This window comes from Comamonas sp. E6, assembly GCF_001010305.1.
In the GTDB taxonomy this organism is placed as follows: Bacteria; Pseudomonadota; Gammaproteobacteria; order Burkholderiales; family Burkholderiaceae_C; genus Comamonas; species Comamonas thiooxydans.
This window is the reverse complement of record NZ_BBXH01000015.1, coordinates 1-186,733: the sequence shown is the minus strand read 5'-3', so window position 1 is coordinate 186,733 and position 186,733 is coordinate 1. Positions and strand designations below refer to the sequence as shown.

169 protein-coding genes, 3 tRNA genes, 2 pseudogenes and 3 riboswitches are annotated in these 186,733 nt (G+C 61.3%); of the genes and pseudogenes, 84 read left to right on the top strand and 90 right to left on the bottom strand.

Features of this window, described 5'->3' with window-relative positions; translation table 11 throughout:
- The first annotated feature begins 116 nt into the window (after positions 1-116).
- Complete coding sequence (locus CSE6_RS14690) at positions 117-2,366, top strand: TonB-dependent siderophore receptor (RefSeq protein WP_238585706.1); 2,250 nt, start codon at positions 117-119, stop codon at positions 2,364-2,366.
- A gap of 362 nt (positions 2,367-2,728) precedes the next feature.
- On the opposite strand, the gene CSE6_RS14685 is transcribed toward CSE6_RS14690, so the two are convergent.
- From CSE6_RS14685 to CSE6_RS14670, 4 genes are all read right to left on the bottom strand, one after another.
- Positions 2,729-2,819, bottom strand: a tRNA-Ser gene (locus CSE6_RS14685).
- A 67-nt stretch (positions 2,820-2,886) separates the two neighbouring features.
- Positions 2,887-2,977: transfer RNA gene (locus CSE6_RS14680), tRNA-Ser, on the bottom strand.
- Between the two features lie 92 nt (positions 2,978-3,069).
- Positions 3,070-3,990: an SPFH domain-containing protein gene (locus tag CSE6_RS14675; protein WP_003063190.1), complete on the bottom strand. Its 921-nt coding sequence runs from the start codon at positions 3,988-3,990 to the stop codon at positions 3,070-3,072.
- A gap of 90 nt (positions 3,991-4,080) precedes the next feature.
- The gene (locus tag CSE6_RS14670; RefSeq protein WP_003063189.1) at positions 4,081-4,506 is read right to left on the bottom strand and encodes an NfeD family protein; all 426 of its coding nucleotides are present in this window, start codon (positions 4,504-4,506) and stop codon (positions 4,081-4,083) included.
- A 139-nt stretch (positions 4,507-4,645) separates the two neighbouring features.
- Between CSE6_RS14670 and CSE6_RS14665 the strand changes: the two genes are divergently transcribed.
- Positions 4,646-7,168: an arginine/lysine/ornithine decarboxylase gene (locus tag CSE6_RS14665; RefSeq protein WP_059440819.1), complete on the top strand. Its 2,523-nt coding sequence runs from the start codon at positions 4,646-4,648 to the stop codon at positions 7,166-7,168.
- 342 nt (positions 7,169-7,510) lie between these two features.
- Entirely contained in the window at positions 7,511-7,702 is a 192-nt protein-coding gene (locus CSE6_RS26500) for a VanZ family protein (RefSeq protein ID WP_238585705.1), read from the top strand.
- Positions 7,703-7,793: 91 nt separating this feature from the next.
- On the opposite strand, the gene CSE6_RS14655 is transcribed toward CSE6_RS26500, so the two are convergent.
- The 3 genes from CSE6_RS14655 to CSE6_RS14645 all read right to left on the bottom strand — a co-directional run bounded on the left by CSE6_RS14655 (position 7,794) and on the right by CSE6_RS14645 (position 11,110).
- Positions 7,794-8,756 carry a tripartite tricarboxylate transporter substrate binding protein gene (locus tag CSE6_RS14655; RefSeq protein WP_238585710.1) on the bottom strand — a complete coding sequence of 321 codons (963 nt, stop codon included), beginning with the start codon at positions 8,754-8,756 and terminating at the stop codon, positions 7,794-7,796.
- Between the two features lie 158 nt (positions 8,757-8,914).
- Positions 8,915-10,129 carry a CaiB/BaiF CoA-transferase family protein gene (locus CSE6_RS14650; RefSeq protein ID WP_187771871.1) on the bottom strand — a complete coding sequence of 405 codons (1,215 nt, stop codon included), beginning with the start codon at positions 10,127-10,129 and terminating at the stop codon, positions 8,915-8,917.
- Between the two features lie 45 nt (positions 10,130-10,174).
- Positions 10,175-11,110 carry a hydroxymethylglutaryl-CoA lyase gene (locus CSE6_RS14645; RefSeq protein WP_059440817.1) on the bottom strand — a complete coding sequence of 312 codons (936 nt, stop codon included), beginning with the start codon at positions 11,108-11,110 and terminating at the stop codon, positions 10,175-10,177.
- 141 nt (positions 11,111-11,251) lie between these two features.
- Between CSE6_RS14645 and CSE6_RS14640 the strand changes: the two genes are divergently transcribed.
- Positions 11,252-11,980, top strand: coding sequence for an IclR family transcriptional regulator (locus CSE6_RS14640; RefSeq protein WP_034351792.1), 729 nt, complete (start codon positions 11,252-11,254; stop codon positions 11,978-11,980).
- Positions 11,981-12,041: 61 nt separating this feature from the next.
- Here the strand turns inward: CSE6_RS14640 and CSE6_RS14635 are convergent, their stop codons facing one another.
- From CSE6_RS14635 to fabI, 3 genes are all read right to left on the bottom strand, one after another.
- The gene (locus CSE6_RS14635) at positions 12,042-12,947 is read right to left on the bottom strand and encodes a DNA ligase (protein WP_274522625.1); all 906 of its coding nucleotides are present in this window, start codon (positions 12,945-12,947) and stop codon (positions 12,042-12,044) included.
- Positions 12,948-13,125: 178 nt separating this feature from the next.
- Positions 13,126-13,647: a superoxide dismutase family protein gene (locus CSE6_RS14630; RefSeq protein ID WP_034393115.1), complete on the bottom strand. Its 522-nt coding sequence runs from the start codon at positions 13,645-13,647 to the stop codon at positions 13,126-13,128.
- 171 nt (positions 13,648-13,818) lie between these two features.
- Positions 13,819-14,619 carry an enoyl-ACP reductase FabI gene (gene fabI, locus CSE6_RS14625; RefSeq protein ID WP_003063172.1) on the bottom strand — a complete coding sequence of 267 codons (801 nt, stop codon included), beginning with the start codon at positions 14,617-14,619 and terminating at the stop codon, positions 13,819-13,821.
- A 120-nt stretch (positions 14,620-14,739) separates the two neighbouring features.
- On the opposite strand from fabI, the gene CSE6_RS14620 reads away from it, so the two are divergent.
- The 5 genes from CSE6_RS14620 to CSE6_RS26095 all read left to right on the top strand — a co-directional run bounded on the left by CSE6_RS14620 (position 14,740) and on the right by CSE6_RS26095 (position 21,042).
- Complete coding sequence (locus CSE6_RS14620; protein ID WP_080746249.1) at positions 14,740-16,554, top strand: extracellular solute-binding protein; 1,815 nt, start codon at positions 14,740-14,742, stop codon at positions 16,552-16,554.
- Between the two features lie 299 nt (positions 16,555-16,853).
- Positions 16,854-17,882 (top strand): microcin C ABC transporter permease YejB, encoded by a 1,029-nt coding sequence (locus CSE6_RS14615; protein ID WP_012837909.1) that lies wholly within the window; start codon positions 16,854-16,856, stop codon positions 17,880-17,882.
- A 48-nt stretch (positions 17,883-17,930) separates the two neighbouring features.
- Positions 17,931-19,031, top strand: coding sequence for an ABC transporter permease (locus CSE6_RS14610; RefSeq protein ID WP_083994739.1), 1,101 nt, complete (start codon positions 17,931-17,933; stop codon positions 19,029-19,031).
- The gene (locus CSE6_RS14605; RefSeq protein WP_059440814.1) at positions 19,028-20,683 is read left to right on the top strand and encodes an ABC transporter ATP-binding protein; all 1,656 of its coding nucleotides are present in this window, start codon (positions 19,028-19,030) and stop codon (positions 20,681-20,683) included. The genes CSE6_RS14610 and CSE6_RS14605 overlap by 4 nt, the downstream gene beginning before the upstream one ends.
- Positions 20,684-20,880: 197 nt before the next feature.
- Positions 20,881-21,042 carry a hypothetical protein gene (locus tag CSE6_RS26095; RefSeq protein WP_003056362.1) on the top strand — a complete coding sequence of 54 codons (162 nt, stop codon included), beginning with the start codon at positions 20,881-20,883 and terminating at the stop codon, positions 21,040-21,042.
- Positions 21,043-21,144: 102 nt separating this feature from the next.
- Here CSE6_RS26095 and CSE6_RS14600 read toward each other — a convergent pair whose 3' ends face one another.
- Both CSE6_RS14600 and CSE6_RS14595 read right to left on the bottom strand, forming a co-directional pair.
- Positions 21,145-21,477 carry a chaperone modulator CbpM gene (locus CSE6_RS14600; RefSeq protein WP_003063164.1) on the bottom strand — a complete coding sequence of 111 codons (333 nt, stop codon included), beginning with the start codon at positions 21,475-21,477 and terminating at the stop codon, positions 21,145-21,147.
- 11 nt (positions 21,478-21,488) lie between these two features.
- Positions 21,489-22,469 carry a DnaJ C-terminal domain-containing protein gene (locus tag CSE6_RS14595; protein ID WP_059440831.1) on the bottom strand — a complete coding sequence of 327 codons (981 nt, stop codon included), beginning with the start codon at positions 22,467-22,469 and terminating at the stop codon, positions 21,489-21,491.
- A gap of 230 nt (positions 22,470-22,699) precedes the next feature.
- Here CSE6_RS14595 and CSE6_RS14590 point away from each other — a divergent pair, with 230 nt between their 5' ends.
- The 7 genes from CSE6_RS14590 (at position 22,700) to typA (ending at position 31,561) form a co-directional block, all read left to right on the top strand.
- Positions 22,700-23,080 carry a thioredoxin family protein gene (locus CSE6_RS14590; RefSeq protein WP_034349992.1) on the top strand — a complete coding sequence of 127 codons (381 nt, stop codon included), beginning with the start codon at positions 22,700-22,702 and terminating at the stop codon, positions 23,078-23,080.
- A 180-nt stretch (positions 23,081-23,260) separates the two neighbouring features.
- The gene (gene rimP, locus CSE6_RS14585) at positions 23,261-23,839 is read left to right on the top strand and encodes a ribosome maturation factor RimP (RefSeq protein WP_034351798.1); all 579 of its coding nucleotides are present in this window, start codon (positions 23,261-23,263) and stop codon (positions 23,837-23,839) included.
- 83 nt (positions 23,840-23,922) lie between these two features.
- Positions 23,923-25,410 carry a transcription termination factor NusA gene (gene nusA, locus CSE6_RS14580; protein ID WP_003063156.1) on the top strand — a complete coding sequence of 496 codons (1,488 nt, stop codon included), beginning with the start codon at positions 23,923-23,925 and terminating at the stop codon, positions 25,408-25,410.
- 23 nt (positions 25,411-25,433) lie between these two features.
- On the top strand, positions 25,434-28,268 hold the full coding sequence (infB, locus tag CSE6_RS14575) for a translation initiation factor IF-2 (protein WP_012837914.1): 2,835 nt from the start codon (positions 25,434-25,436) through the stop codon (positions 28,266-28,268).
- Between the two features lie 95 nt (positions 28,269-28,363).
- Positions 28,364-28,741, top strand: coding sequence for a 30S ribosome-binding factor RbfA (gene rbfA, locus CSE6_RS14570; RefSeq protein WP_003056352.1), 378 nt, complete (start codon positions 28,364-28,366; stop codon positions 28,739-28,741).
- Between the two features lie 4 nt (positions 28,742-28,745).
- Positions 28,746-29,738, top strand: coding sequence for a tRNA pseudouridine(55) synthase TruB (gene truB, locus CSE6_RS14565; protein ID WP_003080481.1), 993 nt, complete (start codon positions 28,746-28,748; stop codon positions 29,736-29,738).
- Positions 29,735-31,561 (top strand): translational GTPase TypA, encoded by a 1,827-nt coding sequence (typA, locus tag CSE6_RS14560; RefSeq protein WP_034351801.1) that lies wholly within the window; start codon positions 29,735-29,737, stop codon positions 31,559-31,561. The genes truB and typA overlap by 4 nt, the downstream gene beginning before the upstream one ends.
- Before the next feature lie 315 nt (positions 31,562-31,876).
- Here typA and CSE6_RS14555 read toward each other — a convergent pair whose 3' ends face one another.
- A complete protein-coding gene (locus CSE6_RS14555; RefSeq protein WP_034350048.1) occupies positions 31,877-32,182 on the bottom strand; it encodes a c-type cytochrome in 306 nt (101 codons plus the stop codon).
- 113 nt (positions 32,183-32,295) lie between these two features.
- Between CSE6_RS14555 and CSE6_RS14550 the strand changes: the two genes are divergently transcribed.
- The 7 genes from CSE6_RS14550 (at position 32,296) to CSE6_RS14520 (ending at position 41,065) form a co-directional block, all read left to right on the top strand.
- Positions 32,296-32,535, top strand: a complete 240-nt coding sequence (locus CSE6_RS14550; protein ID WP_003063147.1) for a TIGR04438 family Trp-rich protein — start codon at positions 32,296-32,298, stop codon at positions 32,533-32,535.
- A 140-nt stretch (positions 32,536-32,675) separates the two neighbouring features.
- Positions 32,676-34,535: a dihydroxy-acid dehydratase gene (gene ilvD, locus CSE6_RS14545; RefSeq protein WP_003063146.1), complete on the top strand. Its 1,860-nt coding sequence runs from the start codon at positions 32,676-32,678 to the stop codon at positions 34,533-34,535.
- Positions 34,536-34,651: 116 nt separating this feature from the next.
- Positions 34,652-35,659, top strand: coding sequence for a tripartite tricarboxylate transporter substrate binding protein (locus CSE6_RS14540; protein ID WP_059440813.1), 1,008 nt, complete (start codon positions 34,652-34,654; stop codon positions 35,657-35,659).
- Positions 35,660-35,805: 146 nt separating this feature from the next.
- Positions 35,806-36,648 (top strand): prolipoprotein diacylglyceryl transferase, encoded by an 843-nt coding sequence (gene lgt / locus CSE6_RS14535; protein WP_059440812.1) that lies wholly within the window; start codon positions 35,806-35,808, stop codon positions 36,646-36,648.
- A 155-nt stretch (positions 36,649-36,803) separates the two neighbouring features.
- Positions 36,804-38,219, top strand: a complete 1,416-nt coding sequence (locus CSE6_RS14530) for a malonyl-CoA decarboxylase (RefSeq protein ID WP_034351853.1) — start codon at positions 36,804-36,806, stop codon at positions 38,217-38,219.
- A 113-nt stretch (positions 38,220-38,332) separates the two neighbouring features.
- Positions 38,333-39,349, top strand: a complete 1,017-nt coding sequence (locus CSE6_RS14525; protein WP_034351804.1) for a tripartite tricarboxylate transporter substrate binding protein — start codon at positions 38,333-38,335, stop codon at positions 39,347-39,349.
- 162 nt (positions 39,350-39,511) lie between these two features.
- Complete coding sequence (locus tag CSE6_RS14520; protein ID WP_059440830.1) at positions 39,512-41,065, top strand: malonyl-CoA synthase; 1,554 nt, start codon at positions 39,512-39,514, stop codon at positions 41,063-41,065.
- 320 nt (positions 41,066-41,385) lie between these two features.
- On the opposite strand, the gene CSE6_RS14515 is transcribed toward CSE6_RS14520, so the two are convergent.
- Positions 41,386-41,829, bottom strand: a complete 444-nt coding sequence (locus tag CSE6_RS14515) for a universal stress protein (RefSeq protein WP_003080460.1) — start codon at positions 41,827-41,829, stop codon at positions 41,386-41,388.
- A gap of 188 nt (positions 41,830-42,017) precedes the next feature.
- On the opposite strand from CSE6_RS14515, the gene CSE6_RS14510 reads away from it, so the two are divergent.
- From CSE6_RS14510 to CSE6_RS14470, 9 genes are all read left to right on the top strand, one after another.
- On the top strand, positions 42,018-44,399 hold the full coding sequence (locus CSE6_RS14510) for a cation-translocating P-type ATPase (RefSeq protein WP_059440829.1): 2,382 nt from the start codon (positions 42,018-42,020) through the stop codon (positions 44,397-44,399).
- Positions 44,399-44,536: a cbb3-type cytochrome oxidase assembly protein CcoS gene (gene ccoS, locus CSE6_RS14505; protein WP_003056328.1), complete on the top strand. Its 138-nt coding sequence runs from the start codon at positions 44,399-44,401 to the stop codon at positions 44,534-44,536. The genes CSE6_RS14510 and ccoS overlap by 1 nt, the downstream gene beginning before the upstream one ends.
- A gap of 63 nt (positions 44,537-44,599) precedes the next feature.
- Entirely contained in the window at positions 44,600-46,036 is a 1,437-nt protein-coding gene (gene ccoN / locus CSE6_RS14500) for a cytochrome-c oxidase, cbb3-type subunit I (RefSeq protein ID WP_034351806.1), read from the top strand.
- A gap of 19 nt (positions 46,037-46,055) precedes the next feature.
- Entirely contained in the window at positions 46,056-46,688 is a 633-nt protein-coding gene (gene ccoO, locus CSE6_RS14495; protein WP_003063130.1) for a cytochrome-c oxidase, cbb3-type subunit II, read from the top strand.
- A 17-nt stretch (positions 46,689-46,705) separates the two neighbouring features.
- Positions 46,706-46,843 carry a CcoQ/FixQ family Cbb3-type cytochrome c oxidase assembly chaperone gene (locus CSE6_RS14490; RefSeq protein WP_003063128.1) on the top strand — a complete coding sequence of 46 codons (138 nt, stop codon included), beginning with the start codon at positions 46,706-46,708 and terminating at the stop codon, positions 46,841-46,843.
- A gap of 27 nt (positions 46,844-46,870) precedes the next feature.
- Positions 46,871-47,782 (top strand): cytochrome-c oxidase, cbb3-type subunit III, encoded by a 912-nt coding sequence (gene ccoP, locus CSE6_RS14485; RefSeq protein WP_003063126.1) that lies wholly within the window; start codon positions 46,871-46,873, stop codon positions 47,780-47,782.
- 82 nt (positions 47,783-47,864) lie between these two features.
- Entirely contained in the window at positions 47,865-49,307 is a 1,443-nt protein-coding gene (gene ccoG, locus CSE6_RS14480; protein WP_034351807.1) for a cytochrome c oxidase accessory protein CcoG, read from the top strand.
- Positions 49,308-49,433: 126 nt separating this feature from the next.
- On the top strand, positions 49,434-49,739 hold the full coding sequence (locus tag CSE6_RS14475; protein WP_003063123.1) for a FixH family protein: 306 nt from the start codon (positions 49,434-49,436) through the stop codon (positions 49,737-49,739).
- A gap of 257 nt (positions 49,740-49,996) precedes the next feature.
- Positions 49,997-50,260, top strand: a complete 264-nt coding sequence (locus CSE6_RS14470) for a hypothetical protein (protein WP_003063120.1) — start codon at positions 49,997-49,999, stop codon at positions 50,258-50,260.
- Positions 50,261-50,323: 63 nt separating this feature from the next.
- Here CSE6_RS14470 and fnr read toward each other — a convergent pair whose 3' ends face one another.
- Positions 50,324-51,046, bottom strand: a complete 723-nt coding sequence (fnr, locus tag CSE6_RS14465) for a fumarate/nitrate reduction transcriptional regulator Fnr (RefSeq protein WP_034351808.1) — start codon at positions 51,044-51,046, stop codon at positions 50,324-50,326.
- 268 nt (positions 51,047-51,314) lie between these two features.
- On the opposite strand from fnr, the gene hemN reads away from it, so the two are divergent.
- The 5 genes from hemN (at position 51,315) to CSE6_RS14440 (ending at position 58,688) form a co-directional block, all read left to right on the top strand.
- The gene (hemN, locus tag CSE6_RS14460; RefSeq protein WP_034407796.1) at positions 51,315-52,697 is read left to right on the top strand and encodes an oxygen-independent coproporphyrinogen III oxidase; all 1,383 of its coding nucleotides are present in this window, start codon (positions 51,315-51,317) and stop codon (positions 52,695-52,697) included.
- Between the two features lie 3 nt (positions 52,698-52,700).
- Entirely contained in the window at positions 52,701-53,414 is a 714-nt protein-coding gene (locus CSE6_RS14455) for a sulfite exporter TauE/SafE family protein (RefSeq protein WP_034351810.1), read from the top strand.
- 110 nt (positions 53,415-53,524) lie between these two features.
- Positions 53,525-54,769, top strand: coding sequence for an HD-GYP domain-containing protein (locus tag CSE6_RS14450; protein ID WP_238585704.1), 1,245 nt, complete (start codon positions 53,525-53,527; stop codon positions 54,767-54,769).
- Positions 54,766-57,255, top strand: a complete 2,490-nt coding sequence (locus CSE6_RS14445) for a bifunctional diguanylate cyclase/phosphodiesterase (RefSeq protein ID WP_012837932.1) — start codon at positions 54,766-54,768, stop codon at positions 57,253-57,255. The genes CSE6_RS14450 and CSE6_RS14445 overlap by 4 nt, the downstream gene beginning before the upstream one ends.
- Positions 57,256-57,437: 182 nt before the next feature.
- A complete protein-coding gene (locus tag CSE6_RS14440) occupies positions 57,438-58,688 on the top strand; it encodes a helix-turn-helix transcriptional regulator (protein WP_012837933.1) in 1,251 nt (416 codons plus the stop codon).
- Positions 58,689-59,867: 1,179 nt separating this feature from the next.
- Here CSE6_RS14440 and CSE6_RS14430 read toward each other — a convergent pair.
- From CSE6_RS14430 to CSE6_RS14400, 4 genes are all read right to left on the bottom strand, one after another.
- Positions 59,868-60,833, bottom strand: coding sequence for an SDR family NAD(P)-dependent oxidoreductase (locus tag CSE6_RS14430; protein WP_238585703.1), 966 nt, complete (start codon positions 60,831-60,833; stop codon positions 59,868-59,870).
- Between the two features lie 277 nt (positions 60,834-61,110).
- On the bottom strand, positions 61,111-62,184 hold the full coding sequence (locus CSE6_RS14425) for a linear amide C-N hydrolase (RefSeq protein ID WP_034394203.1): 1,074 nt from the start codon (positions 62,182-62,184) through the stop codon (positions 61,111-61,113).
- 555 nt (positions 62,185-62,739) lie between these two features.
- Entirely contained in the window at positions 62,740-63,894 is a 1,155-nt protein-coding gene (locus CSE6_RS14420) for a GGDEF domain-containing protein (protein WP_233425143.1), read from the bottom strand.
- Positions 63,895-65,509: 1,615 nt separating this feature from the next.
- Entirely contained in the window at positions 65,510-66,388 is an 879-nt protein-coding gene (locus CSE6_RS14400) for a LysR family transcriptional regulator (RefSeq protein ID WP_059440810.1), read from the bottom strand.
- 88 nt (positions 66,389-66,476) lie between these two features.
- On the opposite strand from CSE6_RS14400, the gene CSE6_RS14395 reads away from it, so the two are divergent.
- Both CSE6_RS14395 and CSE6_RS14390 read left to right on the top strand, forming a co-directional pair.
- Positions 66,477-67,277 (top strand): glutamine amidotransferase, encoded by an 801-nt coding sequence (locus CSE6_RS14395; RefSeq protein WP_238585702.1) that lies wholly within the window; start codon positions 66,477-66,479, stop codon positions 67,275-67,277.
- Complete coding sequence (locus CSE6_RS14390) at positions 67,274-67,969, top strand: aspartate/glutamate racemase family protein (RefSeq protein WP_059440808.1); 696 nt, start codon at positions 67,274-67,276, stop codon at positions 67,967-67,969. The genes CSE6_RS14395 and CSE6_RS14390 overlap by 4 nt, the downstream gene beginning before the upstream one ends.
- 254 nt (positions 67,970-68,223) lie before the next feature.
- Here the strand turns inward: CSE6_RS14390 and CSE6_RS14385 are convergent, their stop codons facing one another.
- The 4 genes from CSE6_RS14385 to CSE6_RS14370 form a co-directional block, all read right to left on the bottom strand.
- Positions 68,224-69,123 carry a PhzF family phenazine biosynthesis protein gene (locus CSE6_RS14385; protein WP_059440807.1) on the bottom strand — a complete coding sequence of 300 codons (900 nt, stop codon included), beginning with the start codon at positions 69,121-69,123 and terminating at the stop codon, positions 68,224-68,226.
- A 230-nt stretch (positions 69,124-69,353) separates the two neighbouring features.
- Positions 69,354-69,839, bottom strand: coding sequence for a thermonuclease family protein (locus CSE6_RS14380; protein ID WP_059440806.1), 486 nt, complete (start codon positions 69,837-69,839; stop codon positions 69,354-69,356).
- Between the two features lie 411 nt (positions 69,840-70,250).
- Complete coding sequence (locus CSE6_RS14375; RefSeq protein ID WP_059440805.1) at positions 70,251-70,631, bottom strand: cell division protein ZapA; 381 nt, start codon at positions 70,629-70,631, stop codon at positions 70,251-70,253.
- A gap of 40 nt (positions 70,632-70,671) precedes the next feature.
- On the bottom strand, positions 70,672-70,881 hold the full coding sequence (locus CSE6_RS14370; RefSeq protein ID WP_003063053.1) for a hypothetical protein: 210 nt from the start codon (positions 70,879-70,881) through the stop codon (positions 70,672-70,674).
- 241 nt (positions 70,882-71,122) lie between these two features.
- A riboswitch (cobalamin riboswitch) is annotated at positions 71,123-71,364 on the top strand.
- A 67-nt stretch (positions 71,365-71,431) separates the two neighbouring features.
- Between CSE6_RS14370 and CSE6_RS14365 the strand changes: the two genes are divergently transcribed.
- The 15 genes from CSE6_RS14365 to cobT all read left to right on the top strand — a co-directional run bounded on the left by CSE6_RS14365 (position 71,432) and on the right by cobT (position 86,145).
- The gene (locus tag CSE6_RS14365) at positions 71,432-73,318 is read left to right on the top strand and encodes a TonB-dependent receptor domain-containing protein (protein ID WP_059440804.1); all 1,887 of its coding nucleotides are present in this window, start codon (positions 71,432-71,434) and stop codon (positions 73,316-73,318) included.
- Positions 73,319-73,324: 6 nt separating this feature from the next.
- Entirely contained in the window at positions 73,325-74,737 is a 1,413-nt protein-coding gene (locus tag CSE6_RS14360) for a cobyrinate a,c-diamide synthase (RefSeq protein WP_059440803.1), read from the top strand.
- 47 nt (positions 74,738-74,784) lie between these two features.
- Positions 74,785-75,366: a bifunctional adenosylcobinamide kinase/adenosylcobinamide-phosphate guanylyltransferase gene (locus tag CSE6_RS14355; RefSeq protein WP_059440828.1), complete on the top strand. Its 582-nt coding sequence runs from the start codon at positions 74,785-74,787 to the stop codon at positions 75,364-75,366.
- Positions 75,363-76,274, top strand: a complete 912-nt coding sequence (locus CSE6_RS14350; RefSeq protein WP_034392362.1) for an ABC transporter substrate-binding protein — start codon at positions 75,363-75,365, stop codon at positions 76,272-76,274. The genes CSE6_RS14355 and CSE6_RS14350 overlap by 4 nt, the downstream gene beginning before the upstream one ends.
- Positions 76,271-77,314, top strand: coding sequence for an iron ABC transporter permease (locus CSE6_RS14345; RefSeq protein WP_193751128.1), 1,044 nt, complete (start codon positions 76,271-76,273; stop codon positions 77,312-77,314). Before CSE6_RS14350 ends, CSE6_RS14345 begins: the two co-directional genes overlap by 4 nt.
- Positions 77,311-78,108: an ABC transporter ATP-binding protein gene (locus tag CSE6_RS14340; RefSeq protein ID WP_059440802.1), complete on the top strand. Its 798-nt coding sequence runs from the start codon at positions 77,311-77,313 to the stop codon at positions 78,106-78,108. Before CSE6_RS14345 ends, CSE6_RS14340 begins: the two co-directional genes overlap by 4 nt.
- 60 nt (positions 78,109-78,168) lie before the next feature.
- Positions 78,169-78,738, top strand: coding sequence for a cob(I)yrinic acid a,c-diamide adenosyltransferase (gene cobO, locus CSE6_RS14335; protein ID WP_003063040.1), 570 nt, complete (start codon positions 78,169-78,171; stop codon positions 78,736-78,738).
- 36 nt (positions 78,739-78,774) lie between these two features.
- Positions 78,775-79,527 (top strand): 5,6-dimethylbenzimidazole synthase, encoded by a 753-nt coding sequence (gene bluB / locus CSE6_RS14330; RefSeq protein WP_034351830.1) that lies wholly within the window; start codon positions 78,775-78,777, stop codon positions 79,525-79,527.
- Complete coding sequence (cbiB, locus tag CSE6_RS14325) at positions 79,524-80,606, top strand: adenosylcobinamide-phosphate synthase CbiB (RefSeq protein ID WP_059440801.1); 1,083 nt, start codon at positions 79,524-79,526, stop codon at positions 80,604-80,606. Before bluB ends, cbiB begins: the two co-directional genes overlap by 4 nt.
- Positions 80,599-81,606: an aminotransferase class I/II-fold pyridoxal phosphate-dependent enzyme gene (locus CSE6_RS14320; protein ID WP_034407831.1), complete on the top strand. Its 1,008-nt coding sequence runs from the start codon at positions 80,599-80,601 to the stop codon at positions 81,604-81,606. Before cbiB ends, CSE6_RS14320 begins: the two co-directional genes overlap by 8 nt.
- Positions 81,607-81,671: 65 nt before the next feature.
- Positions 81,672-82,457 (top strand): HipA family kinase, encoded by a 786-nt coding sequence (locus CSE6_RS14315; protein ID WP_059440826.1) that lies wholly within the window; start codon positions 81,672-81,674, stop codon positions 82,455-82,457.
- Positions 82,444-82,845, top strand: coding sequence for a DUF3037 domain-containing protein (locus tag CSE6_RS14310; RefSeq protein WP_059440800.1), 402 nt, complete (start codon positions 82,444-82,446; stop codon positions 82,843-82,845). Before CSE6_RS14315 ends, CSE6_RS14310 begins: the two co-directional genes overlap by 14 nt.
- 3 nt (positions 82,846-82,848) lie before the next feature.
- A complete protein-coding gene (locus CSE6_RS14305; RefSeq protein WP_059440799.1) occupies positions 82,849-84,315 on the top strand; it encodes a cobyric acid synthase in 1,467 nt (488 codons plus the stop codon).
- Positions 84,316-84,420: 105 nt separating this feature from the next.
- Positions 84,421-84,849, top strand: a complete 429-nt coding sequence (locus CSE6_RS14300) for a hypothetical protein (RefSeq protein ID WP_034351857.1) — start codon at positions 84,421-84,423, stop codon at positions 84,847-84,849.
- 183 nt (positions 84,850-85,032) lie between these two features.
- Positions 85,033-86,145 (top strand): nicotinate-nucleotide--dimethylbenzimidazole phosphoribosyltransferase, encoded by a 1,113-nt coding sequence (gene cobT / locus CSE6_RS14295; protein ID WP_034351835.1) that lies wholly within the window; start codon positions 85,033-85,035, stop codon positions 86,143-86,145.
- Positions 86,146-86,200: 55 nt separating this feature from the next.
- Here cobT and nth read toward each other — a convergent pair whose 3' ends face one another.
- The 3 genes from nth to CSE6_RS26705 form a co-directional block, all read right to left on the bottom strand.
- A complete protein-coding gene (gene nth / locus CSE6_RS14290; protein WP_059440798.1) occupies positions 86,201-86,857 on the bottom strand; it encodes an endonuclease III in 657 nt (218 codons plus the stop codon).
- A gap of 87 nt (positions 86,858-86,944) precedes the next feature.
- Positions 86,945-88,654 (bottom strand): ShlB/FhaC/HecB family hemolysin secretion/activation protein, encoded by a 1,710-nt coding sequence (locus tag CSE6_RS14285; RefSeq protein WP_193751126.1) that lies wholly within the window; start codon positions 88,652-88,654, stop codon positions 86,945-86,947.
- A 132-nt stretch (positions 88,655-88,786) separates the two neighbouring features.
- Positions 88,787-90,316 carry a collagen-like triple helix repeat-containing protein gene (locus CSE6_RS26705; protein WP_059440796.1) on the bottom strand — a complete coding sequence of 510 codons (1,530 nt, stop codon included), beginning with the start codon at positions 90,314-90,316 and terminating at the stop codon, positions 88,787-88,789.
- A 299-nt stretch (positions 90,317-90,615) separates the two neighbouring features.
- Between CSE6_RS26705 and CSE6_RS14275 the strand changes: the two genes are divergently transcribed.
- Complete coding sequence (locus CSE6_RS14275) at positions 90,616-91,812, top strand: PLP-dependent aminotransferase family protein (RefSeq protein WP_034392387.1); 1,197 nt, start codon at positions 90,616-90,618, stop codon at positions 91,810-91,812.
- Positions 91,809-92,030 carry a SlyX family protein gene (locus tag CSE6_RS14270; RefSeq protein ID WP_003063015.1) on the top strand — a complete coding sequence of 74 codons (222 nt, stop codon included), beginning with the start codon at positions 91,809-91,811 and terminating at the stop codon, positions 92,028-92,030. Before CSE6_RS14275 ends, CSE6_RS14270 begins: the two co-directional genes overlap by 4 nt.
- Positions 92,031-92,155: 125 nt before the next feature.
- Here the strand turns inward: CSE6_RS14270 and CSE6_RS14265 are convergent, their stop codons facing one another.
- The 4 genes from CSE6_RS14265 to CSE6_RS26700 form a co-directional block, all read right to left on the bottom strand.
- Complete coding sequence (locus CSE6_RS14265) at positions 92,156-92,299, bottom strand: DUF3149 domain-containing protein (RefSeq protein ID WP_012837967.1); 144 nt, start codon at positions 92,297-92,299, stop codon at positions 92,156-92,158.
- Positions 92,300-92,514: 215 nt separating this feature from the next.
- A complete protein-coding gene (locus tag CSE6_RS14260; RefSeq protein WP_059440795.1) occupies positions 92,515-93,942 on the bottom strand; it encodes a M20 family metallopeptidase in 1,428 nt (475 codons plus the stop codon).
- A 74-nt stretch (positions 93,943-94,016) separates the two neighbouring features.
- Positions 94,017-95,042, bottom strand: coding sequence for a tripartite tricarboxylate transporter substrate binding protein BugE (locus CSE6_RS14255; RefSeq protein WP_034392394.1), 1,026 nt, complete (start codon positions 95,040-95,042; stop codon positions 94,017-94,019).
- 365 nt (positions 95,043-95,407) lie between these two features.
- A complete protein-coding gene (locus CSE6_RS26700) occupies positions 95,408-95,536 on the bottom strand; it encodes a hypothetical protein (RefSeq protein ID WP_274522624.1) in 129 nt (42 codons plus the stop codon).
- 192 nt (positions 95,537-95,728) lie between these two features.
- Here CSE6_RS26700 and CSE6_RS14250 point away from each other — a divergent pair, with 192 nt between their 5' ends.
- The 4 genes from CSE6_RS14250 (at position 95,729) to CSE6_RS14235 (ending at position 99,374) form a co-directional block, all read left to right on the top strand.
- Positions 95,729-96,631 (top strand): glutamate ABC transporter substrate-binding protein, encoded by a 903-nt coding sequence (locus CSE6_RS14250; protein WP_034377483.1) that lies wholly within the window; start codon positions 95,729-95,731, stop codon positions 96,629-96,631.
- Between the two features lie 3 nt (positions 96,632-96,634).
- A complete protein-coding gene (locus tag CSE6_RS14245; protein WP_034392397.1) occupies positions 96,635-97,297 on the top strand; it encodes an amino acid ABC transporter permease in 663 nt (220 codons plus the stop codon).
- Entirely contained in the window at positions 97,294-98,094 is an 801-nt protein-coding gene (locus CSE6_RS14240; protein ID WP_059440794.1) for an amino acid ABC transporter permease, read from the top strand. The genes CSE6_RS14245 and CSE6_RS14240 overlap by 4 nt, the downstream gene beginning before the upstream one ends.
- A gap of 266 nt (positions 98,095-98,360) precedes the next feature.
- Entirely contained in the window at positions 98,361-99,374 is a 1,014-nt protein-coding gene (locus CSE6_RS14235) for a LysR family transcriptional regulator (protein ID WP_059440793.1), read from the top strand.
- Between the two features lie 118 nt (positions 99,375-99,492).
- Here the strand turns inward: CSE6_RS14235 and cobF are convergent, their stop codons facing one another.
- Genes cobF through cbiT form a run of 4 tightly spaced genes read right to left on the bottom strand, consistent with a single transcriptional unit; the run spans position 99,493 to position 102,678 of the window.
- Positions 99,493-100,251, bottom strand: a complete 759-nt coding sequence (gene cobF, locus CSE6_RS14230; RefSeq protein ID WP_059440792.1) for a precorrin-6A synthase (deacetylating) — start codon at positions 100,249-100,251, stop codon at positions 99,493-99,495.
- Entirely contained in the window at positions 100,251-101,045 is a 795-nt protein-coding gene (gene cobM / locus CSE6_RS14225) for a precorrin-4 C(11)-methyltransferase (RefSeq protein ID WP_034407854.1), read from the bottom strand. Before cobM ends, cobF begins: the two co-directional genes overlap by 1 nt.
- Positions 101,042-101,485 carry a cobalamin biosynthesis protein gene (locus CSE6_RS14220; protein WP_034407857.1) on the bottom strand — a complete coding sequence of 148 codons (444 nt, stop codon included), beginning with the start codon at positions 101,483-101,485 and terminating at the stop codon, positions 101,042-101,044. The genes cobM and CSE6_RS14220 overlap by 4 nt, the downstream gene beginning before the upstream one ends.
- A complete protein-coding gene (cbiT, locus tag CSE6_RS14215; RefSeq protein ID WP_059440791.1) occupies positions 101,482-102,678 on the bottom strand; it encodes a precorrin-6Y C5,15-methyltransferase (decarboxylating) subunit CbiT in 1,197 nt (398 codons plus the stop codon). Before cbiT ends, CSE6_RS14220 begins: the two co-directional genes overlap by 4 nt.
- Here cbiT and CSE6_RS14210 point away from each other — a divergent pair.
- On the top strand, positions 102,671-103,426 hold the full coding sequence (locus CSE6_RS14210; RefSeq protein ID WP_080745957.1) for a cobalt-precorrin-6A reductase: 756 nt from the start codon (positions 102,671-102,673) through the stop codon (positions 103,424-103,426). The genes cbiT and CSE6_RS14210 overlap by 8 nt on opposite strands.
- A 31-nt stretch (positions 103,427-103,457) precedes the next feature.
- Here the strand turns inward: CSE6_RS14210 and cobJ are convergent, their stop codons facing one another.
- The 13 genes from cobJ to CSE6_RS14145 form a co-directional block, all read right to left on the bottom strand.
- Complete coding sequence (cobJ, locus tag CSE6_RS14205; RefSeq protein WP_034351875.1) at positions 103,458-104,246, bottom strand: precorrin-3B C(17)-methyltransferase; 789 nt, start codon at positions 104,244-104,246, stop codon at positions 103,458-103,460.
- 25 nt (positions 104,247-104,271) lie between these two features.
- Positions 104,272-105,012, bottom strand: coding sequence for a precorrin-2 C(20)-methyltransferase (gene cobI, locus CSE6_RS14200; protein ID WP_034351876.1), 741 nt, complete (start codon positions 105,010-105,012; stop codon positions 104,272-104,274).
- Positions 105,013-105,023: 11 nt separating this feature from the next.
- Complete coding sequence (locus CSE6_RS14195; RefSeq protein ID WP_034351877.1) at positions 105,024-105,653, bottom strand: precorrin-8X methylmutase; 630 nt, start codon at positions 105,651-105,653, stop codon at positions 105,024-105,026.
- Entirely contained in the window at positions 105,637-106,977 is a 1,341-nt protein-coding gene (locus tag CSE6_RS14190) for a nitrite reductase (RefSeq protein WP_059440790.1), read from the bottom strand. Before CSE6_RS14190 ends, CSE6_RS14195 begins: the two co-directional genes overlap by 17 nt.
- A gap of 128 nt (positions 106,978-107,105) precedes the next feature.
- Positions 107,106-107,345, bottom strand: a riboswitch (cobalamin riboswitch).
- A gap of 172 nt (positions 107,346-107,517) precedes the next feature.
- Entirely contained in the window at positions 107,518-108,105 is a 588-nt protein-coding gene (locus CSE6_RS14185) for a VWA domain-containing protein (RefSeq protein ID WP_034377539.1), read from the bottom strand.
- 77 nt (positions 108,106-108,182) lie between these two features.
- Positions 108,183-109,397 (bottom strand): ATP-binding protein, encoded by a 1,215-nt coding sequence (locus tag CSE6_RS14180; RefSeq protein ID WP_034377493.1) that lies wholly within the window; start codon positions 109,395-109,397, stop codon positions 108,183-108,185.
- On the bottom strand, positions 109,394-113,230 hold the full coding sequence (gene cobN / locus CSE6_RS14175) for a cobaltochelatase subunit CobN (RefSeq protein WP_059440789.1): 3,837 nt from the start codon (positions 113,228-113,230) through the stop codon (positions 109,394-109,396). Before cobN ends, CSE6_RS14180 begins: the two co-directional genes overlap by 4 nt.
- Before the next feature lie 63 nt (positions 113,231-113,293).
- Entirely contained in the window at positions 113,294-114,340 is a 1,047-nt protein-coding gene (cobW, locus tag CSE6_RS14170) for a cobalamin biosynthesis protein CobW (protein ID WP_034351882.1), read from the bottom strand.
- Positions 114,341-114,361: 21 nt separating this feature from the next.
- On the bottom strand, positions 114,362-115,219 hold the full coding sequence (locus CSE6_RS14165) for a (2Fe-2S) ferredoxin domain-containing protein (RefSeq protein WP_059440788.1): 858 nt from the start codon (positions 115,217-115,219) through the stop codon (positions 114,362-114,364).
- Positions 115,216-116,031 carry an ABC transporter ATP-binding protein gene (locus CSE6_RS14160; protein WP_083994737.1) on the bottom strand — a complete coding sequence of 272 codons (816 nt, stop codon included), beginning with the start codon at positions 116,029-116,031 and terminating at the stop codon, positions 115,216-115,218. Before CSE6_RS14160 ends, CSE6_RS14165 begins: the two co-directional genes overlap by 4 nt.
- Positions 116,031-117,167: an iron ABC transporter permease gene (locus CSE6_RS14155; RefSeq protein ID WP_152668583.1), complete on the bottom strand. Its 1,137-nt coding sequence runs from the start codon at positions 117,165-117,167 to the stop codon at positions 116,031-116,033. Before CSE6_RS14155 ends, CSE6_RS14160 begins: the two co-directional genes overlap by 1 nt.
- A complete protein-coding gene (locus tag CSE6_RS14150) occupies positions 117,164-118,225 on the bottom strand; it encodes an ABC transporter substrate-binding protein (protein WP_238585701.1) in 1,062 nt (353 codons plus the stop codon). The genes CSE6_RS14155 and CSE6_RS14150 overlap by 4 nt, the downstream gene beginning before the upstream one ends.
- A 70-nt stretch (positions 118,226-118,295) precedes the next feature.
- Positions 118,296-120,428 carry a TonB-dependent siderophore receptor gene (locus CSE6_RS14145; RefSeq protein ID WP_238585700.1) on the bottom strand — a complete coding sequence of 711 codons (2,133 nt, stop codon included), beginning with the start codon at positions 120,426-120,428 and terminating at the stop codon, positions 118,296-118,298.
- A gap of 155 nt (positions 120,429-120,583) precedes the next feature.
- A riboswitch (cobalamin riboswitch) is annotated at positions 120,584-120,827 on the bottom strand.
- A gap of 260 nt (positions 120,828-121,087) precedes the next feature.
- Between CSE6_RS14145 and CSE6_RS14140 the strand changes: the two genes are divergently transcribed.
- Positions 121,088-121,582, top strand: coding sequence for a DUF2721 domain-containing protein (locus tag CSE6_RS14140; protein ID WP_003062966.1), 495 nt, complete (start codon positions 121,088-121,090; stop codon positions 121,580-121,582).
- A gap of 14 nt (positions 121,583-121,596) precedes the next feature.
- Positions 121,597-121,926 carry a hypothetical protein gene (locus CSE6_RS14135; protein WP_012838045.1) on the top strand — a complete coding sequence of 110 codons (330 nt, stop codon included), beginning with the start codon at positions 121,597-121,599 and terminating at the stop codon, positions 121,924-121,926.
- A gap of 1 nt (position 121,927) precedes the next feature.
- On the opposite strand, the gene CSE6_RS14130 is transcribed toward CSE6_RS14135, so the two are convergent.
- A complete protein-coding gene (locus CSE6_RS14130) occupies positions 121,928-122,848 on the bottom strand; it encodes an HTH-type transcriptional regulator ArgP (RefSeq protein ID WP_012838046.1) in 921 nt (306 codons plus the stop codon).
- A gap of 91 nt (positions 122,849-122,939) precedes the next feature.
- On the opposite strand from CSE6_RS14130, the gene CSE6_RS14125 reads away from it, so the two are divergent.
- Positions 122,940-123,590, top strand: a complete 651-nt coding sequence (locus CSE6_RS14125; protein WP_059440785.1) for a LysE/ArgO family amino acid transporter — start codon at positions 122,940-122,942, stop codon at positions 123,588-123,590.
- A 58-nt stretch (positions 123,591-123,648) separates the two neighbouring features.
- On the opposite strand, the gene CSE6_RS14120 is transcribed toward CSE6_RS14125, so the two are convergent.
- Together CSE6_RS14120 and CSE6_RS14115 are read right to left on the bottom strand one after the other, a co-directional pair.
- The gene (locus tag CSE6_RS14120; protein ID WP_003062961.1) at positions 123,649-123,957 is read right to left on the bottom strand and encodes a hypothetical protein; all 309 of its coding nucleotides are present in this window, start codon (positions 123,955-123,957) and stop codon (positions 123,649-123,651) included.
- 164 nt (positions 123,958-124,121) lie between these two features.
- A complete protein-coding gene (locus CSE6_RS14115; RefSeq protein ID WP_003062959.1) occupies positions 124,122-124,598 on the bottom strand; it encodes an Lrp/AsnC family transcriptional regulator in 477 nt (158 codons plus the stop codon).
- Positions 124,599-124,686: 88 nt separating this feature from the next.
- On the opposite strand from CSE6_RS14115, the gene CSE6_RS14110 reads away from it, so the two are divergent.
- The 4 genes from CSE6_RS14110 (at position 124,687) to CSE6_RS14095 (ending at position 130,950) form a co-directional block, all read left to right on the top strand.
- A complete protein-coding gene (locus CSE6_RS14110; RefSeq protein ID WP_034369627.1) occupies positions 124,687-125,586 on the top strand; it encodes an EamA family transporter in 900 nt (299 codons plus the stop codon).
- Positions 125,587-126,051: 465 nt separating this feature from the next.
- On the top strand, positions 126,052-127,974 hold the full coding sequence (locus tag CSE6_RS14105) for a PrkA family serine protein kinase (protein ID WP_059440784.1): 1,923 nt from the start codon (positions 126,052-126,054) through the stop codon (positions 127,972-127,974).
- A gap of 76 nt (positions 127,975-128,050) precedes the next feature.
- A complete protein-coding gene (locus CSE6_RS14100; protein ID WP_059440823.1) occupies positions 128,051-129,319 on the top strand; it encodes a YeaH/YhbH family protein in 1,269 nt (422 codons plus the stop codon).
- A complete protein-coding gene (locus CSE6_RS14095) occupies positions 129,316-130,950 on the top strand; it encodes a SpoVR family protein (RefSeq protein ID WP_034377501.1) in 1,635 nt (544 codons plus the stop codon). Before CSE6_RS14100 ends, CSE6_RS14095 begins: the two co-directional genes overlap by 4 nt.
- A 238-nt stretch (positions 130,951-131,188) precedes the next feature.
- On the opposite strand, the gene CSE6_RS14090 is transcribed toward CSE6_RS14095, so the two are convergent.
- Positions 131,189-131,974 carry a MetQ/NlpA family ABC transporter substrate-binding protein gene (locus tag CSE6_RS14090; RefSeq protein WP_003055852.1) on the bottom strand — a complete coding sequence of 262 codons (786 nt, stop codon included), beginning with the start codon at positions 131,972-131,974 and terminating at the stop codon, positions 131,189-131,191.
- Positions 131,975-132,141: 167 nt separating this feature from the next.
- Here CSE6_RS14090 and CSE6_RS14085 point away from each other — a divergent pair, with 167 nt between their 5' ends.
- Complete coding sequence (locus tag CSE6_RS14085) at positions 132,142-132,381, top strand: DUF3820 family protein (RefSeq protein WP_012838051.1); 240 nt, start codon at positions 132,142-132,144, stop codon at positions 132,379-132,381.
- Between the two features lie 223 nt (positions 132,382-132,604).
- Here the strand turns inward: CSE6_RS14085 and CSE6_RS14080 are convergent, their stop codons facing one another.
- From CSE6_RS14080 to CSE6_RS26090, 3 genes are all read right to left on the bottom strand, one after another.
- Positions 132,605-134,434 carry a sensor domain-containing diguanylate cyclase gene (locus tag CSE6_RS14080; RefSeq protein WP_059440783.1) on the bottom strand — a complete coding sequence of 610 codons (1,830 nt, stop codon included), beginning with the start codon at positions 134,432-134,434 and terminating at the stop codon, positions 132,605-132,607.
- A gap of 362 nt (positions 134,435-134,796) precedes the next feature.
- Entirely contained in the window at positions 134,797-135,513 is a 717-nt protein-coding gene (locus CSE6_RS14075) for a hypothetical protein (protein WP_059440782.1), read from the bottom strand.
- A 73-nt stretch (positions 135,514-135,586) separates the two neighbouring features.
- Complete coding sequence (locus CSE6_RS26090; RefSeq protein ID WP_156507025.1) at positions 135,587-135,739, bottom strand: hypothetical protein; 153 nt, start codon at positions 135,737-135,739, stop codon at positions 135,587-135,589.
- On the opposite strand from CSE6_RS26090, the gene CSE6_RS14070 reads away from it, so the two are divergent.
- The 4 genes from CSE6_RS14070 (at position 135,726) to CSE6_RS14055 (ending at position 140,459) form a co-directional block, all read left to right on the top strand.
- Entirely contained in the window at positions 135,726-136,028 is a 303-nt protein-coding gene (locus CSE6_RS14070) for a DUF3164 family protein (protein WP_059440781.1), read from the top strand. The genes CSE6_RS26090 and CSE6_RS14070 overlap by 14 nt on opposite strands.
- 45 nt (positions 136,029-136,073) lie before the next feature.
- Complete coding sequence (locus CSE6_RS14065) at positions 136,074-137,441, top strand: sigma-70 family RNA polymerase sigma factor (protein WP_059440780.1); 1,368 nt, start codon at positions 136,074-136,076, stop codon at positions 137,439-137,441.
- A gap of 118 nt (positions 137,442-137,559) precedes the next feature.
- Positions 137,560-139,962, top strand: a complete 2,403-nt coding sequence (locus tag CSE6_RS14060; protein WP_152668582.1) for a TonB-dependent siderophore receptor — start codon at positions 137,560-137,562, stop codon at positions 139,960-139,962.
- Positions 139,963-140,126: 164 nt separating this feature from the next.
- A complete protein-coding gene (locus tag CSE6_RS14055) occupies positions 140,127-140,459 on the top strand; it encodes a DUF3649 domain-containing protein (protein WP_059440779.1) in 333 nt (110 codons plus the stop codon).
- A 299-nt stretch (positions 140,460-140,758) separates the two neighbouring features.
- On the opposite strand, the gene CSE6_RS14050 is transcribed toward CSE6_RS14055, so the two are convergent.
- The 6 genes from CSE6_RS14050 to mfd all read right to left on the bottom strand — a co-directional run bounded on the left by CSE6_RS14050 (position 140,759) and on the right by mfd (position 148,627).
- The gene (locus tag CSE6_RS14050; RefSeq protein ID WP_054074056.1) at positions 140,759-141,280 is read right to left on the bottom strand and encodes a hypothetical protein; all 522 of its coding nucleotides are present in this window, start codon (positions 141,278-141,280) and stop codon (positions 140,759-140,761) included.
- A 314-nt stretch (positions 141,281-141,594) separates the two neighbouring features.
- Entirely contained in the window at positions 141,595-142,152 is a 558-nt protein-coding gene (locus tag CSE6_RS14045) for an NADPH-dependent FMN reductase (protein WP_059440778.1), read from the bottom strand.
- 143 nt (positions 142,153-142,295) lie between these two features.
- Positions 142,296-143,009, bottom strand: coding sequence for a phosphoserine phosphatase SerB (gene serB, locus CSE6_RS14040; protein ID WP_059440777.1), 714 nt, complete (start codon positions 143,007-143,009; stop codon positions 142,296-142,298).
- A 154-nt stretch (positions 143,010-143,163) separates the two neighbouring features.
- Entirely contained in the window at positions 143,164-144,192 is a 1,029-nt protein-coding gene (locus CSE6_RS14035) for a tripartite tricarboxylate transporter substrate binding protein (RefSeq protein WP_059440776.1), read from the bottom strand.
- 181 nt (positions 144,193-144,373) lie between these two features.
- On the bottom strand, positions 144,374-145,045 hold the full coding sequence (locus CSE6_RS14030) for a hypothetical protein (RefSeq protein ID WP_059440775.1): 672 nt from the start codon (positions 145,043-145,045) through the stop codon (positions 144,374-144,376).
- Between the two features lie 90 nt (positions 145,046-145,135).
- On the bottom strand, positions 145,136-148,627 hold the full coding sequence (gene mfd / locus CSE6_RS14025; protein ID WP_059440774.1) for a transcription-repair coupling factor: 3,492 nt from the start codon (positions 148,625-148,627) through the stop codon (positions 145,136-145,138).
- 278 nt (positions 148,628-148,905) lie between these two features.
- On the opposite strand from mfd, the gene ispD reads away from it, so the two are divergent.
- A complete protein-coding gene (gene ispD, locus CSE6_RS14020) occupies positions 148,906-149,673 on the top strand; it encodes a 2-C-methyl-D-erythritol 4-phosphate cytidylyltransferase (protein WP_059440773.1) in 768 nt (255 codons plus the stop codon).
- Between the two features lie 122 nt (positions 149,674-149,795).
- Positions 149,796-150,278, top strand: coding sequence for a 2-C-methyl-D-erythritol 2,4-cyclodiphosphate synthase (ispF, locus tag CSE6_RS14015; protein ID WP_003070287.1), 483 nt, complete (start codon positions 149,796-149,798; stop codon positions 150,276-150,278).
- 34 nt (positions 150,279-150,312) lie between these two features.
- Here the strand turns inward: ispF and CSE6_RS14010 are convergent, their stop codons facing one another.
- The 3 genes from CSE6_RS14010 to ompR form a co-directional block, all read right to left on the bottom strand.
- Positions 150,313-150,708 carry a GFA family protein gene (locus CSE6_RS14010; protein ID WP_059440772.1) on the bottom strand — a complete coding sequence of 132 codons (396 nt, stop codon included), beginning with the start codon at positions 150,706-150,708 and terminating at the stop codon, positions 150,313-150,315.
- Positions 150,709-150,768: 60 nt separating this feature from the next.
- On the bottom strand, positions 150,769-152,271 hold the full coding sequence (locus CSE6_RS14005; RefSeq protein ID WP_012838069.1) for a sensor histidine kinase: 1,503 nt from the start codon (positions 152,269-152,271) through the stop codon (positions 150,769-150,771).
- A 188-nt stretch (positions 152,272-152,459) separates the two neighbouring features.
- A complete protein-coding gene (gene ompR / locus CSE6_RS14000) occupies positions 152,460-153,191 on the bottom strand; it encodes a two-component system response regulator OmpR (RefSeq protein ID WP_003055820.1) in 732 nt (243 codons plus the stop codon).
- A 313-nt stretch (positions 153,192-153,504) separates the two neighbouring features.
- Here ompR and CSE6_RS13995 point away from each other — a divergent pair, with 313 nt between their 5' ends.
- A complete protein-coding gene (locus CSE6_RS13995; RefSeq protein WP_034351922.1) occupies positions 153,505-154,254 on the top strand; it encodes an SIMPL domain-containing protein in 750 nt (249 codons plus the stop codon).
- A gap of 144 nt (positions 154,255-154,398) precedes the next feature.
- Here the strand turns inward: CSE6_RS13995 and CSE6_RS13990 are convergent, their stop codons facing one another.
- On the bottom strand, positions 154,399-155,181 hold the full coding sequence (locus tag CSE6_RS13990) for a 3-hydroxybutyrate dehydrogenase (protein ID WP_034352209.1): 783 nt from the start codon (positions 155,179-155,181) through the stop codon (positions 154,399-154,401).
- 76 nt (positions 155,182-155,257) lie between these two features.
- On the opposite strand from CSE6_RS13990, the gene CSE6_RS13985 reads away from it, so the two are divergent.
- The 3 genes from CSE6_RS13985 (at position 155,258) to CSE6_RS13975 (ending at position 158,684) form a co-directional block, all read left to right on the top strand.
- Positions 155,258-156,274 carry an alpha/beta fold hydrolase gene (locus tag CSE6_RS13985; protein ID WP_174447046.1) on the top strand — a complete coding sequence of 339 codons (1,017 nt, stop codon included), beginning with the start codon at positions 155,258-155,260 and terminating at the stop codon, positions 156,272-156,274.
- The gene (locus CSE6_RS13980; RefSeq protein ID WP_034351924.1) at positions 156,271-158,502 is read left to right on the top strand and encodes a bifunctional (p)ppGpp synthetase/guanosine-3',5'-bis(diphosphate) 3'-pyrophosphohydrolase; all 2,232 of its coding nucleotides are present in this window, start codon (positions 156,271-156,273) and stop codon (positions 158,500-158,502) included. Before CSE6_RS13985 ends, CSE6_RS13980 begins: the two co-directional genes overlap by 4 nt.
- A gap of 105 nt (positions 158,503-158,607) precedes the next feature.
- Positions 158,608-158,684: transfer RNA gene (locus CSE6_RS13975), tRNA-Val, on the top strand.
- A 336-nt stretch (positions 158,685-159,020) separates the two neighbouring features.
- Here the strand turns inward: CSE6_RS13975 and ccmI are convergent.
- The 23 genes from ccmI to cysD all read right to left on the bottom strand — a co-directional run bounded on the left by ccmI (position 159,021) and on the right by cysD (position 179,277).
- Positions 159,021-160,292, bottom strand: coding sequence for a c-type cytochrome biogenesis protein CcmI (gene ccmI, locus CSE6_RS13970; RefSeq protein ID WP_059440771.1), 1,272 nt, complete (start codon positions 160,290-160,292; stop codon positions 159,021-159,023).
- Positions 160,289-160,762 (bottom strand): cytochrome c-type biogenesis protein, encoded by a 474-nt coding sequence (locus CSE6_RS13965; RefSeq protein WP_045839013.1) that lies wholly within the window; start codon positions 160,760-160,762, stop codon positions 160,289-160,291. Before CSE6_RS13965 ends, ccmI begins: the two co-directional genes overlap by 4 nt.
- Positions 160,759-161,277 carry a DsbE family thiol:disulfide interchange protein gene (locus CSE6_RS13960; RefSeq protein WP_034351930.1) on the bottom strand — a complete coding sequence of 173 codons (519 nt, stop codon included), beginning with the start codon at positions 161,275-161,277 and terminating at the stop codon, positions 160,759-160,761. Before CSE6_RS13960 ends, CSE6_RS13965 begins: the two co-directional genes overlap by 4 nt.
- Positions 161,277-163,283, bottom strand: a complete 2,007-nt coding sequence (locus CSE6_RS13955; protein ID WP_045839012.1) for a heme lyase CcmF/NrfE family subunit — start codon at positions 163,281-163,283, stop codon at positions 161,277-161,279. The genes CSE6_RS13960 and CSE6_RS13955 overlap by 1 nt, the downstream gene beginning before the upstream one ends.
- Complete coding sequence (gene ccmE, locus CSE6_RS13950) at positions 163,280-163,792, bottom strand: cytochrome c maturation protein CcmE (protein WP_045839011.1); 513 nt, start codon at positions 163,790-163,792, stop codon at positions 163,280-163,282. The genes CSE6_RS13955 and ccmE overlap by 4 nt, the downstream gene beginning before the upstream one ends.
- A complete protein-coding gene (ccmD, locus tag CSE6_RS13945; RefSeq protein ID WP_012838106.1) occupies positions 163,789-163,932 on the bottom strand; it encodes a heme exporter protein CcmD in 144 nt (47 codons plus the stop codon). Before ccmD ends, ccmE begins: the two co-directional genes overlap by 4 nt.
- On the bottom strand, positions 163,932-164,693 hold the full coding sequence (gene ccmC / locus CSE6_RS13940) for a heme ABC transporter permease CcmC (RefSeq protein ID WP_197577693.1): 762 nt from the start codon (positions 164,691-164,693) through the stop codon (positions 163,932-163,934). Before ccmC ends, ccmD begins: the two co-directional genes overlap by 1 nt.
- 1 nt (position 164,694) lies before the next feature.
- Positions 164,695-165,291, bottom strand: coding sequence for a heme exporter protein CcmB (gene ccmB / locus CSE6_RS13935; protein ID WP_238585708.1), 597 nt, complete (start codon positions 165,289-165,291; stop codon positions 164,695-164,697).
- Positions 165,292-165,344: 53 nt separating this feature from the next.
- Complete coding sequence (gene ccmA / locus CSE6_RS13930; RefSeq protein ID WP_045839010.1) at positions 165,345-166,034, bottom strand: heme ABC exporter ATP-binding protein CcmA; 690 nt, start codon at positions 166,032-166,034, stop codon at positions 165,345-165,347.
- 4 nt (positions 166,035-166,038) lie between these two features.
- Complete coding sequence (locus tag CSE6_RS13925; protein ID WP_003070157.1) at positions 166,039-166,686, bottom strand: cytochrome c3 family protein; 648 nt, start codon at positions 166,684-166,686, stop codon at positions 166,039-166,041.
- 24 nt (positions 166,687-166,710) lie between these two features.
- Positions 166,711-167,217, bottom strand: a complete 507-nt coding sequence (locus tag CSE6_RS13920; protein WP_034351940.1) for a nitrate reductase cytochrome c-type subunit — start codon at positions 167,215-167,217, stop codon at positions 166,711-166,713.
- Positions 167,218-167,234: 17 nt separating this feature from the next.
- Positions 167,235-169,724: a periplasmic nitrate reductase subunit alpha gene (napA, locus tag CSE6_RS13915; protein WP_034351942.1), complete on the bottom strand. Its 2,490-nt coding sequence runs from the start codon at positions 169,722-169,724 to the stop codon at positions 167,235-167,237.
- Positions 169,717-170,019, bottom strand: coding sequence for a chaperone NapD (locus CSE6_RS13910; RefSeq protein WP_223305786.1), 303 nt, complete (start codon positions 170,017-170,019; stop codon positions 169,717-169,719). The genes napA and CSE6_RS13910 overlap by 8 nt, the downstream gene beginning before the upstream one ends.
- Positions 170,012-170,173 (bottom strand): periplasmic nitrate reductase, NapE protein, encoded by a 162-nt coding sequence (gene napE, locus CSE6_RS13905; RefSeq protein ID WP_003070148.1) that lies wholly within the window; start codon positions 170,171-170,173, stop codon positions 170,012-170,014. Before napE ends, CSE6_RS13910 begins: the two co-directional genes overlap by 8 nt.
- Positions 170,174-170,932: 759 nt before the next feature.
- The gene (locus tag CSE6_RS13900) at positions 170,933-171,397 is read right to left on the bottom strand and encodes a nuclear transport factor 2 family protein (protein ID WP_034377518.1); all 465 of its coding nucleotides are present in this window, start codon (positions 171,395-171,397) and stop codon (positions 170,933-170,935) included.
- An 18-nt stretch (positions 171,398-171,415) separates the two neighbouring features.
- Positions 171,416-172,210, bottom strand: coding sequence for an SDR family oxidoreductase (locus CSE6_RS13895; RefSeq protein WP_034392507.1), 795 nt, complete (start codon positions 172,208-172,210; stop codon positions 171,416-171,418).
- A 34-nt stretch (positions 172,211-172,244) separates the two neighbouring features.
- Entirely contained in the window at positions 172,245-172,724 is a 480-nt protein-coding gene (locus CSE6_RS13890; RefSeq protein ID WP_003079789.1) for an SRPBCC domain-containing protein, read from the bottom strand.
- 13 nt (positions 172,725-172,737) lie between these two features.
- A complete protein-coding gene (locus CSE6_RS13885) occupies positions 172,738-173,193 on the bottom strand; it encodes a nuclear transport factor 2 family protein (protein WP_059440769.1) in 456 nt (151 codons plus the stop codon).
- Between the two features lie 31 nt (positions 173,194-173,224).
- Complete coding sequence (locus CSE6_RS13880; protein WP_059440768.1) at positions 173,225-173,947, bottom strand: hypothetical protein; 723 nt, start codon at positions 173,945-173,947, stop codon at positions 173,225-173,227.
- An 11-nt stretch (positions 173,948-173,958) separates the two neighbouring features.
- Entirely contained in the window at positions 173,959-175,146 is a 1,188-nt protein-coding gene (locus CSE6_RS13875) for a sulfotransferase (RefSeq protein ID WP_059440767.1), read from the bottom strand.
- Positions 175,143-176,252 carry a DUF1214 domain-containing protein gene (locus CSE6_RS13870; RefSeq protein WP_059440821.1) on the bottom strand — a complete coding sequence of 370 codons (1,110 nt, stop codon included), beginning with the start codon at positions 176,250-176,252 and terminating at the stop codon, positions 175,143-175,145. Before CSE6_RS13870 ends, CSE6_RS13875 begins: the two co-directional genes overlap by 4 nt.
- A 113-nt stretch (positions 176,253-176,365) precedes the next feature.
- Positions 176,366-178,279 (bottom strand): sulfate adenylyltransferase subunit CysN, encoded by a 1,914-nt coding sequence (cysN, locus tag CSE6_RS13865; protein WP_059440766.1) that lies wholly within the window; start codon positions 178,277-178,279, stop codon positions 176,366-176,368.
- Positions 178,279-179,277 carry a sulfate adenylyltransferase subunit CysD gene (gene cysD, locus CSE6_RS26330; protein ID WP_274522626.1) on the bottom strand — a complete coding sequence of 333 codons (999 nt, stop codon included), beginning with the start codon at positions 179,275-179,277 and terminating at the stop codon, positions 178,279-178,281. The genes cysN and cysD overlap by 1 nt, the downstream gene beginning before the upstream one ends.
- A 381-nt stretch (positions 179,278-179,658) precedes the next feature.
- Here cysD and CSE6_RS26325 point away from each other — a divergent pair, with 381 nt between their 5' ends.
- Positions 179,659-180,129 (top strand): hypothetical protein, encoded by a 471-nt coding sequence (locus tag CSE6_RS26325; RefSeq protein ID WP_202967605.1) that lies wholly within the window; start codon positions 179,659-179,661, stop codon positions 180,127-180,129.
- On the opposite strand, the pseudogene CSE6_RS26805 reads toward CSE6_RS26325, so the two are convergent.
- Positions 180,082-180,192 (bottom strand): annotated as a pseudogene (locus tag CSE6_RS26805) (hypothetical protein); the annotation flags it as partial. The gene CSE6_RS26325 and the pseudogene CSE6_RS26805 overlap by 48 nt on opposite strands.
- A 123-nt stretch (positions 180,193-180,315) precedes the next feature.
- Between CSE6_RS26805 and cysQ the strand changes: the two are divergent.
- Together cysQ and CSE6_RS13850 are read left to right on the top strand one after the other, a co-directional pair.
- Positions 180,316-181,089, top strand: a complete 774-nt coding sequence (cysQ, locus tag CSE6_RS13855; RefSeq protein WP_034407952.1) for a 3'(2'),5'-bisphosphate nucleotidase CysQ — start codon at positions 180,316-180,318, stop codon at positions 181,087-181,089.
- A gap of 80 nt (positions 181,090-181,169) precedes the next feature.
- Positions 181,170-182,141 (top strand): tripartite tricarboxylate transporter substrate binding protein, encoded by a 972-nt coding sequence (locus tag CSE6_RS13850; RefSeq protein WP_059440765.1) that lies wholly within the window; start codon positions 181,170-181,172, stop codon positions 182,139-182,141.
- Between the two features lie 358 nt (positions 182,142-182,499).
- Here CSE6_RS13850 and CSE6_RS13845 read toward each other — a convergent pair whose 3' ends face one another.
- Positions 182,500-183,438: a LysR family transcriptional regulator gene (locus CSE6_RS13845; RefSeq protein WP_059440764.1), complete on the bottom strand. Its 939-nt coding sequence runs from the start codon at positions 183,436-183,438 to the stop codon at positions 182,500-182,502.
- A gap of 149 nt (positions 183,439-183,587) precedes the next feature.
- On the opposite strand from CSE6_RS13845, the gene CSE6_RS13840 reads away from it, so the two are divergent.
- Complete coding sequence (locus tag CSE6_RS13840; RefSeq protein ID WP_003070120.1) at positions 183,588-184,052, top strand: (2Fe-2S)-binding protein; 465 nt, start codon at positions 183,588-183,590, stop codon at positions 184,050-184,052.
- Between the two features lie 17 nt (positions 184,053-184,069).
- The gene (locus CSE6_RS13835) at positions 184,070-186,331 is read left to right on the top strand and encodes a xanthine dehydrogenase family protein molybdopterin-binding subunit (protein WP_059440763.1); all 2,262 of its coding nucleotides are present in this window, start codon (positions 184,070-184,072) and stop codon (positions 186,329-186,331) included.
- An 18-nt stretch (positions 186,332-186,349) separates the two neighbouring features.
- Here the strand turns inward: CSE6_RS13835 and CSE6_RS13830 are convergent.
- Positions 186,350-186,733: pseudogene (locus CSE6_RS13830) on the bottom strand (DNA polymerase II); the annotation flags it as partial.

Genomic DNA, 186,733 nt, shown 5'->3' with positions numbered 1-186,733 from the left:
CCGCATCCCCGGCGGGTCAGTTTTGCGTGGAAATTAACAGTCAGCAAGTGAGAGAGTACAGTCTCCCCAGGGGGCCATTGAGCCAAGCGCTGGCGCGCTTTGCGGGGGAATCGGGGGTGACGCTATCCGCGGACTCTGCACTGACCGGGGAGCTCCAGACGGCTGGTTTGAATGGCAGATTTGCCGTCGCTGAGGGCTTTGCGCAGCTGCTGCGTGGTAGCGGGCTTGAGGTCGCGCAAACCCAGCCCGGTATTTTCATTCTGCGCAAAAGCACTCAGGCCCCTGTGGCGGCGGGTGCAGCCCCCAGTCTGGCGGAAGTGCTGGTGACTGCTGCGGCCGAAGCATCGACCTTCTCGGAAGGCACGGGCTCCTATGCTGCACAGCTCGTCACGATCGGCAAGAGTGCACAGAGTCTGCGAGAAATTCCGCAGTCGGTGTCGGTGGTGACGCGCCAGATGCTCGAGGATCAGAATATCCAGAGTCTCGATGACGCCATGCGCACAGTACCTGGCGTCACTGTGGAGCCAGGCAGCACGGGGGGCAATCATGGCAATTTCTACCTGCGCGGCTACGCGGTAGATACCGTGCAGATCGACGGTGTCAACACTCCTGCGAGCACAGGCAATGATCTTTCCAGCGGATTCGGCATGGCCATGTATGACCGTATTGAGGTTCTGCGCGGCCCTGCAGGACTGTTCCAGGGGGCCGGCGACCCTGGCGGCTCCATCAATCTTGTACGCAAGCGCCCCAAGGCACAGCGGGAGTTCAGCACGCAACTATCGGCCGGCTCCTGGAATCGCTACTACGCCGAGGCGGACATGAGCGGGCCTCTGAGCAGTGATGGACGCATACGCGGGCGTCTTGTCACCGCCTACCAGGACCAGGGCTCTTTTGTGGATCATGTGTACTCAAGGAAGCCGTTGATCTATGGCGTGCTGGAAGCCGACCTCACTCCGTCAAGCACGCTTACCGCCGGAGCCAGTCATCAGCAATACAAGGGGCGTCCCGCCTTCGGCCTGCCTGCCTATCCGGATGGACGCCTGCTGGATATTCCGCGCTCCAGCTATCTGGATCCCATCTGGAACCACATCACCGAACGCAACACCGAGTACTTCGCAGAATTTCAGAATCGCCTGGACAATGGCGGGCAGATCAAGCTCAATGCGACCTACCGGGAGCAGGATGAACCCTCTCGCCTGTTCGGCTGGTCGGACTGCGCGGCCGACCCTGCTACCGGCGACAGCTGCCTCATCAGCTGGGCTTACCGCAGCCACTGGAAGACCCATGGCCTTGACGGCTTCATCACCACGCCGTTTGCCGCGCTGGGCTCATCCAATAATGAGCTGACGCTGGGAGCGGACTATCGCAAGGTGCACAAGAGCTTCAAATACGGCGGCGGAGACGGTGCTCCCATCAATATCTTCGATCCCGACAACAACGTTCCCAAGCCTGCGAATTACAGCTTCTCCAACGGCAACGACAACCGAACCGAGCAGTACGGGCTCTATGGACGAATCAATCTGCGCCCGGCCAGCGGCGTGTTGCTCAGCATGGGAGGGCGCATGACCTGGTGGGACAACCATGCCGTCAATCGCAATGCCTATTTCAACCAGTTCTCCGAAACCGATACGCGCATCAGCGGCAAGTTCACTCCCTATGCGGGAGTCGTGTTCGACCTGAGCGAGCAGTTGTCTGCCTATGCCAGCTACACCCGCATTTTCGCGCCGCAGACCGCCAGCGATGCTGAGGGCATGACATTGCGCCCACGCGTGGGCCAGCAGTACGAGGCAGGCCTGAAGGGCGAATGGCTGAACAAACTGCTCAATGCCCGTGCGGCTGTTTTCCGCATGGAGGACAGCAATCGTGCAATGACCGATCCGGCCAATCCGCTGTTTTCCCTTGCCGCTGGCAAGATGCGAAGCCAGGGGGTGGAGGCGGAAATCAACGGTCGCATAGCTCCGGGCTGGAATCTCGCTGTCGGATACGCGTACACACAGACCAAAACGCTGGAAGGAACACCGGACGAGAAAGCTCAGCTCTATACCTTCATCGCTCCGCGCCACAGCTTCAACCTGTGGACACGCTACCAGTTCGGTTCGGGGCCTCTGGAAGGCTTCAGTGTGGGTGGCGGTCTGCGCAGCGTCAGCCGGATGTACCGCCTCAATGGTGACGTGAAGTTCTCTCAGGGTCCGGTGACTACGGCTGCACTGCAGATCGGCTATCGCTTCAACAAGAATCTGGATGCAACGCTGACCGTCAACAATGTCTTTGACAAGGTGTATTACCAGCGTGTCTGGGCGGCCTATGGCTCCAACTACTATGGCGAGCCGCGCAATGTGATGCTGACACTGCGCGGCAAGTTCTGAGCTCCATGCCAAGGGGGCTGGGTAGCCCTTGAAAGCCGAGGCAATACAGGCTCGAGAGCCCAGGCGCACAAGCGGGGGCGGAGCTATCGCTTTTCGTCTGGGTTGGCGTTGCCATTCAGCGCGTCAGTACTTGCTGCGCTGGGCTTGCCAGCAGGCAGCTTGAGCACTGCGGCTGTTTGTGTGATGCCTAGCCTGAAGCAGTTGCTTGGTACGCATGGGCTGTTAGTTCCCGTGGTATTCGCCGGGGCTGAGTTGGATGAACATAGCGCAGCCATCGCTGAAAGGTCCATTCAAATCTCCTTCCAGGGGAGAAGCGCACCAAAGAAAAAAGGCCTTGAATTTCTTCAAGGCCTTTTGTCATTTGGCGGAGCAGGCGGGATTCGAACCCGCGGTGGGCTATTAACCCACACACGCTTTCCAGGCGTGCGACTTAAACCACTCATCCACCGCTCCACAGCGATCCCAAAATACTTCATTTCTGAAGTAAAAAACCAAGTGTGGTCGACTTGATTTTAAAATCTGGCGGAGCAGGCGGGATTCGAACCCGCGGTGGGCTATTAACCCACACACGCTTTCCAGGCGTGCGACTTAAACCACTCATCCACCGCTCCGTGTGATGAAGCCGCTATTCTAACCAGAAATTTCGACCTCAAAATGAAAGTGCAGAAAGTTCTTTTCTGCACGCAGCCTGAAGCAAGCAGGCTCAGGCGCTCTTGCCCACCTGAACCATCTTCATGGCAGAGGCAATCAGGCCGGAGACCTCGGTCATGTTCGCAGGAATGACCAGAGTGGTGTTGGAGTCCGCTGCCACCTTGCTGTAGGCCTCCACGGCGCTCTCAGCCACCTTGAGCTGAACGGCCTGCTCGCCACCGGGCTGGCGAATGGCCGTGGCCACGCGCTCCAGCGCCTGTCCGGTGGCTTCGGCCACGGTGGTGATGGCGGCAGCTTCACCTTGCGCCTTGTTGATGGCGGCTTGCTTCTCGCCTTCGGAGCGGGCGATGAAAGCTTCGCGCTCGCCGGTGGCAATGTTGATCTGTTCCTGGCGTCGACCTTCGGAAGCTGCGATCAGGGCGCGCTTTTCGCGTTCTGCCGTGATCTGGGCCTGCATGGCACGCAGGATTTCAGCGGGCGGTGTCAGGTCCTTGATTTCGTAGCGCAGCACCTTCACGCCCCAGTTCAGCGCGGCCTCGTCGATGGCATTGACGACCTGGGCGTTGATCATGTCGCGCTCTTCAAAGGTCTTGTCCAGCTCCAGCTTGCCGATCACGCTGCGCAGCGAGGTCTGGGCGAGCTGGGTCACGGCCATGATGTAGTTGGACGAGCCATAGCTGGCGCGCATGGGGTCGGTGACCTGGAAGTAGAGAATGCCGTCCACGGTCAGCTGCGTGTTGTCGCGCGTGATGCAGACCTGGCTGGGCACGTCCAGGGGAATTTCCTTGAGGCTGTGCTTGTAGGCGATGCGGTCCACGAACGGGATCAGAAAGTTCAGGCCGGGTGTGAGCGTGCCTGCGTATTTGCCCAGACGCTCCTTGACCCATGCATGCTGCTGGGGAACCACCTTGATCGAGCGGACGATGAAGATGACGGCAATGATGGCGATGGCGAGAGGGACTGCGTAATCCATATTGTCTCCAGCCCTTGTGGGGCGTTGGTGTGAAGAAAGAGAGCGAAGCGTTCCGGCGTCCAGCATAACCATGCCGGGGCCGGTCGATGATCAGATCTTGTCAACCAGCAGGCGGTTGCCAATGACTTCGGCCACGCGATGCGGGCCCGGGATGGGCAGCGCGCCCTGGCGTCCCATGACGGTCCAGGTGGCGCCGCGATAGCGGACCTGGGCCGTGCCGTCGGTGTTCCACTGTTCGATGACCACGGTTTCGCCCACATCCAGGTTGACATCGCGATTGCTGGAAGCGGGCTGTCTGCGCGGGCTGCGCTTGCGCAGCAGATAGCAGACGAGGACGGCACCGGAGCCCAGCAGGGCCGCAGCGACGATCTGGCTGCTGGTGCCCAGGCCGAAATGAGCGCAAAGCGCTCCGGCAATGGCACCCAGAGCCAGCATGAGGAGATAGAAAGTGCCGGTCAACAGCTCCGCAATGACCAGCAAACCGACAAGCAACCACCACGCGGTGGAGTGATCCATACCTGAGCTCCTGTTAAGGCCTGTATTTAGTGCACCACATTCTGGGTTAAAAACAGCCTGTTTCAAAGCCGCAATAAGGATATTCCTTACACTTCGCGGCTGTTTCGTTTTTTAGGCCTGATTGGTACGGAGGCTGTTCATGAAGTTTCGCTTTCCCATCGTCATCATTGACGAGGACTATCGTTCCGAGAACACCTCGGGACTGGGCATCCGCGCCCTGGCTCAAGCCATTGAAGAAGAGGGCTTTGAAGTCCTGGGCGTGACCAGCTATGGCGATCTGTCGCAGTTCGCACAGCAGCAAAGCCGGGCCAGTGCCTTTATTTTGTCGATCGACGACGAGGAATTCCAGCTCGGCGGCGACAAGGACCCCATCATTCACAGTCTGCGCGACTTCATCGGTGAAGTGCGCCGCAAGAATGAGGAAGTGCCCATCTATATCTACGGCGAGACCAAGACCAGCCGTCACCTGCCCAACGACATTCTGCGTGAGTTGCATGGCTTCATTCACATGTTCGAGGACACGCCCGAGTTCGTGGCCAAGCACATCATCCGCGAAGCCAAGAGCTATCTGGAGAGCGTGCAGCCTCCGTTCTTCAAGGCACTGCTGGACTACGCCGAAGACGGCTCTTACAGCTGGCACTGCCCCGGTCACTCGGGCGGCGTGGCCTTTCTCAAGAGCCCCGTGGGCCAGATGTATCACCAGTTCTACGGTGAGAACATGCTGCGCGCCGACGTCTGCAATGCCGTGGAAGAGCTGGGCCAGTTGCTGGACCACAACGGCGCCATCGGCGAGTCCGAGCGCAATGCCGCGCGCATCTTCAATGCCGATCACTGCTACTTTGTGACTAATGGCACATCGACCTCCAACAAGATCGTCTGGCACCACACCGTGGCACCCGGCGATGTGGTGGTGGTGGATCGCAACTGCCACAAGTCCATCCTGCACTCCATCATCATGACGGGTGCGATTCCGGTGTTCCTCAAGCCCACGCGCAATCACTTCGGCATCATCGGTCCCATCCCGCAGAGCGAGTTCTCGGTCGAGTCCATCCAGGCCAAGATTGCCGCCAACCCCTTGCTCAAGGGCGTGGATGCCAAGGCCGTCAAGCCCCGCGTGCTGACGCTGACGCAGTCCACCTACGACGGCGTGCTCTACAACACCGAGACCATCAAGGGCATGCTGGACGGCTATGTGGCCAATCTGCACTTCGATGAAGCCTGGCTGCCCCACGCTGCCTTCCATCCCTTCTATGGCAGCTATCACGCCATGGGCAAGAAGCGCAAGCGCCCGATGCACTCGGTGGTCTATGCCACCCAGTCCATCCACAAGCTGCTCGCTGGCATCAGCCAGGCCTCGCATGTGCTGGTGCAGGACAGCCAGACCGAGAAGCTGGATCACCCTCTGTTCAACGAGGCGTATCTGATGCACACCTCGACCAGCCCTCAGTACAGCATCATTGCCAGCTGCGACGTGGCTGCCGCCATGATGGAGCCGCCCGGCGGCACGGCGCTGGTGGAGGAGTCGATTGTCGAGGCACTGGACTTCCGCCGTGCCATGCGCAAGGTGGAGGACGAGTTCGGCGACGACGACTGGTGGTTCGAGGTCTGGGGCCCTGAAGCCCTGGCCGAGGAAGGCGTGGGCACGGCCCAGGACTGGATCATCCGCGGCACAGACGCATCGACCAAGACCCGCTCCAAGAAGAACGGCAAGGAGTTCGACAACTGGCACGGCTTTGGCGATCTGGCCGATGGCTTCAACATGCTGGACCCGATCAAGTCCACCATCGTCACGCCCGGCCTGGATCTGGACGGCGACTTTGCCGATACCGGCATTCCTGCGTCCATCGTCACCAAGTACCTGGCCGAGCATGGCGTGGTGGTCGAGAAGACCGGCCTGTATTCCTTCTTCATCATGTTCACCATCGGCATCACCAAGGGCCGCTGGAACACCATGCTGACCGCGCTGCAGCAGTTCAAGGACGACTACGACCGCAACCAGCCGCTGGCGCGCATCCTGCCCGAGTTCTGCCAGCAGCACCGCCGCTACGAGCGCATGGGCCTGCGCGATCTGTGCCAGCATGTGCACGAGCTGTATGCCAAGTACGACATCGCACGCTTGACGACCGAGATGTATCTGTCGGATCTCAAGCCCACGATGAAGCCCTCGGATGCCTACGCGCATATCGCGCAGCGCAAGACCGAGCGCGTGGAAATCGACCATCTGGTCGGCCGCACCACCGTGGGACTGGTCACGCCTTACCCGCCCGGAATTCCGCTGCTGATTCCCGGTGAAGTCTTCAACAAGAAGATCGTTGACTACCTGGTGTTCGCGCGCGAATTCGCCAAGGAATGCCCGGGCTTCGAGACCGATATCCACGGTCTGGTCGAGCTGGAAGACGAAAACGGCGAGATCCGCTACTACGCGGACTGCGTGGCCGAGCAAAGCGTCAAGCCTGTGGCAGTGAAGAAGACTGCTGCCGTGAAGAAGCCCGCTGCCAAGAAGACGGCTGCCAAGAAGACGGCTGCGGCGCCCGTAACCACGCCAGTTGCCAAGACGCCTGCCAAAAAGCCGGCAACAAAGCCGGTAACAAAGGTGGCAGCCAAGTCCGCCGCAAAGCCTGCGGTGAAGGCTGCGGCCAAAACGGCAAGGAAAGCTGCATAAGCCTTGGCCTTTGCAAGGTCGGGGCGATCCCGGCCTTTTTTTGCACATCAGCCCGGAGTGCCTGCACTTCGGGCTTTTTCATATCCCTGCCATGCATTCATTCCTGCAACCGGCTGGCGCCGTGCCTCTGTGGAAGCGGTTGGCGGCAGCCAGCCTGGGCTGGGCCTTGTTCATGCTCTGGGGCTGCCTCAATGAGACAGGCAGCAGCGGTGGGCTGATTCTCAGGCTGCTCCCGTTTCTGCGTGGCTTCGAGCACACGGACAAGCTGGTGCATGCCGGCCTGCATACGGTGCTGGGGGGCTGCTCTGCTGCGCGGGGCTGGCGCGTGCGCATGCTACGGGCTTGCGCTGGGCCGCCGGGCAAGCACTGGCCGTGGTGCTGGTCTGTGCCGGCTATGGCGGCGTGATCGAGCTGCTGCAGGCCGGCGTCGCCCCCACGCGGTCAGCCGAGTGGCTGGATGTGCTGGCCAATGCCGCGGGCGCGAGCCTGGCTGTGCTGTTCATTCAGGGGCTGCGCTACATGAAACAAAAATAGTAGCTGCTTGCGCTTGACCTGTATCGTACATAGAAATGAATCTATTTGAAATATAGGTGGTTATTGCGCAGGCAGCTACTGATTTTGATGACTATTCCAGAGTGATCTTCGCGTCGCGGATGAGCGCGGCCCAGCTGGCTTGCTCCTTTTGCAGATAGGCCTGGGCATCCTGCAGGCTGCCCCCCATGGGTGTGCTGCCTTCGGACTGCAGCTGTGTGAGCACTGCAGGGTCCTGCAAGCCGGTGTTCACTGCGGCGTTGATCTTCTGCGCCAGCGCTGCAGGCGTGTTCCTGGGGGCCACGATCAGCTTCCAGTCCACGGCTTCAAAGCCCGGAAAGCCGGACTCGGCCACGGTGGGTACCTGGGGCAGGATGGCAAGACGCTTGGCCGAGGTCACGGCCAGTGCGCGCAGGCGCTGGCCCTTGATCATGGGGTAGACCGCCTGAGGCGTGCCGAACATATAGTGGGTCTGCTTGCCCAGCAGATCGGTCACGGCCGGCGCGGCGCCTTTGTAGGGTATGTTGAGCACATCGATCTTGGCCTTGAAGGACAGCATTTCCCCCGCCAGATGGCCGACGGTGCCCGTGGAAGCCAGACCTTGCTTGATGGCTCCAGGCTGGGCCTTGGCTGCGGCGATCAGATCCTGCAGCGATTTCCAGGGCGAATCGGTGGGCACGACCAGCACCACGGGCTGCGAGGCCACCAGCGCCACGGGAAGCAGATCGGTCTTGGCGTTGAACGGCATGCTGGGTAGCAGCGAGGGATTGATGGCCAGATTGGCGGTCTGCCCCATGCCGAAGGTATAGCCGTCGGCCGGCGCCTTGGCGACGGCATCGAGGCCGATATTGCCGCCCGCGCCAGGCTTGTTGTCCACTACGATGACCCAGCGATTCGCGGTCGCCATGCGTTCGCTGATCTGGCGCGTCACCGTGTCGGTGCCGCCGCCAGGCGTGAAGGGCACGACCATGCGTATCGACTTGGCGGGCCATTCGCCGGGCTGGGCCGCAGCACTGCCGGCGGCCAGCGTCATGGCCGTCAGCGCGCATGCTGCCATCGCCAGGCGACGGTTCGGGTGTCGGGAAGAGGGGCTGTATGGCATGGTTTTGTCTCCTGAATGATGGAAATGGGGCGAAAGAATCCCCCGCAGGGCGCGCCTGGGCATCCTGTTCTGGGGGGCGTGGGTCGTGCGGAGCGATGGCCCCGCAGGGGCGCTTAGTCGGGCTGGCCCTGTGCCAGTGCCTGGGCCTGGGCCTGGCTGTAGCCCAGGGCAGTCAGAATCTCCAGGCTGTGCTCGCCGAGCTTGGGCGGCGAGAGGCGCACCTGCAGATGCTTGCCGTCCAGGGTCAGCGGCAGCAGCACGGTCTTGCTGTCGCGGCCGTCGGGCAAGGTGATGGGGGCCAGTGCGCCCGTGGCGTTCAGGTGCGGGTCCTCGAGCAGATCGTGCGGGCGGGCGATGGGCGCGAACGGCAAGCCCTTGTCCTCGAAGACGCTGGCGATATGCGCGGCGCTGTAGCCGGCCATGGTTTCGCGCAGCAGCGGCATTAGCCAGCTGCGGGCCTGCACGCGGTCGTTGTTGCTGCCAAGGCGCGGGTCGTCACGCAGCTGCTCCAGACCAAAGGCATCGCAGAACTCGCGCCAGGCGCCGTCGCTGACCACGGCCAGAAAGATCTGCTCGCCGCCCTGGACTTCGAACACGTCGTAGATCGCCCAGGCCGAGATGCGCGCGGGCATGGGGGCTGCGGGCTTGCCGGTCACCGCGTACTGCATCATGTGCTGGGCGATCAGAAACACATTGTTCTCGAACAGAGCGCTCTGCACTTCCTGGCCCTTGCCGGTCTTCTCGCGCTGAGCCAGGGCGGCCATGGCTCCCATGGCACCGAACATACCGCCCATGATGTCGTTGACACTGGTGCCCGCGCGCAGCGGGTCGCCGGGCCGGCCCGTCATATAGGCAAGGCCCCCCATCATCTGCACCACCTCGTCGAGGGCCGTGCGGTGTTCGTAGGGGCCGGGCAGAAAGCCCTTGTGACTCACATAGATGAGGCGTGGGAATTGTTGCTTGAGACTTTCATAGTCCAGGCCCAGCTTCTTCATGGTGCCGGGCTTGAAGTTTTCGGTCACCACATCGGCCGTGGCGATCAGCCGCAGCGCGGCTTCCTTGCCCTCGGGGGTCTGCAGATCCAGCGTCAGGCTTTTCTTGTTGCGGTTGAACAGCGGGAAAAAGCCCGAGCCCGAGCCGAGCAGCTTGCGCGTGGCATCGCCGTTGCGGCCGTGGCCCACGGGCTCGACTTTGATGACTTCGGCGCCCAGGTCGGCCAGCATCAGGCCGCAGCTGGGGCCCATGACCATATGGGTGAACTCCACCACGCGGATGCCGCTATAGGGCAGGGGGGAGGAAGTCTCGGCGGTTTCGGTTGAGGCGTGCATATTCATCTCTTCTTGTCTTCGGCTCATGGGCGAGCCGCTGTGTGATCAGTAGCGCTGAGGCACAAAGCCCTTGGGCAGGCCCGCAGGTGGCAGCATGCCGTAGAGCGCCTCGCCCGGCAGGCCGGCGGCCAGCGTTTCTCGCGCTGCAAGCAATCGCTCAATGTCAATGCCGGTGCGCAGCCCCATGGCTTCGAACATGAAGACCAGATCTTCGGTCACCACATTGCCCGAGGCGCCGGGGGCATAGGGGCAGCCGCCCAGTCCGGCCTGGGAGGCGTCGAAAGTGCGCACGCCGGCTTCATAGGCAGCCAGGCAGTTGGCCAGGCCCAGGCCTCGGGTGTTGTGCATATGTGCGGCACCGGCCTTGTCGCCGAGTTCGTTGCGCAGGCGTGTGAACAGGCGCTTGACCTGGGCCGGGTTGGCCATGCCCGTGGTGTCGGACAGGCCCGATTCGTCGGCGCCGGCGGCCACGCAGGCGGCAGCCAGCGCAATCACCTCGTCCTCGGGCACCAGGCCCTGCAGGGTGCAGCCGAAAGCGGTGGAGATGCCGGCCTCGATATGCACGGCAGGGGCGATCTCATCGCGCAGCCTGGCGATGGCGCGCACTTCTTCCACCATCTGCGCGGGTGTCTTGCGCACATTGGCCATGGAGTGCGCGGGGCTGGCCGATACGGGCAGCGTGATCTTGTGCGCGCCGGCGCGCATGGCGGCTTCGGCGCCCTTGAGATTGGGCACCAGGGCCATGATGGTGACGCCGGGATGGGTGACGGCGTGGCGTACGACCTCGGCGGCATCGGCCATCTGCGGCAGCAGTTTGGGCGAGACAAAGGAGCCGACCTCGATCTCCTGCACGCCCGCTGCCACCAGAGCATCGATCCATGCATGTTTGTGGGCCGTGCTCATGGTGGCCGAGATCGACTGCAGGCCGTCGCGGGGGCCGACTTCGCTGATCAGGAGATCGAAACGCTGGGGGAATGACATGGTTGCCTCACTTGGATTTCATGCTTGCATTGCGGCTGGCACAATGCTTTAATGATGTTCTGTCTGATAGAACTTAATTCTTTCTATTGAAATATTGCCTTGCGTACTGATGCCCTGTCAAGATGCGGGGCAGGAGTTTCCATGCCGCGTAAATCCCTGAATGAATCCGTAGCCGACGAAAATGCCGCACCTGGCGGTGTGGCTGCAGTGGACCGCGCTCTCAGCGTGCTGAGTGCATTCCAGGATGGCGATGCCGCGCTGAGCCTGGCCGAGCTGGCCGAGCGCACCCGGCTCTACAAGAGCACGGTGCTGAGGCTGCTGGCCTCTCTGGAGCATGGCGGCTGGGTTCAGCGCCAGGATGACGGGCGCTATGCGGTGGGCCCGGCCGTGGCCAGGCTGCATGTGGTTTATGAGCAGAGCTTTTCGCTGGATAAACTGGTCATGCCGGTGCTGCGCGCACTGGTTCAGGCCACGGGCGAGAGCGCTGCCTACCATGTGCGCCAGGGGCGTGAACGCCTGTGTCTGTACCGTGTGGATTCGCCGCACCCGGTACGCGATCATGCGCGTGCCGGCGATCTGCTCCCCCTGGATAAGGGAGCTGGCGGGCGTGTGCTGGTCGCTTTCGATCCGGAGCTGGGCGACTGGGTGAAGAAGAATCGCAACCACTATGCGCGTGTACGGGCCGATGGCTACGAAGCCCTGGTGGGCGACAGACATAGCGAGATCGCCGGCATCTCGGCTCCGGTCTTTCGCCGCAGCGGGGAGCTGGCGGCCGCCCTGACGCTGACCATGCCTGCGCATCGCTATGACGAGCGCTATGTCAAAAACGTGCTGCAGGCCGCGCGCGACCTGGGGGCGCAACTGCCGTAGGTTTGGGCGCCCTGGGCTTGAGGCGCAGGGTCGGCAGTCGCAGGTAGCGATGAAGCCAGAGTCACGGGCCTGCCGGCTCGGGCTGAAAGCCCGGCTCGCTGCGTACGCGCAAAAAGCGGGCAAAGCGCGGCAGCCCGCTTTTTTCGTGCAGGCCCTGGTAGCGGTAGGTGACCCAGCTGCCGAGCGCGGGCGGACTTTTGCGCATCTGCACCGTCAGTCCGGAGCCCAGTGAAAACTGCTTGCCGTCCGGGGTCTGCACCAGCAGCGCACCCGTCATGCCCTGCCATTGTCCGCGTCCGTTTTTGTAGCCTATGACCCGGGCTTCGGCATCATCGAAAGGCTTGAGCTTGAGCAGATCGTCGCTGCGGCCCGGGCGATAGGGGGCGCTGCCTTTGTGCAGCATCAAGCCCTCGCCGCCGCCTTTGACGACTGTGTGCAGCCATTGCCGCAACTCGGCTTCCGAGCCCAGCTTGCGCTGCTCCACCATCTGCACCCAGTCCTGGGCAATGGCCCCGACGGTGCGCTGCAGCAGCGGCAGGCGCTGGTCAAAGCTGCCCGGAGCCGCGGGCAGATCAAACACCATGAATCTCATCTGGCGCCAGGCCCGATCGTCCGGGATGGCCTGTGCCGTGGTGGACTGGGCATGGGAAAACCGGCCGCGTCCGGCCCAGAGCTCGCCATCCATGGGGGTGGCCGGCCAGTCCCGAACAAACCACTCTGGCGTCGCGATCGGCTGCCCGCCACGGCTGACGAGCTGGTGGCCGTTCCAGTAGCCGCGTACGCCATCCAGTTTCTCGCTGACCCAATAGTCCTGCAGCGGCAGGCCGCTGCGCCAGACCTGGGCCAGCATCAGCGAAGGCGGCTGTGTCGTGGTCTGGGCCCGCACGGCAACAAAGCCCATGCAGAGACAGGCACAGACCAGCCAGAGAATGCATTCCCGCAGGGGGCGATGCCGTGGCTCAGGCATGGCTATCTCCCGGTAAAGAGGCAGCTCATGCTAGAGCGCGGAGCCTATGCTGTCGATGCGGGTACGAACCCATATCAAAAAACATGGCTATCAGCGGCTTATCCATAAGTAATTGCGGTGATTTCAATGAAAAAGCCGCTGCAGCCAGGCAGCGGCTTTTGTCAAAGGGGCAAGACCTTCAGTCGCGGCTGATGACGGCGCAGGCGATGCGCGCGCCGGCATTGCCCGTGGGCTGGGTGGTGTAGTCGTCGGGCTGTGCATGGACAATGACCGCCCGGCCTATGACATTGCCGGGGCCGGCCAGCAAGGTGATGTCTGCCGACTGTACGTTGACGGTGGCCACGCCGTTGGAGTCGGCCTTCAGGCTGGGCAGGTCGCCCATATGGTGCTGGGTCGAGTCATATTTGCCATGCGGATTGCCCAGCGGGTTGAAGTGGCCGGCAGCGGCATTGCCATTGTCGCCACAGTCGCCCTTGTCGTGGATGTGAAAGCCATGCTCGGAATTGGGCTTGAGGCCGTGAATCACGGCATTGACCATCACCTGCTGGCCGGTCTTCTGGGTGAATTTCACATCGCCGCCGACCTTGCTACCCGAAGTGGCCTGCAGCCTGGCGATGGCCTGGGCGGGCTGGGGCTCGGGGGTGCTGCAGGCCGTCAGGGCAGCAGCGGATGCGGTCAGGATGAGAAAACGATATGGCATGTAAGCTCCTCTTGAATATTCGTCAGAACCATAGAGAAAACACTGTGAACCATAGCGTCAGTGCTTTGCCGCGCTTGTAGGGCAAGGGCCAAGATGTTGGGCACGGCCCCAAAAACAAAGCCCCGCAGGCTGCTGAGGCCTGCGGGGCTGGTGTCGTCAAAAGCCTGGGGCTCAGACCTGATCGGCAGACAGGCCTGCGGTCTGGCTGAAGCCGCCGTCCACATAGGTGATCTCGGCGGTCACGCCGGAGGCCAGGTCGGACAGCAGGAAGGCCGCGACATTGCCCACGTCTTCAATGGTCACGTTGCGGCGCAGAGGAGCGGCGTCGGCCACACGGCCCAGCAGCTTGCCGAAGTCCTTGATGCCGGAGGCAGCCAGGGTCTTGATGGGGCCGGCGGAGATGCCGTTGGCACGAATGGCGCGGCCGTCGGCAGTGCGACCCACGGCTTCTGCCAGGTAACGCACGGATGCTTCCAGCGATGCCTTGGCCAGGCCCATGGTGTTGTAGTTGGGGATGGAGCGCAGAGCGCCCAGATAGGACAGGGTCAGCAGCGAGGACTTGTCGTTCAGGTAAGGCAGGGCTGCCTTGGCCATGGCGGGGAAGCTGTAGGCGCTGATATCGTGGGCGATCTTGAAGTTCTCGCGGCTCAGACCGTCGAGGAAGTTGCCGGCAATGGCTTCACGGGGGGCAAAACCGATGGAGTGCACAAAGCCGTCGAACTTGCCCCAGGTGGCACCCAGGTCGGCGAACAGCTTTTCGATCTGGGCGTCGTCGCCCACGTCGCAGTCGAACACCAGCTTGGAGTCGAAGTCGGCAGCAAATTCGGTGATGCGGTCCTTGAAGCGTTCACCCACATAGCTGAAAGCCAGTTCTGCGCCTTGCTCGTGGCAGGCCTTGGCAATGCCGTAGGCAATGGAACGGTTGGACAGAACGCCCGTGATCAGCAGCTTTTTACCGGCGAGAAAACCCATTGTTGTTCTCCAAAGAAAATTGAAAGAGACGATGGCTGCATCTGTGGCAGACGCGCCATCTTTGAAAACGTATCTGTTCGAACTGGGTGCGAATCAGTCGGGGTAGGGCAGAATTGTCGCATGCGCCATTGGATGATTTGCTCAGCCCTGATTGTCAGCAGCCAAGTTGCCACACCTGCCCTGGCAGCACATGGCTATGCGCTCTGGGGTCAGCCCAGGTACGCGGCCGACTTCAAGCACTTTGACTATGTGAACCCTCAAGCGCCCAAGGGCGGCGAGTTGCGCATGGTCAGCAATCTGCGCTATTCGACCTTCGACAAGTACAACCCCTTCACCATCAAGGGCTCGCCGCCTGCCTATCTGGCGGACATGCTGTTCGAGACCCTGCTGACCCCCAGTCTCGACGAGACGGCCACGGGCTACGGCTTGCTGGCCGAGGATGTTGAGGTGGCGGCCGACGGCCTGTCCGCGACCTTCAAACTGCGCAAGCAGGCACGCTTTCACAACGGCAAGCCCGTGCTGGCCCAGGATGTGAAGCACAGCTACGAGACGCTGCTGAGCAAATATGTCTCGCCCGGCTACAAGACGCTGTTTGCCGAGGTGGCTGCCTGTGATGTGCTCGACGAGCGCACGGTGCGCTTTCGCTTCAAAAAGCCCAACCGCGACCTGCCGCTGACCGTGGGCGCCCTGTTGCCGGTGTTCAGCCGTGACTGGGGGCTGGGCGCGGATGGCAAGCCCAAGGCCTTCGATCAGGTGGTGATGGACACGCCCATCGGCAGTGGGCCCTACAAGATAGGGCCGGTCAAGTTTGGCAAGGACATCAGCTATGTTCGCGACCCTAAGTATTGGGGGGCAGCCTTGCCGGTGCGTGTCGGTTTGGCCAATTTTGACCGAGTCACCATCAAGATCTACAAGGACAACACGGCGCGGCTGGAGGCACTCAAGGCCGGTGAGTTCGATCTCATGCGCATCAACAGCGCGGGCGACTGGGCCAGGCGTCTGACGGGGCGGCGCTTCGCCTCGGGCGAACTGGTCAAGGGCGCGTTCGAGAACAAGCTGCCCTCGGGCTTTCAGAGCTTCTTTCTGAACCTGCGCCGCGAGCAGCTCAAGGATGTACGCGTGCGCGAGGCCCTGGGCCTGGCTTATGACTTTGAGTGGATGAGCCGTCAGATGTTCTATGGCGCATATCAGCGCGTGCATGGATTGTTTGGCAACACCGCTTGCGAAACCACGGGCGATCCCAGCGATGCCGAGTTGGCCCTGCTCAAGCCCTATGAGAGCAGTCTGCCGCCAGGCACGCTGGGGCAGATGGCCCAGCCGCCACGCACCGACGGGCCTGATGGCCTGCGCGGCAATCTGCGGCGTGCGCAGAAGCTGCTGGCCGATGCCGGCTGGACGGTCAGGGATGGAGCCTTGCGCAACGCCAAGGGCGAGCCCATGGTGCTGGAATATCTGGACAGCAGCGAGAGCGGTGTCAAGATCGTCAGCAGCTGGATGCGCAATCTGGAAAAGCTGGGCATCACTCTCAAGGTCCGCAATGTGGACTACGCGCTCTATCAGCAGCGCATGGACAAATACGATTTCGACATCGTGACGCTCAACGTGCCCGGCACGCACAATCCGGGCCAGGAATATGCCGAGCTGTTCGGCAGCGCCGCCGCCGATGTGGAGGGAGCCTCGAACTATGTCGGTCTCAAGAGCAAGGCCGTGGATGCCATCATCGCCCAGATGGCTGCGGCCAAGTCCGAGCAGCAGATGCTGCCCGCCTGCCACGCGCTGGAGCGCATCATCGTCCACGGCCATTACCTGATCCCGCAGTATTACTCGGGCACGCACCGCATGGTCTATGACGCCTGGAAGTTGGCGCTGCCGGGGCAGATTCCGGCCTATTCTCCGGGCGAGCTATGGGCCGTCTATGCCTGGTGGGCCAAGTAAGGTGACCCCCACGCTCCACCGTTGCACGGGTCGCTGCCCCCCGAGGGGGCTGGCCTTGCTTGGGGCGGCCCGGCGCTGCGGCCCAGGTAAAGTGGCCCCCACGCTCCACCGTTGCACGGGTCGCTGCCCCCCGAGGGGGCTGGCCTTGCTTGGGGCGGCCCGGCGCGGCGGCCCAGGTAAAGTGGCCCCCACGCTCCACTGTTGCACGGGTCGCTGCCCCCCAAGGGGGCTGGCCCTGCTTGGAGCGGCCCGGCGCTGTGGCCATCGCCGCCGCGGCTGAAAACAAGGGTTGATCGAAGATGTTTGCCTATATTCTCAAACGCATTTTGCTGATGATCCCCACGCTGCTGGGCGTGCTGCTGCTGACCTTTGTGGTCATCCAGTTCGTGCCCGGTGGTCCGGTGGAGCAGTATCTGGCCGAGGCCAAGGCCGGTGCCGGACACGGCGCCGAAGGTGCTGCCATGAGCTACCGGGGCGGCCAGGGCGTGGACCCCAAGCGGCTCGAAGAGATCAAGGCGCTGTACGGCTTTGACAAGCCGCCGGTAGAACGCTTTGTGCAGATGCTGGGTCAGTTCGCGCGCTTCGATCTGGGCACCAGCTTTTTTCAGAACAAAAGCGTCTGGGCGCTGGTCAAGGAAAAACTGCCGGTCTCCATCAGCCTGGGGCTGTGGACGTTTTTCATCAGCTATCTGGTGGCTGTGCCCCTTGGCGTGGCCAAGGCCGTGCGGGCCGGCTCGCGCTTCGATCTGGCGACCACAATCGTGATTCTCATCGGCTATGCCATCCCGGGCTTTGTGCTGGGCGTGGCGCTGCTGGTCGTCTTTGGCGGGCAGCTGCAGTGGTTTCCGCTGCGCGGGCTGACATCGGCCAATTTCGACGAACTCAGCACCATGGGCAAGGTGGCGGACTATCTCTGGCATATCGCGCTGCCCGTGACCGCCATGGTGGCTGGCAGCTTTGCCGTGACGGCCATGCTGACCAAGAACTCGTTTCTCGAAGAGATCCGCAAGCAATATGTGCTGACGGCCCGCGCCAAGGGCCTGTCCGAGCGCCAGGTGCTCTACAAGCATGTGTTTCGCAATGCGCTGATTCCCATCGTCACGGGCTTTCCCTCGGCTTTCATCGGCGCCTTCTTTGCCGGCGCGCTGCTGATCGAGACCCTGTTCTCGCTCGACGGCCTGGGTCTGCTCAGCTATGAAAGCGTGATCCGGCGCGACTTTCCCGTGGTGCTGGGCACGCTGTATCTGTTCACGCTGATCGGCCTGGTGACCAAGCTCATCAGCGATCTTTGCTATGTCTGGGTGGACCCCCGGGTCAAGTTTGACTGATTTATGCAAGATAAGCCTCAAACTAATGCCCTGCAAGCGCAAGAAGCTATGAATACAGGAGTGGAGCGTGTACCGGCGGTGCCTGCTGCCAAATCCGAGTCCCCGGGGCGCCGGGCCTGGCGGCGTTTCAAATCCAACCGGCTGGGCTTTGTCAGCCTGCTGATCTTCTCGGTGCTGGTGCTGCTCAGCCTGTTTGCCGAACTGCTGTCCAACGACAAGCCGCTTATCGTGCGCTACGAGGGGCAGACCTATCTGCCGCTGCTGCACGATTACCCGGAAACCACGTTTGGCGGCGATTTCCATACGCCGACCGATTACCTCGATCCCTTCATCCAGCAAAGGCTCGGCGAGGGCGACAACTGGGCGATCTTCCCCATCAACCGCTATGGCAAGTCCACCATCAACTACTTTGCCAAGTCGCCCAATCCTTCTGCGCCGTCGGCCGACAATTGGCTGGGCACCGACGACCGGGGGCGCGATCTGCTGGCGCAGCTCATCTACGGTTTTCGCGTCAGCGTGCTGTTCGGCCTGGCGCTGACGGCCGTGGGCGTGCTGCTGGGCGTGCTGGCGGGAGCGGTGCAGGGCTTTTTTGGCGGCAAGACGGATCTGGCCTTCCAGCGCCTGACGGAAATCTGGGGCTCCATGCCCGAGCTCTACCTGCTCATCATCTTCAGCGCGCTGTTTGCGCCCAGTGTCTCGCTGCTGCTGATCCTGCTGAGCCTGTTCGGCTGGATGGGGCTGGCCGACTATGTGAGAGCCGAGTTTCTGCGCAATCGCCAGCTCGACTATGTGAAATCCGCCCAGGCCCTGGGTGCCAGCAATCGTTCCATCATCTTTCGCCACATTCTGCCCAACAGCATGACGCCGGTGATCACCTTTTTGCCGTTTCGCATGAGCGGGGCCATCCTGGCGCTGACCTCGCTCGATTTTCTGGGTCTGGGCGTCCCGCCAGGCACGCCCAGCCTGGGCGAGTTGCTGAGCCAGGGCAAGAACAATATCGATGCCTGGTGGATTTCCCTGTCCACCTTTGGCGTGCTGGTCATCACGCTGCTGTTGCTGACCTTTATGGGCGACGCCCTGCGCGATGCGCTGGACCCGCGCAAGCAGGCGCACACCGGGGCTGCAAAGCGCGCAGGAGGCAAGCCATGAGCCAGGAAAAGTATGGGATTGAGAGTCGCAGCCAGTTGCTGAGCGTGCACGATCTGAGCGTGTCTTTTGCGGGCAAGCCCGTGGTTCAGGGCGTGAGCTTCGAGATGGCAGCCGGTGAAAAGCTGGCGCTGGTGGGGGAGTCCGGCTCGGGCAAGTCGGTCACGGCGCTGTCGCTGCTGCGCCTGGTGGGCGATGCGCAACTGGGTGGCCAAGCCTTGCTGGACGGGCGCGATCTGCTGGGGCTTTCGGAGCGCGAGATGCAGGGCATACGCGGCGGCGATATCGCCATGATCTTTCAGGAGCCGATGACGGCGCTGAACCCGCTTATGACTGTCGGCGCGCAGGTGGCGGAGGTGCTGCAGCTCAAGCAGGCCTTGAGCCGGGCGCAGGCCTTGAAGCAGGCCGTCGAGCTGCTGGCCACTACCGGCATCCCTGAGCCCGAGCGTCGCGCGCAGAGCTTTCCGCACCAGCTCAGCGGTGGCCAGCGTCAGCGCGCCATGATCGCCATGGCCCTGGCCAGCCGTCCCCGGCTGCTGCTGGCCGACGAGCCGACAACGGCGCTGGATGTGACGCTGCGTGGCCAGATCCTGGATTTGCTGGCCGATCTGCAGCGGCAGACCGGCATGGCCGTGCTGATGATCACGCATGACCTGAACCTGGTGCGCCGCTTTGCCGACCGCGTGGCCGTCATGGAAAAAGGCCGTCTCGTGGAGCAGGGCGCGGTGGCCGAGCTGATGCGGAACCCGCAGCATGCCTATACCCGCAAGTTGCTGGCCAGCCGGCCGGTGCGCAATGTGGCGGATGAGACCGTGCCGGCCGGTGAGGCTGCCGTGGTGCAGACCCGGGCCTTGCAGGTGAGCTATGCCACGCCCTTGCCCGGCATTCGCGGCTGGTTCAAAAAGGGCGCGTTCGTCGCGGTCAAGGGCGCGGATATGCTGCTGCGGCCCGGTCGTACCCTGGGCGTGATCGGTGAATCGGGCTCTGGTAAATCCACGCTGGCCCAGGCCGTGCTGGGGTTGTTGCCTGCGGCCGGGGGGCTGCAGGTGGCCGGCAGGCAATGGCAGCAGCCGGCAATCCGCAACAGCGCCGCCAATCTGGCGCTGCGGCGCAAGATCCAGGTGGTGTTCCAGGATCCGTTTTCCTCGCTGTCGCCGCGCATGACGGTGGAGGAGATCGTCGGCGAAGGCCTGCAGATCCATGCCCCTGAGCTCGCTGCCGGGCCGCGGCGCGAGCGCGTGCTCAAGATGCTCGAAGAGGTGGGCTTGACCGAGGCCCAGTTTCCAGGCCTGCTGCAGCGCTATCCGCATGAATTCTCGGGCGGGCAGCGGCAGCGCCTGGCGATTTCACGCGCGCTCATCATGGAGCCCGAGGTCCTGGTGCTGGACGAGCCCACGAGTGCACTCGATGTCACTATTCAACAGCAAGTGCTGGCCCTGTTGCAGCGGCTGCAGAAGGAGCGTGGTCTGGCCTATCTGCTCATCACCCACGATGTGGACGTGATTCGCGCCATGGCCCATGAGGTGCTGGTCATGAAGGACGGGCAGATCGTGGAGCAGGGCGATGTGCAGGCGGTGCTGACTGCGCCGAGGCAGGCATATACGCGCCAGTTGGTCGAGGCCGCCGGGGTCGTTGCCGAGCCTCCGGTGGTCTGAATGTGATGGCGAGCAGCGCTTTCCCTTCAAAGGTTTGAGGCTTTGAATGCCTGCAATTGCTGTCGATTCACTGATTCGCGAGGCAGGCATTCGCTGAAAAGCACTGAATCCGCACTCGAAAGTTTGTATTTATTTGGCGCGAATTCTCTGGCTGTGGCCTAATTGATCCTTTTCAACCTCCCAATTGAGAATTCGACATGGGCAATAAGATCGTTACCGAAGCAGACCGCAAGGCCACTCCCCGTCCCCAGGCACCCAATGGCGTGACCCTGCCCACTCCCGGCCGTGGCCAGCGCGTGAGCCTGGAGCGTGGTTCGCACACTCGCAGCAAGAAGCAGCCCGGCAAGCGCCACGGCTAATTCCTGCGGCAGGCTGCGCCCTGGTGTGCGGCCCGCAAAAAAGCCCTCGTCACTTCGGTACGAGGGCTTTTTGCTTTTCACGGCTTCAGAGCGTTGGTTTGCTCATCCCTGTAGGTTTTTCAGCTTGCGGCGCAGTTGCTGCACTTCCTCGATGAGATCGGTGGTCAGGGCGGCGAGCTGAGGGTCGGCGTCGAAGCTGTGTTCCAGCTGGGCAATGCGGCGTGCACGTACCAGCGTCTGGCTGCTGAAGCGCCATTGCTCGTGGCTGATCTCGCGCAGCTGACCTTCGTTGTCGTAGCTGATGACGCCTGTCTGCACATGCTCGATCACCCATTGCGGGCTGGTGCAGCAATGGCGCGCCAGCTCGTGCAGATCGAGCACGGCCTGTTCCAGCAGCTCGGCAGGTTCGTAGAAAGGGTAGTGGGAGGGGCTCATGGGAAAACCTTTCAACTCAGGCTGCGGGCATCGAACTGCGGGAAGGCCCTGGCAAAGTCGGCATAAGCCTGCTTTTGCGCGGGTGTCGCCGCGGGCGGGAAGACCACATCCAGCACCAGGTACAGATCACCTGGCGTGGCGGCGGGCAGGCCCTTGCCCTTGAGGCGCAGTTTGCGGCCCGAGCGATAGCCGGCGGGCACGGTGACTTCCAGTTCCCCGGCCAGCGTCTTGAAGGGGACGGGGCCACCCAGCTCGGCTTCCCAGGGCGCGAGCGGCACTCGCTGGTAGACATCCTTGCCTTCGGACCACCAGCGTGGGTCGCTGCGGAAGTGCACCTCCAGCAGCAGATCGCCTGGAGCACCCTTGCCCAGGCCCGGGTTGCCCTGACCGGCAAGGCGAATCATCTGGCCCTCGCGCACGCCCTTGGGAATGGTGACCTGCAGCTCCTTGTCCTTGTGGGTGGGGATGCCCTGGTCGTCGAGCACGGTGCTGCGCAGATGCAGCGAGCGCACGGCGCCGCTATAGCTGTCTTGCAGATCCAGCTCTATGCTGGCATGCTGGTCCTGGCCGCGCATGTCTGGGGTGCTGCGCGCGCCTTGCTGGCCCTGATGGCGCCGTGCACGAGCGGCCTGGCCGAACATCTGCGAGAAAAAGTCGCTGAAATCGGCGTCGCTGCCGGCATCGCCCTGGCTGCTGAAGTGAAAGTCCTGCTGATCCCAGTCGGGCGGCGGGCGAAAGCCTCCGCCGCCCTGAGCTCTGGCATTTTGAGCAAACTGCATCTCGTCGCCCATGGCGTCATAGGCGGCGCGCTTTTCGGGGTCGGAGAGCACGGTGTTGGCTTCGTTGACCTCGGCCATGCGAGCCGCCGCGTCTTTTTCCTTGCTGATGTCGGGATGGTATTTGCGGGCGAGTTTGCGATAGGCCTTTTTGATGTCATCGGTGGAGGCCTTTTTGTCCACGCCAAGTATCTTGTAATAGTCCTTGTAATCCATGGAGTCACCAATCTTCTTGTCAAAAGATGGGCGCAAGACTGTTGCCTTGGCTGCTGCCATTGCTGCGCCCGCATTCAGGAAAATAATAGGGATAGAGTGCGGCAGCTTCAAGGGTCTCAATGCGCGCTGGTGGGGTGATGACCGGGGTTTGAGTCCTTGGGGGCATCTGGCGCTACCATTGCCGGGATCAATGCAGGGGCGTGTGCGAAGGCCTGCCCAGAGTTCGTGAAATGAAACAAGAAATTACAAAAGCAGACGCATGGCTGGTTGTCTGCCTCTGTGCTGACTGGTGCGGTACCTGTAAACAGTACCGGCAGCCCTTCGAGGCTCTTGCTGCCCAGTTTCCACAGATGCGTTTTGTCTGGCTCGATGTGGAAGACCGTGAGGATGTAGCTGGCGATCTGGACATAGAAACCTTTCCGTCCATTTTGGTGGCGCAGGGCGAGCAGGCCAGATTCCTGGGGCCTGTGCTTCCGCAAACGGGGGTGCTGGCGCGGATGCTGCAATCCCTGCCCGCAGATGCGGCGGCGAGGCCCGCCGATGTGCAGGAGGCCCAGGATTTGCTGCAGCGATTGTTGCGCGCTGATGACCTGCAGGAAGTCTTGCGTTGATGGCTGTTTTATGCGAGACACTTTTTGCGAAAACAGTGGTTTGCGGCTACAATCACGGCTTCACGACCAAACGGGCGGGTACATACCGCCCGTTTTTTTTGGGCAATTCATGGCGAAACCTGTTTTTGGCAGAGCTAAGTCCATGATTTGACAGATTTTTCGGGATTGAACTGAATACACGTGGCACTACAGCAAATCGTTGAACAAACCGTGACAGGTCTGGGCTATGACCTGGTTGAAATCGAGCGCTCGGCCGGCGGCCTGCTGCGCATCACGATTGATTTGCCTTGGCAGGCGCCGGAGGACGGTGCGCCTGAGCTGCCCGAGCAGTTCGTGACAGTGGAAGACTGCGAAAAGGTCACGCGCCAGCTTCAGTTTGCGCTGGAAGTCGATGGTGCGGACTACGCCCGCCTGGAGGTCTCTTCTCCAGGCATTGATCGTTTGCTGCGCCATGAGCAGGACTTCATCCGCTTTGAAGGCTCGGAGGTGGATCTGACGCTCAAGGCTCCCATCGGGGCTGCAGGTGGCGACAAGATCAATGCAAACCGCAAGAAATTTCGTGGCACGCTGGAGCGGACTGAAGAAGGTGGCTGGCAGATCGTCTGGAGCGATGAGCCGCCTCCCAAGCCGGGCGTGCGCGTCAGCAAGAAGCGTGAGCCTGCGCCGTTGAACGCGATGGGCTTTACGCTTGACGAGTTGCGCGAAGCTCGTCTGGCACCGATTGTGAATTTCAAAGGACGCGCAGCCAAGCCCGAGTGAGGCAGCTGAAGCGTTTGAATCTTTTGGGGCAAAGAGGTCGCATGCAAATCCTCTTTGTGTGATTGAAATAGGAGAGTCGTCGCATGAATCGCGAACTGTTGATGTTGGTTGAAGCCATTTCGCGTGAAAAGAACGTGGAACGCGATGTGGTTTTTGGTGCCGTGGAATCCGCACTGGCACAGGCCACCAAGAAGCTGTACCAAGGTGAAGTAGACATCCGCGTGTCCATCGATCGCGAAAGCGGCGACTACGACACCTTCCGCCGCTGGGTGGTGGTGTCTGACGATGCCGGTCTGCAGAACCCCGACGCCGAAGAAATGCTGATGGATGCGGAAGACCGCGTGCCCGGCATTCAAATTGGTGAGTTCATTGAAGAGCAGATCGAGTCGCTGCCCATCGGCCGTATCGGTGCCATGGCTGCCAAGCAGGTCATCCTGCAGAAGATTCGCGACGCCGAGCGCGAAATGCTGCTCAACGAATTCCTGGCACGTGGCGAGAAGATCTTTACCGGTACCGTCAAGCGCATGGACAAGGGCGACATCATTGTCGAATCCGGCCGTGTGGAAGGCCGACTCAAGCGCGGCGAGATGATCCCCAAGGAAAATCTGCGCAATGGCGACCGCGTGCGCGCCATGATCATGGAAGTCGATGCCACCTTGCGCGGTGCTCCCATCCTGCTGTCGCGCTCGGCTCCCGAATTCATGGTGGAATTGTTCCGCAATGAAGTGCCCGAGATCGAGCAAGGCCTGCTGGAGATCAAGAGCTGCGCCCGTGACGCCGGCTCTCGTGCCAAGATCGCCGTGCTCAGCCACGACAAGCGCGTGGACCCCATCGGCACCTGCGTCGGCGTGCGCGGCACCCGCGTGAATGCCGTGACCAACGAGCTGGCCGGCGAGCGTGTGGATATCGTGCTCTGGTCCGAAGACCCCGCCCAGTTCGTGATCGGTGCCCTGGCTCCTGCCAATGTCTCTTCCATCGTTGTGGATGAGGAAAAGCACGCCATGGACGTGGTCGTGGACGAGGAAAATCTGGCCATCGCCATCGGTCGCGGCGGTCAGAACGTGCGTCTGGCCTCCGAGCTGACAGGCTGGAAGATCAACATCATGGACGCTGCAGAGTCTGCCCAGAAGCAGGCCGACGAGTCGGCTGTCTCGCGCAAGCTGTTCATGGAAAAGCTGGATGTGGACGAGGAAATCGCCAACATCCTGATCGAAGAAGGTTTCGAGACCCTGGAAGAAGTGGCCTATGTGCCGCTGCAGGAAATGCTCGAAATCGAATCCTTCGACGAAGAGACGGTGAACGAGCTGCGTAGCCGCGCCAAGGATGCACTGCTGAGTCAGGAAATTGCTCGCGAAGAAAATGTGAGCAAGGCATCCGAGGATCTGGTGTCTCTGGACGGCATGACTGCCGAGCTGCTGGACAAGCTGGCGCAAGCTGATGTGCACACACGTGACGATCTGGCCGATCTGGCGATCGACGAGCTGACCGAAATCACCGGTCAGACTGCCGAAGAAGCCAAGGCCTTGATCATGAAGGCGCGTGAGCACTGGTTTACCGATGGGCAAGAGTAAGGTCAGGGAGGTACAGAGCATTTATGTCGAGTAATACGGTTGCAGAATTTGCGAAAGAGCGCAACACGACCCCTGATACCTTGCTGCAGCAGCTCAAGGCCGCCGGGGTTGACAAGGCCAATGCGGCTGACGCGCTGACCGAAGGTGACAAGCAGCGCTTGCTGTCTCACCTGCAGGCAAGCCATGGCAGCGGTGCCAAGAAGATCACGCTGACCAAGAAGTCCACCAGCGAAATCAAGCAGGCGGATTCATCGGGCCGTGCCCGTACGATTCAGGTGGAAGTGCGCAAGAAGCGCACTTTCGTGAAGCGGGAAGACACTCCCGCCGAGGCTCAGGCCAATGCGGAAAGCATGGCTAAGGCTGTGCAGGAGCGTGCCGCTAGTCAAGAGCTGGTACGCCGTGAAGAAGATGCTCGCCGCGAGGCCGAGCTGTTGAGCCATCAGGAAGAACAATTGGCCAAGGAACGTCAAGAGCGCGAAGAGCGCGAGCGCCGCGAGCGCGAAGCCGAGGAACGTGCTGCAGCCTATGCAGCCGCGGAAGTCGCCAAGGTGGCTGAAGCCAAGGCGGCAAAGGAAGAAGAAAAGCGCGAGCACGCAGCAGGCGCTGCCGCACGTGCTGCGGCCCAGGCCGAGGCACGCGCCAAGGCGGAAGCCGAATCCCAGGCCAAGGCTGCTGAAGAAGCCAGCCGCGCCAAGGATCTGGATGAGCGCCGCCGCAAGGCCCTGGCCGAAGCGGAAGCCATCCGCGCCATGATGGCTGCGCCCAAGAAGGTGCTGGTCGCCAAGAAGCCCGAGGAGCCCAAGAAAGCTGCTCCGGTCGCTGCGGATGCCAAGAAGCCTGTTGCCGCCAAGGATGGCAACAAGCCTGCAGGCAGCGCTGGCGCGGCCAATGCCGGCGGCGGCGCCCGTCCAGGCAAGGAAGTCAAGTCCGCCAAGCTGTCTTCGAGCTGGTCCAACGACGCCGGCAAGAAGAAGGAAATCAAGACCCGTGGCGACAGCTCCGGCGGCGTGGCTGGCCGTTCCAACTGGCGCGGTGGTCCCAAGGGCGGCCGTCGTGGCAATGATCGTCACGAGCAGCAACAGCAGCAGGCTCCCGAGTTCCGTCAGCTGGAGATTTCGGTGCCCGAGACCATCACCGTGGCCGAACTGGCTCACAAGATGGCCATCAAGGCATCCGAGGTCATCAAGGTTCTGATGAAGATGGGCCAGATGGTCACCATCAATCAGCCGCTGGACCAGGACACCGCCATGATCGTGGTGGAAGAAATGGGCCACACCGCCAAGGTGGCAGCGCTGGACGATCCCGAGGCCTTTACCGCCGAGGAAGTCTCCAACTCCGAAGCCGAGCAACTGCCGCGCGCTCCCGTGGTGACCGTCATGGGTCACGTGGACCACGGCAAGACCTCGCTGCTGGACTACATCCGTCGCACCAAGGTGGCGTCGGGCGAAGCCGGCGGCATCACTCAGCACATCGGTGCCTACCATGTGAAGACGCCTCGCGGCATCATCACCTTCCTGGACACCCCCGGTCACGAGGCCTTCACGGCCATGCGTGCTCGCGGTGCCAAGTCCACCGACATCGTGATTCTGGTGGCTGCTGCCGACGACGGCGTCATGCCCCAGACCAAGGAAGCCATCAAGCACGCCAAGGCGGCTGGTGTTCCCATCGTGGTGGCCATCACCAAGGCCGACAAGCCCGAAGCCAACCCCGATCGCGTCAAGCAGGAGCTGGTCGTGGAAGAGGTGCTACCCGAAGAATACGGCGGTGACTCTCCCTTCGTGGCCGTGTCCTCCAAGACCGGTCAGGGCATCGACGAGCTGCTGGAGCAAGTGCTGCTGCAGGCCGAAGTGCTGGAACTCAAGGCGCCCGTGGACGCCGCTGCCAAGGGTATCGTGATCGAAGCCCAGCTGGACAAGGGTCGCGGTACCGTGGCTACGGTGCTGGTGCAGTCCGGTACGCTGAAGGTCGGCGATGTGGTGCTGGCTGGCCAGACCTATGGTCGCGTGCGAGCCATGCTCGACGAAGACGGCAAGCAGACCAAGGAAGCCGGTCCTTCCATCCCTGTCGAGATCCAGGGTCTGAACGAAGTGCCCCAGGCGGGTGACGACTTCATGGTGCTGAGCGACGAGCGTCGTGCCCGTGAAATCGCAACCTACCGCGCCGGCAAGTTCCGCAACACCAAGCTGGCCAAGCAGCAGGCTGCGAAGCTGGAAAACATGTTCGCCGAAATGTCCGCTGGCGATGTGCAGACCCTGCCCATCATCATCAAGGCCGACATGCAAGGCTCGCAGGAAGCTCTGGCAGCCTCGCTGCTCAAGCTGTCCACCGACGAGATCAAGGTTCAGCTGGTGTACTCCGGCGTGGGCGGTATCTCCGAGTCCGACGTCAACCTGGCGCTGGCTTCCAAGGCCATCATCATCGGCTTCAACGTGCGTGCGGATGCTCAGGCCCGCAAGACCGCTGAAGGCAACGATGTCGACGTTCGCTACTACAACATCATCTACGACGCCGTGGATGAGGTGAAGGCTGCGATGTCGGGCATGCTGGCTCCCGAGAAGCGCGAAGAGATCATCGGTATGGCCGAGATCCGTACCGTGTTCGTGGCGACGAAGATCGGCACCATTGCCGGCTCGTACATCACGCAAGGTCACGTCACCCGCAACGCACACTTCCGTCTGCTGCGCGACAACGTGGTCATCTACACGGGCGAGATCGAGTCGCTGCGCCGCATGAAGGACGATGTCAAGGAAGTCAAGGAAGGCTTCGAGTGCGGTATCAAGCTGCGCAATTACAACGACATCAAGGAAGGCGACGTGCTGGAAGTCTTCGAGATCAAGGAAATCGCTCGTACGCTGTAAAAGCAATAGCTGCTAGCGCCTGCTCTGCAAGGGTTTGAGGTTGAAAACACCTTGAGATCCTTGTACAGCAAGCGCAAATAGCTCCTTTTTTATTCATGGCAACCAAACGCAAATCTGCTGCTCCCAACCGCAGCTTCAAAGTTTCCGACCAGATCCAGCGTGATCTGTCGGAGCTGATCGCCCGCGAGTTGAAGGACCCGCGCGTCGGCATGGTCACGCTGCAAGGCGTGGAGGTGACTCCTGACTATGCCCACGCCAAGGTGTTCTTCAGCGTGCTCGTCGGCGATCCCGAAGTGACGCTGGCAGCACTCAATCAGGCCGCAGGCTTTCTGCGCAACGGCCTGTTCAAGCGTCTGCACATTCATACCGTGCCCACGCTGCATTTCGTCTACGACCGCACTACAGAGCGCGCTGCCGACATGAACGCCTTGATCGCCAAGGCTGTGGCGTCGCGCGGACCCGAACAGGAATAAGCACATGAACGCCCCTCGCACCCGGGTGCAGCGGCGCCCTGTGCATGGGGTGTTGCTGCTCGATAAACCGCTGGGCTGGTCCAGCAACGATATCTTGCAGAAGGTCAAGTGGCTGCTGCGCGCCGAAAAGGCCGGGCATACAGGCACGCTTGATCCGCTGGCCAGTGGCGTGCTGCCGCTGTGTTTCGGCGCTGCCACCAAATTCAGTCAGCTTCAGCTCGAAGCCGAGAAAACCTACGAAGCCATTGCCCGCCTGGGCCAGACCACGACCACGGCCGATGCCGAGGGCGATGTGGTGCTGGAGCGTGCCGTCGATCTGGCAGCCATCACGCCCGAGCGCCTGGCGCAGGTGCAGGCCCAGTTCACAGGCGACATCAAGCAGGTGCCGCCCATGCACAGTGCGCTGAAGAAGGACGGCAAGGCACTCTATGAATATGCCCGTGCGGGCGTGGAAGTGGAGCGCCCCGCACGCGATGTCACCATTCATGCATTGGATCTGACTCTGGTGCAGGACGATCAGGGGCATCCGGCTGTCAAGATGAGAGTGACCTGCAGCAAGGGCACTTACATCCGCACATTGGGCGAAGACGTGGGCGAGGCCTTGGGCTGTGGCGCCCATTTGCGTTTTCTGCGCCGTGTGGAAACCGGCGGTCTTGAAGTGTCGCGTTGCGTGACGCTGCAGGCGCTGGAAGCCATGAACGATGAAGAGCGCATCGCGCAGGTCCAGCCTGTCGATACCCTGCTGCATCGTCATGCCGTCGTCACCTTGGGTGAACAGGATGCAGGACGCTTTCTATCAGGCTTGCGCCGTCGAGGGTCTTGGGCGGATGCCCCGGCCGTGGCGGTGTATGGTGAGCGCCCGCATGCCCTTTTAGGGGTAGGCCGTGTGGCGAGCGGGGAATTGATTCCCGAGCGCCTGCTCAGTCCGCTAGAAATTCAACAAATTTTGGAAGGAACGCCGCGTCCACAAGCAAGCGGCATTTTGGAAACATTATGAGCAAACAAATCCGCAACATTGCGATCATCGCGCACGTTGACCACGGTAAGACCACCATGGTGGACCAGCTGCTGCGCCAGTCCGGCACTTTTGCCGAGCACGAAAAAGTCGTCGACACCGTGATGGACAACCATGCCATCGAACGTGAGCGCGGCATCACCATTCTGGCCAAGAACTGTGCCGTGTCCTGGAAGGACACCCACATCAACATTCTCGACACGCCCGGTCACGCGGACTTCGGCGGCGAAGTGGAACGTGCCCTGTCCATGGTCGACGGCGTGGTGCTGCTGATCGATGCGCAGGAAGGTCCCATGCCCCAGACGCGCTTCGTGACCAAGAAGGCTCTGGCCCTGGGCCTGCGCCCCATCGTGGTGGTGAACAAGGTGGACAAGCCCGGCGCCAACCCCGACAAGGTGATCAACGCCGCTTTCGACCTGTTCGACAAGCTGGGCGCCACCGACGAGCAGCTGGACTTCCCCGTGGTCTACGCCTCCGGCATCAACGGCTGGTCGTCCAAGGAAGAGGGCGAGCCCGGTGCCAAGTGGGGTGAGGACATGTCCGCCCTGTTCGACACCATCCTGGATCACGTGCCTTCCGTGCAAGGCGATGCCAGCGCTCCCCTGCAGCTGCAGGTTTCTGCTCTGGATTACTCCACCTTCGTGGGTCGTATCGGCGTGGGCCGCATCACCCAGGGCACGCTCAAGCCCGGTCAGCAAGTGGCCGTGATGGCCGGTCCTGACGGCAAGAGCTACAGCGGCAAGATCAACCAGGTGCATACCTTCCAGGGTCTGGACCGCGTGCAGGCCACCGAAGCCGGTCCTTCCGAGATCGTGCTGATCAGCGGTATCGAAAACATCGGTATCGGCGAGACCGTCACCGACCCCGCCAATCCCCAGCCTCTGCCCATGCTGAAGATTGACGAGCCCACCCTGACCATGAACTTCTGCGTGAACACCTCGCCCCTGGCAGGTCGTGAAGGAAAGTTCGTGACCAGCCGCCAGATCTGGGACCGTCTGCAAAAGGAACTGCGCTCCAACGTGGCTCTGCGCGTCAAGGAAACCGACGAAGACGGTATCTTTGAAGTCTCCGGCCGCGGCGAACTGCACCTGACCATCTTGCTGGAAGAAATGCGCCGCGAAGGCTACGAGCTGGCCGTGTCCAAGCCTCGCGTCGTGATGCAGATGATCGACGGCGAAAAGCACGAGCCTATCGAGCTGGTGACTGCCGACATCGAAGAAGGCCATCAGGGCGGCGTGATGCAGGCACTGGGCGAGCGCAAGGGCGAGCTGGTGAACATGGAACCCGATGGCCGCGGTCGCGTCCGTCTGGAATACCGTATCCCTGCCCGTGGCCTGATCGGTTTCACCAACGAATTCCTGAACCTGACACGTGGTTCCGGCCTGATCGCCAACATCTTCGACAGCTACGAACCCCATAAGGGCGACATCGGCGGCCGCAAGAACGGCGTGCTGATCTCCATGGACGACGGTGAAATCTTCACCTACGCCCTGGGCAAGCTGGACGACCGTGGCCGCATGTTCGTGAAGGCCGGCGACCCCGTGTACGAAGGCATGATCATCGGCATCCACAGCCGCGACAACGATCTGGTGGTGAACGCCACACGTACCAAGCAGCTGACCAACTTCCGTGTTTCCGGCAAGGAAGACGCGATCAAGATCACGCCTCCCATCGAGCTGTCGCTGGAGTACGGCGTGGAATTCATCGAAGAGGACGAGCTGCTGGAAATCACCCCCACCAGCCTGCGCGTGCGCAAGCGTCACCTGAAGGAACACGATCGCAAGCGTGCTTCGCGTGATGCGTAATTCACTGGCTTAGGCTGTGAATCAAAAAGGCCCTTCGGGGCCTTTTTGATTGCACGCTGCTGCCTGACAGTCAGCATTGCAACGGCTGCGGTATTGATTCGTCGCGAAGCGAGCCACGGGCCGAGCTGCTGCAGTCAAGTGTTGCAGATGCTGACCTCACGGGTGTGGAGCAAAGTCTGGAATCCTGGTGCCGGTGGGCAGATGGAAGAGCAGGGCGATCCGCTGAGTCGCGGTAGCTTCAGAAACAAAAAACCGCATGGGAGCCATGCGGTTTTTGATAACGGCCCCGTCTCGCGCCGTTGAGAGGCAGTCGATTTACTTCTGCGCCAGAATCCAGGCCACCAGCTTCTTGGCATCGGCGTCGTTCACCTGGGGATTGGCGGGCATGGGCACGGGGCCCCACACGCCGGAGCCGCCCTTGATGACCTTGGCAGCCAGCTTGTCGGCTGCGTCCTTCTGGCCTGCATACTTGGCGGCCACATCCTTGAATGCAGGACCAACCAGCTTCTTGTCAACAGCGTGGCAGGCCATGCAGTTCTTGGACTGTGCCAGGGCCTGATCGGCCATGGCAGGGGCCACGGCAGCGGCGGAAAGGGCGAAAGCGATCAGAAATTGCTTCATCATGAGTTCCCAGGGTGCGGGGTTAAAGTTGATCTTTTAGCGCATTGTAGTGCTTGGCTTGTGTACTCTCCAGTGCACTCTGTGTTCTGGAAAATCAACAAAAAAGGGGATGTATGTATCTGTTAGGTTTGGCGATCGTGTTGTCGCTGCTCAAGCTGGCTCAGATCGGGCCTGTCGCAGGCTGGAGCTGGTGGCCTATTCTGGGCGTTTATGGCGCGGCTGCCGCCTGGTGGGCCTGGGCCGATGCTTCGGGCTATACCAAGCGCAAGGCCATGGAGAAGATGGACCAGCGCAAGAAAGAGCGTATCGAACGTCAGAAGCAGGCCATGGCACCGGGCCAGCGACGTCGTTGAGCAGTGAATCAGGCATCGTGATTGACGATGTCTTGTGATTGTTTTGCCTGACAGCCCGCCATGGGCTAGGCATCGCTGCCTTGCAGTGCTGGGCCATAATCCAAAGAATCATTTCCCGATAACGTCTTATAGCGAACCCCATGCCCGCATACCGTTCCAAAACCTCCACTGGCGGCCGCAACATGGCCGGTGCGCGCGCCCTGTGGCGTGCCACCGGCATGAAAGATGGCGATTTCGACAAGCCCATCATTGCGATTGCCAACTCCTTCACCCAGTTCGTGCCCGGCCATGTGCATCTGAAGGATCTGGGGCAACTGGTCGCGCGCGAGATCGAAAAGGCCGGCGGCGTGGCCAAGGAGTTCAACACCATCGCCGTGGACGATGGCATCGCCATGGGCCATGACGGCATGCTGTATTCGCTGCCCAGCCGCGACCTGATCGCGGACTCGGTCGAGTACATGGTCAATGCCCATTGCGCCGATGCGCTGGTGTGCATCTCCAACTGCGACAAGATCACCCCCGGCATGCTGATGGCTGCGATGCGCCTGAACATTCCGGTGATCTTTGTTTCCGGCGGCCCCATGGAAGCCGGCAAGACCAAGCTGGCCAACCCCGAAACCAAGACCATCGAGTTCAAGAAGCTGGACCTGGTGGACGCCATGGTGATCGCGGCCGATCAGCGCTATTCCGACGCCGAAGTGGCCGAGGTGGAGCGCTCCGCCTGCCCGACCTGCGGCTCCTGCTCGGGCATGTTCACCGCCAATTCGATGAACTGCCTGACCGAAGCGCTGGGCCTGTCCCTGCCCGGCAATGGCACCGTGGTGGCCACGCATGCCGACCGCGAAGAGCTGTTCCTGCGCGCCGGTCGCCGCATCGTCGAGCTGGCCCGCGACTACTACGAGAACGACAACGACAGCGTGCTGCCGCGCTCCGTGGGCTTCAAGGCCTTCGAGAACTGCATCACGCTGGACATCGCCATGGGCGGCTCCACCAATACCATCCTGCACCTGCTGGCCATCGCCCAGGAAGCGGGTATCGATTTCACCATGGCCGACATCGACCGCCTCTCGCGCGTCGTGCCTCAGCTGTGCAAGGTGGCACCCAACACGCCCAAGTACCACATCGAAGACGTGCACCGCGCTGGCGGCATCATGGCCATCCTGGGCGAGCTGGACCGCGCCGGCAAGCTGCACACCGATGTGCCTACGGTGCATGCCAAGACCATGAAGGATGCGCTGGAGCAGTGGGACATCATGCGCACGCAGGACGAGGCCGTGCGCCACTTCTACATGGCCGGCCCGGCCGGCATTCCCACGCAGGTGGCGTTCAGCCAGAACACCCGCTGGCCCAGCCTGGACCTGGATCGTGCCGAAGGCTGCATCCGCAGCTACGAGCACGCGTTCAGCAAGGAAGGCGGCCTGGCCGTGCTGCGCGGCAACATCGCGCTGGACGGCTGCGTGGTGAAGTCCGCAGGCGTGGACGAGTCGATCCTGGTCTTCGAAGGCCCGGCCCATGTGGTCGAGTCGCAGGACGAGGCCGTGGCCAACATCCTGGCCGACAAGGTCAAGGCAGGCGATGTGGTCATCGTGCGCTACGAAGGCCCCAAGGGCGGCCCCGGCATGCAGGAAATGCTCTACCCCACCAGCTACATCAAATCCAAGGGCCTGGGCAAGGCCTGTGCGCTGCTGACGGACGGCCGCTTCTCGGGCGGCACCTCCGGCCTGTCCATCGGTCACTGCTCTCCCGAAGCGGCAGCCGGCGGCGCGATTGGCCTGGTGCAGAACGGCGACATCATCCGCATCGACATTCCCAACCGCAGCATCAATATGCTGGTCAGCGACGAAGAGCTGGCCCGCCGCCGTGAAGCGCAGAATGCCAAGGGCTGGAAGCCTGCCCAGGCCCGTCCCCGCAAGATCTCAGCGGCCCTCAAGGCCTATGCCAAGCTGGTGACTAGCGCCGATACCGGCGCCGTGCGCGATCTGTCGCTGCTCGACGATTAAGTTACGTTTGTTTCGTCATTTCGTCAGCGCGGACTTTGCCTGCTGACGGACAATCCCACAGCCGCTCGATGCAAGTCGCGCGGCTGTTTTTATTGTCTTGCCAGAAAGTGATCTCCATGTCTTTCGCTGTTCGCCCCTCCTTCTTGTTGAAGACAGCAGGGCTGCTGGCCTTGCTGGGGGCATTGACGGCGCAGGCTGCAGAAGGGCGTTACCCGCAGCGTCCCGTGCGTCTGGTGGTCCCTTTCACGCCCGGAGGCTCCACCGATATCGTGGCGCGCCTGGTTGCCGATGCCATGCACACGACGCTGGGTCAGCCCGTGGTGGTCGACAACCGGTCCGGCGCCAGCGGCTTCATCGGGGCCGAGGCCGTGGCAAATGCGGTGCCTGACGGCTACACCATAGGCCTGGGCACCATCAGCACGCTGGTGGTCAATCCCGTCATGCTGCCGCAGTCGGCACGCATAGATCCTGCCAAGGCCTTTGTGCCGGTGGTTGCACTGGCGTCCATTCCGTCGGTGTTCTCCGTGCATCCCAATATGGGTGTGCAGAACTACGCTCAGTTCCTCACTCTTGCGCGCAGCAAGCCGGGTCAGTTCAATATCGGATCGGCCGGAATCGGCTCCATCGGGCATTTGATTGCCGAGCGCCTCAATGCCGATCTCAAGCTCAAGCTGCACCACATTCCCTACAAGGGGCAGGGGCCGGTGATTAGCGGCGCGCTGTCGGGCGAGACCCAGGTGCTCAGCGATCAATACCCTTCGTCGGCTCCGCATGTGGCTGCGGGCCGCCTGGTTCCGTTCGCCGTGGCCGCGCAGGAGCGCTTGCCGGCCCTGCCGCAGGTGCCCACGTTCAGGGAGTTGGGCCACCCTGCGCTCAACGATCTGGCCATCACCTGGTTCGGCATCGTTGCTCCGGCAGGAACACCGCAGGCCGTCGTGACCAGGCTCAACGGCGCTGCCAACGCGGCCTTGCAGGATCCTGCCGTGCAGGAGCGGTTGCAGGCCATGGGCGTGAATGTATTGGGCGGCACACCGCAGCGATTGAGCACCATGATGGATGAGACCGCCAAGGTCGTGCGCCAGACCGTGCGCGAGCAGGGCCTGGCGGTGGACAAGCCGCATTGACGCTTGAAAGAGCGCCGCTGGCGCCGGATGCAACAGGATGCCAGGTCGAGGTTTTTCGCATCAGGGGGGCTTTGAGCCGGTGAATGAGGCTCTGCAGCGTTCTCGGAGCATGCAGTTTTGCAGAAACGTCATCGGCCTGCGGCACAATGCCTGACATGCTGATGTATCCGCACATTGATCCTGTAGCCGTGCAGATTGGCCCGCTGGCCGTGCACTGGTATGGCATTACCTATCTGGTGGCCTTTGGTCTGTTCCTGTTTCTGGGCACGCGCCGACTGCACCACCCTCCATTCAAATACATGACGGGCGATCGTGCCTGGGCGCGCAAGGATGTGGAGGACATTCTCTTCCTTGGCGTGCTGGGCGTGGTCGTGGGCGGGCGCATCGGCTACTGCCTGTTCTACAAGCCCGGTTACTACCTCTCGCATCCGCTGGAGATTCTTGCCGTCTGGCAGGGCGGCATGAGCTTTCACGGCGGCCTGCTGGGCGTCATCGGCTCCATGATCTGGTTTGCGCGCTCGCGCAAGCGCAACTGGCTGGAAGTCGCGGATTTTGTGGCGCCCTGCGTGCCCACAGGGCTGGCTGCGGGCCGCATCGGCAACTTCATCAACGGCGAGCTCTGGGGGCGTTTTGCGAGTGCGGATCTGCCCTGGGCCATGGTGTTCCCGCAAAGCGGCTCCATGCTGCCGCGTCATCCCTCGCAGATCTATCAGTTCCTGATGGAAGGGCTGCTGCTGTTCATCATCCTGTGGCTTTACGCGCGCAAGGAGCGCAAGCCCGGCCAGGTCGCGGCGGTTTTTCTGATCGGCTATGGGGCCTTCCGCTTCATCGCAGAGTACTTCCGCGAGCCCGACGACTTCCTGGGCATTCTCTCGCTGGGCATGAGCATGGGGCAGTGGCTGTGCATTCCCATGATCGTGGCCGGTGTGCTCATGTGGGTGTGGTGTGGCAAGCGCCAGGCCTACGCGGTTCAGCGGACTACGGCCTGAAGGCCAAATCCTGAAAAACGCAGACTTCGGTCTGCGTTTTTCATGGTGTGGTGTACGAGGCTGAAAAACTGCACATAATGGCTGAAAGCGTTACTGCAATTGCGGTATCTGCTTCTTCAATGAGAGCATGATGGTGCTGGAACAAGGAGATGCATATGGGGTGGGCAGCCGAGTGGATTGAGCAAACCAAGCTGTGGGTGCGCGGTGCCGAGGGCGAGAAGGGCGACGCCCAGCATCGCCCGCTGGCGCAACGCCTGGAGGCCACCTTGCGTCGTGGGGAGGAGGCGCTGTCGCCGCGCGAGCTGCGCCGCTTGCTGCTGGACATGCAGCAGGTGGCGGATACCGCGCTCAGCGACGTGGAGGGCGGCCGTCACGCGCAGCTGCTGATGGATTGGTATGCCAAGGCCGATCTGGCCGCACGCAAGGACTTCTGGCTGCTGGCGATCGAAAAGTTCGGCCCCGATGCCAAGGCGCTGCAGGCGGCCCGCGAGCGCTACGACAAGGCGGGCAGCGATGTGGAACGCGGCGAGGCCGAGATGAGCCTGCGCCGCGCCCTGGTTTCGTCGCGCACGCGGCTGCTGCAGCGTTTTGCCCAGCCCAAGGGCGGCATGGGCTTTCTGGTCGACATGCGCGCCGAGTTGCTGGCCTTGCCCAAGGCGGAGCAGCACTATGTGGCGCTGGACGCCGAGCTGGAGCATCTGTTTTCCAGCTGGTTCGATGTGGCCTTGCTGGAGCTCAGAAGCCTGAACTGGGACTCGCCCGCATCGCTGCTCGAAAAGCTGATCAAGTACGAGGCAGTGCACGATATTCGCAGCTGGGCCGATCTGAAGAATCGCCTCGACAGCGACCGCCGCTGCTATGGGTTCTTTCACCCGCGCATGCCCAATGTGCCGCTGATCTTTGTGGAGGTGGCACTGCTGGACAAGATGGCCGGCAGCATGGCTCCGCTGCTGGACGAGGCCGCAGCGGCAGCCGATCTGGCCAAGGCCAACACCGCCATCTTCTATTCCATCAGCAACACCCAGACCGGACTCAAGGGCGTGAGCTTCGGCGATTCGCTGATCAAGCATGTGGTGGAGACGCTCACCGAGGAGTTTCCCAAGCTCAAGCAGTTCGCCACGCTGTCGCCGATTCCGGGACTGCGCAGCTGGCTGAGCAAGAACGGCGATGCGGCGCTGGCGGAGCTCGACGACAAGCAAAAGGCAGCCCTGGAAAAAGTCGCCGGCGGAGTGAGTGCCGCGCAATTGCTGGCCGCGCTGGACGATCCGGGCTCGCTGCCGGAGAAATCGGTGGTGCGTCAGGCCGCCATGTTTTGCGCCGCGCGCTATCTGGGTCGGGAAACTGCCAAGGGTCGTCCGCTGGATGCCGTGGCACGCTTTCACCTTGGCAACGGTGCGCGCGTGGAGCGCCTGAACTGGGCGGCAGACCTGTCGTCCAAGGGACTCAAGCAATCCATGGGGCTGATGGTCAACTATCTGTATGACCTCAAGCGCCTGGACAAGCACCGCAGCCTGTTGGCGCAGAGCAAGATTCCCGTTTCCTCGGAGATCGAATCGCTGTGCAAGGGTTGAGTGCATCGCGACTCGCGCTGCGCCCGGCCTGAGCCGGCTTGTTGCTGCTGCGTCTTCCAACCACAAGTCTGGCTGCGGCGATGCTGCTGACCAGGCGCGCAGAGGAGACATAGATGCAGGATTCTTGGGAAAAGAGCGTGGGTTTGCAGCGGCGCACGCTGCTGGGGGCGACGGGGGCGCTGCTGGCGGCTGGAGCATCGGGCTGGACGGGCATGGCCCAGGCATCGGAATGGCCGAGCAGGCCTGTCAATCTGATCGTGCCTTTTCCTGCCGGCGGCGGCACCGACACCTTTGCCAGGCCTTTTTCTGCCCAGTTCGCCAAGACCTCGGGCAAGACCTTGGTGATAGACAACCGCGGTGGCGCGGGCGGTACGCTGGGCGCCAGCATTGCGGCCAAGGCCGTACCCGACGGCTACAACTTCTTCATGGGCGGCACTCACCATGTGATTGCGCCATCGGTCTACCCCAAGCTCGAATACGATCTGGAGCGCGACTTCATCCCGCTGGCGCTGCTGGCCAGCGTGCCGCAAGTCGTGGTGGTCAATCCCAAGAAGGTGACGCATGCCAGCTTGCAGGCTCTTGTACAGGACCTGCGTGCCAACCCCGGCAAGTACAACTATGCCTCGGCAGGGCCGGGCTCCTCGCACCATCTGGCGGGCGAGCTGTTCAAGCTGCAGACCAAGACCCAGATCACCCATATCCCCTACAAGGGCGCAGGGCCGGCGCTGCAGGACCTGATTGCCGGCAATGTGGACATGCTGTTCGATGGCCTGGGCTCATCGGCCCAGCATATCAAGGGCGGCCGCATCAAGGCCTTGATGGTGGCGGGCGCCAAGCGCAATCCCGCCTTCCCCGATGTGCCCAGCGCGGCCGAGTGCGGCCTGCCGGACTTCACCGTCACCACCTGGTATGGGCTATGGGCCCCCAAGGGCACGCCTGCCGCCGTGCAGCAGCAGATGCTGGACGAGGTGCGCAAGATCGGAGCCGCCGAGGACATCAAGGCTGCCTGGGCCAAGAACGGCGCCGATTACGGCCAGCTGAGCCAGCCGCAGTTTGCCGCCATGGTGCAAAGCGAGATCCAGCGCTGGGCCCATGTGGTCAAGGCGGCGAATGTGAAGATTGACTCCTGAGCCAGCTGGCTGCCTTGCGGGGCGCCCTTTGCTGGCGCCCCATTTTGAAGAAGTGATTTTTTCAGTGCCTGGCGCCACCGGCCAGGCCAGGGCCGGGCCTATGATGGCCATGGACCTTTTGCTTTCACCGTTTCCGAGTTCGACAGCATCACGATGACCGACATGCCTCAAGCCAATCTTTTCAGCGCGCTGCGCGCTGCGTTTCCTGCGGATCTGACGAAAATCGCCGTGGAGGCCATCGAGCCCGATGGCTCCAGCCTCTACTACACCTGGGCCGATCTGGAGCAGGGCAGTGCACGCATGGCCAATCTGCTGGCCTCGCTGGATCTGCCCGAGGGCAGCCGCATTGCGGTGCAGGTGGAAAAGTCGGTCGAAGCCATGATGCTCTACCTGGCCACGCTGCGCAGCGGCCATGTGTTCCTGCCGCTGAACACCGCCTACCAGAGCGCCGAGATGGAGTACTTCATCACCAATGCCGAGCCGGCCGTGGTGGTGTGCGCCCCCGGCTGTTTTGGCTGGGTGTCCAAGATTGCCTTCAACCACGGCGTGGGCCATGTCTACACCCTCGGCACCGATCGCACGGGCAGCTTGCTGGAGCGAGCGGCCCACCACAGCGACGAGCATCAGGTCGTGCCACGTCGCGCCGACGATCTGGCGGCGATTCTCTACACCAGCGGCACCACGGGACGCAGCAAGGGCGCCATGCTCAGCCACGGCAATCTGCTGAGCAATGCGGCCATGCTCAAGGTGTACTGGGGCTGGCAGGAAGGCGATGTGCTGATTCACGCGCTGCCCATCTTCCATGTGCATGGCCTGTTTGTCGCCATTCACGGGGCGCTGCTCAACGGCAGTCCCATGATCTGGTTTGCCCGCTTCGAGCCCGAGGCCGTCATGGCGCGCTTCAAGGATGCGACCGTCTTCATGGGGGTACCAACCCTTTATGTGCGCATGCTGGCCGATGCCAGGCTGGACCGCGACATGGCCGCGCACATGCGTCTGTTCATCTCGGGATCGGCTCCCATGCTGATCGAGACCTTCCGTGCCTGGAAGACGCGTACCGGTCACACCATCCTGGAGCGCTATGGCATGAGCGAGACCATCATGCTGACCTCCAACCCCTATCAGGCAGATGTGCGCTATGGCAACGAGGCCGAGCGCCGCGGTGCAACCGTGGGCTTTCCCCTGCCTGGCGTGGGCGTGCGCATTCATGGCGATGACGGCAAAGCCCTGCCCGCAGGCGAGATCGGCAATATCGAGGTGCAGGGTCCCAATGTCTTCAAGGGCTACTGGCGCATGCCCGAGAAGACGGCAGAGGAGTTCACGGCCGACGGCTGGTTCAGGACCGGCGATGTGGGCCTGCAGGACGAGCGCGGCTATTTCAGCATCGTGGGGCGCAGCAAGGACTTGATCATCTCGGGCGGCTACAACGTCTATCCGGCCGAGGTTGAGGGCTTCATCAACGATCTTCCCGGCGTGGACGAAAGCGCCCTGGTGGGCGTGCCTCACCCGGACTTTGGCGAGGTCGGTGTTGCCGTCATCGTGCCGCGCAAGGGCGCGCAACTGGATGGGCTGAAGATTCTGGAGTCGCTCAAAGCCAGGCTGGCCAATTTCAAGGTGCCCAAGCGCTGCTATGTGGTGGACAGCCTGCCGCGCAACACCATGGGCAAGGTCCAGAAGAAGCTGCTGCGCGACCAGTATCAGCAGGAGTTCTCCTGAACCCGTTCGAAGCGGACGCCAGGCGTTGGTTTTTGGCTGCATTATTGGCTGCGTTTCAGGCGCTTGTCTTTTGACTTGACTCCTGAAAAGTGAGCTGATTGCGCAGCTTGCAAGGCAGATTCAGCATTGAATCGACCCAAAAATAAAGCAGCTTGTACGCAAGCTGCTTTTAATTTGTGAGCGGGAAACGGCGGCCCGTGAGCGGCCTGTGTCACTGGATATCAGGGGTAAACCAAGCAAGGGGCGCCCGGCCAGGGGTGTCCCCCAGTACAGATGCCATCCTCTCAAGGGAAGCCGCTAAGCGGCTCAGGGAGATCCGATCAGCGCAGCACCAGCACCGGCACCGGTGAGTGCGTCAGCACATGCTGGGTTTCGCTGCCCAGCAGCAGGCGCTGCAGACCCTTGCGACCGTGCGAAGCCATGACGATCAGGTCGCAGTCATGCTTTTTGGCCATCTCCACAATCGACTCGGCCACCAGGTCTGAGTGGGCGATTTCGGTGGTGACATTGACCTTGCGCTCATGGCCAAAGGCTTTGACGCCGTTCAGCAGGGTCTGGGCCTGATTGGTCCATTGCTCCTCAACGCGCTTGGCTTCCTTGATGTCCAGCAAGTCGCTGCCTTCCAGGTAGCTGCGCGGATAGTGCGAGACAACCTTGAGCGCAATCACGCTGGCGCCGCACAAAGCGGCCAGATCCAGGCCTGCATGCACAGCCTTGTCTGAGAGTTCGGTGCCGTCGGTAGCAATCAAAATGCGGTTGTACATAGCTTTCTCCTTAGGTTGCATGCGTTGTAAATACAAGCATATGTCGATTGGGCAGTTAACGGTTGATTAATGTCAAGGTGGGTATCATCTGGCGTCGTTACGCTTGAAACATGTCCCAACACACTACTGTCCAGCCTTCCGCGGCAGAGCATGCTGTTGCTGACACCGGTTTCCTGAACTTGTCCCAGATGCACAGTCATCTGCTGGACGATCCGCAAGAATGGAGCTCGTTTGGTCGCCCCGCCGGCCAGAGCTCCAAGGCCCCAATCTCCGAGAACGCAACCGAGTCCCCGGTGTGGGATTCCTTTGTGGTTCTGGAGGGCATGCACTGTGCTGCATGTGCGCTGACCATCGAGGAGGCGCTTCGGGCTGTCCCCGGAGTGCAGGCAGCCGAAGTCAGTGCCGCAACGCGCCGAGCCCGTGTCGAGTGGCGTCCCGCCCAGGTGCTTCCATCGCAATGGATGGAGGCCGTATCGCGTGCCGGCTATCGCGCCTTGCCCGCGCGCGACGCATTTGCGCGCGAGCTGCGCCAGGCCGAGACGCGCCGAGCCCTGTGGCGCTGGCTGGTGGCCGGCCTGTGCATGATGCAGGTGATGATGTATGCATGGCCCGCCTACACGGCGCGGCCCGGCGACCTGTCGCTGGAGATGGAGACCTTGCTGCGCTGGGCATCCTGGGTGATTTCTCTGCCCGTGGTGCTGTTTTGCTGCGGGCCCTTCTTCAAGAGCGCGCTCAAGGACATCACCCAGCGCCGCGTGAGCATGGACCTGCCCGTGGCCCTGGGTATGTTGATCACCTTTGTCATCAGCATGCTGGGCACTTTTGATCCCTCCGGTCCCTTCGGTCAGGAAGTCTTCTTCGACTCGCTGACCATGTTTGTCTTCTTCCTGCTCACAGGACGCTGGCTGGAGCTGCGCCTGCGCGACCGCACGGCCGGTGCATTGGAAGCCGTGATGAACCGGCTGCCGGATTCGGTGCTGCGTCAGCAGCCCGACTCGGGAGAGTTCGAGCGTGTGGCCACGCGCCGCCTGCGTGTGGGTGATGTGGTGCGTGTGCTCACGGGCGAGGCTTTCCCCGCAGACGGCCGGATTCTGCGCGGCACCACCCATGCCGATGAGGCGCTTCTGACTGGCGAGTCCACGCCTGTTTTGCGCGCACAAGGCGATGCAGTCACCGCCGGCAGCTACAACCTGGACAGTGTTGTCGATGTGAGAGTGGACAGCGTGGGTGAGGGCACCCGCTTTGCGCAGATCGTGAATCTGATGGAAAGCGCTTCGCTGCAAAAGCCAACTCTGGCCCAGTTGGCCGACAAGGTGGCCCGGCCTTTTCTCGTTGTGGTGCTGCTGGCGGCGCTGGCCGCCGCCATCTGGTGGTGGCCCACCGACCCGGGCAAGGCCATGATGGTGGCCGTGGCCGTGCTCATCGTCACCTGTCCCTGTGCGCTTTCGCTGGCCACGCCCGTGGCCATGCTGACGGCGGCCGGCACCCTGGCGCGCAGCGGCGTGCTGGTGCGCAATCTGCAGGGGCTGGAGGCGCTGGCCGCCGTGGATACGCTGGTGTTCGACAAGACCGGAACGCTGACGCGCGACGGCCTGGTGCTGCGCGCGCTGACACCTGCTGAAGGTCAAAACACTGATGAGCTGCTGGCGCTGGCCGCCTTGCTGGCGCGCCAGTCCATGCATCCCGCTTCCAAGGCACTGGCGCAGGCTGCCGAGGTGGCCGAACTGTCTGCCAGCGCATGGCTGCTGGATTCCGTCCAGGAAATCGCTGGCAGCGGCCTCGATGTCTGGGTGCAGGCGCGCAGCAATACCGCCTTGCGCCGCCATCTTCGTCTGGGCTCGGCCGCGCATTGCGGCGTGCCCGAGTTGGCTCCGCATGAGCCAGGGCAGAGCGTGATGCTGGCCGAGGAATCGAAAGGTGGCTGGCTGCCCTTGGCGCAGTTCCATCTGAGCGAGGACGTGCGTCCCGAAGCGGCCCAGGTCATTGCCGACCTCAGGCAGCAAGGTGTGGCGGTGCAACTGCTCTCGGGTGACCGCTCTGCAGCGGTGCAAACTGTGGCCGCCAAGCTGGGCATAGAGCAGGCGCAGGGCGACTGCAAACCGCAGGACAAGCTGGCCGCCATGCAGGCGGCACAGGCGGCAGGGCATAAGGTTGCCATGGTCGGCGACGGCCTGAATGACGGCCCAGTTTTAGCCGGAGCGCATGTCTCTTTTGCTTTTGGTAAAGCAGTGCCGCTGGCACAATCGCAAGCAGACTTCGTGGTACTGGGAGACAGCCTGGAGTTAGTGTTGCAAAGCCTGTTGCTGGCCCGACGGACCCTGTCCGTGGTGCGCCAGAACCTGGGCTGGGCAGCAGCCTATAACGCGATCTCTATTCCTCTGGCCCTCGCGGGCTGGATGCCTGCCTGGCTGGCAGGGCTCGGCATGGCGCTGAGCTCCTTGCTGGTCGTCGCCAACGCAGCCCGTCTTGCACGTGCGTTGCCGCTGCAGGCTGCAGATAGCAACGCGTCCGCCCCCGCGCACCTTGCGCCGCGGGGCACCGTCATGCCACTGACTCAAGGAGGCCATTGATGGACATTTTGTATGTATTGATTCCGCTGTCGGTTGTTCTGGTCATGGCCATTGTGGCTGCCCTGTGGTGGGCCGTGTACCGGGGCCAGTTCGAGAGCGTGGAACAAGAAGGCGAGCGCATTCTTCGCGACGATTGATGTGGCTCAACGAGCCCGACCAGAAACCAATGAACACTTTGCAAGATATCTAAGAGGTGCCCGATGGAAGCAACAAATAACAATGCTGTCTATTACGACGACACCGTCGTAAGACAGTTCTCTATCATGGCCGTGGTATGGGGGGTGGTAGGTATGGCGGTGGGCGTGTTTATCGCGTCCCAGCTGGCCTGGCCGGAACTCAACTTCGGCATTCCATGGCTGAGCTACGGACGTCTGCGTCCGCTGCATACCAATGCCGTGATCTTCGCTTTTGGTGGCTCGGCGCTGTTCGCGACCAGCTACTACGTGGTGCAACGCACCTGCCAGACCAAGCTGTTCATGCCCAAGCTGGCCAGCCTGACCTTCTGGGCCTGGCAACTGGTTATCGTCGGCGCGGCCATCAGCCTGCCTCTGGGTTACACCCAGGGCAAGGAATACGCCGAGCTGGAATGGCCTCTGGACTTGCTGATTGCCGTGACCTGGGTGTCCTATGCCATCGTGTTCTTCGGCACTATCGGCATCCGCAAGGTCAAGCACATCTATGTGGCCAACTGGTTCTTCGGTGCTTTCATTCTGGCCGTGGCCCTGCTGCACATCGTCAACAATATTTCCATCCCCGCCGGCTGGATGAAGAGCTACTCGGCTTACGCCGGCGTGCAGGATGCGATGGTTCAGTGGTGGTACGGGCATAACGCCGTGGGCTTCTTCCTGACCGCCGGCTTCCTGGGCATGATGTATTACTTCATCCCTAAGCAGGCGGGCCGTCCCGTGTATTCGTATCGCCTGTCGATCGTGCACTTCTGGGCGCTGATCTTCACGTACATGTGGGCGGGTCCTCACCACCTGCACTACACCGCTTTGCCTGACTGGACTCAGTCCGTGGGCATGGTGTTCTCGCTGATCCTGCTGGCTCCTAGCTGGGGCGGCATGATCAACGGCATCATGACGCTGTCGGGTGCCTGGCACAAGCTGCGCGACGATCCCATCCTGCGCTTCCTGATCGTGTCCCTGTCGTTCTACGGCATGTCCACCTTCGAAGGCCCGATGATGGCCATCAAGACCGTGAACGCGCTGAGCCACTACACCGATTGGACCGTGGGCCACGTGCACTCCGGCGCTCTGGGCTGGGTGGGTCTGATCACCATGGGCTCTCTGTACTACCTGATCCCTCGTCTGTTCGGCCGCGAGAAGATGCACTCCGTGCCCGCGATCGAGCTGCACTTCTGGATGGCGACCATCGGCATCGTGCTGTACATCGCCGCAATGTGGATTGCCGGTGTGATGCAGGGCCTGATGTGGCGCGCCGTCAACCCCGACGGCACGCTGACCTACACCTTCGTGGAAAGCGTGAAGGCGACCTATCCCTTCTATGTGATCCGCGTGACTGGCGGTCTGCTGTATCTGGGCGGCATGCTGGTGATGGCATGGAACACCTGGAAGACCGCAATGGCCGGCCGTTCCGTCAAGGTGGCAGTGCCTGCCGTGGTGGCTCACGCCTGAGCATTGAGGAGCAAAAGCAATGTCTGATCAAAATAACGCAGCTCCCAAGAGCTTTTCGCACGAGAAGATCGAGACCAGCAACTTTTTGCTGATCGCGCTGACGCTGTTCGTGTTGACCATTGGCGGCCTGGTGGAAATCGTGCCGCTGTTCTTCCAGAAGTCCACGACCGAAGCCGTGGCGGGTCTCAAGCCCTACACGCCGTTGCAGCTGATGGGGCGCGACGTCTATCTGCGCGAGGGTTGCTACAACTGCCACTCGCAGATGATCCGTCCCTTCCGCGCCGAGACCATGCGCTACGGCCACTACTCGGTGGCTGGCGAGTTCGTCTACGACCACCCCTTTCAGTGGGGCTCCAAGCGTACCGGCCCCGACCTGCATCGCGTGGGTGGCAAGTACAGCGACGAATGGCATCGCATCCACCTGAACAACCCGCGTGACGTGGTGCCCGAGTCCAATATGCCTGCTTACCCCTGGCTGGAAGCCAACAAGGTGGATGACACGGCTGTGGCAACACGCATGAGCGCGCTGCGCAAGGTGGGTGTGCCGTACACCGATGCGGAAATCGCCGGTGCTCAGGCCGAGGTCAAGGACAAGACGGAGATGGAGGCAGTGATTGCCTATCTGCAGGTCCTTGGTCGCGCCGTCAAGTAAGAGAGAAAGGGCTGGAAATGGATATCACCACCATGCGTATCGTGGCCACGCTGGCATCGCTGGCGTGTTTCGTGGGCATCTGGTGGTGGGCGTATGCCCGCCGCAACCAGGCCCGTTTTGACGAGGCAGCTCAGGTTCCATTCCTGGAAGACTGAGTCTGATCACCACAACGAGAACATCCCATGAGCGATTTCATTAACAATTTCTGGTCGGTGTATGTCGCGGCGATTACGCTGATCGGCATCTTTGGCTGCTTGCTGCTGCTGATTCTGGTGGCCCGCAAGAAGGTCGTTCCCTCGGGCGACAACACCACAGGCCATGTCTGGGACGAAGACCTGCGTGAACTCAACAACCCCATGCCCAAGTGGTGGATGGGTCTGTTCGTGATCACCGTGGTTTTCAGCCTGGGCTATCTTGTGGTCTACCCAGGTCTGGGCGGCTTCGGCGGCAAGCTGGACTGGAGCCAGACCGGCGCCTACGACAAGGAAATGGCCAAGGCCAAGGCGGACCTGGAGCCTCTGTATGCCAAGTTCACCAGCATGCCTACCGAAGAAATGGCCAAGGACCCTCAGGCCATGGCCATTGGCGAGCGTCTGTTCATGAACAACTGTGCGCAATGCCACGGCTCTGACGCTCGCGGCAGCAAGTCCTTCCCGAATCTGGCGGACGGCGACTGGTTGCATGGCGGATCTCCCGAGAAGATCAGGGAGACCATCACCAACGGCCGTATCGGCATGATGCCGCCCATGGCGGCAGCCGTGGGCTCGGCGGAGGATGTGCGCAATGTGGCGCACTATGTGCTGAGCCTGTCGGGCAGCCCTCACGATGCCGTCAAGGCTTCGCAGGGCAAGTCCAAATTCGTGGCCTGTGCGGCTTGTCACGGCATGGATGGCAAGGGCAACCCCGCGCTGGGAGCTCCTAACCTGACCGATGACATCTGGCTGCATGGCTGGGGTGAGGCGGCAATCGTCAACATCGTCAACAACGGCAAGCACAATGAGATGCCTGCCCAGAAAGAGAAGTTGACGGAGGCGCAAATTGCCGTGCTGGCTTCCTATGTCTGGAGTCTTTCGAATACGCAAAACCAGAAGTAATGCGTTTTGAAAAGGCGGTGCCCTGGCACCGCCTTTTTCGCGTTTCAATTTTCAGTAATTACAAAAATATTAAGGAACTGCGATGCCGTGCGATCAGGGGAAGCCCCGAAAAGTCATACCGATCACGCCTGAGCCTCATGAGGGCGGGCCTGAGCTGGTGCCTATGTTCGCTTCCGAGCAAAAAGTGTACTCACGCTCAATCAGTGGCGTGTTCTCACGGTGGCGCTGGGCCATGGTGTTTCTGACCCAGATCGTCTTCTACGGCCTGCCCTGGCTGCAGTGGGGCGAGCGCCAGATGGTGCTGTTCGATCTGGGGGCCCGGCGCTTCTATCTGTTCGGACTGGTGCTGTACCCGCAGGACTTCATCTATCTGACGGGGCTGCTGATCATCAGCGCGCTGGGGCTGTTCCTGTTTACCGCCGTGGCCGGGCGCCTGTGGTGTGGCTTCTCCTGTCCGCAGACGGTCTACACCGAGATCTTCATGTGGATCGAAAGCAAGGTCGAAGGCGATCGCAGTGCCCGCATGCGTATCGACAAGAGCGGCTGGACTTTGGAGAAGATCTGGAAAAAGTCGCTCAAGCAGTTTCTCTGGATCGCTCTGTCTCTTTGGACAGGTTTCACCTTTGTCGGCTACTTCGTGCCCATCCGTGAGTTGGGTGTGGAGTTGATGGCCTTCCAGGGCAGCTGGCAGATCTTCTGGGTGGCGTTCTACGGCTTCGCCACCTACGGCAACGCCGGCTATATGCGCGAGCAGGTCTGCAAGTACATGTGTCCCTATGCACGCTTTCAGAGTGCCATGTTCGACAAGGACACCATGATCGTCAGTTATGACGCCGAACGTGGTGAAGCTCGCGGCCCGCGCAAGAAAGACGTTGACTACAAGGCACAGGGCCTGGGGGACTGCATAGATTGCAAGCTTTGCGTTCAGGTCTGCCCCGTGGGTATCGATATCCGCAAAGGACTGCAGTACGAGTGCATTGGCTGCGGTCTGTGCATCGATGCCTGCAACTCCGTGATGGACAAGATGGAGTATCCGCGTGGCCTGATCCGATTGACCACTCAGAATGCCGTAGCCAAGGCCTGGAAGCAGGTGCAGGTGATTCGCCGCATTTTCCGCCCGCGTGTGCTGATCTACTCGGCCGTGCTGGTGGCCCTCAGCGCCGCCATGATCGCCAGTCTGGTGCTGCGCGAGCCGCTCAAGGTCGACGTGATTCGCGACCGTGCTGCGCTTTCGCGCATCGTGGCGGGCGGCAAGCTGGAGAACGTCTACCGTCTGCAGATCATGAACGCCACCGAGTCCGAGCAGCGCTACCGTATCAGCGCCGTGGGCCTGGAGAATCTGGAAGTCGCATCCGAGCAGGAAGTGAGCGTTGGCCCGGCAGAGACACGCGGCATTGCGGTGCGGCTGCAGATTCCGTATGGCTCGGCAACTCCCGGCTCGCACCCCGTACACTTCAATGTGGATGCAGTGACTGCCGGAGCAGGGCGTATTTCCGAGAAGACGGTGTTCCTGGTGCCGCGTTAATGCCAGGTCTTGCCGGTCTTCGTGAGCCATCACGGAGGCCGGATAAGGGCACCGCCAATCGGCAACAATTTATGCCACCCTGCCATGTGTGCTCGGGTGGTCAGAATTTTGGAAAGAGGTTTCATCATGTCGGCAGCACAAGCCAAGGTCTCGCAAACGGCCAAGATCATCCACCCCGAGGACGGCAAGCCCTGGTGGAAGTTTGCCCATGTCTGGCTCATCATCGCCGGCCCGGTGATCGTGGTGATTGCCGGCTTTGTCACCGCATACATCGCACTGAGCAGGCCCGATCCCGTGATTGACCCTGACTACTACCGCCATGGCATGGAAATCAACCAGCGCCTGAGCGAAAGTGAAAAAAGCCTGGCCCCAGCAGTCACCGGCCGCAATCATGCGGCCACGCCAGCCAAGGATCATCCGCTGGATCGCTGAGCGCTCCGGCGCTTGCTCCGCCAAGGTCGCTTTTGCGGCCTTTTTTGTTGCCGATATCAAAATCAGAGCGTGTTGCGCATGCACCGTCTAACGTTAATGTAGAAGTAAATGGTTTTTTGATATTCGGATTGCGCAAGGCGCTACTGAAAAGAGAGTAATTCAGGGTTTCCCGCCACGGTGCATGCCCGCAGTCCTGCATGAACGGTCACCACTGTTGTGCAAAATATGACCAAGCCCACAGCCCAAGGAGAATCAGGATGGATGCTCGACGCTGGATGTGGATTGTCTGGCCGGCCTTTCTGGCGGCGGCAATCATGGAGATGGTGGTTTTCGCCTTTGTGGACCCGCTGGATGTGCACTGGCTGGGCTCCCCCCTGGACTGGTCGCGCCAAGCCATCTATACGGTCGCTTTTTTTGCCTTCTGGGTCGTGACCCTGATCGGAGGTGCGATGACGGTGATGCTGGGTCGCTCCGTCAGCGATCTCAATGGCGGCATCGTTTCCGAGCCTCTGCCCGATTAATTCGCACAGACAAAAAAGCCCGCTGTCCGCGGGCTTTGTCTTGAGAGTGTCTGTCGACTCGGTTCAGTTCTGGCATTGCTGGCTGTTGACGATGCGTTTGAGCGCCTCGGTATCCAGGATGCGCAGGTGGCGCTGCTTGACTTCCACAATACCTTCCTCTGCAAATTTGGAGAAAGTGCGGCTCACGGTCTCGAGCTTGAGGCCCAGGTAACTGCCGATTTCTTCGCGCGTCATGCGCAGCACCAGCTCCGACTTGGAAAAGCCGCGTGCCGACAGGCGCTGGACCAGGTTCAACACAAAGGCCGCCAGGCGCTCTTCGGCACGCATGCTGCCCAGCAGCAGCATCACGCCATGCTCGCGCACGATTTCGCGGCTCATGACCTTGTGCACATGGTTCTGCAGGGCAGTGACCTCGCGCGAGAGCTGCTCCAGTTTGTCAAACGGCATGACGCAGACCTCGGCGTCTTCCAGGGCCACGGCATCACAAGTGTGGTGGTCGTTGACGATGCCGTCCAGACCAATGATTTCGCCAGCCATCTGAAAGCCTGTGACCTGATCACGTCCGTCTTCGGTGGCCACGCTGGTCTTGAAGAAGCCGGTTCGAATGGCATACAGAGAGGTGAACTCTTCGCCATTGCGAAACAGCAGCCCGCCGCGCTTGACCTTGCGGCGCGTGGCCACAATCTCGTCAATGCGCTCCATTTGTTCATCGTCCAGGCCCATGGGCATGCACAGTTCACGCAGATTGCAGTTGGAGCAGGATGCTTTGATGGTCTGAAGATTCATGGGCTTTTTGCAACGGCGCAGACAGACACAGAGTGGAGAGTCGCGCTGGTCATTGACCTCGTGGTTGAAGATGAGATGGATCAAATTGTCGCAGCACTTGCCTTGAGGTCTCTTGATTTTCATCAAGGACAGGGTGATTGCCTTGGGGCACATTGCCTGTATTCGTTCAAAAACATGCGCTTTTGCCTATTTTGGGCATGATTTTCAGGATCTGATTTCCATTGAAATCTGCTCTATACAGAGTGTGGGCGCACCCTAACTCCCAGTTATGACCGCAGTCACGCCTGAGTTGCTGAGCCGCTTTGATATCCCCGGCCCACGCTACACATCGTTCCCAACAGCCGACCGTTTTGTTGAGGCTTTTGGTGCAGACGACTACATACTGGCACTCAAGCAGCGCAAGACGCATTCTGGCTCGCGCGCTTTGCCCCTGTCCGTTTATGTGCATGTGCCGTTCTGTGAGTCGCTTTGCTATTACTGCGCCTGCAACAAGATCGTGACCAAGCATCACGAGAAGGCTGCCGAGTATCTGGACTACCTGAGCCGCGAGCTGGCCATGCATACCGAGCATTGCGGCAAAGGTCAGCTCGTAAGCCAGCTGCATCTGGGCGGAGGCACACCGACCTTCTTCAGCGATGCCGAGTTGCAGCAGCTGATGGTTTTGATGCGTGAACATTTCAAGCTGGATCCCGCGGGCGAGTACTCCATCGAGGTCGATCCGCGCACCGTCAGCAACGAGCGGCTGAGAGCTCTCAGGGACATGGGGTTCAATCGCCTGAGCTTTGGCGTGCAGGACTTTGATCCCGCGGTGCAGAAAGCGGTGCACCGCGAGCAGCCCGCCGAGCAAGTCTTTTCGTTGGTGGCCGAGGCGCGCCGCCTGGGCTTTGTCTCCATCAATGTGGACCTGATCTACGGGCTGCCCAGGCAGACGCCCGAGTCTTTTGCGCGCACGCTGGCACAGGTCAATGAGCTGCGCCCCGATCGCATTGCACTGTATGCCTATGCGCATCTGCCCGAGCGTTTCAAGCCGCAAAGGCGTATCGAATCGGCAGACCTGCCTATGGGACAGGACAAGCTGAACATGCTCTCCGGCGCAATTGATGCATTCATGGATGGCGGCTATGTCTATGTAGGCATGGACCACTTTGCGCTGCCTGACGACTCTCTGGCCATTGCCAAGCGCCAGGGGCGCCTGCATCGCAATTTTCAGGGCTACAGCACCCAGCCTGATTGCGACCTGATTGCACTGGGCGTATCGGCTATCGGTAAGGTGGGTGCGACCTACAGCCAGAACGTCAAGACTCTTGAAGAGTATTACGATGCCGTCGATGGAGGCATGTTGCCCGTGCAGCGCGGACTGGCGCTTTCGCGTGACGATCTGGTGCGCAGAGCCGTCATCATGTCCATCATGTGCCAGGGTTCCGTCCTGTATGAGCCCATGGAGCAGGCCTGGCTTATCAATTTCCGCGAGTACTTCGCTGCGGAGCTGGATGCGCTGGCAGAGATGCAGCGCAACGGCTTGGTCGAGCTGTCCGTCGAGGGCTTCAAGGTCACTGGTCTGGGCTGGTTTTTTGTGCGCGGAGTAGCCATGTTGTTTGACCGATATTTGCAGGCCGACCGGAACCGCGCCCGCTTTTCGCGCATCATCTAGCGCATGTTGTTTTCGCTGGTCTGGACTGCTTTGATCATGGGGCTCGTGGGTGGGCCCCATTGTCTTGTGATGTGCGCTGCCCCCTGCAGTGTGGTCACAGCAGCGAAGCCTGTCGGCGGCGGGCAGCCAGTTGTCGTGCTCGGCCTGCAAAAACGCCAATGGCTGCGTACCAGCCTGTTTCATCTGGGGCGCATCGCTGCCTATGCCCTGCTGGGCGGGATCGCGGCCGTGGCCATGGAAAGTCTGGCCTGGCTGACCAGTCAGACAACGGCATTGCAGAGACTTTGGACGCTGATGCATGTGGCGGTCATGGCCTGGGGGCTGGCCATGGTGGTGCAGGCGAGGCAGCCAGCCTGGCTGGAGCGGGCGGGGCGTTCCGTCTGGGCCAGGGTTCAGCCCTGGGTCACCGCGCCGGGCGGCAGTCTGGCAGCGGGCTTTGCCTGGGCACTGATGCCTTGTGGTTTGCTGTATTCGGCGGTGTTGGTGGCGGCCTTGAGTGGCGGCGCCTGGCAAGGTGCTTTGTCCATGGCAGCCTTTGCCGTTGGTGGTGCACTGTGGTTGCTGGCGGGGCCCTGGCTGTGGCAACTGGGGCAGTCGCATGTCAATGCATTGCGGGCCAGGTGGGGCACCAGAGTTGCAGGTCTGATGCTGATTGGCGTTGCGAGTTGGGCTTTGTGGATGGACCTGGTCTACAAACCCAGTCTTTGGTGCCGATAAGTCACACAAGAGGGGGTTGTTGACGCTGTTTGCATCCCAACAGACCCTAGTCATGCTTGAGCAGTCATGGAACTGCGGAATAATGTCTCATCTTGTGTGTAGCGCCCAAAGTGAATCGTTTCGTTGCTATTGATATCGGACAACTGCGTATCGGCATGTATGTCCATCTGGAGACTGGCTGGTTGCGCCATCCGTTTCCCGTCAGCAGCTTCAAGATTGTCAATGACGAGCAGTTGCAGACACTCAGGACCCTGAAGCTCAAGGCAGTTCAGGTCGATCTATCGAGAAGCGATCTGGAAGCTGCGGCAGCGCCTCCGGCCGAAGACCCTCAACCCGCTCCTGCCCCCCCCGAGAACGATGCGCATGCCTGGCGCAACAGTATTTTGGGCGTGCAGTCCAGGTTTCTGGGCGCGGTTTCCGTATTTGATGACGTGCAGGCCTTGTTGCCTGTCAACCCCGAGAAGGCGCGGACAACGACGGATATGCTGGTTGCACAGCAAGTCGTCAAACTGGCGCAGGCTCGTGATCTGAGTTTGCATCTGCTCGCGGATACGGGGGGCGCCACCTTTGGCGTACATGGTGTCAATGTCTCCGTGCTGAGCCTGTTGCTGGGTAAGACGCTGGGCCTGTGCGATGACGTATTGAAGGATCTGGGCACGGCGGCCCTGTTGCATGACATCGGCAAGCCGGGGCTTGAGATTTCTGCATCGGCCAATGCACTGAATCAGGGCACGGGCCGCACGCCTCTGCGAGAGACCGTGTATGCGCGTCATGTCGGAGAGTCGGTGGCATTGGCTCTATCCATGGGCTATCCTCCTTCCGTCACGACGGCCATCGCCCAGCATCATGAATGGGCCGATGGTTCAGGCTTTCCACTTGGCTTGCTGGCCGAAGATATGGACATTGCCGGACAGATCCTGGCACTGGTCAATAATTTTGAGCGCTTGTGCAATCTGCCACTGCAAGGCAACGAAATGACGCCTCATGAAGCCATGGCTGCACTGTACGGACAGTATCGCCAGCGATATGCGCCCGATGTGCTCAAGGCATTCGTGCAGACCTTGGGGGTCTATCCACCGGGCTCTTTGGTGGAACTAAGCGATGGGCGGATGGGCGTGGTGGTGTCTGTCAACACCAGCCAGTCGCTCAAGCCGAAGGTGCTGACCTATGACATGCAGGCGCCGCAGAAGCTGCGGTTCGTAGATTTGCTTGAATATGTGGGTTTGGGTATTCGCCGGGGCTTGACGCGAAATCAGCTTTCTCGAAATGCGTTAGAAGCTTTACAGCCGCAAAGGCGTCTTTGCTACTTTTTTGACAGTTCTGCAGCACCTGCTGCCGAGAAAGACCTCGCGTGACTTTGCAGCAGAGTTTTCTGATTGACCCTCTGCTTGCCTCCATGCTCGATGGTTTGCAGGAGGCGGTCTGGCTGCTGGATGCGCAGACATTGCGTGTCGTGCATGCCAATGCAGCCAGTATGCAGCTCACGGGCTACACGCCCGAGCAGGCGCAGGAGCAGTATGTCGATGTGCTGTGCGCCTCCCTGGTGCAAAAGGCGTTCTGGCAGGATGCCTCAAACTGGGTGGGTGGGGCGAAATTTCTCACAGAAATCTGTACAGCCAATGGTTCATTGACAGCTGTGGAGATGGGGGTGGGCTCCATCGCCCTGAATCCGCGCTGGTTGATGCTCACCATGCTCGACCGCAGCGAGCAGTTGCGGCACGAGAGCGAACTGGACATGCTGCTTGCAGAGTTGCGGGCGACGCTTGAGTCCGCTGCAGATGGCATGCTGGTCTGTGATCTGCGCGGCGGCATTCGGGCATTCAATCACCGTTTCGCGGAGCTGTGGCAACTACCCGAACCACTGCTCGTGCAGCGAGATGATGCGGCCGTCTTTGCCCATCTGGAAGCGCAGACCATCAGCAGCGAGAGTCAGTTCACTCTTCTGCAGGATGCGCAGGACCTGTCGGCTCCTGAAACCTCGGAGGTACTGCAGCTGCTCAGTGGCAGGGTGCTGGAGCGCCGCTCCGTGCCTCAGCTCAGTCGCGGTGTGGCGATAGGGCGTATCTACTCCTATCGAGACATCACGGTGGAATCCAGCTCGGCGACAGAACTACGTCTGGCTGCAAGAGTGTTCGAGTCCAGCCTGGACGGTATCTTCATTGCCGATGCCAATGGTGTCATCGTTCAGGTTAACCCGGCCGGCGGGCAGTTGCTGCATGGCAAGGCGGTGCTGGGGCTCGCTGCCTGGACTCTGTTCGAGTCCGAGGGAGGGCCTGTGTCCGACCTGCTGGAACTGGCCGCTGCGCGCTGGGATGTGGGCAGCTTCTGGGAGGGCAATCTTTGGCTCAAGCAGAGTGAAGGTCAGCGCTGCGCGGTCTGGCTGTCCTGGGTGGCATTGCGTGACGGCTATGGGCGTCTGGTACAAAGCATTGGCTTTATGCGCGACATGACCATGCAGCGCAGTGCCCAAAAGCAGATTGAGCAGCTGGCTTACAGTGATGCGTTGACAGGGCTGCCCAATCGCCTGAGTTTGAGCCGTCACGTGCAAGCAGCCATCACTGCTGCGCGCTTCACACAGCAGCCCTTCAGCATTCTGTTTCTGGATCTGGATCGTTTCAAGATCATCAACGATTCATTGGGCCATGACTTCGGCGACCGGGTGCTCAAGCTGGTTGCTCAGCGGCTGAGCGGACTGCTGCGCCCTGCGGATGTGCTGTGCCGTCAGGGCGGGGACGAATTTGTTCTCTATCTGCATGATTGCACGGGGGAGGGGGCTTCGGCCGTGGCTGCCCGTATTCTGGACGAAATGCGCCAGCCCTTCATGCTTGACGGCCTGGGCTTTTCCGTTCAGTGCAGCATTGGGGCTGCGCAATTTCCGGCGGATGGTTTGACGCTGGACGAGCTGATTCGTCAGGCCGATATCGCCATGTATCGTGTCAAGGAGCGTGGACGCGGCAATTTCAGTTTCTACCAGCCGCAAATGAGTGCGGGTCTGCTCTCGCGCATGAAGCTGGAGCATGCCATGCGCCAGGCGCTGGACAAGGGGCATATGGCCGTGCACTTTCAGCCACAGGTACATATCCGTTCGGGTCGCATTGTGGCGGCAGAGGCTTTGCTTCGATGGACGGACCCCGAACTGGGGGTGATCTCTCCTGCAGCCTTCATTCCCTTGGCGGAGGAGTCCGGCTATGTGGTTGCGCTGGATGCCTGGGTGCTGGAGCAATCAGTACAAGAGGCGGCGCGCTGGCTGGCTATGGACATGCCTGTCAAGGTATCGGTGAATGTCTCCGCGCTGGAGTTCAGGCAGCCGGACTTTGTGGATCGCCTCAAATATGTGCTGGAAGCCAGCGGCTTGCCGGCACAGTGGCTGGAGCTGGAGCTGACCGAGAGCATTTTGCTGCAGGAAGCGCAGGAAATGGCTTTGCGCGTGCACCAGATCGCAGAGCTGGGCGTGGGTCTGGTCATTGACGACTTCGGTACTGGCTATTCGAGCTTGGCTTACTTGAAAAAACTGCCGATCTCCAAGATCAAGATCGACCAGAGTTTTGTGCGTGGCCTGCCGCACGATGCGGGAGACAAGGCCATTGTGGGCGCCATCATCAGCATGGGGCAGGCATTGGGTGTGGAACTTGTGGCAGAAGGAGTGGAAACGCAGGAGCAATGCCAGGCAATTGAGCAGTTACAGGGTGACTACTTTCAGGGCTATCTGTGCTCGCCAGCCTTGCCTGCGGAGCAATTCCGAAAGCGCTTGGAGCAGGGTGCATCCGAGCAGGAGCCGAGGGCTCAGCCGTATTCGTCGGATGACGATGCCAGTGGTATTCATATTGCAGGTCTGCAATAGTTGGAGGGCATGCTTTTTTGCTAGGTTTCCTATCGTCTGATTTGACGATGCGCAGTTTGTGGGGACTCAGCAAAATCAAGGCATTTCTTGGGCCGACTTCCGGGTGCGTGCATCAATGAAGAACGCGCGCAGAGTTGAGTAACTGTGCGGTATTTGATGGGCCGGATTTTTTGAGACAGCAAATGCCCAAAAGCGATTACGCAACTTTTGATTTCTACAACTATCGCTCGGATGCTCTTCAGGCCGTCACCGGCTTTCCCGTCCCGTATGCTGTGGAGCCTGAGGCAGCTTCTTCGCCGGAACAGGTCCCGGTCATCGGTACCGAATCCCTGAGTCAACTGATTACTGCGCTGTACGAGTCAGCCATGGACCCGCAGAACTGGAAGGTATTTCTGGAGCTGCTGCGCTCAAGCGCCAATGGCAACTACGCCTCGCTTGTGGTGCGCGACCCTCATGGTGAGAATGTGGGCTGGGTGATTTCAGCATCGAGCGGTCGCTCCGAAGTCATTCCTTACGACCCCTATGCGCAATGGAGCCCGTTTCTCGGTATCGCCAAGGACAAGGTGCTCACCCTGTTGGATGTGATGACGGAAGCCGAATGGCATTCCTGTCGCTACTACACCGACTGGTGCAAGGGGGTGGACATCGAGCACATTCTGGCCGTGGATGTCATGACCGATAACGGCTGCTCCTATGGTTGGCGTATCACGCGGCCTGCGGCGGCGGGAGCATTCGAGTCAACACATCTGGACGTGGTGCGCATGTTGGTGCCGCACCTCAAGCGGGTGTTGAACATGCAGCTGAATCTGCATCGTGACCGGCAGGTCATTTCGCTATACGGGCGTGCCACTGCGCAGCTGATGATGGGCGTGGTCATTCTCGATCAGACGGGGAAAATGATCGAAGCCAACCCAGCAGCCACCACCATTTTGAACGTGGGCGATGGAATACGGGTCAACAACGGTGCGCTCGAGGCCGTCTATGCCAATGACAATCGCCGGCTGCAGCGTCTGATCCGCGATGCCTTGCTCTCTCCCAGGCTGGAGAGCGTCTCCATGACCGAGGGCATGTCCATCACTCGCCAGTCCGGCCAACTCAACTGGGGCGTGGTGGTGCAAAGCATCTCTCCCGATGAATGGACCGAAGGCAAGCAGCGTCCCAGCGTAGCGGTTTTTCTGCGTGATACGACGGGCAAGGCAGAGCCGCCCGTCAAGCTCACGCAGCAGCTTTTCCATCTGACTCCTGCAGAGACAGCAGTGGCCACGCATCTGAGCAACGGCATGTCTTTGGAGGAGGCGGCCGAGGCTTTGGGTATCAAACCCAATACCGCCCGCGCCCATTTGCGCTCCATCTTCTCCAAGACCGGGGTACGTCGTCAGACCGAACTGGTGCGACTCTTTCTCAACAGCGTGGCCTGGTTGGGCAATCATTGATTCCAGCCCGGAAAACAGGCAAAAAAGGCCCGGCAAGCGGGCTGTTTCTTGTGCTTGGCTGGAAGCTGTTGTCAGCGTGGGGCTTGCATCCGTCATCGCCTCGTGGTTGTTGGAGTTGCAGTCATGGCGCTTGAAGTCGTCATTCACTGGCTGGGTCATGCCTTAAAGGTCGGCACTATCACGGCGGAGACGCTGCCTGCAAGGTTGAAACCAGGTTTGAATGCGAAGGCAGATGCGCCACCGACGTCTGGAGCTGTCGAATGCCGGTCGCAGCCTTCCTGTTAGTCGCTTAGTACGCTTGCTGCAGAGGCGAGAGCATCGAGCACTGTCGGCTGAGTTTCCTGCGCAGGCTGCATGCAGGGGAACAGGGTGGCAGTTGTTTGCAATGCGTTGCGGCATGGTCGGAGATCTTGCTTTCCATTTTGGCTCCTCGAATGAGAAAAGCACGCGACGGGCAGGGGTTGCAGGGCGGCGCTCGTCCCTGGCCTTCTTGAAAGCTGGAGGAGATTGATGAATGGCAGCTGCCGCAGCGCTTACCAGATTGAGTGTTGAGGGCAGGACTCCAGAAAGTAAAAGCCACATAGCGGATAGCTATGGTTAAACTATGGATGATTAATTCAATGAGGCATGTATGGATCGAATGGATGCCAGCGCAACGTATGAAATGAGCCCGCGCAGGGTTGTGTTTGAGTACAGGACCAATGGTGAGGCTCGATCAGCAGCTATCAGTGGCGATGCGCTTGAGCGCCTGACGAGAGCCAAGGAACTTGCTGGAGCGGGGCAGAACTTGGCGGCATACAGAGCCCATTGGCAAGCAATTCATGGGCTGGCTGCGACAAAGCACGATCAAGGTCAGGGGCCTGTCGTCATTCGCGTCGGTGATATTCAAGCTCGATAGAGTGATGCGGGTCCTGTGCCAGGCTCTCTGTGCTCATGAAGGAGTCGGGCGGCAACCTTTCTTGCTTCCTGAATCTGGACGTCAAGCCATTCGGCCTTGGCGGCTGCAGCGGCCCGCTCTGTACCTTGCGAAGCGGCTGTAGAGAGTATGGGGCTTGCTTGATGGTGCAGTGCGCATGGCGTTTCTGGAAGCAAAAAGCTCGCGCGATGGCGAGCCTGTTTGTTGCTTGAGGTGGCTTGTCAGAGCCCACTCATGCGACTCACGGTTGGAGTGCAGTTAATTCATGTTGGGCGTCGTGGCGTTGGCAGATGGCCGCCGTCGACGTAGATGTTCTGACCGGTGATCCATTCGCCTTGGTCGCTGCACAGGAATGCGACCAAGTGGGCGATATCTTCGCCGGTACCTGCTCGACCCAGAGAGATGTAGCCGGCGATCATGTCGTCCCACACTTTGCCGCGAGGCACATCATCCAGGCGACTTGTTTCCACGATGCCTGGAGCCACGACATTCACGCGAATCTTCTTGGGGCCAAGCTCTCGCGCCATGATGGTGGTCAGGCCATTGATGGCCACCTTGGTGGTGGCGTAGGCGCCAGTGTCAGGTGCCAGCAGCTGCGCTGCCAGCGACGAGATATTGATGATGGCGCCGCCTTCTCCCTGTGCCCCCATATGTTTTGCGAACGCACGAGACATATAGAAGGTTCCGTTCAGGTTGACATTCATCACCCGATGCCATGTATCGATGGATAGCTCCGTCACCGGGATGCGGTCGTCGCCGCGGGTTGCGCCCGCGTTGTTGATCAGAAAATCCACACGTCCCCATTCTGCAATCGTGCGTGCAAGCAATGCGTCGATGGACTCTGGATTGCTGACATCGGAAACCACAGGCAGGGCGCGGCGCCCGAGCTGACGGATTTCATCCGCCACCGATTCGATATCTCGCCAATGCGCTTTGCGCTCATCTTCCGGATAGGTGTCGGGGGCGCGGCCCGTGCCCGTCAGGACAACATCACAACCCGCTTGCGCCAATGCCAGTGCAATGGGGCGACCGATGCTGCGCATCCGGCCTGCACCGGTGACCACGGCCACTTTGCCTTCAAAACCAGTCAACGTATACGACATGCCACTTCCTTGCGATAGGGACCCTGAACATTCAGGCGAATCAAGATTCTTCGGTCTGGCTTGATGCTCCTGCACTCCAATCTGCGCATCAAGGACGATGCAGCGGTTGAAGATCGAGCAACTCATCAGCCAGATTCTTGAAGTGGTGGAGTTGAGGAAAATCGTCTGATGAGACTAGGGATACGCGCCCATTGAAGGGTTCCTGCTTGCTTGTCAGTCAGGGGTCTTTTGGGGTGCGCTGAGTGCATGTGGATAAGGTCGGTACGCCTTTTTGCGGTAGGACAGTGGCAACTCGGAGGCAGGGTTGGCGGACCGCCAGCATTGGCTGATACATCGCGCTCCAGAAAGAAAAACCCGCACGGTGCGGGTTTGTATCAGGGCAGAATCATTGGCTGAGAAATGATCAGATGCCTTGAAATTTAAATGGCTCGGATGCCTTGAATTGGCCAGTGGCATCCCCTGAATAAGTGTGATTCTGGTCCGGTCCCAGATCGATCTTCATGACCTTGCCTTTTTCCTTGCTGAAGTCCAGTGCCTTCAGGTCTACCCAGAAGGTGTTGGGTGTCAGTGCCGACTCAAAGAAATACAGCTTGCGCTCGTGATCAAACACGGTGCGCCAGCGTGTGGAGGAAATATTGGGCTCCTCCGGCGTATTCAGGCCATAAGGAACAGAGGCATTGCGAATCACACTGAACACGCTGGCGAGCGCCTTGTTCGGGCTTTGATCCTTGGGTATTGCGTTCACGTAGAACGAAGCGCGGGCGAAGCGGTCTGCTGCACGGTTGGTGCCAGGCAGCATTGTGGTGCCTCCAATCTGTTTCCAGTATGCATTGAGCGCCAGTTGCTGGTCGAAGGTTGGCGAGTTTGTCATGACCTGGTATTGGCGACCATGATGAATGACTTGCTTGCCCGCGATGTATTCCACGATCGCGCTATCGCCGCTGGCGTCGGAGATTGAAAGGTGTACGGTTGTCAGCCGGTTTTCACCGGGCATGGTGTCGGATACGAGGGTGAATGGTTCCTTACTTAGCGCGGCTACTGCCTGCTGCACTGTCGCAAAGTTGTCCAGTACATATTGAGCCCAGGCGGCAATCGATAGGCCTGGCTTGCTATTGGTGCCAAATGCAGGGTATTGCGACTCGACGAGCCATAGAAGGTTGGCATTCAGACCGGCTTCGTTGACCCCGTCGGTAGTGGAAATGTCATAGCCTGAAGTGATGACGCTGCCATACTTGGACGTCCAGCGCACAGTATTGGGGCCGGTTTCGCCAGTGCGCTGCATGCCTCGCGGCAGTACCCAGAGGTTGCTGACGATGTCACTCTTCCAGTCCATGGATCGTGCAGTGATCACTTGGCCGTTGGCTCCGTGAAATACCAGCCGTGTGCATGCCCAGGAACTGGACATGGCTGCTAGACCTGAAACTCCAAGTAGCAAGGCTGCTACACGAGGGCGGATACACGGCATATTCATCTTCATTGAGCCTCCATGGTTAAAAAATGTGAATGGTGCCAAGCATGCCACATGCATCGGTAGTGAGATATTGATCGAGCTCCAGCGACGTAGATGCCAGGCCATAAACATTCAAACTGCCTCAGTACCTGCTCTTGCAATAAGTCCAGCAAGGCAGTGGCGATTCATGAGCGTCGGGTGCATGTGCTTTTCCACGCACAAAATTCCGCTGCATGGCAGGAAGGGCTCGATAAGTGGATGTTGAAAACGGCTGTGCGCATGGCACGTTTTATCTCCGGGCGCGGCCTTGGCGCCGGTGATGCTGGCGCTGCTCGGAAAGAATGCAAGAGCATTGCGGCCTTCGCCTCCCTTCGCCTCAATCGGATCGGTAGTCAGGCGCGAAGGCTTGGCCCTGGCAATGGCGCCTCCTGTATCAAGGAAAGCTGCGATCGTGAAGGCTCTCGGCGTCCATGACCGCATCAAGAAGTGCAATGTGCTTGATAGCGGTGGGCAGTGGGCGGGAATGATCACTCACAAGGAAGTGATCTGACGGCTCAGGGTCTTGGCTAGCGAAAGTTTGATCTACGCGAGAACTACGCGATTGCGTCCAGCGGCCTTGCCTCGATACATAGCAGCATCAGCGCGCGAGATGAGGGCTTCTGCGGTTTCTCCCTGTCGATACTGAGTCGCACCCAACGTACATGTCACTCGCAGATCTTTGTGCACTAACTGTGTCCACGGGAGTGCTTCTGTGCTTTCGCGAATTCTCTCAAGCAGCACTCCTGCCTGGGCCAGTTGTGTGTCACAGAGCACCAGAAGAAATTCTTCTCCGCCGTAACGACCAGCGCAATCGGCTGCACGAATCTGCGAGGACAGAAGTTGTCCAAAGGCTCGAAGTACTTGATCTCCTCCTTCATGACCGTAACGGTCATTGACCTGTTTGAAGAAGTCAATGTCAAGCATTGCGATGCAAAACGGGGCGTCTCTGCGTTGAGCCGCATGAATACATTGTTGCAGTCGATCCATGACCCCTCGGCGGTTTTCCAGTCCCGTCAAGTCATCGTTGCGCACCAAGTTTTCAATCTGCTTCAGCGCGATGGCCAGTTTTTCATTACTCGCACTGAGTCGATATTGCATGCCACGAAAGTAGGTGACCAGCACGCTGCATCGGACGACTGCTCCGAGCATGACGCCGACAGTGAGGAACTGCCCGATGAGGGTGTCGGTGGTCATGCGCATCTGTGGCCCTACCCAGTAAACAGCCAGTGCAATTGCAATGAGCGTGCAGCTCCAGGTCATCCAGAAACTTGTACGCCGCGGTGCAAGAAAGCCGTCGGTACTGAAGACCAGAAGCATAACCAGTGCCTGGAACGCAACCTGAGGCGCTGCGACAAGCAAGCCCAGCACCCCTGTAACCGAGACCAGTTGGTGCCAGAAGAATAAGCCAGGGTCACTCTGAGTCTGGCTCCAGCCACTGGCGTAGGCCCAGGTGATAAAGGCCATCCCTGCACCTATCCAGAGCCCATACAGCAGCACTGCATGCAACGGCACGTAGCCTGCCCAGCAGTGGCCGAGAAATAGCATGAAGGCATATAGATGGCTCAATAGGACCGAAGCGTGCAACTGCCATGTGCGCTTGCGCCAGCGTTCGAAATGCTGAGTTTCATTGGCAAGAGGCGATGAAGACTTAGGGCCCCACAAGGGTGGTCCGCGTGTTTTTTCAGGGGAGTGAGCCATTGCCGGTTAATGGTCGCCAAGGTGCGATTGGTTGTTGCAAATAACAGTTTGCCCGAATTCCGGCCCCGGAAAATTACCATGAGTGACCTGACAAAGTTTGGGTCGAACTGATCGCTAACGGTGCATACGGCAAGGTGACCCAGAGCCATTGGAAGGCTATATCGGTAGAAGTGTTTCCTGGCGCCTTCAACTCGACATGTCGACCTACGACACTGCGGTAAATGTTCTTGAACATTGCGATCCAGAAACAAAAAAAGCCCGGTTGAGCCGGGACGGTGCACGAATTGGGTAGGCAAACAGGAAGTTCAACAAGAACTTACATGCAGCGCGCGCGGCAAGACTAGCCTGCAATGCTCCACGTTCTTAAGGAGTTGCTATGAAAGCGCTACTTTTAATCGCGGCACTTGCCAGCATGCTGGCAGGGTGCTCAATGATGCCGGGACGTAGTTCCGGGTCTATGCCTGCCGAGAGTTCCAGCCAGACGATGGGCGGAATGAATATGAGCGGCGACCGGGATCGCTGGATGCATGACGACAATGGACGTCCTTGGACCGGAGGTGATGGTGCCTTCTATGGCGCTCAGAACATGTAGGTGAATGGCAGGGTCAAGCTTTTGCTTCGAGGCACTGCACGGTCCTTTCGTCCAGCCGCTCGGCATACGTGCCTGGGCACACGAATTCGTCGCGCAGTGCCTTCACTGGAACAAAGGGCTCATCAGCCTGCCAGAAAGAGCCGATCAGCCTCGACCTCAAGTAGACAGCCAAGTTTTATGGCTTCAAAGCTTCAAAAAACAGAGCGCATCAATACTGACTGTTGTATGAATTAGGTAAGCAAAGTAGCCGTTCAACAAGAATTTACAGCGGACACACGCCTCAGGAATAGCCTTGAAGACTCCTTCTTCTCAAGGAGTTGTCATGAAAGCGCTACTTTTAATTGCAGCAGTAGTCAGTACGCTGGCGGGTTGCTCGATGATGCCGGGGCGTGATGCCGGACACATGTCAGAGCAAGGTGCCCAGCGGACGATGGGAAGCAGTGATATGCGCTATGAATGGGGGCGTGGAGCGTATCAAGGTCCAGGCAGCATGCCGCTGTGGGCAGGCGGGGATGACACTTCTGGAGGCCTTGGCTGGCGCCGTGATTAAGCAGTAAGAACCACATCCTGTGCGAACGCCGCTATTTCCTACCTGACACTCCAAGGATCTTCCTGTAGACACTGCGCGCTCGTGTCGCCCAGCCACTTCAGGAGGTTCCGATCGCATAGTATTGACTGGGTAAGTCCAGCATCCTTCAACCAAAGGCATTTCCCAGTCATCGACCGTAATCATCACGCCTGTGACGTTGGCGTCGATTTCAATAGGGAAATCATTGGGCTTGTCGAAGGAGTTGACGTGGTTGGCCTGCCTCAGTTCTTCCTGCGACACTTTGATGAGCTGGGGCTAGTCGTTGTTGTGGGACTTCAGTTGCTGCAAGAAGTTCGGTAGATGCGCTTGTGGACGATTTTGATCGGCGGCCCATCGGTCAGGCGAGAGTGACTCGGCGCAGGCCGCTGCGGCTGCGGCATGGTGTCTGGTCGGAAACGACCAGAAGCGGCTGCCTAAGCTCAAAGAGCTTAAGGTCAACTCTTTAGGCGGTCGGCGGCCAGCATTTGCCTCAACGCCTCCGTGGAGGCTGACTCCTGCTGTGGCAACCAGACCAGATGCGTGGTCACTTCTGCATAGTGTCTGGGCAGCGGAAGCACTTGCAACTGTGGTTCGGCATGTACGGCCCTCAAGATGGAGCGCGGCATGATGCCAACGCCCGTACCGGCTGCAATGCAGGCCACGATGGCGTGGTAGGACGCCATCTCCAGAACGCGGTGAGGGGCAGTTCCGATGTTGGCAAACCATTCCTCCAGGATTCGACGGTACGAACAGCCTGCAGGGAATGCAATCACTGTGCAGCGTGACAACTGTTCCGAATCCAGCACACCGGTAGCCGAGCGTGCGGCGATGAGCACCAGTTCCTCATCGAATGCTTTCTGGGTCGCCAGTCCCGGTGCCGTAAACGGCTCAGAAATCAGCGCTGCATCCACTTCATAACGCTGAACCATGTCCAACAACCGTGATGTGGATCCGGTAACCAGTTCGATGAATACATCCGGGTAGCGCTCATGAAACCTGGATAGAAACGGAGGCAGTCGCGCCGCAGCCGTGCTCTCCAGTGTGCCCAGTCGCAGCGTACCCTGCGGCGCCCGAAGCAGCATTGCGGACTCGGCCTCTGACGACAGTCGCAATATCCGTTCGGCGTAGCCGCGCAGTACCTCGCCTTCGGCCGAGAGCTTGAGCCGGTTGCCATGCCGCAAAAAGAGTTGCACGCCCAGACGCTCCTCCAGATTGCGGATGCGCGTGGTGACATTGGACTGCACGCGGTTCATCTGCCTGGCAGCCTGGGTGACACTACCGGTATCCACAACAGACTTGAAGAACGCCAACGATTCCAGATCGATCTTTCTCATTTTGAGATTTTCTCATCATTGGAATTCAGTATTCATGATGGATTTGTTTCACTAAAGTGTGAGGTCTTGCCACCTTCCTACATTTCTCGTGGACTCTCAATCTTTGCTGCTGATCCAGGCGGGTACGCCGCCCGAGGACATTCGAGTCATCGCAGGCGATCTTCCCCAGTGGTTTCTGGCAGCTGCCGGCCGCAGGCCCGAAACCATGGACATAGTGAAGGTGTATGAAGGAGAACCTCTGCCCGAGCCCGGACAGCACCGTGCGGCGATCATCACGGGCTCGTGGTCCATGGTGACCGATCAGCATCCCTGGAGCGAAGCGACCGCCATATGGATACGGCAGGCTGTGACACAGGGGATGCCTCTCATGGGAGTTTGCTATGGGCATCAGCTTATGGCTCATGCACTGGGAGGAGCAGTGGACTACCACCCTGACGGCAGAGAGATGGGGAGTCTGGAAATCGAACAACTGGCGGTTGCTGAGCCGGACGACTGGCTTGCCGGATGCCCACCTCGCTTCCTGGCCCACCTCACACATCTTCAGACCATCCTGCGCCTGCCCAATGGAGCCAGGGCATTGGCTCGCTCAGCTCACGATTCCCATCAGATAGTCCGATACAGCCCCACCGCGGTGTCCGTGCAGTTTCATCCAGAGTTCACATCGGAAGTCATGGCAGCCTGCATCAATGCAAGAGCGCAAGTGCTGCGCGCGGAAGGTCTGGATCCAGCAGCCATGCTGCAAGGCGTTAGTCCGACACCAACGCCGTTGATGCTGCTAAGGCGCTTCATCGAAACACATGCTGGCACCGTTTCAGCAGGCAATTCAGCGGCCTCGCTGAATGTCGCCATGGGCAACCGCCCGGAATTACCTCAAGGAACAGCGAAATGAAGAAACTCGGCCTCATTGGTGGCATCGGCCCGGAGTCCACCGTGGCCTATTACCGAAAGATCATTCACGGCGTTCAGACACAGACGGGCAAGGAGAATCTGCCTCGCCTGTCCATCGAAAGCCTCAACGCTTTCAAGGTGTTCAGCCTCTGTCGTGAACGCGAGTTTGAGCAGCTTGCCGACTATGTGCTCGGCGCAATTCACAGCCTGGCCGCCGGTGGTGCGGACATGGTGGGTTTGACTGGCAATACGCCCAACATCGTTCTGGACCGCATACTCCCGCTGTCGCCGGTTCCCATAGTGAGTGCCATTGATGCCATGTGCAACGCGGCACAGGAGCGAGGCGCGCGAAAAGTCGGTTTGCTGGGTACCGTGTTCACCATGACGAATACATTCTTCAAGACACCTTTTGAAGATCGGGGCATACAAGTTATCGTGCCCAGTGAGCATCAGATTGCGCAAATCCAGGCCAAGATCGAGGCCGAACTTGAGCATGGCCTTGTCAAAGAGAACACTCGCCAGGAGTTCGTTGCCATCATTCGGGATTTGCAGCAACGTGAAGGTATCGACCATGTAGCACTCGCCTGCACTGAACTGCCGCTGATCCTTAGTGACCGCAACAGCCCTGTTCCCTGCCTTGATACCGTCGAAATCCACGTAGAGGCATTGGTTCGTGCGGTGCTTTCGAGCTGAGCCTACTTCAGGCCCAGCTGCCAACGTTACTGCGGTCTTCTCGACCGAACGGCGACAGATTCAATCGGCCCAGCCGTTCAGACGCCGGCTCGGCATCTGCAATGCCACCTTGTACATTGCATCTCACTTCAAGGGGACTTCAAGCTTGGTCAAGTTGCCAGCCAACTTGTACAAGTCGCTATTGGTGCCCACGAGGCGCTGCTGAAGTTGGCTGCATTGATCGTCGATGCACGCCTCATGGATCGGGGGCGCTCTTACAGTTGGACCGTGCCTTGCATGCAGGTGACTGTGTGGCCTCCAATCCACAGTTGTTGCTGTGCATCCTGCTGCACGGACACTCGGCCGTTGCGGCCCACGCGGATCCCTTGGCTTGCCACGTAGGGCGCCTGCATATGTTTCTGGGCGATTAGCCACTGAGCCAGGCTGCCATTCAGGCTGCCGGTAACCGGGTCTTCCACACCGGTGGTGGAAAAGGCGCGTACTTCGAGCTGTGCCTGTGTCTCCTGACAGGCATTGCCGATCAGTGGCATCGCATTGGTGGCTCGATACAGAGCAGCCACCCCCACCTTGTGGCCCAGGGCCTTGATACGTGCCAAGTCGGGCTCCAGGACGAGAACGCTGTCGGTATTGTCCAGCAGCAGGCACAGCCACTGTGCTCCATTGTCCAGGTGGGCGGCATCCTGCACCTGGGCTGCGTCTATGCCCAGAGCCTCGTAGATCAGGTGCAAATGGTCAGGCAGGGGTAGGGCCTGGTGGGCCGGAGTGGCGAATGCCAGGCCGTGGACCGAGCGCTGGATGGGGATCAGACCCTTGGCGCACTCTTGCACGATGCGCTCTGGATGCTTGGGGACCCCGCCCTGGGCGAGCCAAGCGTGGCAGGTGCCCAGCGTCGGGTAGCCGGCAAACGGCATTTCGGCAGTCGGGGTGAAGATGCGCACTCGATAGTCGGCACCCTGGGCGCGGCCCGCGTCCGTCGGGGGCAGGACAAAGGTGGTCTCGGACAGGTTGGTCCAGCGCGCAAAGTTTTGCATCTGTGCATCGTCAAGGTCGCGCCCATCGAGCACTACAGTCACGGGGTTGCCGCGGTAGGGTACGGCCGTGAAGACATCCACGGTCATGAAAGGGCGGGGCTGAGGGGAGATGGCGGTGCTCATTGCGGAGGGATGTTGGTGGACAGCGGCAAACAAGAAGGCGCACCGCCTGCGAGACGCTGCGCGCGGGGCAGGGTATGCCTGCGACGAGGGTGACGCTGAATCATGTCATACGCTTGCTGGCGTTTTCACTTCGGAGCGGCTGCTTTGTGTTGCATCGACCGGTTGAATCTGCCCTGTGCAGCGGGCAATAACATGAAAATCCTGATCTGCTCGCTAGGGCGACAACCGACTTAGGGTTTGCAGAAACCCGCGCGAGTGCGCCGATTGCAAGGCACAGCCGGCTCTGGATCACGCCACAGCCCGACTTTGCGTGCCATGGCCTCTTGCTCGGCAAACTCATACTGTCCACGCGCCTGGGGAGACTGTTCGTGGCCACAGGCGCGGTACCACCGGGCCATGCCTTGGGTGATCATGGCCAGGCCGGCATCGAGCGTGCGCGGCCCGCTGGGTGCCGATGCAGGGGTCACCCGAATAGAGCAGACCTGCCGTTGGTGCCAATCTGTCTTGGTGCAGCGCAGTTCGGCCTCCTTAAGAAAGGTCAGCTCAGCCAATGCTTGTCGGGCTCTCTCGCCGAATGGCTGCTTGCGCTCGGGTGCATCGATGCCCTGCAGCCTGACCGTGACCTGCTCATAAGCGCCAAGCTCACCACAGCGCACGGTCAGGGTGCGGCCGTCTGAGATGCCGATGACGAGGCAGAGAAGGGTGGCTGCAAGCATGGCTTCAGTCTATTGGGCAAGAAAAAGGCCCGCAACGCGGGCCAATCATCAATCCAGATAGATGCACAAGTTGTTGATTTCAATTGCCTGCGATTGCTCGGCTTTGTTTGATTCTTCAGGCCATCTTCGTGGCTGGAAAGCAAGCAAATCAACAGCTTGTATGTGTAAAGGTGTCTGCAAATGCCACCGGCTCGTCATCCTGAACCGGGGGTTCAGGTGGGCAAGAGCAACCTATCGTTGGGTTCATCTGACGCGAGACGATCACGCTCAATAGGTGATTTATCAAGCCCATGCTCGTTGAGCATTGGTTCAAGGAAATATAAAAACCGGCAGATTTGCAGACGGTTTTATTCTAACGGGTATTGGCAGTCGCGCGGAGGTCATGACTGCTTTGCTGCTGAGGTTACCCGATCAGAGCAGCCTGGCGTCAGCATCCAGTGCCTGATCGAGCTTGAGCACCAGTTGCTCGGCAAGCTCCTGCTGGCGCTGCAGCTCAGCCTGGGCGGCCTCATTGACCTCGAGGGGCGCGAACTGCTCCTGAGCATGCGCCTGCATTTCTGCCTGGGCGTTGGCCATAAGGGCTTGCTGGGCATCGCGGTCAAGCACGTCGAAAGCCATATTGAGGGCTGCCAGCACTGCCACGCGCTCGCGCGAGCGGACCTTGCCGCTGTCGCGGATGCGGGTCATGGCTTCGTCCACGCGGCGAACGGCTTCCTGCACACGTTCTTCTTGACCATCGGGGCAGGTCAGCACATAGCTTTGCTGCATGATTTGCACATCGATCTGCTTCATGGGCGTCAGTGGCGGGTCTGGTGATGGAGGGTGACGACTGTCACTCTCCCTGGTTGGCGGGCAGGCGTTCGATCAAGGCATCGACGCGCGCACGTGCGGCCTGCAGGCGCAGACGCAGCAAATCGCGCTCTTGCGTCAGAGCGATGACCTGATCGGTGAGCAGGGTGTTGGTGCGCTGCAGTTCCTCGTGGCGCACCAGCAGACGCTCTACGCGCTCGGCAATGAGATCAAGAGAGGGCTGGGTGGTCATAGACTCTGCCATTGTAGGTCTTGCAGTCCGTGGGTGAGTATAAATGTGCAGGCAAATTCAGCAGTTTGCGTCAGAGCACAGGCTGCTTGACTGCCGCAATCGTAAAACTGCAATATTTCTCTCAAAATCGTAGCGTGCTGCACAAGTTCTGTGTACCTCAAGCGCATGTTTAAGGTAAAAAATCGTCACCTGAACCGCGCTCGGTTACTCCGAATGAAGGATTTGCGCCGCGTGGCGCTCATTACAATGGGCGCCTGTTGGTGCTCGAGGTCGCTTTTCTGTGGTCTCAGTTCAACGGGAAGCAGGGAGGTGCTGGCCAGACACACTGGCACACCGAACCTGCGCTGCCCCCGCAACGGTCGGCGAATGGAATGCTGCGGCATTCCACCTTTTTCCCCATGGCCACTGGCGCTGCGCGCTGGGAAGGCCGGCAAGAGGATGATTCGCCTAGCCCGGATACCGGCCAACATGGGTTGCCTGCATTTTGTGCAGGTATGTTTGCTCAATGTCGGCGGGTAGGCTGACGTGGGTGTATTCAAGTGTGCTTTCCATGAGTCCGCAATCTTCGTCCCTGCGCATGGCGCAGGTGGCTTCGCGCGCACGCGCATCGTTTGTTCTCCGTCCCACTCTTCTGGCATCTGCGTTGGCCGTGGCGTTTGCTGCACAGGCTCAATCAGCTGCACAGGCCGATGCGGTGCACATGAAAGAAACCGTGGTCACTGCCAATCGCATCGAGCAGCCTTTGTCCGATCTGGTGGCCGATATGTCGGTGGTGGGCCGTGAAACGATTGAAGCTGCGGGTGCCGTGGGTGTGGCCGATGTGCTCTCGCGTCTGCCGGGTGTGCAGATGGTGCGCAATGGTGGTGCTGGTGCTTCGACCAGTGTTTATCTGCGCGGCGCTGATACGCGTTTTACGGCTGTTTATGTCGACGGCGTGCGTCTCGACACCCAATCTGCTAGCGGGGGAGCTTCCTGGCAAGACATTCCTCTGGAATCCATTGATCGCATTGAGGTGCTGCGTGGCCCGGCTGCTGCCGTCTATGGCTCGGACGCCATCGGCGGTGTAGTTCAAATATTCACCAAGAAGGGCGAGGGCAAGGCCAAGCCATACGTGGGCCTAGGTTGGGGTAGCCGTGGCACTGTGAAGGCTCAGGCAGGCATCAGCGGCGGTGTCGCTGGCTGGGATTACAGCCTGGGTGTTTCGCATGCCAGCAGCAATGGCTTTAATTCCAAAACTTCTGCGGGCTCTAATCCTGATGCAGACGGCTATCGCAGCAATGCTTTCAATGGCCGCATTGGCTATCAGCTCTCGGCCAATCAGCGCGTGGAAGCAACGGCGCTGACCAGTTATATGAATTCTGGCTACGACGCTAGCAAGTACGACGACCGCAGCATCTACAAGATGAGCGCAGTGGGCTTGAACTGGCAGGCCAAATGGAGTGATATTTACAGCACGCGCCTGCAGTACACGCAGTCGCGCGACTTCTATCAGACCAAGCCAAGTCCTTATGAAACAGATACCCGTCTGCACAGCTATCTGTTCCATAACGAATGGAGGTTGGGCGTGCAGACCGTAACCGTTGCACTGGAGCGCCGCGAAGACAAGCTGGTCAACAGCGGCCTTGATATTGGCAGCCGCGAGCGTTCGCAGAATGCGCTGGCATTGGGTTACGGTCTGAATCTGGGTAAGCACACGTTGCAACTTAATGCCCGCCATGACCGCGATAGCGAATTTGCTGGTCACACCACAGGCAGCGCTGCCTATGGCTACGAGTTCATGCCCAACTGGCGTGCTACGGCATCGGCTGGTACATCTTTCCGTGCGCCTACCTTGTATCAGCGCTTTAGCCAGTATGGCGTTGCATCGCTGGTGCCTGAAGAGGGGCGTAATGTGGAACTCGGCCTGAAATGGGGCAAGGGCAGCGACAGCTTCTCGGCCACGGTTTATCGCAACAACCTCTCCAATCTCATCAACTATGTGGGAACGCCGGGTGGTTGCCCAGGCAATATGGGCGCTTGTTATGCCAACGTGGCGAATGCGCGATATGAGGGCATTACCTTTGCTGCAACCACGCGAGTGGGCAGAGTGAATCTGCAAGGTTCGGTGGACTTCCAGGATCCGCGCGATACCGATAAGGATCTGCAACTGGCTCGCCGCTCCAAGCGCTACGCCAATCTTTCTGCCGACACCACGCTGGCCGGCTGGAGGCTGGGTGCCGAAATGCAGGCTGCCGGAAAGCGCTTTGACGATGCGGCCAACAAGACCGTGCTGGGCGGTTACACGCTCTGGAATCTGAGTGCGCAAAAGCAGCTGACGCGTGAATGGAGCCTGGTGGCACGCGTCAACAACCTGGCCGACAAGCGCTATGAGCTGGCCCGAACCTATGCCACCGAAGGCCGCAGCGGCTATATCGGTGTGAAGTGGGAAGCCAGGTAAGAGGCCATGACAGTCATCGCAATGCATGAACCCGGCCTGCGTTGCCCGGCGCTGCTGATCAGTGCTCCGGCCTCCGGCCAGGGCAAGACCACCATCACGGCTGCCCTGGCTCGCCTGCATGCGCGCCAGGGACGCAAGGTGCGCGTATTCAAGTGCGGGCCGGATTTTCTGGACCCTTATTGGCACGAGCTGGCCAGCGGTTCGCCCGTGCATTCGGTGGATTTGTGGATGACGGGCGAGGGGGATGTGCGCCAGCGTCTGCATGAGGCGGCCCAGGAAGCAGATCTGATTCTTGTCGAAGGCGTGATGGGCCTGTTCGACGGCAATTTCAGCGCTGGCGATCTGGCGCTGCTGCTGGGTCTGCCTGTGCTGGCCGTGGTCGATGCCTCGGCCATGGCGGGCACTTTCGGGGCGCTGGCCTATGGCTTGCAGCATTACCGTGACGGTCTGCGCTGGGCCGGCATGCTGGCCAACCGCGTGGCCACGGCCCATCATGCCGATCTGCTCAGGCAAGGCCTGCGCGAGCAGTCGCTGTGGCTGGGTGCCATGCCCGGTGTGCAACTGGGCGATGCAGCGGTCAAAGCCAAGTCAGCGGCGCTGCTGCCCGAGCGCCACCTGGGCCTGATCGCAGCCCACGAGCTCGGCGATGCGCTGCAGCGCCTGGATGCTGCGGCTGACGCCCTGGCCCAGACGCCACTGGGGCAACGGGCCTGGAGTGCGGACGATGGTCGACCCAGCTGGCAGGACTGGTGCGTGGACTTTGCAGCGCCCGACATGTCCGGCGATCAAGCTCGGGTGGAGCACTGGCTGAGCGGCCGCCGCATTGCCATTGCGCGCGATGCGGCGTTTTCCTTTATTTATCCCGCCAATCTGGACTGTCTGCGTGCCATGGGGGCCGAGTTGTGCTTTTTCTCGCCGTTGGCTGGCGATGCGCTGCCGCCCTGCGATGCGATCTGGCTGCCCGGCGGCTATCCGGAGCTGCATGCCCGGGCCCTGCATGAGAACCGGCAGTTGCGCGACGGCATTGCAGAGCATATGGCGCAGGGCAAGCCCGTCTGGGCCGAGTGCGGCGGCATGCTGGCGCTGTGTGATGGCGTGACAGCACTGGACGGCAGCACCCAGCCCATGTGGGGGCTGCTGCCCGGCCAGGTTGTCATGCAGAGCAGGCTCGGCGGTCTGGGCATGCAGCAGCTGGCGCTTGATATGGGCTTGTTGCGGGGTCATACCTTTCACTACACAAGACTGGAGACCGCCATGCCGGTGCTCACGCGCAGCAGCCGCCCTGGTGCAGCCGTACAGGCAGACCGTGGCGAGGCACTTTATCAATATGGCAGTGTGCGGGCCAGTTACTTTCATGCCTGGTTTCCGTCCTGCCCATCGGCTGTGGCGGCGCTTTTTGGCGCAACAATCGAAGACTGAACCTTTAGTCCATCACCATGAGCCCTGCAAGCACAGCCTCCTTCGTCATGCCGCGTACCCAGCTGATACTGGGCGGGCAGAAAAGCGGCAAATCCCGTCGTGCGGAGCTGCTGGCGCGCCAGTGGCTGCAGACGGATGCCGGGAATCAGGCTGCGCTGGTGGCGACCGGCCAGGCCTGGGACGCGGAAATGAGCGAGCGCATTGCGCGCCACCAGCGCGACCGCGCCGAGCGCGTGCCAGGCATGCTGACCATAGAGGAGCCTCGCGAGCTGGCCCAGGTGCTGGCCCAGCACAGCAGCCCGCAGCGGCTGCTGGTGATTGATTGCCTGACCTTGTGGCTGACAAACTGGCTGATGCCGGTGCAGACCGGGAACTCTGAAGACAGCCAATCTCCAGCTCCCGACTGGCAATTACAGCTAGCACTCTTTCTGAAAGCGCTTGATGAAGCAGCCGGCCCCGTCATTCTGGTCGGCAACGAAATCGGTCTGGGCGTGATTCCCATGGGGCGCGAAGTGCGCGCCTTTGTCGATGCGCTGGGCTTGCTAAATCAGCAGGCGGCAGCGCATTGCGAAAGCGTCACGCTGATGTGCGCCGGCTTGCCTCTGGCATTGAAAGGGCCGCAGGCATGAGGGCCACCGTAAAACAGTTTGCCGCTGCTGCGCTGCTTGTTTGCGGCCTGGCTGGGGCTTTGTCGGTGGCGGCGCAGTCCGTGCAGATCACCGATGCACGTGGCGCGCAGGTGCAATTGGCCAAACCGCCGCAGCGCATCGTCAGCCTGCTGCCCTCACTGACCGAGAGCCTGTGCGCACTGGGCGGTTGCGAACGACTGGTGGGGGTGGATCGCTATTCCAACTGGCCAGCCCATGTGAAGACCGTGCCCGTGGTGGGTGGCGGGCTGGATCCGAATATCGAGGCTATTGTGGCGCTAAAGCCAGATCTGGTGCTGGTTTCCATGGCATCACGGGCCATTGCGCGAATGGAGGCGCTGGGCCTCAAGGTGGTGGCGCTGGAGCCACGCACCCACGAGGAAGCGCGCACCGTGATGCAGAAAATAGGTCAGCTGCTCGCCTTGCCGCCCACACAGGGCGCAGACCGCGTCTGGGCCGGAATCGAGGCCGACCTGAACAAGGCCGCTGCCAGCGTGCCCGGAGCCATGCGCGGTCAGCGTGTGTACTTTGAGGCCAGTCGCGGCCCGTATGCCGCCGGTGAAAAATCCTTTATCGGCCAGACACTGACGCGGCTGCATCTGCGCAACGTGGTCGACGCCAGACAAGGGCCGTTTCCGCGCCTGAATCCCGAATATGTGGTCAAGCTGGATCCTGACATTCTGATGGCCGGCGAGCGAGCCTGGAAAACCGGCGTGCCGGAATACCCGGGCTGGGCCCAGATGCGGGCGGTGAAGCAGGGCGCGATCTGCGCCTTCACGCCCGAACAATCCGACATTCTGGTGCGCCCAGGTCCCCGCATGGCCGAGGGGGCGCAAATCATTGCCCAATGTCTGCAGCGTCTGGCGGCAAGGCAGGGCAAGAGCCCATGAACGCCTGCATCTCCAGTCGTTACCGCAGGGGGCAGCGCGGGCTGGCCGCTGCCTGGCTGCTGCTGTGGCTGACGCTGGCTGCTGCTTTGCTGGCGCTGCTGGGCGCGGGTATCGGCAGTACGGGTTTTGAGAGCGTACTCAATGCCCGCCAAGACCCGCTGGCCTGGCAGATCGTGATGGATATTCGCCTGCCACGCACGGCGGCGGCCTTGCTGGCCGGAGGCCTGCTGGGGCTGGCCGGAGCGGTGGCGCAGGGCATGTTTCGCAACCCCCTGGCCGATCCTTATTTGCTGGGCAGTGCTTCGGGCGCATCGCTTGGGGTGGCGCTGGCCATGGCCGCCCTGGGTGTCTCTCCTTTCGCTTTGGCCGGCCTGGCGCGCTGGGGCGTGACGGGCGCGGCTTTTGCGGGTGCCGTGCTTGCCGTGGTGCTGACCCTGGTGCTGGCCAAGGGCGTGCAGAACACCATGCGCCTGCTGCTGGCCGGCGTGGTAGTGGGTGTGGTGCTGGGCGCCGCCGCATCGCTGGTGCTGCTCATGAACCCCGACATCATGCAGGCCATGCAGTCTTTCATGCTGGGCAGCACGGCGTTTGCGGGCTGGCCTGCCTGCCGGCTGATGCTGTGGGTGCTGCTGCCCACGCTGGTGCTGTCATGGAGCCTGAGCCGCGTGCTCGACGGGCTGGCACTTGGCGAGGCCACGGCCCATAGTCTGGGTCTGCCGCTGGCGCCGCTGCGTCTGCTGCTGATCGTGCTGCTGGCGCTGGCCACGGGGACCGCCGTGGCGCAGACCGGTTTGATCGCTTTTGTAGGCCTGGCTGCGCCCCATCTGGTGCGTTCCATGGTGCGCGCGCTGCACCGCTGGCTGCTGGTGCTAAGCAGTCTGATGGGGGCGGTGCTGCTGCTGGCCGCCGACCTGCTGGCGCGATGGTTGATTGCGCCTCAGGAACTGCCGGTGGGCGTGCTCACCGCCGTGCTGGGCGGCAGCTATCTGCTCTGGCTGATGCACAAGCGTGGCGCCATGCCGTCTGGAGAGGGCTCATGAGCAGCAATATCGAGACCGGAATCGCGTTGGCGACCGAGATTCTGAGCGTGCAGCTGGGCGAGCGCGAGGTGCTGCGTCAGATCAGCCTGCGCATTCCCCAGGGCCGCTGGACGGCCATCGTTGGCCCCAATGGCGCGGGTAAATCCACGCTGCTGCGCGCCATGGCCGGCATGCGTGCCGCCAACCAGCGGCAAAGCGGCGCGGTGTTTCTGCAGGGCCGCGAGCTGGGCGACTGGAATGGCCGCGAGCGTGCCAAGGCCCTGGCCTGGCTGGGCCAGAATCAGCCTGTTGCGGCCGATATGGCCGTGTATGACGTGGTCATGCTGGGGCGTTTGCCCCACCAGGGTTGGCTGGCTCCGGCCTCGAACGCCGACCGGCAGGCCGTGGAGCAGGCGCTGCGCCAGACCCATGCCTGGGACTGGCGCCAGCGCAGCATAGGCCAGCTATCGGGAGGTGAACGTCAGCGCGTGCTGCTGGCAAGGGCCCTGGCCGTGCAGGCCCGGACTCTGCTGATGGATGAGCCACTGGCCAATCTTGACCCGCCGCACCAGACCGACTGGATGCTGGCGGCCCGCAGTCTGGTGCAGCAAGGCGCGACCCTGGTCAGCGTGCTGCACGAGTTGTCCTTTGCCCTGCTGGCTGACGAGATGATCGTCATGCAGGCCGGCCGCATCACCCACCAGGGCGCTTGCAGCGATCCCGCCACCCATGCCGCGCTGGAGTCCGTGTTTGACCGGCGCATACAGGTGCGCGAACTCGATGGCCTGTGGTTGGCTCTGCCGCGCCTGAGCTGAGTCCGGCTGAAGTTCTTGATTTTTTGCCCTTTAGCCCTTGATAGACAAGCGAGATTAGCTATGAATATTGAAAATCCTCCCACCGAGAAGCCTTACGAAAAGCCCGAGGGCGAACGCCGCGGCCTGATCATCGTCAACACCGGCAATGGCAAGGGCAAGAGCACGGCCGCCTTTGGTCTGGCCTTTCGCGCCACGGGCCGGGGCAAGGCCGTCAAGGTCTACCAGTTCATGAAGGTACCGACGGCCCGCTTTGGCGAGCACCGCCTGGCCGAGCAGGTCGGACTGCCCATCGAAGGGCTTGGCGACGGCTTCAGCTGGAAGAGCAAGGACCTCGATCACTCCGCCCAGCTGGCGCGTGACGGCTGGGAAAAGGCCAAGGCCGATATTCTCTCGGGCGAGCTGTTTCTGGTCGTGCTCGACGAGATCACCTATCCGCTGATCTACGGCTGGCTGCCGCTGCAGGAGGTGCTGGACACGCTCAAGGCGCGTCCCAAGGATGTGCATGTCTGCCTGACAGGCCGCCGCTGCCCGCAGGAGATCATCGACATCGCCGACACGGTGACCGAGATGACGCTGATCAAACATGCCTTCCAGGCGGGTATTCCCGCTCAAAGAGGTATCGAAGACTGATGGCTTTTGCCATGTCTGTGGCGCGACAATAGTTCCATGACCGAATCCAAGACCAGCTCCTTCGCGACGATTGCCGCAACGCCTTTCACCGAGGCCGAGCGGGCTGCCGTCTACCGCGCCATCTATGAGCGCCGCGACATGCGTCATTTTGCGGGCGGTAAGGTCCCCGACGAGGTCTTGCTGCGCCTGTTGCGTGCAGCGCATCACGCGCCCAGCGTGGGGTTCATGCAGCCCTGGCGCTTTATTCGGGTCAAGAGTGCCGAATTGCGCCTGCGGATCCACGGTCTGATCGAGGAGGAGCGCGTGCGCACCGCCCATGCCCTGGGCGAACGTGAAGAAGACTTCATGAAACTCAAGGTTCAGGGTGTGCTCGATGCGGCCGAGGTGCTGGTTGTCGCCATGCCGCCGGGACGCGAGGCCCATATCTTCGGTCGCCGCACCCTGCCCGAGATGGACATCGCCAGCAGCGCCTGTGCCATCCAGAATCTCTGGCTGGCCGCGCGTGCCGAAGGTCTGGGCATGGGCTGGGTCTCGATCTTCGATCCGCTGGCGCTGGCAAGGCTGTTGCAGATGCCTGAAGGTGCCCACCCGCTGGGCGTGCTCTGCCTGGGCCCAGTCGATGCCTACTATGCCGAGCCCATGTTGCAGCAGGAAAAATGGGCCTGCCGTGCGCCTCTGGAAGACATGCTGATGGACGATGTCTGGGACGACTCGCGTGTGGTGGCCGCGGCGACCAAGGGCAAGCCGGGCAGCGGGCCGTGCGCCGCGAAGGACAAAACAGACGCATGACAAGTTTTGGCTGGACTGAGCTGATCGGTCTTTCTCTCAGTCCGCTGGCATGGCTCTATCAGACATTTACCGCCAGTGATCTGGCGGCGCCCAACTGGGCTGCCAATGTGCAAGCCGGCTTGCTGGCCTTGCTGGTTGCCTTGCTGCTGGACCGGCTTTGGGGCGAGCCGCCGGTGTGGCTGCACCCCGTGGTGCTGATGGGCAAATTGCTGGGCTGGTCGGGGCAGGCGCTTGCACCGCGTGTTGAGGTGCAGAGTGACTATCTGCGTTTTGGCCTTGCAGCGATTGTCTGGTGTGCGCTGGCAGCTCTGTTTTTCATGGTTTATGGCCTCGCCCAGTTCATGCTGGGTTTTGCACCCTGGTGGCTCTGGGGGCTGGTGATGGGGGTGTTGCTCAAGCCGCTGCTGTCCTGGCGCATGCTCAAGGATGAGGTGCTTGCCGTGGAGGCCGCACTGCAGCAATCGCTGCCCGCTGGGCGGGAGCGTCTGAGCTGGCTGGTGAGTCGCGACACGACACAGCTGGACGCAGCCACCGTGCGCGAAAGCGCCATCGAGACGCTGGCCGAGAACCTCAGCGACTCTGTGATCGCTCCGCTGTTCTGGTTTGCCGTGGCCGGCTTGCCCGGGGCGGCCGTCTATCGTTTTGCCAATACGGCCGATGCCATGTGGGGCTACCCCGGCTGGCGAGGCCAGGGCGAGCGCCGCCGCCACTGGCAATGGGCGGGCAAATGGGCGGCCCGCGCCGACGATGTGCTGAACTGGATTCCGGCGCGCATCACTGCAATGTGGCTGGCGCTGCTGGCCGGCGGCCTGTCCTGGACCGGTTTGAGGCGCGATGCAGCCGTGACGCCATCGCCCAATGGCGGCTGGCCCATGGGAGCCATGGCGCAGGCACTGGGGGTTCAGCTTTCCAAGCCCGGCGTCTATAGACTCAACCCGCAGGGACGGGCACCGCAGGCGGCTGATCTGAAGCTGTCTGTAAAATTGGCATCAAAAGTGATCAAGTTGCATGTGCTGCTTGCATTGATTGCTATGATTTTGATGTTTCTGTGGAGAGGAAGGCTGCTTGCCAATGTTTGATGTGAATGCGGCAGCCATGCATGGCGGTACCGATGCGCTGGGCGTTCCGGCGCATGATTTTTCGACCAATCGCAATGCCTGCGGGCCTTGTCCCATGGCCGTGAAGGCGTTGCAGGCCGCCCATGTAGCGCAATACCCCGATCCGCAATACGGGGCATTGCGCGCGCAGCTGGCGGCTTTTCATGGCGTGGCGGTAGAGCGCATCCTGATCGGCGGCAGCAGCAGCGAGCTGATTCATCGCCTCACGCTGCACGCTGTGCGCAGCGGTGCCAAAAGCGTGCAGTTTCCCCAGCATCACTATGGCGACTATCTGCAGGCCGCGCGGGTGTGGCGGCTGGCGCTGTGCCGCCGTACAGAAGCGGTCGTGGCGCCGGTGCTCAGCTGGGCCTGCGAGCCTTCAAGCCCGCTGGGGACGATGGAAGACATCTGGCCTGCCTGGCAGCAGCCGCCGGCGCAGAAGGAATGGCGCGTGCTGGACTGCGCCTACCGTCCGCTATGGCTGGAGGACCAGCCACCCGAGCGCAATCTCGACACGGTCTGGCAGTTGTGGACGCCGAACAAGGCGCTGGGCATGACGGGTGTGCGCGCTGCCTATGCGATTGCGCCCATGCAGGCCGCAGCGGCAGAGCTGCAGGCGCTGAATGCGCTGGCGGCCTCCTGGGTGGTGGGCTCGCATGGAGTGGCCATGCTGCAGGCCTGGGTGACGGACGAGGCGCAGCAATGGCTGGCCCATAGCCTCATGACTTTGCGCCGCTGGAAGGCGCAGCAGCTGGCGCTGTGCGAGAAGCTGGGCTGGCAGGTCGTTCCCGGTCATCAGGCCAATTACTTTGTCGCAGGTCTGCCGCAGGCAGAGCTTGCGGCGCCTCTGGCCGGCCTGCGTGCCCAGGGCATCAAGCTGCGGGACTGTGCAAGCTTTGGTCTGGCTGGCCATGTGCGGTTGGGTGTGCTGCCGCCCGTGTCGCAGGCCGCGCTGGAGCAGGCCTGGAAAAGCATCCAATGACCTTGCCGATCAGACCTGATGGGCGCAAGGCGCTACCATTTCCCATGGACACTGAAACCTTGAAGCTGCGCTCGGTGCTGGTGGAGCGCTATGTCACGCCGCTGCGCGAAGGCGGCTCCATGCCGGCAATTGTCGAGACCGACGATCTGGGCACCTATGTGCTCAAGTTCCGGGGCGCCGGGCAGGGCGTGCGCGCGTTGATGGCCGAGATCATCTCTGGCGGCATGGCACGTGCGCTGGGCCTGCCGGTGCCTGAAATCGTGCTGCTGCACTTGAACGGCGACCTGTCCCGCACCGAGTCCGACCCCGAGATCCAGGACCTGATTCGCGCCAGCGACGGGCTGAACGTGGGGCTGGACTATTTGCCGGGCTCCATCAACTTTGACCCGGCGGTGGACGTGGTGGACGATGACTTTGCCTCGCGCCTCGTGTGGTTCGATACCCTGGTCAGCAATGTGGACCGAACGGCACGCAACACCAATATGCTGATGTACCAGAAGCAGCCCTGGCTGATCGATCATGGTGCGAGTCTGACGTTTCACCATGCCTGGAACGGAGTCGTCGCCAATCCGGCCAAGCCTTTTGCGCCCAGTGCCGAGCATGTGCTGCTGCCGCAGGCCAGCCAGCTGGCGCAACTGGATGCGCAACTGGCCGCCAAGCTTGGGCCCGAAGTGCTAAAGAGCATCGTGGACGAGGTGCCCGACTGCTTTCTGGAGCAGGCCGCCGCCGACAAAGAGGGCGATGTGCTCAGGAATGTGCAGGCCCATCGCGCGGCCTATGTGAATTATTTCGTGGCCCGGCTTGCCGAGCGTGGCCGCTGGTTGCAAGGAGTGATCGATGCACGCGCATGAGGTCTACGACTACGCCATCGTGCGGGTAGTGCCGCGCGTGGAGCGTGAGGAATTTGTGAACGCGGGTGTGATCCTCTCCTGCCAGCGCACCGGTCATCTGCAGGCTGCCGTGGCCCTTGACGAACAGCGTCTGCTGGCGCTGGACCCGAATGTGGATCTGGAGGCCGTGCACCGTCACCTGGGCTCCATTGTGGCCATCTGCGAAGGCAGGGTCGATGGTGGGCCGATTGCGCAGCTGCCCATGCGTGCACGCTATCACTGGCTAACGGCCAAGCGCAGCAGCATCATCCAGACCTCGCCCTCGCATATGGGCATGTGCACCCATCCCGGCGAGGCGCTGGCCAGAATCCTGCAGCGCGTGGTGCTGCCGATCCCAATCGAGACTTAAGACATGACAGCACGTTGCATCATGGTGCTGGGCACCAGCAGTGGCGCGGGCAAAAGCTGGGTGGCCACGGCGCTGTGCGCCTACTACCGCAGCCAGGGCCTGAAGGTTGCGCCGTTCAAGGCGCAGAACATGAGCAACAACGCGCGCGTTGTGGCCACGCCCGAGGGGCGCTGGGGCGAGATCGGCACGGCGCAGTATCTGCAGGCCCTGGCGGCGGGGGCCGTGCCCGATGTGCGCATGAACCCGCTGCTGCTCAAGCCCGAGGCCGACACGCGCAGCCAGGTCGTGTTGTTCGGCCAGGTCAATGAGGAGCTGAGCGCCATGCCCTGGAGAGGTCGCAGCCTCAAGGTCTGGCCGCAGATCGCGCAGGCGCTGGACGAGCTGCGTGCCGAAAACGATGTGGTGGTGATCGAAGGCGCCGGCTCCCCGGCCGAAATCAATCTGCATGCCAGCGATGTGGTCAATATGCGCGTTGCCAAACATTGCAATGCACATTGCCTGCTGGTCTCGGACATAGACCGCGGCGGCGCCTTTGCCCATCTCTACGGCACCTGGGCACTGCTGCCCGAGGATGAGCAAAAGCTCATCAAGGGCTTTGTGCTCAACAAGTTCCGGGGCGATGCAGCACTGCTGGCACCGGCGCCCCAGATGCTGGAAGAGAAGACGGGGGTGCCCACGGTGGCCTGCATTCCCATGCAGTTCCAGCATGGTCTGCCTGAGGAGGACGGCGTGTTCGATGATCGCGGCAGCACAGGAGCCGGGCGGGCCGTTCACACCACGATTGCCATCATCGCCTTTCCGCGCATCAGCAATCTCGATGAATTTCAGCCCCTGCTGCAAGTGCCGGGCGTGCGCGTGATCTGGGCTCGCTCTCCCGCGCAACTCGCCGAGGCGGACTGGGTCATTCTGCCGGGCAGCAAGGCCACGGCTGCCGACCTGGCCTGGATGCGTGCACAAGGGCTGGATGCCGCCGTCGTCGCTCATGCCGGACTCGGCAAGCGCGTGCTGGGCATTTGCGGCGGTCTGCAGATGCTGGGCGAGGCGCTGATCGATCTGCATGGAGTGGACGGCAATGCCGCAGGCCTGGGTCTGCTGCCGCTGGCGACCCTGTTTGCGCAGGACAAGACCGTGCAACCCACGACCCTGCAACTGCCTGCGTTGCAAGCCCCATGGAATGCCCTGAGTGGCGTGCCCGCACGTGGCTACGAGATCCACCACGGCCAGACCCAGCTGCGTTCCGACATGCAGACGGCCAGCGTGCGACCGGCTCAGGAGCTGTTGCCCGGCATGCTATGGCAGGGAGGCAACAGCGCTGTCATCGGTACCTATCTACATGGCCTGTTTGAAAACGCCGAGGTAATTCATGCGCTGTTCGGCCACGATGCACCCAGCCTGGAGCAGGTGTTTGCGCGGCTGGCGCAGGGCGTGGGGCAATGGTTTGAGCCGACCGCGCTCCAGGCTTCGGTCTGATTTGTAGGACTGTTCCTGCGGACGCATAGCCGCTGAGCCGATAAGTCCTGCCTGAGAGTGAGTGCAAGCTGACCGAGCTATTTACTTTTCGGAATGGAGTTGCGTATGGCTTTTTTCAAGGTTCAGACTCTTCAACTAGCTTTGGGTGCAGCGGTTTTGTCGCTGGCAGGCATGGCCTGCGCACAAGTGGATGCAGCCAAGCCGGCGGCTGAAGCAGCTGCGATGGATGCGGCCAAGCCTGCGATGAAAAAGCACCACCACCGCCATCATCACAAGGGCCAGCGTCCCATGCGTGAGAGCAATTCGTCTTCACGCGAGGCGATGGCGGCAAGTGCCGAAGCCAAGAAGGGCAAGCTCGACGACGGCCAAGGCCTCAGCCAGTACGAGCGCAATGCCTACGCCCGCTGCGGTGTGTTCAAGACCGAAATCGACCAGCAGGCCTGTATGGCACGTGTCAAGGACGGCGCTGTCAGCGGCTCGGTCAAGGATGGCGGCATCCTGCGCGAAATCACGGTTGAGGAAGTCATTCGCTGAGGCTTTTGCCGCGTCTTCAGCCAAGGCCCTTAGGGGCCTTTTTCATGCCGCTCCTGAGCAATCGGCGAACTTGGCGTTTCGGTGCCGATGAAAGCGCGATACTTGCAGGATCGCAAAAGCGTGCCTTCTGCATCCCGGTGGTGGATGGCACTCAGGCCTGATGCACCGGGAATGACTGCAAGCATGAGTTCCGCTTCTTTTTCCGAATTCCCACCATCCACCCTCTGGTCCTGCCCGCAGGTGCAGGATATCCATGACGCGGCGCTGCAAGCCCGTGTCCAGCATCGCCTGGATTTCAAGACCAAGCCCCAGGGATCGCTGGGCGTGCTGGAGCAACTGGCTTTGCGCATTGCCGGCATCGTGGGTTGCGAGACTCCCAATCTGTATGCACCGCAGATGGTGGTGTTCGCTGCGGATCATGGACTGGCTGCTCAGGGTGTGTCGGCCTATCCGGTCGACGTGACCTGGCAGATGGTGGAGAACTTCCTCGCTGGCGGCGCGGCCGTAAGCGTGCTGTCTCTGCAGAACGGAATTGATCTGAATGTCGTGGACTGCGGCGTGGCCCGCGACTTTGAGGTGCGCGAGCAGGATCCTGCGCACAAGCTTCCCAAGGCTCATGAGCCACGCCTGTGGCGGCGCAAGGTGGCCTATGGCACGGCGGACTGCAGCCAGGGCCCGGCCATGAGCGAAGCGCAATGTGCGATGGCGCTTCGCAATGGCGGGGAACTGGTCAAGAAACTGCCGGGCAATGCGCTGTTGCTGGGCGAGATGGGCATAGGCAATACATCCAGCGCTTCATTGCTGCTGGCGCGTCTGTGCGGCGAGCCGATAGAGGAAGTGACCGGGGTGGGCACGGGCCTGAGCAGCGAAGGCCTGGCGCGCAAGATCGCAGTGCTCGGGCGGGTGCTGGATTTTCACGCCGACGTGCAAGATCCACTGGCTGTACTGGCAGCTATGGGCGGACTGGAGATCGCCACCATGACTGGAGCTGTGCTGCAGGCCGCTGCCGAACGCCGCCTGATCGTGGTGGACGGCTTTATCACCACGGCCGCCGTGCTGGTGGCCAGCCGCCTGCAGCCCCATGTGCTGCAGCGCTGCGTGTATGCGCATCGATCGGGTGAACCGGGTCATGCCCGCCTGCTGGCCCACCTTCAGGCCCAACCCATGCTGGACTGGCAGTTGCGCCTGGGTGAGGGTTCTGGCGCGGCGTTGGTCTGGCCGCTGCTGCGCTCGGCCTGCACCATGCTCAATGAGATGGCCAGCTTTGAATCGGCTGGCGTCAGCGGCAAGAGCTGAGGAGCTTGAAAAGATATAGCTGAAAGCGCTTTGTGGATATGCATTTGGGGCGTTTTCAGCTCTTTTTTCCAGCTGCCGGTGCCGGGGTTTTGGGTGTGAAATCGCAGTATTTTGACGCCACGCATTCCCAGCAGCGGGGCTTGCGCGCCTGGCAGACATAGCGGCCCAGCAGGATCAGCCAGTGATGGGAGTCCACCGCGTATTCGTCGGGTATGCGCTTGAGCAGCTGCTTTTCGACTTCCAGCGGATTCTTGCCAGGTGCCAGCCCCGTTCGGTTGCTGACGCGGAAGATGTGCGTGTCCACGGCCATGGTGGGCTGACCGAAAGCCACGTTGAGCACCACATTGGCGGTCTTGCGGCCTACACCGGGAAGGGCTTCCAGCTCTTCGCGGGTTCTGGGTACTTGGCCGCCATGCAGCTGAACCAGCATGCGGCAGGTCTCCATCAGATGCTTGGCCTTGCTGCGGTACAGGCCTATGGTCTTGATGTAGCTCTCCAGCCCCTCAAGCCCCAGATCCAGAATGGCCTGCGGAGTGTTGGCAACAGGAAAAAGCTTGCGCGTGGCCTTGTTCACCCCTACGTCGGTGGCCTGGGCAGACAGCAGCACGGCGGTCAGCAACTCGAACACCGTGGTGTATTCCAGCTCGGTTTGTGGCGTGGGGTTGGCGGCCTTGAGCGCAGCAAAAAACGGCGCTATATCGTTTTTCTTCATGGGCGATATTGTGGCTTGTCGTTCAGGGGGAAACAAAGAAAAAGCCGCTGCGTTACACAGCGGCTCGGCAGGCGGAATCGCAGCAAGTCAGGGATCCAGGTTGTAGCTCAATACAAGGCTGTAGCGCAGTTCCCTATCGGGATTGTTGACAGAGCGATCGCCCAGCGGCTTGCTCATGGCAAGGTCCAGTGCGTAGTGGCGGCTGTCGGAGAGGCGCAGCCCCAGGCTGGCAGAGCGCAGCGTATTGCCGCTGACGCCGCTGGTCTGCTGATGCGTACGTGCCCATTCGTAGAGCAGATAGGGCTCGGCCGACTTGATCCAGGCCTGGTTGATGAGGAATTGGTAGTTGAGCTCGGCACTGGCGCCTACGCCGGAATCGCCTGAGAACTCGCCAGCCTGATAGCCGCGGCCAAAGCGGGTGGATCCAAAGGAGATTTTCTCCGGGATGGGAAGAATGTCGGCACTGTATTGCCCGCCCACGGCAAAAGCGGCGCCCATCTTGTTCGCGAAGCGATGGCGCTGTGCATAGTCGGCGGTGATGCGTGTGAAGTCCAGCTTGGCCGGGTTTTCAAGCTTTTGCAGCAAGCCCTGCCGATAGTAGAGGTCCAGATTCTTGTAGGCCCCCAGGCTGTCCAGGCCGTGGGCCAGCAGGACCGAAGCCGAACGAGTGGTGGTCTTGCCAAAGGACGCCCAGGCCATTTGCGCATAGAGCGTGCGAACCTTTTCCTCGCGCAGCAGGGAGGCCTGGCTATCGGCCAGTTCACGGCTGTAATTGATGGCATACAGACCCGCCGTGGTGCTGAGCTGGGTGGTATTGCTCAAGATCCATGGGTGGCTGATATTGAAGTCCAGCTTGCGCTGCTGTGTCAGGTCATCAATGCCGGGAATGCGCGTTGCCGGCGGGTTGAAACTGCGGTAGTCGGAATAGCTGACACGTGCCTGCGTGCCCTCTGGTGTCAACTGCTGAGTGAAACCGATGCTGCCGAAACGCTCCTTGTCGGGGTTTTGCAACATCGCCGAAGCCTGAAGCTGGCTGCCTGACCACAGAGGGTCGTTCAGGGTGAGGGAGGCAATGATGCGCGGCGTGGGCTTGCGCGCCTCGCCCCCAACGGTGACGGCAATGGGCTTGTGCTTGGATTTGATGACCAGGGGCACCGCACCATCGGTGGTGGTCGGCAGATTTGCCGACGCGGTGATCTGCACTCCGGGAAGGCGTGCCATCAGCTGGGTCTGGTGCTGAAAGGTCTTGGTGGTCAAAGGCCTCTCATTGAGCAGCGGCTGGGCAATTTCGCGTATCTGGTCCTCGGAGCGGCCGAAATTTCCCTCCAGATTCAAGCTCTGCACATAGCCTTCGACCACGATGACCTGCACCGCGCCATTGGCAAAATCCTGCGGAGGAAGGTAGGCAAAAGAAAGGGCGTAGCCATGGCGTTGATACAGCTCGCTGACTTTCTGGGTAGCGGCGTTGAGCTCGCCCACCGTATGCGTGCCATTGATGAAGGGCGTGAAAAGCGCGCTGACCTCCTCGAAAGGAATCGCCGTGCTTCCCTGCACATTGACGCCACGTACTGCGACCCGGAGGTTGATGAGATCCTGAAGACTTGGCTGGGGCTTGTCTATCTGCACCGGTACCTGCCTGGGCTGCTGCTGCAGATTCCTTGCAGCTTCGGGTGTCTGGGGCAGGCTGTTGAGCGGGTTGCCAGCCTGCTGTGACAAGGCCAGAGGAGCCCAGGCTGCAAGTGCCAACGCCTGAATCCTGGAGCCGATGCGGCCCTGTGGTTTTGCTTTTGACTGCAAAAGTCCCTCCTGTTCTATTTTTATGACTCTCATTGTTCCCTACATCCCCAGAACTGGGTATGGGGCTGTCGTAAAAAAGCCCGCCTGCAGGCGGGCCAGGCTCAAGCGGTGCACAGACCACCGCCGTTCCCCTTATTTGCTGGTGGCTACCGCTCCACCGCCCAGGCCGAGCGCCAGATTGCCGCCCAGCAGTCCACCCAGCAGGCCGCCCGAGGTGCTTGCACCACCTGCTGCTCCTGCGCCTGCAGCGACATTGGTCACGCCGCCAAGTACACCGCCCACAAGGCCTGTGACTGCGCCAACGGTGTTGCCGACCAGGCCAGTCACCGCAGTGCCTGCACTGCCGCTGCCTCCTGCTGGAGCGCCTGCCGATCCCGCGACCCCGCCGACAAGCCCTGTGACGCCGCCCAACACGCCTCCGACCAGATTGCCTGCTCCTGCGACAGGGCCACCGGCATTGCCGCCACCGCTCGCTCCACCGGTCACGCCACCGACCAGGCCCGTGACGCCGCCCAGCACGCCGCCGACAATATTGCCTGGCCCACCTGCGGAGCCGCCTGCGCCGCCCGTGACATTGCCGAGCACGCCACCGAGCAGGCCGCCGCTAGGTGTGCCGGGGCCTGTCACTACGCCGCCCAGGCCGGCCACGGTCTGGCCGACGCCCGAGACCACACCGCCCAGCGGAGCAACAACGGGAACTCCGGTGCTGGTGACGGAAGCTCCCACATGATTGACGACTCCGCCCACGGTACCCAGCAAGCTGTTAACCGGCTGGCCCAGGCCAGTGGTCTGAACCAGATTCTGGGTGGTACCGAGCACGGTGCTCAATACCGGTGTGGCGACCTGGCTGACCTGAGTCGTAAGGCCCGAGACCAGCGGGTTGCCGGTCAGCTTTGCCACCGTGCCCTCGACGCCGGAAACGGTGGTGCCCAGGATTTGCACCGTGCCGCCCGCCAGGCCCGCCACATCGCCGACCACGCCAAGCTGAGGAGTGTCCAGCGCACTGACCGTCTTGCCTGCCGAGGTGACCGCAGCGCCCAGATAGCCGACAGCAGGAGCCACGCCTTGCAAGGTGGTGCCGATGGGGTCGGCCGTCTTGCCGATCTGGCCCAGGCCTGCGCTGACGCCGCTACCCACGCTGTTGACGGCATTGTTCACATTGCCAAGAATGCCGCCGGCCGGCTGGGCCACACCGCTCAGAGGCGTGCCGTTGGTGGCCGTGCCCAGAGTGGAGGTCACGATGTTGTTGACGTCGCTGATGACGCCGCTTGTTCCGGAAAGCGTTCCAGTGACATCCGCCACGGTGTCGCGCACCGGCGTGAGCGGAGTGCTTGCCACAGGCGGGTTGCCCGTGCCGCCATCACCGCCACCGGTGTTGCCACCACCAGTACCGCCGCCTGTGCCTCCACCTGTTCCACCGCCAGTTCCACCTCCGGTACCGCCACCAGTGCCACCGCCGGTGCCCCCACCAGTGCCGCCTCCGGCAACAACATCTCCACCGCCGGTGCCGTCGGGTCCGAGGTCGCTGCGCAGAGAGCCGCTAGAGCCACAGGCAGCCAGACTGGCAACCAAGGCTACGGCACACAGGCTGCGCAGGCTCAACGGGGTCTTGCCGTCAATGGCAACAGACAGTGCCTTGCCGGTAAAAGTAGTAGTACGCATAAATCCTCCATCCCAAAAACAAGTGAAAAAATCCGTCAAATACGCGGTCCGTTGATCGGTAGGCGTATGTTCTTGTCAGAGCCTTGGCGCTGTCCAATTCAAAGTTTGAGACACGAAGTTATGCGCAATTAACAATTGCTATCAACTTTTGTTGTTTGGTAGGAGTTTGATTACTTGCAGCATGGAATAGCGCCTACATAAAAGCCACTTCCTGTCTCTGGGGCGATTCGCGCGCCACAATGGGCATCTGCCGCTCAAGCAGCGACGAGATTCCCGTAGCGCTTTAACCAAGAAAACGTATGCAATTTGCCAAACGACTCGATAACGTAGAAACCTCTGCGATCCGCGAACTCTTCAAGCTGCTGGGCAAGCCAGGCATCATCAGCTTTGCGGGCGGCTTTCCGGACAGTGCCATGTTTGACGTAACCGGGATCAGCGCTGCCTCTGCGGCAGCCCTGCAGCAGGAGGCAGGAGCCGCATTGCAGTACGGTGCGACAGAGGGCTACCAGCCGCTGCGCGAGCAACTGTCGTCCTTTATGGCCGGCAAGGGCGTGCCCGATGTGGCGCCTGATCAACTCATCGTCACCACCGGCAGCCAGCAGGCACTGGACTTGCTGGGCAAGACCATGGTGGGAGAGGGTGACAAGGTCATCGTCGAAGGCCCGACTTTCCTGGCCACGATTCAGTGTTTCCGCCTCTATGGCGCAGAGGTGATCTCCGCCCCTGTGGACGAGCATGGCGTGAAGACCGACGAACTGGAAAAGCTGATTGCCGAGCACAAGCCCAAGCTGGTCTATCTGATCCCGACCTTTGGCAACCCCAGTGGTGCCATGCTGAGTCTGGAACGACGCAAAAAGGTGCTGGAGCTGGCCGTCAAGTACCAGACTCTGGTGGTGGAAGACGACCCCTACGGCGATCTGTACTTCAATGAAGCGCCTCCTGCCAGCCTGCTGTCGCTGACACGCGAAGTTCCTGGCAGCCGAGAGTGGCTGGCTCACTGCGGTTCATTGTCCAAGGTGCTCAGCCCCGGTCTGCGTATCGGCTGGCTGATTGCACATCCCGAATTGCTTGCTCGCGCCGTGATGTGCAAGCAGTTCAGCGATGCCCATACCAGCACCTTTGCACAGGCCACTGCAGCCCAGTATCTGAAGTCCGGCGCCATGCCCAAGACCCTGGCCCATGTGCGCGAGGTCTATGCCAAGCGTGCCGAGACCATGGGCGATGCGCTGCGCGAGCAACTGGGCGATGCCGTCGAGTTCGTACAGCCTGCCGGCGGTCTGTTCATGTGGGTGCGCCTGACGGGCGCGCGTGGCCAACTGGCGGATGCGGCCGTGCTGGCCAAGAAGGCCATTGAAGAGGGCGTGGCCTTTGTACCGGGCGCTCCGTTCTATGCACAGAACCCCGATACGGCGACCTTCCGCCTCTCGTTTGCCACGGCTGACGAGGACAAGATTCGCGCAGGCATTGCTCGTCTTGCCAAGGCGCTGAAGTCATGAGCGACAGTCACGAAGCCTTGCAAGAGCGAATCATGGAGCTGGAGATCAAGGCCAGCTACACAGAGGATTTGCTTGAGCAACTCAATATGACGATCTACCGCCAGCAGCAGCAGATTGATCTGTTGATCAACGAGGTGAGGGAACTCAAGCGCCAAGCGCCAGAAGGCGGGGGCGCGATGGTGCGCAATCTGCGCGACGAGTTGCCACCGCATTACTGAGCACGCTGGGCGATGCGGTCAAGAAAAAGGCCGGAGTGAAAGCTCCGGCCTTTTTTGCACTCAAACCGTGTCATATCGCCAGCAACCCAAGGTAGTGCATGCGCAGCGTGCTATGAAGCCTGGATTTACTCCAACGGGGTGCTGGCAACGTTCTTCATCTTGCCCAGGAAGAGGCGCGTAAAGAAAGCGGCCATGACGATGATCAGCAAAATCACGGCCAGGCTCATCAGCCCGTAGTCGGTGGAAAAGAGATCGATCATCAGCTTCATGGTGCCTCCCTGTTGAGTTTCCGCAGTCTTGCGGCATGTCTCACTATGGCCGCTCGGCCTGGCCGGGGGCTTGTGTTGCATCAAGCTTTGACTGCTGCCGCTTTGAGGCAGAGCAAGCTGGCGCGCATGGCGAATCCTCAATCCTGGCGGGCGTTTTCAGGGACTTTTGCTTTGAAGTTACCGAAATTCCTTTCAGAGGAGGAACCGTTGCCAACTTACTTTCGCAAAAAGGGCAGGGCTACCTCTGCAGGAATGGGGCAGACATAGGGCTTGCCCTCGCGGCGTTGCAGTAGTTCTTCCTTGGCGCACTCCAGCAACTCGGGTTGTGCGAACAGCTCAACGGCGGTGGCTGTCAGAATTTTTGCGGCGTGCACCATGCCGGTGTGAGCCAGGCCGGACTGCCCTTGCGACACCATCTGCCAGGAGTGCAGCGGCGTGCCGAAAGCATAGCAGGCCACCCAGGCCTGAACGGTGGGCGTGATCCAGCTCACATCGGCCACGTCGGTGGAGCCGAACATGATGTCTTTAGCGTTCGGGTCGTAGGGCGTCAGACCTTCAAAAATGGCCGGCACCTTGCCGCGCAGCACGCTCGCCAAAGGGCGGCTGACGGCATCGACATCGTTTTTGTCCAGCGTGGCCTGGAACTGGCCGGCAACAGCATGCGCCTGTGCATCGGCTTGCAACTGTCCCAGTGCCTGCATCTGCGCATGCATCACGCTGTTCAGCGTGCTGTTTTGCAGCAGATTGGAACAGGCCTTGTCGAAGACGATTTCGAGCTTGCAGTCCGTCATCAGCGCGGCACCACGCGCCACGTTCTGAACGCGCTCATAGAGTTCGGCGGCTTCGTGGTTGCGTGCTGCCCGCACCAGATACAGCACTTCGGCGCGCGCCTGCACGACATTGGGCGACAGCCCACCGCTATCGGTAATGGCGTAGTGCACGCGGGCGTCCGAGGGCATGTGCTCGCGCAAATAGTTCACCCCCACGTTCATCAGCTCCACTGCATCCAAGGCACTGCGGCCAAGGTGGGGCGAGTGCGCGGCATGCGATGCCTTGCCATGGAAGACAAACTTTGCCTGAATATTGGCCAGCGTGCTTTGGCTGAACAGACCGGTGTAGCTGGCTGGGTGCCAGGTCAGTGCTGCATCCACATCATCGAATACGCCGGCGCGGGCCATGAAGGTCTTGCCGGAGCCGCCTTCCTCGGCTGGACAACCGTAATAGCGCACGCGTCCGCTCGTGCCGGTGCTTTTCAGGTGCTGCTGCAGCGCAATTGCGGCAAAGTGCGCAGAAGTTCCCAGCAGATGGTGGCCGCAGCCGTGGCCGGCCAGACCGGGGCTGTCGGTAGACGGGGTGCAAACCAGAGCACCGCTTTGCTGGTTCAGGCCTGACAGGGCGTCGTATTCACCCAGCAAGGCAATGACCGGGCCTGTATCGCCCCATTCGGCCATGAAGGCGGTGGGAATGCCTGCTACATCGCGGGTGATGCGAAAGCCAGCCTGCTGCAGCGCATCGATGTGCAGCTGGACCGAAGCGTTCTCGGCATAGCGCAGCTCGGCCAGAGACCAGATCTGGTCGGCCAATGCCGTCATGCGCGGTGTCTCGCGTTGAAAAAAATCCTGCAGGGCGCTCATCGCTTGCATGGCAAAAGGGTCCTTGAGCTGTGGTGAAGAAGATAGGGCATGAAGAAGCAACCGGCCGGCTGCAGGGCGGGCTCTTATTCGGGCCTGACGCCGGCCTTGTCGAGCAGGGCCTTGTTGCGCTTGAGTTCGGCGGCGATCTGGGCCGGGAACTGGGAGGGCGCGGCCTCGGTCGCCGTAGCGCCCAGATTCTTCAGATGCTTTTGCACCTCGGGCAGGTGGACGGCTTTGACAGCCGCATCCTGCAACTGCTTCACGATGGGGGCCGGCGTGTTGCTGGGGACGACCAGACCGAACCAGCTGATGCCCAGTTCGTTGAGTTCGTCGTAGCCCAGTTCCTTGAAGGTCGGCACATTGGGCAGGTCGGGCGAGCGGCCATGTGAGGCGACCACCACGGGAAGCAGCTTGCCGCCCTTGATCTGTGGCATTGCCGAGGGCAACTGGTCGGTCATGATCTGAACCATGCCGGCCAAGGCGTCATTGAGTGCAGGTCCGTTGCCGCGATAGGGCACGATCTGGATCTGGGTCTTCATGGTTTCGTTGAACGAGGCAACCATCAGATGTCCCAGCGTTCCCAGGCCCGGCACTCCGGCACTGTAGGTGCCGGGCTGGGCCTTGACTTTGGCGAGAAAGTCCTTGAAGTTGTTCACGCCCATCTTGGGGTGGGCCATATAGACCGACGGCATGGTCACCAGATTGGCCACCGGCAGCAGCTTGCCTTCAATCTTGCTGGCGCGTTTGTAGAGCAGGGGGTTGATGGTGGCTGTGCTCACGGTAGCCATGCCAATGCTGTAGCCGTCTGGAGCTGCCTGGGCGATGGCCTCGCTGCCGATCAGACCCCCGGCGCCGCCCTTGTTGTCCACGATCACCGGTTGCCCCAGCGTGGTGCGCATGCCTTCGGCAATCACGCGGGCCACGATGTCTGTGGAGCCGCCGGCGGCAAAAGGCACGATGAGCTTGACAGGCTTGCTTGGATAGGCGTCAGCGGCCAGCGCCTGCGGTGCGGCCAGGGTCCACAAGGAGCTGGCAACCGCCAGCGAGAGCAGGCCGACGCGGCGATTGAGGCCATTTGTGCAGCCGCGAGTGCGTGAAGAGATGGGCATGGAGGGCTCCTGAAAGATATCGGCCGATGCGTGCCTACACCATCAGTGCTGTTCACGAATTTCTGCCGTCATGGAAATGAAATATAGAAATTCCGGAGCCTTGGCAGTACATGTTATTTGCTGCTAGCTATAAGCTTTGTCGATACCTTGGGTGCGCCGCTCTCTGTGGGGCTGGATGGCTTTTAGTAAAAACCCTTGTATTTCTTGCGATCATTGATCATGTTCGCCATGGACAGTGCCAGGGACAGAGATGCCGCTCAATATCGCTGGATCTGTTTAGGGGTCGTGTGTATTTGGTCACGCGCGGCGACAGCGAGGTTTTGACTTCTCAAGTTGATGGCTTGAAAGCTGCCGTCGAGGTGTTCTCAGCAGGTTGCCTTGGCGGTGTGATCTAGCGGCGGCGATATTGCCTTGCCTGCGGCAGGCGCTGCTTGGCCGGCTTGGGCATCAGCAATCGCATCGAGCTTGAGTTCAGACTGCTTGCTAGTATTCATAGCCGGACGCCGGCCGGGTCAGCCTCTCGAATGAGTGCTAGGCAAGGCCTGGGACTGTTGGCGGCGTCGTGCCCTGTTGGGGCACAAGGGCTGTATTGTGTGCACAATGCTGACTACGCTCGGACGAGCGGCTCGCGCATTCCAAATGCTGCTTTATATTGATTCGCGTCGCAGACCATCCAAGAAGACCGCATGTCGATCAAATCCATTCTGAAATCCACCGTGGTGGCGCTGACGATCGTGACCGGTGGGTCGCTTTTCGCACAGGGCACTCCCATCAATGCAGCGGCCTATGACGCTCTGGTTGCGCAGGGGCCTGTGGCCGATGCGGCGACCATCGCATCGAGCACCTGGGCCAGCAAGATCAAACAGGCTGGCACGCTGCGCCTCGGCAGCACGCAAACCTCGAATCTTTTCTCGCTGCTCAATGAGAAAGACGGCAAGATCCGTGGCTTTGACCTGGGTCTGGCCCAGCTCATCACTCGCTACATTCTGGGCGATGCCGCCAAGTACCAGTTCACGCAGGTGACCTCGTCCACGCGCGAGCAGGTGCTTGTCAATAATCAGGTGGACATGGTCTTCGCCACCTACTCCATCACTCCTGCCCGCGCCGAGAAGATCTCGTTTGCCGGCCCTTACTACACATCGCAGTCCGGCGTGCTGGTCAAGTCGAACAACAAGACGGTTCAGTCTTACAACGACCTGGGCGGCAAGAAGGTGGCCACGCAAGCGGGCTCCACGGGGCCTGCGATATTGGCTCAGTATGCCCCCAAGGCTGTCGTGCAAGAGTTTCAGACACATCAGGAAGCCCTCGATGCACTGCGTCAGGGGCGCGTGGATGCCTACGTGACCGATTACACGCTGCTGCTCAACGCTCTGAGCCTTGGCACCAGCAACGCGCGGCTCGCGGGTGCGCCATTCGGCGCGCAGGACCCCTATGGCGTTGGACTGCCCAAGGGCTCGGACGGCGTAGCATTCATCAATGCCTTCCTGAAGAAGCTGGAGGCTGACGGTACCTGGGCCAAACTCTGGACTATCTCCATAGGGCAGCGTACTGGTAGCACGACTGTTCCGACGCCGCCCGCTCTGCCTTGAACGATGGGTGAGGTTTCCAGGCTCCTGGCCGATTATGGGCCTGCCTTCTGGCAGGCCCTCTTGCTGACATGGAAGCTCACGGTGGTGTCCTTTGTGCCCGGGGTCATGCTGGGCACGGTCGTCGCGGTGCTTAGGCTTATGCCATTGCCGCCGCTGCGCATGGCACTGACCGTCTACGTCGAGATCTTCCGCAATATTCCCAGCGTAGCGCTGCTGATCTTCATCGTTTTCGCGCTACCCGATCTCAACATCGTGATCGACTATGAGCCCAGCGTGATACTGACGCTGACGCTGGTCTGCTCCGCATTCACGGCGGACTACCTGCGCTCGGGTATCAACACCATTCCCGGCAGCCAGATTGAGGCTGCGCTCAGCCTGGGCATGCGGCCGCTGCAGATTGTGTCTGCCGTGGTCTTGCCGCAGGCGATGCGTTCGGTGGTGCAGCCGATGACTTCGCTGCTGATTGCATTGATGCTGTCGACCTCTCTGGCGTCGCAGTTGCCGTTTCCAGGCCGGGAGCTCACCGCGCTCGTATCCAAGATCGCCAACGACTCGGCGCTCGGCATTGCCGCGTTCGCAGTGGCTGCCACCATGTATGTGGTGACAGGCCTGCTCATCGCCTGGGCCGGCGCAGCTCTGGAAAAGAAAGTGCGGATACTGCGATGAGCCGCTCTCTGGAGGACATTCTGTTTGCTGCACCAGGCCCCCAGGCCCGGGCCGTCACCAACGGGGTGAGCGTGATCGCGGCAGCCGTGCTGCTTTTGCTGGCGGTGGCCATCGTGTTCCGCTTCCATTCGGCAGGGCAGCTCGATGCCCCGTATTGGGAATTCTTTGCCTGGCCGACGACCTGGAGCTTTCTTGCCAAAGGTCTGCTCGGCACGCTGGCATCGTCGGCGATGGCCGCGGTCATTTCTCTGGCCCTCGGGCTGGTGCTGTTGCTGGGGCGGCTGTCGCGGCTGAGGCTGATGCGTTGGCCCAGCATTGCTGTTATTGAGTTCCTGCGCGGCACGCCAACGCTGCTGCTCATCTATGTCTGCTTTCTGGTGCTGCCATCGGTCGGGATCAAGCTGAGCACCTATTGGATGCTGACCTTGCCCATAGGCCTGAGTACCGCAGCCGTGGTTGCCGAGGTATACCGAGCGGGCGTGCTCGCCGTTCCGCGTGGCCAGACCGACGCCGCGCGAAGCCTGGGGTTGACCGAAGTCCAGGTCTTTTTCTTCGTCGTTTTTCCTCAGGCCCTTCACTACATCGTTCCGGCACTGGTTGCGCAACTGGTCATCGTGGTCAAGGACACCACCTTCGGCTATGTCGTCACCTATGGTGAGCTCATGCAGAACGCCAAGGTGCTGATAGCGAACTACCACTCGCTGGTGCCTGTGTACCTAGTCGTGGCGGCGCTTTACTGCCTTGTGAACTATGCTATTTCAAAGGCGAGCCAGCGACTAGGTAGACCCATGCATTGAACGCTCTCGGGAGGCCCACGGGAGGCTGGTACGGCGCTCTGTCATCAGCACACGGGCAATTGCCACGACAATGCGGTGTCGCGGCGTTTCCTCCGTCCGTTCAAGCGGAAGTGAATGCATAGTCGGATGCGTGCAAACTATCCGAATCATGCTCACTTCGATGCTCGATGCGAGCGGCTCGCTCTCGAACACCGGCGGTGTTCGGTGCTGGCATTGGCGAGAGGCTGGAACGAACTTTGTGGAAGCGATCGACATCCGTTGAAATCATGGCTGCTGACTCTTCTTTTTCTCAGATACAGGCACAGGCCAGAGCAGGGGCTGCAAGCCCCGAGGGCCGCTTGCTCTTTTCCCGTATGGTCAAGCAGGTGCGGCTGCGTCAGTTGCAGCTTTTGCTGGCTTTGCAGCAATGCGGCTCGGTCATGCAGGCGGCAGTGGAGCTGAACATGAGCCAGTCAGCGGCTACCCAGGCCCTGGCGGAGCTGGAGCGGGTGCTGGACATCAAGCTGTTCGAGCGCCATGCACGCGGCATGCGGCCCACAGTGGCAGGCCAGGCCTTGATCGATGCGGCACGCGGCATGTTGGTGGGATTGCAGGAAGTGTCCGAATCGCTGGCCTCCATTCGTCGCGGGGCTTCGGCAGCGTTACGCCTCGGGGCCATTCCGGCAGCTGCGCTTTCGGTGCTCTCCCAGCTGCTGCCACGCTTTTACGAGGCACACCCGCAGGTCTATGTGGATGTGCATGAGGACGCCAGCGCCCCTTTGCTGTCGCAGCTCATGGCTTCCGGTCTCGATGTGGTGTTCTGTCGCCAGCCCCAGCTTTTGCCGGTGGAGTTTTCCTTCGAGCCGCTGCTGCTGGATGCGGCAGTGGTGATTGCGGATGCTGATCATCCGCTGGTCGGGCGGCGCGATGTGCCGCTGCCTGCCTTGAGGGGGGCGCGCTGGGTGCTGCCGAGCTTTGGCATCGCGGTGCGCAATATCGTGGAGACCGAGGTGCTGCCCGTGCTGGAGGATGCCTCCTGGTTTCCGGCCTCCACTGTGTCGCTGCCCGTGCTCGAGGGCCTGCTCACCCAGCCTGGGGCCGTATCGCTGGTGCCCCGCAGCATTCTGCCGGGACTGCGTTCCCAGGGGCGTGTGCGTGCGCTGGATGTGCGTATGGAGGGCGGTTTGCCACCGTTGGGCGCGGTGTATCGCACAGACCATGCGCCAGCGCTGCTGCAGGAGATGCTCAGACTCTGGCATCGGCTCGAGCTGCCTCATGCAGCGGTACCGGCGTCCGCATAGGCTGGCATCGGAAAGCAAGCTGAACACCCCGAGTCATCGAGTCCTTGATGAGGTGAAGCACACCGCACGGTGATCCGGTGTGCCTGCCAGGCGACGGATGCGCCTGGGCGACCTTGGGTCAGGGGGCCGCGACCCTGCGCAGCAGGTAGATGTCCATGATCCAGCCATTTTGTTCGCGGGCCTGGGCGCGCCTGCTGGTGATGTCTGGCGCGATGTCGCAAAGCCGGCCATGCATGAGCAATTGCTGGGGCATGCCCAGATAGGCACCCCAGTAGATGTCGACATCGGTATCTTTCAGCTGTTCATAGCTGCGTTGACCATCCAGCATCACGACCAGGGTGTTCACCCCGGATGGCCAGCCGTTTTCACGCAGCTGGCGACCGGTGGTGATCAGAAAGGGCTCGCCGATTTCATTGAGGGCAATGCCGTGGGCACTGCACAGCACCTGCATGGAGGTGATGCCAGGCACGACGCATACCTGTTCGCGGGCCAGGCCCAGACGCGAGGCAATGCGCAGCGTGCTGTCGTAGAGGGCCGGGTCGCCCCAGACAAGCAGGGCCACGCGTCCCGAACGGGCAGGGAGATGGTCCTGAAGACTGGCTTGCCAGCGCCGGGCAATGGCCTCATGCCATTCGTCCACTTGCTGGTCGTAGTCCGATCCCTGCTGGCGGCGTTGCGGCATGTCGAAGTGAGCAATTCGGCTCTCTTCCACGGCCAGGCCTTGCAGCAGCGACAGGCGGACCTGGGCCAGCTCGGCCTTGCTGTCCTCCTTGTGTGGCAACAGAACCAGGTCGGCGCTGCGAATTGCTTTCTCTGCTTCCCGGGTGAGGTGATCGGGGTTGCCGGTGCCGATGCCGATCAGGAACAGCTCCAGCATCAGGCGCCCTCGGTTCCGCGAGGGAAGCGCGGTTCGTCGCCGCGCGGCCGGTAGCGGCGATCGTAGTCATTGGCATAGAGTCGGCTGTTGCCGAAATCCTGCTGATTCAGGGTGGCCCCGACCAGAATCAGTGCGCTGCGCTGCAGCGGATTGGATTGGGCGGCGCTGGCGATATCTCCCACGCGGGTGCGCAGCAGTTGCTCGTCCGGCCATGAGGCGCGCCAGACAATGGCTGCAGGGCAGTCTGCGCCGTAATGGCTGGTGAGCTCCTGCTGCACCTGCTCGGCCACGTGGACCGACAGATGAATCGCCAGTACGGCGCCGGTCGCCGCGAAGGCGGCCAGGGTCTCGCCGTCGGGCATGCTCGACGCCCGGCCCGAGGTGCGTGTTAGCACCACCGATTGGCAGGAGCCGGGCAGTGTCAACTCGGCTTCCAGCGCAGCGGCTGCGGCACTGAAAGCGGGGACGCCGGGAGTGACGGTGTAGGGGATGTTCAGCTCGCGCAAGGCGCGCAACTGCTCACCCATGGCAGACCAGATGCTCAGGTCGCCGGAATGCAGGCGGGCAACATCCAGCCCTTGTTCGTGTGCGGTCTGGATTTCGGCCACGATGTCTTCCAGCGACATGGGGGCGGTGTTGACGAGACGGGCACCTGCAGGGCAGTGCGCCAGCAGCTCGCTGGGTACCAGCGAGCCTGCGTACAGGCACACAGGTGAGGCGGCCAGCAGATCACGCCCGCGAACGGTGATGAGGTCGGCCGCACCGGGGCCGGCTCCGATGAAATGAACGGTCAAGGCAAAACTCCAGGGATAAATGGTGTGGGCAGCGGCAAGCCGGCAATCGCCAGCGTCGCACGTCTGTCTGCCGAAACGGTGCGCAGCACCAGCAGCCGGCTATGGGCCAGGACTGCGCCGGCATGCAGGGCCAGGGCTTCTGCAACGCTGCCCGTGGCAAAGCGCTGCTGCAATCTTGCGGAATGGGATGGTGTGGCGATATGCGCAATCGCGCTTTCGGCACAGGTCTTCCAGTCGATATGGCCAGGAATCTGGCTGGCCCAATCCTGCAGGGCGCGCGCCGCTGATGTCTGGCTCCTGGTGGCCAGCAGAGCAAAGGTCCAGCGGCAGGGCGCTGAGTCCGCGCCCCCAAGTCTCTGGCAGGCCTGGGTCCAGCAGCTTTCGAATGATTGAGGCAGAGCACCAGCTTGAAAGCCCCAGCCTGCGAACAGATATCTCATTGGCTGCTCCAGACCCACTGCACCAGGGGGCGGGCTGGGGACCAGGAATGCATGCTGCCCAGGCTCTGAGCTTCGCTCCATTGCAACTGATACAGCTGGCCGCCATGCGTACGGTGCAGCTCCAGCAGCAGTGCCTGGGTGTGCAGCGCCACGGCATTCACCACGAGGCGCCAAGGCCCGGAAAGACGCATGCACAGGGCATTGAACAGCTCCGCGCTGAAGCCGCCGCCGACAAAGACGGCCTGCGGCTCTGGTTGCAGACGGGGCAGGGCTGCCAGGGCATGGTCATGAACCACTTCGAGCGCTGCCGCATAGCGCTGCGCGTTCTGCGCAATATTGGCCGCACGCGCGGCATGCTGCTCCACGCAGATAGCCTGTCCGCCAGCCAGACACCACTCGACGGCGACCGAGCCCGAACCCGCACCCAGATCCCAGAGCCACTCGCCCTGGCGCGGAGCCAGCGCAGCCAGCGTCATGGCGCGCACCGGGCTTTTGGTGATCTGCCCGTCGTGTGCAAACTCATCGATGGGTCTGCCTGGTACCCGGGACAGACCTTTATCGCCGCGCGCTTCGAAAGCCGCAGTCACAGGGGCCTTGGCCGGCTGGGTTGCCAGCAGGGCGGCCAGCTCGCGCACCGTGCCGCTGCGAATGTCCTGCTGATCGCTGCCTGCCTGCTCCACCAGCCACAGAGGGCTGTCGCCCCAGCCCTGCTGCAGCAGCCATTGAGCCAGAGTGTGAGCGGCCGGGCCATCGCGCAACAGGCAGATAAAGCGCTCTTGAGGCGCCAGCAGAGGCGTCAGGCTGCTCAGGCTGCGGGCATGCAGGCCCAGGCAGTGGCTGCGCTCCTGGGACCAGCCCAGCTCGCCTGCAACCCAGGAAAATGTCGAGGGTTGAGGGTAATTGCGCCACTCGCCCAACTCCAGGTGCCTGGCCAGCGATGCCCCGGCACCGAAGTGAAACGGATCGCCGGACACCAGCACGGCCACGCCTTGCTGTCCACGCAGCTGCAGCACGGGCTCGACGCTGAAGGGCACGGGCCAGGCCCTGCCACGCATCCCTGCCTGTGCCAGCGCCAAATGACGCGGACTACCGAACACAACACTGGCATCATCCAGGGCTCGTCGCGCTGCAAGGCTCAGGCCTTCCAGCCCTGATGGATGAATTCCGATAATTGAAAGCCACGGATTGGCCATGACCCAAGTTCTCCTGTTAGGCGGCACTTTCGATGCCTATATCTTGTCCACGCTGCTGCATGAGGCCGGGGTGCAGGCCATCTATTCCTATGCCGGGGCCACCCAGACGCGCCGTACTCCGGCCTTGCCTGTGCGTGTGGGCGGCTTTGGCGGTGTGCAGGGGCTGGTCGATTACCTGAGTGCGCATCACATCACCCATGTCATCGACGCCACCCACCCATTCGCCGCACAGATGAGTGCCCATGCCATCGCGGCCTGCGCCCAACTGAATCTGCCCTTGCTGTCCATGGAGCGGCCAGCCTGGCAGGCGCAGCCCGGCGACCAATGGCAACATGTGCCCGATATGGCGGCTGCCGCACAGGCCTTGAGTCGGTCTTTGAAGCGAGTGTTTCTGGCCATAGGACGCAAGCAGCTGGCGGCGTTTGCAGGCCTGGCCGACGAGCACCAGTTTGTGCTGCGCGTCATCGACCAGGAGGGCGGTGCCCTGCCCCTGCCGGCATCCAGCTATGAGCTGATCGTTGCGCGCGGTCCGTTTCGGCTCGCCGACGAACTGGCGCTGCTCGGGCAGTACCGCATCGACTGCATCGTCAGCAAGAACGCCGGTGGTGCAGATACCTATGCCAAGATCGAGGCCGCGCGGCAGCTGGGTATTCCGGTCATCATGGTCGACAGGCCGGTGCTGGCGCCGCGCACCCAGTGCCAAAGCCCGCAGCAGGCCATGGAGTGGTTGCGCCGGCAGCGCTGCTGAGCACTTGTGCCCGGCAAGGCCTTGCGTGCGCTCAGGCATGGTCTGTCACGGCAGAGGTAGCGCTGCTGGCGGCCTTATAGCTGCGCGGGGTATAGACATGCTTGCCCACCTGCCTGGTCTGGCTGTTGCCCACAATCACCACCGTGCGCATATCGGCCATGTCGGCTTGTGCGTCCAGCAGCCGCACGACCCGCAGCGTTTCATCGGGGCGGCTGACGTTGCGGGCAAAGCAGATCAGGCGCTCGGGCTCGCATTCCTGCTGCAGCACCTGCAGTGCTCGGGAAAAGCCTTGCGGGCGTGATCGGGAGCAGGGGTTGTAGAACGCCATGGCGAAATCGGCCTGGGCGGCCAGACGGATGCGGCGCTCGATGATGCTGGCGGGCTTGAGGTTGTCAGACAGATTGATGGTGCAGAAGTCATGTCCCAAGGGGGCGCCCAGACGCGCTGCCGCGGCCAGCATGGCGGTGATGCCCGGCTGCACCTGCACGTCCACGCCTTGCCAGCGGGCATGCTCCTCGGGGCTGGCCTGCTCCAGCGTCTCGAACACGGCACTGGCCATGGCGAAAACGCCCGGGTCACCCGACGAGAGCATCAGCACCTTGCGGCCCTGGGCTGCAAGATTCAAGGCGTTGCGCGCACGCTCCAGCTCCTCACGGTTGTCGCTGGCATGCAGCTGCAGATGTTCCAGACCCTGCAGCCGCTCCACATAGGGAAAGTAGCCGAATGCATCGCTTGCGCTGGCGATGCTGTCGCGCACCTGCTGCGTCAGCAGCGCATCATCGCCCGGGCCCAGGCCCAGCACCAAGAGTTGTGGAGGCATTGTGGTCGTGCTCATGACAGCGCATTCACATGTCGTTTGCCGGGCGGCGGCCCTGGCCGTGCACGACGATGATGGCGAAATAGGGGCAGCGCTCGGGTGCGTCGCGCAGCGGCATGACCTGCTGATCGCTCATGGTGCCGTTGATGACCAGCCAGGCTCGCTCCAGCTTGCCTTGCTCGCTCAGCAGCGTACGGATGCGGCCCAGATGCCGTCCCACCTTCATGATGACCAGCGCATCCGAGCGCGCCATATGCTCGCGCAGCGGCGTATCGGGCAGGGTCGCGGGCAGCACGCTCATCACATCGTCACCCCAGGTCATGGGAATGCCGGTGGCATGCCAGCAGCCCACCATGCCGGGTATGCCGGGCAGCACTTCCACGGTCACCTGTTCCGCCTGGCGCAGACGCACATAGAGGTGCATGAAGGAGCCGTAGAAGAACGGATCGCCTTCGCAAAGCACGATCACATCCTCGCTGCGTGTGAGCTGAGTCAGCCGGGACTGCCAGTCCTGATAGAAGCTGGACAGCTGGGCGATGTAGCGCGGGTCGTCGTGCGGAATCTCCGTGGTCAGCGGGTACTCCATCGGGTACTCCGTAACCTCGGCATGCAGCAGGCCGTTGACCAGTTGCCGCGCCTTGCCCGGGTGACCGCGTTTGCGGAAGTAGGCCACATGACGGGCGTTTCTCAGCAGGCGGTCGGCCTTCACGCTCATCATGTCGGGATCGCCGGGACCCAGTCCCACGCAGAAGATTTTTCCGTGATTCATGGTGACTCCTCCTACTCCACCGTGGTTGCCAGCGCGTTGATGGCGGCAACCGTGATGGCGGAGCCACCGAGGCGTCCTTGCACGATGGCAAACGGAATCTGTCCCCATTCGCGCAGAGCGTCCTTGGACTCCGCAGCTCCCACAAAGCCGACCGGGCAGCCGACGATGGCCGCCGGGCGCGGGCAGTCCGGGTCCTGCAGCATATGGAGCAGATGAAACAGGGCTGTCGGCGCATTGCCGATGGCGACCACGGCGCCGTCCAGATGCTCGCGCCACAGCTCCAGTGCTGCGGCGCTGCGGGTGTTGCCCATGTCGGCTGCAAGCGCTGGCACACGCGGGTCCTGCAGGGTGCAGATGATGGGGTTCTGGGCCGACAGGCGCTTGCGCGTGATGCCCTCGCTGACCATGCGTGCATCGCAGAGCACGGGTGCTCCGCGCTGCAGTGCGGCTTCCGCCGCTTCGGCAAAGGTCGGGGAGAAATGGATATGTGCCGCCAGCTCCACCATGCCGGCTGCGTGAATCATGCGGCAGGCGACCCGCTCTTCCACGGGGTTGAAGCGCTTGAGATCGGCCTCTCGGCGGATGATGCTGAAGGATTGCCGGTAAATCTCTTCACCGCACTTTTCATAGTTGTAGGTCATTGAGTTGTTGCTGTATATCGTGAGGATCGGAGTTCAGAGGCCGATAGGGAATGGATGCCCTGGCTGACGGCTGAGCTTCAGCGGGGCTGGCGTGCAGCCATATCTGGCCCGTTGTGTCCTGGCTGGCAAACACCACACTTGTCGCATCGGCAGGCAGGGCACAGAGCTTGGCGCAGCCGCTGATATGAAGATGCCGGTCCGCCGCCTGTGAGCCGGCGAATTGCAAGGCCATGGGCTGGGCCGGGATATGGGCCTGAGGGCAGTTGGGGGCGCCGGTGCAGGCCGAGACTCGCAGGCGCACATCCGCGGACTGGCTGATCCAGTCCCTGGCATCGAGCCGGGCAGGCAGTGAATCCAGGTGCTTGTTCGGAAGAAGCAAGGATTTCCAGGGCGTGACCCGGATCTCCGCTTGTTCGGGCATGAGAGCCGCCAGCTTCTGTATGGCCCATGCGTCCAGGCGTCCCAACGGGGCGCCGAGCAGCAGGCCGTGGAGGTTGGGCGCTCCGGGCCGCAACGACCTGGCAGCGTTCCTGTCCAGAGTCCGGGGCTCAAGGTGATGACTGGCCTTGGCGAGTCCGCAGGCCTGAAGGTCGATGGGCTTGGCAAGGCCGCGCAATCGGCCTGCCGCCTGCGAGCTGCGCTCACGGGCAAACCACAGGGCAATCTGTATGGCTGCCTGCACGGCAGCCGGTGCAGTCTCAAAGCCATACCAGTCTTCCGATTGGCCCAGGGCAAGCCCATAGCCTCCATCGGCGCAGGCCCATAGCTGAAGGTCGGAGCTCAGGCTTCGGAGATGACACTGCGGATCGTCGACCAGCATGTCGAATTTGCCGGGCAGGGCCGGCATGCTCTGCTGTTGCAGGGCCAGGGGACTGAGGTCACGCGCCGCTGCACCGGAAAGCGCCAGAGCCAGTGCATGGGTGCGATCTCCTCTTGTATAGAACGGAGTGCAATGCACGGCAGGCGCCAGATCTGCCTGTTCATCGGCAGGGGCCAGTCTCGAGACAACGAGCGCTGCGCGCAAGGCAGGCAGGGCCGATTCGTGCACGCCGCGCAATTGCAGATTGCCGAGGCGGGTCAGCTCGATCTGGCCCGAGGCATGGGTTCGTGCGAGTTCGGCCAGTACCAGCCACTGAGCGGCGGTTAGAGATGCGCAGCGAGGGCGTACGCGCACGATCCAGCCATCCTGTGCCAGCATGGGCTTCCAGGTGCTGGGGCACCAGCCACGAATCTGGATGGGCTCAGGGCTAGGCAAGCTCTGCTCCAGGCGACGAGGCCAGGGCACGGCCGGCCCGCTGGGACAAATCTGACTGGCAAATTCCATGCAACATAGGACATCCACGGTCGGTTTGGCCGATACCCGGGCCAGACAAACAAAATGTGCAGAGGGAAATGAAGAGGTGATGAGCCGCACGCAGGCGCTGGCATATCACAAGCCACATGCAACCCCGCTGCGCCTTGTACACACCAGGCCGGTCTCCGGACTTACAGAGCCCACCTGAGGGTGGCATGTCGATGCGCCTTCCCGCTTTCGCAGTGGCGGCCATGGCCGTGGGCCAGAGCGTGCATCTCCATATCTCTGATTACCGTTGCGGGTGCAGTGCAGGATTGGTGGGAACTCCATTCACCTGCTTCTCGTTTCACCTCCGCGCGCAGAGCACGCCATGAGGCACCTGTGGTGGCGCGATCTTACGCGATAACCTGGTGCACACGGCCGAACTCATCGGCCTGGCAGCAGCTTTCCTGCCGCCTTTGCGGCGACCAGATATCGATAGGGCGGGCAGGGGGCGGCGTGATGCCCTGTCAGATGGTTATCAAAATAGATAGCTGCTAGCGCTTTCCTGTTAAGAGGTAGAGGCGATTTTTAGTTGAATTTCAGCGGCAGTCGCAGAGTATCCGGCCAGGCCTTTGCCAGCCGCTCGGCACCACCAAACAGGCGCTTGTTCTGGACCGCAGCGGTTTCACAGTCCACCAGAATCTGCGCCAGGGCAGGTATGCGACCGCGCTCCAGCTGCAGCACATCGGGGCTGCGGAAGTCGCTGATCAGCCACAGGCAGGATGGTTGCCGGGAGTATCTGGCCGCCATCTGCCAGCCCGCCTCCAGGGCCTGGGCCAACGGCGTGCCGCCTCCGCCGCGCAGCGGCTCGATCAGATCGGCATTCCAGCGTGGCGCCCGCGTGGGCTCCAGCAGCCAGTGCAACTGGCCTGCGCCAAAGCAGAGCAGGGCCACGGATTCGCGCTGCAGATAGGCCCGGCGCAGCCACTGCAGCAGCAGGCCCTTGGCCTGGGCGAATGCGCCGCTCTCCACCATGGAGGCCGAGCAGTCCAGCAGGAACAGGTGTTGCCTGCGCACTGCTCCCTCGGGCTGGCGCCAGCGCAGATGTGCGTGTGCCAGTGGCTGGCCCTGGCGTTGGCGCAGGGTGGCTGTCCAGTCAATAGATGCCCCCGGCATCTTGTGGACGCTGGATACGGCATGGCTGGCCAAGGCCAGGCCATGGTTTTCGGAGCCGACTTGCCCCCGGCCGGCGCTCAGCGCAGCGGACCGGAGGCTCGGGCTTTTTTTGCGGCCAGGGCCTCCAGGGCTGCCTGTGCCATGGCGTCGGCCTGTTGAGCCTCAAATACGACGCTGCTCACGGCTTGAGCCTGTCCCCAGCCGGCAGGCGGCTGTTCGAGGCTCGGGCCTGCCTCTTGAGGCAAGGAGCTGGTGGCGCCGGGCTCGCGGGTAGCCGGTGAATGAGATGCTGGTGCCTGGGTATCGGGCTCTGTGCGGGCTGAGCTGCCCGCGCCTGACGGTGTGGCGGGCGTTGCCGGCGGCTGGGCAGAAGGCGTGGCTGCGGGGGGCTGCCGCAGCTGGCTGGAGCTGCCCGGATCTGGCTGGCTGGCGCGATGCTGCAGCACCAGTGGCGCGACTTCGGACACATGTGCGGGCGTGATGCTCTGACTGCCTTGCCAGGCCGCCAGGGCGCGTGCAGCGCGCAGCATGACCAGGTCGGCGCGCAGCCCGTCGACCTGGGCGGAAATACACTGCAGGGCCACGGCCTCGTGGACGGCATCGCTCCAGGCCAGCTCCGAGGCATTGCGGCAACGGCTGCGGGCCAGCGTCAGCCTTTGGCGAATCTCCTGCTGCTCGGTTGCATGAGATCGGGCGAAGCCCTGGGGATCCTGATCAAAGCGTAGCCTGGCTTTGACAATGCTGCTGCGCAGTTGCGGATCATTGGCATTGTCCAGTTGCACGCAAAGGCCCAGTCGGTCCAGCAGCTGTGGCCGCAGCATGCCTTCCTCGGGGTTCATGGTGCCGATCAGCACAAAGCGCGCGGCATGGCTGTGCGAGATGCCGTCGCGCTCTATGCGATTGATGCCGGAGGCCGCCACGTCAAGCAGCACATCGACGATGGCATCGGGCAGCAGATTGATTTCATCGACATAGAGCACGCCGTCGTGCGCCTTGGCAATCAGACCCGGAGCGAAGCCCACTTCGTGGCCTGAGAGCGCCTTGGACAGGTCCAGACTGCCGGTCACATGCTCGATGGAAGCGCCTAGCGGCAGGGTGACAAAGGGCGCAGGGGCCAGCAGGTCCGCCAGCGCGCGGGCCGCCGTGGACTTGGCCGTGCCGCGCGGGCCTCGAATCAGCACGCCGCCCAGCTGCGGCTCTATCGCGGCGAGCAGCAGGGCCTGCACGAGGGCGGGCTGTCCCTGTATGGCAGAGAGTGGGAATACGGGTGCCGGATCGTGGTTCGGGCTCATTGGGAAACCTGTCCTTCCATGAATTCTTCGTGCTCCAGCATCTGGGTCAGCAGGCTCTGGCGATGCTCGCCGGGCTGCTCCCACATGCCGCGGTCTATGGCTTCCAGCAGGCGCGAGACGATATCTCCCAGCGCCTGTGGATTGTGCTGGCGCAGAAACTGGCGCACGCTCTCATCTTCTACATAGGCCTGGGTGACCATGGCGTAATGCTGGTCCGAGACCAGCGCGGTGGTGGCATCGAAGCCGAACAGATAATCCACCGTCGCCGCCATCTCGAAGCCACCCTTGTAGCCGTGGCGCATGGCGCCCGCAATCCACTTGGGGTTGGTGACGCGGGCGCGCACCACGCGGCCGATCTCCTCGGCCAGGGAGCGAATCCTGGCAGACTGAGGATTGCCGTGGTCGCCATGATAGACGGCAGGGTCGCTGCCGCCCAGGTGCCGCACTGCCGCCACCATGCCGCCCTGATGCTGGTAGTACTCGCTGGAGTCCAGCAGGTCATGCTCGCGGCTGTCCTGGTTCTGTAGAACCACATCGAGTGTCTGCAGACGCTGCTCCAGCGCGGCGCGGGCCGGCACGCCATCGGCCTGCTGGCCGTAGGCATAGGCTCCCCAGTGCAGATAGTGGCGTGCAAAGTCGCCCGCGTCGGTCCACTGGCCGCTACGCAGCATCTCATGCATGCTGGCACCATAGCTGCCGGTGGGCGCTCCGAAAACGCGCCACAACGCCTGTTCGCGGGCCGCGTCGGCGCTCAGGCCCTGATCCACGGCAGCCTGCGTATCTCGCAGCACGCGCGCGCGGATGGGGTTGTCCTCGGCGTCCTCATCGAGCTCGGCCACGGCACGCACCGCGGCATCGAACATCTGCACCACATTGGGAAAGGCATCGCGGAAGAAGCCGCTGATGCGCAAGGTCACGTCGACACGCGGGCGACGCAGCCCCACGGCGGGAATGACTTCAAAGTCGGTCACGCGCTGGCTGCCGGCCGCCCATTTGGGACGAACCCCGATCAGGGCAAAGGCCTGGGCGATATCGTCACCGCCGGTACGCATGGTGGCTGTTCCCCAGACGGAAAGACCGATGGCCTGTGGATATTCGCCATGCTCCTGCAGATAACGCTCCAGCACGCGCTGCGCGGACTGCTGCCCCAGCGCCCAGGCGGTCTGGGTGGGGATGGCACGGGTGTCCACGGTGTAGAAGTTGCGCCCTGTAGGCAAGGTGTCGCAGCGCCCGCGCGAGGGTGAGCCGCTGGGGCCGGGTGGCACAAAGCGTCCTTGCAGTGCTTGCGAGAACTGCAGCAGTTCCTGCGGGCCGCAGGCATCCAGTGACGGTGCAATTTGCTGCTCGATGCGCGTCAGCACTTGTAGTGTGTGCGGCCAGTCGCCGGCCAGCGCGGGATTGGCAATGACCTGCAGGGCCAGCAGCTCGAGCCGCTCGCGCGTGTCGCCGCCATGGCGCCAGCTGCCGGCATCCTGCTGCTGCAGCGCGGCCGGGCGCGGGCCGTTCCAGGGGGCTGCGGCATCCATGTCCAGCGGGTTCCAGTCCATGGCCGGCAGCAGGTCGGCTGTCAGCGCATTGAGCAGGCCTTGCTCGCTGCCGACATTGCCGGGATAGCGTGCCAGCGAGAGCAGGGTGGATTCGCGCAACTGGCCCTGTGGCGAGCTGCCGAAGATATGCAGGCCATCGCGGATCTGGGTTTCCTTGAGTTCGCACAGATAGGCATCGATGCGTTCCAGCAGCAGCTCGTCGGCACCGGGCTGCGCGCCCGCCGCTTCGAGACCGAGTTCGCGCAGCAGATCCTGCTGTCTGGCGCAGTCCAGAATCTGCTTGCGCAGCATGCCGGAACGGCGCAGATCGACCAGCAGGGCTTCGTAGTACTCGTCCACCAGGCGTTCCAGCTCCTGCATGGGACCGTGGTTTTCGGCGCGCGTGAGCGGTGGCATCAGATGGTCGATGATGACGGCCTGGCTGCGGCGTTTGGCCTGAGCCCCTTCGCCGGGGTCGTTGACGATGAAGGGGTAGACATGCGGCAACGGGCCGAGAATGGCATCGGGCCAGCATTGCTGCGACAGCGCGAGGCTCTTGCCCGGCAGCCATTCCAGATTGCCATGCTTGCCCACATGGACCATGGCGTCCACGCCGAACACATCGCGCAGCCAGAAGTAGAACGCCAGATAGTGATGGGGCGGCACCAGCTCGGCGTCGTGATAGCTGGCGTAGTCATTGCGCCCGTCGAGAGAACGTGCGGGCTGTATGCCGACAAAGACATGGCCCAGCTGCAGGCCCGCAATCATGAACCAGCCATCGCGCAGCATGGGGTCTTGCTCGGGCGCTCCCCAGCGCTCGGCTATGGCCTGGGCCATATCGCCGGGCAGTTGTGCCAGACGCTGTTGATAGGCCTGCAGCGAATAGCCCTGACTTGCAGGGCGCAACGGCCATTTTTTGGGGTCATTGGCGATGCCTTGCTGCAGCAGGCCCATCAGCGCCAGGCCGGAGTCGGGCCGCGCAGCAGCATCCCCCAGTTGCCAGCCGTCGCGTGCCAGCTGATCCAGCAGGGCAATGACGGATTCCGGCGTATCGAGACCCACGCCGCTGCCCATGCGTGCCTCGCTGCCCGGGTAGTTGGCCAGTATCAGCGCGGCTTTCTTCTGAGCCGCAGGCTTGCTGCGCAGCTGGCACCAGCGCCAGGCCAGCTCGGCAATCCAGGCAATGCGGTCGGGCTCGGCCTGGTAGCTGATCACATCGGTTTGCGTCAGCTCGCAGCGATGGGCCAGGCCTTTGAAGCTCATGGCGCGTGTCATGATGCGACCGTCCATCTCGGGCAGCACCACCTGCATGGCAATGTCGCGCGGGCGCAGGCCCTGGCTGTCGGCCAGCCAGTCCTCGCGGTTGCTGCCGCTGGCAATCACCTGCAGCACGGGAATGTCGCCGGCCAGCGCGTCGGCCGCCTCGCCGGTGCGCGCATGTTCTCCGAGGGCCGCAAACGCCGTGGTGTTGAGAATGATCTGCACCTGGTGGGTGATGCACAGGGAGCGCAGCGTCTGCAGGCACAGCCCGTCCTTGAGCGACTCCAGGGCCAGCGGCAGCGGGTTCAGGCCGCGCGCGAGCAGGGCGTCGGCCATGGCATCGAAGGCCTCGGTATTGGCCGCCAGCAGATGCGAGCGATAGAAGACCAGCATGGCCACGGGGGCGCCGGGCGTCCAGCGTGCCTGCAGGTCGTCCAGGCCCGGAAGATGCTCTGCATCGTCAGCCAGCCAGGCTTGAGGCACATGCACGGCCACGGGGGGCAGCACCCGCACGGGCGCTCCCTCGCGGCCCTGGTTCAGGCCCCAGGCTGCCGCCATGTGCAGGAACTCGCGTGCATTGCCCAGGCCGCCGGCGCGCAGGTATTGCCACAGCGCACGGCTTTGCTCGGGCTCCAGCGTGCCTTTGGCCAGCAGTTCGGGATCTTCCTGGTTGTCGCCCGAGAACATGGCCAGCTTCTGGCCCTTGCGGCGCGCCAGCTTTTGCAGCTGCTCGATGCCGTAGGGCCAGGTGGACTCGGCTCCCAGATGATCGACGATGACCAGCCTGGCATGCTGCAGCACCTCGTCGATATACAGATCGAGCGAGGCGCTCTGGCGCAGATGCAGCAGGTTGGCCAGGCGCAGCGTGGGCGTGGACCCTGCGGCCCGGGGCTCGGCCTGTAGCCACATCCGGTAGGCATCGGCCAGCAGCGACAGCGTGGTGTCGGCAGAGCTGAGCACCACCATGTCTGCAGGCGTCTGGTCCAGACGGGTGATGATGCTGTCGTCTTCGACAAAGCCGCCGGGGCGGGAGCTGAGCAGGTGCATGATTCAAAAAGATAGCTTTATCCGCTTGCCAGTAAAGCGATAGAGGCCGATTTGGCTAGGATTTTATGCCTGGGCGCCCATCAAGGCCTGGCGCAACATGGCGGCGTCCAGCTGCTTGCCGATGAACACCAGACGCGTGGCCGCAGCTTCGCCGTCGGCCCAGGCACGGTCGAAATAGGCATCAAAACGGCGGCCCACGCCCTGCACCAGCAGACGCATCTTCTTGCCAGGCAGAGCGGCAAAGCCCTTGACGCGCAGCACGCCATGCTGCTCCACGATGGACTGCAAGGCCTGCATCAGGCGGTCGCGATCCACGGCACCCAGGTCGAGGTGCAAGGAGTCGAAGGCATCGTGGTCATGGTCTTCGTCATGGTCATGGTGGCTGTGCTTGTCGTCGATCGACAGCTCGGCGGCGCGATGCTGGCCCAGCAGCACGTTCAGGGGCACCTGGCCCTGCACGGCTTCGATCATCTTCACGCTGGCCGGTACTTCTTCGGCCACCAGGGCTCGCACCTGACCGAGTTGTTCGGCCGTGACCAGATCGGCCTTGGACAGCACCACCAGGTCAGCGGCCGAGAGCTGATCCTCGAACAGCTCATGCAGGCTGGCGTCATGGTCCAGATTGGGGTCGGCCTGACGCTGCTCGTCGACAGCATGCGGATCATGGGCAAACTGGCCGGCGGCCGCAGCGGGCGTGTCGACCACGGTGACCACGGAATCGACGGTGAAGACATTGGCAATGTCGGGCCACTGGAAGGCCTGGACCAGGGGTTTGGGCAGGGCCAGGCCGCTGGTCTCGATCAGCAGCACATCGATGTCGGCGCGGCGTTCTGCCAGGGCCTTCATGACGGGGAAGAACTCTTCTTGCACGGTGCAGCACATGCAGCCGTTGGCCAGCTCGTAGATCTGGCCGTCTGCGCCGCCTTCCTCCTTGCAGCCTATGGCGCAGGTCTTGAGGATTTCGCCGTCAATGCCCAGTTCGCCGAACTCGTTGACGATGACCGCCACGCGCAGGCCCTTGGCCTGCTCGAGAATATGGCGCATCAGCGTGGTCTTGCCGCTGCCGAGAAAACCGGTGACGATGGTGGCGGGGATTTTGGTGGTTTGCATGGATCACTCTCCGGATGGGGATCAACAGGGAAATTCGACAGGTAAAACTGATTCGTGCAGCGCGGGCCGTGGCCCATGCACGCGCAGGTGTTCGTGGGGGCAGTCATGCTGCTGCACATGGGCTGTCAGCACGGGCTCGATCGTCGTGGCATCCATGGGGCCGTACCACACGCCTTCGGGGTAGGCGATCATCAGCGGGCCGTGGTTGCACGGGTACTGGCAGCTGGTTTGCAGCAGCATCACCTGCTTTTTGAGCAGCGGGTTTTGCTGCACGGTGCGTGCCAGTTGCGGCCACAGCGCGACGGCTCCCTTGGCCGCGCAGCGTGGGCCCACGCACCACAGCACATGGTGCTGGTGCTCCGGCACTTGGGACCAGGCTTTGGGGTCGCGCTCCCAGTCTTCATCGGCCAGCAATTGCGGCACATCGGGCTGCTGCAGCGCGCTGGGAATGGTGGCGACCAGCAGCTCGGCCAACGCCGGCAACTGCAGCAGGGGTTGAGCAAACACGATGCGAGGGGCGTGTTTTCCGGGTTGCCCTTCAGCCTGTTGCTTGGCGCGCCAGCGCATGATGAGCTTGTGCAGCCAGCGGCGCAGTGAAGGCTCGTCGGGCACCATGACGGGCAAGATCAGGATCTGATCGGCATCGGCGCACAGGTCCAGCGCTTCGGGCAAGGCAGGCTGTGCTCGGTCCACAAAGGCCGGCTGCACACGCAGCACAGGCGTTTGTGCGGCAGCCAGCCGGGCCTCAAGCTGCGTTGCCAGATCGCTCAGTTCCGTCAGGCCGCCCGCATAGGCCGCACCGCGGCTGAGCACCACGATGGCCAGGCCGGCGTTGGCTGCAGGTAAAGAGGGCGTGGGCTCAGTGCAGGTCTGGGTCATAGCAGCTCATCCGGCATGAATTCGATCACGGGCTTGCCCGTGCGTGCGCTGGTGTGCACCTGGGCGCGCACGCCGTAGACACGGGCAATGGTCTCGGGCGTCAGCACTTCGGTCGGAGTGCCTTGCGCCACCAGTGCACCGTGCTGCAAAAGGTAGATGCGGTCGCAGTAGTGCGCAGCCAGCGGCAGCTCGTGCAGAGCGGCCAAAGTGGTCAGGCTCAGGCCGCGAATCAGATTCATCAACTCGAACTGGTGGCGCACGTCGAGGTGGTTGGTGGGCTCATCCAGCACCAGCAGCGGTGCCTGTTGGGCCAGTGCGCGGGCCATGAGCACGCGCTGCTTCTCACCGCCCGAGAGCGTGGAAAACATGCGCTCGGCCAGTGGCTGGGCCTGCACCCGCGTCAGCGACTGGGCGACGATGGCAAAGTCTTGCGCGCTGTCTTTGTCAAAGGCGCTTTGGTGCGGCGTGCGTCCCATCAGCACCACATCGCGCACGCGCAGATCGAACTCGTTGGCATTTTCCTGTGCCAGCACGGCCATGGCACGGGCGTTGTCGCGAGCACTGTGCCGCCAGACGTCGCGTTCTTGCATACAGACCGTGCCGCTGGCGGGTCTGAGGATGCGGTAGATCATGCGCAGCAGCGTGGACTTGCCACTGCCGTTGGGCCCAAGCAGGCCCACGAACTGGCCACGCGCCACCTGCAGGCTGACATCACGCACGATATGCGCCGCTGCGGCCTGAAAGTTGAGCTGGCTGGCCTGCAAAAGCAGCTCGCTGTGGCTGGGTGCCTGAGCTTGATGGGCTTGGAACATCACAGGTTCAGCCTTTCCCGGGCATTCTTGCGGCACAGCATCCAGACAAAGAAGGGGCCGCCCAGCAGCGAGGTGATGACGCCCACGGGCACCTCGGCCGGGGCAAAGCTGATGCGCGAGAACACATCGACCCAGACCAGGAAGATGGCGCCCACCAGCGCCGCCACGGGCAGCACGCTGCGATGCTCGGCCCCCACAAGCATGCGCGTGACATGAGGCACGATGAGGCCCACGAAGCCGATGGGGCCTGTCAGCGCCACCAGCACGCCGGTGACCAGAGAGACCAGCACAAACAGCCAGCGCCTTGTGCGCGTGGTGTCCACGCCCAGCGTCATGGCGGTTTCTTCGCCCGCGAGCAGGGCATTGAGTGAGCGCGCCTGCGTCAGCAGCAGCACCACGCCCGCCAGCAGCAGCAAGGCTGGCAGGCCCAACTCGTCCCAGCGCGTGCCGGCCAGGCTGCCCAGTGTCCAGGTCAGCACCGAGTTAGCCAGCTCGCGCTGATCGGCCGTGAGCACGATCAGGCTGGTGACGCCGCCCAGGCAGTAGGCAATGGCCACGCCGCCCAGAATCAGGCGCGAGGCCAATAGCCTGCCGTGGGCATGGGCGAGAAAATACACCGTGGTGCAGGCGGCCAGCGCGCCGCCAAAAGCGCCCAGCGGCAGGGCCAACTCGCCCGCAAAGGCCAGTGTGCCAAAGGCCAGCACGCTGACCGCGCCTACCGAAGCGCCAGACGACACGCCCAGCAGATAGGGGTCGGCCAAGGGGTTGCGAACCATGGCTTGCATGGCCACGCCCACCACGGCCAGTCCTGCTCCGGCCAGAGCGGCGAGCAGCACGCGCGGCAGGCGCACGCGCCAGACGATTTGCTGCTGGGCCACGGTCCAGTCACCTCCGGACCCGCCAAAGTTCAAGCCCAGGTTGTTGAGTTGCAGGCCTATTTCATGCGCCGTGATCTGCCATGCCAGTTGCGGCGCCATGCGTACCGGCCCCAGCGTGATGGCCAGCGTGAGCGAAAGCAGCAGCAGCGCGATCAACGCCGCCAGCCACAGTGCCAGTTGACGGCGCTGGGCCGAGAAAGCATTGGCGGTGGCGCTGACCGAAGCCGCACTGCTTGGGTGCTCGGCGGTCTGCATCATGGCTCGCTCACCTGCTCGGGTATCTGCTCAGGGTGCAGCGCATGGGCCAGGCGCTGGGTGGCGGCGACATTGCGCGGGCCTGGCGTTGCCTCGGCAAACTCCAGCAGCACGAACTTTTGCTCGCGTATGGCCTTGAGGTGGGCCAGCTCGGGCTTGGCCAGCAGAAACTGGCGTTTGCCGTCGGTCACGGGTCTGTCGTTATCGACGATGACTATCCAGTCCGGTTCGCGGGCAATCACGTCTTCCCAGTTGCCGCGCATCCAGCTGCTGTCCAGATCGTCAAAGATATTCGTTGCGCCCGCGGCCTCGATCATGGCCTGGGGCATGGCATAGCGGCCCGTGGTGACGGGGATGTCTGTACCGCTGTCAAACACAAAGACCTTGGGTTTGTGGCTCACGTTCTGGAGGGCATCGGTCACGCGCTGCAGCTGGGCGCGCTGCTTGCCCACCAGCGCCTGGGCGCGTGCCTCGATGTCAAAGATGCGGCCCAGGTTGAGCAGGTCGTTGAAAGTGTCTTCCAGCGAAACGCGTTCGCGAGCCACCTGCCGTATGCAGGATTCGCTGAGCACATAGCTGGCGATGCCCAGCTCCTTGAGGCTGGCAGGAGTGATCTGGCCGGGTCTGAAGCCATAGGACCAGCCGCTGAAGACAAAGTCCGGCTGGGCGTTGAGCAGGGTCTCCAGGTTCATGCCCTGGCTGGACAGATCGGGCACGCCGGCCAGCAGCGGCTGCATGGCGGTGGGCAGGCGGCTGATGTCGCGCAGACCGCCATAGCCCACCAGCCTGTCCTGCAGGCCCAGGGCAAGAAACATCTCCAGCAGATTGATGCCGTGCACCACGGCACGCTGCGGAACTTTGTCATAGGCCACGGGCTGGGTGCAGACATCGATGGTGAGCGCTGTTGTTGCCGCCTTGCTGGGTGATGTTTGCGGGATGCTGCCGGCCTGATGGCTTTCGCCGCAGGCGCTGAGCGCTGCTGCCGAAGCCAGCACCGCAACAAACCATAGCGGTTGCTTCAGTAACAGGAGCTTCTGGCGCATGTATTTAAAGGACTTCATGGCTAAAAGTGTCTGAACTCAAGAAAATACAAGCGCAGGCAGCTACTGTTATAAAAGCGATGCATGGCACTTAGAACGTGAACTCGGCCGTGAGATCGACGCGCCGCCCCTCACTCGGGTAAGCCTGTGACGCCCTGGCGCTGGAGACGGCCGAGTAGGTGTAGAGCTTGTCCGTCAGGTTGCGCAGCGTCAGGCGATAGGTGCTGTGCGGCTGGGGACGCCAGCTCAGTGCTGCATCCCAGACGGTGTAGCCGCCGCTGCGCGCGGTGTTGGCGTTGTCCGCAAAGCGGCTGCCCACTGCACGTGCGCCCAGCGATGCCTGCCAGCGGCCCAGGGTGCTGTGGGTGGTGTAGTGGGCCCACAGATTGGCGGTGTTGCGCGCCACATTGGTGGGACGCTTGCCGGAGCGGTCGGCGCCACCAGCTTCGATCAGTTGGTCATACTTGGCGTCGACAAAGGCGTAATTACCCTCAAGGCGCCAGTTGGGCGACAGGCGCATCACCGCGCTCAGCTCCAGCCCCTGCGAGCTTTGCTTGCCGCCTTGCACGGACAGCAAAGCGTTGTTCGGTTCGCGCGTGATGATGTCTTTCTTCTCGATGCGATAGGCGGCGGCCGTCCATTCGCCCTGGCCCTGGGCGAACTGCTGCTTCAGGCCCAGCTCGATCTGGCGTGCCGTGGTCAGCTTGAAGGGGCTGTTGCCCAGGTTCAGGGTCAGCACATTGGTGACTGGGTCATGGCCTTGGGATAGCTGGCCGTAGAGGCTGGTCTGGGCACTGAGCTTGTGCGTCAGGCCCAGGCGCCAGGCCGTGCCGGTCAGACGTTTGTCGAAGGAGCCGCTGCCCACCAGATCATTGCGCTCAAAGTCCGTGAGGGCGCGGCGTATGCCGGCCAGCAGCAGCCATTTGTCGGTCAGCGTCCAGGCATCCTCGGCATAGAAGTCATGCGTGGTGGCCTGAGTGCGGTAACTTGGCAGCATGGGCGAGGTATTGGGCCAGTAGCCCAGCGAGGGCTCGTTCACGCCGATGGTCGCGCTGCCCGCATAGTCGTTGCGGGCAAAGTTGAAGCGGGCGCGGCTTACCTCCCAGCCCGCTACTACTTTGTGTGCTCCGGCCTGGATGGTGGTTTCCAGCCGATTGCCGGTCTGGGCCAGATCGTGGGCCAGCTCCAGATAGTCACCCAGCGTCACTTGCTGCTTGCTGGGGTTGTAGCTATAGGCTTCGATGTTGCGCCAGTAGCGATCGGCCTTGAAATGGTAGAGCTCGTTGCTCACGCTCAGCCAGTCGTTGACCTGGTACTGGGCACGGGCGCGCACGCGCTTGTCCTTGATGCGGATATCGCTGTCAGCGGTGTTGAAGTTGCGCCCCAGCAGCTCGGGCACGATGGCACCGTTCACGGTGGGTGTGCCGAAATAGCGTGCAGGTTTTTCGTCGCTGACATCGGCCAGCAGTTCCATGCGCAGGGCCGCCGTGGGTTGCCAGCGCAGCGTGCTCATCAGCTTGCCGCCGCTGGCGCGGCTCATGTCGTGCTCGCCATTGGTGTGGTGGCCATAGGCATCCAGGCGGTAGCTCAGCGTGTCGCTCAGCGCGCCGCCCATGCCCAGACCGAGCTTGGCCGTACCGTGCGAGCCGGCCCCGACCAGTACTTCGCGCACAGTCTCCTTGCTGGGCTGCTTGCGCACCACATTGGCCGTGGCGCCCACGGTACCCGTGCCATAGACGATGGAGGCAGGGCCGCGCAGCACTTCCACGCGCTCATAGCCCCAACTGTTGGCAGGGTATGGCGTGGTCGACGAGGCCACGCTCAGGCGCACGCCGTCTTCGGCGATGCCCACCGAGTTGGTGCCGGTGAAGCCGCGCGTGCTGAAGGACAGGCTGCTGTAGCTTGTGGCAGACAGTGGCGTCATGCCCACGGTGCGGCCGATGATGTCGGCCATTCGGCTGTCACCGCGCTCCTGCCAGGTCTGCTCGTCCACATAGTCGAGGCTGGCGGGCAGGTCGCGGGTGGCGATGCCGGTCCGGCTGCCCGATGTTGTTGGCTGCGACAGACCCAGTCCGCCAGGGGCGTTGTCCGTGACCTGTACGGTGGGCAGTTGTGCTGCCGAGGAGAAAGTGGAGGGGCTTGAGCTGTTGGCCGAAGGTTCTGCGGCCAAGGTCAAGGCAGGTGCCAGGCCGATCAGGGCAGCAGGCAGGGCGAAAGATTTCATGTCGTCAGCGAGAACTGACCAGCCTGCATGCATGTGACGAGACATGACCTGCGTCCGGAGTGCGCCTGGGTGTGCGCGCCTGTCGCCGATCAGTTGCCGTCACGCTGCTCCCCGCAGACGGTCGTTGCAAATGCCGACTGCCGGAGTTGCACCCGGACGGTCAGCGCTTAACAGGCCGGTATCCGGGCTGGCAGATTGCGCGAGGCATGCCACTTCGTCTTCCCAGCGCTGCCGCGCACCTCTTGAAGAGGCCACGTAGAACGCCAGTGACTGGCTCTTGCTGGTGCAAAAGCCGTGAAGTGGATTGATCTGCTTACCGTTGCGGGGGCAGCCAAGGCTTTGAACCTTGTTCCCGTTTAACCCGATGAAATATCGGGCACCTGCTACGTTGAACAAGCTTGGCAGACCGTAGTCTGAAAGATCGTTCGCGAAAAATTATATAGCAGCAGCCATCGGTAGTGCCTACGAGGCGGGATCCATGGCGACAAGGACAGACACAGGGCCAGCACCGGCATTGCGGCAGGCATGCCAATTGCCGTCAAACATCTGGCGCAGTAGAAAAACAGCCATGGCTGTTTTTTGAGTGAATTCAGTCAAAACTGAGCTGATATTTGTGCATAAAAATAGAGGCTGAGACAGCCCCCGATTTTGAGGACACCATGAGCATCTGGTCCATCGACGCACAGACCGTCACCCACAGCATTCAGCTCGCTGTTGCGCCGGTTTTTTTTCTGACTGCCGTGGCCGGCATGATTGGCTCCGTAGCGGGGCGGCTGGCCCGCATCATTGACCGCGCCCGCAAGCTGGAGGAAAGCCTGCGCACCCTGGACGATCACGATCTGATCGCCCGCCATCTCAAGGAACTGCATTTTCTGCGCGAGCGCGGGCGACTGGCCAACGTATCCATCGCGCTGCTGACGCTGTGCGGCATGTGCATAGGGCTGACCATTGTGCTGCTGTTCGTGGGCCAGGCCTACGGCGTCAGCGGCCACGGCTATGCCGTTTTCAGCTTTCTGCTGGGGGTGCTGGCCTTTGTGCTGGCTCTATGCTGCTTCCTCTGGGAGACCATCATGGCGACACGCATTCTGGACTTTCATATGCTCACCCAGGCCAGGGCGGCCGTGCGCCATGTGGAGTCCGAGCATCGCCCCTGATTGCGCTGCGAGACATGTTCTTCCTGCCTCTGATCCTGGTGCCCATCGTCTTCCTGATGGCACTTGCTCGCCTCTATCAGATTCCCGTGCAGCTGCGTTCGGGCCGGTTGCTGCTGGTCGAGCGCGGCAGACTGCTCTTGCGTCTGGCCACCTTGCTGGCCTATGCCGGCCTGCTGGCAGGTAGCGGGGCATTGCTTGCGGTCTTGGTGTATGCAAGCTTTTTCGCGGCCGACCGATGGTCGGCCTATCTGCATCTGGCCCCTTATCTGGCGCTTTATCCCTTTCTCTACCTGGCGGCTGCCTGGGTGTTCTATTACGGCCTGAAAAAGTCTTCAGCAGACTGAGCTAGTCCTTCATGGGCTCCAGCCAGGCAGCTGCGGCATGGATGATGCAGTCGGTCAGGCGTTGCAGGCTGGCCTGAGCATTGCGGGTATGGGCCCAGTACATAGGGATGTGGAGATCTCTGCCCGGGAGCAGTTCCATCAAATCGCCACTGGCCAGCTGCGGGGTGATCAGCTGTGCCGGGTGCATGCCCCAGCCCATGCCCAGTTCCACGGCACGGGTGTAGCCCTGGTTGGAGGGCAGAAAGTGACGCGCGTTGTTGCGCCGTCCGTCCAGCCCCAGGCCGTGCAGCCATTGGTCCTGCAGGCTGTCCTTGCGGCCGTAGTACATCATTGGCGCCTTGGCCAGCATCTGGGCCAGTTCCCGATCCGACTCGGCCTGGGCCAGGTGGCGCTGCACAAACTCCGGGCTGGCCACGGCGATATAGCGCATGCGGCCCAGGGGCCAGGTGTTGCAGCCAGCAATCGCAGAGCCCGTGGCCGTGACGGCGGCCATGACTTCGCCTTCCTTGATGCGTTTGGCCGTGTGGTCCTGGTCGTCAATGCTGATGTCCAGCAGCTCGTTGCCATCCTGCGTGAAGGCCGCCATGGCATCCATGAACCAGGTCGACAGGGAGTCGGCATTGACCGCCAGCTTCAGCGTGGGCAGGGCAGTCTGTCCTTCGGGGACCAGCTCGGGGTTCTTGCGGCGCAAATCGTTTTCCAGCAGCGCCACCTGCTCCACATGCAGGCACAGGCGTCGGCCGGCCTCCGTGCCGGTGCAAGGCGTACCGCGCAGCACCAGCACCTGTCCCACGCGTTCCTCGAGCAGCTTGATGCGCTGGGAGATGGCGGAGGGGGTGACATGCAGCTTGCGCGCCGCACGCTCGAAGCTTCCCTCGCGCAATACGGCGGCAAGCGCTTCCAGTCCCGCGTAGTCCAACATTAGAAATTCTTCATTGAATTGAGTAAATGTAATTTTACTTAATTGCTTCGCAGAGCAAGAATCCGGGCCGGTTTGGAGGAGTCAGCGGCTCATGGACATGACAACTAATTTTTATTCCGCCTGGATTGCAGGCTTTACGGTGTGCGCTTCGCTCATTGTTTCCATAGGAGCCCAGAACCTGTATGTGCTGCGTCAGGCAGTGCATGGCGAACATGTGAAGGCCTGCGTGGCTCTGTGTGTGCTCAGCGACGGGCTGCTGGTTGCGCTGGGGGTGGCCGGCATGGCGCAGATGCTGGCCAGCTATCCGGCATTGGCTCAGTATCTGACGCTGGGTGGCGCCGCATTCTTGCTGGCCTATGGCCTTTTCGCCTTGCGGCGCATGTGGCTGGCCCCGGATGCCGCCACGGAGGCCGGCGAGCGCAGGGCTGCACCACGCGGAATGATGAGCGTGCTGGCTGCGCTGGCAGCCATCACTTTGCTCAATCCTCATGTGTACCTGGATACGGTCTTGCTGATGGGCTCGATTGGCGCCCAGCAGGAGGGTGCGGGCCGCTGGTCCTACGTGATGGGGGCGGCCTCGGCCAGCTGCCTCTGGTTTGTGCTGCTGGCGATGGCGGGGCGCCGTCTCAAGCACTTGTTTGCCAACCCCGGTGCCTGGCGCGTCATGGACGGCATCACCGGTGTGATGATGCTGTGTCTGGCCTGGTGGGTGGCAAACAGCGCTTTGGGAATGGAGATTTGAGTCTCAAGTTGCGCCAGCGCCATTCATTGCAGGCTCTTTCACACTCCCACATCGGGTTTCAAGCCTCTGCGGCTTGTTCCCACAGACCCACGGCTTCAATGAGGTTCCAGCTATTGCATTCAATGCGGTAGTGGCCTGTGGCTCCGGTCTTCTGGCTCTGGCCCTCGATCACCACAATATGCCTGCCATGGCGCTGGGCCTCGGAGAGCGGGCGGATCTTGTCGTAGTTGTGCCTCTCGGCAATGTCGCCACGAAAGGCAATCGTCACTTGCTCGCGCCGGGGGAAGTAGTCCTTGGCATATTTGTCCAGAGTGCGATCGGCAACCAGCGTGGCCATATCGGGCGAGGTGGCGGAAGAAGCGTTCATCGTGTCTCCTCAAGAGTGGACTCTTGTTTGTGTGCGGAATCTGAGCCGGTTTATGACGCAATTGTTGCATTTTGTTTCCGGTGGCGCCAGTGCCAATCTCCATGGCAGATGGCAGACCTCGTCCTGCATCAACTCCGGCCGGGCGGTCGCACGGCGGAACCGCCTTATGGCGCAGACAGCGGCAGCTGCAGACCTGTCTTGATGCGCTCCAGCGCGATCGAGGTGCTGTAGCGGCGAATGTTCTCGTCCCCTTCGAACAGGCGTTTGCAGATGGCCTGGTAATCATCCATGTCGGTTGCCGTGACGACCAGGATGTAGTCGGTTTCGCCCGTCACATAGAAGCACTGCTGCACAGCCGCTTCGTCGGCGATACGCGCCCTGAAGCCGCGCGACAGATCCGGCCTGTCGTTGACCAACTGCACGGTGATGACCGCAGTCAGCGTGCGGCCCACCTTGACGGGCTCCAGCACGGCCACATTGGCGGCAATCACCCCGGTTTCCTGCAATCGTTTGATGCGCCGCTGCACGGCTGGGGCCGAGAGGTTGATGTGCTCAGCAATCAGACGCTGCGGCATGAGGTTGTCACGCTGGAGCAGGGCAAGAATCGCGTGGTCAAAGGAGTCCAGGTCGGCAGCAGGCATGGTGTTGGATGGGTTGAGAGCGAAACTTGCAGATTCAGGGCTGAAAACGAGCAAATTTCGCGGGTGACATGCAATATCGTACCCACCTATGTCAAAAAACAGCTGGAATCATTGGTGGCCCGTGTTGGCCGTGTTGGGCTCGGTCACTGCACTCGGGCTGGGGACTTCGCTGGCCAAGCAGCTGTTTCCTTTGATTGGTGCCCAGGGTACATCGGCACTGCGAGTGGGTTTTGCCGCGTTGATTCTGGTGTGCGTCTGGCGGCCCTGGCGCTGGTCGCTCAACCGTCAGCAGGCACTGGCTCTGCTGGTTTTCGGCATGGCACTGGGCGGCATGAATCTGATGTTCTACATGGCGCTGCGCGATATTCCGTTTGGCCTGGCCGTGGCCATCGAGTTTTCAGGACCGCTGGCCGTGGCCATCTACTACTCACGCCGCGCGCTGGACTTTATCTGGCTGGCGCTGGCGGTTGTCGGCCTGGCCTTGATTCTTCCTCTGGGTGGCAGTGCTTCGGGCCTCAACCTGTCCCCGGTGGGTATTGCCTGCGCACTCGGAGCCGCCATCTGCTGGGCCTCCTACATCGTTCTGGGGCGCAGGCTGGGCCATATCCCCAGCGGCCAGGCCGTCTCCCTGGGCTTGCTGTGCGCGGCGTTGGTGGTGGTGCCGTTTGGTGTGGCCGAGGCTGGAGTCAAGTTGCTGACGCCGTCGATTCTGCTGTTCGGGCTGATGGTGGCGGCCATCTCCAGTGCCTTGCCTTACTCACTGGAAATGCTGGCTCTGCGCCGTCTGCCGCCTGCGACCTTCGGCATCGCGCTGGCGACCGAGCCGGCCATTGCAGCACTGATGGGCATGCTGCTGCTCAGCGAGAACCTGACGGCCACGCAGTGGACCGCCATTGCCTGCATCATGGCAGCGGCCATGGGCAGTGCCGTGACGCGCCCAGGTACCAAATCGCCTGCGGTGGATGCTTCGGCAGCCACTTCCGGATGAATACCCATGCTATGAAAAGAGATGCTGCTAGCGCTTGCTCATCAATGCTTTGCCGAAATATTTCTAGTGAATAACCCTTGGAGTTTGAGCGGCAAGCTCTGTTTTCTGTAGCTGCAATAGTTCGAAACGCTGCTTGTGCAGCGTTTTTTTGTTGCCACCCAGATTGCCTGTAAAGCGATGTTCCTATCAGTTTTTCGAGTCGTCGAAATCTTGAATGATGGCAGATAGATAGGGGGCTTTATTGCTTCCATGAGGACAGACTTCTATGCTCATTTCGAGTCATATTTTTTGACCGATTTTTGCGCTATCCGGTTTGCGGTTTTGGCTGTCGTGGCTACTGCGTATTTGTAGGAATCTCGGTCTATTCAAATTAGGAGCGAGGTGCTACAACGGACGCACACGGTAACGAATGCCTTGCAACTTTGCGGCACTGATTCGAGCCCTGGTGCCGCCACGGGAGGTCATATGGATGTCATCAGCAATTCCGCAGCACGCTACGTTCGCCTGCGTGAAGAAGAAATGTCGCTGGACGAGTACCTTAGCCTTTGCCAGCGTGATCCCATGGCCTACGCCGGAGCCTCACAGCGCATGCTGTCCGTCATCGGTGAACCCGAAATGGTGGATACCCGCAACGATCCCGTGCTGTCGCGTCTGTTTGCCAACAAGGTCATCCGCCGCTATCCCGCATTCTCTGAGTTCTACGGCATGGAAGATGCCATCGAGCAGGTGGTGAGCTTCTTTCGCCATGCGGCCCAGGGCCTGGAGGAACGCAAACAGATTCTCTATCTGCTGGGACCTGTGGGCGGCGGTAAAAGCTCGATTGCAGAGCGTCTCAAATACCTGATGCAAAAGGCACCGTTCTACGCGCTCAAAGGATCGCCTGTGAACGAGTCGCCACTGGGTTTGTTCGACCCCGCGGAAGACGGCCCGGTGCTGGAAGACGAGTTCGGCATTCCGCGTCGCAGTCTGCAGCATGTACTCTCGCCCTGGGCCGTGAAGCGGCTGGAGGAGTTCGGCGGAGACATTCGCCAGTTCCGAGTGGTCAAACGCTACCCCAGCATTCTCAAGCAGATAGGCATTGCCAAGACCGAGCCCGGCGATGAGAACAACCAGGATATTTCCAGCCTGGTGGGCAAGGTGGACATCCGCAAGCTGGAAAACTTTTCGCAGGACGACACCGACGCCTACAGCTACTCCGGCGGCCTGTGCCTGGCCAATCAGGGTCTGCTGGAGTTCGTGGAAATGTTCAAGGCTCCGATCAAGGTGCTGCACCCCTTGCTGACGGCCACGCAGGAAGGCAATTACAAGGGCACGGAAGGCTTTGGCGCGATTCCGTTTGACGGCGTGGTGCTGGCACACAGCAATGAAAGCGAATGGAAGGCGTTTCGCAACAACCGCAACAACGAGGCGTTTCTCGATCGTATCTACATTGTCAAGGTGCCTTACTGCCTGCGTGTGAGCGAGGAAGTTCGCATCTACGAGAAGCTGATCCGGGAGTCTTCGCTGGCCAACGCCATCTGCGCGCCTGGCACGCTCAAGATGATGGCGCAGTTCTCCGTGCTCACGCGCCTCAAGGAGCCAGAGAACTCCAGCATCTTCAGCAAGATGCAGGTCTATGATGGCGAAAGTCTCAAGGACACTGATCCGCGCGCCAAGAGCTATCAGGAATACCGTGACTACGCGGGCGTGGACGAGGGCATGGAAGGCATCTCCACCCGCTTTGCCTTCAAGATACTGGCCAAGGTCTTCAATTACGACAGCACCGAAGTGGCGGCCAATCCCGTGCACCTGATGTATGTGCTGGAACGGCAGATTGAGCGCGAGCAATTTCCGGCCGAACTGGAGACCAAGTACATAGGCTTCATCAAGGAATATCTGTCCCAGCGCTATGCCGAGTTCATCGGCAAGGAAATCCAGACTGCCTATCTGGAGAGCTATAGCGAGTACGGTCAGAATATCTTTGACCGCTACGTCACCTACGCCGATTACTGGATTCAGGACAGCGAATACCGAGATACCGATACCGGCGAGGTGTTTGATCGCAATGCGCTCAATGCCGAGCTGGAGAAGGTGGAAAAGCCGGCCGGCATTGCGAACCCCAAGGACTTCCGCAACGAGATCGTCAACTTCGTGCTGCGGGCCAGGGCCAACAATCAGGGCAAGAACCCCAGCTGGACCAGTTACGAGAAGCTGCGCGTGGTGATCGAGAAGAAGATGTTCTCCAACACCGAGGAGTTGTTGCCGGTCATCAGCTTCAACGCCAAGGCCAGTGCCGAAGATGCGCGCAAGCATGAGGACTTCGTCACTCGCATGGAAGCCAAAGGCTATACGCCCAAACAGGTGCGTCTGCTTTGCGAGTGGTATCTGCGCGTGCGCAAGAGCAGCTGACAGCGGTGTCGGTGGCCCGGCGCGGCCACCGACAGGACGGTTGAGTTGAGAACAGCCCCTGGAGATGGGAGCACAGATGGCACTGCATATCATCGACCGCAGGCTCGCAGGCAAGAATAAATCGGTGGGCAACCGCGAGCGGTTTGTGCGGCGTTTCAAAGAGCAGATCGCGGAGGCGGTGCGCAAAGCCGTGTCTGCGCGCGACATCCGCCATATCGATCAGGCGGAAAGCATCACCATTCCGAAAAAAGACATTCAGGAGCCGGTCTTCAGGCATGGTCAGGGTGGTATCCGCGATATGGTGCTGCCCGGCAATCGCGAGCATGTGCGCGGTGATCGCATTGCCCGCCCGCCTGGTGGGGGCGGCGGTTCGGGGTCGCAGGCCAGCGATAGCGGTGAGGGGCAGGATGACTTCACTTTCACCTTGACCAAGGAAGAGTTCATGGAGCTTTTCTTTGAAGATCTGGCGCTGCCGCGCCTGCTGCGCAACCACATCGGCAATACCTTGCAATACAAGACAAGGCGCGCCGGCTACAGCCATGACGGCACGCCCAGCAATCTGGCGCTGGTGCGCACCATGCGCGGCGCCCTGGGGCGGCGCATTGCGCTGACCAAAGCTCCGCACCGTGAGCTCAAGGTACTGGAAGAACAGCTTGAAGCTCTGCTGGCGCAGGACGACGGCACCAGTGAGTCAGTAGCCGAGTTGCAACGCCGTATCGATACCTTGCGTGAGCGCATCGGTGCAGTGCCTTTCCTGGAGCAACTGGATCTGCGCTTTCGCAATCGCAGCAAGGTGCCCGTGCCCAGCAGCCAGGCCGTGATGTTCTGCGTGATGGACGTGTCCGGCTCCATGGATCAGGAGCGAAAGGAGCTGGCCAAGCGCTTTTTCATCCTGCTGTATCTGTTTCTCACAAGGCATTACGACAAGATCGAGATTGTTTTCATCCGCCACCACACCCAGGCCGCAGAAGTCAGCGAAGACGAGTTCTTTCACTCCACGGAAAGCGGCGGCACGGTAGTCAGCAGCGCGCTGGTCCTGCTCGAACAGATCATCAGGGCCCGCTACCCGGTCAACGACTGGAATATCTATGTCGCCCAGGCCAGCGATGGCGACAACTTCAGCGACGACGGCGGCAAATGCCACAGCCTTCTGGCCGAAAGAATATTGCCGCTGGTGCGCTACTACGCTTACCTGCAAGTGGTGCTCGAGGAGCAGAGTCTCTGGGAAGAGTACAGCCGCCTGCTGTCGCTGTTCCCCCATTTCGCCATGCGCAAGGTATCGGCAGCCAACGAGATCTACCCGGTGTTCCGCGATCTCTTCAAGAAGGATGGGGTATCGATATGAACCTCAATCTCTATCCCGTGCTGGATCTCAGCGCCAGCAGAAAGGCCGGAAATTCGCATGCCCAGGGGGAGCCGCGCTTTCGCGATGTGCCGCAGGCACCTTTGATGGCGTCCCAGCGACCGGCGTCTCCCTTGCCCGACCCCAGCGACTGGACTTTCGAGCTGATCGAACAGTATCACGCGGCGATTGCGGCCACGGCTGAGCGCTACGGTCTGGATACCTATCCGAATCAACTGGAGATCATCACGGCCGAGCAGATGATGGATGCATATTCCAGCGTGGGCATGCCGGTCAACTACCGGCACTGGAGCTATGGCAAGGAGTTTCTGGCCACGGAGCGCCGCTACCGACGAGGCCATATGGGACTGGCCTATGAGATCGTCATCAATGCCAACCCTTGCATCAGCTATCTGATGGAGGAGAACAGCACGGCCATGCAGGCCCTGGTGATTGCGCATGCGGCCTATGGGCACAACAGCTTTTTCAAGAACAATTATCTGTTTCGCATGTGGTCCGACGCGGGCAGCATCATCGACTATCTCGTCTATGCGCGCGACTATGTGGCGCAATGCGAGGAACGCTATGGCTTCGACACCGTGGAGCAGTTGCTGGATTCCTGCCATGCGTTGTCGAACTTTGGTGTGGACCGCTATTGCCGTCCCTCGCATAAAAGCCTGTCGCGAGAGCGCGCCGAGAGAGAGGCGCGTGAAGCCTATGTGCAGCAACAGGTCAATGTGCTGTGGCGCACGCTTCCAGCCCGAAGGGACAAGGACAAGGACAGCACGACGCAAGGCAGCGAGCGCTTTCCCCGAGAGCCCGAAGAGAACATCCTCTATTTCATCGAGAAGAACGCTCCCTTGCTCGAACCCTGGCAACGAGAGATCGTGCGCATCGTGCGCAAGATCGCCCAGTATTTCTATCCGCAGCGCCAGACTCAGGTGATGAACGAGGGCTGGGCCACCTTCTGGCATTACACATTGCTCAACACTCTGTATGACGAGGGTTGGCTGACCGACGGCGTGATGCTGGAGTGGCTGTCATCGCATACCAATGTGATCTACCAGCCGCCCGCTGGCCACCGGGCCTTCAGCGGCATCAATCCTTATGCGCTGGGCTTTGCCATGTACCGTGATATTCGGCGGATCTGCGAAAAGCCGACCGAGGAAGATCGCCGCTGGTTTCCCGACATGGCCGGCACGCCCTGGCTGCCGGCGCTGCACCACGCCATGCGCAACTACAAGGACGAGAGCTTTGTCGGCCAGTTTCTGAGCCCGCACCTGATACGCGACATGCGTTTGTTCTCTCTGCACGATGACCCTGACGAACGTGATGTTCTGGTCAGTGCCATCCACGACGAAGATGGCTACCGCACGCTGCGCCAGTTGCTGTCTCAGCAATACGACCTGGGGACGCGCGAACCCAATATTCAGGCCTGGAGCGTGAATCTGCGCGGCGACCGCAGTCTTACTCTGCGGCATACCCAGTACCAGGGCAGGCCACTGGCAGAAGATGCACAGGAGGTGCTCAAGCATGTGGCTCGCCTGTGGGGATTTGGCGTGCATCTGGAAAGCGTCAACGGCGATGGCGAGACACCGGTTTTGCGGCACTCGGTGCCTGCACCCTCGCATTGAGAAATCTCAATTGGAAGTTGCCTGAAGCCCTTGCCTGTAAAGCGCTATAAGCTATCAAACAAAAAGAAAAAGCGCTGCAGAAGCAGCGCTTTTTGCTGGGTCAGGTCGTCAAGTGTGGCCTGCGGCCGGTTCTGTCCGGCCCCGGGGCCACAGCGGGAGCCTGTGCCCGTACCCTTCACAACGCGGCAGTCTCTCCTGTCGAGGAGGGGCACGCCAACGTTTCTAAGGCCTTTGCGAATCAGAACGCGGGAACCACGGCGCCCTTGTACTTTTCCTGAATGAACTTCTTGGTGTCTGCAGAGTGCAGAGCGCTCATCAGCTTGGCAATGTCGGCGCCGTTGGCGCGATCCTTGCGGGCCACCACGATATTGGTGTAGGGCGAATCGGCACCTTCGATGAACAGCGCATCCTTGGTGGGGTTGAGCTTGGCTTCGATTGCGTAGTTGGTGTTGATCAGGGCCAGGTCGACATCAGCCAGGGCGCGGGGCAGCAAAGGCGCTTCCAGTTCCTTGAACTTCAGCTTCTTGGGGTTCTTGACGACGTCCAGAGCAGTGGGGGTCAGGCTCTTGGGATCCTTGAGCTCGATCAGACCATGCTTGGCCAGCAGAATCAGTGCACGGCCGCCGTTGGAGGGGTCGTTGGGAATGGCCACGGTAGCGCCATTCTTCAGATCCTTGATGTTCTTGATCTTGCTGGAGTAGGCACCGAAGGGCTCCACATGAACCTTGCCGTTGGGTACGGCCACCAGCGAGGTCTTGCGGTCCTTGTTGTAGCTGTCCAGATAGGGCTGGTGCTGGAAGAAGTTGGCATCCAGCTGCTTGTCTTCCACGGCAGCATTGGGCTGCACGTAGTCGCTGAACTCCTTGATTTCCAGATCGATGCCCTGAGCCTTCAGTGCGGGCTTGATGTGATTGAGGATTTCGGCGTGAGGAACGGCCGTGGCGCCCACCTTGAGCACGTCAGCAGCCTGGGCCGACAGCGCCAGAGTGGCAATAGCGATAGCAGAGAGAGCTTTCTTCAACATTGGTTCTGACCTTCTTCAGCAAGTTGCAATAAATTCCGGGCCTCATCTGGACCGCAGCGAACTAAGGTGCATAGTCTAGTGCCGTGTACCGACGTCTGCAGGACATTTTTCTTATTTGGTTATAAGAGCGTCGTTTTTTATACAAAATCTGATCCCGATTGACTGCCATGAATCCCGAAATGCTGGAGCGCCTGGTGCGCGTGCCTATGCCTTATGGCAAGTACAAGGGCCGTTTGATTGCCGATCTGCCCGGCAACTACCTCAACTGGTTTGCCCGCGAGGGCTTTCCCAAAGGCGAGATCGGTCAGTTGCTGGCCTTGATGCAGGAGCTTGACCACAACGGACTCAGCGGTTTGCTGGAGCCCATTCGCAAGGCGGCAGGGCTGCCGCCAAGAGCACAGGAATAGGCAAGAGAGAGGGCTGGCTGCGGTCGGCCAGATGAAATATGAGACAGGCGGGCCCGCAAAAGCCCTGGCAGCTTGCCTTTGGCCGGAAGCAGGTGGCTGGCCCTTGGGCTTGGCTGACTGCGGCCAGGCCGCGAGTCTCCAAAATACCCTGCTTTGGTCCTGAAGGCGTTGTCGATCCTAGGCTCTGGACATATGCAGATACAGCTGGTCGCAGGGGGCGGCCTCAAGCCTCGGAGTCCTGCGAGAGGTCTGAATGCTGAACAATGCGTCCCTTGCCTGCATGTTTGGCCGAGTACATGGCCTCGTCCGCACTCTGCATCAGGTTGGCCGAGGAACTACCTGCGGTGCTGATGGAGATACCTATGCTGCTGCCGACTTGCACCATCGCTCCACCATTCAGTGCAATGGGCTGGCGCACGGCTTCCATGCAGCGCTTCATGACAGACATGGCCTCACCGGGAGTGTGCAAGCCCGATAGCAGCACCACGAACTCATCGCCGCCCAGACGGGCAACGCAGTCGCCGGCACGGGCCTGGGCCGTCAGTCGGGCAGCTACCACACGTAAAACCTCATCGCCTGCGTCGTGACCCTGGGTATCGTTGACCTGTTTGAAACCATCCAGGTCCATGAAGCACACGGCAAGCATCTGGCCGTCTGCCAGCTCCTGGTTCAGCGTTTCCTCAAGTGCTCGGCGGTTCGCCAGACCCGTCAGAGCGTCGTGGTTGGCAAGGTGATTGGCGGCTTGTTCGCCTCGTTTGAGGGCGTCGATGTCTACCAGAATCCACAGCGACTCTTCGGCATTCAGCAGTGTGCCGGATGCATCCACCCACAAAAGCTTGCCCTCGGCATTCTGCACCTGGAACTGAGCGTGAAATTTGCCCCGAGCCAGCAAAGAACCATAGGCTTTTTCACCGATACGCCTGTAGGAGGCTTCGTCCGGGTAAAGCATGCGCGTGGATGCGCCCTGCAGTGCAGCTGCTGGCTGCTTGAGCAGACGGCGCATGGCGGGGTTGGTCCAGACGATCTTGCGCTCGCGCAGGCGAGCCATGCCGATCAGGTCGTTGTTGATGACCAGCTCCTGCTCTTTGCGGATGCGGCGTTCACGCTGCTGCAGCCGGTACAGGGCTACCGAACCCAAAGCAATCAGGGCAATGCACAAGCCGGCGAGACCCCATGCACGCCAGGCGGAGGCGCGCCACATGGCCATATAGGCTTCCGTACCCAGCCCGGTAAACACCGTCAAAGGATATCCGGGCAGCCGATGGTAGGCCGTGATGCGCTCCACGCCATCGATCAGGGTCGGTGTGATGTACCAGCCTTCCTCGCTGTTGCGGCTGATGGCCTGGTGATATTCGGACGAGACAGCGGCCTTGCCGATACCTGCGTCGGCATCCTGGCTTGCAGCCGGATAGCGCGCTACCAGCAGTGCCTGATCGGTGCGCAATGCCATGGCGCTGCTGGCGCCGAACGACTGGCGCTGGAATAGCTGGTGAAAATGTTCGGCCGCGACAATGGCATAGACGATGCCCTGGAACTGGCCGCCCTCGGCCTGAAGACGCCTTGCCAGCACGATAGACCATTTTCCGAAGGAGTGGCTGATCAGAGGCTCGGACACCACCATTCGGTCCGTTTCTCGGGCTTGAGCGAAATAGGCGCGTTCCGCCACTGAAAACGGCACATCAATTTCGCTGGGAGTGATGAGTACCTCGCCAGCACTGTCTGTAATGCGCAGGGCGGTGACAAAAGGAATCAGGGCACGTTGTTCCTGAAGCATTTCGTACAAGGCAAAGTTGGCAGCGGAAAGTCCGTCAAGGCTGCGCGCTCGGTAACGACTGGCGATCGATGACAGAGCGTTGTCCACCAGTCGCACCTCTGCAGCCAGCTCCAAGCTCAGGCTGCGCGCTTGGTGCCTGGTGACGGCTACTCCCAGGTCCATGTCCGCGCGGTAATTGGCATGCACGCCAAGCCACGTGGCAAAGCACAGCAAGGCCGCTACCAGCAGGTTGCCGAGCACGATGCGATGCAAAAGCTTGTGAGAGCGAAAGCTTGTCATCTTGATTCTTGAGGTCCTTGAATACCAACCTGGGTCGGAAACGGCTCGGTTCCGGACATTTGCATCAACCACCTGCCGAGTAAAGCATCGCAGAGCTCAACAGCGCAATAGTCTTGCAATCATCCAACAGGTGTCGGGAGGTGGCTGCGAGCATTCGCCCGAGAGGGGCGCCGCCTGCGCGAATGGCCAGAAGTGGAGCTCCAGACTCCGATATATTCTTGGTGTGTGATTGTGCAGGGCCGAGCCCTTTCTGAAGCGCGGCGCGATAACTTGGCTTGCCGGGGTGTGATAACTGCACTGATTCAGCGTTTCAACTGAAGCAAACGAATTTCAAACATAGGACCGGCCAGCAAGCTTGTCCCTTAAGCTATCTCTCCAGCTTCACGCCACAGCTGCTCTATTCGTGGCCCCAGGATTCCCATCAGACTGCTATCGAATGGCCAACTTGAGCCGAGAGAAAAGCTGGCTGCTTGAAGCTGGTTCTGAATATTTCCGAGAGGAATGGTTATTTCTTCTTGCAGGTGCCGGTGACGAGTCTTGAGATCCTTCTTGCCTTCAAAATGAAATGAGTACCTTGACCAGGTGTGCTCCTTTTCTAGGGCCAGGATCTCTTCTACGACCAAATGAAGAGGTGCAGGAACAGTGCCTAGCTGTAGCGCTCTAGACATTTCAACCAGGTCTTCAAGCAGCTTGCGAAGGTCATGCGATCTCTCCGAGTGTCTGATGTGGTCTTCAGTTGGAAATACGGAAGACGTCGGGTGACCTAGCTTCTTTTGATAGCTCTGAACCTCAATACCAAGCTGCAATGGAGCCTTAATCATCAGTTCCGCAGCATGGCGCTGAAGGAAAAAGATCGGTATTCCATGATGATCCAATCGGTTGTCACTCTGAGCAGCCCTCAAAAGAGTATTGGCTGCAAGCAGGTAGGACTGAGCATAGTCCGGGCTGCGAAAGCCTCCAATCCGTGCAATAACAGCAGCCTGGTCACTCTTTGCTTGCTCAGGTGATTTACCCCAGGTCAGGACACCAGCAGGTTCATCTGGGCCAGGAAGATAGATCGCCTCAGGAAATTGCGCCATGGGTACTCCTTAGAACAAGTCCGCAGGCTCTACCTCTCTGTTTTAACTATAGATGACCAGGTCGCCCGTCTTTTTATCGGGTCACCGTCCACTCCTGAGCTTGAAGGCTGTTCTTGCCATTGAGCTGGCTGTCTAACACCACCCGCAATGACGTGAAGGGGCCGCCGTTGGCCGCTTCATCGGCTGCACTGTAGAGCTGGCTGGTGCCGGTGATGCTGGACCACATCAAGGCTCGTGGCCCGCAGAACCTCGACCAGCTGCGCCCGGTGACGGGCGAACTGATTCGTCTGCACCAGGAGCTGACCGAGTTCAAGAAGGACACGCTGGGCGAAGTAGCCGACCTGGTCAAGATCGCAGGCGAGCGCTATGACGTGATTCTGGGCGGCAAGAAGGGCAATGTGTCCATCAGCAGCTATGACGGAAAGTACAAGGTGCAGCGCTCGATCGCAGAGCCGGCAATCTCCTGCGTTCCATATGCGCTGCACATTCTGAGCGCAAAAGCCTGGGTGAAATGATGACGTTGAGAATGATTCCTATTTATATAGCTATGATCCAGCTCTATGGATATGACAGCCTCCTTCACCCGCGCGCTGCTCTCGGGCTTCGAGCGGGCCTATGCGGACCTGTTGCGCGCCGCCACGCGAAGCACGGGCTGCCGCGAGGAGGCCGGCGATGCCGTGCACGACGCCTGGCTGAGGCTGGCCGAGCATGCGCAGGCTGCTCAGGCTGAACAGGCCGGGCCCGCCGACAGCAGCGGCGCTGCCCCGGGGCCGCGCGATGCGACCGCCTATCTGGCCGTCATGGCGCAGAACATGGTCCTGGATGCGCACCGCCGCCGCCAGCGCCATGGGCGCTACCTGGACGCCGAGGCCGTGCGCGAGCAAATGGCTCCCAGCCATGCGCCCGACGTGGCCGAGTCCGTCATGTACCGTCAGGCGCTGTCGGCGCTGGAAGCCGCACTGGCCGCACTGCCCGAGCGCAGCCGCAAGGCCTTTGTGGCTCACCGCGTGCATGGCGTGCGCCAGGCAGAGATCGCGGCGCGCCTGGGCGTGTCGCTGAACACGGTGGAGCGTGACCTGATCCAGGCGAATGCCTGCATCGAGGATGCGCTGCATCGCTGGCGCGGCAGCAGCCCGGCCGACGCGCAGCGTGCGGGCCATGGGGGGCGGCGCCGCAGCCTGGGCACCTTGCTGGGACTGGCGGGTGTGGGGCTGGGCGGCGCTGCCGCCTGGCAGCAGTGGCTGCTGTACCACCAGACCCATGTGCAGTGGCAGGCCAGCTGGAGCAGCGCACGCGGCCAGCAGGTGCGCCATGGCTTGCCCGACGGCTCGAGCCTGCTGCTGGATGCGGCCAGCAGTGCCCGGGTGCAGTATTTCTCGGTGCGGCGCGTGGTCACGCTCGCCCAGGGGGCGGCCTTCTTCGAGGTGGCCCGCGACGAGCAGAGGCCTTTCATGGTCGAGGCCGCTGGCGTGCGGGTGACCGTGCTGGGCACGCGCTTTGGCGTGGACATCGAGGAGGGCGGCCAGAGCGGACAGCGGGTTTCCGTGCAGGTGGCTTCCGGCCGGGTGCAGGTGCAGACGCTTGGCGCGGATGCCCGGTCCTGGCAGACGCATGAGCTGGGCGCGGGCCAGGGGCTGCGCCTGGAGAGAGGCGCAGCGGTGCGCACGCAGGCTGCATCCGGGGATGCGGCGGCCTGGCGCCATGGCGAGCTGGTGTTTGCCGACACCACGTTGGGCGAGGCGCTGCAGCGGCTGGGGCGCTATGCGTCTTTTGAGCTGCAGGCTACCCCCGAGGCCGCGCGCCTTCCTTTGAGCGGGCGCGTGCGCATCGCCCAGGCCCATGCATGGGTCAGGGCCTTGCCGCGGGCCTTGCCCGTACAGGTGCGCCAGCAGCCCGGCGGCGGCCTGCTGCTGGCACTGGCTCCGTGAGCGGCTCCGCAACTGGTGCGGTGAACGGGCCAGGTTTTTTTCAGGGTGTTTGCCGTGCCATACGTCAAGACAGTGATCTCCGGGTATTGACCTCATCACTGACTCAAGGACGACTTGTATGCATCCGCTTCTCCCCCATTTCCGTCTCCATCCATTGGCCCGCGCCGCCATCTGCCTGGGTCTGGCCATGCCGCTGCAGGCCGCCTGGGCCCAGGCGCCAGCGCAGGCCGTGCCTTTTGACATCGCGGCCCAGCCGCTGGGCGGTGCGCTGCACGAGCTGGCGCGCCAGGCCGGCCTGCAGCTGGCTCTCGATCTGGCGCTGGTGCAGGGCCGGCAGGCGCCCGCAGTACAAGGCCACCGCGATGTGGGCGCGGCACTGGAGTCGCTGCTGCGCGGCAGCGGCCTGCAAGGGCATGTGGAGCAGGGCATGCTCACCGTACAGCTCGTGCCAGCGGCCACGGGCACGGAGCCGTCCACGCTGGCCGAGGTGAAGGTGGTGGCCAACCAGCTTGGCGAGATCACAGAAGGCTCGGGTCTGTACACGCCGGGGGCCATTGCCACAGCCACGCGGCTGGTGCTGACGCCGCGGGAGACGCCGCAGTCGGTGAGCGTGGTCACGCGCCAGAAGATGGACGACTTCCAGCTCAACTCCATTGACGAGGTGATGGAGCACACGCCCGGGGTGAGCGTGGTCACCTACGACAGCGAGCGCACGGTCTATTACGCGCGCGGTTTTGCCATCAACAATTTCCAGTACGACGGCATTCCCATGCTGCGCGACTCGGGCTATTCGGCGGGCAACACGCTCAGCGACACCTCCATCTACGACCGCGTCGAGGTGCTCAAGGGCGCCACCGGCCTGCTCACGGGCAGTGGCGACCCGGGCGCCACCATCAATCTGGTGCGCAAGAAGCCCACGCGCGAGTTCCAGGGTCATGCGACGCTGGGCGCGGGAAGCTGGGGCAGCTACCGAGGAGAGCTGGACCTGAGCGGCGCGCTCAACGAGGCGGGCAGCGTGCGCGGCCGGGTCATGGCGGCGCGCCAGGGCCGGCACACGCAGCTGGACCATTACAGCCGCGATGCCTCGGTGTTCTACGGCATCCTAGAAGCCGACCTGGGGCCGCGCACGCTGCTGACCCTGGGCGCGGACTTCCAGGACAACAAGCCCAGGGGCTCGACCTGGGGCGGCATACCGCTGCTCAATGCCAACGGGGACTTCAACGACATGCCGCGCTCGTTCAACAACGGTGCGCGCTGGAGCCGCTGGGAGCAGTACACCCGTACCGCCTTCGCCACGCTGGAGCACAGTTTCGACAGCGGCTGGGTGGCCAAGCTGCAGCTGAACCGGCAGATCAACGGCTATGACGCCAACCTGGGCTCGGCGGCTGCGGGCTTTCCCAATCCCGCCGACGGCTCGGGCGTCAGCATGTGGGCGGGGCAGTACATAGGCCGCACCACCAGCAATGCGGCCGATTTCTATGTCAGCGGCCCGTTCCGGCTGGGCGGGCGCGAGCATGAACTGGTGCTGGGCGGCAGCCTGACCAATCGACACTGGAAGAACCGCGGCTGGTGGGATACCGGCAGCTACGACAAGACGGTGGACAACTACTACCTCTGGAGAGGTGATGTGGCCGCTCCGGCCTGGGGAGCGATGCCGGATTTCACCAACGACGAGACCACGCGTGAGCGCGGCCTGTATGCGACCGCACGCTGGAATCTGCGCGACGATCTGAAGCTGATCACTGGTGGGCGCTGGTCCAATTACACCAACCGCGCCGAGCAGATGAGGGAGTCGGGCGTGTTCGTGCCCTATGTGGGGGCCGTGTACGACTTCGACGACACCTATTCGGCCTATGCCAGCTATTCGGGCATCTTCAAGCCTCAGTCCGCCCAGGACGAACAGGGGCACACGCTGGCACCGCTGCAGGGCAAGAACTACGAGCTGGGCGTCAAGGCCGCCTTCCTGGACGGCAAGCTCAATGCCTCGGCCGCGGTGTTCCAGCTGGAGCAGGACAACTACGCCCTGGAAACCGGCGGCGTGACCCCCACGGGCGCCACGGCCTACCGTGCGGTTCAGGGCGTGAAGACGCGCGGCTACGAGTTCGAGGTCTCGGGCCAGCTCACCCCGGCCTGGCAGCTGCAGGCGGGCTTTTCGCACGGTGTGGCGCGACAGCAGAGCGAACGCGTGTCCACGCTCACGCCAGTCAACCAGTTCAGCTTCTACAGCAGCTACCGGCTGGGCGGCAGCCTCAGCGGCCTGACCTTGGGCGGCGGCGCGCGCTGGCAGGACAAGACCTGGGGCGACATCTCCACGCCCGCCGGCGGCACCGCCACACATACCGTCAAGGGCTACTGGATCGTGGATGCCATGGCTCGCTACGAGTTCAGCAAGCAGCTGTCGGCGTCGCTGTCCGTCAAGAACCTACTGGACAAGCGCTACTACACCATCTTCAACTGGTACAACACCTACACATGGGGGGCTCCGCGCAGCGTCAGCGTGAGCATGACCTACAAGTTCTGAGCCTTGGGACTGGCCGCTCCGGCGCATGGCGCCGGGCACCTGCTGCATCGCGGGGTGACCCTTTTGGGGTTTTCGTTTGTCATACAGGAAGAGAGGGCGCATGCGCCCGCTCCATCCCAGGAAAACCCGATAGCTACCCAGGTCACCATCCCGATCCTCCTTTCATGATTCCATCCAACGCCGCCCCTGCGGGCGCTTACCTTCTTTCACGGCTGCAGGCGGCCGTTGCCGGCGGCTATCTGCTGGCTAGCGCCCTGGCCGTATTTCTTGCCACAGTCTTGCCTGCATCGCGTGCCGAGGCGGTGCTGGCCGGCATGCAGTGGAGTTTTGCGCTGCATGTGCTGGCCGTGATCTGGCCGTTTTCGCCGGTGTCGCACGGCCGGGTGTGGCTGGGCCTGCTGCTGCTGGCTGCATTCTTGGTGCGGCGGCTCTGGCTTGGGTCTGGCGCGTGTGACAAGGATCTGGCGGCCCATCATCGCCAGGTGCCGAGCGGATGACGCTTGATGCGTGCGTGTCCTTCGGTGTCCTGCCGAGCTTCGCGTAATCGGCAGGGGCCGTGTGCCAGCCTCATGGGTCCACAGGCCTGGGCATGCCCTGCTGCCGTGTATGGTCTGCGTTGCAGACCTTGTCTGTTGCCAGGAATGCACCGTAGCTGGCAGCTTACGGTGGCTGGAAACACCCGGAGGCTCGCAAAAAGGAATGAAAAAAGGGATGCAGAGCGCATCCCTTTTCGAATGAGGTCGGCAGGTCTGAATTCCTGGCCGGCCTGTATTGAAGCCCGGTTGCGGGCTGATGATTACTTGGCGGCCGCGCGTGCGGCTTCCGCCTTGGCCTTGGCTTCGTCCAGCTTCTTTTGCAGAGCGGCGGCTTCCGCTTCAGCCTTCTTGGCCTCTTCTTCCTTGGCCTTCTTGGCTTCGGCTTCCTTGTCGCCGCCACCCATGGCGCCGGCAATGGCATTGCCAGCCATGGTGCCGGCTACGGCGCCGACAGCTGCGCCGGCCATGGTGCCCATCATGCCGGAGCCACGAGCAGCAGGAGCCGCTGCAGCTGCGGGAGCAGCCGCAGGAGCTGCCGCTGCGGCGGGGGCTGCGGGTGTGGCAGGCGCAGCAGCCTTGGGCGCGGCGGCCGCAGGAGCTACGGGTGCGGGCTGAGCGGGCGCCTTGCTGCCGATGCTGGCAGGGCGAACGGACTTGCTGCTGCCCATGCGCTTGGCCTGAGCCAGGGAAGGCACGGTCAGCGATGCGATGGCGATGGCAATCACGGAGGCAGCAGCACGGTACGAAGTCTTCACGAAATGGTTTCCAGTCATGGTTGTCATAGATGGCCGCCTGCTTCTCAAGGGTGCAGGCAACCAGCGAGCCTTGCGACGCTTGTCGCATCAGGTTTGCTTGCTATGGTATTTAAAGTCAATGGTTGGATTTTCAAGGTGCTGAACTGAAACTGTCCGTAAAAGGACAGGGCTCAGAGCCTGGCGGCCGGATGTTGTGTGATGTATGAGGCCGCACGCTATTGTAGGAACACTCTGCATGCGCAAAAGTTCCAGCAGTCTTCAATGCAGGGAAATAGTCATGAAGTGCCCTGCAGCGCTTGGTGCGTGAGCGGGGCATGCTATCGAATCGGAGGAAGACTGGTTTAGCGCTTCTGGTGCAACTGCACCCAGTCGAGAAAGCGTGTCATGTACTTGACGAGGAAGTCATGGCTGCCCTGGCCGATCTTGCCGTCGGCGTCAAGCAGCGTGTCGGACCAGCGCACAAAGCCCTCGGGCTGGGGCAGGGTGGGCATGTCCAGCGACACCAGCACATTGCGCAGGTGCTGCTGGGCCATGGCCGTGGCGGCTGCGCCGGGCGAGCTGCCGATCACGGCGGCCGGCAGTCCTGCCCAGACGGACTGGCCATAGGGACGGCTCAGGCCATCGAGCACGTTCTTGAGCGATGCGGGGATGGAGCGGTTGTATTCGGGCGTCACGAACAGAACGCCGTTGCAGGTGCGAATCAGGGGCTTGAGGTCGTCGAAGGGCTTGAAATCGGGGGTGTTGTCGAAGTCGCGGTTGTAGACCGGCAGGCGGCTGATATCGATGAATTCGAAATCGGCCTTGTCCTGCATGAGTGCGGCCAGGCCCTGGCCGAGTTGGCGGTTGATGGACTGCTTGCTGAGGCTGCCCACGATGACGGCGATTTTGAGTTGGCTCATGCTCTGACCTTTCGACCGGGTTGAGGAAGATGCATGGCACTTTAGCAAAGCCGCAGAGAAATGCCGCGCCTCAGCGCACGCAAAAAAGCCGCAGTCCCCGGGAGCAGGGACAGCGGCTTGATGCTGGGCGAATCTGTCTCAGACTAGCGGAGCACTTCCAGCAGGCGATCCAGGCCGCCTTCGTTGATGGCGACCTTGGCCTCGTTGCGCACGCGCGGCTTGGCGTGGAAGGCCACAGACAGACCGGCCGCCTGCATCATGGGAATGTCGTTGCTGCCATCGCCCACGGCAATGCACTGGCTGGCATCGATGCCGATCAGCGAAGCCACTTCCAGCAAGGTGCGGCGCTTTTCCGCACCGTCGCAGATATCGCCCCAGGCCTGCTCGACCAGGCCTCCGGTCAGTGCATCGTCCTTGATCTCCAGCACATTGGCGCGCACAAAGTCGATATCCAGCAGGCCGCGCACATGCTCGGCAAAGTAGGTGAAACCGCCCGAGACCAGCAGCACCTTCAGGCCCGCGGCCTTGGCGGCCCTGACCAGGGTTTCTGCGCCCGGCGAGAGTTTCAGGCGTTCGGCCAGAACGCGGGCCATGTCGGCCTCGGTCACTCCGACCAGCTTGCCTACGCGCTGGCGCAGGCTGTCCTTGAAGTCGGTGATTTCGCCGCGCATGGTGGCTTCTGTGATGGCTGCCACTTCGGCCTTCTTGCCCGTGGCGTCGGCGATCTCGTCGATGCACTCGATGGTGATCAGCGTCGAGTCCATATCAAAGGCGATGAGCTTGTAGTCCGCCAGCTTCTGGGGGGCGGTAAAGCCGCGGATCATCAGGCCGGGAGCGAATTCGGTGGCGTCGGTCATTGCGAGTCGTGCGAATGAGGGGGTAGCAGAAAGGGGAATGGCGGAGATCGGGTCTGCGCCATTCCTCAAGATGGCCGCCATTATCCGCTGTTGTGGCGGGCTTCGGCTGGCCATTCCCCTCTGAGTCTGCCTCTGGTGCAGCTTTGGGCGGCGCCTACTGCGGCTGAATGCCGGCGGCCTTGATCAGCTCGGCATGCAGTCTGATGTCCTGGGCCACGGTCTGCCTGAGCTGCTCTGGCGTCGATGGCGCGACTTCCATGCCGTTTTCACCCAGCTTGGTCTTGATCTCGCTGTCCAGGGCAACGCGCACGGCGCGGTTGAGCTTGTCGATCACGGGCTGCGGCGTCTTAGCCGGGGCGAACAGGCCGACCCAGGCCGAGAGATTGAGGTCGGCAAAACCGCCTTCCGCCATGGTCGGGGTGTTGGGCAGCATGGCCGCGCGCCTGGGCGCCATCAGAGCAAGGGCATGCAGTTTGCCGGCCTGGATATGGGGCAGGGCTTCGGGCAGGACGGCGAACAACATGTCCACATTGCCTGCCAGCGTATCGTTGACGGCTGGCGCACCGCCTTTGTAGGGCACGTGCAGCATCTTGGCCTGGGTGCGCGTCTCGAACATCAGCGCGGCCAGATGCTGGGGGCTGCCGTCGCCGGAGGAGGCAAAGGTCAGCTTGCCCGGTGCGGCCTTGGCTGCCGCCACCACGGCAGCCACGCTGGGGAATTTCTGTCTGTCCTTGACCACCAGCACCATGGGCTGGTTCACCAGCTTGCTGATGGGCGCGAAGTCGGCCTCGGGGTCATAGGGCAGGGATTTGAAAATGCTCTTGTTGGTGGTCAGGAATGAGGCCGGCGAGACCATCAGCGTATAGCCGTCCGGGGCAGAACGTGCCACGGCCGGCGTGCCGATCTGGCCCGAGGCACCGGCGCGGTTGTCCACCACAAAAGGCTGCTTGAGTTCGCTGGCCAGCTTTTGACTCACGACTCGGGCAATCATGTCGGCGCTGCCTCCAGCGGGCAGGGCGACTATGACCTTGACCGCGCGCTCGGGATAGACGTCCTGTGCCTGTGCCTGCGCCGTGGCGGCAAAGCCCGCCGCCAGCGCGCAGGCCAGTGCGGGGCGGGTCACGGCATGAGCGGCATGGCGAATATGGCTGTGAACAATGTTGCGAACGGGTTGGAGCAGCATGCGATCCCTCTTTCATCAAGATATGCACCGCCTTGGTGACGGCAGCGGTGCGGTAGCCCGATGATGAGCAAGCCTTGTGCCAAATGCCTTGGCGTTTAGCCGGATGGGAAAGATGCGGTTTGCGCAGTTGCCGGGAAAGTGGCAGAGCTGAAGTGGTAGAGCACGATGCGCCTCGACGGCCTCAGCTTTCAGGATTGCCTGGCGGCTGCAGATATATGGCATCCGACCAGGTGGCCACCCAGTGCGGGCGAAAGACTACGAATACCGCCGTCAGCATGCCGGTGGTCACGCCATCGGCCCAGGCCATGAGCCAGCGCGCCATGCGCGAGAGGTCTTCGTTGACATTGGGCAGCACATGGCCTGCCCATTGGCCGACCAGAGACGCGACAAAAAGACACAGAACTGTGCCCAAAAAACCGCGCAAAAGAATGAATACAAAAATGTTGTGCCAGCACCAGCGGCGCACTGCCACACCCCAGAGCATTGCCAGCGTGGCCGGCACCAGACCTTGCCAGACCACCATGCCAAGGGCTTCTTCCAGCCCCAAGGCAGGAGCCAGTGCAAAAGCTATGGCGCCAACCGAGAGCAGCACGGGAACTGCAAGCGGCCAGCCTATCAAAAGTACGACCAGCGGTGCACCAGACCAGCGCAGCTGCAGCGGCATCTGGTGCAGCGCAGGCAGCGCCCAGACCCAGGGCAGCAGCACCACAATGGCCAGCAGCGGTGTGGTCAGAGGCGACAGCACCGGGTCATGCATGCCGCTTGGGCTGGCCCGGCTGCCCAGCATGCGCCAGGGGCGGCAGAGCAGGGCCAGCAACAGGGCCAGCAGGGCGATGGCGGCTTCAAGAAACATGGCGGCTCGGAAATTCAGGTTCCGCCGCCATCTTGCACCGTCTGCATCGGACTGGGCTCAATAGCCCTGCTGGCTTTGTCAGCAGCCTTGTCAGGCATGAACAGCTGTTTCGCTCTTGAGCGGCTGGCCCAGGCTGCGCAGCACATCGCGCACCATCTGGGCACGGTCCTTGGGGTTCTCCAGCTCTTTTTCGATGCGCAGCTTTTCGTTGCCCGCCAGCTTGATGTGCTTGTTCTTCTGGATCAGGTGAATGATGTTCATGGGGTCGATCGGCGGCTGGGGCTTGAAGCTGATGTTGATCACGCCGGGGGCGGCATCGACCTTGACCACGCCATAGGGCTGGCTGAGCACGCGCAGGCGGTGCACGTCGATCAGGGTCTGCGCCTGGGGCGGCAGCTTGCCGAAACGGTCCACGATTTCCTCGAGCAGGGTATCGATCTGATCGGCCGTCTTGGCCGTGGCCAGCTTTTTGTAGAACGACAGGCGCAGATGCACGTCGCCGCAGTAGTCGTTGGGCAAAAGTGCGGGGGCGTGCAGATTGATATCGGTGGATGCCGACAGCGGCGAGAGCAGATCGGGCTCCTTGCCGGCTTTGAGGCTGCGCACAGCTTCGGACAGCATCTCGTTATAGAGCTGAAAGCCCACTTCCATCATATTGCCGCTCTGGTTTTCGCCCAGCACCTCGCCGGCGCCACGGATTTCCAGGTCATGCATGGCCAGATAGAAGCCCGAGCCCAGCTCCTCCATCTGCTGGATGGCCTCCAGCCGCTGCTGGGCCTGCTTGGTCAGGCCGTCCAGGTCCGGCACCATCAGATAGGCATAGGCCTGATGGTGGCTGCGTCCCACGCGGCCACGCAGCTGGTGCAACTGCGCCAGCCCGAATTTGTCGGCGCGGCTGATGAGAATGGTGTTGGCCGATGGCACGTCGATGCCGGTCTCGATGATGGTCGAGCACAGCAATATGTTGTAGCGCTGGGCCACGAAATCGCGCATCACACGCTCCAGCTCGCGCTCGGGCATCTGGCCGTGGGCCACGGCGATGCGTGCCTCGGGCAGGATTTCCTCCAGCTTTTGCTTGCGGTTCTCTATGGTCTCGACCTCGTTGTGCAGGAAGTAGATCTGTCCGCCCCGCTTGAGCTCGCGCAGCACGGCTTCGCGAATCACGCCCGTGCCCTCGTTGCGCACAAAGGTCTTGATGGCCAGACGCCGCTGCGGCGCCGTGGCAATCACGGACAGGTCGCGCAGCCCCTCCAGCGCCATGCCCATGGTGCGCGGAATCGGGGTGGCCGTCAGCGTCAGCACATCGACCTCGGCACGCATGGCCTTCATGGCCTCCTTGTGGCGTACGCCAAAGCGGTGTTCCTCGTCGATGATGAGCAGGCCCAGGTTCTTGAACTGCGTGGATTCGGACAGCAGCTTGTGCGTGCCGACCACGATATCCACCGTACCGTCCGAGATGCCCTTGATGGCCGCCGTGATCTCCTTGCCCGAGCGGAAGCGCGACACCTCGGCCACCTTGATCGGCCATTTGGAGAAGCGGTCCACCAGGGTCTGGTAATGCTGCTCGGCCAGAAGCGTGGTGGGGGCGAGGAAGGCGACCTGCTTGCCGCCCATGGCCGCCACAAAGGCCGCACGCAGCGCGACCTCGGTCTTGCCGAAGCCCACATCGCCACAGACCAGGCGGTCCATGGGCTGAGGGCTGATCATGTCCTGCACCACGGCGTGGATGGCGGCGCGCTGGTCGGCCGTTTCCTCGAAGCCGAAGTCGGCCACAAACTGCTCGTAGTCGGCCGTGGGGAAGCGGAAGGCATGGCCCTGGCGCGCGGCGCGGCGGGCATAGATATTGAGCAACTCGGCGGCCGAGTCGCGCACCTGCTCGGCGGCCTTGCGCTTGGCTTTTTCCCATTGCGTGCCGCCCAGCTTGTGCAGCGGCGCATCGTCGGGCGAGACGCCGGTGTAGCGGCTGATCAGGTGCAGCTGGCTGACGGGTACATAGAGCACGGCATCGGCCGCATATTCCAGATGCAGAAATTCCTGCAGCGCGGGCGTGCCGTCCGGGTTCTTCTGGCCCATGTCCATATTGATCAGCCCGCGATAGCGGCCTATGCCGTGGTCGGCATGAACGATGGGGTCGCCCACCTTGAGCTCGGACAGGTCCTTGATCAGGGCCTCCACATCGCTGACCTGCTCCTGGCGGCGGCGACGGCGGCCTGTGGGGCTGCTGGCAAACAGCTCGGTTTCGGTGACGAAGTCCAGGCCTTCCTCGACCCAGGCAAAGCCCGTCATCAGGCTGGAGGTGGCAATGCCGACCTTTTCCGTGGCATCGGCCTGGAACTCGGCCAGCGAATCGAACACGGGCGGGTTGACACCCGAGGCACGGAAAAAGTCGAGCAGGCTCTCGCGCCTGCCATCGGATTCGGCCAGAAGCAAGACCCGGCTTGCGCTGGATGCTATATGTTTTTGCAGCTTGGCCAGCGGGTCATCGGCTCCGCGCAGCACGGAAAGGTCTTCGAGCTTCTGGAAGATGGCGCTGTCGGCCACATCTTCGGTGCCCGGGCGCAAGGCCAGCTGGGCATGCTCCTTGCTGCGGGTATAGAACTGGTCGGCGCTGAGAAACAGCGTCTCGGGCGGCAGCGCCGGGTGGTCGGGGTCGCCCTGCACCAGGCGGTAGCGGTCCTTGGTATCCTGCCAGAAGCGCTGGAAGGCCGGCTCCAGATCCCCATGCAGCACCACGGTGGCCTCATCGCCCAGGTAGTCAAAGACCGTGGCCGTCTCGTCAAAGAACAGCGGCAGGTAGTACTCGATGCCGGCCGTGGCAATGCCGGCACCCATGTCTTTGTAGATGCGGCTGCGCGTGGGGTCGCCTTCTAGCAGCTCGCGCCAGCGGCTGCGGAACTTGGCGCGCGCCTCTTCGTCCATAGGGAATTCGCGGCCTGGCAGCAGGCGCACTTCGGGTACGGGGTAGAGGCTGCGTTGCGTGTCGGGGTCGAAAGTGCGGATGGAGTCGATCTCGTCGTCGAACAGATCCACGCGGTAAGGCTGGAGCGAGCCCATGGGGAACAGATCGATCAGGCCGCCGCGCACCGCGTATTCGCCATGGCTGACCACTTGGGACACATGCTGGTAGCCCGCCAGCGTGAGCTGGGCCTTGAGCTTGGCTTCGTCCAGCTTCTGGCCCTGCTTGAATTCAAAGGTATAGCCCGCCAGAAACGAGGGCGGGGCCAGGCGATAGAGGGCCGTGGTGGCGGGCACGATGACCACATCGGCGCCATGCTGCTTGTCGCGCTGGTTGATGCGCCACAGTGTGGCCAGGCGCTCGCTGATCAGATCCTGGTGCGGCGAGAAGCTGTCGTAGGGCAGGGTTTCCCAGTCGGGAAACAATGCACAGCGCAGCTCGGGGGCGAAGAAGGCCATCTCTTCCATGAGACGGTGGGCGTCGGCGGCATCGGCCGTGACGATGGCAGTGACCCGGCCGTCTTGCTTTTCGCGCTCGCCTAGCCTGGCCAGCAGCAGCGCGTCGGCGCTGCCAATTGGACGGGGCAGGTGAAAGCGTTTACCGGGGGTGAGCTTGGGCAGTTGCATGGTTTTTCACAGACGAGCGCAGGCAGCGGCGCGCAGGCGCGGGCTGGATGCAAAAAAAAACGGGGACAGATTGAAAGCGGGCGAGCCCGGCCATCAAAGGCAGGGCTCACAGCCCAATCAGCGCGGAGCTGATGGTTGGCGGCGCATTCACTCAAAATGGGGACACCTCAAGGCGATGCAAGCCGAAAGCAGGTCGTCGATGGATCTAACGGGCTTTCGGACGAAATGGTGATTTTAAAATACTGTGCATGACAGATCGGTTTTTCTCGCCTGAGTCCATGACGGACGACAAGGCAAACGCTGCGGCGGCTTCATCGCCTGCATCTGCGCCCCGCTGCTGGGGGCTGATTCCCTGCGCGGGCGTCGGTCTGCGCGCCATTGCCGCAGACTCCTCGGCCCCCGAGCTGCCCAAGCAATACCAGATGGTTGCCGGCCAGCCCATGGTCATGCACACGCTGGACGCCATGTTGGCGGTGCAGCGCATCCACCGTGTGCTGCTGGTGGTCTCTGCTTCCGATGGCTTCTGGCAGGAGCGCGCCACGGACGCCCGGCTCGGCATTGCTGCCTGTGGCGGAGCCACCCGTGCCGAGACCGTGAGCAACGGCCTGCAGGAGTTGCTGCGCATGGGAGCCAGCGCCGAGGACTGGGTGCTGGTGCATGACGCGGCGCGCTGTCTGGTCGCATCGGCGCAGGTCAATGCCTTGATCGATGCCTGCCTGCCCGATGCCGTGGGGGGGCTGCTGGCGCTGAAGCTGCCCGACACCCTCAAGCAGCAGGCCGCAGGCGCGGGTCCGGCGCGTGTGGCGCAGACGGTGGAGCGCAGCGACAAATGGCTGGCTCAGACGCCGCAGATGTTCCGTATCGCAGCCTTGCTGGCTGCGCTGCAGGCGGCGGGCGCTGCCGTGACCGATGAAGCCAGCGCCATGGAACTGGCCGGTCACTCACCGAGACTGGTGCCGGGCGGTGCGCAGAACTTCAAGGTGACCTATCCCGACGACTTCGCGCTGGCCGAGGCCGTGCTGCTGCAGCGCAAGGCGCGTGGCTAGACGGATTCGCCATCGACAGGGCTTGGCGACGGGCAAGTCCGTGTCCAAGACGGATTGGCACAGATAGTATTTAATTTGATAGCTGCTTGCGCTTTATGAGCAAGGGTTTGACAAGGATTTTTATGAATTTTCGTATTGGTGAAGGCTGGGATGTACACGCCCTGGTTCCAGGGCGCAAGCTGATTCTCGGCGGTGTCGAAGTGCCTCATAGCCTGGGGCTGCTCGGCCATTCTGATGCCGACGTGCTGCTGCACGCGATCACCGATGCCCTGTTCGGCGCCGCGGCGCTGGGCGATATCGGCCGCCATTTCTCGGACACCGACGCGCAGTTCAAGGGGGCGGACTCTGCCGTGCTGCTGGCCGAGGCTGCCAGGCGCGTGCGCGCCAAGGGCTTCGAGATCGGCAATATCGACAGCACCATCGTGGCTCAGGCGCCCAAGCTGGCACCCCATATCGAGAAGATGCGCGAGCGTATTGCCCAGGTGCTGGAACTGGATGTGGAGCAGGTCAACGTCAAGGCCAAGACGGCCGAGAAGCTGGGGCCTGTGGGTCAGCAGCAGGCCATGGAGGCTCGTGCCGTGGCCTTGCTGGTACGGACAGCCTAGCCTCGTTCGGCGCAATGGCCGCGGTAAAAACCGGTCATGAATCGCCGTAGAGGGCTTGCACCTCGGCCCCGGTCAGGGTCGGGGTGTCGTTGGCCAGCGCGTAGTAGCCGGGCTTCTCGTCGATATAGATCTGCTGCGCCAGTTTCAGTCCCTGGGCGTCCTGAAACAGCCCGGCAGACAGAAAATGCTCGTTGCTTGCCAGCAGGCGGTAGAAGAGGTGGGTGCCGCAGCTGCTGCAGAAGGCGCGCTCCGCCCAGGGTGAGGAGGCATAGCGCGTGACGGGGCCGCTGGTCTGCACCGCCGTGCCGCCATGCAGGGTGAAGGCCGGGCCTTCTCCCCAGCGCCGGCACATGCTGCAGTGGCAGACATGAACTTCGTGGGTGTCGGGCGCGGTGACGAGAACGGCTTTGCACAGGCATCGGGCTTGCATGGTGAACTCTCCGGCAGATGGTTGAAAGGCGATGCCGATTGTGCATGGAGGCGGGCCGATTCAGTCTTCCACGGTCTCATCGTCTTTCTTGTCGCGCGGCAGATTGCGCTTGACCTGGGGGCGCTGCAGGCGCTGCTCGGGCGCTGCACCGGCCGTCACACCCATGGCGCGCTGCAGTTGCAGATGGGCGACCAGGCCGCCCGTCGACGAATTGGACAGGGCGAACATGCCGCCCATGCGCTGCACCGTCTTGTCCACGATGGACAGACCCAGGCCTGCGCCTGCGGCAGCCGTGCGCGCCGTGTCGCCGCGGAAGAAGGGCTGGGTCAGATTGGCCAGTTGCTCGGCCGGCACGCCCTTGCCATGGTCGCGGATGCGGATGACCACCCATTTTTCGCTTTCCTTGGCAACCACATCCACCTCGGTCGTGTCGGTCGATGGGGTCTTGCCATAGCGGCGTGCATTCTCGAAGAGGTTGGAGATGACGCGCGCCAGCTCCACCTCATCGGCCATGACGTAGAGGTCTTCGGGCACGTTCATGGTGATTTGCAGCTCACGGTGGTCCTGCACGGCATAGACGCAGGAGGCAACCACGGCGTGCAGATCCACGGGGCTGAGCATGACGCGATGATCGGGGCGGGCGTAATCCAGGAATTTGTCGATGGTGGCGTCCAGTTGAACGATGTCGGCCACCATGTGCTCGCGCGCCACATCGTCATAGACGCTCATCTCGGTTTCCAGACGCAGCCGCGCCAGCGGCGTGCGCAGGTCGTGGGAGATGCCGGCCAGCATCACGGCGCGGTCCTGCTCCAGCTTGGCCAGCTTCTGCGCCATGCGGTTGAAGCCGATATTGACTTCGCGGATTTCGCTGGTCACGGCTTCCTCGTCGAGCTGGCTGGCGTCGAAGTCGCCCTCCCGCACGCGATTGGCTGCATAGGACAGTTGTTTGAGTGGCCGGTTGATCAGGCGGGCGATGGCGGCCGCACCGATGAGCGAGAGCAGGGCGGCCGTGATCAGCCAGATCAGCCAGGTCTGGCCGCTGGCGGGAGTGAAGCGCGACTGGTCCATCAGCATCCAGTTGCGGTCGCCGTTGATGGTGAAGCCAACCCACAGGCCGGGCTCTCCGTTGACGCTGCGCGCCACCACGGTGCCGTAGCCCAGGCGGGTGGTCAGCTCCTCGGTCAGCTTCTGGCCAAGGGCGTTTTGCTCCAGCAGCTCGAAGGAGTCGCCGGGCTCGCGGGGCAGAATGCGCACGCCTTCCTGGTCGGCCATGGTCTTGATCAGGGAGACGCGGTTGATCGCATCCGAATGCTCGAGGGCAGCGCGGCTCAGATTGACCAAAGAGGCCACTTGCTTGGCCGTTTGCAGCGTGCGCGGCTCGAAATCCAGTGCCCGCAGTGTCTGGAGCCAGGCCAGAATGCTGCCCACCAGCAGCAGGGCCAGCAGGCAGAAAGTACGCCAGAACAGGTTCAGCCCCACAGGAGAGCGAGCTGTGCTGCGCCGCTCGTACTCCAGAGGTACGGGGCTGGTGGCGTCGGGCGGCGGATGGTGAAAAGCGCTCATGAACAGCAATGCGGAAATAACTGGACCCGAGGGTACGCCCAATATGGGCGACGCGGGTTACGGTTTGTCCAAAAAGTGTCTATCTACTGGTGGTTGTTGAAAGAGCTTGACTTATGGGCCTTATGGACCGGTACCCAAGCGCAACAAGCCGCGCAGCGGGCGGCTTGTTGCGATGGAGGCGGGCAGAATCAGTTCATGCCATCGGGTACGAACACATAGCCCACGCCCCAGACGGTCTGGATATAGCGTGGTGCGGCAGCGTCTTCCTCGATCAGCTTGCGCAGGCGGGAAACCTGCACGTCCAGGCTGCGGTCGAACGGCTCGAATTCGCGGCCACGGGCCAGCAGGGCCAGTTTTTCGCGCGACAGAGGCTGGCGCGGGTGGCGCACCAGGGCCTTGAGCATGGCGAATTCGCCGGTGGTGAGTGGCAACTCCTCGCCATTCTTTTGCAGCACGCGAGTGCCCAGGTCGAAGGTGAAGGGGCCAAAGGTCACCACCTCGTTGTCGCCTGAAGGCGCGCCCGGTGCTTCCTGAGGCGGACGGCGGCGCAGCACGGCATGGATGCGGGCCAGCAGCTCGCGGGGGTTGAAGGGCTTGCCCAGATAGTCGTCGGCGCCCACTTCCAGGCCCACGATGCGGTCCACATCCTCGCCCTTGGCGGTCAGCATGATGATGGGAGTGCGGTCGTTGGCGGAGCGCAGGCGGCGGCAGATGGACAGGCCATCCTCGCCGGGCATCATCAGATCCAGCACGATCAGGTCGACAGTCTCGCGCAGCAGGATGCGGTTGAGCGCCTTGCCGTCCTCGGCAATCATGATCTCGAAGCCTTCCTGCGTCAGATAGCGGCGCAGCAGGTCGCGGATGCGTGCATCGTCATCCACCACGAGGATCTTGTCAGTACGGTTGTTCGTCGTTGCCATGATCGTCCTTGTCGATTTATTTGTAACTGGCCCATTGTTATCGCTAGATCAAAAAAATCCAGCAAAACAAGGTCAAGTCTTGCTACTTGTTACGATTGTTGCGTTTATTAATGGAACAATAAATGTTTCATGAGGAACTTTTCAAGAGTATTTTGCACTATTGTTTCAGTGTTTGTTCTGTTGGTGTGTCGAATGTGGAGTATTCGTACATAAAGTCACACTCTGGGCTGACATGCTGCGCTGCAGCGACTTTGCGCAATGGTGAAATGCATGTGTATCTGCATGGCCTGATTTACTTACAAGGGTGAACCGCATGAATCAATTTTCCAAGTCTTCCTCTTCCTCTCGCGCCGCGGCTGCCGCACTTGCGCTGGCTGCGGCCTGCGCTGGCGGCAATGTATGGGCCCAGGGCGCCGCGCGTGACATGCATAGACCTGCCAATGTGGTGCAGCTGTCGGCTCAGGGAACCGTGGAGGTCAAGCAGGACTGGATGACGGCAACCCTGTCGGCCAGCAAGGATGGCCGCGATGCCGCGTCCGTTCAGTCCCAGCTGCAAAAGATCGTGGAGTCCGCCATGACCACGCTGCGTAACGATGCGCAAGGTCGGCAGATGGAATTGAGCACCGGTAATTTCTCCATCTCGCCGCGTTATGGCAACAATGGCAAGATCGAAGGCTGGCAGGGCCAAGCAGAGATCGTGCTGCAGGGGCGCGACTTCGTGCGCATCACTCAGGCAGCGGCCAAGGTGCAGGACATGACGTTGGCCAGCATGAGCTTCGGCCTCTCGCGCGAAGCACGGGAAAAGGTGGAGGGCGAAGCCCAGGCCAAGGCGATCGAGAGCTTCCGCCAGCGTGCTGCGGCCATCTCCAAGAGCTTCGGTTTTGCGGGCTACAGCCTGCGCGAGGTCAATGTGAGCAGCAGCGGCGGCGGCGGGCATCCCATGCCTCGCCCGCGCATGATGAGCATGGCCAAGGCCAGCTATGCGGATGCCGCACCCGTTCCGGTGGAGGCGGATCGCACCGAGGTGACGGTCAGCGTCGGTGGCTCGATTCAGATGCAGTGATCGGATCCGCGCGGCGTGTATAAAAAAGGAGCAGCTTGCGCTGCTCCTTTTTGATTTTCATCATGATTTGATGCTGAATATGTTTTCTGGCAAGCGCTAGATGCTATCTAATTGATAGACGCATGCGCTGGAGCCGAGCGGCTTTTATTGTGCGGCCCAGCCGCCGTCCATATTCCATGCCACGCCGCGCACATTGTTGGCCGCGGCCGAGCAGAAGAAGACGGCCAGCTCGCCTAGCTCTTCGGGCGTGGTGAACTGCATCGAAGGCTCTTTCTCTCCCAGCAGTTGCTTGGTGGCGTCTTCATTGCTGATGCCTTGGGCGGCAGCCTTCGCGTCCACCTGCTTTTGTACCAGCGGCGTGAGCACCCAGCCGGGGCAGATGGCGTTGCAGGTCACGCCGGTGGTGGCGTTTTCCAGCGCCGTTACCTTGGTCAGGCCGACGATGCCGTGCTTGGCGGCGACATAGGCCGATTTTTCGGCCGAGCCGACCAGGCCGTGCACCGAAGCCACATTGATGATGCGGCCCCAGTTGGCCTGCTGCATGGCGGGCAGGGCCAGGCGCGTGGTGTGGAAGGCGCTGCTCAGGTTGATGGCGAGGATGGCATCCCACTTCTCCACGGGGAAGTCCTGCACCTTGGCCACATGCTGAATGCCGGCGTTGTTGACCAGGATGTCGACGCGGCCGAATTCGGCGGCGGCGTATTTCATCATGGCTTCAATGTCGGTGGCCTTGCTCATGTCCGCTCCGTGGTAGCCGACTTCGATACCGGCTGCTTTGCCGGCATCAAGCACCTGGGCACGTGGTGCTTCGACATCGCCAAAGCCGTTGAGCACGATATTGGCACCCTGGCGTGCCAAAGCGATTGCGATACCTAGGCCGATTCCGCTGGTCGATCCCGTCACGAGAGCGGTTTTGCCTTTCAACATGGACATACAAGGTCTCCGAATGAATTACGATGCGACGACAGCCATTATCGGCCCCGGTCTTGAAAACGCGTTCTCCATGAATCAACCTACGCTGAATTACGTATCGTGTCCCGGAGCCTCTGCAACGGCTCCCACCTGGGCCAGTGCTCAGCGCCGCCAACAGGTCGAGGCTCAGCCCGAGGGAACGCACCGCATGGCGTACTGGGAATGGAACCATACCGGCAATCCAAGACATCCTCATGTCATCGTCTGCGTGCACGGCCTCTCACGCCAGGGGCGGGACTTTGATGTGCTGGCCGCCGAGCTCAGCCGCTTTGCCCGCGTGATCTGCCCCGATGTGGTGGGGCGCGGCGAAAGCGACTGGCTGGCCGACCCCATGGGTTATCAGCTGCCGCTGTATGCGGCCGATATGTTGGCGCTGCTGGCCCAGTTGCATGCTCAGGCACCGATTGAAACCCTGGACTGGGTCGGTACCAGCATGGGTGGCTTGATCGGGATGGGTGTCGTGGGGCAGCCCGGTCTGCCGCTGCCGGTGCCTGTTCGGCGACTGGTGCTCAACGACGTAGGGCCGGCGATTGAATGGGAGTCGCTGGAACGAATCGGCTCCTACGTCGGGAAAGGCTTGCAATTTCCCAACTTTGAGAGCGCTGCTGCTGCCATGCGCTTGATTTCCGAGGGATTCGGCCCACATAGCGATGAGCAATGGAGCCGGCTCTCGCAAGCCATGATCAAGCCAGATGCCCAAGGGGGTGTGGTGCTGCATTACGACCCCCGTATTGCAATGCCCATGGCACAGATGACGCGCGAGACTGCTCAGGCCGGTGAGGCCTTGCTCTGGCAGCTTTACGACCAGATCAAGGCACAGGTATTGCTTATCAGAGGGGCCGAGTCCGATCTGCTTTCCAGCCGTACCGCCAAGGCCATGACCGAGCGTGGCCCCAGGGCGCATTGCACGGAACTGCAGGGCGTGGGACATGCTCCAACGCTGGTAGTGCCGGGGCAAGTGGCGTTGATACAAAAGTTTTTACAAGGGGATAAGGGTTTGCCTGCGAACATCAGTCTTGCGCAGCAGGCCCAAGAGGAAGCTGCATGAAGACCAGCGATACCGTAACCACAGTTTCTGACGCCGCACCCAAGCTCACGGAGCCGACGCCGCATCTGATTACCGCCACATCCGAGGTTTTGCCCGATCAAGTCAATGCGCTGGTGCGCGCCCGTGCCTTTGCAGAACCTCTGATTGCCGGCGAAGTCATGGAGACCGGTGAAAACACCCTGACCCATGCCGACGCCGTTGCCGCCATCCTCAAGAAAATCGGTGGCTCGGAAACCATGCAGGCGGCCATTTATCTGGTGCATGCCAGCGTGCACCTGAACAAGCCGCAGGAAGTGATTGCCAAGGCGTTTGGCGATAATTTTGCGACCTTGGCGGTCGAAACCATCAAACTCATCCGGGTGCAGCAGCAGGCGCGAGACGCCGAGCTGAGCAGCCAGCATGTCGATGGCGTGGCCACCCAGACCGAGAACGTGCGCAAGATGCTGCTGGGCTTCTCGCGCGATCTGCGCGTGGTGCTGCTGCGCCTGGCGTCGCGCCTGCAGACGCTGCGCTACTACGCGGCCGAGAAGAGCCCGGTTTCACCCAGCATCGCGCGCGAAGCGCTCTATGTCTTTGCGCCGCTGGCCAACCGACTGGGAATCTGGCAGATCAAATGGGAGCTCGAAGATCTGGCTTTCCGTTTTCTGGAGCCCGATACCTATCGCCAGATCGCGCGTCTGCTTGACGAAAAGCGTGTCGAGCGCGAAGCCTATATGGAGCAGATGCGTGCGCGGCTCGAGGCCGACTTGCGCGCCCACAGCATCAGCGCCTCGGTTCAGGGGCGTCCCAAGCATATATACAGCATCGTCAAGAAGATGCGCGGCAAGTCGCTGAGCTTTGACCAGCTGTTCGATATCCGTGCCATGCGCGTCATCGTGCCTACGGTCAAGGACTGCTATGCAGCCCTGTCCTGGGTGCATGAGCAATTCACACCGCTGGAAAAGGAGTTCGACGACTACATCGCCAAACCCAAGCCCAACGGTTATCAGTCTCTGCACACGGTGGTGCGCGATGAAACCGGGCGCACCATAGAGATCCAGATCCGCACCCAGGCCATGCACGACCATGCCGAGCATGGCGTGGCCGCGCACTGGGCTTACAAGGAAGCCGGCACCAAGGGCTATGCGGGCGTGTCTGCGTCCAGCGAATATGACGCCAAGATCGCCGTGCTGCGCCAGTTGCTGGCCTGGGGCAGCGACCTGACGGGCTCGGCCCAGCGTGGTCTGTTTGAAGATCGCATCTATGTGCTGACTCCCGATGCGGCCGTGATCGAGCTGCCGCAAGGGGCCACGCCGGTGGACTTCGCCTACTCGGTGCACACCAGCCTGGGCCATCGTTGCCGTGGTGCGCGTGTGGACGGGGCCATGGTGCCGCTGAACACCGCTCTGGAAAGTGGCCAGACGGTAGAGATCAACACGGCCAAGGAAGACCGCCCCTCCCGCGACTGGCTGAATGCCGAGCTGGGTTATCTGGTCAGCAACCGTGCCAAGGCCAAGGTGCGCGCCTGGTTCAATGCCCAGGCCACGCACGAAACCGTCTCGCGCGGGCGCGAGGCCGTTGAAAAGCTGCTACAGCGCGAAGGCAAGACGGCGATCAAGCTTGAAGAGCTGGCTGCACAGCTGGGCTTCAAGTCTGCCGATGCACTGTTTGAAGTCGTGGGCAAGGACGAGTATTCACTGCGCAATATCGAAGTCGTGCTGCGTCCCAGTGAAGAAACGCCAGAGGAAGATGCATTCACGCCGGTGCGCAAGGCGCGCGGCCATGACTCTTCGCGCGGCGGGGTGCTGGTGGTGGGCGTCGATTCGCTCATGACCCAGCTCGCCAAATGCTGCAAGCCGGCTCCTCCGGACGAGATCGGCGGCTTTGTGACCCGTGGCAAGGGCGTGAGCGTTCACCGCTGCGATTGCTCGAATTTCCGCGAGATGATGGCCAAGAGCCCGGAGCGTGTCATCGAGGTCGACTGGGGCACCCCCAAGCATGTGGACAAGGGTGGACCGGTTTACCCTGTGGACGTTGCGGTGGAGGCGGCCGACCGTCAAGGCTTGCTGCGCGATATCTCGGACGTGTTTGCACGCGAGAAGACCAATGTCATCGGAGTGCAGACCCAGTCCGTCAAGGGGACGGCATGGATGACGTTCACGGTGGAAGTGGCAGATTCGGGTCGCCTCAACAAGGTACTTGGCATCGTCGCCAGTGTCTCCGGCGTTCGCTCGGCCAGAAGGCGCTGATGTAAGTCCCGATTGCGCCTGACAGTGCTCGATGACAAGAAAATGTTAGCTCTCAAAAAATGAGTGAAAAACCCGTGCTACAATTGCTTCATCGAACAGAACAACAGGCGCGTAGCTCAGCTGGTTAGAGCACCACCTTGACATGGTGGGGGTCGTTGGTTCGAGTCCAATCGCGCCTACCAAACGTGCAGACGAAACCAGAGTTTGCAACAGAAAATGCCCGCTGAAAAGCGGGCATTTTCTGTTTTGCCGGTACGAAGCCGTTAGCGGAAAACGGCATTCAAGCAGACGTTTTGTCGCAGCTGTCGGTTGATTTCTGCCTGTGTCCAGATCGCGCATCCCGATCACCGTCCAGAGCGGAGTCGTGGTTCAGGATTGAGCCGCCCCTCGCAATATAGCGGCTCTTGACTCCGTATTCCGATTCGCTGTCACAGCACATGCATGACGGCTCAATGCCTGCACCAGAGATGCAATAACGCACGTTGTCTGCCTGGCTGCTTTCAGTCGAGACACACTTGCTAGAAAGCCGGATTCAATTCCAGCAGCAAGTTCGAGGAGCCGGGAGTCACCGAGAGCGACTGGCTGTAGATATCTCCTGCTCGTGGCATGGCTTGGCCGTCCAGCGACAGCCGCGCCTGCAAACGTAGCTCCGGGAATGACGACAGCGAAACTGCAGGATCGAGCAGGTTCTCCGGTCCCAGCGTGAAATGTGTCGGCAGGGCGGTCGCAGGCAGGCGCAGCACTGCCACAGGCCGGGGGTGACCGTCGGCGCGAGCCACGACAAAGACCTGAGCCCTGGCCAACCGGGACAGTTCAGATGGATTGGCCTTGGAGGCTGCCCATCGCAATTCTCCGCTCAGGCTGCTCTTGGATGCGGCCGCAGTTTTGGCAGTGATGCTCGAGCTGTCTTCAGACGCCAAAGTCTCCAGCTTGAGCAGGTCGTCCTGCACGCGCAGCGCCATGTCCGATCCGGGCTCCAGCTGCGCCAGCAGGGCCCGCCAATGCTTGCCCGCTTCATCCAGCTGGCCATGGCGCACGGCGGCACTGCCGGCAAGGGCCAGCGCCTTGGGTTGGCTCGGCTGCAACTGCAGTGCCTGGGCGATGGCCGTGCCGGCCTCGCCATCCAGATCACCGCCCTGGGCCGATGCCAGCGCGTCGGCCAGATCGGCCCATAACCTCGCCTGGACTTCCTCATCCATCGCGCTACGCCGCGCCTCCTGCAAAGCCTGCCGGTATGCCTGGGCCGCAGCGTCAAATAGCTCCAGAGTCTCATAGGAGCGGGCCAGCATCACCCAGCCAGGCAGGTTCCGGGGTTGTTCCTCAAGACGCCGGGCCAGCCCATCCACCATGGCCTGCACTTGCGTATCGCCCGCGCCGTCTCCGTGCGCGTCGGGCTGTTCCTGCGCCAGCTGCGCCGCAGCCTTTGGGTCACCCACCTGCAGGTACAAAGCGAACGCGGCGACAGGGAGCAGCACCGCCAACAACAGCGCGCTGCCACGGCGCAGCCATGGACTTTGGCGCCAGGCGACTGATGCTCGGGGTCTGTCCAGTTCTCTGAGCAGACGCCGCTGCAGTTCTTCGACCGCTTGAGCGTGGTCGGTCTCGCTCAGGCGCCCCCCTGAGCGCTCCAGCTTCAGCTCGGTCAACTGGGCCTGGTAGAGGCGGCGCAGCGCTTCATCAGGATCGCTGGCGGGCGATGGGGCCTCGGCCAGCAGAGGCGGCAGCAGTACAGCCAGGCTCAGAAGCATCAGGGCGGTGGCACCCAGCCACAACCAGTGCATGGCGCTCATTGGCGTTCCTCCTTCGAGGTCGTGTCCAGCCATTGACGTGCACGGTCCCGTTGCTGCGGAGTTAGTGGCTCGTCCGGCATGCTCCTTTGGCGCAGTGTGCGCCGCAGCAGGACAAAGCCGCCCAGCGCGGCAAGGAACGGGCTGCTCCACAGCAACCAGGTCGATGGCTTCCAGGGCGGGTTGTAGCGCACAAAGGAGCCATAGCGCTGTTCGAAGAAGTTGATCACCTGCTCATTGCTATGGCCCTGCTCGAGCTGGTTGCGGATCTCGCGGCGCATGTCCTCGGCCATGGGGGCACGCGATTCGGCCACGGTCTGGTTCTGGCAGACGACACAGCGAAGCTGAGCGGCCAGCGCCATTTCACGATCCAGCAGTTCCTGGTCCCGAGCGGTCTGCCCGGCCTGGGCCAGCATTGCCATGCAGGCCAGCAAGGCCGCTGTGAAGGCAGCGCCGATACTTCGCGGTTTCATTGCAGACTCCTGATGACCGGCAGGAGCCGATCGCGCCATATCTCTGCGGTTACCGGGCCTACGTGGCGATAGCGCACGCGGCCCTGGCTGTCGATGACAAAGGTTTCCGGCACTCCCTGGATGCCGAAGTCCATGCCCACGCGGCCATCGCCGTCGATGGCTGAAGCTCGGTAGGGGTTGCCCGCCACCCGCAGCAGCGCGCGAGCCTTGTCCGGCTGATCCTTGTAGTTCAGGCCGTAGACGGCGACCGCGTCGCGCTTCGAGAGTTCGGCCAATACGGGTAGCTCCTGCCGGCAGGGGGCGCACCATGAGGCCCAGACATTGAGCAACCAGGCCCGGCCTCGCAGGTCCTGCAGATGCAGGACTTGCTGCTGATCTTCGAGCAGAGGGCGGTCTATGGCCGGTGCGGGCTGTTCCAGCAGCGCCGAAGGCAGGGCCCGTGGGTCACGCTGCAGGCCAAGCCCGAGCATGATGGCCAGGCCTAAAAATATTGCCAGGGGCAGGACAAAGCGCATCAGACAGCTCCTTGCAGGGCCGGAGCGCCGGACTGGCGATGCGCTCGCTGCTTGGCTGTACGAAAGCGCCGGTCCATAAGGCTCAGGCCCGCGCCCAGCGCCATCATCAGCGTGCCTATCCAGACCCAGTCCATGAAAGGCTTGACCTGTAGGCGCACGGTCCAGCGCAGGCCTTGATCGTCCAGTGGATCGCCCAGGGCCACGAAAACGTCGCGTGTCCAGCCGCTGTCAATGGCGGCCTGGCTCAGCGCCATGCCCTGGGCGCGGTAAACCCGCTTCTCGGGAAACATGCTCCAGCTGTCCTGCCCCGCTCGACTGACAGTGAATTGGGCACGCTGCGCGTCATAGTTGGGGCCGGCTGTCGGACCAAGGCTGTCGAAGCGGAAGCGGTAGCCACCCGCCTCGGCAGTCTCACCCTGCGCCAGCGTGGTTTCGTGCCGGCTCTCCAGCCCGTCGGCCAGGCTTACCGCCAGCACGAACACGCCCGCACCGGCATGGGCCATCAGCATGCCCCACCAGCCCCAGGGCTGGCGCGAAAGGCGCTGGCCCAGATTGCTGATTTCCAGGCCTTGCCCCAGGCGCTGCCAGATATGGGCCAGTGTGCTGAGCAGGCACCACAGGCCCAGGGCTAGGCCCAGCAAGGTGGCCGGGGACAGGCGCACACCCATCCAGCCGCCTGCCAGTGCCAGCACTGCAGAGCAGGCAAGGCTCAGCACGAGGGCCACGCGAAGGCGCCGCCACAGCTCGCCAACCAGGCTGCTCTTCCAGCGCGCCACCGTGCCCACGCCCATCAGGGCCAGGGCCGGCAGCACCAAAGGCAAAAAGACGGCCTGGAAGTACGGCGGCCCCACGGAGATCTTCTCGCCGCTCAGCACATCGAGCGCCAGCGGGTACAGCGTGCCTATAAGTACCGCCAGCGCGGCAGCGGTGAAGAGCACGTTGTTGATCAGCAAAAAGGTTTCGCGCGAGAGCATGGCAAATTCCCCGGAGCCGCGGCCCAGCTCCGGTGCGCGCCAGGCGAACAGCCACAGCGATGCTCCCACCACAGCCACGATGAAGCACAGGATGAAGAGCCCCCGCCCTGGGTCCACGGCAAAGGCATGAACCGAGGTAAGCACGCCTGAGCGCACGAGAAAGGTACCCAGCAGGCTCAGCGAAAATGCGCAGATGGCCAGCAGGGCCGACCAGCTGCGGAAGGCACCGCGCTGGTCGGTCACGATCAGCGAATGAAGCAGGGCCGTACCCACCAGCCAGGGCATGAAAGAGGCGTTTTCCACCGGGTCCCAGAACCACCAGCCGCCCCAGCCCAGTACGTAATAGGCCCAGGCGCTGCCCAGCAGAATGCCCAGTGTGAGAAAGCCCCAGGCCGCCAGCGTCCAGGAACGCGACCAGCGCGCCCAGGCTGCACCCAGCTCGCCCGAGATCAGTGCCGCAAGTGCGAACGCAAAGGGCACGGCAAAGCCCACATAGCCCATGTACAGCAGCGGCGGATGCAGCACCATGCCGGGATCCTGCAGCAAGGGGTTGAGGTCCTTGCCTTGCGCTGCCGCCGGGATCAGGCGTGCAAACGGGTTGGAGAGAAACAGCAGGAACAGCAGCAGGCCCACGCTGATCCATCCCAGCACCGCGAGCACGCGCGCCACGAAGGCCGGCGGCAGGTCTCGGCTGCGCCAGGCCACCGCCAGGGTCCAGCCCGAGAGCATGAGCTGCCACAGCAGCATGGAGCCTTCATGACCACCCCAGAACGCTGCCAGCTTGTAGGCCATGGGCAGGTCGCTATGCGAATTGGCCGCCACATACAGCACCGAGAAGTCTCCGCGCCAGAAGCACCAGAACAGGCTGGCCGAAGACAGCACGCACAACGCGCATAGCAAAAAGGCTGCGGGCCGGGCTAGCCTTACCCAGCCCGCCAGTCCCCAGTGGGCACCGGCCAGCGGCAGCACCGCCAGCAGCACTGCCGTAACCAGGGCCAGTACCAGGGCGAACACGCCAAGTTCAGCGATCATGTGCGGCCTCCGCTGGAGACGGCACCGGCGCTGTCCTGGCCGGCTTCCCTGACGGTGGCGTCGTCGGCAGACTTCTCCGACGGCTTGCCGGCGGCGTTTTTCAATGCATGGGCCGCTTCGGGCGGCATGTAGTTCTCGTCGTGCTTGGCCAGCACCTCGGAGGCCTGGAAGGCACCGTCCGCCTGCATACGGCCCGATACGACCACACCTTTGCCCTCGCGGAACAGGTCGGGCAGCAATCCTCGATACTGCACAGGCACACTGCGCACTTCATCAGTCACGGCAAAGCGCAGCAGCATTCCGTCGCCGCTGCGCTGCAGTGAGCCAGGCTCCACAAGGCCTCCCAGGCGAAAGGCCGCACCATGCGGAACCTCACCCGCATGAACCTGGCTGGGGCTGTAGAAGAACATCACATTGGAGTTGAGCGCTCGCAGCACCAGCGTGACGGCTGCGGCCATCAGCGCAAGTCCTGCCAACACCCACAGCAGGCGACGCTGGCGCGGCTTCATGGGTTCTCCCTGGCTTCGAGTCCGGACGCGGCTTCAGCCTTCAGGCGACGGCTGCGCACAAAGATGCTGACCAGCTCGATACCCAGCGCCATCGCGCTCACACCGTAGGCCAGAGCAATGAAAAAAGCATGATCCTGCATTACAGACTCTCCTCGCGGGCTCGCTCCAGAATCAGGCAACGTGCCCGTACCAGGGCGACGGCCAGCGTATAGGCCCAGCAGGCCAGCGCCATCAGCAGCATGCCGGCCAGCATGGTGTGTGTCATGCTGGGAGCTGTATCCATGCGGATACTCGCACCCTGATGCAGGGTGCTCCACCACTGAACCGAGAAATAGATGATGGGAACATTGACCACACCAGCAAGCAGCACGATGGCGCCAGCGCCATCGGCCCGACGCGAATCCTCTATGGCCGAGACCATGGCCATATAGCCCAGATACAGGAACAGCAGGATCAGCTCCGACGTCAGGCGGGCATCCCATACCCACCAGGCTCCCCAGGTAGGCTTGCCCCAGGCAGCCCCGGTCCACAAGGCGATGGCTGTGAACAAGGCTCCCGTGGGGGCCAGGGCCCTTGCCAGCAGGGGGGAGAGACGGGTGCCGTAAATCAACCCCAGGGCAGCATGGAGCGCTGCCACCAGATAGATGAACATGGACATCCAGGCGGCCGGCACATGCAAAAAGATGATGCGGTAGACCTCGCCCTGTTGGTGATCCGTAGGTGCCAGTCCAAATCCGACCCATAGACCCGCAGCAGCCAGCACGGCAGCCAGCACGGCCATCCAGGGCCAGACTCGACCCGCCCAGTGGTAAAAAATCGGGGGCGAGGTCAGTTGGCGCCATTTGCGGCCGCTGGACCCTGCCGCAGGCGTCGGTGATGCATTGGAAGTAAGGGAATTCATATCACTCCAGCGCGAGGCGCAAGGCCGCTGCTATAGCCCAGGGGCCGGCCAGTAACGCCAGGCACAGGCAGGCCCCCAGCAGATTGAGAGCAGGCGCTGCACTCAGCCCTTGCTGCGCCTGGGCCACGGCATGGCTGCCAAAGATCAGGATGGGCACGCTCAGCGGCAGCACCACCAGAGCCAGCAGCAACTGCCCCCGCACACCCAGTGTCAGTGCTGCGCCCAGAGCCGCCAGCAGGCACAGGCTGGGCGTTCCCAGGGCCAGCGATGCCAGCAGAATGCTGACCACCGTCCCATCCAGGCCGTACTGCCAACCCAGCAAGGGAGCCACCAGCAACAATGGCAACACACCCAGCAACCAGTGCGTGGCCACCTTGAGGCCCACCAGCAGCGAAAGGGGCGCAGGCGCCAGCAACCATTGCTCCAGCGACCCGTCGGCCATGTCGCTCTCGAACAGCCGGTGCTGCCCCTGCAGCACGGCCAGCAAGGCCGCGACCCACACAATGCCCGGCGCAATCTGCCTCAGCAGGGGGGCGTCCGGCCCCAAAGCCAAGGGGAAAAGACTGCCCACCAGCACGAAAAAGAACAGCCCGCCCAAGGCATCGGAAGGCCTTCGAGCGGCCAATTTCAACTCTCTTGCGCACACAGCTCTCAGCAAACAGCCACCTGCTCATTCATTGCCGTCGTGACCACGGAGCGGGATAAGTCCAGTATCGACACCCGGGGCGTCGGCAGCACCAGGTTGCGGTGCGAAGCCACCACGGCCATTCCTCCTGAGGCCAGATGCTGCTCCAGTGCCTCGACCAGATATTGTTCGCCCTGGACATCCAGACAGTTGTCGGGTTCGTCCAGCAACCAAAGCGGACGCTCGCCCAGTAAAACACGGGCCAGCCCCAGTCGCCGACGCTGACCCTGGGACAGTCGGCCAAAAGGCCGTGCGACGACTCCCGTCAACGACAAGGCCTGCAAAACGGCTTGCACGCGTGCTTCATTCCAGCTCACAGCCATCAGATCCAGCGCAAAGCGCAGATTCTCCATCCCTGTCAAGGTGTCGCTCATTCCTGCCTGATGTCCCATATAGGCCAGTTGCCGCTGGTAGGCTGGATCCTGAGGGGACAGCGTACCGCCGCACCACTGGAGGCTTCCAGTACGCCATGGCAGAAGGCCGGCCAGACAACGCAGCAGGCTGCTCTTGCCCGCGCCGTTATGACCTCTGAGCATCAGGAGTTGACCGTCACCGAGTTCCAAGCCCAGATCGCGCAGCACCACTCGGCCGCCGCGTACACAACCCAGGCCGGATATACAAAGAAATCTGGAAGCAGCCGTGCCCAAGCCATTCATCCCGCTACTGCACCGACGCAACCGAAGCCTCAGCTGGCCCAGGTACTTTCTGACCTGGCGTGTCGCTGGGGCCCTGTCCGGGAGGAATGTGAGGCAGTTTGTGGGCAATGCCCTTGTGACAGTCGATACAGGTTTTTTCCTTGCTGGCCAAATAGGTGCTGTGCATGTTCTGTGCACGCAAACTCTGCCGCGTCATATCCATGGAGTCGTAGTTATGGCAGTTGCGGCACTCCAGAGAATCATTGGCCTTGAAGCGAGCCCACTCGTGCTGCGCCAACTCCAGCCGCTTGGCTTCGAATTTTTCAGGCGTGTCGATTGTTCCGAAGATCTTGCCCCACACTTCCTTGGAGGCCTGCATCTTGCGAGCGATCTTGTCAGTCCAGTCGTGCGGCACATGACAGTTGGAGCACACGGCACGTACGCCCGAGCGGTTGGTGTAGTGGATCGTGCTCTTGAGTTCTGCAAACACGTTGTCCCGCATCTCGTGACAACCCGTGCAGAATTTCTCCGTATTGGTCAGCTCCATGGCGGTATTGAACGCGCCCCAGAAGAGGATGCCGCCGATGAAACCGCCGATGGTCAGAAAGCCCAGGCTGAAATGTACGCTGGGGCGGCGGATCACCGCCCAGTAGCGCTTGAGAAGTGTCAACATAGATGAGCCTCGTGCGCCGCAGCGTCAGTTTTTCTTGGATGTCTTGCCCGACTGGGACTGCAGGGCCTTCAGGATCACGGTATCCACATCTTCGAAGGTGTTGCTGACCAGAGGGCGGACGGCATCCTGAGCCACATGGCATTGCTGGCAGAAGTAGCGTCGCGTGGACACCTGCCCCAACATGCGCCCGTCGCGGTCCATATAGTGTGTGACCGATACCGGCACTGCCTGCGAGATCTCGGCCTTGGTTCGCGAATGGCAGTCCATGCATTTGTTGAAGTTCTTGTCCACCTGGTAGCCGTCCACGCGATGAGGGATCGTGGGCGGTTGCCAGGTGTAGTTGCGCGTGCGGCGCACGTCATCATTGACGGCATTGCCAAGCACTGGCGGCTTGGTTGCCTGCATGATGGGCGTGGGGCCACGCGCCGAGTCATAGAAGGTCTCCGCGATGGCGGCTGGCGTCCAGGCCATACCTATATTGAGCATGAGCAGCATGCCCACAAGCCGGACGAGTTTGCGGAAGAAGTTCATGGTCAACCTCTCTTTCGTCAAACCTTGGTGATCTTCACAGCGCACTTCTTGAAGTCCGTCTGCAACGAAATCGGGTCGGTAGCATCCAGCGTCACCTTGTTGATCAGCTGGCTGGCGTCGAACCAGGGGACATAGACCAATCCGCGCGGAGGCTTGTTGCGGCCGCGCGTCTCGACGCGCGTGCGCATGGAGCCGCGCCGCGAGGACAGCTCAACTTCGCTGCCGCGGCGCACGCCCAGTGCCTTGGCATCGTCAGGGTGCATGTAGCACAGTGCGTTAGGCACGGCACGATGCAGCTCGGGTACGCGCCGGGTCATGGATCCTGAGTGCCAGTGTTCAAGCACTCGGCCCGTGGAAAGCCAGAACGGGTAATCCTTGTCCGGAGCCTCCGCCGGTGGTTCGTACGGCAAGGCAAAGATGTTGGCCTTGCCGTCGATATTTCCGTAGAACTGGTAGCCCGTACCGGCTTTCACATAGGGGTCCGAGCCTTCGCGGTAACGCCAGAGCGTTTCCTTGCCGTTGACCACGGGCCAGCGCATGCCGCGCACCTTGTGGTACTGGTCGAACGGTGCCAGATCGTGGCCATGGCCACGGCCGAACGAGGCGTACTCCTCGAACAGACCTTTTTGCGGATAGAAGCCAAAGGCCTTGGCTTCCTCGTTTTCATAGGCGGGGTCCATGTCGGCCAAGGGGAACTTGTCCACGTTGCCGTTGCGGTACAGCACCTCGAACAGGGTCTTGCCGCGCAGCTGGGGCTTCTTGGCCAGCAGTTCCTCGGGCCAGACTTCCTCGACCTTGAAACGCTTGGAAAACTCCATCAATTGCCACAGGTCGGAGCGCGCCTCACCAGGAGCCTTGACCAACTGGTGCCAAAAGTGGGTGCGGCGCTCTGCATTGCCGTAGGCGCCTTCCTTTTCAACCCACATGGCCGACGGCAAGATCAGATCGGCGGCTACGGCTGTGACTGTGGGGTAGACATCGGAGACCACCACGAAATTGTCAGGATTGCGGTAGCCCGGGTAGCCTTCCTGCGCCAGGTTGGCGCCGGCCTGTATGTTGTTGTTGACCATCACCCAGTAGGCATTGAGCCTGCCGTCCTTGAGCGCACGGTTTTGTTCCACGGCATGGTAGCCGGGCTTGGGTGGAATCGTGCCTTCGGGCAGCTTCCAGATGGTTTCAGCAGTCTTGCGATGCTCTGGGTTCGTCACCACCATGTCCGCAGGCAGGCGGTGCGAGAAAGTGCCCACCTCACGAGCCGTTCCGCAGGCAGAAGGCTGACCCGTCAGTGAGAACGGGCTGTTGCCGGGTGTGGCGATCTTGCCCAGCAGCAGGTGGATGTTGTAGACCATGTTGTTGGCCCATACACCGCGTGTGTGCTGGTTGAAACCCATGGTCCAGAACGACACCACCTTGCTGTTGGGGTCTGCATAGAGCTCGGCAAGAGCCTTGAGACGGTTGGCCGGTACACCCGTGAGCTTGGTTGTGTACTCGAGCGTATAGGTGGATACGAACTTGGCGTATTCCTCGTAGTTTATGGACTTGGCGCCGTTGGGGTCCTTGGCGTTCTTGGCAGCCTTCTGCAGGGGATGCTCGGGACGCAGCCCGTAGCCGATATCGGTGTTGCCGAGCTTGAAATTGCAGTGCTTGGAGACAAAGTCCTTGTTGACCCTGCCTGTGGTGATGATGTGGTTGGCGATGTAGTTGAGTATGGCCAGGTCGGTCTGAGGCTTGAAGGTCAGAGACATGTCCGCCAGCTCATACGAGCGGTGCTCGAAGGTGGACAGCACGGCCACCTTCACGCCCGGTGTGGACAGGCGCCTGTCGGTCACGCGCGTCCACAGCACCGGATGCATTTCAGCCATGTTCGAGCCCCATAGCACAAAGGCAGTCGCGGCTTCGATGTCGTCATAGCAACCCATGGGCTCGTCCATGCCAAAGGTGCGCATGAAGCCGGCAACTGCCGAGGCCATGCAGTGCCTTGCATTGGGATCAATGTTGTTGGTGCGAAAGCCTGCCTTGAACAGCTTGGAGGCGGCATAGCCCTCCCATACCGTCCACTGGCCGGAGCCGAACATGCCCACCGCGTCGGCGCCCTTGGCCTTGAGCGTCTTTTTGAACTGCTCTGCCATGACGTCGAAGGCCGTATCCCAGGAAACCTGCTGGAACTCGCCATCCTTGGCATAGCGACCATTCTTCATGCGCAGCAACGGCTTTGTCAGACGATCACCGCCATACATGATCTTGGACAGGAAGTAACCTTTGACGCAGTTCAGTCCCCGGTTGACCTCGGCCTCAGGGTCACCCTGAGTGGCCACTACGCGGTTGTCCTTGACGGCCACCATGACGCCGCAACCTGTACCGCAAAAGCGGCATGGCGCCTTGGACCACTTCAGGTCGGCAGCCATTGCTCCTGCATCCTGGGACAGAGCTTCTATGGGGATGCCTGCAACGGCCCCTGCGGCTGCGGCCGCAGATTGACGGACAAAATCACGCCTAGTGCTAGTCATGTGTTACCTCTTGGTTTAGCGACTGCCAGTTCTCAACATGTTGATAAACCAGGGACGCGTTGATTACGCCATCAAGCAGCTCAATCTGAGACACGCAATCAAGTATTTCTCTTGCATGGGGCGCTTCCAAGGTCACGACCAACTTGCCGGCCGGATGACTTCCATGTATTTGAGCGCCTTTGATCGTGACGATGCCAGCAGCTACTTGTGCCAATGCCTGGGGAAGCACATGCACAACCAGACTGGTGATATGCAAGTCGGTATGAGTTTCAATGGGCTCAGATTCTTCATGCATGTGGGGGACCACCGATGATCATCTGATAAAACCAGATCGCAAAGCCGTAAGACGCAATCAGTACAACGGCCAATATAGGTGCCATAACAACTGCGAGAAATGCGAAGCTGCGCAATTCCTCGGTACGAGTCGATTCAGGCTGAGGTTCTGTCATTAGCAATCCCCCTTGGCTTGGATGCCTGAGCATCCATGATTTGGCGATAGAGATCCGATAACGAACTTTGCCACGAGATTACCTACAAAATTGACTTGCAACAAGGTTCTTCTCGATTCGTTGCTTTGCATCAATTCCTTCATAAAGATTTCATTGAATCAATTGACATTCAAGTAAATGTCTAGGGATTTGACTAAATAGCCGGCGGAATCAAGCGCGGCTTGGATCAGGCATCTGCAAACTGAATTCGCACCTTAATCTCGCACTGATCCGTTGAAGTTGGGACGTGAAATCTGGCCTGAAACCGATAGCCACCGCCTGCTGCTTGCTTGAAAACCTTGAAACCGTTACTGGATCACCTGACCGCCATAGAGAGGTAATCGGGGTATCGTGCGGCCGTAATCAATGATGGCAATCAGCGGGAGAAAGCCAGGCCTGTACAAGAGATTGCTGCAGATCGTGGATTTAGTGGCTCAATACAGCGCAGGACCTCGCGGCATTCAAGACGCGCTCCTCTCGGCCAGACAGGAAGCGATAACGAGGCTCATGCGAACTCAACCTGGATTTGTGCAAGCTCAAGGCATCACCGTGCCGAGCACGATGTGCGTCGAACCAAAAAAAGCGCTCCACAAAGCGCTTTATAGGAGCAAAAGGATCTAGGAGCAGAGCTTTGCTCCTGCTCGTCCGTCAGCCTGCATTGGACTGCCCCTAGGCATGTCTACCTTCTAAGGGAAAATCCAATTGCAGTCTTAATGTCGCTTATAAGTTGCTCGTAATAGGTCGGGATGTGATGCGACAACCGCTGCTCAGAGGCTCAATCATCTCCAGCAGCCGCTTGTAGCCCGTGCGCTGCACCCGCCACTGACCGGCGACCCTGGTATAGAGGTCCTCATATAGCGCACTGCCGGTGAGTATGGTCTGCTCATCCAGATTGATGAACAGATCATTGAGGTACCAGATGCCGGTGGCCGTGTCACCGTCGACCTTGATTTCCGGTGTATGCCCGTTGTGCATACCAAAGCGCCGATGGGTGAAGGCATTGCGGTAGAAGCTCATGGCTTCATCGATGCCATTGATCTCATACTGGTAAGTCGGGCTGTCGAAGCGAATATGGACATCATCGGCCAGAACGGTTTTCAGAAGCTCCAGATTGCAGGTGTCGATGCCGCGAAAGTAGCGTGCCTTGAGCTGTTTGATTTCTTCAATATCCAGAAGAGTTTGCATGCTGTTCTCCGCTGGAATTTAGTGAGGCAGGTAATGGCCGCCACTGACGTCCAGTTGGGCGCCGGTCACCACGCGCGCATAGTCGCTGGCCAGATACAGCGCGGCGGAGGCGCAATCGGCATCGTCGGGAATCTCGTTGCGCAAGGGAATCTGCTGGGCAATCACATCGACCAGAGATTCCATGGGTACGCCCTGGCGCTTGGCTTCCGCCTGGAAATAGCCTTTGACCGGTGCGCCCCACATCCAGCCGTTGTAGGTGCTGTTGACGCGGATGCCGTAGGGCCCCAGGTCTTCTGCCAGATATTGCACAGCGGTCTTGAGCGCGCCTTTGGATACTGCGTAACCGGCTTCGAGCTGATTGGGGCGGCGCGTTGCCATGGTGTTGATCATCACAATGCTGCCGTCTTTTTGCTTTTTCATCTGCGGCACCACGGCCTGGGTCATGTTCATGGAGCCGTAGAGATTGACTTCCATGACCTTGCGCCAGTCATCCATGGAGGAGTTGCTCGAAGAGCCCCAGGTCCCGTGGGCATAGGCCGAGTTGATCAGCGCATCGATGCGGCCGAACCTGGCAACGGTCAGCTCTGCAAGCCGCTGGCACTGCTCGGGCTGCGAGATATCGGTGGACACTTTGAGCGTCTCGCAGGAGTGGCCGGCATCGCGAATCGCTTGCTCTGCCTCATCGAGCATGGACTGTGTGCGGGCTGCCAGCACCACGGCCTTGGCCTGATATTCCGCCGCGCGCAGGGCGAGCTTGATGCCCATGCCGGGGCCGATGCCAGAGATGATGATGACTTTGTCTTTCAGAAGCATATGGGTCTCCTTGGATATATAGCCTGGGGTTTTCTCAGAATGCAGCCCGGGTGCGGGCAAAGTGCAGCTCTTCTGCGCGGTGCTTGACATCCTCGGCGACCTGGTCAAAGGCGATCTTTACCCAGGCGCCATGCTCGCGCATGATGGTGTCGGCGTTCAGTCCCAGGAACTGGTCGGTGGTGAAGTAGGTGCAGCGGTTGGCGTCAATCGCCTCTATGTATTGATCCCGGCGCGCAGCGTCCTTGTTCTCGGGCACGGGGCGCTGTTCCCAGGACAGCAGTTGCTCGGGCTCAAACGCAACCAGGTATTCATTGACAGGCCAGACTTCACCCGTTAGCGGATGGCGTGTTTTCATCTCGACCAAGTCATTGAGCTTGAGCCCACAGCGGATGTCGGGGCAGAAGCGATTCCAGAGACGGTAGTTCTCCAGATCGGCCAGCACTTCCCAGACCACGCTGGCGGGGGCATTGATTTCCACCTTGATGGAGGTGACGAGGTTGGCAGCTTTGGTCATTGGAGTGCTCGCTTCAGTTGATGGGCTTGGAGGTGATCTGCAACTGCTCGCTCAGCGGCTCCACGGTTTCAAGCAAGGTCTTGTAGCCCGTCTCTGCAATCCACCAGCGGCCATCGCGCTTGACATAGCGGTCTTCATATATCGCGCCGCCGTGCATATGTGTCTTCTCTTCGACGTTGATGAAGACATAGTTCAGATACCAGAGCGCGCTGGCTTCGTCGCCCTTGACCTCGATCTCCGGCGTGTGGCCGTTGTGCATGGCCAGGCGGGTCTTGGTAAAGGAGGTTTTGTAGAAGTCCAGCGCCTTGTCTATGCCTTTCAGATGGAATTCGTAAGCCGGGCTTTTGAAGGCCAGCTTGATGTCTGGCGTCAGCATGCCTTGCAGCAATTCCAGATTGCAGGTGTCGATGGCGCGAAAGTAGCGCGCCTTGAGCTGCTTGATCAACTCAATGGCTTCCAGGTCCAACATGTGTTTTGTCTCCGGTGGTAGTGGGTCAGTCTCAAGCGCTGACTTGATAGAAACTGGTGAGAATGCAATCGAGGCTGCTGAAATCCATGATGGGAGTCACAGATTCGGACATGTATTTCTGCCGCTGGCGCAGCAGGTCTTCATCTCCGTGCGTGTCATAGAAGCCGTGAGCACTGCCGATCGCGATATCGGGAAACTGCTCCTCAACGATGGCGTGGACTTCCGGTGCGTCTTCGGTCAAGCGTCGCACGACCAGGTTTTGCCGGTATCCGAAGATGGACTGCAGCGGGTAGGCATTGCTGCCATGGCCTTCACGCCAGTGAACCATCCATTCTTCAAAGTTCATGCCGACCGGCTTTCTGAACAGCGCCACCTGGCACATGCCCGGTGTGCGCTTGCCTAAAGCCACTTCAGCATCAAAACGCGCAACGCGCGCCTTGCGTTCTTCGGGGTAGGGCTCGGACTCGCAGACGAGATAGGCATGCAGGCTTGCCACCCGCTGCGCGATCAGTGCCTGCACCGGGCCCAGCATGGATGCGCTGTCCAGCCACAGACTGATCATTCCATCGAGAGGATGTTGGCTGAACGTGATGCGCTGGCTTGCGGCCTTGTCCATGGCGTCATCGACAACCATCACACGAATCCGAGAGGCACCACAGGCTTGCAGGGATCTTTGCAAATCCATCAGCGACTGGCGCCAACTTTCTGCCGAATGCCGTGCGGGGCGCCACAGGCTGAACATGATTTTTTCCATGAAAGCACCTCTTAGCTCTGGGTTGGCAGATGCCGGGATCGGTACAGCGCATAGTCGCGTTGCATCTGCTGCTCGCTCAGGCCAAAGGTCTCCAGGCTGTAGTCATGACCCGCACGCTTTTCCCGGCCGTTGCCAGACAGCCATTGCTGCGCATCGGTGCGGGCTTTCTCGGTGAAGGGCATCTGGGCGAACTGATAGACAGCCTCCAGCACCTCCATGGGCTTGGCCACGGTGTCCGAGAAGTGGATATCCAGAAAGCGCCGGCTGTCCTGCTGCTCGCGCACTTGCATGGTGTGGTGAATACCACGCGCCATGCGGCTGTTCCACTGGCGGCCTGCAGAGCTTGGGTCAGGCTGGTCGCTGTAGATCTGCCACAGCGTATGCGCCATGCTGGCCATGGAAGGGATGGTCTGCGCGGGCTCGCGATGGGTCAGAATGACCTGAGCCCGAGGAAAGACGGACAGCAGAATTTCCAAAGTGTGCAGATGCTGCGGGGCTTTGAGCAGCCAGCGCTGGCCCTGCGCTTCGCCGCGCTGGCTCTTTTGCCATTGCAGAAACTGCAGCATCTTCTTGAGCTGCGTATAGACGGGGCGCTGATCCTGCTGGTCGAGCCAGGCGGTGTAGCTGGGCACATCGGCGTAAGCGTCCATGGCGCAGAGAAAGGAATGCTCCATGAGCATGAATTCCTCGTCGCACAGCGTGGCGCTCATGGGGTGGATGGACAGAATCTGGGGAATCGCCTCAATCGTCTGCGCCACTTCCGTCTTGGCCATTGCAATGCGGTTGGCGCAGTCCTGCGGGCCTTCGCCTTTCAGCGGCGCGGGGTAGCGGGTCTCCCACCAGGCTGCAGAGTAAAAGCGCGGGTCTACGGCCAGTGTTCGCTGCAGCATGGTGGTGCCGGTGCGCGGCAGGCCCACGATGACCAATGGGTCTTCGATCTCGATCTTCGAGATTTCGGGGAAGCGCTGGAGATAGTCCTCCATGAGCAGGCGATTGACCAACTGGCCCACGAGTCGCTCGCGCATCATGGCAATGCCGGTTGTCGACAGCTTGGCTTCGGTGTTCAGGGCTTGCGTCAGAACTTCCAGCGCTTGCCGGTAGTTGTCGTTGCCAAAATCTTTGAGGCCTGGTGCACGCTCACATGCAGCTTGCAGCAGTTCTTCGACGTGCAGAGTTTGGGGTGTCACAGGGGCATTCATACAGTCTCCAGCAACTGGTTTATCGAGATCACTTTGGTGGTGGGGTGGCACTGCTCCTTGGCGCCAACCCAGCGCAGGCACATGGTTCCCTGGCGTACGCCGGCGGTCTGCAGCCAGTTGGCAATGCCGGGGTCTTTTTCGCTCAGCACCAGAGTGACGCCGCCGCTTTCGTTGTATTGCGCCTGGTGCTTGTTGATGCAGATCTGGTGGTAGCGGTAGTCCAGAGACTCCAGCCAGTAGTTATTGATCTGCAGATTCCAGAACGAGCATTCCGGCACCTTGTCGATACGAATGACCAGGGCCTGGTCCTCGCGCAGTTCCCAATGCGAGTGGTAGTAGAAAATATTGGGATCACCGCCCACGGACTGGCAGTAGGCCTGATCGGCTGGCGGCAACTGATTGCTATGTGGAAGATAGCTTTGTGCCCAGTCGGCAAATAGCTTCGCCGTGTTCTCGACAAAGGACGTCACGCGCTGCAGCGATTGCGCCAGAACCAAGGGATCCAGAGGGCCGGGGGTGTCCGTGGTGCCAATGCGCTCGATGGCGAGCTTGGCGGGCACTTCGCTCTTGCGATCCATGAAGGTTTGGCGTACCAGCAGCGACACCGAGGCATCTTCCATGGGCAGCCAGTTACCCGGCTGCGGGTCACGGCTGACGATGAGTTCGAAGTCACCGTTCTCGTCAGTCTTGAGCTGCGTGGCGTCGATAAACCCGGTGACAACCATGCGGCCATCGGTTTCATAGCCGCCTTTTTGCGTGCAAAAGCTCAGGTACGAAACCGTGCCACGGTTGCCATGAATGCGGTATTTCATGGACCCGTTGAGGCGCGAGTATTCGTAGATGTTGTCCGGGTTGTCCGCGCCAATCTTGGCGGTTTCGTGCGAGGTCTTGAAGAAGTTGGGAAACGCCGGGTCGGCGAATTCCACATGCATCTCCAGCGCGATGCGCAGCAGTCGGGTCAGATAGCGATAGCCTTCTGCCCGCGTTGCGGGGTCGGCAGGGGTTTCGGGACGCAGAATCTGCTGGCCGCAGCGTTTGAGGTGATCGCAGAACTGCGACCAGGTTTCGCCGCTGAGCAGTTGCTCATTAATGGTTTGGGTATCCATGATCTGGCTTTCTTTGTGTGCCGCGCACTGCCAGGTGGTGGCTGTGTGCGGTGGGTGAAAGAAGAAAGAGGGGCGTTGCAAAGGCTGGCAACGCCACAGTTCATCCAGTTGCTTCAGTCTTCCGCGGCGATGATTTCGCGGGCCACCAGTTCGGCGATGATCTTGTCCACCGCCTCTTGCGCAGTCATCGTGGGGGTGGATATATGAATGTCCGGAGACTCCGGCACTTCAAACGGTGAGTCGATCCCCGTGAAGTTCTTCAGCTCGCCACGGCGCACTTTCTTGTAGAGGCCCTTGGGGTCACGCTCTTCGGCAACGGAAAGCGGTGTGTCGATGAATACTTCGAGGAACTCACCATCCTTCACCAGCTTGCGCGCCATTTCGCGTTCTGCCTGGAATGGCGAAATGAAGGCGGTGATGGCAATCAGCCCGGCGTCCACAAACAGCTTGCCCACTTCAGCGACGCGACGAATGTTTTCCACGCGGTCTGCATCGGTGAAGCCAAGGTCGCGATTGAGGCCGTGGCGCACGTTGTCGCCGTCGAGCAGATAGGTATGCCGGCCACGCGCATGCAAACGGGTTTCGAGCAGATTGGCAATGGTGGATTTGCCAGCGCCCGACAGACCGGTAAACCATAGCAAGGCAGGTTTTTGATGCAGGCGTTCGGAACGCGCTTCCTGGTTCACATTCACATGCTGCATATGAATGTTCTGCGAGCGACGCAGCGAAAAGTCGATCAGACCCGCTCCCACAGTGGCGTTGCTCAGGCGATCGATCAGGATGAAGCTGCCTGTTTCGCGATTGTCCTTATAGGAATCGAAAGCGATAGGCTGGCTGCTGGACAGATTGCAGACGCCGATTTCATTGAGCGCCAGTTCCTTGGCGGCCAGATGCTCCAGCGTGTTGACATTGATCTTGTACTTGGGGGCTGCGAAGGTGACGGGAATCGTCTTGCCGCCGATCTTCATCAGATAGGGCCGGCCGCCGAGCATGGGCTGCTCGTGCATCCAGATGAGCGTGACCTGGAACTGATCGGCCACATCGGAAGGTGCATCCGCAACCGCAATCACATCGCCGCGGCTGCAGTCCACCTCGTCGGCCAAGGTCATGGTAACGGACTGGCCAGCAACCGCCTGCTGCAGATCTCCGTCCTGGGTGACGATGCGCGCAACCTTGGTCACGCGCCCGCTAGGCAGGATGCGGACGCTGTCTCCGGGGTGAATCTGGCCGCTGGCAATGCAGCCCGCAAAGCCGCGGAAGTCGAGGTTGGGGCGATTGACCCATTGCACAGGCATGCGAAACGGCAGCTTTTGCTGGCGGGCTTCGTCGATTTCCACCGTCTCCAGATAGCCCATGAGCGTGGTGCCGCGGTACCAGGGCATGTGCTCGCTCTGCTCGGTGATGTTGTCACCACGCAAGGCCGACATGGGGATGGCCGTGATGTCTTCCAGATTGATCTTCTTGGCGAATTCGCGGTAGTCGGCCACGATATCGTTGAAGATTTTTTCGGAGTAAGCCATCAAGTCCATCTTGTTGACAGCCAGCACGATTTTGCGGATGCCGATCAGCGATGCCAGATAGCTATGGCGCCTGGATTGAGTCAGCACACCGCGGCGCGCATCAATCATCACCACGGCCACATCGGCGGTGGAGGCACCAGTGACCATATTGCGGGTGTACTGCTCATGGCCGGGCGTGTCGGCCACGATGAACTTGCGCTGGTCGGTAGAGAAGAAGCGGTAGGCCACATCGATGGTGATGCCTTGCTCGCGCTCTGCGGCCAGACCATCGACGAGCAGCGCGAAGTCCAGCTCGCCGCCCTGCGTGCCGACTTTCTTGGAGTCCGCAACCAGTGCTTCCATCTGGTCCTCAAACAGCATCTTGGATTCGTACAGCAAGCGTCCGATCAGCGTGCTCTTGCCGTCATCCACGCTGCCGCAGGTGATGAAGCGCAGCAGGCTTTTCTGCTCGTGTGCCTTCAGGTATTTCTCGATATCTTCAGAGATGAGTGCAGATACATGTGACATCAGAAATACCCCTCTTGCTTCTTCTTTTCCATGGATGCGACCGAGTCGTGGTCGATCATCCGGCCCTGTCGTTCCGAAGTACGGGTCAGCAGCATTTCCTGAATGATCTTGGGCAAGCTATTGGCGTCGGATTCGACGGCACCCGTCAGGGGGTAGCAGCCCAGGGTGCGAAAGCGAACATTGCGCATCATGGGAACTTCGCCACTCTTGAGCGGCATGCGCTCGTCATCGACCATCAGCAGCGTGCCGTCTCGCTCCACCACTGGGCGAGGCGCTGAAAAATAGAGGGGAACGATGGGGATGTTTTCGAGATAGATGTATTGCCAGATATCCAGCTCGGTCCAGTTGGACAGCGGGAACACTCGGATTGATTCGCCTTTGTTCTTGCGCGTGTTGTACAGATGCCAGAGTTCCGGGCGCTGGTTCTTGGGATCCCAGCGGTGCTGGTCCGAGCGGAAGGAAAAGATGCGTTCCTTGGCGCGAGACTTCTCTTCATCGCGGCGCGCGCCACCAAAGGCGGCGTCGAAGCCATACTTGTCGAGAGCTTGCTTCAGGCCCTCGGTTTTCATGACATCGGTATGAATTTGCGAGCCATGCTTGAACGGGCTGATGCCCATTTCAAGACCTTCTGGGTTGATGTGGACCAGCAGGTCCATGCCCAGTTTGGCTGCCATCTGATCACGAAAGCGATACATGTCCTGAAACTTCCAGGTCGTGTCCACATGCAGCAAAGGGAAGGGAGGTTTGGCCGGATAGAAGGCCTTCATCGCCAGATGCAGCATGACCGCACTGTCCTTGCCGATGGAGTAGAGCATGACGGGGTTTTCTGCCTCGGCAACAACCTCGCGCATGGCCTGAATGCTTTCGGCTTCCAGCCTTTGCAAATGAGTCAGCACCACAGATTTCTCCTTGGTTTTTTGTTTTGGGTGCTGCCAACTGTAGGAGTCCGTTAAATCAAATCTTTGCGCGAATTGATGTTTTAGAAGTTGCTGCGCCATGCTCGCCATAGGGTCCAGCTTCGTTGACGTTGGGGTTCTGGCGTAGGTGTTCTTCGGTACCAGCGATACGTCTTGTGCAGTCTTCAAGATGCTGCTGGCCAATTCGTTCGACTGGCTGAGCATCTCTGTGGCAGCAGGCAGATGAAACAGGCGCAGCCGGTCGTGGCTGTCGCTGGCAAGCGATGAAAAGGTGGCTGCGCGTTGCCACTGCATGGCGGCAAGCAGGGCAAAGATCTTGCCCTCGCTGGAGCACCTGAGGCGATCAAAAAAATCTTCCAGATGCGCAGCGCACAGGCTGCCTTCATACGGTTGCCAATACACCTTGCCGCGGTTGTTGACGGCACGCAAGATGCCATGCCTCAGGCGTCCAGGGCAGTTGTTATGGGCTCCAAAATCATCGATCCAGACAATGCTGGCGCTCTCTTTTCGGGCCTGCTCGCAAATATCCAGATAAGTGGTGGCGTACCAGCGCTGCACATTGCTGGATGCCTGCTTCATGCGCTTTGCAGGGCGGTCGGCATTCAGGTTCCAGCGCTGCAGGTACTGGGCGTTGGTACGCTCGGGCAAGTCAAGCTGCTGGCGCTGCAAGATCAGTTGCTGCATGGCTTCCAGCTGCCACAGCAAAAAAGGCAGGCCATGGTCGGCGGGCTGGGTGCTGACCAGTTGCACATAGATGTCCTGCTCCTGTATGGCCGACAAGGAGCGGCCTTCGCCAGGTTTGCGGCCTCGCTCGCGCACAAGGACAGCGCTCCATCCCCCTTCCAGCCAGGCTTTGTGGGCGGCAATGATGGTTGGTGTGGACAGGCCTGTTGCCTTACCGACTTCTTTGAGCGTTTTGCCTTCAAGCCGTAATTTCACGGCTTGAATTCGCAGTGAATTGATTTCCTGGACACTGAGTTTCTTACCAACAGCCATGCGCATTCCTGTTAAACATTCACTCGCTTATTCGCGAAGATCCAGACGTATTTACTGTCGGCCTGTCCTCTGATCGGCGCATAGGCCAAACGGACCACATGAATAACAAAACAGGAGATTTTTGTGACTCAGACTCGAAGCGCACTGCTTGAAGACGTAATGGCCATCACCCGTGAAGCGGGTGCTTTAATCATGAAGATCTATCGCTGCGACTTTGAGGTTCGGGGCAAGCAGGATGCATCGCCCGTGACTGAAGCCGACGAAAAGGCCGAGCGCCTGATTCTTGAGCGTCTGGGCACCTTGCAGTCGCAGTTTCCCGTCGTTTCCGAGGAGGCGGCTGCAGCGGGATATGTGCCTGAGATGGGGCAATGCTTCTGGCTGGTTGATCCTCTTGATGGCACCAAGGAATTCATCAACCGCAATGGCGAGTTCACAGTCAATATCGCGCTGATCGAAAATGGAACCCCTGTGCTGGGTGTCGTTTTCGCTCCGGCGCTGGATCGCATGTACGCGGGAGCCATAGGACTTGGCGCATGGCTGGAGGTGCAGGGAAAGCGCCAATCCATTGAATGCAGAAGCATTCCGGAGGATGGCCTTGATGTGGTGGCCAGTCGTTCGCACGGCGATGCTGACGCGCTTGATCAGTTTCTCAATGGACGCTTGGTGCGGTCACTCAAAAGTGCAGGTTCATCGCTCAAGATTTGTCTGATTGCAGAGGGCGAGGCTGACCTCTATCCACGCTTGGGGCGCACCATGGAGTGGGATATCGCTGCGGGTCATGCGGTGCTGGCCGCGGCAGGCGGCCAGATTCATGCGCTCAATGGAGATGTTCTGAGCTACGGCAAGAGAGATTTGAGTAATCCTCATTTCTATGCCTGCTCGGCAGATTACCGCTGATTTCAAGCTTTCGCACAGCATTTTCTCCCGCCTTGAATGCCATGAGTGCGAGCACTCACAACCTCTGTGTTTTCTGATAGATGAACTTTGCTGCGACGCTAATTCGAGCTTGCCTGCTTTGCGGGTTGCTAATGAGTGCAGCCTGTGCCGACAAGGCTGCGTCTCGCCAACCCGTCAAAATCGTTGTCGGATTCGAAGCCGGTGGCGCTATGGATACCTTGGCACGCGCGTTTGCAACTCAGCTCTCAGTGCGATTGCAGCGCTCCGTCTATGTGGAAAACAGAGTAGGAGCAGGTGGAGCCATTGCCGCGAACTATGTTGCGAAATCCAGGCCCGATGGGAATACGTTGCTCTTGGCGTCGCCTGCCGAGATCTTCATCAATCCCATTTACACCAGAAGCCAGGAGTCGGGCGAGGTCGCTGACATGGTGCCGGTGGCCAAAATTTCCTCTGCTCCTATTGTTCTTGCCACGCGTGGCGACTCCGCAATACATCAACTGAGTGATATCGCAGCTGCAGCACAAAAAAATGCCCGTGGTCTGAGTTTCGCGTCCTCAGGAATTGGCAGCTTGCAGCATTTGGTGGGCGAGAGTTTGGGCAAAGCCCTGGGTGTGGAGCTATTGCATGTTCCATACGGGGGAGCTGCTTCCGCAACTGCGAGCCTGATGAGCAATCAAGTGGACCTGCTCTTTGCGGGGCTTGCTCCCATAGCCCCCCATCTGCAAAGCCAAAAGATGCACGCATTGGGCATCGCATCGGCCCACAGGTCTAAGCGTTTCTCCGATATTCCTACGTTTCAGGAGAAGGGGCTCCAGGGCGTCAGCTTTGAATACTGGCAAGGAATCTTTCTTCCCAAGGGAGCGTCATCCGAACTGGCTCTATTTCTATCCGCCGAGATCAACAACGTGATCAAAGAAACGGGCTTTGTGGATCAACTAGAAAATACAGGTTTTGAGGTTGCATACAAGGACCACAAGCAATTCAAACCATTTTTGCAAGCTGAGGGTCAGATCTACCGAAGCCTCATTAAGAGAGACAGTTTTTTATATTGACCCCGTGAATTCTTTGGGGCTCAAACTTAACTAGATCATTGGATGTAGAAATCGTCGCGCAGGATCTGCTCTTGCTCGGTTTGAACGGCAGCATGGAGTCTGCTGCGCTTGTTCCAGAGCCCTGATGGCGGACCTCAAGCAAATAATCGGGCTGGAACTGAAATTCATTGTCTCCTGCTTGCCAAAATCCAGGCGTTAAGTGGTAGCTCGCGATGCGGACATGAGCAGAAGCTATCGTTGCCAAGCTACGGCAGGGGGATTTCCGTCCTTTGAAGAGTGTCCGGCGATGGGGCATGGGACTTAAATGTATAAACGACGGGAAGTCACTGATCAAGAAAGACACCAGAAGAAGCCGCGATCAGGGCCTCATTTGCCCGCGGGCTGTTTCGGACAAGCCATTGCGCTGCACATGCTGGACCAGAAAATCAAGAAATATCCGGGTCTTGAGAGGCAGGTGTGTGCGGTGTGGGTAATAGGCATAGAAGCCCGGGAAGCTTGCCCAATAGGGTTTCAGTACTTCAACCAACTGGCCTGTGTTGAATGCGTCGGTCATGGATTCGCGCCAGCCGGTAATCACGCCAATGCCATCAAGGGCTGCACGCATGGCCGTGTCGCTATGGTTGACTGTCAGTGGCCCGCTCACGGAGCGCTCGCTCAGTTTGCCGTCGATATTGAATTCCCACTTGTAGAGTGCGCCGCTGCTGCTCATGCGGTAGTTGATGCATAGGTGCTGCTCCAGTTCGTCGGGGTGCTCGGGTGTGCCGTGTGTTTTGAGGTAAGCAGGAGATGCACCGAAACACATGGTCAGATCCTGTGTGAGTGGCACGGCAACCATATCGCCCTCCAGTGACTCGCCATTGCGTATGCCGACGTCAAATCCTTCTCGCACGATGTCCACAAAGCCGTCGTCATAGACCAGCTCGACGTGAATGTGCGGATGCATTGCAAAGAACTCGGCGAGCATGGGCTCGACGAGCACCTGGCCAGCAGGATGGGAGATGGTGAGGCGCAGCGTGCCGCCTTCGACGCCAGCTTGGAGCTGAAGATCCTCGGTCGCTTCGCGCAGGTTGGTGAGGGCCGGGGAAATGCGCTCCAGATAGATTCTCCCGGCTTCTGTCAGATTGAGGCTGCGCGTTGTTCGATCGAAGAGGCGTACATCCAGACGGGTTTCCAGTTTCTTGATCGTCTGGGACAGTGCGGCCGGCGTGACCCCGATGGCGTGGGCGGCGTAGGTCAGACTGCGATGCTGAGCTACCTGCTCAAAGGCAGCCAGATAGGCGAGTATTTCGGGCTTCATGTTCTCTATTTTTAAGTAAAACTTAATAACTTAAATAGATTGCTTGACTTTTTCTTTTGCATTGCCTGGCGCACACTGCCTCTGCTTCACGCGCTGCTCAGGTGCCTGCAGCAATCACCGTGTCGAAAAAGCAAACAAGAAAGCCCCCCATGCCTGTCAAATTCACTCTCAACGGCAAGCCCGCATCGGCTGATGTGGATCCTTCAACGCCCATCCTCTGGACCCTGCGTGACACACTGGGTATGACAGGGACCAAATTCGGTTGCGGCATGGCCATGTGCGGAGCATGCACTGTGCACTTGAACGGCCAGGCCATCCGTTCTTGCATTACGCCCATATCGGCGGCGCAAGGGCAAAAAATCGACACCATCGAAGCGCAAGCTGCAGACAAGGTGGGCAAGGCTGTCGAGGATGCGTGGGTTCGCAACGATGTGGCGCAATGCGGCTATTGCCAAAGTGGGCAAATCATGAGTGCGACCGCGCTGCTCAAAAGCAATCGCCAGCCAAGCGATGCGGACATCGATGCAGCCATGGCGGGCAATATCTGCCGCTGCGGAACCTATACACGCATCCGTGCAGCCATCCACGATGCTGCCAAAAACCTGTCGGCCTAAAAGAAGGAGCACATCCCATGCCTATTCCCAATCATCTTTTTGCCGACCTGCCCAAAGGTCTGCGTGTGCTGGCGGCTGACTCCATAGATGCAGGCCTAAAGCTCGAGCGGCGCGATTTCCTCAAGCTGGCGACGGCCTCGGGTTTTGCGCTGGGTGTATTTCCCGCAGCTGTGTCGGCACAGGCGAAGGGTAACGAACAGGTTTCTACAAGCGCACTCAAGCCTTACCAGCAGCCATCGGCTTTTGTGAAGATTGATCGTGATGGAGCGGTGACGATCACCATCAACCGTCTGGAGTTCGGCCAAGGCGTGCAAACCGGCCTGCCCATGGTGCTGGCCGAAGAGCTGGACGCCGATTGGTCCAAGGTGCAGAGCGCGCACGGCAATGCCGATCCCGCATATCTGGATCCGGTCATGGGAATGCATCTGACGGGCGGCTCCACTGCCATCAAGAACTCGTATGTCCAGTATCGTGAACTGGGGGCGCGTACCCGCTCCATGCTGCTGGCCACGGCCGCCAAGCGCTGGGGTGTAGACCCGCAGTCCTTGCGCACTCAGGCAGGACAGGTGATCGGGCCTCGGGGCAAGAAGCTGGGCTACGGCGAGTTGGCGGATGAGGCCATGAAGATGCCTGTTCCGCAGCAGGTGAAGCTCAAGGACGCCAAAGACTTTCGCATCATCGGTCATGCCACGGGACGGCTCGATGCACGCGCCAAGTCCAGCGGCAGACAGTCATACGGCATCGACATGCATCTGCCGGGTATGTTGACCGCAGTTGTGGCGCATCCGCCGGTGTATGGAAGCAAGATTCAATCGGTGGACGATGCGGCAGCCAAAGCCATCAAGGGTGTGCGTGCAGTGCTTCGTGTGCCCAGCGTGTGGGGGGGCGAGCTGGTTGCGGTGCTGGCCGATGGTTACTGGCCAGCCAAGCAGGGTCGCGATGCCCTGAAAATCCAGTGGGACAGCGCAGCGGTTGGCAAAGTCGATTCGGCTCGGCAACTGGCGCAGTATCGTGAATTGGCCAGGAAGCCGGGCGCACTCAAGTTCGATGCCGATGTTTCGGCATTGAACGGTGCTGTTCACAAAATCAGTGCCGAATATGTCTTTCCCTACCTTGCCCATACGCCGATGGAGCCGCTGAACTGCACGGTGCGTGTGACAGGTGCAGGAAAGGATGCCAAGGTTGAGCTTTGGTTGGGCACGCAGGCCCCGGGCTGGGAAGTTGCAACGGCTGCGCGCGTGCTTGGCGTGGCACCGCAGAATGTCCGAGTCAATGTTCAGATGGCGGGGGGCGGTTTCGGCCGCCGTGCCAACCCGCGCAGTGACTACGTGGCCGAAGCCTGCGAGATTGCCAAGGCTGCCAGAACATCTGGTATTGACGCACCGGTGCGCATGATCTGGAGCCGCGAGGACGATGTCAAAGGAGGCTATTACCGACCCATGCATGTGCATCGCGCCGAAATAGGTTTTGACGACAAGGGAAAGGTGATTGCCTGGGACCATGTGATTGTAGGCCAGTCGCTTGCCAAAGGCACGGCGTTTGAGGGCTTCATGGTCAAGAACGGAGTGGACACCACTACGGTTGAAGGCATGAAGGAGCCCTATGACCTGCCGATGCGACTCTCGGTGCATCACCCCGAGCTCAATGCGCCGGTTCTCTGGTGGCGCAGCGTGGGCTCTACGCACACCGCTTATGTGATGGAGACCTTGATGGATGAAATTGCCCGAGCTGTAAAGCAAGATCCTGTCGCATACAGGCTGCAGCAGTTTGGCGACAGGCATCCGCGTCACAAGGCCGCGTTGCAGCTGGCAGTCGAAAAGTCGGGCTACGGAAAGCGCCAACTGGCCGAAGGCAGAGCCTGGGGCGTGGCTGTGCATCAGTCTTTCGACTCGGTGGTTGCCTATGTGGTCGAGGCATCGATGAAGGATGGTGCTCCCAAGCTGCATGCGGTTACAGCTGGCGTGCATTGCAATCTGGCGGTGAACCCTCGGAGTGTCGAGGCTCAGGTGCAGGGTGGTGCCTTGATGGGCCTTGGCATGTGCTTGCCTGGGGCTGCAATCACCTTCAAGGATGGACAGGTGGAGCAGGGTAACTTCAATGATTACACCGTGGCCCGCTTAACCGATATGCCCGCGATCTCCGTGCATATCGTGCCGAGTGCCGATGCGCCCACAGGTATGGGCGAGCCGGGTGTGCCGCCATTGGCCCCCGCTTTTGCCAACGCCATCGCCAAGCTGAGCGGCCATACACCACGCGAGCTGCCTTTCCAGAAAGCGTGAGAGCATGAGCCGGGATCGCTAGAAAAGCTCCTGTTGAGAAGATGTGAGAGTGACGAAGTCCTCTCCGAGAGGGATCAAGATCGAGTCGGCAATCGGCTTGATCTGTTTCGCCAGATAGTGCTCGTAATCGATGCGTGAGCGGCGGATTTCCAAAGGCTCAGGGCCATTCTTGGTCATGACGTATTGGATCCAGCCGCCGTTCTGGTACTGCCTGGGTCGCCCCACGCGATCGTTGTACTCATCGGCAATGCGAGCGGCACGGACCTGTGGCGGCACATTGGCCACGTAGGCATCCAGGCGATGTCGCAGGCGTTTGCGATAGATGAGCAGATCATCCTTCTTGCCCGCCAGTGTCGAATGGGCGTACTTGATGACAAACTCGCGGTAGGGGACACCTTGGTG

Bases quoted from the DNA above. Each gene is read 5' to 3' on its own strand.
- CSE6_RS14675 (WP_003063190.1), bottom strand. From the start codon at position 3,990: ATGGATTACGCAGTCCCTCTCGCCATCGCCATCATTGCCGTCATCTTC.
- CSE6_RS14670 (WP_003063189.1), bottom strand. From the start codon at position 4,506: ATGGATCACTCCACCGCGTGGTGGTTGCTTGTCGGTTTGCTGGTCATT.
- CSE6_RS14665 (WP_059440819.1), top strand. From the start codon at position 4,646: ATGAAGTTTCGCTTTCCCATCGTCATCATTGACGAGGACTATCGTTCC.
- CSE6_RS14655 (WP_238585710.1), bottom strand. From the start codon at position 8,756: ATGGCAGCATGCGCGCTGACGGCCATGACGCTGGCCGCCGGCAGTGCT.
- CSE6_RS14650 (WP_187771871.1), bottom strand. From the start codon at position 10,129: ATGCACGCCTCAACCGAAACCGCCGAGACTTCCTCCCCCCTGCCCTAT.
- CSE6_RS14645 (WP_059440817.1), bottom strand. From the start codon at position 11,110: ATGTCATTCCCCCAGCGTTTCGATCTCCTGATCAGCGAAGTCGGCCCC.
- CSE6_RS14640 (WP_034351792.1), top strand. From the start codon at position 11,252: ATGCCGCGTAAATCCCTGAATGAATCCGTAGCCGACGAAAATGCCGCA.
- CSE6_RS14635 (WP_274522625.1), bottom strand. From the start codon at position 12,947: ATGCCTGAGCCACGGCATCGCCCCCTGCGGGAATGCATTCTCTGGCTG.
- CSE6_RS14630 (WP_034393115.1), bottom strand. From the start codon at position 13,647: ATGCCATATCGTTTTCTCATCCTGACCGCATCCGCTGCTGCCCTGACG.
- fabI (WP_003063172.1), bottom strand. From the start codon at position 14,619: ATGGGTTTTCTCGCCGGTAAAAAGCTGCTGATCACGGGCGTTCTGTCC.
- CSE6_RS14620 (WP_080746249.1), top strand. From the start codon at position 14,740: ATGCGCCATTGGATGATTTGCTCAGCCCTGATTGTCAGCAGCCAAGTT.
- CSE6_RS14615 (WP_012837909.1), top strand. From the start codon at position 16,854: ATGTTTGCCTATATTCTCAAACGCATTTTGCTGATGATCCCCACGCTG.
- CSE6_RS14610 (WP_083994739.1), top strand. From the start codon at position 17,931: ATGAATACAGGAGTGGAGCGTGTACCGGCGGTGCCTGCTGCCAAATCC.
- CSE6_RS14605 (WP_059440814.1), top strand. From the start codon at position 19,028: ATGAGCCAGGAAAAGTATGGGATTGAGAGTCGCAGCCAGTTGCTGAGC.
- CSE6_RS26095 (WP_003056362.1), top strand. From the start codon at position 20,881: ATGGGCAATAAGATCGTTACCGAAGCAGACCGCAAGGCCACTCCCCGT.
- CSE6_RS14600 (WP_003063164.1), bottom strand. From the start codon at position 21,477: ATGAGCCCCTCCCACTACCCTTTCTACGAACCTGCCGAGCTGCTGGAA.
- CSE6_RS14595 (WP_059440831.1), bottom strand. From the start codon at position 22,469: ATGGATTACAAGGACTATTACAAGATACTTGGCGTGGACAAAAAGGCC.
- CSE6_RS14590 (WP_034349992.1), top strand. From the start codon at position 22,700: ATGAAACAAGAAATTACAAAAGCAGACGCATGGCTGGTTGTCTGCCTC.
- nusA (WP_003063156.1), top strand. From the start codon at position 23,923: ATGAATCGCGAACTGTTGATGTTGGTTGAAGCCATTTCGCGTGAAAAG.
- infB (WP_012837914.1), top strand. From the start codon at position 25,434: ATGTCGAGTAATACGGTTGCAGAATTTGCGAAAGAGCGCAACACGACC.
- rbfA (WP_003056352.1), top strand. From the start codon at position 28,364: ATGGCAACCAAACGCAAATCTGCTGCTCCCAACCGCAGCTTCAAAGTT.
- truB (WP_003080481.1), top strand. From the start codon at position 28,746: ATGAACGCCCCTCGCACCCGGGTGCAGCGGCGCCCTGTGCATGGGGTG.
- typA (WP_034351801.1), top strand. From the start codon at position 29,735: ATGAGCAAACAAATCCGCAACATTGCGATCATCGCGCACGTTGACCAC.
- CSE6_RS14555 (WP_034350048.1), bottom strand. From the start codon at position 32,182: ATGAAGCAATTTCTGATCGCTTTCGCCCTTTCCGCCGCTGCCGTGGCC.
- CSE6_RS14550 (WP_003063147.1), top strand. From the start codon at position 32,296: ATGTATCTGTTAGGTTTGGCGATCGTGTTGTCGCTGCTCAAGCTGGCT.
- ilvD (WP_003063146.1), top strand. From the start codon at position 32,676: ATGCCCGCATACCGTTCCAAAACCTCCACTGGCGGCCGCAACATGGCC.
- CSE6_RS14540 (WP_059440813.1), top strand. From the start codon at position 34,652: ATGTCTTTCGCTGTTCGCCCCTCCTTCTTGTTGAAGACAGCAGGGCTG.
- lgt (WP_059440812.1), top strand. From the start codon at position 35,806: ATGCCTGACATGCTGATGTATCCGCACATTGATCCTGTAGCCGTGCAG.
- CSE6_RS14530 (WP_034351853.1), top strand. From the start codon at position 36,804: ATGGGGTGGGCAGCCGAGTGGATTGAGCAAACCAAGCTGTGGGTGCGC.
- CSE6_RS14525 (WP_034351804.1), top strand. From the start codon at position 38,333: ATGCAGGATTCTTGGGAAAAGAGCGTGGGTTTGCAGCGGCGCACGCTG.
- CSE6_RS14520 (WP_059440830.1), top strand. From the start codon at position 39,512: ATGCCTCAAGCCAATCTTTTCAGCGCGCTGCGCGCTGCGTTTCCTGCG.
- CSE6_RS14515 (WP_003080460.1), bottom strand. From the start codon at position 41,829: ATGTACAACCGCATTTTGATTGCTACCGACGGCACCGAACTCTCAGAC.
- CSE6_RS14510 (WP_059440829.1), top strand. From the start codon at position 42,018: ATGCACAGTCATCTGCTGGACGATCCGCAAGAATGGAGCTCGTTTGGT.
- ccoS (WP_003056328.1), top strand. From the start codon at position 44,399: ATGGACATTTTGTATGTATTGATTCCGCTGTCGGTTGTTCTGGTCATG.
- ccoN (WP_034351806.1), top strand. From the start codon at position 44,600: ATGGAAGCAACAAATAACAATGCTGTCTATTACGACGACACCGTCGTA.
- ccoO (WP_003063130.1), top strand. From the start codon at position 46,056: ATGTCTGATCAAAATAACGCAGCTCCCAAGAGCTTTTCGCACGAGAAG.
- CSE6_RS14490 (WP_003063128.1), top strand. From the start codon at position 46,706: ATGGATATCACCACCATGCGTATCGTGGCCACGCTGGCATCGCTGGCG.
- ccoP (WP_003063126.1), top strand. From the start codon at position 46,871: ATGAGCGATTTCATTAACAATTTCTGGTCGGTGTATGTCGCGGCGATT.
- ccoG (WP_034351807.1), top strand. From the start codon at position 47,865: ATGCCGTGCGATCAGGGGAAGCCCCGAAAAGTCATACCGATCACGCCT.
- CSE6_RS14475 (WP_003063123.1), top strand. From the start codon at position 49,434: ATGTCGGCAGCACAAGCCAAGGTCTCGCAAACGGCCAAGATCATCCAC.
- CSE6_RS14470 (WP_003063120.1), top strand. From the start codon at position 49,997: ATGGATGCTCGACGCTGGATGTGGATTGTCTGGCCGGCCTTTCTGGCG.
- fnr (WP_034351808.1), bottom strand. From the start codon at position 51,046: ATGAATCTTCAGACCATCAAAGCATCCTGCTCCAACTGCAATCTGCGT.
- hemN (WP_034407796.1), top strand. From the start codon at position 51,315: ATGACCGCAGTCACGCCTGAGTTGCTGAGCCGCTTTGATATCCCCGGC.
- CSE6_RS14455 (WP_034351810.1), top strand. From the start codon at position 52,701: ATGTTGTTTTCGCTGGTCTGGACTGCTTTGATCATGGGGCTCGTGGGT.
- CSE6_RS14440 (WP_012837933.1), top strand. From the start codon at position 57,438: ATGCCCAAAAGCGATTACGCAACTTTTGATTTCTACAACTATCGCTCG.
- CSE6_RS14430 (WP_238585703.1), bottom strand. From the start codon at position 60,833: ATGAGTTGCTCGATCTTCAACCGCTGCATCGTCCTTGATGCGCAGATT.
- CSE6_RS14425 (WP_034394203.1), bottom strand. From the start codon at position 62,184: ATGAAGATGAATATGCCGTGTATCCGCCCTCGTGTAGCAGCCTTGCTA.
- CSE6_RS14420 (WP_233425143.1), bottom strand. From the start codon at position 63,894: ATGGCTCACTCCCCTGAAAAAACACGCGGACCACCCTTGTGGGGCCCT.
- CSE6_RS14400 (WP_059440810.1), bottom strand. From the start codon at position 66,388: ATGAGAAAGATCGATCTGGAATCGTTGGCGTTCTTCAAGTCTGTTGTG.
- CSE6_RS14390 (WP_059440808.1), top strand. From the start codon at position 67,274: ATGAAGAAACTCGGCCTCATTGGTGGCATCGGCCCGGAGTCCACCGTG.
- CSE6_RS14385 (WP_059440807.1), bottom strand. From the start codon at position 69,123: ATGAGCACCGCCATCTCCCCTCAGCCCCGCCCTTTCATGACCGTGGAT.
- CSE6_RS14380 (WP_059440806.1), bottom strand. From the start codon at position 69,839: ATGCTTGCAGCCACCCTTCTCTGCCTCGTCATCGGCATCTCAGACGGC.
- CSE6_RS14375 (WP_059440805.1), bottom strand. From the start codon at position 70,631: ATGAAGCAGATCGATGTGCAAATCATGCAGCAAAGCTATGTGCTGACC.
- CSE6_RS14370 (WP_003063053.1), bottom strand. From the start codon at position 70,881: ATGACCACCCAGCCCTCTCTTGATCTCATTGCCGAGCGCGTAGAGCGT.
- CSE6_RS14365 (WP_059440804.1), top strand. From the start codon at position 71,432: ATGAGTCCGCAATCTTCGTCCCTGCGCATGGCGCAGGTGGCTTCGCGC.
- CSE6_RS14360 (WP_059440803.1), top strand. From the start codon at position 73,325: ATGACAGTCATCGCAATGCATGAACCCGGCCTGCGTTGCCCGGCGCTG.
- CSE6_RS14355 (WP_059440828.1), top strand. From the start codon at position 74,785: ATGCCGCGTACCCAGCTGATACTGGGCGGGCAGAAAAGCGGCAAATCC.
- CSE6_RS14350 (WP_034392362.1), top strand. From the start codon at position 75,363: ATGAGGGCCACCGTAAAACAGTTTGCCGCTGCTGCGCTGCTTGTTTGC.
- CSE6_RS14345 (WP_193751128.1), top strand. From the start codon at position 76,271: ATGAACGCCTGCATCTCCAGTCGTTACCGCAGGGGGCAGCGCGGGCTG.
- CSE6_RS14340 (WP_059440802.1), top strand. From the start codon at position 77,311: ATGAGCAGCAATATCGAGACCGGAATCGCGTTGGCGACCGAGATTCTG.
- cobO (WP_003063040.1), top strand. From the start codon at position 78,169: ATGAATATTGAAAATCCTCCCACCGAGAAGCCTTACGAAAAGCCCGAG.
- bluB (WP_034351830.1), top strand. From the start codon at position 78,775: ATGACCGAATCCAAGACCAGCTCCTTCGCGACGATTGCCGCAACGCCT.
- cbiB (WP_059440801.1), top strand. From the start codon at position 79,524: ATGACAAGTTTTGGCTGGACTGAGCTGATCGGTCTTTCTCTCAGTCCG.
- CSE6_RS14320 (WP_034407831.1), top strand. From the start codon at position 80,599: ATGTTTGATGTGAATGCGGCAGCCATGCATGGCGGTACCGATGCGCTG.
- CSE6_RS14310 (WP_059440800.1), top strand. From the start codon at position 82,444: ATGCACGCGCATGAGGTCTACGACTACGCCATCGTGCGGGTAGTGCCG.
- CSE6_RS14305 (WP_059440799.1), top strand. From the start codon at position 82,849: ATGACAGCACGTTGCATCATGGTGCTGGGCACCAGCAGTGGCGCGGGC.
- CSE6_RS14300 (WP_034351857.1), top strand. From the start codon at position 84,421: ATGGCTTTTTTCAAGGTTCAGACTCTTCAACTAGCTTTGGGTGCAGCG.
- cobT (WP_034351835.1), top strand. From the start codon at position 85,033: ATGAGTTCCGCTTCTTTTTCCGAATTCCCACCATCCACCCTCTGGTCC.
- nth (WP_059440798.1), bottom strand. From the start codon at position 86,857: ATGAAGAAAAACGATATAGCGCCGTTTTTTGCTGCGCTCAAGGCCGCC.
- CSE6_RS26705 (WP_059440796.1), bottom strand. From the start codon at position 90,316: ATGCGTACTACTACTTTTACCGGCAAGGCACTGTCTGTTGCCATTGAC.
- CSE6_RS14275 (WP_034392387.1), top strand. From the start codon at position 90,616: ATGCAATTTGCCAAACGACTCGATAACGTAGAAACCTCTGCGATCCGC.
- CSE6_RS14270 (WP_003063015.1), top strand. From the start codon at position 91,809: ATGAGCGACAGTCACGAAGCCTTGCAAGAGCGAATCATGGAGCTGGAG.
- CSE6_RS14265 (WP_012837967.1), bottom strand. From the start codon at position 92,299: ATGAAGCTGATGATCGATCTCTTTTCCACCGACTACGGGCTGATGAGC.
- CSE6_RS14260 (WP_059440795.1), bottom strand. From the start codon at position 93,942: ATGCAAGCGATGAGCGCCCTGCAGGATTTTTTTCAACGCGAGACACCG.
- CSE6_RS14255 (WP_034392394.1), bottom strand. From the start codon at position 95,042: ATGCCCATCTCTTCACGCACTCGCGGCTGCACAAATGGCCTCAATCGC.
- CSE6_RS26700 (WP_274522624.1), bottom strand. From the start codon at position 95,536: ATGAATACTAGCAAGCAGTCTGAACTCAAGCTCGATGCGATTGCTGAT.
- CSE6_RS14250 (WP_034377483.1), top strand. From the start codon at position 95,729: ATGTCGATCAAATCCATTCTGAAATCCACCGTGGTGGCGCTGACGATC.
- CSE6_RS14245 (WP_034392397.1), top strand. From the start codon at position 96,635: ATGGGTGAGGTTTCCAGGCTCCTGGCCGATTATGGGCCTGCCTTCTGG.
- CSE6_RS14240 (WP_059440794.1), top strand. From the start codon at position 97,294: ATGAGCCGCTCTCTGGAGGACATTCTGTTTGCTGCACCAGGCCCCCAG.
- CSE6_RS14235 (WP_059440793.1), top strand. From the start codon at position 98,361: ATGGCTGCTGACTCTTCTTTTTCTCAGATACAGGCACAGGCCAGAGCA.
- cobF (WP_059440792.1), bottom strand. From the start codon at position 100,251: ATGCTGGAGCTGTTCCTGATCGGCATCGGCACCGGCAACCCCGATCAC.
- CSE6_RS14220 (WP_034407857.1), bottom strand. From the start codon at position 101,485: ATGAGATATCTGTTCGCAGGCTGGGGCTTTCAAGCTGGTGCTCTGCCT.
- cbiT (WP_059440791.1), bottom strand. From the start codon at position 102,678: ATGGCCAATCCGTGGCTTTCAATTATCGGAATTCATCCATCAGGGCTG.
- cobJ (WP_034351875.1), bottom strand. From the start codon at position 104,246: ATGCCTCCACAACTCTTGGTGCTGGGCCTGGGCCCGGGCGATGATGCG.
- cobI (WP_034351876.1), bottom strand. From the start codon at position 105,012: ATGAATCACGGAAAAATCTTCTGCGTGGGACTGGGTCCCGGCGATCCC.
- CSE6_RS14195 (WP_034351877.1), bottom strand. From the start codon at position 105,653: ATGACCTACAACTATGAAAAGTGCGGTGAAGAGATTTACCGGCAATCC.
- CSE6_RS14190 (WP_059440790.1), bottom strand. From the start codon at position 106,977: ATGGAATTTGCCAGTCAGATTTGTCCCAGCGGGCCGGCCGTGCCCTGG.
- CSE6_RS14185 (WP_034377539.1), bottom strand. From the start codon at position 108,105: ATGCCGGGGGCATCTATTGACTGGACAGCCACCCTGCGCCAACGCCAG.
- CSE6_RS14180 (WP_034377493.1), bottom strand. From the start codon at position 109,397: ATGAGCCCGAACCACGATCCGGCACCCGTATTCCCACTCTCTGCCATA.
- cobN (WP_059440789.1), bottom strand. From the start codon at position 113,230: ATGCACCTGCTCAGCTCCCGCCCCGGCGGCTTTGTCGAAGACGACAGC.
- cobW (WP_034351882.1), bottom strand. From the start codon at position 114,340: ATGCAAACCACCAAAATCCCCGCCACCATCGTCACCGGTTTTCTCGGC.
- CSE6_RS14165 (WP_059440788.1), bottom strand. From the start codon at position 115,219: ATGACCCAGACCTGCACTGAGCCCACGCCCTCTTTACCTGCAGCCAAC.
- CSE6_RS14160 (WP_083994737.1), bottom strand. From the start codon at position 116,031: ATGTTCCAAGCCCATCAAGCTCAGGCACCCAGCCACAGCGAGCTGCTT.
- CSE6_RS14155 (WP_152668583.1), bottom strand. From the start codon at position 117,167: ATGATGCAGACCGCCGAGCACCCAAGCAGTGCGGCTTCGGTCAGCGCC.
- CSE6_RS14150 (WP_238585701.1), bottom strand. From the start codon at position 118,225: ATGAAGTCCTTTAAATACATGCGCCAGAAGCTCCTGTTACTGAAGCAA.
- CSE6_RS14145 (WP_238585700.1), bottom strand. From the start codon at position 120,428: ATGAAATCTTTCGCCCTGCCTGCTGCCCTGATCGGCCTGGCACCTGCC.
- CSE6_RS14140 (WP_003062966.1), top strand. From the start codon at position 121,088: ATGAGCATCTGGTCCATCGACGCACAGACCGTCACCCACAGCATTCAG.
- CSE6_RS14135 (WP_012838045.1), top strand. From the start codon at position 121,597: ATGTTCTTCCTGCCTCTGATCCTGGTGCCCATCGTCTTCCTGATGGCA.
- CSE6_RS14130 (WP_012838046.1), bottom strand. From the start codon at position 122,848: ATGTTGGACTACGCGGGACTGGAAGCGCTTGCCGCCGTATTGCGCGAG.
- CSE6_RS14125 (WP_059440785.1), top strand. From the start codon at position 122,940: ATGGACATGACAACTAATTTTTATTCCGCCTGGATTGCAGGCTTTACG.
- CSE6_RS14120 (WP_003062961.1), bottom strand. From the start codon at position 123,957: ATGAACGCTTCTTCCGCCACCTCGCCCGATATGGCCACGCTGGTTGCC.
- CSE6_RS14115 (WP_003062959.1), bottom strand. From the start codon at position 124,598: ATGCCTGCTGCCGACCTGGACTCCTTTGACCACGCGATTCTTGCCCTG.
- CSE6_RS14110 (WP_034369627.1), top strand. From the start codon at position 124,687: ATGTCAAAAAACAGCTGGAATCATTGGTGGCCCGTGTTGGCCGTGTTG.
- CSE6_RS14105 (WP_059440784.1), top strand. From the start codon at position 126,052: ATGGATGTCATCAGCAATTCCGCAGCACGCTACGTTCGCCTGCGTGAA.
- CSE6_RS14100 (WP_059440823.1), top strand. From the start codon at position 128,051: ATGGCACTGCATATCATCGACCGCAGGCTCGCAGGCAAGAATAAATCG.
- CSE6_RS14095 (WP_034377501.1), top strand. From the start codon at position 129,316: ATGAACCTCAATCTCTATCCCGTGCTGGATCTCAGCGCCAGCAGAAAG.
- CSE6_RS14090 (WP_003055852.1), bottom strand. From the start codon at position 131,974: ATGTTGAAGAAAGCTCTCTCTGCTATCGCTATTGCCACTCTGGCGCTG.
- CSE6_RS14085 (WP_012838051.1), top strand. From the start codon at position 132,142: ATGAATCCCGAAATGCTGGAGCGCCTGGTGCGCGTGCCTATGCCTTAT.
- CSE6_RS14080 (WP_059440783.1), bottom strand. From the start codon at position 134,434: ATGACAAGCTTTCGCTCTCACAAGCTTTTGCATCGCATCGTGCTCGGC.
- CSE6_RS14075 (WP_059440782.1), bottom strand. From the start codon at position 135,513: ATGGCGCAATTTCCTGAGGCGATCTATCTTCCTGGCCCAGATGAACCT.
- CSE6_RS14070 (WP_059440781.1), top strand. From the start codon at position 135,726: ATGCTGGACCACATCAAGGCTCGTGGCCCGCAGAACCTCGACCAGCTG.
- CSE6_RS26090 (WP_156507025.1), bottom strand. From the start codon at position 135,739: ATGTGGTCCAGCATCACCGGCACCAGCCAGCTCTACAGTGCAGCCGAT.
- CSE6_RS14065 (WP_059440780.1), top strand. From the start codon at position 136,074: ATGGATATGACAGCCTCCTTCACCCGCGCGCTGCTCTCGGGCTTCGAG.
- CSE6_RS14060 (WP_152668582.1), top strand. From the start codon at position 137,560: ATGCATCCGCTTCTCCCCCATTTCCGTCTCCATCCATTGGCCCGCGCC.
- CSE6_RS14055 (WP_059440779.1), top strand. From the start codon at position 140,127: ATGATTCCATCCAACGCCGCCCCTGCGGGCGCTTACCTTCTTTCACGG.
- CSE6_RS14050 (WP_054074056.1), bottom strand. From the start codon at position 141,280: ATGACAACCATGACTGGAAACCATTTCGTGAAGACTTCGTACCGTGCT.
- CSE6_RS14045 (WP_059440778.1), bottom strand. From the start codon at position 142,152: ATGAGCCAACTCAAAATCGCCGTCATCGTGGGCAGCCTCAGCAAGCAG.
- serB (WP_059440777.1), bottom strand. From the start codon at position 143,009: ATGACCGACGCCACCGAATTCGCTCCCGGCCTGATGATCCGCGGCTTT.
- CSE6_RS14035 (WP_059440776.1), bottom strand. From the start codon at position 144,192: ATGCTGCTCCAACCCGTTCGCAACATTGTTCACAGCCATATTCGCCAT.
- CSE6_RS14030 (WP_059440775.1), bottom strand. From the start codon at position 145,045: ATGTTTCTTGAAGCCGCCATCGCCCTGCTGGCCCTGTTGCTGGCCCTG.
- mfd (WP_059440774.1), bottom strand. From the start codon at position 148,627: ATGCAACTGCCCAAGCTCACCCCCGGTAAACGCTTTCACCTGCCCCGT.
- ispD (WP_059440773.1), top strand. From the start codon at position 148,906: ATGACGGACGACAAGGCAAACGCTGCGGCGGCTTCATCGCCTGCATCT.
- ispF (WP_003070287.1), top strand. From the start codon at position 149,796: ATGAATTTTCGTATTGGTGAAGGCTGGGATGTACACGCCCTGGTTCCA.
- CSE6_RS14010 (WP_059440772.1), bottom strand. From the start codon at position 150,708: ATGCAAGCCCGATGCCTGTGCAAAGCCGTTCTCGTCACCGCGCCCGAC.
- CSE6_RS14005 (WP_012838069.1), bottom strand. From the start codon at position 152,271: ATGAGCGCTTTTCACCATCCGCCGCCCGACGCCACCAGCCCCGTACCT.
- ompR (WP_003055820.1), bottom strand. From the start codon at position 153,191: ATGGCAACGACGAACAACCGTACTGACAAGATCCTCGTGGTGGATGAC.
- CSE6_RS13995 (WP_034351922.1), top strand. From the start codon at position 153,505: ATGAATCAATTTTCCAAGTCTTCCTCTTCCTCTCGCGCCGCGGCTGCC.
- CSE6_RS13990 (WP_034352209.1), bottom strand. From the start codon at position 155,181: ATGTTGAAAGGCAAAACCGCTCTCGTGACGGGATCGACCAGCGGAATC.
- CSE6_RS13985 (WP_174447046.1), top strand. From the start codon at position 155,258: ATGAATCAACCTACGCTGAATTACGTATCGTGTCCCGGAGCCTCTGCA.
- CSE6_RS13980 (WP_034351924.1), top strand. From the start codon at position 156,271: ATGAAGACCAGCGATACCGTAACCACAGTTTCTGACGCCGCACCCAAG.
- ccmI (WP_059440771.1), bottom strand. From the start codon at position 160,292: ATGAGCGCCATGCACTGGTTGTGGCTGGGTGCCACCGCCCTGATGCTT.
- CSE6_RS13965 (WP_045839013.1), bottom strand. From the start codon at position 160,762: ATGAAACCGCGAAGTATCGGCGCTGCCTTCACAGCGGCCTTGCTGGCC.
- CSE6_RS13960 (WP_034351930.1), bottom strand. From the start codon at position 161,277: ATGCGCTTTGTCCTGCCCCTGGCAATATTTTTAGGCCTGGCCATCATG.
- CSE6_RS13955 (WP_045839012.1), bottom strand. From the start codon at position 163,283: ATGATCGCTGAACTTGGCGTGTTCGCCCTGGTACTGGCCCTGGTTACG.
- ccmE (WP_045839011.1), bottom strand. From the start codon at position 163,792: ATGAAGCCGCGCCAGCGTCGCCTGCTGTGGGTGTTGGCAGGACTTGCG.
- ccmD (WP_012838106.1), bottom strand. From the start codon at position 163,932: ATGCAGGATCATGCTTTTTTCATTGCTCTGGCCTACGGTGTGAGCGCG.
- ccmC (WP_197577693.1), bottom strand. From the start codon at position 164,693: ATGAATTCCCTTACTTCCAATGCATCACCGACGCCTGCGGCAGGGTCC.
- ccmA (WP_045839010.1), bottom strand. From the start codon at position 166,034: ATGAATGGCTTGGGCACGGCTGCTTCCAGATTTCTTTGTATATCCGGC.
- CSE6_RS13925 (WP_003070157.1), bottom strand. From the start codon at position 166,686: ATGTTGACACTTCTCAAGCGCTACTGGGCGGTGATCCGCCGCCCCAGC.
- CSE6_RS13920 (WP_034351940.1), bottom strand. From the start codon at position 167,217: ATGAACTTCTTCCGCAAACTCGTCCGGCTTGTGGGCATGCTGCTCATG.
- napA (WP_034351942.1), bottom strand. From the start codon at position 169,724: ATGACTAGCACTAGGCGTGATTTTGTCCGTCAATCTGCGGCCGCAGCC.
- CSE6_RS13910 (WP_223305786.1), bottom strand. From the start codon at position 170,019: ATGCATGAAGAATCTGAGCCCATTGAAACTCATACCGACTTGCATATC.
- napE (WP_003070148.1), bottom strand. From the start codon at position 170,173: ATGACAGAACCTCAGCCTGAATCGACTCGTACCGAGGAATTGCGCAGC.
- CSE6_RS13900 (WP_034377518.1), bottom strand. From the start codon at position 171,397: ATGCAAACTCTTCTGGATATTGAAGAAATCAAACAGCTCAAGGCACGC.
- CSE6_RS13895 (WP_034392507.1), bottom strand. From the start codon at position 172,210: ATGCTTCTGAAAGACAAAGTCATCATCATCTCTGGCATCGGCCCCGGC.
- CSE6_RS13890 (WP_003079789.1), bottom strand. From the start codon at position 172,724: ATGACCAAAGCTGCCAACCTCGTCACCTCCATCAAGGTGGAAATCAAT.
- CSE6_RS13885 (WP_059440769.1), bottom strand. From the start codon at position 173,193: ATGTTGGACCTGGAAGCCATTGAGTTGATCAAGCAGCTCAAGGCGCGC.
- CSE6_RS13880 (WP_059440768.1), bottom strand. From the start codon at position 173,947: ATGGAAAAAATCATGTTCAGCCTGTGGCGCCCCGCACGGCATTCGGCA.
- CSE6_RS13875 (WP_059440767.1), bottom strand. From the start codon at position 175,146: ATGAATGCCCCTGTGACACCCCAAACTCTGCACGTCGAAGAACTGCTG.
- CSE6_RS13870 (WP_059440821.1), bottom strand. From the start codon at position 176,252: ATGGATACCCAAACCATTAATGAGCAACTGCTCAGCGGCGAAACCTGG.
- cysN (WP_059440766.1), bottom strand. From the start codon at position 178,279: ATGTCACATGTATCTGCACTCATCTCTGAAGATATCGAGAAATACCTG.
- cysD (WP_274522626.1), bottom strand. From the start codon at position 179,277: ATGGCGCAGCAACTTCTAAAACATCAATTCGCGCAAAGATTTGATTTA.
- CSE6_RS26325 (WP_202967605.1), top strand. From the start codon at position 179,659: ATGGGCTCCAAAATCATCGATCCAGACAATGCTGGCGCTCTCTTTTCG.
- CSE6_RS13850 (WP_059440765.1), top strand. From the start codon at position 181,170: ATGAACTTTGCTGCGACGCTAATTCGAGCTTGCCTGCTTTGCGGGTTG.
- CSE6_RS13845 (WP_059440764.1), bottom strand. From the start codon at position 183,438: ATGAAGCCCGAAATACTCGCCTATCTGGCTGCCTTTGAGCAGGTAGCT.
- CSE6_RS13840 (WP_003070120.1), top strand. From the start codon at position 183,588: ATGCCTGTCAAATTCACTCTCAACGGCAAGCCCGCATCGGCTGATGTG.
- CSE6_RS13835 (WP_059440763.1), top strand. From the start codon at position 184,070: ATGCCTATTCCCAATCATCTTTTTGCCGACCTGCCCAAAGGTCTGCGT.